The sequence below is a fragment of the Methylobacterium nonmethylotrophicum genome, from assembly GCF_004745635.1.
Taxonomy (GTDB): domain Bacteria; phylum Pseudomonadota; class Alphaproteobacteria; order Rhizobiales; family Beijerinckiaceae; genus Methylobacterium; species Methylobacterium nonmethylotrophicum.
Genome location: NZ_SRLB01000005.1, coordinates 228,235 through 423,714 on the forward strand (window position 1 = coordinate 228,235; position 195,480 = coordinate 423,714).

Genomic DNA, 195,480 nt, shown 5'->3' on the forward strand with positions numbered 1-195,480 from the left:
GGCGGCGTAGCCGGCCTGCCGATAGCCGCGGCTCGAAAGAATCGTGCCGTCCGGGGCGACGGGGGCCGGGCGATTCGGCCGGGCGACGCTGCCCGGATCCTGACCGGTCATCAGGAACTCGATGAAGCCGCCGCCGTAGCGGCCCTGCGCCAGGGCCGGGGCGCTGCCGAGCCCTGCCCCAAGCCCGGCCGCGATCGTCCCGGCCAGCACCATCCCGCGCACCATCATCTCACCGGCCCTCGAACCCTGCCCGGCCTGCCGCCGGCGCGGGATCGAAGAGAGCAGCCAGGCGCGTTGCGGACGGTGAAGGAACGTGGTGAGCGCTTCACTAACCTATTGCCGCGACTCGTTAATCCGGCCGCATCGTGAATCCTTTGTCACCGCGGCCGCCGGAAGCGCGGGGCATTCAGCAATTCGCAATCAATCTTCGGGACAGTGGCGGTGCGGGCCGTACGATACGGCCACGGCTGCAGGCTCTCTCGCACCCATGAAGAATAAGCGCTTCCGCATCGAGGACAGTCTCGGCGTCGCCGCCGCTCCGGTCGAGGCCCCGCCTCCGCCGCCCTCCGCCAACGACGACCGCATCTCCGAGATCCTGGCGACGGTCAACGAGCTGAAGCGGCTCACCCAGACCACGACCGGCGACGTGATCGACGCCTGCCGGCGGGAGATCACCGAGATCTACGGGCTGCGCGACGAGCTCGACGTGATGAAGGCCGCGATCGGCCGGACCAAGCACGAGATCGCGGTGCTGCACCGGCAGGATTTCGACGGCAAGGGCGTGCGCCGCGCCGCCGGCGAGCTCGACGCCGTGGTCGACGCCACCGAGCGGGCCACCACCACCATCCTGGCCGCGGTCGAGGACATCGAGACCCATGCCTCGGTGCTGCGGGCGAGCGGCGCGCTCAAGGACCAGTCGAATGTCGACGCCATCCTGGACCGCACCGTGGTGCTCTACGAGGCGTGCAACTTCCAGGACCTGACCGGCCAGCGCATCAGCAAGATCGTGCATGTGCTGAAGTTCGTCGAGGACCATATCGACCGGATGATCGAGGCCTGGGGCGGGCTCGACGCCTTCAAGGACCTGATCGGCGAGCGGGGCGGCGGCGGGGTCAGCATCGACGACGAGAGCAGCCTGCTGAACGGGCCGAAGCTCGACGAGGATCCGGGCCACGTCGACCAGAACGACATCGACGCGCTGTTCGATTGATCGGGCGCCTCAGCGCCCGACCCGATCCGACAGCCGCGACCAGGCCGCGAGCGCGCCCGGCCCGAACCGGGATGGCGCGGTCGCCATCGCTCCCATCCGGCGCAGCAGGCCCTCGGCCGCCGCCCGCGGATCCGGCAGGCGCTGCTGGCTGCCGAAACCCTCCTTCTCGACCTCCGCGGTGCCCGGCTGGTGGAGATAGGCGACGGCGTTGCCGCAGAGCGCGTCGACCAGCCGGAAGGTCGGGTTGATCCGCGATCCGGCGCTCAGCGCCACCACCCGCCGGCCGGGCGGCGCGAACAGAGCGGTGTGGAGCGCCGAGCCGAGGGAGCCCGCGACGACGCGCCTGCGCGCGAACAGCCGGACCTGCTCGGCGAAGCTCATCGCCTCGGGGTGGAGGATCTCGACGCCCTCCCGCGCCAGGATCTCCGTCACCGCCTCCTCGTTGGCGAAGCGCCGCACGCCGCCGGAGAGGCGGGTCTTGGCGAGGTAGGCCGGGCGGGCGTCGGCATCGACCTCGTCGGGCGTGTAGCAGCCGGCCCCGATCGCCAGGCACAGGTCGCGGAAGACCGTGTGGGCGAAGGCCTCCTCCTGGAAGGCCGGCGCCGGCACGACGGCGCGCCGCAGCCGCATCGGCGCCTCGAAGGCGTGGATCTCGCGCACGCCGAGGCCGAGGCGGGCCAGGATGTCGATCGCGAAGCGGAAGGGCTGCCACTGCGCCGCGTCCACCGGCGCGTAGCACAGGATCGGCGCGTCGGGCCGTCCTCGCAGGAGCGGCCAGAACCGCGGCAGCGTGGTGACGAGGAAGTGCCCGTAATGCAGGTGGGCGCCTCCGAGGAAGAGGTAGGTCTCCTCCGGGGCCTCCTCCACGGTGGGCGGCAGGCCCGAAACCCAGTCCCGGGGCCAGTCGGTGCGCTGCCAGGACGGCGTCGTGCCGGGTCCGCGGTAATCGACGCTCTCGGGCACGAAGCGGCGCGCGGCATCGAACAGGGCCGAGGGCTGGCCCCGCGCCGCGCTGTGCGGCAGGTAGAGGGCGTTCTCGATCGTCCGCACGACCGGCAGGTCGCGCCGCGGGCGCGGGGTCCGGGGCGTCCGGCAGTCGCGGAGCGTCATGCGGCGGGCGGGGTCAAGCGGCGTTCCCTCGGGACGGGCGGGGTCGGGGCCTTTTAGCGCTTGGCCGCGGTCTTTCCAGCGGCAGCCCGACCGCCTACATCGCCAGGATGAGCCGACAGCCCGGGAACGACGTGCCGCCCGACGCCCTCGACACCCTCGAGGACGACGACGAGGCGGTGGACGCCCTCGACACCGCCCCCGAGATCGACTTCGACCTCGATGCCGGCGCCGGCGCGATCCAGGCCGGCACCGCGGTGATCCGCCGGTTCTGGAGCACCCTGCCGAGCTCGCCGGGCGTCTACCGGATGTTCGACGCCAAGGGCGACGTGCTCTATGTCGGCAAGGCCAAGAACCTGAAGAACCGGGTCGGCTCCTACGCCCGGGGCCAGGCGCACACCAACCGCATTGCCCGGATGATCGCCGAGACGGCCTCGATGGAGTTCGTCACCACGGCGACCGAGACCGAGGCGCTGCTGCTCGAAGCCAACCTCATCAAGCAGCTGAAGCCGCGCTTCAACGTGCTGATGCGGGACGACAAGTCCCTGCCCTACATCCTGCTCACCGCCGATACCGACGCGCCGCAGCTCGTCAAGCATCGCGGCGCGCGACGCCGGGCCGGCCACTATTACGGCCCCTTCGCCAGCGTCTGGGCGGTCAACCGCACGGTGAACGCGCTGCAGCGCGCCTTCCTGCTGCGCTCCTGCTCCGACAGCTATTTCGAGAACCGCACGCGGCCCTGCCTGCTCTACCAGATCAAGCGCTGCTCGGGGCCCTGCACGAACGAGATCTCGGTCGAGGACTACGCGGCGCTCGCCGGGGAGGCGCGGGGCTTCCTGTCGGGCAAGTCCAACGCCGTGAAGGAGCGCATGGCCGCCGAGATGCAGGCTGCCTCCGACGCCTGGGAGTTCGAGAAGGCGGCGCGCTACCGCGACCGCATCGCGGCGCTCGCCGCCATCCAGGGCGTGCAGGGGGTCAACACGCAAGGCATCGAGGAGGCCGACGTCTTCGCCCTCGACGAGCAGGCCGGCCAGTTCTGCATCGAGGTGTTCTTCTTCCGCAACTGGCAGAACTGGGGCAACCGGGCCTATTTCCCGAAGGCCGACCGCAGCATGACGCCGGCCGAGGTGCTGGCCTCGTTCCTGGCCCAGTTCTACGACGACAAGCCGGCGCCCCGGCTGGTGCTGACCTCGCACGAGATCGAGGACGCGGAACTGCTCGCCGCCGCGCTCTCGACCAAGGGCGAGACGCGGGTCGAGATCCATTCGCCGAAGCGCGGCGAGCGCAGGAACCTCGTCGAGTACGCCGCCCGCAACGCCCGCGAGGCCCTGGGCCGGCGCCTCGCCGACACCGCCTCGCAGGGCAAGCTGCTCGCGGCTCTGGGCACCTCGTTCGGCCTCGCTTCGGCGCCGCGGCGGATCGAGGTCTACGACAACTCGCACATCATGGGCACGAACGCCGTCGGGGCGATGATCGTCGCAGGCCCGACGGGCTTCATGAAGACCCATTACCGCACCTTCACGATCAAGTCCGAGGAGGTGAAGCCCGGCGACGATTACGGCATGATGCGCGAGGTGCTGCAGCGCCGGTTCAGTCGCCTCGTGAAGGAGCATCCCCGGACCACGGCCGAGGCCGCCCGGGCGGCCGCTGCGGGCGGGGCCTCCGCGCCGGAGCCCGCGCCCGACCCGGCCGACACGGACGCGTTTCCGGCCTGGCCCGACCTGGTGCTGATCGACGGCGGCCGCGGCCAGCTCGAGGCGGCCCGCAAGGCGCTCGAGGAGGTCGGCGTCACCGACGTGCCCCTCGTCGGCATCGCCAAGGGGCGCGACCGCGACGCGGGCCGCGAGACCTTCTTCGTGCCCGGCCAGGCGCCGTTCCGGCTGCCGCCGCGGGACCCGACGCTCTACTTCGTCCAGCGCCTGCGCGACGAGGCACACCGCTTCGCCATCGGGGCGCACCGGGCCAAGCGCAAGCGCGAGATGGTGAAGAACCCCCTCGACGAGATCCCGGGGATCGGGCCGACGCGCAAGCGCGCGCTCCTGCACCATTTCGGGACCGTGAAGGCGATCCAGCGCGCGGCGCTCGAGGACCTCGCCAAGACCCCCGGCGTGAACGCCGCCACGGCGCGCGCGGTCTACGACTTCTTCCACGCCGATGCGTGAGTTGAAGACGACGCACGACCCCCTGTCCGGGACGAGTTCTGTTGACGCCCCTCCCCCCGCGTGGTTTCACCAGCCGCAATGAACGTGGTCCTGCCCCGGCGCCGCTCGACGGCCCTGAACCTCGCCAACCTCCTGACCTACGGCCGCCTGGTCGCGGTTCCGGTGGTGGTGGCGCTGCTGTTCTGGCCCCAGGACGAGACCGCCCGCTGGATCGCAGTCGCGGTGTTCGTCGCCGCGGCCATCACCGACTACCTCGACGGCTACGTCGCCCGCACCTACGCCCAGAGCTCGGCGCTCGGGCGGATGCTCGACCCGATCGCCGACAAGCTCCTCGTCGCCGCGAGCCTGCTGATGCTCTGCGCCGACGGCACCATCCGCGGCCTGTCGCTCTGGGCCGCGATCGTGATCCTGTGCCGCGAGATCCTGGTCTCCGGCTTGCGCGAGTACCTGGCCGAGCTGAAGGTCGGCGTGCCGGTGAGCCGGGTCGCGAAGTGGAAGACCGGGGTGCAGCTCGTGGCGCTCGGCGTCCTGATCGCGGGCCCCGCCGGCGAGCGGGTGCTGCCGGGCAACGGCACCCTCGGGCTCGTCCTGCTGTGGGTCGCGGCGGCGCTGACCCTCTATACCGGCTACGACTACATGCGCTCCGGCATCCGCCACGTCATCGACGACGAGAGATAACCGGGGACGCACGATGAAGCTCGTCTACTTCGCCTGGGTCCGCGAGCGGATCGGCCGCCCCGAGGAGACCCTCGACCTGCCGCCGGAGGTCGCGACGGTGGCCGACCTCGTCGCTTGGCTGAAGGACCGGGGCGAGGAATACGCCTACGCCTTCGAGACCGAGGGCGTCGTGCGCGCCGCCGTCGACCGGGTGCACGCCAAGCCCGGTACATCGCTGTCCGGCGCGCGCGAGGTGGCGTTCTTCCCGCCGATGACAGGGGGGTGAGGCGGTCCCGCCCGTCGATACGTCACGTTCTCCAATCGAATCATCCCATCCTCCGCCTCATCCTGAGGCGCCGCGTAGCGGCCTCGAAGGAGGGCTCCAGACGTCTCTGCGATTCCTGGAGCCCTCCTTCGAGGCCGTCGATCAAAGATCGAGGCGATCTCCGATCGTTCGCGATCTCCGATCGCCGTCACCTCAGGATGAGGCGGAGGGTGGGAGGTCGAAAAGTATTCTCGAGAGTCCCCCGATGCCCCGCCCCCTTCCGCTCCTCACGGTCACGCTATCGCTCCTGGCCTCCGCCGCGACCGCCGAGCCGGTCAAGGTCGGCCCGCTGCTGGAGCACCGGGGCATGTGCGAGGCGTCCGGCGCGGCGCCCTACCCGCCCGGCAGCTTCGGCGACCGCTTCCTGGTGGTCGACGACGAGGCGACGCTCGTGCGGCTCTACCGGGCCGGCGCCGCCGGCGAGGCGCTGCCGCTCGGGGGCGCCGACCTCGCGGGCCACCTCGGCCTCACCGGCGACGACCGCAAGGCCGATCTCGAATCCGCGACCTGGCTCGGCCGCGACCTCTACGTGCTCGGCTCGCACAGCCGCCGCCACGGCGGCAGGCAGAGCCCGGGAAGGAGCCGCCTCGCAGCCGTGACGGTGACGGAGGCCGGCGACGCGCCCGGCCTCGCCCCGAAGGCCGGCGCGGTCACGGGCCTCCCGCGGGCCTTCGCCGCCCTGTCGCCGCTCTTCGCCGCCCGGATCGGCCTCGACGTGCCGGCCCGGGACGACCTCGACCCGAAGCGCAAGGGCTTCAACATCGAGGGCATGGCGCCGGGCCCGGACGGCACGTCCCTCTGGCTCGGCCTGCGCAACCCCCTCGACACCGACGCGAACGCCCTGCTGGTGCCGCTCGAGAACCCCGCCGAGGCGGTCGCCGGCGCCGCCCCGCGGCTCGGCGCGCCGGTCGCCCTCGACCTCAAGGGCCGCGGCATCCGCGACCTCGCCTACGCGGCGAACGCGAAGGCCTACCTGATCCTCGCCGGCGGCGCCGGCGGCGGCGGGGAGCCGTTCGACCTCTACCGCTGGTCGGGCGATCCAGCAGGCAAGCCCGTGCGGGTGGAGGGCGCCGCCGCGGCCTTCGCGGCGATCCCCGATTTCCAGCCCGAGGCTTTGCTGGTCAGCCCGGCCGGCGACCGGGTCCAGGTGCTGAGCGACGACGGCGAGGCCCTCGGCTCCGACGGCAAGGCCTGCGGGGAGTCGCAGGACGGCAAGCGGTTCCGGAGCCTGACGCTGGATCTGCGGTAACGGTCTTCCTCGATGCCCCGTCCGGTGATGGGGAGGGTCCATCGGTCCCTCGCCGCCGGAGGCCCTGCGCCGGACAGGCTCACAGAAAGGCCGAGCGTGTCTCCCCTCTCCAGGTCGGCCCTCTCCAGCTCAGCGCGCGCACGAGATTGTGCGTCATTGACGCATCGGGAACGCCTCACTCCTTCAGCGCCGCCGCGAACTCCCTGACGTTGTGGCGCATCATCTCGACGTAGGTCGGAGCCGGGCCGCCGGGCTCGGACAGGGCGTCGGAGAACACCCGCCCGCCCGCCTTGGCGCCGCTCTCGCGGGCGATCTGCTGCATCAGCCGCGGGTCGGAGACGTTCTCGAGGAAGACCGCCGGGATCCTGTCGCGGCGGACCTGCCGCACGATGGCGGCGACGTCCCGGGCGGTGGCCTCGCTCTGGCTCGACACGCCCTGGGGAGCGAGGAAGCGCAGGCCGTAGGCGCGGGCGAAGTAGCCGAAGGCGTCGTGGGTGGTGACGATGCGCCGGCGCGCCTCCGGGATGCCGGCGAGCGCTGCGCGCACCTCGGCATCGAGGGCATCGAGCTGCGCCAGATAGGCGGTCGCGTTGGCCTCGTAGGCCGCACGGCCCTCCGGGTCGACCCCGGTCAGGCCGTCGCGGATGGCCGCGACGTAGCGCTTGGCGTTGGCGACGTTCTGCCAGGCATGCGGGTCGATCGCGTGGTCGTGGCCGTGCCCGTCATCCGCCTCGATCGGCACGATGCCCTTGGCGGCGACGACCAGCGCGGCCCTGGTGCCGGAGGCCTTGATCAGCCGGTCGATCCAGCCCTCGAAGCCGAGGCCGTTGACGACCACCAGGCGGGCGGCCGCCACCGCCTGCGCGTCGGCCGGCGCCGGCACGAAGCTGTGGGCGTCGCCGTTCGGGCCGACGAGCGTCGTCACCGCGAGCCGCGGACCGCCGACCTGCCGCACGAGGTCGCCGAGGATCGAGAAGGTCGCCACCACCCGGATCGGCTCCGCCCGCGCCGGACCGCTGCATCCCAGCACGAGGGCCAGCAGCAGCACCCCGATCCTCAGCCCGTCCATCACCGCACTCCGTCGCTCGAGACCGGGCTTCCCTAGGCCCGGCAGACCGGAATTGCAACAATGTTACATCCTCGGCGCACCGAGCCGGCGCGTGGCGCTCCGTTGCGCAGCGTCGATGCTACCTTCGGGCGAGACCGGGGCCGGAGCTTTGTGACGGACACTTAACCTGGGTCGGCGACAGGCCGCCGGGGCGGGCCCACCCTCGCGAGGTCACGCCGTTCTTGCCGCTCCCGCTGGGACGGTGTCACCGGCGGGCGGGGACCGCGCGCTCGTCGGCGCTGCGCGTCCCGGCCCGTCGCTCCGTGGTCCGGCCGACCGCACGGCGTCGTCCGACGGCTCCCCGCCCCGTCCCGGACGGGGGCATCCCGGCAAGCGAGCGTTGAGCGTGCCGCCGACCCGGCCGGGACGTGACGCCGCCTCCCGCCTTGCGGGACGCCGCATCCTGATGGCGGCGGACGAGGACCTGGCGGCCCGCCGCATCATCGAGACCGTGGCCCGGGCCGAGGCGCCCGGCGCGGCTCTGCTCGACATGACTCTGCGCGGCGGGCGGGTCCGTCCGGTCATCGCGCCGCTGCGCGCCCGGTCCCGGTCGTCCTCGCCACGGGCTCCTGCGACGACGCCCGTCCGTGCGCGTTCCGCGACCTGCCGCGTCTCGAGACGCCGTCCGGCCCGGACGCTCTCGTGCAGGCCGTCCGCCGCGCCTGCCGCGATCGGGAATCGACCGGTTAGCTCTTCCTTAACCACGAGACGGGATGGTCCGCTCACGTGAACAGCGAGGAGGTCCGGATGGATCACGTCGAGACCAGCATCCGCGAGCGGGCCTACGCCCTCTGGGAGAGCGACGGCCGCGCGCCCGGCCGCGACGAGCATTACTGGCGCATGGCGGAACGAGAGCTGGCGGAACGGGAGTCGGCTGAGCGCGCGCTGCGGGCGGCCCCGGTCGCCGAGCCGGTCGGCATCGAGGCGGCTCCGCCCAAGCCGGCGCGCAAGCCGGCGGCCCGCAAGCCGGCCGCCCAGGCAGTGGCCGCGACGGCCGAGGCCGCCGCGAAGCCCGCCCCGCGCCGGCGCCGCGCCGCCGCAGCGGGGGAGAACGCCACCACGCACTGACCGGGCACGCCCGGCGCTTGCAAGGCTCCTGACGGAACTCCCGATGCACCGGCGCCGCAACGCGCGGCCCAGGTGATCGGGAGTTTTTCATGAGACACACGCGTCTCCGGTCTTGATGCCCCCAGGGTCGAGAGGGGCGGCAGGGCGAGGCGACGTCTCGTCCGGTTCCAGGACGGAACCGGTCTTTGGACGGACCAGCCTGTTGCGTCACCCGAACACCACGTGCCCCATGATCCGACCGGGCAGCAGCGTGAACAGCCCGGTGACCACCAGCGCCCCGAGATAGAGCCCGATCATCGCCCAACGATGGGCGGCGAGGCGGCGGCGCCTGGCGTAGGCCACCGCCAGCACCAGCGCGCCGAGGGTGAACACCGAGAGGCCGTGGATCCAGCTGAACGGCCCGACCTGGCGCAGGCCGGAGATGCCGAAGGAACTCAGCGCCACCAGCGCCATCAGGCCGACCCAGAGCCGGCCCATCAGCCGGTGCCGGCCAAAGCCGCGCGGCAGGCCGAACTGAAGCGCCCCGAGCACCAGGGCGGCGATGGCGGCCGCCGCGTGGACCTGGATCACCGGCGAGGCCTGGAGCAGCGGCTGAAGGGTCATCGCGCAAACCACCTCCAAGCCGTACCGGTCGCCCGCGACTTGCGGCAGATCCCGGGGCCGCTATGTTGACATCAGCAACATAGCGGGAATGTGGGCATTGTCAACATCAAGCGAGACCGCCTATCACCACGGCGACCTGCGCCGCAGCCTGATCGCGGCCGCGCACGAGTTGCTGCGGGACGGCGGCGTCGAGGCGGTCACGCTGCGCGAGGCGGCGCGCCTCGCCGGGGTCTCGCACAACGCGCCCTACCGCCACTTCGCCGGCCGCGAGGCGCTGCTGGCCGCGCTCGCCGCGGAGGGCTTCCGCGGGCTGCGCCGGGCTCTCGACGAGGCCGGGCGCGCGGCCCCGTCGGCCGGGCGCGCGGCCATGCCGGCCGAGCGGCTGACCGACCTCGGCCGCGCCTATCTGCGCTTCGCCGATGCCGACCGCCCGGTCTTCCGGCTGATGTTCGGCGGCACGCTCGAGCGCGCCGCACATCCCGACCTCGCCGAGGCTGCCGCGCAGGCGTTCGGGGCTCTCCGCGACGTCGTCGCGGCGGGCGAGCCTGCCGCCGGAACCGAGCGCGAATCCTTGCGGGCCTGGGCTCTGGTTCACGGCCTCGCCCACCTCGTCGCCGATCGGCAGATCGACGCGGCACGGGCCGAGGCGTGCCTCGCGTGACGTCACGCTCCGCTGTGAATTGTTCGCATACGAATGATAATGCCTATTAATTGGGCATTTGAGCGTGGCCCGATTTTGTTCCGCAGGGGCTGCCCGGTTGGCAGGGCTCTTGCAGCCCGACTCCCCGTCGCTCACCACCGGGGATGTCCCACGATGCCGCTGCTCACCCGCCTGCCCCTGCGCCCGCTGGGGCGAACCCTGTCCGGGCTCGCCCTCGCCCTCGCGCTGACCGGGACAGCGAGCGCGCAGGGCGTGCTGCGCATCGGCATGACCGCCTCCGATATCCCGCTGACCACCGGCCAGGCCGACAATGGCGGCGAGGGCATGCGCTTTGCCGGCTACACGATCTACGACGCGCTCATCAACTGGGACCTCAGCCGGGCCGACAAGGCCTCGGACCTGGCGCCGGGCCTTGCCACCTCCTGGAAGGTCGACCCCTCCGACAAGACCCGCTGGATCTTCACGCTTCGTCCCGGCGTGACCTTCCACGACGGTTCCATCTTCGACGCCAACGCGGTGGTGTGGAACCTCGACAAGCTGCTGAAGTCGGACAGCCCGCAATTCGACCCGCGCCAGTCGGCGCAGGGCCGCACCCGCATCCCGGCGGTGGCGTCCTACAAGGCGGTCGATCCGATGACGCTCGAGATCGTCACCAAGACCCCGGACGCGACCTTCCCGTACCAGATCGCCTGGATCCTGATGTCGTCTCCCGCCAACTGGGAGAAGCAGGGCAAGAGCTGGGACGCGGTCGCCAAGGCGCCCTCCGGCACCGGGCCGTGGAAGGTGACGAGCTTCGTGCCGCGCGAGCGCCTGGAGCTGGTGCCGAACAAGGAGTACTGGGACAAGGCGCGGGTGCCGAAGCTCGATCGCATGGTGCTGGTGCCGCTGCCGGAGGCCAATGCCCGGGTCGCGGCCCTGCGCTCGGGGCAGGTCGACTGGATCGAGGCGCCGGCGCCGGACGCGGTCGCCTCGCTCAAGGCCGCGGGCTTTGCTCTCGTCACCAACCTCTACCCCCACAACTGGACCTGGCACCTGTCGCGGGCCGAGGGCTCGCCGTGGAACGACGTGCGGGTGCGCAAGGCCGCGAACCTCGCCATCGACCGCGAGGGCCTGAAGGAATTCCTCGGCGGCCTCGCCACCCCGGCCGAAGGCTTCCTCACCCCGGGCCATCCCTGGTTCGGCAAGCCGAGCTTCAAGGTCGCGTACGATCCGGAAGCGGCCAAGAAGCTCCTCAAGGAGGCCGGCTACGGCCCGAACAAGCCGCTCGCCACCAAGGTGCTGATCTCGGCCTCGGGCTCGGGCCAGATGCAGCCGCTGCCGATGAACGAGTTCCTGCAGCAGAACCTCGCCGAGGTCGGCATCAAGGTCGACTACGAGGTGGTGGAGTGGAACACGCTGATCAACATCTGGCGCGCCGGCTCGAAGTCCGACAGCGCCCGCGGCGGCACCGCCATGAACTATTCCTACCTGATCCAGGATCCGTTCACCGCGTTCGTCCGTCATGCCCAGTGCAACCTGGCGCCGCCGAACGGCACCAACTGGGGCTATTACTGCGATCCCGCGATGGACAAGCTGTTCGATGAGGTCCGGTCGACCTTCGAGCCGAAGGACCAGGTGGCGGTGCTGCAGAAGATCCACGAGAAGTTCGTGGACGACGCGCTGTTCCTGATGGTGACCCACGACGTCAACCCGCGGGCGATGAGCAAGAAGGTGACGGGCTTCGTCCAGGCCCAGAGCTGGTTCCAGGATTTTTCGCCGATCACGATGGCGAAGTGAGCGACGGACCGCTCACGTTCGAAAGACGCTGTGCAATGCAAGGGTTTTGCTTCCCACCCCCGACCTCATCCTGAGGTGCCGCGCAGCGGCCTCGAAGGAGGGCTCCAGCGAGCGCGGAGGCTCCTGGCGCCCTCCGGTCAGTCGATCTCTGATCGACTGACGCCTCAGGATGAGGCCGCGAACGGGAAAGGCTGCACGAGGGTAGCCGGCGAGGCCCTGAGAACGTCCCGATCGCGCCCGGCCCCGGGCCCGACGGGCTCCAACACCCCGACAACCGGCGCCGCCCCCAGGATCCACTCGCCATGATCCTCTTCATCCTCAAGCGCATCGGCTACGCCGCTCCCGTCGCCCTCGGCGTCAGCCTCGTGTGCTTCCTCCTCGTGCATCTCGCCCCCGGCGATCCCTTGAGCGCGATCCTCCCGGTCGACGCGACCGCCGAGATGCAGGCCCAGATGCGGGCGGCCTACGGCTTCGACAAGCCGCTGCCGGTGCAGTACGGCCTGTGGCTGTGGAAGGTGCTGCACGGCGACCTCGGCACCTCGATCGCCACCGGCCGCCCGGTCCTGGCCGAGGTCGGGCGCGCCGTCGGCAACAGCCTGATCCTGGCCTCGGTCGCGACCCTGATCGGCTTCACCTTCGGCACCTTCTTCGGCTTCGTCGCCGGCTACGCCCGCGATTCCTGGCTCGACCGGGTCGCCTCGGCCATCGCGGTGTTCGGGGTCAGCGTGCCGCATTACTGGCTCGGCATCGTGATGGTGATCGTGTTCTCGGCGACCCTCGGCTGGCTGCCGCCGACCGGCGCGGGGCCGCAAGGGTCGGGCAACTGGTTCCCGGACCTCGAGCACCTGCGCTACCTGCTTCTCCCGGCCATCACCATGTCGGTGATCCCGATGGGCGTGATCTCCCGCACCGTCCGGGCGCTGGTCGGCGACATCCTGCACCAGGACTTCGTCCAGGCCCTGCGCGCCAAGGGCCTGTCGGAATTCGGCGTCTTCCGCCACGTGGTCAAGAACGCGGCGCCCACGGCCATCGCCATCATGGGCCTGCAGCTCGGCTACCTCCTCGGCGGCTCGATCCTGATCGAGACCGTCTTCGCCTGGCCGGGCACCGGCTTCCTCCTCAACGCCGCGATCTTCCAGCGCGACCTGCCGCTCCTCCAGGGCACGATCCTCGTGCTCGCGATGTTCTTCGTCACCCTCAACCTCCTGGTCGACGTGGTGCAGACCGCCCTCGACCCCCGCATCGAGAGGGCCTGAAGCCATGACGGCGACCACCCCGGTCTCAGCCTCCCTCGCCACCGGCGATCCCGTCGCGGCGGTCGCGGTGCCGGAGGCCATCCCGGTCGAGGCCTCGCGCGGCTACTGGGGCAGCGTGCTGCGCCGCCTCGCCCGCGATCCCGTCGCGATGGCGGCGGCCTTCGTGATCCTCGCAATCGTGCTGGCGGCGATCTTCGCGCCGCTGATCGCCCCGATGGACCCGTTCAAGGGCTCGATGGTGCGGCGCCTGCGCCATGTCGGCGACGCGACCTACTGGCTCGGCTCGGACGAGCTCGGGCGGGACATGCTGACCCGCCTGCTCTATGCCGGCCGCCTGTCGCTGTTCATGGGCGTGCTGCCGGTCGTGATCGCGTTCTTCGTCGGATCGGCCCTCGGCATCCTCGCGGGCTATGCCGGCGGCTGGGTCAACACCCTGATCATGCGCGTCGTCGACGTGTTCTTCGCGTTTCCCTCGGTGCTGCTGGCGATCGCGCTCTCGGGGGCGCTCGGCGCCGGCATCCTCAACTCGATCGTGTCGCTCACCGTCGTGTTCGTGCCCCAGATCACCCGCGTCGCCGAGAGCGTCACGGTCCAGATCCGCAACCGCGACTACGTCGAGGCGGCCCGGGTCTCGGGCGCCCATCCGTTCACGGTGGTGCGGGTGCAGGTGCTCGGCAACGTGCTGGGGCCGGTCTTCGTCTACGCCACCAGCCTGATCTCGGTCTCGATGATCCTGGCCTCGGGCCTGTCGTTCCTGGGCCTCGGCGTGAAGCCGCCGGAGCCGGAATGGGGCCTGATGCTCAACACCCTGCGCACGGCGATCTACGTCAACCCGCTGGTCGCGGCCCTGCCCGGCGTGATGATCTTCCTGACCTCGATCTCCTTCAACCTGCTCTCGGACGGCCTGCGCTCGGCCATGGAGGTGCGCCAGTGACCGAGCTCGATCCGCGCGACCGCGGCGGCCCCGCCCAGCCGCTGCTCTCGGTCGAGGGCCTGGTGAAGCACTTCTCGGGAAAAGGCGGCCTGTTCGGCAAGGGCCCGGCGGTGCGCGCCGTCGACGGCGTCGACTTCTCGGTGATGAAGGGCGAGACGCTCGGCGTCGTCGGCGAATCCGGCTGCGGCAAGTCGACGACGGCGCGCCTCCTGATGCAGATCAACCGGCAGGACCGCGGCGACATCGTCTTCGACGGCGAGCTTCTGGGCTCCCGTGCCCTCGACCTGAAGGCCTATCGCCGCCAGGTCCAGATGGTCTTTCAGGATTCCTACGCCTCGCTCAACCCGCGGCTCACGGTCGAGGAATCGGTGGCCTTCGGCCCGAAGGCGCACGGCCTCTCCGCCGCGGCCGCGCTCGCCCGCGCCCACGACCTCCTGCGCCGGGTCGGCCTCGAGCCGCGGCGCTTCGGCGGGCGCTATCCGCACGAGGTCTCGGGCGGCCAGCGCCAGCGGGTCAACATCGCCCGGGCGCTCGCCCTCGAGCCGCGGCTCCTGATCCTCGACGAGGCGGTCTCGGCCCTCGACAAGTCGGTGGAGGCGCAGGTGCTCAACCTGCTCACCGACCTGAAGCAGGAATTCGGCCTGACCTACATCTTCATCTCGCACGACCTCAACGTCGTGCGCTTCATGTCCGACCGGGTGATGGTGATGTATCTCGGCCGCGTCGCCGAGATCGGCCCGGCCGACGCCATCCTGACCTCGCCGCGCCATCCCTACACGGCGGCGCTGCTCGCCTCCCAGCCCTCGACCGACCCGGATGCGCGCCTCGACGAGGCGCCGCTCACCGGCGACCCGCCGAACCCGATCAACCCGCCCCCGGGCTGCCGCTTCCACACCCGCTGCCAATTCGCGGCGGAGGTCTGCCGCACCCGCGAGCCGGGCCTCGACCCGGTGTCGCCGGCCCATTTCGCCGCCTGCCATAGGGCGGTGCCGGGGTCGGGGCACCCGGATTCCCCTCCGGTCCCGATGGCGGCGTGAGGCAGTCATGAACGCACCCTTGCGCAACGCGACCACCGCCGCCGACGCCGCCCTGGTCGAGGTCCGCGACCTCACGGTCGATTTCCTTGGCGGCCGAAAAGCCGTCCGGGCGGTCGGCGGGGTCGATCTCACCTTGCGGGCCGGCGAGGCCCTGGCGCTGCTGGGCGAATCGGGCTCGGGCAAGAGCGTGACCCTGCGCGCCCTGATGCGGCTCCTGCCCGAATCCCGCACCCGAATCGGCGGCCACCTGCGGCTCGACGGCCACGACGTCCTCGCGCTCGGCCGCAAGGCGCTCTCGGCCTATCGCGGCGGCACCGTCGCGATGATCTTCCAGGATCCGGGCCTCGCTCTCGATCCGGTCTACCGCATCGGCGACCAGATCGCCGAGGCCGTGATGCGCCACGAGGGCGTCTCCCGCGCCGCCGGCCGGGCGCGGGCGCTGGAATTGTTCGAGCGCGTCCACATCCCCTCCCCGGCCCGGCGCCTCGACGCCTACCCGCACGAGATGTCGGGCGGCATGCGCCAGCGCGCGATGATCGCGCTGGCGCTGGCCTGCCGGCCGAAGGTGCTGCTGGCCGACGAGCCGACAACGGCCCTCGACGCCACGGTGCAGATCCAGATCCTGCTGCTCCTGCGCGAGCTGCAGCGCGACCTCGGCCTCGCGGTGATCTTCGTCACCCACGACGTCGGCGTGGCGGTGCAGGTCGCCGACCGGGTCGCGGTGATGTATGGCGGCCACCTCGTCGAGGTGGGGGCGAGCGGCGCCGTCATCGGCAGCCCGGCCCATCCCTACACAAGCGGCCTGCTCGCCTCCCGCATCACGCCGGATTCGCCGAAGGGCGTGCGCCTCGCCACGATCCCGGGCTCGCCGCCGGACCTCGCCGACCCGCCCCCCGGCTGCCCGTTCGAGCCCCGCTGCAGCCTCGTCGTCCCGGCCTGCCGGGAGGGTCTGCCGCCCCGGGTGCCGGTCGGGCCGGGCCACGCGGCGCGGTGCGTGCGCCTCGGCGAGCCGGTGGCTGCCGGGTGACATGTCGCTCCTCGCGGGATGATGGCGCGTCGCGGACGGGCTGTGCCCGACGTTGAGTCCGCCCAAACCGCCCCGGCAGAGCGGTCGTGTGATTGAACAGGCACAGCCCCTTCTGCCCTGGGCTCGAAAAGAGGGCGGAGGCGATACGGGAGAAGCGAGTCCTGCCGGTTGCGTCTTCGGGAGAACGGCGACATTGACCGAAGCTCAACGGCTCGGCGACCCAGGGCTGCTCCCGGACCCGTGACCGTGACCCGCCGCGGAACGGCCGGCCCCATCCGGCATCGACGTGACTTCGCCGGCCGGGCCTCCGCACCGCGCGGGCACGGCCTCACGGGGGATCGCCCGACACTTTGTCGAGCTTGACGAACGAGATCAGGCAGCCACTTCTACGCCGACAATAACTGAATGTCGGGAGGTTGGCTCGATGAGAATGAAGTGGCTGCTATCTGCCGGACTGTTCGCACTGTCTTTGACGCCTGTCTCGGCGCAGACGAACGTCAAGGTCGGCGTGCTGAACGACATGTCGGGCGTCTACTCGGATATCGGCGGCAAGGGCTCGGTCGTCGCGGCGCAACTCGCCGTCGAGGATTTCGCCGCGATCAACAAGGACGTCCGCGTCGAGGTCCTGGCCGCCGACCACCAGAACAAGCCGGATATCGGCGCCGGTGTGGCGCGGCAATGGTACGATCGGGACGGCGTCGACGCGATCCTGGACGTTCCGACCTCCTCCGTGGCGCTCGCCGTCAGCCAGATCACGCGCGAGAAGAACAAGATCTTCATCGATTCGGGCGCCGGCACGACCGACCTGACCGGCTCGCAATGCTCGCCCAACACCATCCACTGGACCTACGACACCTACGCGCTCGCCAACGGCACCGGCAGCGCCATGGTCAAGCGCGGCGGCGACACGTGGTTCTTCCTGACGGCGGATTACGCCTTCGGGCAGTCGCTCCAGAGCGAGACGGCGGCCGTCGTCACCCGCACCGGCGGCAAGGTCATCGGCTCCGCAAAGGTGCCGTTCCCGGCCAACGACTTCTCGTCCTTCCTGCTTCAGGCGCAAGGGTCCGGCGCCAAGGTGATCGGGCTCGCCAATGCCGGCGGCGACACGATCAACGCGGTCAAGCAGGCGAACGAGTTCGGCATCACCCAGGGCGGGCAGAAGCTCGCCGCCCTGCTGTTCTACGTGCTCGACGCCAAGGCGCTCGGCCTCGGCGTCGCGCAGGGGCTGGTGCTGACCGAGTCGTTCTACTGGGACCTGAACGACGGCACCCGCGCGTTCTCGGAGCGGTTCGCCAAGCGCCAGAACGGCAACATGCCGACCATGAACCAGGCCGGCGTCTATGCCGGGCTGCTCCATTACCTGAAGGCGGTCGCGGCCACGAAGTCGAAGGACGCGAAGGTCGTGATGGAGTGGATGAAGGCCAACCCGACTGACGATCCGCTGTTCGGCAAGGGGCTGATCCGGCCGGACGGCCGCAAGATCCACGACATGTACCTGTTCGAGGTCAAGAAGCCGGCCGAGTCGAAGGGCCCGTGGGACCTCTACAACAAGCTCGCGACGATTCCCGCCGACCAGGCCTTCAAGCCGATGAGCCAGGGCGGCTGCCCGCTGGTCGGCAAGAGCTGATCGAAGAGCTGATCGGGACTGGAATGCGCGAGCGGGCGCCGCGACGGGATCGACGTCGCTGCGCCCCACGCCGGGTGTCTCGACGCCACGTCATGCCGCGTTGCGCCCGCTCCGGGCGGGAGCTAACCCACAACCTGGCATCGAGGCACGGGAGACCAGGACGCGGTGAGCAAGCTGCCGGTGACGAAACGCGGACCCGCCAAGGCGGCCGCCGCTCCCTTCGCCGAGATCGTGATGGTGTGCGGGAAGTGCGCCAAGCGGCAGGGGGTCGGGGCCAAGGCGGTCCTGGGCGGGCTGAAGCGCGCCCTCAAGGCGGATCGCCGCGGCCGCACGGTGCGGGTAGTCGAGACCGGATGCCTCGGCCTGTGCCCGAAGCGCAGCCTGACGCTCGCCACCGCCGGCTCCCTCGGCGCCGGGCGCCTGCTGGTGCTCGATCCGGCGCTCGCCCCGGAGGCGATGCTGCAGGCCCTGCTCCCGGCGCGGGCCGACGGGCCGTGACGGCGCCGCGCGCCGCGACGCGCCCCGGCCTCGGCCGCCGCCTCCTGCGCCGCGTGCCGCTCCTCGGCGCCGTCGTCGGCGTCGTGCTGGCCCTGTGGCTCGTCGCCGCCAACGACGTCGGGGCGGTGGGGGAGGCCTTCGGGCGCGTCGGGATCGCGGGCATCGCCGCCGTGGTGCTGGTGCGGGTGGTGATCATCGGCCTGTGCGGCCTCGCCTGGGCGCGGGTTCTCACCGGGCTCACGGGCGTCGCCGCCGGCCCGTTCGTGCTGCTGCGCTTCGTGCGCGAGGGCGTCAACGTGCTGCTGCCCGTCGCCTCGGTGGGCGGCGAGGTGCTGGGGGCGCGCCTCCTCACCTTCTGGGGCGTCACCGGGGCGGCGAGCGCCGCCGGCATCCTCGTGGACATGTTCTTCCAGGTCGTCACCGAGGCGCTGTTCGCGCTCGCCGGCGTGCTGCTCCTGTCGCGGCTCGAGGGCGAGCAGGCCGCCACGCTGGCGGCCTGGTGCGCCAAGGGGCTGGGCGTCAGCGGCGTGGTGCTGGTCGCCTTCTTCGCCGTGCAGCGCTACGGCGGCGCCGGCTTCGTCGAGCGGCGGGTGAGCGCGCTCGCCCGCCGCTTCGCCCAGGAAGGCGGCGGCGCGCCGGCCGGCGGCGGCGTCCAGGCGGCCCTCGACGCGGTCTGGGACCGCCGGCGCTGGCTGCCCCTGACGCACGGGGTCCTGCTCCACCTCGCGGCCTGGTTCCTGGGCGCCCTCGAGATCTGGATCGCCCTGCGCTGCATCGGCATCGAGGGCGTGACGCTCGCCGAGGCGGTGGTGCTCGAATCCTTGAGCCAGGCGATCAAGTCCGCCGCCTTCCCGATCCCGAGCGGGCTCGGGGTGCAGGAGGGCGGCTTCGTGCTGCTGGGAAGCCTGTTCGGCATCGATCCGCATACCGCGCTGGCGCTCTCGCTGGTCAAGCGGGTGCCGGACGTGGTGCTGGGCCTGCCGGCGCTGATGGCCTGGCAGGCGATCGAGGCGCGCCGCGGGCTGATGGCCCCGAAGGCGGTGCCGCCCGTGGTCTAGCCCTTCTGGCCGGCGGCGGCCGCCCGGGCCAGGAGGTCGGGCGTGTCGGGAGCGCTCATGGCACGGGCGGCGCTCTCGGCGTCGTGGCCGGCCGCATCCCGGCGGACCGGATCGGCGCCGCGGGCGAGCAGCAGCTCCACCATCTCGACGCGGTTGAACATCGCCGCGATCATCAGGGCGGTGCGCCCGTCCGGGCCGGCCCCGTCGATCGCGGCCCCGCCCTCGAGCAGGGCCTGCACCACCGGCATCGCGCCCTTGAACGCCGCCGCGGCGAGCGGGGTCTGGCCGCGGTCGTTGGCGATCTCCGGATCGGCCCGATGCTCCAGGAGAACGCGCACCGTCTCGGCGTGGCCGTGATAGGCCGCGAGCATCAGCAGCGTGTCGCCCTTGTCGTTGCGCAGATCGGGGGGCAGGCCCATGCCGAGGAGCTCGCCCAGTTCCGCATGGTGGCCGAGGCGGGCATACTGAAACACCCGGCCCGCGAAGGCGATCGTGTCCTCGTCCAGCGTCGGTCGCGCCGGGGCACCCGGCTCCTCGTTCTGCATCGCGCTCGCGTCCGTTCCTCGTCGCTGCGGGATATCGGGCGCGGGCGCCGCCCGCCAAGGGGAATGGCCGGAACGGTCGCCGCCGGCCGGTGCGGGCGCCCAGCGTTAAGGTGCATTTTACTACGCGGAACGGAATCGCTCGCCGGCTCCAAGGGACGACAAGGATCTTCACCACTGCCGGCGCACCTAGCATGGCGACAACGCCCGGGAGCGAGACGCAAGTCGTGAGAGCCCTCTACGATTGTATTGCCGGAAGTCACGACCTCAAGCTGGTCTTGCTCGCAGCAGTTGTATGCAACCTCGCTGCGGCGACCAGCCTGACTCTCCTCGATCACGCCCGCATCAGTGCCGGCAAGGCGCGCCGGCTGTGGCTGTCGAGCGCCGCCCTGGCGGGCGGGACCGGCATCTGGGCGACGCATTTCATCGCCATGCTGGCCTTCGCGCCCGGCCTCGCCTCGGCCTACGATCTCGGCCTGACCGGCCTGTCCCTGCTGATCGGCGTGGTCATGACGGCGGCCGGGTTCTGGATCGCCCTGCGGCCGGGCTTTCCCGGCGCGGCCTGGCTCGGCGGCGCGCAGATCGGCCTCGGCGTCGGGGCGATGCACTTCACCGGCATGGCGGCCTTCGAGGTCGCGGGCCGCGTCGCCTGGGATCCGGGCCTCGTCGCTGCGGCGCTGGCGGCCGGGACCGTGCTGGGCAGCCTGGCGCTCGCCACGACGCTGCGGGACGGCTCGGTGCGGGTGAAGCTGGCGGGGGCCGGCCTGATGGTGCTGGGCATCTGCGGGCTGCACTTCACCGCCATGAGCGCCGCCGTGATCGTGCCGGATCCCGCGGTCGCCCTGTCGGGCACCGCGGTGCCGGCGGAGATGCTGGCCGTGGCGGTGGCGGTCGCCAGCATCACGATCCTGGTCCTGGCCTTCGCGGGGCTGTGGCTGCACCTGCGCGACGAGCGCCGCTCGGTCCTCGAGGGCGACCGGATGCGGGGGCTCGCCAATGCCGCGGTCGAGGGCCTGGTGGTCTGCGACGGCGACCGGATCGTCACCGTCAACGACAGCTTCGCCGACCTCGTCGGCCGACCGGCCGAGACGCTGGCCGGCGAGGCCCTGTCGGGCTTCCTCGGCGAGCCGACGGAGCCCGGCGCGAGCGACCTCGCGGAGGCCCCCGAGGCGCAGCTGCGCCGGGCCGACGGCAGCCTCGTGCCGGTGGAGGTGATCCGCCGCGTCATCGACTTCGCCGGTCGGCCGCACGCGGCGGCGGCGGTCCGGGACCTCCGGGCGCGCAAGCGCGCCGAGGCGCGCATCGCGTACCTCGCCCATCACGACGCCCTCACGGGGACGCCGAACCGCACCAGCTTCAACCGCCGGCTCGAGCAGGAGATCGCGCTGGCGCGTGCCGCGGGCCGGCCGCTGGCGGTCCTGTGCGCCGACCTCGACCGCTTCAAGGAGGTCAACGACCTCTTCGGCCACGCCGCCGGCGACGCGCTGCTGCGCGCGGTCTGCGCGGCGATCACCGCGGTGCTCGGCCCCGGCCAGATGCTGGCCCGCCTCGGCGGCGACGAGTTCGCGGTGCTGGCCCCGAACCTCGACGCGGCGGCCGCCGAAGCCCTCGGCGAGGCGATCCTCGCCGCCCTGCGGGGGGCCGAGACCGGGCCGGCCGGCGCGATCGCGGCGGCGAGCCTCGGCATCGCGCTCTACCCGCATGACGGCGAGGAGCCCGAGACCCTGATGATCCAGGCCGATACCGCCCTCTACCGGGCCAAGCAGGAGGGCCGCGGGCGGCTGCGCTTCTACGAGGCCCGCATGGGCGTGCAGGTCCGCGAGCGTCGCCGGCTCGAGCACGATCTGCGCCATGCCGTCGAGCGGGGCCAGCTGCGGGTCGTCTACCAGCCGCAGACCCGCATCGACAGCGGCGAGACGGTCGGGTTCGAGGCGCTGCTGCGCTGGCATCATCCGGAGCGCGGCACGGTGCCCCCGAACCTGTTCATCCCGATCTCCGAGGAGACCGGCAGCATCCTGGGCATCGGCGAGTGGGTGCTGCGCGAGACCTGCCGCGAGGCCGCCTCCTGGGAGAAGCCGCTGCGCATCGCCGTCAACGTCTCGGCGGTCCAGCTCCACGCCCCGGGCTTTTCCGAGCTCGTCCACGAGATCCTGTTCACCACCGGCCTGGCGCCGGCCCGGCTCGAGCTCGAGATCACCGAGACGGCGCTGATCCGCGACCTGCCGCGGGCGCTCGCGACCCTCAGGCGGGTCAAGGCCCTCGGCGTGCGGATCGCGATGGACGATTTCGGCACCGGCTACTCGTCGCTGTCGAACCTGCGGGCCTTCCCGTTCGACAAGATCAAGATCGACGCCTCCTTCACCCGCGCGGTCGATTCGAGCGAGCAGGCGGCCACGATCGTCCGCACGGTGCTCGGCCTCGGGCGGGGCCTGGGCCTGCCGGTCCTGGCCGAGGGCGTCGAGACCCGGGGCGAGCTCGCCTTCCTGGACGCCGAGGCCTGCCACGAGGCGCAAGGCTACCTGTTCGGCCGCCCGGCCCCGATCGACACCTTCCGGCACCTGACGACGAAAGCGCCGCGCACCGCCGAGGACGCCGCGTGAGGCGGGCTGGCCGCCGGGGGAAAGAGGCGGCATAAGCCCGGCCGGGGGCTAAGCCGGCCCCGCCTCCACCGAGACGAGACCCCATGACCGTCAAGGCCGTCCCCACGCAGCCCTTTCCCGACCAGAAGCCCGGCACGTCGGGCCTGCGCAAGAAGGTGCCGGTCTTCCGCCAGCCGGGTTACGTCGAGAACTTCGTCCAGGCGATCGTCGACTGCCTGCCGGACCGGGCCGGCACGACCCTGGTGGTCGGCGGCGACGGGCGCTTCCTCAATCGCGAGGTGGTGCAGACGACCCTGAAGATCGCGGCGGCGAACGGGTTCTCCCGCATCCTGGCCGGCCGCGGCGGCCTGCTCTCGACCCCGGCGGCCTCCTGCGTGATCCGCAAATCCGGCGCGATCGGCGGCGTGGTGCTCTCGGCGAGCCACAACCCGGGCGGGCCGGAGGGCGATTTCGGCATCAAGTTCAACGGCCGCAACGGCGGCCCGGCGCCCGAGCCGGTGACCGAGGCGATCTTCGCCCGCACGAAGGCGATCACCGAGTACCGCATCGTCGAGGCTCCCGACATCGATCTGGACACCCTCGGCGACGTGACCCTCGGCGAGGCCACCGTCACGGTGATCGACCCGGTCGCGGATTACGCGGCGCTGATGGAGACGCTGATCGATTTTCCGGCCATCGCGGCCCTCTTCCGCTCCGGCTTCCGGATGCGCTTCGACGCGATGAGCGCCGTGACCGGCCCCTACGCCACGGAGATCCTGGAGCGGCGCCTCGGCGCGCCGGCCGGCACGGTGGTGAATGCCGAGCCGCTGCCCGATTTCGGCGGCCACCACCCGGACCCGAACCCGGTCCACGCCCACGACCTGATGGCGCTGATGACCGGCCCGGACGCGCCCGATTTCGGCGCCGCCTCCGACGGCGACGGCGACCGCAACATGATCGTGGCGCCGCACCTCTTCGTCACCCCGAGCGACAGCCTGGCGATCCTGGCCGCCCACGCCCATCTGGCGCCGGGCTATCGTGGCGGGCTCGCCGGCATCGCCCGCTCGATGCCGACGAGCCGCGCCGCCGACCGGGTCGCGGCTCGCCTGAGCATCCCGGCCTTCGAGACCCCGACCGGCTGGAAGTTCTTCGGCAACCTGCTCGATGCCGGGCGGATCACGTTGTGCGGCGAGGAGAGCGCCGGCACCGGCTCGAGCCACGTGCGCGAGAAGGACGGGCTGTGGGCGGTGCTGCTCTGGCTCAACCTGCTCGCCGCCACGGGCAAGCGCGCCGACCAGGTGGTGCGCGACCACTGGAAAGCGTACGGCCGCGACTACTATGCCCGCCACGACTACGAGGAGGTGGAGAGCGCCGCCGCCGAGGGCCTGATGACGGCTCTTCGCGACAAGCTCGCCGGGCTGCCGGGACAGCGCGTCGGCGACCTGACGGTCGAGGCGGCGGACGACTTCGCCTATACCGACCCGGTCGACGGCTCGGTGACGGCGCGCCAGGGCGTGCGGATCCTCTTCCGCGAGGATGCCCGCGTGGTCTTTCGCCTTTCCGGCACCGGCACCGTCGGGGCGACGCTCCGGGTCTATCTCGAGCGCTTCTCGAAGGACCGGCTCGACGCGCCGACCGCCGACATGCTGGCCCCCGTCGTGGCGGCGGCGGAGGCGATCGCAGGGATCGCGCAGCAGACCGGGCGGACCGGGCCCTCGGTCGTGACGTAGGGAACGGTCTCCCGTTTCCCCAGTCGAGCGCGACTCCCCCCCTCGGGAAGGGGCGTCCCGCGCTCGCGTTCGACGATCTCTGCCCCGCACGACCCGGCTCAGCGTCCCACACGATCCGCGACGTCCGGACACCGGGAGTCGCGCGTCCGAGCCGGGCCGGCGCGACCCGTCCCGTAAGCGGGCGCCCGGCGATGCGCGTCCGGTCCGGCGATGATCCCGGCCTTTACCGCAGCGTCCGCTCCCGTAAGCTCGGGCGGCAAGAACGCGAAGACGGCACGGCGCGGAGCGGTGCGTGGGGAGGGCAGCATGGTCAAGATCCTGGCGGGTCTGCGCATCGTCGAGGGGTCGGCCTTCGTGGCGGCTCCCCTCGCCGGCATGACGCTGGCGCAGATGGGTGCGGACGTGATCCGCTTCGACCGCATCCGCGGCGGGCTCGACCACGCGCGCTGGCCGGTGACCGACCAGGGCCGCAGCCTGTTCTGGGCGGGGCTGAACAAGGGCAAGCGCAGCCTCGCGGTCGACATGGCCACGCCGCGCGGCCAGGAGGTGGTGACCCGCCTCATCTGCCAGCCCGGCGAGGGCAACGGCATCTTCCTCACCAACCTGCGCGTGCGCGGCTGGATGGATTACGACGCGCTGCGCAAGCACCGCGAGGACCTGATCATGATGTCGGTCACCGGCGACCGCCACGGCGGTCCGCAGGTCGACTACACGGTCAATCCCGCGGTGGGCTTTCCCGGCGCCACCGGGCCGGAGGGCTCGTCCGAGCCGGTCGGGCACGTGCTGCCGGCCTGGGACTGCATCACCGGCCAGCAGGCGGCCCTCGGCATCCTGGCGGCCGAACGCCATCGCCGCCTCACCGGCCGCGGCCAGGTGGTCGAGCTCGCGCTCAAGGACATGGCGCTCGCCATGCTGGGCAACCTCGGCATCATCGGCGAGGTGACGGTGAACGGCGTCGACCGCCCCAAGGTCGGCAATGCGCTCTACGGCGCCTACGCCCAGGATTTCACCTGCCGCGACGGCGAGCGCGTCATCGTGGTGGCCCTGACGCAGCGGCAATGGGACAACCTGCAGGCGGCGACCGGCACCAGGGACGAGATGGAGGCGCTGGCCGCGCGCCTCGGCGCCGACCTGCGGCGCGAGGGCGAGCGCTATCTCCACCGCCACGCCATCACGGCGGTGCTGGCCCCGTTCTTCGCCGCCCGGCGGCTGGAGGAGTTCGCGGCGGACTTCCAGGCCCGGAGCGTCACCTGGTCCCGCTACCGCTCCTTCCGCCAGGTGGTCGAGGAGGATCCGGACTGCTCGACCGACAACCCGATGTTCTCCCGCCTGGAGCATCCCGGGATCGGCGCCTACCTGACCCCCGGCAACCCCATCGTCTTCTCGGACGTGGAGCGCGTCCCCCCGACGCGCGCGCCGAGCCTGGGGGAGAACACCGACGAGATCCTGGCCGAGATCGGCTACAGCGACGGGGAGGTGGCGCGCCTGCACGACGACGGGGTGGTGGCCGGGCCGCGCCCATGACGGCAGCGGCTCCGAATCGCCGCGCGCGCCGCCGCGGGTGACCTCCTGCTCACGCCGCGCCCTCCTCTTCCGGCGGCGTGATCCGCGGGCGCTCCTGGTACAGCAGGTACAGCCCCGAGGCGGCCACCACCGCGCCGCCGATCACCGTCCAGCGATCCGGCAGGTGGCCGAAGATCAGGACGCCCAGCAGCACCGCCCAGAGCAGGTGGGCGTAGGCAAAGGGCGCCAGGGTCGAGGCGGGCGCCCGGCGGTGGGCGAGGATCAGCAACCAGTGCCCCAGCGCCCCGAAGAAGCCGACCGAGGCGATGCCGAGCCAGGGCGCGGGCTCGGCCGGCGTCTCCCACAGGAACGGCAGGGCGGGCGCGGTCAGCACCGAGCCGACGAGGCCGGTATAGAACATCGTGGTCTCGGGCGGGTCGTGGGCGGCGAGCATCCGGGTCACCACGATGTAGACGCCGTTGACGAGGGCGGTGACGACCGCCAGCAGGGCCGCCGGATGCATGCCGGAGACGCCCGGGCGGCTCACCACCAGCACGCCCGAGAACCCGACCAGCACCGCCGCCGTCCGCCGCCAGCCGACCCGCTCGCCGAGCAGGGGACCGGCGATCAGCGCCACCACCAGGGGCGACGCGAAGGTGATCGAGGTCACCTGCGCCAGCGGCAGGTAGCGCAGGGCCACGAACGAGCATAGCGTCGCCGTCACCAGGCAGAGCGAGCGCAGCACCTGCAAGCCGGGCTTTCGGGTGCGCATCAGCCCGACGATGTCGCGCCGCCACGCCAGAGCCGCCGCCACGATGACGAAGCTGACGACGTAGCGCACGGCGACGATCAGCAGCGGATTCATGGTCCCGCTCAGGAACTTCGCCGAGGCGTCGATGCCGGCGAAGCCCGCCACCGCGCTCACCATCAGGGCGATGCCGATCAGGGTCTCCCGCTGGCCCGTCCCGCGCATGTCCGCCCTCCCCGTCCGGCACCCTGGCTCTTGACTTAGACCGGAACCTCGTTCAAATCCAGAACTGCGTTCCATATTTGAGCGAAGACAGATGGCCGGCTCCCTGCTGCGGCGCGTCCTGGACTTGGTGGAATTGCTCGCGAACCATCCGCGCGGGCTTCCCCTCCAGGCCATCGCCGAGACGCTGGATATCCCGAAGAGCGGCGCCCACCGGCTGCTGGCCGAGCTCGCCGAGCACGCCTACGCGGTGCAGGACGCCGAGACCGGCCGGTATCTCCTCACCACCCGGTTCGCGACGCTCGGCCTCAAGCACCTCTCGCGCACCGGCGTGGTCGACATCGCCCAGGCGGTGCTCAACCGTCTGGCCGATCTCAGCGGCGAGCTGGCGCGCCTCGCGGTCGTCGATTACCCGCGCCTCGTCTGGGTGGCGAAGGCGCAGGGCGCCCGCACCGGCCTGCGCTACGACGGCGACATGGGGGCGGAGGCGCGGCTCTCGACCACCTCCACCGGCATCGCCTGGCTCGCCAGCCTCTCGGACGAGGAGGCGCTGGAACTCGTGATGCGGCAGGGCCTGGCGACCGGCGAGAGCGGCCCCAACGCCCCGCGCACGGTCGCCGAGCTGATGGCGCTGGTGAACCAGGCCCGCGCCCGCGGCTACGCCTGGGTGCAGGAGACCAACACCGCGGGCGCCGCCGCGATGGCGGCCAACGTTCTGCATCCGCAGACCGGCCGGGCGGTCGGCAACCTCAGCGTCGCCGGCCCGAGCCTCCGGCTGACCGAGGCGCAGCGCGACGCCATCGCCCCGGATCTGCTGGCGGCCGCCGCCGAGCTGTCCTCGGTCGGCGCCTTCTCAGAGTATCTCGGGGCGCTGGGCGGCCGGGCGAGGGCGAGCCGCCCCGCCATGTCCTGACGCCCCCTCTGCCCGAAATGGCCCGCCATCCGGGAAGGTGATACGCCTCCGGCCGTGCGGCGAGCGACCGGGCCGAAGAGCCACGACGGACGTCCCCACGGGGCGATCCTCGCATGACCGCACTGCGCCTCCGGAAGGAGCGCACAAGGAGGAGACGATGACCCACGCCGACAGCGAGTTCCTGCAGCGGGACCGCTCGATCCACCCGCCGGCCTTCACGCCGGACTACAAGACCAGCGTGCTGCGCTCGCCGCGCCGGGCGATGATCTCGCTGCAATCCTCGCTGTCGGAGGTCACCGGCCCCGCCTTCGGCCATTCCGAGCTCGGCCCGCTCGACAACGACCTGATCCTCAACTACGCCCGCGAGGGCGAGCCGATCGGCGAGCGGATCTTCGTCCACGGCCATGTCCGCGACGAGAACGGCCGCGGCATCCCCAACACCCTCGTGGAGTTCTGGCAGGCCAATGCGGGCGGGCGCTACCGCCACCGCAACGACCGCTACCTCGCGCCGATCGATCCCAACTTCGGCGGCTGCGGCCGGACGATCACCGACGAGACCGGCTTCTACTACTTCCGCACGATCAAGCCCGGGCCCTATCCCTGGCGCAACAACCTCAATTCCTGGCGCCCGGCGCATATCCACTTCTCGGTGTTCGGCACCGGCTTCGCCCAGCGCCTCATCACCCAGATGTATTTCGAGGGCGATCCGCTGATCTGGCGCGACCCGATGGTGCTCGGGATTCCCGATCGCTCCGCCGCCGAGCGGCTGATCGCGCCCCTCGACCTCGGTGCCGCGGTGCCGCTCGACATGCTCGCCTACAAGTTCGACATCGTGCTGCGCGGCCGCCAGCAGACGCTGTTCGAGAACAAGCTCCAGGGGAACTGAGCCCATGGTCCAGCCGCTTCCCGTCCGTCTCCAGGAGACGCCGTCCCAGACCGCGGGTCCCTACGTCCATATCGGGCTGATCCCGCACCAGGCCGGCTTCGACATCTTCGAGACCAACTTCACCAACGTGCTCGCCGGCCCCGACACGAAGGGCGAGCGCATCCGGATCGAGGGCCGGGTCTTCGACGGCGCCGGCGTCCCGGTGCGCGACGTGCTGGTCGAGATCTGGCAGGCCAACGCCGCCGGCCGCTACAACCACCCCGCCGACCGCCAGGAGGGCAAGCCCCTCGACGAGGGTTTTCGGGGTTGGGGCCGCACCGGCTCGGATTTCGAGACCGGATTGTGGCACTTCGAGACGGTGAAGCCCGGCCCGGTCGTCGGCCGCAAGGGCCACCGCCCGATGGCGCCGCACATCAACCTCTGGATCGCCGCCCGCGGCATCAATATCGGCCTGCAGACCCGGCTCTACTTCGCCGACGAGGCGGATGCGAATGCCAACGACCCGGTCCTGAACCTCGTCGAGCGCGGCCAGCAGCGCGACAGCCTGCTGGCGAAGCGCGAGGAGCGCGACGGCAAGGCCGTCTACGTCTTCGACGTCACCCTGCAGGGGCCGAACGAGACCGTGTTCTTCGACGTGTGAGATCGTTAACTCATACGATTTCCGCTTGATTCCACCGAGTAAAGATGGAGCACATCTCCCCTCTCCCGTGTGGGAGAGGGGCCGGGGGTGAGGGTGCTACGGTTCTGAGTCTGGCTTCGACCGTTCCGCTGCCAGCACCACAGTTCGAGCTTTACACGGAACCGTGTCACCCTCACGCGGGATCTTCGATCCCCTACCCCTCTCCCACACGGGAGAGGGGATCCCGCGCTTTACTGGTATCGGATCAGGTCAAGCGGACATCGCATCACGATAGCAACAATCAGGAGACCCCCATGAACCCCGTCGTCATCGCGGTTGCGATCACCGGCTCCGTGCCGCGCAAGAAGGACAACCCGGCGGTGCCCACCACCGTCGCCGAGCAGATCGAATCCACGCACCAGGCCTTCGAGGCCGGCGCCACCCTCGTCCACATCCACGTCCGCAACGACGACGAGTCGCCCTCGTCCGACCCCGACAAGTTCGCCGCCGTGCAGGAGGGCGTGCGCAAGCACTGCCCCGGCATGATCGTGCAGTTCTCGACCGGCGGCCGCGGCCGCGATCCGAGCGCGCGCGGCCTCTCGCTGGTGCACCGGCCCGACATGGCCTCGCTCTCGACCGGCTCGGTGAACTTCCCGACCATCGTGTACGAGAACCACGCGATGCTGGTGAACGACCTCGCCGGGTCGATGCGCGAGAACGGCATCCGGCCCGAGATCGAGATCTTCGATCTCTCGCACATCCACGGCGCCAAAAGGCTGATTGAGGAAGGGCTGATGGACGCCCATCCGCACGTGCAGTTCGTGATGGGCGTGAAGAACGCGATGCCGGCAGACGAGCACCTGCTCGACATCCTGCTCGCCGAGACCCGCCGGGTGATCCCGGGAGCCACCTGGACCGCCGCCGGCATCGGCCGCGAGCAGGCCCGCGTCATGGGCTGGGCGCTCGCCCGCGGAGCGGACGCCGTGCGCACCGGGCTCGAGGACAACATCCGGGTGACCAAGGACCGCTTGGCGGCGAGCAACGCCGAGCTGGTCTCGCTCGCCGCCGAGATGGTGACGCGCCACAACCGCAAGGTCGCGACCCCGGCGGAGGCCCGCGCCCTCCTCCACCTGAAGCCCGCGGCCTGATCCGATGACCCTCTCGGCCCTCGACTCCGCCCTGCTCGGGCCCCTCTTCGCCACGGACGCGATGCGCGCCGTCTTCGCCGACGAGGCCCGGGTGGCGGCGATGCTGCGGGCCGAGGCGGCCCTCGCCCGGGCGCAGGCCGAGGCCGGCCTGGTGCCGGCCTCCCTCGCCCCCGCCATCGCGGCGATCGACGCGAACGACCTCGACCCCTCCGCCCTCGGCCGGCGCACCGCCGTGTCGGGCGTGCCGGTGATCCCGTTCGTGAAGGCGGTGCAGGGGGCGCTTCCCCCTGAGCTCGAGCCCGCCTTCCACAAGGCCACGACCACCCAGGACATCGCCGACACCGCCCTGGTGCTGCAGGTCCGCGACGCCCTCGACCTCGTCGCGGCCGATCTCCGGGCGATCCTCGACGGGCTTTCCGGCCTCGCCCGGAAGCACCGCGAGACGCCCTGCGTCGGGCGCACCTACGGCCAGCACGCCGCACCCGTGACCTTCGGCTTCAAGGCGGCGATCTGGGCGCTCGGCATCGCCGAGGTGGCGGCCCTGCTGCCCGCCTTGCGCGATCGGGTGCTGACCGCCTCCCTCGGCGGCCCGGTCGGGACCCTCGCGGGCCTGGGCGAGAAAGCGGAGGCCGTGGGCGACGGATTCGCCGCCGCGCTCGGCCTGCACCCGGACCTCGCGCCCTGGCACACCCGCCGCGCCCGCATCGCCGAGACCGGCTCGTGGCTCGCCCTGCTGACGGGGGCGCTCGCCAAGTTCGCCACCGACGTCGCGCATCTCGCCACCACCGAGGTCGGTGAGGTGGCCGAGCCCTACGTGCCGGGCCGCGGCGGCTCCTCGGCGATGCCGCACAAGCGCAATCCCGTCTCCTCGACGGTGATTCTTGCGGCCTTCGGCGCCGCCAAGGGCGTGAGCCTCACCCTCCTCGACGGGATGGCGGCGGCCCACGAGCGCCCAGCCGGCGCCTGGCACGCCGAGTGGCACGCCCTGCCGACCCTGTTCGGCCTCGCCTCCGGAAGCTTGCGCGAGGCGCGCGGCCTCGCGCAGGGGCTTGTGCCCGACCCCGACCGGATGGCCCGCAACCTCGACCTGACGAAGGGCCTGCTCTTCGCCGACGCCGCCGCGGGAAGGCTCAGCCCCGTGATCGGCGCCAAGGCCGCCCACGCCCTGGTGGAAGAGGCCGCCGGCGCGGTGCGCGACGGGCAGGGCTCGCTCCGCGAGGTGCTGCGCGCCCGCCCCGAGACGGCTGGCTCCGACCTCGATTCCGCCTTCGACTTGAGCCCCGCCATCCGGGCCGGGGCCCGCACCGCCGACCGGGCGCTCGCCGAGGTCTCGCGCCTCGCCGCCTTCCTGCATTCCGCCTGACCGCTTTTCCGTTTCCCCGAGGATCCCATGCCCCAGATCGAGGCCAACGGCACGCTGCTGAACTACGAGCTCTCCGGCCCGAGCGGCGCTCCGGTGGTGGTGTTCTCCAACTCCCTCGGCACCACGCTGGCCATGTGGGACCCGCTGGTGCCGCATCTGCGCGGCCGCTACCGGGTGCTGCGCTACGACACCCGCGGCCATGGCGCCTCGCAGGTGCGCGACGCGCGCGCCGAGGTCGAGGACTTGGCCGACGACCTGATCGGCCTGCTCGATGCCCTGAACATCCCCCGCGCCCACGTGGTCGGGCTGTCGCTCGGCGGCATGACCGGCCAGGCGGCGGCGAGCCGCCACCCCGACCGGGTCATCAGCCTGACCCTGATGGCGACCGCCGCCTTCATGCCGAGCGAGGCGTCGTGGAACGAGCGCGCCGAGACGGTGCGGGCCAAGGGCACGGCGGCGATCGTCGAGGCCACGATGGGCCGCTGGTTCACGCCCGGCTTCCCGGCCTCGAACCCCGACGCGGTGGCGCCGGTGCGCCGGCAATTCGTCGACACGGATGCCGCCGGCTACGCGGTGTGCTGCAACGCCATCGGCCGCATGGACCTGCGCCCGGTCCTCGACCGCATCACCGCCCCCACCCTGGTGATCGCCGGCCGCGACGACCCGGCGACGCCGCCCGCCATGTCGGAGGAGATCTGCGCCGGCATCCCCCACGCCGAACTCGTGATCCTGCCGAAGGCCGCGCACCTCCTCTCCGTCGAGCAGCCGGCCGCCACCGCCGCCCATCTCCTCGGCTTCCTCAACCGGCACCGGGAGGCCGCCGACACCGCGACCGGCGCGGTGGCGTTCGAGTCAGGCCTCGCCAACCGCAAGAGCGTGCTCGGCGACGCGCATGTCGAGCGCTCGCTGAGCGCCGCGGGCAGCTTCGCCGGGCCGTGGCAGGACTTCATCACCCGCACCGCCTGGGGCGAGGTCTGGGGTGACCCGCGCATCCCGTGGAAGACCCGCTCCTTCGTGACGCTCGCCATGATGGTGGCGCTCGGCCGCGAGGAGGAGTTCAAGCTCCATGTCCGCCCGGCCCTGCGCAACGGCGTCACCGTGCCGGAGTTGCAGGCCCTTCTGATCCAGACCGCGATCTATGCCGGTGTGCCGGCGGCGAACGGCGCCTTCCGGTGGGCGCGCGAGGTGCTGGGCGACGAAGTCGCCTGAGCCGGGGCGACGAGGTCGCCGGGTGTTGGCGAGGGATTGAACCAACGGGAGGACGGGTGCGCCGGGGCGGCCGGGATGGTAGAGCAGCGCCGTCCCGCCGCCCGTCGTTGTTCGATCATGGACGCCGCCACGCCCCGCGCCTCCCCCCGTACCAAGGATCCCGAGCGGACCCGGGCCGACATCCTGGCGGTCGCCCGGGAAGAATTCTCTGCCTTCGGGCTCAGCGGCGCCCGGGTCGACGCCATCGCGGAGCGCACCCGCACCTCGAAGCGGATGATCTACTACTACTTCGGCAGCAAGGAGGGCCTGTACCTCGCGGTGCTGGAGAAGGCCTATGCCGACATCCGCCAGGTCGAGGCCGATCTCGACCTCGGCAACCTCGCGCCGGCGGAGGCGATCCGGCGGCTGGTCGAGTTCACCTTCGAGTACGACGAGGCGCATCCCGACTTCATCCGCCTCGTCACGATCGAGAACATCCATCGGGCCGAGCACCTGTCGGGCTCGGAGACGATCCGCGGGCTGAACCTCGGGGTGATCCAGACCATCACCGACATCATCGCCCGCGGGCAGGCCGACGGCTGTTTCCGCGCCGATGTCGATCCCCTCGACGTGCACATGATGATCAGCGCGCTCTGCTTCTTCCGGGTCTCGAACCGCCACACCTTCGGGGCGATCTTCTCCGTCGACCTCGACGCGCCGGCCTTGCGGGCGCGTCACAAGCGGATGATCGGCGACGCGGTGCTGGGGATGCTGGCGATCCGGTGACCGTTGCGGGAACCGGATCCGGCGCCGGGCCATTTCTCCTCACGACTGCACGCAACCTTCGGAGGAGAGCCCGATGACCAGGGGCACCAGCCGTCTCATCATGCTCGCCGTCCTGGCCGCCGCGCCGGTGGTGGCGCAGGTGACGGACACGCCGCAGCGCAGCCGCGAGCAGGCGCCGAACATGCCGCCCAGCCATGAGACCCTGCCCGAGCGCGTCCGCCCCGGCGACACCGACGCCACCGGCACCGTGCGCCCGAGCGCGCCGGCACCGGACCCGAGGACCGGCGACGGGGTCCTGCGGCCGCAGAAGGGGTGAGGATCCCCAACCCTGCAAAGCAAAGCCATCAACAATCGAAGCACATTCCCCTCTCCCACACGGGAGAGGGGAATGTGCTTCATCTTGAAACGTTGACCTCCGCGGTAATTTGAGACTTCAGAACCGCGCCGTCAGGAACACCCGCACGTTCCGCCCCGGCAGCACGATCTCGTCCTTCTTGAACGAGGCCGAGTTGCGGATCACGTCGTTGAGCAGGTTCGTGCCCTGCACCCCGAGCGTCACCTCGCTCCACCCCGTCACCGCCGGATCGAACGCCTTGGTGTAGCTCACCTCGGCCCGGAGGTTGTCGTAGCCCCGCGTCAGCGTCTCGTAGGGCGCCGTCTCGGTATGGGCGAAGGCGTGGAGCAGGTTCACCCGGGCGTACCAGCCGTCGGCCCGCAGGAAGACGCCGCCGCCGACCCGGTGCGGCGGGATGCGGGGCACGAAGGTGCCGTCGTCGAAGGTGGCGCGCACGAAGTCGTACTGGGCCTCCACGCCGGCGAATCCGTTGCCGACGGGCAGGAGATCGAGCTGCGAGGCGATCTCGGCGCCGTAGAAGGTCGCGTTCTGTTGCGCGTAGACGACCTGGGCGAGTTCGTCGCCGCTGCCGCAGCTGGCAAAGTCGTCGCCGCAGCGCAGGCCCGTCAGGCGCTTGTAGATGAAGCCGGTGTAGCGGGTGTAGTAGCCGGTGGCGTCGAGGCGGAACGGGCCTTCCGCGCGACGGATGCTCGCCTCGATGGTGCGGGCGCGCTCCTTCTTCAGGTTCGGGTCGCCGATCTCGAAGGTCTCCGTGGCGTCGTGCGGCCCGCGGGAATAGAGCTCGAAGGCGGAGGGCGCCCGCTCGACGTACTGGCCGGAGAGGCTGGCGACGAAGCCGTCGGGCAGGTCCTGCAGCACGCCGAAGCTCGCGCTCTTCGGGGCGAAGCGCCGGCGGCGGCCATACGACAGCGGATCCTCGCCGTCGACCGGGACGTAGTCGCCCGGGAACAGCGTCGCGGTGCCGGTGGAGCGCGCGCCCTCGATCCGCCCCGCCGCCTGGAGCCGCAGGCCCCGCTCCAGGCGCAGCTCCTCGAACAGGTAGAGGGCGGTGCTGCGCGAATCGGTCGGCGCCAGCAGGCTCCCGGCCTCGCCCGAGGTGCCGATCAGCCGCCGGTCGGTCTGCAGGCCGAGCGCGCCGGTGAGCGTGCCGAGGCTGGTCGCCACCGGTACGTGCTGGACCTCGAGCCGCCCCTCCGCCTCGCGGCTCTTGAAGGTCGCCTGGACGCCGTCGATCCCGTTCTCGCCGATGCCGATCTCGTTGTGCTTGTAGGTCGAGCCGCCGAGCCAGAAGCGGATCACCTCGATCGGCCCGTCGACCGGCCGGTACTCGCCCTTGGCCTGGACCTTGTCCTGGGTCGGGTCGAGGCGGGTGCGGCTCTGGGCGGCCTCCCCGCCCGGGATCTGGTAGAGCGCGTCGTAGTGGCTGAACGACAGGCCGACGAAGCCGCGGTCGAACAGGTACGACATCCCGACCGCGCCGCCCTGCGATTCGTTCGCGGAGTTGCGCTGGATGCCGAGCGGCGTGGCGTAGCTGTCGGCGGCGCTCCGGAACGCGTCGGCGTGGAACGCCACCGATTGCCCGCCGGCATCGACCGTCGCGGCGGCGTTGCGGCCGTTGTCGACCGCGGAATAGCCGGTGGTGACCCGGCCCGCGATGCCGTTCGGCGGGATATAGGTCGGGATGCGGTTGTTCTCGGCCGAGACCACGCCGCCGATCGCCTGGCTGCCGTAGCGCAGGGAGGCGGGGCCGCGGATCACCTCGATCCGGTCGGCGACGAGAGGGTTGATCGGCACGGCGTGGTCCTCGCCGAGATCCGAGACGTCGTGGACGCCGATGCCGTTCTCCTGGATCCGCACCCGGCTCGTGTCGAGGCCGCGGATGATCGGCCGGCTCGCGGCGCCCGGCGCGTAGGTGGTGGCCGAGAGGCCCGGCCGGTCGAACAGCGCGTCGCCGAGGGTGCGCGGCTGCTGGCGCACGATATCGGCCTGGGTCACCACCGTGACCGGCGAGAAGGTGGTCGTCACGACCGGCAGAACGCCGGCCGGAAAGGTGCCCGGGACAGCAGCCCCGCCGGAAGGCGGGGTCACGATCGGGCTCGGCGAGGCGACATCGATCGTGTCGAGGGCGATGTCCTCCGCCCGGGCCGCCGAGCCGGCGAGGGCGAGGGCCGCCGCCAGCAGCGCCGGACCCGCCCCGAATGCACCCGCGCCCGATCCCATCCCATTCATGATCGCCCCTCGCGAACGTAATAACATTGCAATCGCGCGGCGGAGGACAGGCTGGCAAGCGCGAAGCCGGCGCGTCCCGCATGAGGCGTGCCGACCGTAACGTTATTACAACACGGAGGAGCCTCAGCGTCCGGCGAGATCCCGCCGCAAGGTCGGCAGCCCGATGCCGGCCGCGTCGAAGCCGCCGTCGACCGCGAGGGTCTGGCCGGTGACGTAGCTCGCCCGCGCCCCGCACAGATAGACGACGGCGTCGGCGATCTCGCGCTCGAGGCCGTAGCGGTTGAGCGGCACCGCGTCGTGGTAGTCGGCCCGGATCGCCGGGCTGTGGACCGCCTTGGCCATCGCGGTGTCGACCGGGCCCGGCGCGACCGCGTTGACCCGGATGCCGAGATGCGCGAGCTCGACCGCCTGCTGCTTCGTCAGGTGCTTGAGCGCCGCCTTGCTGGTCCCGTAGGCGACCCGCAGGGTCGAGGCGCGCTGGCCCGAGATCGACGTGATGTTGACGACCGCGCCGCCGCCGCCCCGCGCCATCACGGGCGCGGCCGCCTGCACGCACAGGAACGGCCCGGTCAGGTTCACGGCAAGGACCCGAGCCCATTCGGCATGGCTCGTGTCGAGGAGCGGCTTGAACACCGCGGTGCCGGCATTGTTGACGAGCGCGTCGAGGCGGCCGAACCGGGCATCGACCGCGGCGACGGCCGCCGTGACCGCTTCCGGGTCGGCGACGTCGCCGGTGAGCGCCAGGGTGTCGTCGGGCCGGCCGAGCGCGGCCACGGCCTGCTCCTGCGCCGCGCCGTCGATGTCGAGGAGGGCGACGCGCCAGCCCTCCTCCAGGAAGACTTGCGCCGTCGCGAGCCCGATCCCCCGCGCCGCGCCCGTGACCAGCGCCACCTTGCCGTCACCCGTCATGCCGTCGCCTCCCGCTGTTATGCCCCGTGCATCGCGGCCGGGGCCCGGGAGGTCAAGCCGGATCGGAGGCCGCGTTGCGGGCCATGAAGCTCTCGGCCGTGCCGGTAGCCGGATCGACGAAGATCACGTCGGTCGGCGCGCGCCGGGGCGTGTCGACGGAGAGGAACACCACCGGCTCCTCAAGGAGTTGCGGCATCGCGTGGACGAGGCCGCGCTCGAAGAACAGCAGCTGGCCGGGGCCGAACTCCGCCTCGTCGGAGGGATCATCGATCCAGAATGTGCCGCGGCCGGAGAGCACGTAGAGGTACTCGTCGCAGCCCGCGTGGTAATGGGCCGGCGTCGGCCGGTAGACGCGGAAGACCCGTGCGCTCGCCGCCGGCCGGTCGGTCAGATAGGTGTCGACCAGCATCGTGGCGGCGCTCTCGGGAAGGGCGGCGGCGATCGCCCCGACGTCGAAGCGGCCCCGCGTCGGCGCCGGTTCCGGATCGGTGTCGGCCATCGGGCGCTCTCCCTTGCTGAACAGGACAACCCTCGAATCTAGCGCGACCCGGCCCGCCGCGGGAGGGGGCTGGACGCTAGATGGGAGTGCATTCGTCGCGGGCGATTTTCCGCCGCGCGTTCCTCCCGGATCTTGACGAGGCACCGGTGCGGGCTACCCTCGTGGGCAATTCGCCGCCAAAAGGCGAAGCTCTTCCGGAGGGAGGTGAATGGATGTTCGCGTCCATGTCGCGTCTTGACGCCGAGACGGCAGCGCCATGCCGTTGAAGAGGCGTCTGTTTTATTGGACGAACAGCGTGGCCGTTGCGGTGGCTCTAGGCTGCGCGCCGGCGATCGCCGGCGACATCGACGTGCTGCATGCTTCCGTGGCTGCCACGGACAGGGTCGGCGCCGACATACCCCTGCATCTGACGGTCATGAACCGCGCCGCCGAGGCCGACGCGCTGGTCCGGTTCCGCTGCCCCTTCGCGAATTTCAGCGAGCGGGTCACGGTGGACAAGGGCGGCGAGGGCCCGCCCTCGAAGCGCCCCGTCCAGACGATCGCCCTCAAGGCCTCGGGCGAGACCGCGCTGACGCCGGAGGGCATGCACGTGATGCTGCTCCAGACCCGCCAGCCGCTGGTGGCGGGCGAGCGCTTCACCTGCCAGGCGAGCTTCCGCAAGGCCGGCGCGCTCGACGTGCCGGTGGATGTCCGCGCCGGCCCCTGATCATCGTTCCGCCGGCCGGATCAGGCCGCTGACGCCGCGGTCGCCGGTCGCGGGAATGATGCAAGAGCAAGAGGTCGAGCAGAGTGGCTTTGCGCAACGTCGCTTGAACGACACTGCAATCGTCGACGCCCGGTCGCGAGGCTGCCCGCGCCGCGGCGAGCAATCCCAATGACGGCCGCCTGGAGGAGACCACCATGACGACGTCCCGCACGGCGCGGCGCATCCTCGCCGCGACCTCCCTTGCCGCCCTGACGGCCGGCGCTCTGCCCGCTTCCCCAGCGCTTGCCGCCGATGCCGGCGTCACGCAGGAACGCCTGCTGAACGCCGACAAGGAGGAGGGCAACTGGATCCATCACCACAAGAACTTCGCCGGCCACCGCTACTCGACGCTGACCCAGATCAACAAGGGCAACGTCAAGACCCTCAAGGTCGCCTGGACGATGCATCTCGGCGGCATCGAGGGCGGCGGCATCTGGAGCCACGGCGGGCTCGAGGGCACGCCGATCGTCGAGAACGGCATGATGTACGTCACCGACGGCTGGGGCTCGGTCTACAAGATCGACACCCGCGGCGGCGAGGGCAAGCTGATCTGGAAGATGGACCCCAAGACCGACCGGGAATGGGCCGGCGCGGTCGCCTGCTGCGGCGTCAACAACCGCGGCGTCGCGCTCTGGGGCGACCTCGTGGTCAGCCACACCCTCGACGGGCGCCTGATCGCCACCAACAAGGAGACCGGCCAGGTCGCCTGGCAGCGCCAGGTCGCCGATCCCGACAAGGGCGAGACGATCACCGGCGCGCCGCTCATCGTGAAGGGCATGGCGATCTCGGGCGTCGGCGGCGCGGAGTACGGCATCCGCGGCTGGATCGCCGCCACCGACCTGAAGACCGAGAAGGAGGTCTGGCGCACCCATACCATCCCGGGCAAGGGCGAGCCGGGCTACGAGACCTGGAAGGGCCCGAACAACGCCGCGGTGAGCGGCGGCGGCTCGACCTGGGTCACCGGCACCTACGACCCCGACACCGACACCATCGTGTGGGGCGTCGGCAATCCGGGCCCGGACTGGGACAACGCCTACCGCCCCGGCGACAACCTCTACACCGACTCGACGCTGGCCCTCGACGCCACGACCGGCAAGATCAAGTGGCACTTCCAGCACACGCCGAACGACCCCTACGACTATGACAGCGTGTCGGAGAACCTGCTGGTCGATGTCGGCGGTCGCAAGCTGGCGATCGAGGCCGACCGCAACGGCTTCGGCTACGCCGTCGACCGCACCACCGGCCAGTTCGTCTGGGCGACGCCGTTCGTCAAGAAGGTGACCTGGACCAAGGGCATCAACCCCGATACCGGCAAGCCGTTCGAGTACGACCCGACCAAGGACGTGCAGCGCTACATCCCGTCGGCGACGCCCTCGGCCGAGAACAAGAACGCCGATTTCTGCCCCGGCAACATGGGCGGCAAGAACTGGCCGCCGACCGCTTACAATCCGAACCTGCAATACTGGTACATCCCGGTCATCGAGAGCTGCAACCGCGTCACCCACGAGGCGATGACGACGGCGAGCCTGAAGCCGCGGGAGTTCTTCACCGGCGGCGGGCCGAGCCAGCCGTTCCGGATCACCGGCAGCGTGACGGCGATCGACGTGAAGACCGGCAAGGTCGCCGGCAAGCACGAGACCCAGTTCCCGCTGCTCGGCGGCATGCTGGCGACGCCGGACCTCGTCTTCACCGGCGAGCCCTCCGGCGGCGTGATGGCGCTCGACGCCAAGAGCCTCGACAAGCTGTGGGAGTTCCGCACCGGCGGCGGCGTCAACGCCCCGCCGATGACCTTCACGGTCGACGGCAAGCAGTACCTGGCGATCCTGGTCGGCCTCGGCGGCGCCTGGGACAAGTGGTTCATCGACTCGACCCCGGAGCTGAAGAACATCCAGACCGGCTCGATGCTCTACGTCTTCGCGCTCTGAGCTGATGTCGTCAGGGCGGGGCGCCGACGGTGCCCCGCCGCCCAAGAGGTTCATGCGGATGCGGAAACTGTTGCTGCCGGCGCTGCTCGCCGGCCTCCTCGCCTCCCCGGCCTGGGCGCAGGGCGCCCGGACCGGGGGCGGCGAGGGCGATCTCGCGGTGTTCAAGAAGGCCTGCTCGGGCTGCCACAAGTGGCACGGCGGCGGCGGCGGGGGTTACGGGGGCGAGGCCCTGTCCCTGCGCAAGACCCAGCTCGACAAGGAGCAGGTCGCCGAGGTGGTGCGCTGCGGCCGGCCCGGCACCGGCATGCCCTACCACCTGCGCGGCGCCTACGACACGGTGAAGTGCTACGATTCTCTCAAGGCCGATATGGGGTCGAGCATGCCGCCGGAGACGGCGGTGTTCCTGCGCCCGCCGGAGATCGACGCGGTGGCCACTTACGTCGTCACCCAGCTCAAGGGCAAGGGCGAGCCGACGCTCGAGGAATGCACGACGTTCTTCGGCGCGACCTCCCGGGCCTGCGACATCTACCGCAAGAAGGAGGGCTCCGATGCCCCGACGGCTTCGCATTGAGCGGACGGCGCTGCTCGCGCTCCTCTGCACCGGACCGGCCCTGGCGGCCGGGCCCGACCTGCCCGACCTGCGCGACCTCAGGGTCGGCATGCCGGTCTCGGAGATCTCGCCCACCGGCTACGGCGACCTCGCCTGCCGGGAGGGCCCGGCCCGGACGCTGTCGGGCTGGGGCGACTGGCGCGCCTGCCCGGCGGACGCGAAGGGCCAGCGCGCCATCGGCTTCGCCTACGCCGACGGCACGACCCGCAACGGCACCCGGGTCGCCGGCCACCCGGCGCGCCTGACGCTGCTCGTCGGCGACGATGCCCGGATCGGCGGGCTGGTGATCGAGACCGACGACGCGGTGCCGCTCTACCTGCGCAAGAAGGGCCATCTCCTGGGCTTGCAGGCCCGCGGCCACTGGGGCGAGGACGGCTGGACCTGCGCCGAGCGGAAGCCCACCGGCGACGAGACGCCGCTGGGCGAGACATTCGTCAAGGAGGAATGCCGCAAGGCCTTGGGGAATCGCAGCGTGACGGTGAACCGCGACCTCTACGGCCACCAGGGTGCGGATCCGCGGGCCTTCGTCAGCCGGACCCGGATCGTGGTGGCGGCGACGAAGTAGGGGATCTCGCGGCGGAGCATCCGCCGCCACCCTGTCAGTTCCACAACACCGGCTTCAGCTGCAGTTCAACGCCGACGCGCGAGGTTGGCGACATGCCGGCGGTCACCACCGCCCCGCGTCGCCAATCAAGAGTTGTCCGCCATGACCGCGCGTTCCTCGCGCTCTCTCCTCCTCGGCGCCCTCGCGCTCCTCGCCCTCGCAGGGCCGGTCGCTGCCGCCGACCTCGACGAGCCGCCGCCCCGGTTCGAGGGACGGGGCGACTGGCGCCCGGCACCCCCTCCCCCGCCCCGCTACGTTGAGGCGCCCGAGACCTGCCGGGTCTTCGTCAAGCGCCGCATCGATCCCGACGACGACGAGGTGGTGCGCCGGGTCCGGGTCTGCGACGAGGCTCCCGGATACCGGGACGGCTATCGCGATGGTCCCCGCTGGGGCTGGGCCCGGCGCCACCGCCACTGGGACGACGAGCCGGGGCCCGGCCGCTGGTAGGAGTTCAGACGATCGGGATCTCCGTCCCGATCGTCACCGCGGTGGCGTCGATCCGGCACGTGAAGGCGTGCGCCGCCACGCCCGCCGCCCGGGCCCGGCCGAAGGCCGCGGCGAAGCCCGGATCGAGGTCGCCCGCGACCGCGAAGCGCTCGGCCCGCATCTGCACCACCCAGATCACCATCGCGCGCCCGCCGAGGCGGACCACCTCGGCGAGCTCGTCCATGTGGCGGGCGCTGCGGGCGGCGACGCAGTCCGGGAACTCGGCGAGGCCGGCCTGCCGCATCAGGTGGCAGTTCTTCACCTCGACATGGATCGGGCCGGCCGCGTCGCCGGCCAGGAAATCGACGCGGCTCGCACGGCCGTATGCGACTTCCGCCCGCCAGGACGTTGCGCCCATGAGCGGCGGCAGGCGCCCCTCGCGAAACGCCTCGGCCACCAGCGCGTTCGGCCGGGCGGTGTTGATGCCGACCCATTGCGGCCCGCCGGGCAGGTCCGCCTCGACCAGCTCCCACGACCAGGCGAGCTTGCGGGCCGGGTTGGTCGAGGCCGAGAGCAGCACCGGCCGGCCTGCCTCGACGAGCCCCAGCATCGCGCCCGGATTGGCGCAATGGGCGGTGACGAGGGAGCCGTCGGGCAGCGCCACGTCGGCGAGGAAGCGCTTGTAGCGGCGCACCAGCCGCCCCTCGGTCAGCGGGCCGGGGAAGCGCATCGGGGAAAGGCGATGTCGGTGGGCATTCCCGGCGCTTACCCCGGAGGGGGCCGGAGTGTCACGCTTGAGCGGCCGGCAGCGCCGCGATAAGGCGATTCCCAACCCTGCCAGCGCCGCCACGAGGACGCCCGATGCCTGACGCCAGCCCCGCCCCGGTCACGGCCGCCATCCTGGTCATCGGCGACGAGATCCTGTCCGGGCGCACCAAGGACAAGAACATCGGCTACATCGCCGAGTACCTCACCAATTCGGGCATCGACCTGCGCGAGGTGCGGGTGGTGCCGGACGTGGCCGAGGAGATCGTCGGGGCGGTCAATGCGCTTCGCGCGCGCTACACCTACCTGTTCACCACCGGCGGCATCGGGCCGACGCACGACGACATCACGGCCGATTGCGTGGCGCAGGCGGTCGGGGTCGGGATCGACGTCGATCCGCGGGCGAAGGCGATGCTGCTCGAGCGGATCAAGCCGGAGGACCTCAACGAGGCCCGCCTGCGCATGGCGCGCATCCCGTTCGGGGCCGAGCTGATCGAGAACCCGATCTCGAAGGCGCCGGGCTTCATGATCGAGAACGTGATCGTGATGGCGGGCGTGCCCTCGATCATGCAGGCGATGCTGGATTCGGTCGCTCCGCGGCTGAAGACCGGCGCCCGGGTGATCGCCGAGACGATCGAGGCCGGCAACCTGCCGGAGGGCGGCTACGCCGAAGGGCTCGCGGCCATCGCCAAGGCGCATCCGGGCGTCTCGATCGGCTCCTACCCGTCGATGACCCCGGCGGGCTTCCGCAACCAGATCGTGGTGCGCGGGCGCGAGCCGGAGGCGCTGGCGGCGGCCCGCAGCGCGATCGAGGCGCTCGTGGCGCGCCTCCAGGCCGAGCGGAACTGAGGACGATCATGGCTGCCCCGAGCGACAAGGCTTTCCCCGTTTCCTGGGACCAGTTCCACCGCGACGCCCGGGCGCTGGCCTGGCGGCTCGCCGGCGCAGGTCCCTTCGAGGCCATCGTGTGCATCACCCGCGGCGGGCTGGTGCCGGCCGCGATCGTGGCGCGCGAGCTCGGCATCCGCCTCGTCGAGACCGTCTGCGTGGCGAGCTATCACGACTACCAGGAGCAGGGCGCCCTCACGGTGCTCAAGGACGTCGCCCCGAGCATCCGGGCGATCGGCGACGGTCGCGGCCGCGGCGTGCTGGTCCTCGACGACCTCACCGATACCGGCAAGACCGCCCAGGTGGTGCGCGCGATGCTGCCGGAGGCCCACTTCGCCACGGTCTACGCCAAGCCGGCTGGCCGGCCGCTGATCGACACCTTCGTCACGGAGGTGAGCCAGGACACCTGGATCTATTTCCCGTGGGACATGGGCCTGTCCTACCAGGCGCCGATCCAGCCCGGAACGTCCGGTTAAGGTCACCCGCCCCCTAACGCCAGCTGCGGCTTTTGTCGGAACAGTTGAGCGTGGTCTTGGGCCTGTTCTCGGGCCCCGACACCGGGCGGGCCGATCGATAAAATTGCGCGGATCCATTTCAGCGCGGCCGAGCGGTTCGGCGGCCATTCTCCTTCGTAACGAAGGGGATGGCACCGATGACCACGGGTTTCGGACGAGCGGTGAAGCGGGTTCTGGTCGGCGCGGCGATGGTCTCGGCGGCGTTTCTGACGGCCCAGGGCGGTGGCGCGGCGGCCCAGACGCTGGCGGCCCTGCCGATGCCGAGCAGCGGCGCCCAGGAGCTGGGCCAGGCCCGCCCGATCGTCGGCTGGGTCGAGTTCTGCGCCCGCTACGCCCAGGAATGCGCGGTCGACGTGTCCGAGCCGGCGCAGATCTCCCTGACGCCCCGGCTCTGGCAGACGATCACGACCGTCAACCGTCAGGTCAACACCTCCCTGCGGGCCGTGACCGACCAGGAGCACTGGGGCGTGCCGGACCGCTGGGACCTCGCCGAGGACGGATCGGGCGATTGCGAGGACTTCCAGCTCCTCAAGCGCAAGCTCCTGGCCGAGGCCGGCCTGCCGCGCCGCGCCATGCGGATGACCGTGGTGATCGACGAGAAGGGCGAGGGCCACGCCGTCCTGATGATCCGCACCGACCGCGGCGATCTGGTCCTCGACAACAAGACCAGCGCCGTGCTGCCCTGGCACCGCACCGGCTACACCTTCATCAAGCGCGAATCGCAGGAGGCGGCGGCCTGGGTGTCCCTCGGCGGCGCCACCGCCCCGACCGTGACGGCCAACCGGTGAGCCGGCGAATCAGCTAAGAAATCTGCGTATCGAATTGGAACCAAAGTGCGGCAGGGGCGTTTACCAGGGTTTAAATTTTTCGGTTGAGCACCGTCCGTCCCCGTGGCAGCTTGGATGCAAGAACCAAGCTAGGTCGATGGGGCAATGCGGGCAGTGATGGACGGCCTCGGCCGGGCGAGCCATGTCGATGCGCGGCATGTCGATCGCCAGAGCCTCCTGATGCGCGGCGCCCGGGCGGCGCAGCTGGGACTTCTCGGGACGCTGCTGCTGATCGGCGGCGCCACCACGCAGGGACAGACGCAGACCCTCGCGTCCCTGCCCGACGCCAGCGTGGCGATCGAGCGCGGCGGCGCGGCGCGGCCCGTCAGCGCCTGGACCGATTTCTGCAACCGCTACCCCGCGGAATGCGCCGTCGACACGCGCGAACCGACGGTGCTGGCGATGACGCCGGCCCTGTGGCGGACGCTCACGGCGGTGAACCGGCGCGTCAACAGCCGCATCCGGCCGATGATCGACCAGGACCATTGGGGCGTGGTCGACCGCTGGGACTTCCCGGACGACGGCATGGGCGATTGCGAGGATTACCAGCTCCTCAAGCGCCGGATGCTGGTGGAGCGCGGCCTCGCCCGCCGGGCCCTGCGCATGACCGTGGTGATCGACGAGATCGGCGAGGGCCACGCGGTGCTGATGGTCCGCACCGACCGGGGCGACTACATCCTCGACAACAAGACCAACACCATCCTGCCCTGGCAGCGCACGGGCTATACCTACGTGAAGCGCGAGGGCCAGGACGGCCTCGCCTGGGTGTCGCTCAACGGCATCGCCTCGCCGATCACCACGGCGAATCGCTGAGGGCGCGAGGGCGCCCCCTCAGACGCCCGAGACCAGGTGCGCGAGATCGAGCACCACGCGCCCCGAGACCAGGCTCCAGCCGCAGGCCAGCATCGTCGCCAGCATCACGAACGGGATCGGCCGGCCCTCGAGCCGACGGCCGCGCACGGTGTTGCGCAGGATGATGAAGGGCGCCCCGAAGGCGAGGAGCGGCAGGGACGCGATCGCCACGAGGCCGCCGCTCTGGAGCAGGCGGAAGCTCGCCCGCCGCGCCGTCGCCCACTCGAAGGCGCTGGCCAGGAGGCCCGCGAAGGCGAGGCCGAGCACCAGGGTCTGGAGGTTCTCGAGGGCGGAGGGCGACAGGTTCATGGGAGGTTAAGCTCCTGCGGGCACGTTCGTCCCACCCTGCGCCAGGGGCGATTTCCGGTTATGGTTAATCTTTCGTTATCCACAGGTCTCTGACGCCGGTCCCGTTGCGGGAATCCCCTCGGCATGGGGCGTCGGCGCCACAATAATCCCGGTCGCGCACCCGCTCCGGTAAGGGGCCGTTAACGGTCGCAGCCGAACGTTCGCGGGACATGCCCTTGTCGGGCATCGAGCGAACGAATCGGAGGCGGGCGCCATGGGGCCTGCACTGAGCGCCGCAGCGGCGCGGATGGAACGGGACGCGGTGCGGTCGATGCGCGCCGGCCGGCCGGCCCCGCCCGTCGTGACGGGCCGCCCGATCGACCGGCGCCTGATGCTGGCGGCGGCCCTCGGGCTCGCCGGTGCGCTCGGCCTCACCGGGATCGTCGCCGCCTGGCTCGCCCGTCCGCCAGCGCCGGCCGGGCCGGTGGTGGTGAGCGCGCTCACCGCCCGCCCCCTGGTGCTGCCGGCGGCCTGGCTCGTGCGGCCCGGTGCCGCCGCCGAGGCGGTGCCCGACCGGATCGACCTGGCGATTCCCTGGAGCGATCTGACCGACAGCCGCCTTCCCGGCCTGATGCGGGTGACGGCCACCCGGGCGCCCGAGACCGAGGCCCCCTTGAGCCCGGCCCGGCGCTACGCCCGCTTCCTCACCGCGGAGGCGCAGCCGTTGCCCGAGGGCCTGATGCGCCGGCGCTTCCGCGCCGGGACGCCGTTCGAGGGTGAGGATCTCTACCTCGCGCAGGGCGAGGGCAGCCGGTTCGCCGCGCGCTGCGCCACCGGCCCGAGTCCTGAGCCGGATGCAGCCTGCCTCTCCGAGATCCGGATCGGCAACCTCGCCCTGCGGCTGCGCTTCTCGGCCGAGCGGCTGCCGTCCTGGAGCACCGGTCTCGCCGGGCTGGAGCGGCTGTTCGGCTCCAGCCCGTGACGGTCCCGGGACGACCCGTCCCGAACTACTCGTCCAGGTCGGTGTCGAGGATCGCCATCGAGAAGTTGAACGAGCGGTCGCCGTCCTCGTCGTCGACAGACAACACGCCGATGAACTCCTCACCGATATAGACCTCGGCCGAGTCCGTCTTCTTGGGACGGGCGACGAGCCGGATGTTGTGGTTCGCGAACGTGCGGCGAAGATAGCCTTCCACCTTCGTCATCTCGGTCTTGTTCACGCTGGCCTCTTCACGCGCTTGGCGGGGCAGCGACCGCGCCCGGAGCGGGACGCGGCGCGTGCCGCCTTCAACGAGGACCCCGAGGCCGCAGGCGGGCTCCGGGATGCGACGACGCCCCCTCCCCGCCGGGCGTGCCGCGGCGGTCCCGGGGACGGGACGCCCCGCCTTGCCACGGCGGGGACGAGCGGGCAAGGCGGCGGCTTGGCGTCGACGGCTGCACCATGACGCCTTTGACGTGACGCCTTGGCCGTGCGTCAGATCCCGTCCATCAGGTGGATGAATTGATCCATGGCGCGGGCCGGGTCGGAGCAGCCGGCCGAGCCGACCACGCGGGCGGGCACGCCCACCACCGTGGTGCAGGGCGGCACCGCCTGCAGCACCACCGAGCCGGCGGCGACGCGGGCCCGGGCGCCGACCTCGATGTTGCCGAGGATCTTGGCGCCGGCGCCGATCATCACGCCCTGGCGGATCTTCGGGTGGCGGTCGCCGCCATGCTTGCCGGTGCCGCCGAGGGTGACGTCGTGCAGCATCGAGACCTCGTCCTCGATCACCGCCGTCGAGCCGACCACGAGGCCGGTGGCGTGGTCGAGGAAGATGCCGCGGCCGATCCGGGCCGCCGGGTGGATGTCGGTCTGGAAGACCTCGGAGGAGCGGCTCTGCAGGTAGAGCGCGAGGTCGCGCCGGCCGCGGGTCCACAGCCAATGGCTCAGGCGGTGGGCCTGGATGGCGTGGAAGCCCTTGAAGTACAGGACCGGCTCGATCGCCCGCCCGGCGGCCGGGTCGCGGTCGATGACCGCGCCGATATCGGCCCGGAACGCCTGGCCGATGCCGGGATCGTCCGCCACCGCCTCGCCGAAGCTCTGGGCGATCAGGTCGGCGGTGAGCGCCGGGTGGCCGAGCCGCGAGGCGACCCGGTGTGCCACCGCCGATTCGAGGGTGGCGTGGTTGAGCACGCTGGCGAACAGGAACGAGGCGAGGCGCGGCTCGTCGCGCATCACGGTCTCGGCCTCCTGGCGCAGCCGCCGCCAGACCGGATCGACGATGCCGGCGACCGGATCGGCGCCGGAGAGGGTGGGAGCGGGGCTGGACGACAACGGCCTTCTCCTCGGCAGGGCTGGCGGGCGCACGACGCTCCGCCCGCCGCTCATACGCGCGACGGCATTCTCCCGGAATAGCGTGGAGAGACATCCCCCATTCATCAAGCCCCCCGGCCGCGGGGCTGTCCCTCAATCCTTGCCCTCGATCCTCGCCCTCAATCCCCGTCGGGCCGAAACACGTAGCCCATCCCGCGGACGGTCTTGATGAAGCGCGGGTTGGCCGGATCGGGCTCGACCTTCTTGCGGATGCGGTTGATCCGCACGTCGATCGCCCGGTCGAAGGCCTCGGGGTCGCGGGCATCCGCGAGGTCGAGCAGGCGTTCCCGGGTCAGCACGCGCTTCGGGTTGTCGAGAAAGGCCTTGAGCAGGGCGTATTCGGAGCGGGTCAGGATCTGCTCGGTGCCGGCCTCGTCGCGCAGGCGAAGGGTCTCGGTGTCGACGATCATCCGGCCGAAGCGGACGCCGCCCTCGGGGCGCGGCGGGGCCGCCGGCTCGGCCGGGGCCGCCCTGGCCTGCGCCGCCCGGCGCAGCACCGAGCGGATGCGGGCCACGAGCTCGCGCAATTCGCAGGGCTTCGGCAGGTAGTCGTCGGCCCCGAGTTCGAGGCCGACCACGCGGTCGATCGGGCTTGCCGTGGCGGTGAGCATGATGATCGGCACGCTCGAGCGCCCCTTGAGGTCGCGCACGATCGAGAGCCCGTCCTCCTCCGGCATGTTGAGGTCGAGGACGATCAGGTCCGGCACGACCTCGGCCAGGCGCCGCCGCAGGGCGGAGCCGCCGTCGCACAGGCTGACCTCGAAGCCGTGCATGCGCAGGTAGTCGCCCACCATGGCGCGGGCATCGGCCTCGTCGTCCACCACGACGACGTGCGGAGCGGCGCCCGTCATCGCATCGCCCATGCGTGGGGAGCTTCGGGCGCGGTCGGTCCGGTCGTGCCGCCCCGCGCGGCGCCCCACGCCGCGCGGGCACGCGGCGCGAGGTCCTGACAGAGCCGCCCAGCCAGCCCTTCACCCCCGCGTCGCAGCCTCGCCATCATCCCGCGATCCCGTGCCGGAACGGCCCCGCGGCCCGGGGCGCTGGCGACGACAATGACGCGCCGGACGCGTCCCGTCCACGTGTCGCACCTAACCGTGAGGGTGCGGCGCTTGACTTGTCCTCACCTCATCGTGGCGTCAGGCCCGGCCGCCTTCCGACCGGGCGAGGATGCCCGCGAGCCGCTCGGCGATCCGGGCACGGGAGGCGGCCGAGAGGGCGCCGGGCGCCTCGGCCTCGATCAGGGCGGCGATCTGGGCCCGGCTCGGGCCGCGCGGGCGAGAATCCTGCAGCAGCGTGTTCAGGGCGTCGAGATCCTGCCGCCAGGGCGGGTCCTGTCGCCAGGGCGCATCCTCCGGCAGGGGAGCGGCGGTCGCGCCGGCATGTCCCGGGACCACGTGAAGCATGGCCTGTCTCCCTCGTCAGCAAGCGTGGCGCTTGTAGGGGCGATCTGTTGCTCGAACATTGCGTCCTGATCGGCGCCGTCCGGGATGTGCTCTCGCGCACAAGACGTGACCTCCGGCTGTTCGCGCCTGCTCCCATCGTCCGGCTGTCGCGGCAAGATGCCGCCGGCGCCGTGGCGGACGGCGCCGGGCGGCGCGGAGCACCTCATCTGCCGCGATCTTGTCCTCGCGCCCCTTCGCCGCCACGTTGCGGGGCATCAGCCTTGCCGGCCGGCCCCGGGCCGGGCCCTTCTCGCGGACGGTCGATGAGCGACGACGACATCCTCTTCCTGATGCCGGACGACGAACCCGGCGAGGGCGCCGCGGCGGCCACCTGGCCCGTCCTCGTGGTGGACGACGACCCCGCCGTGCACGAGGGCACCCGCTTCGCGCTGTCGGGCTACCGCCTCGACGGGGCGCGGCTGGAGCTCGTCTCCGCCTATTCGGCGGCCGAGGCCAGGACCCTGCTGGCGCGCCGGGGCGGCGTCGCGGTGATCCTGCTCGACGTGGTCATGGAGACCGACGACGCCGGCTTGCGGCTGGTCGATTTCGTGCGGCGCGAGCTGAAGGACGACACCGTGCGCATCATCCTGCGCACCGGCCAGCCCGGTCAGGCGCCGGAGCGGCGGGTCATCGTCGACTACGACATCAACGACTACAAGGCGAAGACCGAGCTCACCGCCGACAAGCTGTTCACCAGCCTCACCGCGGCCCTGCGCGCCTACCAGCAGCTCAAGCGCTTGGAGGAGACGCGGCGCGGGCTCGAGATCATCATCGACGCCGCCCCGATGCTGCTCGACTACAAGTCGATGCAGCGCCTGGCCGAGGGCGTGCTGACGCAGGTCGCGTCGCTGCTCAACGTCGCCTGCGAGGGCATCCTGGTGCTGCGCGACCATACCGGTCCCCAGGACGCGGTCAGCGTGCTGGCGGGCTCGGGCTGCTACCAGCACCTCGTCGGCGAGGACGGGCGGCCCCTCGACGCCGACGTGCGGGCGATCGTCACCCGGGCCTTTGCGGAGCGGCGCCACACCTTCGGCGACCAGTGGTCGACCCTCTACGTCCATACCGCGAGCGGCAGCGAGATCGTCGCCCTGCTCAAGGCCGACCGCTCGCTCGCCGAGACCGACCGGGCCCTGATCGCGCTGTTCACCTCGCGCCTGTCGGTCGCCTTCGACAACGTGATCCTCTACGAGCAATTGCAGCGGGCCAATATCGGCCTGGAGCAGCGGGTGGTGGAGCGCACCGCCGAGCTGATGCGGGCCAACCGCCGGCTCGCGATGCAGCGCTCCGACCTGCGCCGCGCCAACCAGCTCAAGACCGAGATCCTGGGAACGGTCGCCCACGACCTGAAGAACCCGCTCGCCGTCATCCTCGGCCGGGCCGAGATGCTGGGCGACATGATCGACGCCCGGCCCCAGCCGGCGGAGGCGATGCATGCCCAGATCGGGCACATCCGCGACACCGCCCGGCGCCTCACCGGCATGATCGAGACGCTGATCGCCGACGCGATGAACGACGCCCTCGACATCACGCTGCGGCGCGAGCCGGTCGATTTCGCCGGCCTCGCCCGGGAGGTGTCGCAGGCCAATGTCCCGCTCGCCGAGACCAAGCGGCAGACCCTGCGCTCGGAGATCCCCGACAGCCTCTATCTCTGCGGCGACGCCGAGCGCCTGCGCGAGGCGATGGACAACCTGATCTCGAACGCCATCAAGTACTCGCCGGTCGGGGCCGAGATCGTCGTCACGGTGGCCCGCGACGACGTGGACACGATCTACGCCGTGCGCGACCACGGGCCGGGCCTGTCGCCCGAGGACACCGCGCGCCTGTTCGGCCGCTTCCAGCGCCTCTCCGCCAAGCCCACCGCCGGCGAGGGCTCGACGGGCCTCGGCCTCTCGATCGTCAAGCGCATCGCCGAATTGCATGGCGGCCGCGCCACCGCCGAGACGCACGCGGACGCGCCGGGCTCGACCTTCGCGATCCGGCTGCCGAACATCGCCGTGGAGGTGATGTGACGCGCGCTCGACCGTGTTGACTGCCGGTCAGTGGGCCATACAATTCGACCCTGGAGTGGAGCGAGGAGCTCCCGCTCCTCGCTCCTTTCGGGGCTACTCTAGCCGAGTTGGACGCGGAGGATCAGAGTCACGCTGGTCCTCCGCACTCGTTTGTAGACCACCGAAACGCGAAAGCGTGGCAGAAACCACACCATCGACGCCTCCAAGGTTCGTGATCGGCGAGGCTCTCGCCCGAGACGCCCGGCCGCTCGCCGGACGTGGGGCCGTGACGCCCTGGCGCTTTCCGCTCGATCACCCTTTCAGCTGACCATAGGTCAATTCCGCCGGCAAGCATGTGCCGGTGGCGAGCCGCCTCATCCCGCGTCGCTCGCCCCCAGCCCCTGCTCCTGCGGATCCGCGACTGCGTCCGGGATCGGGCTGCGCGCCCGCGGCACGATCTTCAGGGCGGTCAGCGCCAGGGGGTCGAGGCCGTGGTCGCCGTCCTCGCAATACGTGACGAGCTGGTCGCGCATGCGCGGGGTCCAGAACGCCGTGACGTGCTTGTGGATGCCCGCCACCGCCTCGTCCTGCGGGTAGGCGCGGAAGAAGGCGGCGATCTGGTTCGCCATGCGGACGAGCTTCTCGTTGGGATCGACGGCGCTCATTGCGACACACTCACGGCGGAGGACTTACGGAACGGTCAGGCGCTCGGGGGCGGTGAACAGGGTGACGGTGTCGCGCCGCGCGATCGCCGCCAGCGTCAGGCCGTGCAGGGCGGCGCGCTCGACCGCGAGCGAGGTCGGGGCCGAGATCGCCACCAGCACGGCGGCGCCGAAGCTCGCGGCTTTCTCGACCATCTCGAACGAGCAGCGGCTGGTGATGACGAGGAAGCCGTCCTCCGGCCGGGTGCCGGTGCGCATCAGCGCGCCGATCAGCTTGTCCAGGGCGTTGTGGCGGCCGACATCCTCGCGCACAGCCAGGATGTCGCCCTCGCGGGTCGCCCAGGCGGCGGCGTGGACCGCCCGCGTCGCGCGGCCGAGCACCTGGAGGTCGTCGAGGGCCTGCACCGCCCGCTCGACCGCCGCGAGGGAGACCGTGACGCCCTTCGCCGAAGCCCGCTCGGCCCGGGGGATGTCCTTCAGGTCGTCGATGCCGCAGACGCCGCAGCCGGTGCGGCCTGACAGCGCCCGCTTGCGGGCGAGGTGCTCGCGCAGGCGCCCCGGAGCGAGGTCGACGACGAGGCGCAAGCCCCCCTCCCCGGCCTCGACCACCGCGCCGCGGATCTCGTCGGCACCAGCCACGATGCCTTCGGTCAGGCTGAAGCCGTAGGCGAAATCCTCGAGGTCGGCCGGCGTCGTCATCATGACGGCGTAGGGCACGTCGCCGTAGACGACGTTCACCGGCATCTCGACGGCGAGCGGACGGTCCTCCGCCCGCGCCGCGCCGCGCCCGTAGGCGACGATCCGCGTCGGGACGGGACGACTCGTCGCGACACCGCTACTCGGCGGCATCGAGGGTCTGACTGATGCGGGTGAGGGAGATGTCTTCCTCATAGAACCGGGCCTGCCAATCGGACGGCCGGTTCGTACGCCGAACCTGCACCGCCGTCACCTTGTACTCGGGGCAGTTCGTCGCCCAGTCCGAGTAGTCGGTGGTGATGACGTTGGCGCCGGTCTTGGCATGGTGGAAGGTGGTGTAGACCACGCCCGGCTGCATCCGCTCGGTGACCCGGGCCTTGAGCGCGATGTCGCCCGACCGGCTCTCCAGGCTGACGAGGTCGCCGTCGACGATGCCGCGGCTCTCGGCGTCGAAAGGGTGGATCTCCAGCACGTCCTCGGGGTGCCACAGGGAGTTCGCCGTGCGCCGGGTCTGCGCCCCGACATTGTACTGCGACAGGATCCGACCCGTGGTCAGGATCAGCGGGAACTTTCGCGTGGTGCGCTCGTCGGACGGCACGAACTCGGTGAGCATGAACCGGCCGAGACCGCGCACGAAGCGGTCGACATGCATCATCGGCGTGCCCTGCGGCGCCTTGTCGTTGCAGGGCCACTGGATCGAGCCGAGCTCCTCGAGCTTGGCGTAGGAGACGCCGGCAAAGCTCGGGGTCAGGCCTGCGATCTCGTCCATGATCTCGGACGGGTGGGTGTAAGTCATCGGGTAGCCGAGCGCGTTCGAGAGCAGCATCGTGCCCTCCCAGTCGCCGTAGCCGCCCAAGGGCGCCATCACCTTCCGCACCCGGCTGATCCGCCGCTCGGCATTGGTGAAGGTGCCGTCCTTCTCCAGGAACGAGGCGCCCGGCAGGAAGACGTGGGCGTATTTCGCGGTCTCGTTGAGGAACAGGTCCTGGACGACGATGCACTCCATCGCACGCAAGCCCGCCGTGACGTGGTGCGTGTCGGGATCGGACTGGGCGATGTCCTCGCCCTGGATGTAGAGGCCCTTGAAGGTGCCGGCGACGGCCTCGTCGAGCATGTTGGTGATGCGCAGGCCCGGATTGGGCGAGAGCTGCGCGCCCCACAGGGCCTCGAAGGTCTCGCGGGTCGCGTCGTCGGAGACGTGGCGGTAGCCGGTCAGCTCGTGCGGGAACGAGCCCATGTCGCAGGAGCCCTGGACGTTGTTCTGGCCCCGCAGCGGGTTCACGCCCGCCCCCGGCTTGCCGATGTTGCCGGTCGCCATGGCGAGGTTCGCCATGCCCATCACCATGGTCGAGCCCTGGCTGTGCTCGGTGACGCCGAGGCCGTAATAGATCGCCGCGGCCCCGCCGGTGGCGTAGAGCCGGGCGGCCGCCCGCACCTCGGCCGGGTCGCAGCCGGTCAGTTCCTGCACCGCCTCCGGCGCGTGGCGCTCGTCGGCGATGAAGCGGGCCCAGATCTCGAAATCCTTCAGGTCGCAGCGCGCGCGGACGTAAGATTCGTCCACCAGGCCTTCCGTCACGACGACGTGGGCGAGCGCGTTGATGACCGCCACGTTGGCGCCGGGCTTGACCGGCAGGTGATGCGCCGCCCGGATATGGGGCGATTGCACGAGGTCGATCCGGCGCGGGTCGATGACGATCAGCTTGGCGCCCTGGCGCAGGCGCTTCTTCATCCGCGAGCCGAAGACCGGGTGGCCGTCGGTCGGGTTGGCGCCGATCACCAGGATCACGTCGGCCTGCTCGACCGACTTGAAGTCCTGGGTGCCGGCGGAGGTGCCCAGCGTCGACATCAGGCCGTAGCCGGTCGGCGAGTGGCAGACCCGGGCGCAGGTATCGACGTTGTTGTTGCCGAACCCGGCCCGCACCAGCTTCTGGACGAGGTAGGCCTCCTCGTTGGTGCAGCGCGACGAGGTGATGCCGCCGATCGCGTCGCGGCCGTACTGCGCCTGGATGCGCTTGAAGGCGGTGGCCGCGTGCTGGATCGCCTCCTCCCAGGACACCTCGCGCCAGGGATCGGTGATCCTGTCCCGCACCATCGGCTTCGTGATGCGGTCCCGGTGGGTGGCGTAGCCGTAGGCGAAGCGGCCCTTGACGCAGGAATGGCCCTCGTTCGCCTTGCCGTCCTTGTAGGGCACCATGCGGACGATCCGGTCGCCCTGCATCTCGGCCTTGAACGAGCAGCCGACGCCGCAATAGGCGCAGGTCGTCACCGCCGAATGCTCCGGCTGGCCCATGGCGATGACGGATTTCTCCTGCAAAGTCGCCGTCGGGCAGGCCTGCACGCAGGCGCCGCAGGACACGCATTCGGAGTTGAAGAAGTCGGTCGGCCCCGCCGCCACCCGCGAATCGAAGCCGCGGCCCGCGATGGTCAGCGCGAAGGTGCCCTGCACCTCCTCGCAGGCCCGGACGCAGCGGTTGCAGACGATGCACTTCGACGGATCGTAGGCGAAGTACGGGTTCGACTCGTCCTTCGGCAGGTAGAGCTCGGAATTCTTCGAGACGTGGTTGGCGCCGTCATGGCCGTAGCGGACCTCGCGCAGGCCGACCGTGCCGGCCTGGGTCTGCAATTCGCAATCGCCGTTGGCCGAGCAGGTCAGGCAGTCGAGGGGATGGTCGGAGATGTAGAGCTCCATCACCCCCTTGCGCAGGCGCGCGAGCTTGTCCGACTGGGTGTGCACCACCATGCCGTCCTCGGCCGGCGTGGTGCAGGAGGCCGGCGTGCCGCGCCGCCCGTCGATCTCGACGAGGCAGAGCCGGCAGGAGCCGAACGGCTCCAGCGAATCGGTGGCGCAGAGCTTCGGGATCGCGGTGCCGGCCTGCATCGCCGCCGCCATCACCGAGGTGCCGGAGGGCACGGTGACGGACTTGCCGTCGATCGTCAGCGTCACGGTCTTGTCCGAGACGCGGATCGGGGTGCCGTAGTCGATTTCCTTGATGAGGGCCATCAGGTGCGTCCTCACTCGGCGGCCAGCGGCAGCCGGGCGCCGCGGCCGGAAAAATCTTCCGGGAAATGGGTGAGCGCGCTCATCACCGGCACGGGCGTCAGCCCGCCCATGGCGCAGAGCGAGCCGTCGGTCATGACTTCGCAGAGGTCGGCGACGAGGGCGAGGTTCTCGCGGGGCGACTCGCCGGCGATCACCTTGTCGATCGTCTCCAGCCCGCGCACGGCGCCGATCCGGCACGGCGTGCACTTGCCGCAGGATTCGGCGGCGCAGAATTCGAAGGCGAAGCGGGCCTGACGCGCGAGGTCGACGGTGTCGTCGAACACCACGATGCCGCCGTGGCCGAGCAGGCCCTTCTTGGCCGCGAAGGCCTCGTAATCGAGGGGCGTGTCGAGGAGCGCTTCGGGGAAATAGGCCCCGAGCGGCCCGCCGACCTGCACCGCGCGGAAGGGCCGGCCCGACGCCGTGCCGCCGCCGAACTCCTCGATCACCTCGCGAAGCGTCAACCCGAAGGCGGTCTCGATCAGGCCGCCGCGCCTGACGTTGCCGGCGAGCTGGATCGGCAGGGTGCCGAGCGACCGACCCATGCCGTAGGCGGCGTAGGCCTCACCCCCGTGCTCCAGGATCCACGGCACGGCGGCGAAGGAGAGCACGTTGTTGACGAGCGTCGGCCGGCCGAACAGCCCCTTGAGGGCCGGGATCGGGGGCTTGGCCCGCACGATGCCCCGCTTGCCCTCCAGGCTCTCGAGGAGCGAGGTCTCCTCGCCGCAGATATAGGCGCCCGCCCCCAGGCGCGCCTCGAGGTGGAAGGCCTTGCCGGAGCCCATCACGTCGGCGCCGAGACAACCGGCCCGCTCGGCCGCCGCGATGGCGGTGTTCAGCGCCGCGAAGGCGTGCGGGTATTCGGAGCGGCAATAGATGTAGCCGCGCGTGGCGCCGACCGCGACCGCCGCGATCGTCATGCCCTCGATCAGCGTGAGCGGATCGCCCTCCATCAGCATCCGGTCGGCGAAGGTGCCGGAATCGCCCTCGTCGGCGTTGCAGACCACGTATTTCTGCGCGGCCTCCGCCCGCATCACCGTGTTCCACTTGATGCCGGTCGGGAAGCCGGCACCGCCCCGGCCGCGCAGGCCGGAGGCCTTCACGGCATCGACCGTGGCCTCCGGGCCGGCCGCCAGCGCGGCTTCGAGCCCGCGATAGCCGCCATGGGCGCGGTAGGCGTCGACGGAAGCCGGATCGACGATCCCGCAGCGGCCGAAGGTCAAGCGCTGCTGGCGCGCGAGGTAGGGATGCTCCTCCGGACGGCCGATCCGCAGGGGATGGGCGCCGCCGTCCGCCAGCACGGCCTCGAGCAGGGGCTCGACGTCGCCCGGCCGCACCGGCCCGTAGGCGATGCGCCCCTCCGGCGTGGCGACCTCGAGCATCGGCTCGAGCCACAGCATCCCGCGCGAACCCGTGCGCACCAGGGTGAGGGCGAGGCCCCGCGCCTCGGCCGCCCGCGTCAGGGCCTTCGCGACCCGGTCGGCCCCAAGGGCGAGGCTGGCGGCATCCTTCGGGAGGTAGACGGTCAGGCTCACGCGGCGGCCTCCGTCAGGGCGTCCTCGAGGGCGTCGAGGTCGAGGCGGCCGACCGGCGCGCCGTCGACGAGGGCCGCGGGGCCGCAGGCGCAGAGGCCGAGGCAGAAGACCGGCTCCACCGTCACCCGTCCGTCGCGGGTGGTGCCGTGCCAGGCGACGTCGTAGCGGTGCAGGACCTCGTCGTGCAGCGCGTCGGCGCCGACAGCCTGGCAGGCCTCGGCCCGGCACAGCTTCACGGTGTGGCGGCCCGCCGGCTCGCTGCGGAAATCGTGGTAGAAGGTGAGGCAGCCGTGAACTTCCGCCCGGGACAGGTTCAGCGCCTCGGCGATGAGCGGCACCGCCTCGCGATCGACGTAGCCGAAGGTCTCCTGCAGGGCGTGCAGGATCGGCAGCGTCGCGCCCTCGCGGCGGGCATGCCCGGCGATGATTGCGGCCGCCCGATCGACGTTCCAGGGGTCGTAGCCCGGCATGTTCCCAGCCCAGATCGTTCTCGTTCTAGGCTGGAGCCTGGGCGGTCCGGTCCGTCCGATCAATCGCACGGTTCAGTGGTGCGACAAGGAATTTTTGTTGAAACAGGCCGTCACGAGGGGGAAAGGTTGAGCAAGCGGTGACGCATGCGACGAAAGTCTCGGCCCCGATCGCCGCTCGACAGCGGTGGCCGCAAAGCCATGGCCGCCGGAGGACGCGTCGACCGCCCGTCCCGCTATGTCGTCCCGGGCGCGCCGGAGGCGATTGTGCGGGACCCTGCATGCCGATGAGGCGGACGATGGCGATCCGGTTTCCACATCAGCCGGCACCGTCAGCGGCTCCGGGTCCCGGGTTCCGCTTTCGCAGCCCCGGGATGGCCGCGGTGCATGGGTGGACGGCACCGGCGATCGGTAACGACCCTCCCCGTCAGGCCGCCCGCACCGTGGCCAGGAACCGCTGGACTTCGGCGTCGAGGTGCTCGGACTGGCGCGACAGCTCGGTGGAGGAGGACAGGACCTGGCTTGCCGCAGCGCCGGTCTCCTCCGAAGCGTGGGCGACGCCCACGATGTTGGTCGTCACCTCGCCGGCGCCGGTCGCGGCCTGGTTCACGTTGCGGACGATCTCCTGGGTCGCCGCACCCTGCTGCTCCACGGCCGCGGCGATCGAGGCCGCCACGCTGTTGATCTCGCGGATCCGCCCGGTGATGCCGCCGATCGCTGCCACCGCTCGATCGGTCACGCCCTGTACCTCGCCGATCTGGCGCGAGATCTCCTCCGTCGCCCGGCCGGTCTGGTTGGCGAGTTCCTTGACCTCGGCGGCCACCACCGCGAAGCCGCGGCCCGCCTCGCCGGCCCGTGCCGCCTCGATCGTGGCGTTGAGCGCCAGCAGGTTGGTCTGGCTGGCGATGGTGGCGATCATCCCGACCATGTCGCCGATCCGGCCCGAGGTCTGGCGCAGCACCTGGACCAGCTGGCCGGTCTGGTCGGCCTCGGCGACGGCAGCCTGGGCGAGCTGGGCCGAGCCCTGCACCTGCCGGCCGATCTCCTGCACCGAGGCGCCGAGTTCCTCGGCCGCGGCCGCCACGGTGTTGACGTTGGCGCTCGCCTCCTCGGCGGCAGCGGCCACGGTGGTCGACTGGCTCGCGGCCTCGGCGGCGGTCGCGGTCATCTGCCGGGCGGTGGCCTGCAGTTCGGTCGCCGAGGACGAGACCTGCCGCACGATGCTCCCGACCGCCCGCTGGAAGCCGTCGGCGAGGTCAAGCATCGCCTGCCGGCGCGCCGAGGCCGCCGCGTCGTCGGCGCGGTGGCGGATCTCCGCCTCGTCCGCCGCCTTGCGGGCGACCATCGCCTTGATGCCCTCGACCGCACGGGCCACGGCCCCGATCTCGTCGCGGCGCGAGGCTTCGCGGATGTCGGCGTCGCTGTCACCCCGTGCCATCCCCTCCAGCACGCCGACGAGGCGGTGCAGCGGCCGCGTGATGCCGAAGACGGAGACGAACGCCGCCGCGGCGAGGCCGAGCAGGACGGCGACCGCGCTGACGGCGACGAGGACGTGCCGCGTCGCGTCGGTCTCGCCGTGGAGCAGGCCGGCGCCGTCCTCGAGGTAGCGTTCGAGGTCGTCGGCGAGGCGGGAGCCCTCCTCGACCATGGGACCGAAGATCGGATCGACCGTGCGGTGGACGAGGTCCACCGCTTCGGCGTTTCGGTTCAGCCGTCCGAGGCGGCGGACCTCGGCGACGCTCCTCACGAAGGTCTCGACGCTGACAGCCTGCGCCTCGACCCGGTGCGAGAAGGTCGGCGCCTGGGCGCGCAGGGCGGTAATCGCCTTCGCGACATGGCGCAGGGCCGCCTCGAAGCCCGCATTGGCCGCGTCCATCTGGCCGTCCTCGGTCTCGGCGATGAGGCGATAGACCCAGTAGTTCAGCTCGAAGATCAGCCGGTTCAGCCTGCGGGCGTTCGTCGCCGCCTTGCCCTCGCGCAGCACGAAGGTTCCGTAGGTTTCGTCGATCGACGACATATGCGACTGCGCGTACCAGACGCTCGTCGCCGTGATGGCGCCGATCATCAGGACGATCCCCACGAGTTTAGATAAAATTCCTATATTCGATAATTTAAGCATGAGGGCCACCATGAACGGCTCGTCGGCGCCTCACGATGGAGAGGCAAAGACATTAATTAGCAACGAAACCGCGCGCCTTTAACGGGTAAAATGAACCTGCGCGAACCAGCAGGATCCCAGAGGAATGGGATTGTGTCCCGCCGCGATGACAGCTCAGAGCGCCGCTACCTCTGCGGCAAGCCCCGGGGCGATCGCCCGCGCCTCGGCCAGGAAGGCGGCGACGAGGGGGGTCATCGGGTCGCGCTCCGGGACCACGAGGCCGATCGTGTGGCTGACGTCCGGGTCGACGATCGGCACCGCCCGCACCCGCTCGGTGAGGCGGAAGGTCTCGGCGAGCGCCGCCGGCATGATGCTCGCCCACTTGGCGGTGCGCACATGCGTCACCAGCACGATCATCGAGTTCGATTCGAGGATCGGCGCCGGGTCGGCCCCGGCGGCGCGCAGGTGGCGGTCGATGATGCGCCGGTTCTGCATCGCGGGCGTCAGAAGGCAGAGCGGGATGCGCCCGACCTCGGCCCAGGTCACGCTCGCACGCGCGCCGTAGATCCCGTCGGCGGCGGTCAGCAGCCGGTATTGCTCGCGGTAGAGCGGAAGCGCCGTGACGCGCCCGAGGGGCTCGTTCTCCAGGTAGGTGAGCCCGGCATCGAGCTCGAGATTGGCGAGCTGGCGGGTGATCTCGTGCGAGGTCGAGGACTGCACCGTGAAGCGCACCGCCGGATGCCGGGCGCGGAACGGGGTCGTGAGCGCCGCCACCATCGGGGTCGCGGTCGGCACCGCCGCCATCCTGAGCGTGCCCGAGAGGCCGCGGCGCAAGGCCGCCACCTCCTGGCGCATGGCGCGCGCGTCGCCGACGATGCGCCGCGCCCAGTCGAGCACCCGCTCGCCCTCCGGGGTGAAGCCCTGGAAGCGCGAGCCGCGTTGCACCAGGAGCACACCCAGGCGCTCCTCGAGCTGCTTGACCCCGGCCGAGAGGGTCTGCTGCGACACCCCGCAGGCCTGGGCGGCGCGGCCGAAATGCTGCTCGCGGGCGAGAGCCAGGATGAACTCGAGGCGTTCGATCATGCAGAGGGTCGCGGCGTGTCGGGCCGTCGGCGGCGGCGGCGCGGGGTTCGACGCCGTAGGGCGGAATCATTCGAGCCTCAGGACGAATGTCCAGTGCCGCCACGCGAATTCCCCGCGCCGATGCGACGCCAACGCCGTTGCGCTTGGGGCGCCATTGTGGTGAGAGACGCCGACCGGGTCTCGGCCGGCATCCGGCCGCCGGGCGGCAGGCCGGCATCGCGCGGCCGAAACTGACGGCGCTCCCGCCGGGCGGGCAGCCGTTGCCGGCACACAGCCTGTTGGGGAGCATCGAGGGCACCATGGGGATGGCGAGGGCGCAAGAGACGCCGGCGAAGGGTCGGCGGTTGGGCCGGGGCTTCTGGGGATGCGCCGCGGCGCTGGCAGCGACCGGGCTCCTCGGCTCCGCCACGGCCGCGATGGCGGCAGGCGTGGGCCAGCCGGTGCCGTGGCAGATGGATCTGCAGCGGCCCGTGACCGAGGTGGCGACGGAAATCTACAATTTCCACCACCTGCTGAACTGGATCATGCTCGTCATCGTCCTGTTCGTGCTCGGCCTGCTGATCGCCGTGGTGGTGAAGTTCAACGAGCGCGCAAACCCGACGCCGTCGCGCACCACCCACAACACGATGCTCGAGGTGGCCTGGACGATCGTCCCGGTGCTGATCCTGGTGGCGATCGCGATCCCGTCGTTCCGGGTGCTGCGCACGCAGCTCTCCGACCCGAAGGCCGACCTGATGGTCAAGGTCATCGGCCACGCCTGGTACTGGTCGTACGAGTACCCGCAGGAGGTCGGCGGCTTCAAGTTCGACGCCAACCTGCTCGAGGGCGACGACCAGGTGAAGTCCGGCCAGCCCAAGCTCCTCGCCACCGACAACGAGGTGGTGGTGCCGGTGAACAAGATCGTGAAGGTCCAGGTCACCGCCGCCGACGTGATGCATTCCTGGGCGGTGCCGTCCTTCGGCTTCAAGATCGACGCCATCCCGGGCCGCCTCAACCAGTTCTGGTTCAAGGCCGAGCGCGAGGGCACCTATCACGGCCAGTGCTCCGAGCTGTGCGGCCAGCGCCACGCCTACATGCCGATCACCATCAAGGTGGTGAGCGAGCAGGCCTTCCAGGCCTGGACCGCCGAGGCCAAGACCAAGTTCGCCCGCACCGACGGCGGCGCGAAATTCGCGGAAGCCAAGTAAGCGATCGCGGCCGCCCGCCTGCATCCTCCGCGGGGTGACGCGCCGGGCGTCCCCCGCCCCACTCGACAGACCGACCGAGACATACCTCGAAGAGGCTGACCATGGCTCAAGCCGTCACGGCAGGGCACGACCACGCCCACGACCACACCCCACCGTTCTTCCAGCGCTGGTTCAACTCGACGAACCACAAGGACATCGGCACCCTCTACCTGCTGTTCGCCTTCTCGGCGGGCATCGTGGGCGCCTTCCTGTCCTTCGGCATCCGGATGGAGATGGAGGCCCCCGGCCTGCAGTACTTCTCCAATCCGCAGACCTACAACGTGTTCGTGACCGGCCACGGCCTCATCATGGTGTTCTTCATGGTGATGCCGGCGCTCATCGGCGGCTTCGGCAACTGGTTCGTGCCGCTGATGATCGGGGCGCCCGACATGGCGTTCCCGCGCATGAACAACATCTCGTTCTGGCTGACGGTCGCGGGCTTCATGAGCCTCGTCTGCTCGCTGTTCGTCGAGGGCGCCCCGGGCGCGGTCGGCGCCGGCACCGGCTGGACCGTCTACCCGCCGCTCTCCACCGCCGGCCATCCCGGCCCGGCGGTCGACTTCGCGATCTTCGCCCTGCACCTGTCGGGCGCGGGCTCGATCCTCGGCGCGATCAACTTCATCACCACCATCCTGAACATGCGCGCGCCGGGCATGACCCTGCACAAGATGCCGCTGTTCGCCTGGTCGATGCTGGTGACCGCGTTCCTGCTGCTCCTGTCGCTCCCGGTGCTCGCCGGCGCGATCACGATGCTGCTCACCGACCGCAACTTCGGCACGACCTTCTTCGACCCGGCCGGCGGCGGTGACCCGATCCTGTACCAGCACCTGTTCTGGTTCTTCGGCCACCCCGAAGTCTACATCATGATCCTGCCGGCCTTCGGCATCGTCTCGCACATCATCGCGACCTTCTCGAGGAAGCCCGTCTTCGGCTACCTGGCGATGGCCTACGCGATGGTGGCGATCGGCGTCGTCGGCTTCGTGGTGTGGGCCCACCACATGTACACGGTCGGCCTCACGCTTCAGACCCAGTCCTACTTCGTGTTCGCCACCATGGTGATCGCGGTCCCCACCGGCGTGAAGATCTTCTCCTGGATCGCCACGATGTGGGGCGGCTCGATCCGCTTCACCGCCGCCATGCACTGGGCCGTCGGCTTCGTGTTCCTGTTCACCGTCGGCGGCGTCACCGGCGTGATCCTGGCCAACGCCGCGGTCGACCGCTACCTGCACGACACCTACTACGTCGTCGCGCACTTCCACTACGTGCTGTCGCTCGGCGCCGTGTTCATCATCTTCGCCGGTGTCTACTACTGGTTCCCGAAGATGACCGGCCGCATCATCCCGGAATGGGCCGGCAAGCTGCACTTCTGGCTCGCCTTCATCGGCGCCAACGTGCTGTTCTTCCCGATGCACTTCCTGGGCCTCGCCGGCATGCCGCGGCGCTATGCCGACTATCCGGAGGCCTTCGCGGGCTGGCACTGGGTGGCCACCATGGGCGGCCACATCTTCGCCCTCGGCATGGTGGTGTTCGTGATCGGCGTCGTCCTCGCCTTCCGCTCCAAGGAGCGGGCCGCGGACAACCCGTGGGGCGAGGGTGCCACCACCCTCGAATGGACCCTGTCCTCGCCCCCGCCGTTCCACCAGTACGAGACCCTGCCGGTGATCGTGGACGAGCCGTCCCACGCCCACTGACACGAGACCTAAGGTCCGCCGCACGACATCGCGGCGGACCAACAGAGAGTGGAGACGGGCCCCGGCTTTCCTGGCACGTCTCACCGGAGGACCGCCGGACGGGGGACATCCTGCCCGGCTTTCCTCGCTCTTCCCCCGAGCGCCGAAAGGGCGTTCCGGCGAGGAGCGCGACACCTCAGGAACCCCACGAGACGATGGCCGCGACACCCAGCATGACCACCCTGTCGAACAGCGCGATCTCCGACCGTAGCTTCGCGGAAGCCGGCACCTCCGGCGGCGAGGTCGCGGATTACTTCGCGCTCCTGAAGCCCCGGGTGATGGCGCTGGTGATCTTCACCGCCCTCGTCGGCATGACGGTGACCCCGTCGCACGTGAACCCGGTGATCGGGGCGATCTCGCTCCTGATGATCGCGGTCGGGGCCGGCGCCTCGGGCTGCCTCAACATGTGGTGGGACGCCGACGTCGACGCCGTCATGACTCGCACCCGCACCCGGCCGATCCCGGCCGGGCGGATCCGGCCGGGCGAGGCGCTGTCCTTCGGCCTCACCCTCTCGGTCGGCTCGGTGCTGGTGCTCGGGCTCGCGGCGAACTGGCTCGCGGCAGGGCTGCTCGCCTTCACCATCGTGTTCTACGCCGTCATCTACTCGATGTGGCTGAAGCGCGCGACGGCGCAGAACATCGTGATCGGCGGCGCCGCCGGCGCCCTGCCGCCGATGATCGGCCAGGCCGTCGTGACCGGCTCGATCGGGCTCGAGGGCACGGTCCTGTTCCTGATCATCTTCGTCTGGACGCCTCCGCATTTCTGGGCGCTGGCGCTCGTGAAGGCCGGCGAGTACGCCCGGGCCGGCATCCCGATGATGCCGAACGTCGCCGGGCCCGACTCGACGCGCCGCCAGATCCTCGCCTACTCGGTCCTGCTGGCGCCGCTCGGCCTCGCCCCGGTCGTCCTCGGCTTCGGCGGGCTGATCTACGGCCTCGTCGGTCTCCTCGGCGGTCTCGGCATGGTGGCTCTCAGCGTCCAGGTGCTGCGCCGGCGCGAGGGCGAGGCGGCCAACAAGGCGGCGATGAGCCTGTTCGGCTTCTCGATCCTCTACCTGTTCCTGCTCTTCTCCGCCCTCCTGGCGGAGCAGGGCCTCGGGCTCTTTCGGCCGGTCCTCGGCTGACGGCCTCCCTTCGGTTGATCCAGTGATGAGTGCGGTGCCCCAGCCATTGACCCCCGAAGAGCTCCAGCGCCGGCGCAAGCGCTCCGTCGCGATCGCGCTGGTCCTGGCCGCCCTGGTGGCGATCTTCTACGTGCTGACGATCGCCAAGCTCGGCCCCCAGGTCCTCAACCGGCCGCTGTGACCGAGGAGGCGAACCCGTCATGACCGATCCGCGCTCCCGGACGCAGAAGCAGGCCCGCAACACGGCGCTCGCCTGCCTCGGACTCGTCGTCGGGATGACGGCGCTCGCCTTCGCGTTCGTGCCGCTCTACGACCTGTTCTGCAAGGCGACCGGCTACGACGGCACGCCGCTGCGGGGTGCGGCCGCCAGCGGCCCGGCGAGCCAAGGCAGCCAGCAAGGCACGATGGTGGTCCACTTCGACACCAACGTCGCGCCCGGCCTGCCCTGGCGTTTCGTGGCGGAGACCCGCCAGGTCGAGGCGCAGCTCGGGGCCACCAAGACGGTGTTCTTCCGCGTCACCAACACCGGCAGCGTGCCGAGCACCGGCATCGCCACCTTCAACCTGCAGCCGGGGCTGACCGGCGGCTACTTCGTCAAGGTGCAGTGCTTCTGCTTCAACGAGCAGACCTTGGCCCCGGGCGAAACCATGGACTTCCCGGTGGTGTTCTACCTCGAACCGGGCATCAAGACCGACCCGAACACCCGGGACCTCACCGAGATGACCCTGTCCTACACCTATTTCGCGTCGAAGAACGGCCAGCCGCAGGCCGCGCTCGCGACGCCCGCGGGGACGAAAGCCAATTGACGAGGTGACAACCGCGCGAGGGCCGGATTAAAGCGTGACCGTGTGGCGCTGACGGCGGAGGACGCCGAGGCCGCCCGCGGACGGCGCCCGCCCCGCGAAGACCAAGATCCACGGCCGGCGCGGGGGGCGCGACCGGTCAAAAGACCAGGCAGGAGACCCGACACGATGGCCGAGGCGCACGGGAAGCACCACGACTACCACCTCGTCAATCCGAGCCCGTGGCCGCTCGTCGGCTCGATGAGCGGGTTCCTGATGACCTCAGGTGCCGTGCTGTGGATGAAGAGCCTGACCATCGCCAACCTGGCGCTCGGTCCCTACATCTTCTTCGCCGGCGTCATCGGCGTGCTCTACACCATGCTGAGCTGGTGGCGCGACGTCGTGCACGAGGCCAATACCGGCGACCACACCCGGGTGGTGCAGCTCTCGCACCGCTACGGCATGATGATGTTCATCGCCTCCGAGGTGATGTTCTTCGTCGCCTGGTTCTGGGCCTATTTCGAGGCGGCGCTGTATTCCGGCGACCCGATCCAGGCCTCGCGCGTGGACTTCACCGGGGGCCTGTGGCCGCCGAAGGGCGTCGAGGCGTTCGACCCCTGGCACCTGCCGCTGCTCAACACCCTGATCCTGCTCACCTCGGGCACCACGATCACCTGGGCCCACCACGCCCTGCTCAACGGCGACCGCAAGGGCGTCAAGTACGGCCTGTGGCTGACCATCGCGCTGGGCGCGCTCTTTTCCTGCGTCCAGGCCTACGAGTACGGCCACGCCCATTTCGGCTTCTCGGGCAGCATCTACTCGGCCACCTTCTTCATGGCGACCGGCTTCCATGGCGCCCACGTGCTCATCGGCACGATCTTCCTGGCGGTCTGCCTGTACCGGACCTATCTCGGCCAGTTCACGCCCAAGCAGCATCTCGGCTTCGAGTTCGCCGCCTGGTACTGGCACTTCGTCGACGTCGTGTGGCTGTTCCTGTTCGCCGCCATCTACGTCTGGGGCTCGGGCGCCGGCCACGCCGCGCACTGACGGCGCGCCACCGCGTCGGGAACATGAGAGGGCGGCGCAAGCCGCCCTTTTTCTTGGGGCGCAGCAGCCCCAGATCGCGGAATCTCACCGCGTTCAGGAGTAGGCCCATGGACACCAACCGCACCGTCGACTCGCCCGCCACCGTGGGCCTGCGCGGCCGCTGCCCGCGCTGCGGCGAGGGGCACCTGTTCAAGGGCTATCTCAGCTTCCGCCCCGCCTGCGAGGTCTGCGGGCTCGATTACCGCTTCATCGATTCCGCCGACGGCCCGGCCTTCTTCGTGATGTCGATCGTCGGCATCGTGGTGGTGGCCTTGGCGATGTGGGTCGAGTTCGCCTACGAGCCGCCGATGTGGGTGCACGCCGCCCTGTGGGTGCCGCTCTCGGTCGGCTTGAGCCTGATCCTGGTGCGGCCGCTCAAGGGCATGATGGCGGCGCTGCAATATTCCAACAAGGCCCAGGAGGGGCGCTTCCGGTGAGCGCGGCGGCCGGTCCGGCGGAGCGGCGCTCCGCCCTGCGCGACCTCCTGGCCCCGGCGCTGGCGAGCCTGGTCTGTCTGGCGATTCTGATCGGCCTCGGGGTGTGGCAGCTCGAGCGCAAGGCCTGGAAGGAGGCGCTGATCGACCGGATCGTCGCCCGCTCGCGGATCGAGCCGCCGGCCCCGCTGCCGGCCTTCGATCGTTTCGATCCGGCCCGGGACGAGTTCATGCGCGTGCGCGCCACCGGCCGCTTCCTCCAGGACAGGGAGACGCTGGTCCACGGCCTCGCGCCCGGCGAAACGCCCGGCCGGGCGCTGCAGGGCTACTACGTCGTCACCCCCTTGAGGCTCGACGACGGTCGCACCGTGCTCGTCAACCGCGGCTTCGTGCCGACCGAGCTCAAGGACAAGGGCCGCCGCGCCGCCGGCCAGGTCGAGGGGGAGACGACGGTCACCGGCATGCTGCGCCAGAGCGAGGCGCGGGCGATGTTCGTGCCCGCCCCGAACCCGCAGACCGGCGAGTGGTTCAACCGCGATATCCCGGGCATCGCCGCCGCCAAGGGGCTGACGGATGTCGCCCCCTACCTGATCGAGGCGGATGCGACGCCCAATCCCGGCGGCTGGCCGAAGGGCGGGCAGCTCCGGGTCGACCTGCCGAACAACCACCTGCAATACGCCTTCACGTGGTTCGGGCTGGCGCTGTGCCTCGTCGGCGTGTTCGCGGCCTTCGCGCTGCGGCGCCTGCGGGGCGAGGCTGTGGAGAGCATGCCCCCGCCGGCCGGCGCGTCCCCGCCCCGTCCTTAAAACAGCCGCGTTGTCGATGTCCCCTCAGCCATGTCCGGTTCAGGCCGCCGGGCGCTTCCTGCCGCCGGCGCCTCCCCGGCCCTTGGTCACCGATGAACGCGATCCTCATCAAGCTGTTTGCCACGGCCCTGACGCTGAGCCAGGTCACCACCCGGCCTGACGCGATCCGGACGCAGTTCGATCCGGCAAAGGACGGGCCGGAGGTGGTGCGCCTCTTGCGCGACGGCTGCGCCCACATGCGCAAGGCCTTCGACATCGAGGACATCAACCTCGACGACCTGATCTCGACCGCGATGGAGGACCCGAAGGCGGTCGCGGGCGAATCGAAGCTCCTGCACGGCCTCGACATCGCTGAGCTCAACACGAGCTACAAGCAGTTCTGCAAGGGCGAGAACCCGGCGAATTCGCCCTTCGAGGCGCGCGCCGTGATCGAATTCTACAACAAGGCGGTCACCGACCTGCCGGACGCGAACGCCCTCAAGACCCTGCGGCTGCCCGGGGCGACCACGATCCTCGACGGGCGCGGCGCCCGCTTCTCGGAGACCTTCGAGCCGAACGGGCGGCGCGTGGCGGTGCCGATCGGCGAGATCCCGCCGCTCGTCCAGAAGGCCTTCATCGCGGCGGAGGACAAGCGCTTCCTCACCCATCACGGCATCGACGAGCGCGGGGTGATCCGCGCCTTCATCGGCAACCTCGCCGCGCCGGGCCGGCCGCAGGGCGGCTCGACCATCACCCAGCAGGTGGTGAAGAACCTGTCCGTCGGCGACGACGTCACCTACGAGCGCAAGATCCGCGAGATGATCGTCGCGGCCCGCGCCGAGCGGGTGATGACGAAGCCCGAGATCCTCGGCCTCTACCTCAACGGCATCTATCTCGGCCGCGGCGCCTACGGCGTCGAGATGGCGGCGCGCAGCTATTTCGGCAAGTCGGTGCGCGACCTCACCGTCGCGGAGGCGGCCTTGCTCGGCGGCATGCCGAAGGGCCCGAACTTCTACAACCCCGACCGCTACCCCGACCGGGCACGGGAGCGCCGCGCCTACGTCCTCACCCGCATGAAGGAGGAGGGCGCGATCACCGAGGCCGAGATGAATACGGCGCTCGCAGCACCCCTCGGCCTCGCGCCGCTGGAGCGCCTGCGCCAGGAGGCCGGCTTCCACTTCGTCGACCACCTCACCCGCGAGGCGCGCACGCTGGCCGGCCTCGACTCGCTCACCGCCGGCGCCTACACGGTGCGCTCGACCCTCAATACCGGCCTGCAGGCCGCGACCGAGGGCATCCTCCAGGAGAGCCTGTCGCGCTACGAGGCCGCGACCGGGCGCGCCCGCTACGACGGCCCGGAGGCGAACCTCGCCGAGGCGGTGCGCCGGATCGAGGCCGCGGCCCCGGCGCCCGAGCCGGCCCCCGCCCCGCCCCCGGAGCCCCCGAAGGGCAAGAAGGGCGCGCGGCAGGCCGCGAAGCCCGCCGGGCCGAAGCCTGCCTGGCAGCGGGCGCTCGAGACCGCGCGGCTGCCGCTCTACGACGTGCACTGGCCGGCGGCGGTGGTGCTCTCCACCGGCGGCCAGGGCGGCGTGCGGGTGGGTCTCGCCGACGGGCGGGTGGCGAGCCTGAACCCGGGCGCGGCCCGCGGTCGGCTCACCGCTTACGACGTCGTGCGGGTCAAGCTGTGGGAGGGCAAGGGCGCCCCCCGCGCCGAGCTGCGCATCCGCCCGCAGGTCCAGGGCGCCGTCCTGGTGCTGGAGAACCGCACCGGCCGCATCCTCGCCATGGCGGGCGGCTTCTCCTATCCGTTGAGCCAGCTCAACCGGGTGACCCAGAGCGTGCGCCAGCCCGGCTCGACCCTGAAGCCGCTGACCTACCTCGCCGCGCTCAATGCGGGCCTGCAGCCCAACACCCTGGTGATGGATGCCGCCGTGACCCTGCCGCCGATCGGCGGGGTGGGGGATTCGTGGTCGCCGAAGAACTACGAGGGCGGCGGGTCCGGCCCCACCACCCTGCGCCGCGGCCTCGAACACTCGAAGAACCTCGTCACCGCCCAGCTCCTCAAGGGCGGCATCGCCGAGAAGGCACCGGCGAGCCTGCAGCGGGTCTGCGACATCGCGCTGGAAGCCCAGCTCTACGCCGAATGCGAGCGCTACTACCCCTTCGTGCTCGGCGCCCAGCCGGTGCGGATGATGGATCTCGCGACCTTCTACGCCGCCGTCGCCAACGAGGGCGAGCGCCCCTCGCCCTTCGGCCTCGAGAGCGTGGCGCAGGGCGAGAAGGTTCTCTACCAGCACGCCGACCGGCCGCTGACCCGCATCGGCTCGGCCGACCGGGTGGCGTTCTACCAGTTGAAGAGCCTGCTCCAGGGCGTGACCCAGCGCGGCACCGCGGCGGCGCTCGCACGATTCTCGCCGTACGTCGCCGGCAAGACCGGCACCTCGGAGGACGAGAACGACGCCTGGTTCGCCGGATTCACCAACGAGATCACCATCGTGGCCTGGGTCGGCTACGACAACGCCGACGGAAAGCGCCGGACGCTGGGGCGCGGCCAGACCGGCGGCCACCTCTCGGTGCCGATCTTCTCGCAGGTGCTCCAGGCCGCCTGGGCCAACGGCGTGCCGAAGACGCCGCTCGCCGGCCCGAGCCCGGAGGCCAGGCGCCTGATCGCCGACGCGCCCATCGACCTGCGCTCCGGCTCGCGCGTGTCCGGCGGCGGCTTCATGGAGCATTTCCGGCTCTCGGTGGACGGGCGCCTCGCCGATACCCGCTTCCGCCTGGTGCCGCAGGAGACCCTCTACGCCATGCGGCCCGACAGCGAGCAGGACGGCGACGCCCTGGACGGCGCGCTCCCGGGCGAGAATCCGGGCCGCCCGCCGGACGAGGCACCGGATGCCGACCGCTACGACCCGTTCGGCAGCCTGTTCGGCCGGCCCGAGCCGCGCCCCTACGCCCGCCGCGCCCAGCCCGTGCAGCCGCCGGAGCCGATCTGGCCCGGTGCACGCAGCCGCTCGCCCTTCGGCGACGACGACGAGTACGTCCGCCGGCCGCGCCGGCGCGACCCGGACTACCCGTTCGGCGACGACCCGACTTACTGAACCAGCAGGACCATTCCCCGTGCGTGACAGCCTGACGGCGCGCCTGCGCCTCTCCTCGCTCGTGCTCGCCGCGTCCCTCGCGGCCTCCCCGGCGCTGGCCGAGTACCGCACCAGGGACGTGCCGGCGGTGGCGGGCCTCGACCCGGGGGCGATCGCCCCCAACACCATCGCGTTCACCGATCACCGCGACAACCCGGCGAGCCCGGAGAGCGGGCTCGTGCCGTTCACGGAATGGGGCAAGCGCAGCCCGGCCCAGAAGGCTTTGCTCTCCCCCCACCCGGCCTACGCCGAGCCGGACTACACCCAGACGGTGAACGGCGTCGCGAAGCCCCGGCACGAGGCGCTGAAGGTCTACGTCGCCGAGGCGCGGTTCATCGTGCCGCGCCCGGCCGACCGGATCGACCTGAAGCGCTTCGCCACGATCCCGTTCGTGGCGCGGATGGACCCGGCGATCAAGCACAAGCCCCTGAGCCCCGCCGACGCCACTCCCACGAAGGACCCGGCCGCCGCCTTCGCCCGCCGGCCCGACCGGCCGTGGTGCGTGGCGCCCGACACGACCTGCATCGAGTCGCGCTACGACCTCGAGGGCAAGCTGCCGCTCGGCGTGAAGCTCGCCAACAAGCTCGAGGACGGGGCCAAGAAGATCGCCGAGTTCGTCTCGTTCCAGAGCGAGCTGCGGGTGCTGCCGGCGGACGAGGCGGGCAAGCTCGTCCAGCTGACGAAGATCGAGGCGCCGGTCGCCGGCGCGATGGAGCAGAACATCTTCTGGGTCAACCAGATCCTGCGCTTCGGCAAGTTCCTGGCGGTGATGCAGCCGGTGGCGACCGATCCGGGGAAGACGGTGGTGACCGCCTACATGACGCTCGGCATCAAGGCCGACGTGCTCGACCGCAAGAAGGAGTACGAGCGCGTGCCGGTCCTGCGCAACCTGCTGCCGGCCCAGGTGCTGATGGGCAACTCCTCCTTCAACACCGGCACCTCGATCAGCGCCGGCCTGCCGACCTACGCCCGCAACCGCATCGCGGCCTTCGCGGATGCGCTGGCGAAGGAGTGAACGCGGTCACCCGTAGCGCCGCGCCGCCTCCACGGTGAGCCCCAGACCGACCGACCCGAAGGTGTCGCCCTCGACCACCCGGGCCTCCGGCGCCGCCGCCAGGATGGCGGCCCGGACCGGGGCGAGGCGGGTCGAGCCGCCGGTGAGGAACAGGGCGTCGATGGCGCCCGGTGCCACCCCGGCCTCGGAGAGGCAGCGCGCGATGCAGGCGCCGATCCGCCGGGCGAGGTCGGCGGAATGCCGGGCGAGGTCGGGGCGGCCGATCTCGGCGCGAAGGCCGGGCTCGACCCAGCCGAGGGGCAGGGCGATCCGCTCGACCTCCGACAGGGCGATCTTGGCGTCCTCGACCTCCATCGCCAGCGTATGGCCGCGCTCGGCCTCGATCACCGCGGCGAGGCGATCGATCAGCTCCGGCCGGGCCGCCTCGCGCCGCAGGGAGCGCAGCTCGCGCAGGGTCCGGCCGTCGTAGAGCCGGTTGATCTGCGACCAGGTGGCGAGGTCGTGGTAATAGGCCGAGGGCACGTCGAGGCCCGGACGGCGCATCGGGCTGCCGAGGCCGAGGAGCGGCATCACCTGCCCGACGCTGAGCGTCCGGTCGAAGTCGGTGCCGCCGATCCGCACGCCGTCATTGGCCAGGATGTCGCCCGCCCGCTCCACCGCCCGGTGCCGCTCCGGGCTCAGGCGCACCACCGAGAAGTCCGAGGTGCCGCCGCCGATATCGGCGATCAGCGCCACCTCCTCGCGGGAAAGCCCGCGCTCGTAGTCGAGCGCCGCGGCGATCGGCTCGTACTGGAACGACACCTGCGAGAAGCCGACCTCCCGGGCGATGCCGGCCAGCGCCTCCTCGGCCCGGCGGTCGCCGTCGGTGTCGCCGTCGACGAAGTGGACCGGGCGGCCATGCACCACCTGCGTCAGCGCCTCCCCGGCCTGCGCTTCGGCCCGCGCCTTCACGGCGGCGAGGTAGCGGGCGATCACCGCCCGGAACGACAGCCGGCGGCGCCCGATCGGGGTGGTCTCGTCGAGGAGCGACGAGCCGAGCACCGATTTCAGGCTGCGCATCAGCCGCCCCGGATTCCCCTCGACATAGGCGCCGATCGCGGCCCGGCCGATCGCCGCCTCGCCGGCCGGCGGGAAGAAGATCGCGCTCGGGATCGTGACCGCCTCCCCTTCCAGTCGCGCCAGCGCGAGCCCGCCGCCCCCGAGGAGCCCGAGGGTGGTGTTCGAAGTGCCGAAATCGAGGCCGCAGGCCGCCATGCCGATTCTCTGCCGTGCCGGGAGGGAGCGCGACCTAGCGGGTTCCGCCGCGCCGGTCCAGCCCGGCCGCGGGCCCCTCTCCCAGCACCCGAGACCGCGACCCGGCCGTCTGTCGCAACGGAACAATGTGCCGCCTCACCGGTTCGTCTGGCCTGAGCAGTCGATGAACTGCAGAAAACGAGGAGCTTCCCATGAGCAGCACAACCGACAAGATCAAGGGCCTCGCCAACGAGGCGGTCGGTAACATCAAGCAGGGCATCGGCAGCGCCACCGGCAACGAGAAGCTGCAGGCGGAGGGCAAGGCCCAGGAGCTGAAGGGAGAGGCCCAGAAGACCGCCGGCGACGTCAAGGACGGCATCAAGAACGCCGCCGACACGGTGAAGAGCAAGCTCTAACGAGCGCGCGGGCCGGCACCGCGCCGGCCCGACCCTCAAAGGAACACCCAGGGAATACCGGGCCGGTCCTCGCCTCTCGGGTGGGAGACCGGCCTTTGCTTTGCGCGAACCGACGGAGACCGCGATGAACAGGGACCAGATCGAGGGCGGCCTGCACAACCTCAAGGGGCGCGGTCAGACCGCCCTCGGCGCCGTTTCCGGCCGGGCCCGGCCGCAGGCGGAAGGGGCGCTCAACCAGGTCATCGGCGGCGCGCAATACGCCTATGGCCGCGGCCGTCGCGTCGCCGAGGAGCTGTCGCATGACGGTGCGGCGCTGGCCGGCGAGATCGAGAAGCGCGGGCGCCACGCCTATGCGCGCGGCCGCGAGGTCTACGGCGAGGCCCGCCACCGCGGCCGCAAGGCCCTGCGCCGCGCTGAGACGCATCCGACCGAGACGCTGCTCGCGGTCGCGGGCCTCGCCTTCGCGGCCGGCTGGTTGCTGAAGGGCCGCCGCTGAGGCCGGGACGCGGCGCCGCTGCCGGCATGGAGTGCCGCTTCCGCCACGCGGCGGCGCTTCGTGCTGCACTGCAGCATGAAGCGCCGGCTTCGCCCTCGCCTCCGGGCTGCTTATGGTCTAGCTTAGGGTCGTCCCCGCGCCAGCCGAACGACCCGATGACCCAGAGCACGCCCCCAGGTCCGACCAAGGCCGCTCCGAGCAAGGCCGCTCCGACCACCGCTCCGACCAAGACCGCTCCTGCCCTGCCCCTCTCGGTGCAGGAGCACCTCGGCGAGCGGCTTCGCGCCCACTACGCGGCGGTCGAGGAGGTGGAGGCGCCCGCCGCCTTCGCGGAGCTTCTCGCGCGCCTCGAGCAGGCGCTCGCCATCATGGGCGCGCCGAAGAAGGACGGGTTCCGGGACGAGCTGCTGGCGGCGGCCCCCGCCTTGCGCCGCTTCGCCCTGACGCTCACCGCCAACCCCGCCCGCGCCGACGACCTGGTGCAGGACACGATGCTGAAGGCCTGGCAGAACCGCGACCGGTTCGAATCCGGCACCAACCTCAGCGCGTGGCTGTTCACGATCATGCGCAACGCCTTCTACTCGGAGCACCGCAAGCGCGCCCGCGAGGTCGAGGACGGCGAGGGCGTGTACTCGGCCCGCCTGACCACCGCTCCCAACCAGGGCGACCGCCTCGACGTGCAGGACCTGCAGGCGGCGCTCAACAAGCTGGTGGCCGAGCAGCGCGAGGCCCTGATGCTGGTTGCCGTCGGCGACCTCTCCTACGAGGACGCCGCCGTGCTGATGCAGTGCAAGGTCGGTACCGTGAAGAGCCGGGTCTGCCGGGCCCGCGACAAGCTCGCGGAACTCCTGGGCTATACCGGCGGCGAGCTCGGCGCCGACCGGCTCACCCGCTCCGCCATGGAACACGCCGGCGCGATGGTGCTCGACGGCTGAGGGCTCCTCGCCGAGGGATGGGCCGAAAGTCCTAACTCTCATGGTCCATGACGGAACATCACGGCACCGCGCCTGTTTCGGCTTGGTGGGCGCGGCCATGCGTGGCGGTCAGTGTCGACACGTCACGGGCAGGACGTGAAGAGACAGTTTGCCCAGGGGCAGGCAAGACGATGGCCAGACCTCGCACGATCCGGCCTCGATGCAGAAGCAGACTTCCTGGCCGGGATATGCGATAACGTCATGACATCCGTCACATGGCCGGATGAGTGTTCTTCCTCTTGCATGCTGCATGTCCGCGAGATGATCGGTCGACTGACGCGCCGGCGTCGATGCTCCGCCTTGTTCTCTGCCGCATGCGGGATCTGACCGAGAGCTCAAGTGCCTAGGACGTAAGGACAGTTGCGCCAGTGTTGCGATACCGATAAACCCTTCTTCAAATAATCCTAGGCATTCCTTGTCGGACATCGTTGATCTTCTGCGCCGGGCACAAGACGCGAATTGAGCGGGACTGAATGTTGCCCGCTGGGAAAGCGCGAGATCGGTGAACTGGAATAGGCCATAATCAATAGAGAAATGTCAGAAAAACGACAGACGAGAGGCTATCCTACCGTTAGATCAAATGACAACTCGCTCCCGTCCCGAGGATGTGCGAGTGCCGTGCGGCGATCGCCCGCCTGGAATGGCCGACCCCTCCGGTCGGCTCCGCACGGCGAGTTCCTGGCTTCCGGAGACCCTGACCTTGATTGTGCCGGACGAGTCGCAGGCCCCTGAGGCCAGCCTTTTCGCGGGAAACCTCCTGCTCGAGGCCCTCGGCGTGAGCGACCGCGCCCTGTTGGCACCGCATCTCGAGCGCGGCCACCGGACCCGCGGGGCGGTGCTGTTCCGCGCCGGCGAGGACGTCTCGTACGTCACCTTCCCGCTCCATCAGACCGCCGTGACGCTGGTCTCGCGCATGCGCGACGGGCGCATGGTCGAGACCGCGACCGTGGGGCACGAGGGCGCGATCGGCGGCGTCGTCAGCCACGGCTATCTCCCGGCCTTCAGCGAGGCGGTGGTGCAGGTCTCCGGCCCGGTGCTGCGCCTCGACGCCGAGCGCCTGACCCAGGCGAAGCTGGCCTCGCCGTCGTTGCGCGACCTGTTCGTGCGCTACGCCGATTGCCTGTTGGCGCAGGTGCTGCAGTCGGTGGCCTGCAACGCCGTCCACCCGATCGAGGAGCGCTGCCTGCGCTGGCTGCTCACCTTCCAGGACCGGCTCGGCACGCCCGTCCTGCCGGTGACGCAGGAGATGCTGGCCGAGATGCTCGGCGTGCGCCGCACCTACCTCACCGGCGTGCTCGGGTCGCTGCAGCGCCGCGGCCTGATTTCCGTGCGCCGCGGCCAGATCACCATCCTGGACCGGCCGAAGGCCGAGCAATCCGCCTGTGAGTGCTACGGCAAGGTCCGGCATCACTTCCGCACCGTGCTCGGGGCGGTCTACGCCGAGAACGGCGCCATCGTGGCGGTCGACCCGACCCAGGGTCACGACTGACGTCGCCGTCACGCGACGAGCTTGAGCCCGAGGATGCCGAGGACGATCAGGCCGATGCAGGCGAGGCGCGCGGCCGTGGCGGGCTCGCCGAACAGCGCGATGCCGAGGAGCGCCGTGCCGACGGTGCCGATCCCGGTCCACACCGCGTAGGCGGTGCCGACCGGCAGCGACCGCAGGGCGAGGCCCAGCAGCCCGACGCTCGCCACCATGCTGAGGCCGGTCACCAGCGAGGGCAGCGGCCGGGTGAAGCCCTCGGTGTATTTGAGGCCGATCGCCCAGCCGATCTCGAGCAGGCCGGCGAGGAGGAGGAGAATCCAGGCCACGGGTTTTCCTGTCGCAGGCAGGGCCGTCCCTGCGGGTTCGCGGCCCCGCTTCGCGAGGTTCTCGCCCGAGCATTCCGCCACGCATCCTGCGACGCGATGGGTGAAGGCCGGCCGGGCCGTCCCGGCCACGCCCAGATGGGGCTCCTCATCGTGCGCGGCAATCGCTGCCGTCCCGCATCGTCGCCCCTCCGGCGTCTCATGCCGGCTGGGCACGTTTCGCAAAAACTGGCCGTCGGTTCGGCGACAATAGCCTGCGGCAAAACCAAAAACCTAAGCGGACGAAGCGTTGGCCTGCCAACGCAAGGCTGCTTAGCAGGCTCTGAAGACTGCAACGCTGCCATGCGGCCTGCGCCGTTTGACAGCGCGCCTCGCCTCACCGAACATCCATATTACGGACGGTTCGTCCACGATATGGACAACGGGAGGGACATCATGGACGCTGCCACGACCGCCTACCCCGCCGCCGGGCTCGACGCCGACGCGCTGCGGCGGATGCCCTACCAGCGGCCGCAGCCGGCGGAGATCCGGCCCGACCTCGTGGTCGCGCCGGCGATTCCGCAGGACGACCGGATCTGGGTGCCGCAGGCCGACAACGTCTGGTTCCGGCCGCTCTGCCTGAACATCTCCGCCGGCTACTGGATGAACCTGCTCAAGGTCCGGAAGTCCGGCATCCTCAGCCGCCACCGCCATCCCGGCCCGGTCCACGCCTTCGTGCTCAAGGGCTCGTGGCGCTACCTCGAGCACGACTGGGTGGCGAGCGAGGGCGCCTACGCGTTCGAGCCGCCGGGCGAGACCCACACCCTCGTGGTCGACGAGGGCGTGGAGGAGATGATCACTTACTTCCAGGTCAACGGCTGCATGTACTACGTCGACCCGTGGGGCCGGCACACCGGCTACGAGGACGTCTTCACCAAGGTCGACATGTGCCGGGCGCATTACGAGGCGGTGGGGCTGGGCCGGGATTACGTCGACCAGTTCATCCGCTGATCGTCCGCGAATTGCATCTCAAAGTCGAACAGAGTGGGAGGACCGGAGCGCATGCCGTCCGGCCAAATGCGTAACCCTGTGTCATTGGACAAGTCGCAACGCCTGCGCCGCATCCAGTGGATCGCCGTCGCGTTCCTGACGGCGGCGGGCATCATCAACTACGTCGACCGCTCGGCGCTCTCGATCGCCAACACGGCGATCCGGGACGAGATGGCGCTCACGCCGGCCGAGATGGGCTGGCTGCTGTCCGCCTTCTCGCTCGCCTACGCGTTCTCGCAGCTGCCGGTGGGCGCGCTCCTCGACCGGCTCGGCTCCCGGATCATGCTCGGGGCCGGGATGTTCTTCTGGTCGCTGGCGCAGCTCGTCTCCGGCTTCGTCGGCAGCTTCCGGCAATTCGTGCTGGCGCGGGCGATCCTCGGCCTCGGCGAGGCGCCGCAATTCCCCGCCGGCGCCAAGACGGTCAGCGAGTGGTTCTCACTTCGCGAGCGCGGCACGCCGACCGGCATCTTCATCGCCTCGTCCTGCATCGGGCCGTGCATCGCCCCGCCGCTGCTGACCGCCCTGATGGTGCTCCTCGGCTGGCGCTGGATGTTCGTCGCCACCGGCCTCGTCGGCATCGTGGTCGCGGTCGGCTGGTACCTGGTCTACCGCAACCGCGCCGAGGTGACGCTGACGCCGGAGGAGACCGCCCATCTCGACGAGGGCGCGGCGCCCGAGCCGCCGGCCCGGCGCATGACCTTCGCGGAGTGGCGCGGCCTGTTCGGCCACGCCACGACCTGGGGCATGATCCTCGGCTTCATGGGCGTCATCTACATGGTCTGGCTCTACCTGACCTGGCTGCCCTCCTACCTCGAGCACGAGCGGGGCCTCAGCGTCGCCCGCACCGGCTGGGTGGTGGCGATCCCCTACGTCTTCGGCACGCTCGGCATGCTCTGCGCCGGACAGGCCGCCGACCGGCTGCTCGCCCGCGGCGCCGGCATCGTCGCCAGCCGCAAGTGGCCGGTCTGCATCGGGCTCCTCGGCGGCGGCATCTTCACGGTGCCGGCGGCCTATACCCCGAGCGTGACGCTCGCGGTGGTCTATATCTGCCTGGCGATGTTCTTCATCAACATGGCGAGCGCCGCCGCCTGGATGATGGTGAGCGTCGCGGTGCCCAAGCGCCAGGTCGCCTCCCTCGGCAGCATCCAGAACTTCGGCGGCTACTTCGCCGGCTCGTTCGCGCCGGTGATCACCGGCTACGTCGTCCAGGGCACCGGCTCCTACGTCGACGCGCTGCTCGCCGCCGCGGCCGTCGCGGTGCTGGCGGCGGTCGCCTACATCGCCCTCGTGCGCAAGCCCCTCGAGGGCAGCGAGAGCCTGATCCCGACGGAGCGCCCGGCATGACCTTCGCCCCCGACCTGCTCACCGGCAAGACCGCCCTCGTCACCGGCGGCACCTCCGGGATCGGCGCCGGCATCGCCGAGGCGCTGGCCCGCCTCGGCGCCCGGGTGCTGGCGGCCGGGATCGGCGCGGCCTCGTCCGGGATCCCGGCCGACCTCGCGCTCACCGCGCACGAGCTCGACGTCACCGACGGCGCCGCGGTGGCGGCCCTCGTCCAGGCCTGCCCACGGCTCGACATCGTGGTCAATTGCGCGGGCGTCATCCGCCGCGGCGACGAGCACCGCCCCGAGGTGTTCGAGGAGGTGCTGGCGGTGAACCTCACCGGCACGATGCGGGTCTGCGCCGCGGCGCGGCCGCGTCTGGCGGAGACCGGCGGCACGATCGTCAACACCGCCTCGATGCTGTCGTTCTTCGGCGGCGGCCTGGTGCCGGGCTACAGCGCCAGCAAGGGCGGGGTGGCGCAGCTGACGAAGTCGCTCGCCATCGCGTACGCCGCCGATGGCATCCGGGTGAACGCCGTGGCGCCGGGCTGGATCGCCACGCCCCTGACCCAGGCATTGCAGGACGACCCCGCCCGGGCGGGCCCGATCCTCGCCCGCACGCCGCTCGGGCGCTGGGGCACGCCCGCCGACGTCGCGGCGGCGGTGACCTTCCTGGTGAGCCCGGCCGCCGCCTTCGTGACCGGGGTGGTGCTGCCGGTCGACGGCGGCTACCTCGTCGCCTGATGGGCTCCGACGCGGCGTCACCTCCCGGGACCGGGGCGACCTCGCGCCCCGAGGTTCCGGGCACGGCCGCCTTCGGCAAGTTCATGCGGGTGCTCCAGGCGGTGGCAGACGCGCAGGGCGAGGCGCACCAGGGGCCGAGCATCGCCCGCCTCGTCCGCGCGACGGCGTTGCCGCGGCCGACCGTGCACCGCATCGCCGCCGCCCTGGTGGCGGAGGGCCTGCTCACCGAGGAGGACGGGGCCCTGCACCTCGGGCCCCGCCTCGTCAGCCTGGCCTTCCGGTCCTGGGACGGCTCGCTCCTGCGCCAGGCGGCGCGGGAGCCGCTGCTGCGCCTGCGCGACAGCCTCGACGAGACGGTGCACCTCGCGGTGCCGGATTTCGGCGAGATGGTCTACATCGACAAGCTCGAGAGCCACCGCACCGTCCGCATGGCCTCGCGCATCGGCACAAGGGTGTCGCTGCACACCAGCGCGGTCGGCAAGGCGTGGCTGGCGACCCTGCCGGAGCACGAGCTGGAGCCGCTGCTCGACCGGATGGAGCGGCCGGCGCACACGCCCCACAGCATCACCGATCCCGCGCGCCTGCGCCGCGAGATCGCCGAGACGCGCCAGCGCGGCCATTCCCTCGACCTGCAGGAGAACGAGCTCGACATCTGCTGCTACGGGCAGGCCCTGCGCGGGGCGGGAGGCCGCGTCCTCGGCTGCATCAGCGTCAGCCTGCCGAAATACCGCTTCGAGGCGCTCGCCCCCGGGACGGTGCTGGCGGCGATGCGGGCCTGCGCCGAGGCCGTGGCGCAGGTCGCCGGGGCGGTACGCCCCGAGGGATTGATGCCAACGGCCTAAGGTGCCGACGCATCAGGCCGTCGAGTCATCTCGACTTTTCGATGCCAAGCCTCTGGCTTGGCATCGAAAAGTCGAGAACGGAACCAAAGGTCATTTTCAATTGACCGATGGTATGCGTCCCCCATCAAGCCGCCCGTACGGTCTCGAGGAACCGGCCGACCTCCGCCGTCAGGGTCTCGGATTGCCGCGACAGCTCGGACGCCGAGGCCAGAACCTGCGAGGCGGCGGCGCCCGTCTCCTCCGCGGCGCCGGCGACGCCGGCGATGTTCGCCGTCACCGCGCCCGTCCCGGCCGCGGCCTGCGAGACGTTGCGGACGATCTCCTGCGTGGCGGCGCCCTGCTCCTCCACTGCCGCAGCGATCGAGGTGGCGACGGCCGAGATCTCGCGGATGCGTCCGCCGATCGCCCCGATCGCCCCGACCGCCTGCTCCGTCGAGCCCTGGATGCGCCCGATCTGGGCGGTGATCTCCTCGGTCGCCTTGGCGGTCTGGCCGGCCAGTTCCTTGACCTCGGCGGCCACGACCGCGAAGCCGCGGCCGGCCGCCCCGGCGCGCGCCGCCTCGATGGTGGCGTTGAGCGCGAGCAGGTTGGTCTGGCCGGCGATCGACGAGATCAGCCCGACCACGTCGCCGATGCGCGAGACCGCGCTGCTCAGCTCCTGCACCAGGGTGCCGGTCCGGTCGGCTTCCGTTACGGCAGACCGGGCGAGCTCGGCCGAGCCGTCGACCTGGCGGCCGATCTCGGCCACCGAGGCGCCGAGCTCCTCGGCCGCGGCCGCGACCGTGCCGACATTGCTCGCCGCCTCGTCGGCGGCGGCGGCTGCCGTCGCGGATTGTCCGGCCGTCTGGGTGGCCGTCGCCGTCATGGTCCGGGCCGTGGCCTGCAGTTCGGCGGCGGAGGCGGCGACCCGGCCGACGATGCCGCCGACGGCCTGCTCGAAGGCGTGGGCCATCTGGCGCATGCCGGCCCGGCGCTGCTCCTCCGTCGAGGCGCGCGACAGGGCCGCCTCCTCCTCCAGCGCGCGGCTGCGGATCAGGTTGTCCTTGAACACCTGGACAGCCTGCGCCATCCGGCCGACCTCGTCGCGCCGCTGCGTGCCGGTGACCGCCACCGCGGTGTCGCCGGCGGCGAGTCGCTCCATGGTGCGCGCCATGGCGACGACCGGCCCGGCGACGCCGCGCTGCAGGATCAGCCAGGCGAGGACGAGCGCCACGGCGCAGGACGCGCTCGCGACCACGACCGTGGTGACCCGGGCGCTCTCGCCCGCCGCCGCCGCGGTCTCGCTCGCCTGCCGCGTCATCGCCTCGGCGTTCGACTCGATCTCGGTGAGGGTGCGCCGCGCCGCGACGAGCGCCGGATCGACGCGCTCGCGGCCGACCTTGAGGGCCTGGTCCTGCTGGCTGCCGAAGGTCTTGGTGATGACGTCGTCGGTGGCCTCGAACGCCTGGTTGAACTGGGCGAGGACCCGGTCCGCGCCGCCCCCCGCCTCGGGCATCAGGCTCTTGAGCCGGTCGAGCCGGACCGGCAGCGCGGCGGCGATCGCCTTGGTCTCCTTCTCGAGGGCGTCGAGCTCGGTCATCGAGCTTTCCGAGACGATCCGGTTCACGACCGCCCCGTAGCGCGCCAGCTCGAGCTGGACCTCGGAAGCCGCCCGCCCCGCCGCCACCTCGCGGCCGAGCACGTCCTGGTAGGTCTGGGCAATGAGGCTCATGCGCGACAGGGCGAAGCCGCACAGGCCGGCCAGCATCACCAGCAGCAGGCCGACCGGGATCGAGGCCTTCCCGAGGATGCGCATGTTGTCGAGGCGCGAACGAGGCACGATGCCGCTCCGGTGAGGCATAACTCAACCCGAGGATGGTCCGATATGATTGTCGTTGGGTTAACGAACCGGCGCCCTGTCCTGCGGGTCGACGGCCTGCGCTCGGGGTTCATGACGGAAGCCGGTCGGGAGCGCGTGGCGCGGCCGTAAACGATGCGGCTGTCGCAGCACCGCGCGGTGCAGGAGGCCGCCCGCTCCGACCAGGCTGAGATCAACCGCGGCAATGCCGTCCGGCTGATCCGAGAAGCCGCACGAAACCCGGCGGAGCCGGAGCGGATCATGCTCCCGACGCGATCAGCCGGTGATCTGCGCCGTCGTCGGCTGGCGGCCATCCGTGAGACGGGCCACGGGCGGCGGACGCAGTTCCTCGCCAGGCGGCGGCGATCGACGGAACGGCCGACCCGACGCGGCGTGACGGGGCAGACCGGGCCGGCGCTTGGCGGGCCTGACACGACACCAAGCGGTTCTCCAATCGGCGAACAGGCGGTGCTCGACTGGTGACACGCTCCACAATGCGACGCACTGTAACCCGCGGATTCGTCGACTGCATAATTTAAAATTACAACTTCAGCCCCACTGCCCTTCAGCAAATCAAATTGATAATAAATCCAATTATTTTGGATATCGCCACAGGCCTTGTCTTTGCGGTCGCCCTACGCAATCTCGACGATTTAATCGTCGCAATGCTTGCGTGACGGCGATATTTCCATCCAAACTGAGGGATCCGGCACTCTTAGCGTTCGCTCTTCCCAGCCGCAGCTTTTCGCACTTGTGCGGCCTTGGACCAAAAGCTATTCTTATTTGAGGATCTCTCTCTGAACGATAGGCCGATCCTTGAATCAAGAAGCGCTGAGAGAGGCGATCGAGGGCTCCCCCTCAGACGTGGACGAAGCGCTTCGCGTCGCGGTCGATCCCAACCTGACCCTGGCCGCCTTCCGCCTGGTGCTTCACGCCTCCCGCGAGAGCTTGCCCGGACAGCTGCTCGCCTGGATCGAGCAGGCGGGCAAGCTTCAGGCCTTCGCGGCGGCGCTCGGCGCACGGCGCCTGCCGCCCCCGGTGACGGACGATGTCGAGGACACCCACCTCGACTCCGCGCGCGCCGCCTTCCATTTCGGGTTCCTGGTGAGCGCCCGCTGCCGCATCCGCCGCAACGGAAAGTTCGAGGGAAGCGGCTGCCTCCTCGGGCCCAGCCTGGTCCTGACGGCCGCGCATGTGCTGACGACGAATCCGGCCATCCTCGAATTCGAGGATGTCGAGGTCGAATTCCAGGACGGGTTGAGGGAGTTCGTCGCGCCCAAGCCGCCCGTCTTCGCGTCCGTATCGCCGCACGACCTGTCCGCGCAGGCGCCCAACGGGAGCCCTCACTACGGCAACGAGGACGACTTCGCCCTGCTCCGCCTCACGCGTCCGGCCGGTTCGCGCTACGCCAACGTGCCCCTGCCGGCCGCCATCTGGCCCGGATCGGTCGGCGGCACGATCTTCGTCTGGCATTTCCCGGACGGCGCGGATCACGGGATCGGGTCCGGCAGGCTGGAGGCGATCACCGACCCCGATGCGCGCTGGCGACACGACGTCGTGACCGCGCCCGGCTCGTCCGGCGGCGCGTGCTTCAACAACCGGTTCGACCTCATCGGAATCCACCAGGGCCAATGGCCGCCCCAGCGCAGGCTCGTGCCCCTGTCGCGCTTCGTCGACCGGATTCGCGCCTGCGTCGCGGAGGATCGTGCGCCGCCCTTCCTGTGGTCGCTGACGGGCGATCCGTCCGGACCCCCGGTCATCGGGCGCGACGACCTGTTCGAGGCCTTCACCCACCTGGTGAAGCCGCGGACCCGGTGGCGGGGACTGCGCGTCCGGCGCCTGCGGCCCGAGGGCCCGGATACCGGTCTCGGCTTCACGTTCCAGATCCTGCGGGCGCTCGTCGCCCGCAATGCCGGCCAGCACCGGCTTCTCTCCTACGACTGGCCCACCCCGTTGGGTCCGACCTTCGACCTGCTGGACGACGTCGAAGCCTGGGCGAGGCGGGCCAAGTGGCTCGACGCGGCGGCGGCGGAGACGGGTCTCGACGGCGCGCGCGCCGGCGAGACCGGCCGGGCGGGTGCTGTCGGCGCGCGGGCGGAGCGCCTGGCGCGCGCGCTCCACGCGAGGGCCGAGGCGGACCGCGTCATCCGCTGGATCGTGTTCGACCAGCCCGTCGAGGCTCTCGGAGCCGCCCGGGAGGCGTTGGAAGCCCTGACGGCGGCGATCCTGCCGTGGCCCAGCTTGCGCGTCGTGCTGATCGGCCTGGAAACCCTCGGCACGCCGGGCAGCGAACTCGGCCTGGCCGCGGCCGCCCGCCAGCCCGATCAGGGACCGGGCAGCTTCCTCACCGAATGGTTCGGCGAGTTTACCAGAGAGCAAGTCCGGGCGACGCTCAGCCGCGCGGCCGAGGCCTCGGGGCGGGCGAGGTCCGGGGGCGAGATCGCGCAGGCCCTCGCGGTGACGCTTGAAGGCCTGCCGGCACGCAATACCTTCTCCACGGCCGAGTTGCCGCGCGTGAGCGCCGCGCTGGTCGACCAGGTGCGCCCCTGGTTCGAGGGAGGACCATGATGTCCGGCGGTCCTGGTCAGCCCGAGAGAGCGGGGCCGGGCACGACGCCCGGCGGGATCGACGGCCGGGTCGACCGCGCACGTCGCTTCGCGGCCCTGTCGGTGAGCTACGATCCGGAAAAGGCCCTGGAGATCGCCGGCGTGTCAGGCCTGTCCGACCGGCTCTCGGTGGCCGGAGCGCTCTCGGTCGAGTCGGACACCGACCAGGCCGATGGCCGCTGGCGCCTCAGGCCGCCGGCGCGCGCGCGCATCCTTCAGGCGCTCAAGGAAGCGGGCGCGCTGGATCAGGCGCTCGCCGAACGCGAGACGCAACCGGACTACACCGACGCCGCCGATCTCTGCCACGCCCTGGCCGGGCGGGACGTCTACGCCGAGGACAGCATCGCCCGCCTCGTCGGCGCGGTCGCGGCCGATGCCGGAGCGCTCCAGCGCGCCGCGTCGACCCTGGCCCTGGCCGGGCCGGCCGCGCCGGCGGCCGACCGGCTTCCGGCGCTCCAGCTTGCCGCCTCGGCGGCCGAGGAGCAGCGGCCCGATCCGCTGCTCCGGCACGGCATCGTCGGGCGGGAACCGGAGCTCGCCCGGATCCTGGCCCATTGCCGGGCGGCCTGGACGGGCGGGCCGCAGGCGCTCTTCATCGGCGGCGTCGGCGGGGTGGGCAAGTCCACGATCCTGGCCGAAACCGTCCGCCGCCTCAAGCCGGACGCGCCCCTGGTCGTGTCGCTGGACTTCGATCGGCCGAGCCTGGACGGACTGGACGTCGTCGGCCTCTCCCTCGAGACCGCGCGCCAGCTCTCCGTGGCTCTCGGGGCGCGGGCCGCGCCGCTGCGCGAGGCGCGCCTCAAGGCCGCGGGCGCACAATCGGGCCTGGTCAAGGCGGAGCGTCGAACCCCGCCGACCGCCCTTCTCCAGGAGGTCGGCCGCCTCGTGCAGGCGAGCGGTCGTCCCGTCCTCGTCATCCTGGACACCGTCGAGGTGCTCGCGGCGCGCGGCGACTCGCACCCGCTCGCCGTGTTCGAGTTCCTCGGCGCGTGCCGTGACGCCGGCGTCGTTCCGCTGGCGATCCTGGCAGCCGGGCGCGGCGATGTCCCGGCGCTGATCCGCGACCGGGTCGAGGCGCTGCCTCCGCTGACCGGCCTGGACGAGCGGTCGGCGTCGGACCTCGTCCAGCGGCTGGACGTCCCCTCCCCGGCCCGTCCGGCCCTGCTCGCGCTGGCGCGCGGCAACCCGCTCGTGCTGCGGCTCGGGGCCCGCCTCGTCGCGGAGGCCGGCCCGGGAGCGCTCGACGAGAGCGGTCTGGCGGGTCACGCCTCGGAGCGGATCGTCGCGGGCCAGCTCTATCGCCTCGTCCTGTCGCGCCTGAGCGATCCGGAGCTGCGCGCCATCGCCCATCCCGGGCTGCTGCTCCGCCGGCTCAATGCGGGGCTGATCCGCGAGGTGCTCGCGCCCGAACTCGGCCTGGGCCCGATGACGGAGCCCCGCGCGGCCGAACTCCTCGACGAGCTCCGGCGGCACGCCTGGCTGGTCGAGGAGGCCGGAGGATGGGTCTCCCACCGCTCCGATCTGCGCGAGGTGATGCTGCCCCTGCAGCTCGCGGCCGATCCCGTGCGGGCCAGGCGGCTCAACCGGCTCGCCGCCGCCTGGTTCGACCGTCTGCCGGAGCCGTGGGCGCCGCGCGAAGCGCTCTATCACCGGCTCCAGGCCGTCCGGTCCGGAGGGCGCCTGCCGCCGATCGACCCTGCCGTGGCCGAGCAGTTCGACGACGCGATGCTGGCCGACCTCGGCCAGCGCCCGCGCGACGCCGTGCTTCTCGCCCGCGGCGGGCGCAGCAGCTTCGGGCGGGCCGGGACGAAGGCCGCCCCGACCGCGGGATCGACCCTGCGCGCCGCCTCCGAGCTCCGCTCGCTCCTCGATCAGGGCGAGGTGTCGGAAGCGGCCGGGCTGGCCAGCCGCACCGTCGCGGAGGAGACCGTCGACCCGCTGTCGTCGGAGGCCGACGTGCTGATCGAGGCCTTCTGGCGCATCGGCGACTGGGCGCGGGCGCGCCGGCTGCTGCGCAGGAGGGACCAGGCCGCGCCCTCCTGGCCCCTCCCCCCCGTCGATTCGCATGCACTGGCCCAGATGCAGCTTCGGGCCGAGTTCACACCCGACGCCGTCCGGATCTGGCTCGCACGCCACCGGGACGAGGCCGCGCGGCTGGCCCGGCTCGTCCCGCACAGCCGGGAGCGGACGTTCGGCGGTCCGCTCGCCTTCCTGCTGCTGGCCGCGGGGGCCGAGGCGCCGCAGACGGAGGAGGCGGCCATCTGGTCCGTCTGGACGGATGACGCGCGCAGGCAGGCCGATTTCCCCCGCCTGCTCTCCCGCAAGCTCGACCTGGTGCAACGCGAGGCCAAGCTGCCGCCCGACACGGCCGCGCTCGCGGAGACGCTGATCGCGCAGGCCGAGCGCGAGGGCGGACCGCCCCGCGCGCTGGCCGGCCGCGGGCGAGACCTCATGGTCCGGCTCCTCGCCGTCGGATCGCCCTACGCCCAGATCGCCGGCGAGCGGTGGCGGGCGAGCGAGCGGCACCACCTGCAGGACCGCCTCGCCGCCATCGCCGCGCTCTTCACCGACGGCATCCTGGACGGGGATCCGGACAACCCGGACCCGTCGGCCGGCCCGGACCCGCCGGCCGGGCCGTTCGCGGCCGAGCGGCTCGACGCGAGAGGCCGCCTGTCCGAGTGGCTGGGCGCGCTGGCCTTCTATCTTCCCGATGCCGACAACCGGCTGCTGGCCAGGGCGGCCGAGCGGCGCCGGCGCAGCGCGGCGGGCGCCTGGGCGTATGGACGGGCGCCGAAGCCCTGGCGCCCGCGCGCGCTCGACGCAACCCAGGAGCGGCGGCTCGACGCGCTGCTGGGAGGCGCCGCGCCCGAACGGCGGGCGCTGGAGCGCCTGCGGGCGTGGGGCGACCTGCTGCCCGGCAAGGAGGATCCGGCGCAGCGGGTGCTGCACCGGTTGGAGAGCCTCCTGGGGACGGTCGGTCAGCCGTTGTTCGGATCCCGGCGGGAGCGGGCCCTGGCGGTCGCGGCCGGGCTCGCGAGAGCAGGGGCGCCGGTCGCGCTGCTGCCGGAACTGGCGATCCACCTGACCGGCAACGGAGCCTCGGCGGGGCCCGGTCCGGGCGCTTCCTGAGGTTGGTCGCAAGGCACAGAGCGAGGGAGGGAACGGACGTGGCCGACCATGACTCTCACGAAGAGGCGCGCGGACGCCTCGAGTCCCTGTTCAGCGGGATTCCCGGCGCCCGCGAGGCGGTCGCGGAGGCGATCGCCAGCGGGCAGATCGACCCCACCCGCTTCCGGGTGAACCAGGCCGATCTCGGCACGAGGCTGGAGCACGTCGGCAATCCGCTCGGCCTCGAAGCCATCATCAGGCGGGTCGTCCGGCCCCCGATGCTGATCCGGAACGACCGGGTGGAGTTCGTGCCCGTTCCCAAATTCCCGGAACTGACGGAGGCGCATGTGCGGCGCGTCGAGCGCTTCATCCCGTCCGTCGGCCGCGTCGAGTTCGTCAACCACAGCATGCGCTGGGGCGGCACCGGCTTCGTGATCGACGGGGCAGGGCGCGGCCGCCGGCGCGTGGTGACCAACCGCCACGTGGCCAAGCTCGTGGCCCGGCGCGGCCGCACGGGAGCGGGCGTATTCCTGCGCTCGCCGATCGGCATGCCCTACCGGGCCAAGCTCGACATGCGCGAGGAGGTCGACTCGAAGCCCGGCACCGCCTTCGAGCTTCCGGTCAGCACCATCGTGTACCTCGCCGACGACACCGAGGCCGACGTCGCGCTGCTCGAGATCGAGGTCAACGACCGCCTCGCGCCCGATCCGATCCCGCTCGCCGGCCGGCGGGCGAACGACGCCGAGCTGGTCGCGACGGTGGGCTACCCGGCCTTCGACGACCGGAACGACCTGGCCGAGATGCGCGAGTATTTCCAGGACCTCTTCGACGTCAAGCGGTTCGCGCCCGGCCTGGTGATGACGAGCGGGGCCGGCACGGTCCTGTCGCATGACTGCACGACGCTCGGCGGCAACTCGGGCTCCTGCCTGATCAGCCTTGAGCAGGAGGGCGTCGTCGGGCTGCATTTCTCCGGCGAGTTCGGGGTGGAGAACGCTGCCGTCAGCGTGGAGACGCTGAAGCGGCTCCTCGCCTCGGGCTCGCTGGTCGCGCTGCCCGGCGCGGCCGCGCCGGCCGACGTCGAGTCGCGCTCCGACGGCGAGCACGACGCGGACGACCTCAAGGATCGCGGCGGGTACGATCCGGACTTCCTGGGCGAGGGACTGGCGGTGCCCTGGCCCGACCTCGACGCCGGGATCGGCGACGACCTCGCGCAGCCGTCGGACGCCCTGCCCGGCCGCCCCTACGAGCTTCGCTACACCCATTTCGGCGTGCTGTTCTCGAAGAGCCGGCGCTCGCCGCGCGTGACCGCCGTCAACATCGACGGGGAGGAGAGCGTCCGCATCAAGCGCCGCGACGACCGCTGGTTCTACGACCTGCGCATCCCGCGCGAGCTGCAGCTCGGCCAGAACGCCTACGAGGACCCGGACATCGACCGCGGCCACATGGTCCGGCGCGAGGACCCGAACTGGGGCGACGACGCCCAGCAGGCGAACGACGACACCTTCCACTACACCAACTCGGCCTTGCAGCATTCGAGCCTGAACCAGGGCAAGACGCTCTGGCAGGGGCTCGAGAACTACATCCTCGACAGTTCCCGGACCAAAGGGTTCAAGGCCTGCGTCTTCACCGGCCCGGTGTTCGACGACGAGGATCCCGAGCTCCCGCCCAGCAACGCCCAGGTCCCGCAGGAATTCTGGAAGATCGTCGCGATGCCGGCGGAAGGCGGCGGCCTGCATGCGACGGCCTACCTGCTCAGCCAGGGCGATCTGATCCGCCGCCTCCTCCTCAAGCGGAGCCGGAACGAGGCCGCCGAAGGCTTCGTGCTCGGGCCCTACCGCACGTTCCAGGTCGCGATCACGCATATCGAGGAGGTCACGGGGCTCTCGTTCCCGGCCCTGCGCGGCGCCGATCCGCTCAGCCGCACGCTGCGGGCCCAGGAAGCCCTGGCGGACGGCCGTCCGGCCTACATCCCCCTCGAGAGCGCGGAGGACCTGGTCCTCGCCGCGGCCGGCGAGACGGCGCCGGGCGACGCCGGAGAGGCCGGGAGCGAGGACGAAGCGCTCGCGGAGGTCGCGTCCAGGGTCGCGCAATTCCCGCCCCCGACCCTGCTGCAGCGCCTCGTCGAGCTGCAGGACGGTACGGGCGACCCGGGGCAGGCCGCGGAGGTCGGCGAGCTTCTGCGCGCCTACCAGGCCGCCGTCGCGTCGTACCCGTCGAGGGAGGAGGGACCGGCCCCGAGCTATGCCAGCCTGAAGCCGGACTACGAAACCCTGTTCGCGTCGTGCCAGGTCCGGCCGGAGCGGGCCGGCGAAGTGGCCTGGCACGTCAAGAAGCTGCGCGCCTACCAGGCACGCTACGAGGCCGTCGGAGACAAGCTCGGCATCCCCTGGTGGTTCGTGGGCATCACCCACGCCCTCGAGGGCAGCTTCAACTTCAACGGGCATCTCCATAACGGCGATCCGCTGACCGCCCGCACCGTCCAGATTCCCAAGGGCCGGCCGAAGGTCTGGAACCCGCCCAACGACTGGGAGTCGAGCGCCGTCGATGCCCTGACCATGAAGGGCTATGCGGGCCAGGAGGATTGGTCGGTTCCCCGGGCGCTCTACCGGTTCGAGGCGTATAACGGCTGGGGGTACCGCGGCCGGGGCGTGCACACGCCGTACCTGTGGAGCTTCTCCACCCACTACACCCGAGGCAAGTTCGTGAAGGACAAGGTCTACGACGCGAACGCGGTCTCCAAGCAATGCGGCGCCGCGGTGATGCTGAAGGCGCTCGGGGTGTAGCGCGCCGGGGGTCTTCACGCGACGCGGCCGGGACGGGACGAGCCCGGTGACCGCCGTTCTCTCGAACGGACGTGCGACGGCGTCGTCGCACGAGCCCTGCCTGAGCGAAGCCGGCCTGCGCATCGAGAGTGCGGTCCGGCGGTGTCCTCAGAAGGACCGATCGACACTCGGTCGAGATCCGAACTCGAGCCAATGGGAGAGCCGCGATGGCCGGGCAAGCGAAGCCGGATGAGACGACCGACGGCGAGGATGGATCCGGGGACGCCTCCGGGACGCCGGCCCAGGCCGCCGATGGGGGCGCCGAGGGCGGACCGGGCGTGACGCCGGTGAGCGGCGAGACGACGATCGACGAGAAGATGGATTTCGAGGTTGTCGCCCTGACCCTCGACGCCGTCCGGAGGATCGCGGGCGTGATCGCGGATCGCGTGAAGGCGAAGGTCGGCCGGATCGAACCGCCGGCCCCGGTCGTCCTCGCCGACGAGTCGCTCGTCTCCCGGATGGCCGAGTGGCAGGTGATCGCGGCCCGCATCGGGGCGGTCGAGGAGGGCATCGAGGCCCTGCTGCTGCCGGTGGAGCCACCGGATGCGCACGAGGAGGGGCTGGTCGCGAGCCTGGGCCAGGCGACCTCGGCGGTCGAGGCCGTCGCCAAGCTGCTGTCCTTCTTCAAGGCCGAGGCCCGCTACAGCGGCCGGACTGTGGAGCTTCCGGCTGCCGCCCTGTATCCCGCCCTCGCAGGCCGGCTCGCCGAGGCGGGCATCGAACCGGTTCTGGTCGAGGCGGCCCGGCCGCTCGGTGCCGGCGCCGCGACGGGGCGCGACCTGATCGGTCGTCTGGAACGCCTGCTGCGCCTGCGCGAGCAGCTCGCGGCCTTCCTGCCCGATGCCGACGAAGCGGGAGCGGACAGGGACGGTGGCGACGCGAAGGCGGGCCAGGCGGAGGGCGCCGAACCGAACCCGGACGACCCGGAGCGGGAGGCGCGGCAGCGCGGCGTCACCCGCATCACGTCGCTGATCGGCGCCGTGGACGCCATCATGACGGACCTCGGCAGCGGCGCGGAGGGCGGGCACCGCATCGCGCAGATCCAGGCGGCGAGCGCCGTGACCTGCCTCGTCCAGGACGCGCCCGCCGCTTACCTGCTGAGCGCGCAGATCATCAAGGCGGGCGGTCATTACCGTATCCGGAAACACCTCTTCACGACCTTGTTCACCGGGGACCAGCTCTACTACGGCGGCGGCGCCGCGATCAGCTTCACGCTGACCGATCTCAAGCGACTGCGCGTGGTGCTCGGCGACGTGCTCCATCACGCGAGCGGCAATGTCCGGGCCCCGTGGGGATCCGTGGGCGGCCGCCTGAGCAACCTGAGAGAGCCGTGCACACCGTCGCCCCTCCAGCCCGTCGCCGTTCCCGACGAGCCTCTCGTCACGCCGAATACCGGCGATGACGAGAAGGCCGACCCGGAACAGCCGGGACGATTCCTCGCGGAGGGCCTCCGGCACGCCGCCTGGCGGGAGGCCAAGGCCCTCGTCACGCTCCGTGCCCAGGTCAACGCCATGGCACCCGGCCGCAGCAAGGCGAGCGACGGGACGATCGGCGACGCCGCGCACCAGAGCCGGGACTCGGACCACAATCCCTGGGTGATCGACGACGGGACAGGCGTCGTGACGGCGCTCGACATCACCAACGACCCGCGCCACGGATGCAGCGCAGACGCCATCGCCGAAGCGATCCGCCGCAGCCGCGATCCGCGCGTGAAGTACATCATCTGGAACAGGCGCATCGCGAGCTCCACCGCCATCGGCCGGTTTCCGGCTTGGGCGTGGCGGCGCTACACCGGCGACAACCCGCACACCAAGCACGTCCACATCTCGGTGAAGGCGGACAAGGTCGCTTACGACTCAGACCGAGCATGGAGCCTGTAGGCTCGGTGTATGGTCCCGGAATGAGGTGCTGCGGAGCGAGCACGAACCGGTCCGGTTCTTTGGTCCAGGCCTGCCCGATGGGCTGGATCGGCGTGTTTCGGCGCGACGCTCTGAGGCACCTGGCGAAGAGGCTATCCCACTCGGGCGTGTCGCCATGCGACGATGGCAGCTGCGCAGTGGAGCAGGGCGAGGGCGTTCTGCCGCGTCTTGGACCAGCGGATCGGCAAGGCGCGGAAGCGGTTGACCCAGGAATGGCAGCGCTCCACCACCCAGCGCCTCGCCCGCTTGCCGCATTCGCGCGTCTCGACGATCTCCTCTCCGCGTCGCCGGAGATGCAGTTCGACGCCGTACTCGCCGGCTGTTTCGCGTGGGCCGGTGTCATCATCGCCCTTCTCCAGGCACAGGTGCTGCGGATCCCAGGCGCTCGGATCAGGCCGGGAGACCGGGATCGCCTCCAGCGTCTCGCGCGGCAGCAGGTGATCGTCGACGTTGGCGCCGGCGATCACCAGCCCCACCGGCACCCCGCGCCCGTCGGTAGACAACCCCTCCCAGTCGATCCCCACCAAGGCGTCGTGGGCCAAACGCCCCTCGCGCCAGAACGCCTCGAACACGCCGGCTTTCGTCCGTTCCTGGAAGCGGCGGTGGGCCGAGGACGAGGTGCAGATCCCTGTGGCGTTGAGCGCGTTCCACTGGCATCCGGTGCGCAGCACGACGATCGCGTCCATCGCCGCCCGATCGGGCACCCGCGGATCGTGGCACCCGAGCGGATGGCGCGGACGGGACGGCAGCAGCGGCTCCATCCGCATCCAGAGAGCGTCGGCGATACGCCAGCTGTCGTCCGCCATCGCAGGACGCCGGCCAGCTTGGCTCTTGAGCGTCGGCATCCTCAAGAGGTGCGAAACCCGAGCCGAGATGCCACCCCCAACCTTCCCTACCGGGATGGCCTCTAAGCGAAGACAGGGACGCGGCACCGTGCGATACGGACCCATGCCTGCAAAGAAGCCGAAACAGACCGCCTTCACCGTCGCCGTCTCGGCCGCCGACGACGGGGCCAGCCCCCCGGCCACCCGGGTCTACGTCGCCATGGCGGCCGATCCCCTGGCGGCCGTCGCCGCCGTGCAGGCGGTGGCGCCGGAGGCGGCGGTGGAGTTGAGCGGCACTCTCTCCGACCGCCTCGCCGCCCGATTGAGGCTGCGTCCGGGCGAGGTGCGGCCGATCTGACGCAAGTCGGGGCCGTTCGCCGCGGAGGCGGTCCGGCATCTCGGCCAGGATCTCCCCGCGACATCCCGCGGCCGCGAAGGCGGAACCCGGGATCGCTCGTCGCTGACGCTCGGGTCTGAAGCGGAGGCGTCCCGCTTTCTGCACCGTCAGGCCTCATCGGCCCCGGGTTCTCGCCTGTGACGAGCCCCGGGATGAGGCGGAGATCGCTGGAAGCGGAATGACGTCACCAGACTATCAAAAACGAATCATTCCTTCAGGTGATCCAGCGGCAATGCAGTGGTGTACTTCACCTGGTCGAGCGCGAAGCTCGAGCGTATCTTCGCGACGCCCGGGATGCGGGTGAGGTGGTCGACGATCAGCCGCTGGTACTCGGCCAGGTCCTCGACCACGACCCGCAGCAGGTAATCGGCCTCGCCGCTCATCAGGTAGCACTCCATCACCTCCGGGCGGGAGCGGATGGCGTCGGAGAAGGCCTGGAGGGCGGCCTGGGTCTGCTTCTCCAGGGAGACGTGGACGAAGACGTTGACATGCAGGCCGAGAGCCTGCGGATCGGCCACCGCGACGCAGCGCCGGATGATCCCCTTGGCCTTGAGGTCGTTGACGCGCCGCCAGCACGGCGAGGTCGAGAGGCCGACCGCCTCGGCGAGGTCGCCGATGCCGATCTCGCTGTCCTGCTGCAGGTGCTCGAGAATGCGGATCGAGGCCGGATCGAGGTCGACGGGTCTGGCCGGCACGCGCGTGTCTCCTGGCGGGCTCGAAGGGCCCGCCCTCCGAGCAAACCCGCATCGGCGGCCTCAAGGCAAGGGGCGCCTCAGCCGGACACGCGGTCGACCGCCGCCGCGGTGTCCTCGGGCCGGGTGTTGAAGGCGATGCGGGCGCCCGGCGCGGCCCGGTGCACCGCGTTGAGGATGGCTTCGAACACCGCGAGATGCGCACGCGACTGGCGCACGCCGGCGCCGATCACCACGCAGTCGTAGGACGCCGACCCGAGCCGCTGCGCCACGATCCCGGCGGCGGCCGCGTCCGGCCGGACGAGGCAGTGCTCGGCGGTCCAGCCGCGCTGGCGCATGTCGTGGAGAGTGCCCGTGATTCCGGCCCGGACCTTCTCGGCGTCGAGGCCCGGCGGCAGGGCGGGATCGGAGAAGTCGACCGCGTCGGGCTCGTAGCCGACCAGCAGGATCCGCATCGAACGTCCTCTCGCCCTGTCCTCTCGTGACATCGGAGCGGAACGATACTCGGCGATCCTCACGATGCCCAGGGTCATCCCGCCGTCGCGACGCCCGAGGCGATCCCGCGGCGTCACCCCACCCCGTTCCACAGCCACGCGGCCCCGCGTACCCCCGAGGCGTCGCCGTGCCGGCTCGGCCGGATCGGGGTGTCGAAGCCGCCGCCGAAGACGTGCGGGGCGACGCGCGCCGGCAGGGCTTCGTAGATCTCCGGGATGGTCGAGAGGCCGCCGCCGAGCACGATCACGTCGGGGTCGAGCACGTTGACGATGCCGGCGATGCCGCGCCCGAGCCGGTCGAGCCAGGCGGCGAAGGTTGCCCGCGCCGCCGGGTCGCCGGCCCGCATCGCCGCGATGATCGCCTCGCCGGTGATGGCCCGGTCGGTGCGGCGGGCGTGGTCGGCGGCGAGGCCGGGGCCGGAGAGCCAGGTCTCGAGGCAGCCGTGCCGGCCGCAATAGCAGGCCGGGCCCGGGCGCTCGTCGTCGCGGGGGGCAGGCAGCGGGTTGTGGCCCCATTCGCCAGCGATGCGCTGGCGCCCGGAGAGCGCCCGGCCCGACAGCGCGATCCCCGAGCCGACGCCGGTGCCGAGGATCACGGCCCAGACCACGGCCGCCCCCTCCCCCGCCCCGTCGACGGCCTCCGAGACGGCGAGGCAGTTGGCGTCGTTCTCGAGCCGCACCGGGCGGCCGAGAGCGCGTTCGAGATCCTCGCCGAGAGCCCGGCCGTTGAGCCAGGTCGAGTTGGCGTTCTTGACCCGGCCGGTCTGCGGCACCAGGGCGCCGGGGATCCCGAGTCCGACCGTGCCGGTGCCGCCGCCTTGCGCCTCCAGCGCCGCGACGAGGCCCGCGATGGCGCGAAGCGAGGCGTCGTAATCGCCCCGCGGGGTCGCGACCCGCTGCTCGGCCAGGACCCGGCCGGCCCCGTCGAGGACGATCCCGGCGATCTTGGTGCCGCCGAGATCGATGCCGATGCGGAGCGGGCCCATCCGGTCAGGGCGCGACCGGGACCGGCTTCTCGTCCGCGATCTCGGTGCCGATGGCGACGGGGTTGGCCATCACCTCGCGCAGCTTGACCGGGTCGAGCTCGCCCTCCCAGCGGCTCACCACCACGCAGGCGACGCCGTTGCCGACGAGGTTGGTGAGCGCCCGGCATTCCGACATGAACTTGTCGATGCCGAGGATCAGCGCCATCGCGGCGACCGGGACCGGGTTGCCGGGAATGGCACCGAGCGTCGCCGCGAGCGTCACGAAGCCGGCGCCGGTGACGCCCGACGCGCCCTTCGAGGTCAGCATCGCGACCGCGATGATGGTGGCGTACTGGCCGAAGCTGAGGTCGGCCCCGACGGCCTGCGCCAGGAACAGCGTCGCCAGCGTCATGTAGATGTTGGTGCCGTCGAGGTTGAACGAGTAGCCGGTCGGAATGACGAGGCCGACGACCGAATCCGAGGCGCCGAGCCGCTTCATCTTCTGCATCATGTGCGGCAGCACCGTCTCGGACGAGGAGGTGCCGAGCACGATCAGGAGCTCGTCCTTGATGTAGGCCAGGAACTTGAGGATCGAGAAGCCGGAGAAGCGCGCGATCAGGCCGAGGACCACGAGCACGAACAGCAGGCTGGTGAGGTAGAAGGTGGCGACGAGGCCGATCAGGTTGCCGAGCTTGCCGATGCCGTACTCGCCGATCGTGTAGGCCATGGCCCCGAAGGCGCCGATCGGCGCGAGCTTCACGATCATGCCGATGATGCGGAAGAAGATCTCGCCCGCCGCCTCGATGGCGTGCATCGCCGGCTTGCCGCGCTCGCCGAGCCCCGTGATGACGACGCCGGTCAGCACCGAGATCAGCAGGATCTGCAGGAGGTCGCCGCCCGCGAAGGCGTCGAAGTAGCTTTTGGGAATGATCGCCATGATGTGGGCGACGGTGGAATCCGCCTGCGCCTTGCTGGCGTAGCCGGCGACCGCCTTGGCGTCGAGCTTCGCGGGATCGACGCCGAAGCCGGCGCCCGGCTGCACGATCTCGCCGACGACGACGCCGATGACGAGGGCGAGCGACGACACCACCTCGAAGTAGATCAGCGCCTTCAGGCCGACGCGGCCGACCTTCTTGAGGTCGCCGATCGACGCGATGCCGTGCACGATGGTGCAGAAGATGATCGGCGCGATCATCATCTTGATGAGCGCGATGAAGGCGTCCCCGAGCCACTTCATCGCCTTGGCGGTGTCGGGCGCGGCATAGCCGAGCACGACGCCGACCGCGATGGCGATCAGGACCTGGATGTAGAGGACCCTGTACCAGGGCTGCGACGAGCCCGGGGCCGACGCGGCGTGCTGCATGATCGTTCCCTCCCCACGGTGCCGGCCGCCGCCTGGCATCGGCCGTCGCGCTGCGGCCTTCGCCGCGTCTGCATTCTGGAATGGTCCGCGGCCCGGACAGTGTAGGAAGTCCGTCCCGAGAGTTCCAAGTCGAAATTCGCCGTAACCCTTCGGCGTGTCCCGTCTCGACCCGGTGCCCCTGGGACAAACGGAATCGAGGCCGCCCGATGGCTGCCGCCCGCGCGGCCGCCGTCACCGGCGGCCGGTGGACGACCGGATGCAGGACCGGGTGGAGCGCGGCATGCCGCGTGGGCGCCGCCAGGTCAACGGTCTGCCGGATTAACGGGAGGGGTTCAACCGTGCAAAGCCGCCCAGGCGCCGCCCGAGACCAACGACTTGACAAAAAAATCCCGGGCTCCGGCAGGCGGAACCCGGGACGGGTCGTCGGGCGGTCGCGGAGGTTGCGCGGCTCAGGGCGTCGGCTGGGTCCGGCGCGGGCGCACCGTCCAGCGCTCGAAGGCCGGGGTGCCGTCGTCCCGGGCCGCATCCCCGCCCGGCACCGCGGCGCCGAGGGCCTGGGACAGGCTCTCGATCACGTCGTCGATGCGAGTGTCCTGGTGCGGCTCCGGCGGCGGGGGCGGGGACGGCTCGGGGGCGGCCTCGGCCTGGGGCGGCGGAGGCGCCGGCTCGTGATGGACGGGCTCGGGCTCCGGCGGGGGCGGCGGCGCCGGCTCGGGGGCCGGCGGCGTCGCGATGCGGCGCAGCGCATTGACCACCCCGCCATCGTCGCCGTTGCGGCTCGGCGCGGCGTAGCGGCCGAAGCCGTAGCGCGGCTCGATCAGGTCGAGCACGGCGTCGAGGGCGGCGTTGGACAGGCCGATCTCGCCGGGCTGCGGCACCCCCTGGAGGGCGATGCTGCGGCCCTCATAGGCCGGGTCGGCGCTGACCTCCGGGCCGAACCAGGGCGGGACCGGGAAGCCGCTCGCCTCGTCGGGATTGTCGAACACCACCGAGACGACGTCGACGGCGCCCGGGGCGACGTAGCGGTCGAGCAGGGCGTCGCGGCCGTTGCCGAGCGCGACCTGGGTACGGTCGTAGGCGGCGCGGCCGGCGCAGACGTCGAGGAGCGCGTCGCCGTGGGCGCGCGGCACCTCGGTGCGCTCCTCGTTGGCCGAGCCGCCGTCGGAGGTCACCAGCACGAGGTGGCACTGCCCGCCGTCGACGCGCACGAACGAGGTCCGGCCGGCCTGGGGCGGGAAATAGCCCTCGGTGATGCGGGAGGAGCCGCGCTCCTTGCGGATCAGGCGGACCAGCGCCGGCGCAACCTGGAAACGTCGTACGAGGGTCATACGCTCCACTCCACGGGGGTCGCGGCCGTGTGCCGCGATCGGCGTCAATTCTCGCGTATCGACCGATCGAGGTGACGGAATCAAGTCCACCCGCCCGCCTAGCCCGGTTTATTGACGGAATTCTATGGCGTGCCGTTGCGGGCGGCCGCGATGCTGGCGGCGATCCCGGGCGGGCCAGGGCCTCATTTGATGCTCGCGGCGATCAGGGCGTCGGCGGCGGCACCGAGCGAGCGGTTCGGCCCCTCGGCGCCGAAGATCTGCCCGCACGCGAAGGCGCCCTCGAGGAGGAGGAGCAGGGAATCGGCGAGGCGCTCGGGCGCCCGGGCGCCGATCGTCCCGGCCACCTCGGCGAGGCGCGCGTGCAGGGCGCGCTTGCTGTCGAGCACCGCGGCGCGGGCGGGATGGTCCGGCTCCGGGTACTCGACCAGGGCGTTGGTGAGGCCGCAGCCGCGAAAGCCCGGGCGGGCGCTGCGCGCGGCGACGCCGGCGAGGAACGCCACGAGGCCGGCCCGGGGATCGCCCGGATGGGCGGCCAGCGCCTCGTCGAGGCGGCCGCGCAGGGTCGCGTCGTAATCGGCCAGGCAGGCGACCACGAGGGCGTCCTTCGAGGCGAAGCCGCGATACAGGCTCGGCTTCGTCACCCCGGCCCGGGCCACGATCTCGTCGACCCCGACGCCGCGGATGCCGCGGCTGTAGAACAGCTCGCGCGCGGCCGCCCGGATCCGGTCGCCGGCCCGGGCCGGCTCGTTCCCGTCGCGACCGCTGCCCTGTGCCATGTTCACCCTTGACGATGTTACTGACCGGTACGTATCGTCGTAGCACGATTCGGGGAGGATGTTCCAGCATGAGTTCGACCGTGTCGCCGCGGGGCATCGCGCCCCCGGCCCCTCTCTCTCCCCGACAGCGCCCGTTCGGCCAGAACTACGCCTTCGTGGTCGTCGGCGTGATCTTCCTGTGCCTGCTCGCGGCGGCGGGCCTCAGGGCCTCGCCGGGCGTGCTGATCCTGCCGCTCGAGCAGGCCTTCGGCTGGAACCGCGGCGTCACCTCGTTCGCGGCCGGGCTCGGCATCTTCCTGTACGGGCTGGTCGGTCCCTTCGCCGCCGCGCTGATGCAGAGCTTCGGCATCCGCCGCACGCTGCTCTGCGCGCTGGCCCTCATGGCCGGCTCGACGGCGCTCAGCGCGCTGATGAGCGAGCCCTGGCACCTCGTCGCCACCTGGGGCGTGCTGTCGGGCCTCGGCAGCGGCTGCGTCGCCATCGTGCTCGGCGCCACGGTCGTCAACCGCTGGTTTGCCGTGCGCCGCGGCCTGTTCATGGGTCTCCTCACCGCCAGCACCGCCACCGGCACCCTGATCTTCCTCCCCGGCCTCGCGGCGATCGCGCAAGCCGGCGGCTGGCGGCCGGTGGTGCTCACGGTGGCCTGCGCCATCGCGGCGCTGATCCCCCTCGTCGCCTGGCTCCTGCCGGAGCGGCCCTCCGATATCGGGCTCACCCCCTATGGTGCGGCTCCCGGCACCGCCTCCGAGCCGCCCCGGCGCGCCAATCCGTTCCGCGCCGCGATCGACGGGCTGGTGCGGGCGAGCGCCAAGGGCGATTTCTGGCTGCTCTTCGGCACCTTCTTCATCTGCGGGCTCACCACCAACGGGCTGGTGGGCACCCACCTGATCTCGTTCTGCGCCGACCAGGGCATCCCGGAGGTGCGGGCCGCGGGGCTCCTCGCGCTGATGGGCGTGTTCGACCTCATCGGCACCACCGGCTCAGGCTGGCTCACCGACCGCTACGACCCGCGCAAGCTCCTGTTCGTGTATTACGGCCTGCGCGGGCTGTCGCTGATGGCGCTGCCCTTCACCGATTTCTCGTTCTACAGCCTGTCGATCTTCGCGGTGTTCTACGGCCTCGACTGGATCGCCACGGTGCCGCCGACGGTGCGGCTCGCCAACGAGGCCTTCGGCGAGCGCGACGCCCCGATCGTGTTCGGCTGGATCGCCGCCGGCCACCAGCTCGGCGCCGCGACCGCGGCCTTCGGGGCGGGCCTGGTGCGGGCGTCCGAGGGCCGCTACCTCGAGGCGTTCCTGGCCGCAGGGCTCACTGCCGTGATGGCGGCGCTGATGTCGCTGATGATCGGCCGGATGCGCCAGGCGGCGCCGGCGGCGGCCTGAGACGGCGCCGGGCGCGTCGCAAGGGCGCGTCCGGCCTCCCGTTTGTCCTGGTCCCGTCCGGGCTTATCACGCCTTGCCCTGGCCGGGGCGGCCGGTCTACCCCATCTGTCTGGCGGGCCGTCCGGGCTCGCGACGTGAAGGCCGTTCTCCCGAGGTCATCGATGCTCACCGACACTCCTGCGGCCGGCCAGCCCCCCGCGGGCGCCCTGATCAAGGACACCACCACCGCGACCTTCCGGCAGGACGTGATGCAGGAATCCCTGCAGCAGCCGGTGCTGGTCGATTTCTGGGCGCCGTGGTGCGGGCCGTGCAAGCAGCTCACGCCGATCATCGAGAAGGCCGTCAAGGACGCCGGCGGCAAGGTGAAGCTCGTCAAGATGAACATCGACGAGCATCCCCAGATCGCCGGCCAGCTCGGCATCCAGTCGATCCCGGCGGTGATCGCGTTCCAGCGCGGCCAGCCGGTCGACGGCTTCATGGGCGCCCTGCCCGAGAGCCAGGTGAAGGCCTTCATCGAGCGGCTGGTCGGCCCCCTCGGGCCCACCGCGGTCGAGGACCTGATGGCGGAGGCGCAAGCCGCCGCCGAGGCCGGCGACCCGGATGCGGCGGCCGAGATCTACGCCGCGGTGCTGGGCCAGGAGCCGGGACATGCCGGCGCGATCGCGGCGCTCGCCCGCCTCCTCCTCGACCGGGACGACCTCGAGGGCGCCCGCCGCTTCCTCGAGGCGGCGCCCCCCGAGGCCGCCAAGGACCCGGCGATCGCCGCGGTGAAGGCGGCGATCGAGCTCGCCGAGCAGGCGGCCTCCCTCGGCGACCTCGCCGGCCTGCAGCAGCGGATCGAGGCCGACCCGGCCGATTACCAGGCCCGGTTCGACCTCGCCCTCGGGCTCAACGCCAAGGGCAAGCAGCAGGAAGCGATCGACCAGCTGATCGAGATCGTCCGTCGCGACCGGTCGTGGAACGAGGACGGCGCCCGCAAGCAGCTGCTGCAGCTGTTCGAGGCCTGGGGCCCGATGGACCCGATGACCATCCGCGGCCGGCGCAAGCTGTCGGCGCTGATGTTCTCCTGACGCCCGCTCAAGTCCATCCGGCGCGGCATTTACGCCGGAGAGGTATCCACGCCGGAGGCGAGCGCCCTAGAACGTCAGGGATGAGCCCGGGCCCGAGAACAAGAGGCCCGGAACCCCCTTCGATCCGCGCGGGAGCGACGCCGATGAGCATGAACGTCGCCTACAAGGGCCCGGCCGACTGCCCGGCCGTGATCCCGGTCTTTCCGCTCCCCGGTGCCCTGCTGCTGCCGCGGGGCCAGATGCCGCTCAACATCTTCGAGCCGCGCTACCTCGCGATGGTGGACGACGCGCTGCGCACCGACCGGGTGATCGGCATGATCCAGCCGGATGCCGAGTCCGGCGAGACCCCGCTGTCGCCGAAGCTCTTCCGGGTCGGCTGCGCCGGCCGGGTCACCCAGTTCGCCGAGACCGGCGACGGCCGCTACCTGATCTCGCTCACCGGCATCGCCCGGTTCCGGATCGAGGAGGAGCTGTCGACCACCACCGGCTACCGGCGCTGCCGCGTCACCTTCGCGCCGTTCGAGAGCGACTTCCACGCCCGCGCCGGCGAGGAGGCGGTCGACCGGGCCGGCGTGCTGCGGGCTTTGCGCGATTTCGTCGAGGCCAACGACCTCAAGGTCGACTGGGCCGGCATCGAGGAGGCGCCGAACGAGGCACTGGTCAACGCGCTCTGCATGATGAGCCCGTTCGGCCCGCGGGAGAAGCAGGCGATGCTGGAGGCCCCCGACCTCAAGACCCGGGCCGAGGTGCTGATCGCCGTCACCGAGATGGAGCTGGTGCGCGGCTCGGGCAGCGAGCCGACGCTGCAATAGGCGGCGCTTTGGGCTAAAGCCTCCGGGCAAAGTCCCGCACCGGACCGTTCGGAAGGATTCGTCGTGACCGATTCCCCCTCCCCTCTCGATGCCACCCGCATCGACCCGAAGCTGCTCGAGCTCCTGGTCTGCCCGCTCACCAAGGAGCGGCTCGAGTACGATTCCGGGCGCCAGGAGCTGATCAGCCGCTCGGCCAAGCTCGCCTACCCGATCCGCGACGGTATCCCGATCATGCTGCCGGAAGAGGCGCGGCCGCTGGCGGATTGAGGGCGGGGGCGCACAGTGCTGAAGGGCGGGACGCGCGCCTGCGCGCCCGCCCCGCAATATCGGTACCTGGGCGGCTCGGCTGCGCGCGTGCCTGCCGGGAGTGGAATGCAGCGGTCGAGCTGATCGGTGACGGGCGCCGGAATCGCGGCCGTCACCGCTTGCGGCGTACCGGCAGGCAGCCTCGACGTCGTGCCTCTCCTCGTGTCCCGCGGCGTTGCGGCCTGTCCGAGACACTCTGAAACGGCGCGGAGCCAGTCAGCGTTCGCGTTTCCACGATAGTCGGCAACTGACCTCCACGGTCCTACCGCGGACAGGTCGAACGAGCCGGGCACCACTTCCCGAGAAAGGGCGATCGCCTTTTTCCCGCCTTACTCGAGGACTTCGTCCGTGCGAGCAAGCATGGCATTTGGGATCGAAAGTCCGAACGCGGCGAATGTCACGAGGTTGAGGACGAGTTTGAATTTCGTCGGATTCTGAACTGGCAATTCCGCCGCACGTTCCCCTCTTAACAAACGATCCACGTATTCTGCCGTTCTTATATATGGTTCATTCGGCTCTATCCCGTAGGACATGAGGCCGCTCGCTCTGGCGAAGGTGCTCGAATAGGCGATCGCGGGAACCTTGAACGCCCTGCTCATCTCCGCCAACTTATCGAGATGTCCGGTCGTGAACGGATCCGGCAGTATGATCGCGCCACTTTGTGCGCGTGCCGCCTCAGCAAACGCCTGTTGCGCTTCTCGTTCCGAGCGTACTCGAGCGATGACGAGGCGAATGTCCGTCGCTGCCGCCGCCTCGCTTATCGTGGCAAGATAGTACTCGCCCCGGCCGGCAGCGAGATCGGGGTTGAACAGGATGACGACGCTGCGGAGGCGAGGACAGGCTTCGTGAAGCAAGTTCAGCCATTTCCCGCCAAGCGCGGCCATATTGTTGCTGAACCCAGTCACGTTGCGGCCAGGACGAGAAAGGCTCGCGACGAACCCGCTCCCGACCGGATCGCCGGAGAACGCGAACACGACCGGAATGGTGCTGGTGCGTGTGACGATGGCGCGAGTGTCGGGCGTCGAGCCGGTCACGATCACGTCCGGCTTCGATGAAACGATGCTTTCGGCGAGAACCTCCCGAAGATCATCCCGTCCTTCGGCCCAACGCACGTTCATCTCGAGCGCGTCAGTGCCTGGCCCCCAGCCAAGCTCCCGGAGCCGTGCTTCGAACGCCGCAAGTCTCTGTCCGGCTGCGGGATCGGTTGCGGCGTAGCTCAGAAGGACAGCAAGCTGCCGGGGGCGACCGTGTTCCCCGGCGAAGACCGGCTCGGGAGTGAGCCAAGCGGCGGCGGGCAAAAGCATCAAGACGTCACGCCGGTTCACGCGACCCTCCGCGAAGTGGATCCGTTTGCGCCGCGCATCAACTCCGGAAGGCTGTGGCGAGCCGGTGAGGCGCGAACGCGACGATGCCGACCTTGGTGGCGGAACTCCAGTCTCCCCTGGATCGATGCCGGCGGGAACTGCTCTCCTCGGCCTGTCTCGGCGAAGACAGACCCAAAGACGCTCTTGGTAACAAGACGCTCTTGGCAGGAAGTCGCGGCTTCCGGTCCAGGTAGCCGAGACATAGAACGATGGAGGGTGATCTCCTGGAGAGGGACGTGAGCCCTTCCTCGCTCTCGTCTTGAAGAACGCGCGCCTCCGGTTTCCAGGCTGCGCTGCGCGGCCCCGACATGACTATGGCGGACGGCAATCCGTCAGGAACGCATCACGATCGCGTCAGCTCACCCCACCTGCGACGTCCGCGCGAGTTCAATCGCGGGTGGCTGCAGCCGGCGGCCCCCGCCTACTTCGCCCCCGGCCCGTAAGGCGGCCGCGGGATCGCCCGGTGGGCCGCCCGCAGGGCCGCCGACCAGCGCTCGCGCAGGTCGTGGAAATAGGGCTCGCCGGCCTCGATCCGGTGCAGCACCTCGGTGTCGCAGATGTTGCGGCGGATCACCGTGAGGTCGATCGGCAGGCCGACGCCGAGATTCGAGCGCATGGTCGAGTCCATCGAGACCAGGCCGACCTTCAGCGCGTCGTAGATGTCGGTCCGGAAGGTCACCGCGCGGTCGAGGATCGGCTTGCCGTATTTGTGCTCGCCGATCTGCAGGAAGGGCGCGTCCTGGCTGCAGGCGATGAAGTTGCCGGCCGAATAGATCATGTAGAGCCGCATCGGCCCGTCGCCGATCTGGCCGCCGAACAGGAACGACACCTCGAAGCGCAGCTGCGCCGCCTCGAAGCCGGCGCGCTCGATCGCCCGGACCTTGCGGATCGCCCGCCCGATCAGCTGCGCGGCGCGGAACATCGTCGGGGCGTCGTAGATCGTCTCGAGCTTCGCCGTATCGGGATCCTCGACGCCCTCGACCAGGAGCGAGAGCACCGACTGGGTCACCGAGAGGTTGCCGGCCGAGGCGAGCGCCAGCACCCGCTCGCCGGGCTTGGTGAACATGTGGAGCTTGCGGTAGGTCGAGATGTCGTCGAGGCCCGCATTCGTGCGGGTGTCGGCGATCATGACGAGACCCTCCTCCACCAGGATCCCGACGCAGTAGGTCATCGCTCGCCACCCCCCTGCGAGCGACCCGATACCGCTCACGGGCGCCACCCTGACGCAGCCCGTCGCCCGAATCCAGCCGAATCCGCTGCCGCCGGGTGAGGTGGGCCACGCCTATCGCGGCGCCGCCACAGGGAGCCGCGGGTCAGCCCTGCGCCTGCGCCTGGGCCGGCCGGGCTTTCGCCTGCTGGGCCTGGGCCTGGGCCTGGGCCTGGGCCTGGGCGCGGGCATCGTCGACCCGGACCCGGACCGTCATGGTCTCGGTGCCGCCGCCGGTGCGGCTGCCGCGGACCGGCGCGGCGTCGAGGTAGTCGAGGCCGACCGCCACCCGCAGGTGGGCCTCCGTGACGGCAATGCCGTGAGCGGGATCGAACCCGACCCAGCCGAGATCCGGCACCCGGGCCTCGACCCAGGCGTGGCCGGCCTCCTGCACCGACACGTCCGGCCGCCAGAAATAGCCCGAGACGTAGCGCACGGGGATCTCGAGATGGCGCGCCGCCGCGATGAAGACATGGGCGAGGTCCTGCCCCACGCCCTTGCGCAAGGCGAAGGCCTCCGCCGCGGTGGTGCTGGCGCCGGTCGGGCCGGGGGCGTAGTCGACCGCCTGATGGACGGCGGCGAGCAGGCGGTGGAGCCGGTCGAGGCGGTCGGCGCTGGCGCCGACCGCCTCGTCGGCGAAGGCCCGGATCGCCTCGTCGGCGACGGCGAAGCGCGATTCGCGCAGGTAGAACGGGTCGGGCAGCCACTCGGCCGTGCCGCGCATCACCCCGTGGGTCTCGGTGGTCTCGACCTCGCCGGTGACCCGGATGGTCAGCGCCTCCTCCGGGCCGTCGGCACTGAAGACGTGGACGACGTTGCCGAAGCCGTCCTCGCGCCGGCTCAGGCGACCGTCGACGGTCGGCTCGATGCGCCAGGCGCGCACGTGCTGGCCGTCATGGTCCCGCGGCGTGAGCCGCAGCATCTGGATCAGGCCCCGGGCCGGGCTGTCGTACTGGTAGACCGTCTCGTGGACGACGCAGATGCGCATGGTGTCGCGAAGCTCGCTGTCACGCTGAAAGCGGGGCCGTGGGGGCGGTCTACACCGTCCCGCGGGACGGCGAAACCTGGCCGGATCCGGGCCCTCCGGCCGACGCTCAACCCAGGTACTGCTCGATCACCGCCGCCCCGAGGCGGTTGTTCTCGGCGATGAACTCCTGGATGAACTCGTGCAGGCCGGAGGCGAAGATCTCGTCGACCGAGAGGTCGTCGAGCTTCGCCGCCATGCCGCGGGCGAGGCGCTGGCTCGGGCCGCGCCGGCCATAGGCGTCGGCGATGCGGTCGAGGTTGAGCACCAGCATCTCGTAGCAATTGGCGAGGGAGCGCGGCATCTCGCGGTTGAGGATCAGGAGGTCGGCCACCAGCCAGGGCTTGATGCTCTCGCGGTAGACCCAGTGATAGGCGGTGAGCGCCGAGACCTCGCGCAGGATCGTGGTCCACTGGAAGTAGTCGAGGCTGCCGCCGACCCGCTCGGTCTCGGGCAGGAGCACGTGGTACTTCACGTCGAGGATGCGGGCGGTGTTGTCGGCGCGCTCGATGGCGATGCCGAGGCGCGTGAACCAGTAGGAATCGTTGCGCAGCATCGTGCGGTAGGCCGAGCCGTCGAAGGCGAGCGACACGCCCTTCACCCAGTCGAGGAAGCGGGCGAACTCCTCCCGCGTCATGTCCCGGCCCTCGAAGCTGCGCAGGTGCAGGAAGGCCTCGTTGATCGCCTCCCACATCTCGCTGGTCAGGGCCGTGCGCACGGAGCGGGCGTTCTCCCGGGCGGTCTGCAGGCAGGAGCGGATCGAGGACGGGTTGTTGGGGCTGAAGGCCAGGAAGTCGCGGACCGTGTGCTCGTTGACGCTGTCGTAATGCTGCCGGAACAGGTCGATGTTGCCGGCCGAGGCCAAAGCCGATTCCCACTCGTTGGCGTCGGCGCCGCCGTAATTGGCCGGCAGGGCGGAGAGGCGCAGGGCGGCGTCGAGGATGCGGGCGACGAAGTCGGCGCGCTCGGCGTAGCGCGAGAGCCAGTACAGGTTGTCGGCGGTGCGGGAGAGCATGGCGGGACTTGAGGGCTCACGCTGTGGCGGTGCGGTCGGACCCGGCCGGGCGCGCCGTGGCGCACGGCCGGGTCCTGGGTCTCGAGGGCGGATCGTCGCGGCGGCGCTCAGCCGTCGAGCACCCAGGTGTCCTTGGTGCCGCCGCCCTGGCTCGAATTGACCACGAGCGAGCCTTCCTTGAGGGCGACCCGGGTCAGCCCGCCCGGCACGATCCGGATCTCCTCGGCGCCCGAGAGCACGAAGGGCCTGAGGTCCACGTGGCGGGGCGCGACGCCCGAGGCGACGAAGGTCGGGCAGGTCGAGAGCGCCAGGGTCGGCTGGGCGATGAAGCCGTCCGGCGCGTGGCGCAGCTTGCGGCCGAACTCCTCGATCTCGCGCTTGGTGGCGTGGGGCCCCACCAGCATGCCGTAGCCGCCCGAGCCGTTGACCTCCTTGACCACGAGGTCGCCGAGGTTCGACAGCACGTAGGAGAGTGCCTCCTTCTCGCGGCAGCGCCAGGTCGGGACGTTGTGCAGGATCGGCTCCTCGCCGGTGAAGAAGCGCACGATCTCCGGCATGTAGCTGTAGACCGCCTTGTCGTCGGCGATGCCGGTGCCGACCGCGTTGGCGAGCGTGACGCTGCCGCTCTGGTAGGCGCTCATCAGCCCCGGCACGCCCAGCACCGAGTCGGGCCGGAACACCAGGGGATCGAGGAAGTCGTCGTCGATGCGCCGGTAGATCACGTCGACCCGCCGCGGCCCCTCGGTGGTCCGCATGTAGACCACGTCGTCCTTGGTGAAGAGGTCGGACGCCTCCACCAATTCGACGCCGAGCTTGTCGGCCAGGAACGAGTGCTCGTAGAAGGCCGAGTTGAAGCGGCCGGGCGTGAGCAGCACCACCGTCGGGTCGCGGGCCGCGCTCATCGGCGCGAGGCTGCGCAGGGTGGCGAGCAGCGCGTCCGGATAAGCCTCCACCGGCGACACCCGGTGCTTGGAGAACAGCTCGGGGAAGAGCCGCAGCATCACCTCGCGGTTCTCCAGCATGTAGGAGACCCCGGACGGCGTGCGGGCATTGTCCTCCAGCACGAAGAACTGGTCCTCGCCGGTGCGCACGATGTCGATGCCGGCGATGTGGACGTACTTGCCGTGCGGCACCTCGAAGTCCCGCATCTCGAGCCGGTAATGCGGGTTGCGGTAGACGAGGTCGCCCGGGATGATGCCGGCCTTGATGCATTCCTGCGGGCCGTAGACGTCGGCCAGGAACATGTTGAGCGCGGTGACGCGCTGCTTGAGGCCGCGCTCGAGGAACCCCCATTCGGGCTTGGTCAGCACCCGCGGGATGATGTCGAACGGGATCAGGCGCTCGGTCGATTCGTTGTCGCCGTAGACCGCGAAGGTGATGCCGATCCGGCGGAAGAACAGCTCGGCCTGGCTGCGCCGCGTGTCGAAATGCTCCGGCGGGGTGGTGTCGAGCCAGGTCTTGAGCGCCGCGTACGCCTCGCGCACGGCGGCCTGGCTCAGTCCGCTCTCCTGGACTCCGGTCATCTCGTCGAACGCGCTGAGCGGCATGGGCGTCCCTCTGTTTGCCCCGAAGCTAGACGCAAGACGGGGGCCAAGGCAAAGGAAATGCACCTTGAGCCCTTCCGTTGCACCGATCCTCGCGCAAGGTCAGGCAGGTCGTGCCGGGACGCGTCGGGGACGGGGCGGATCTGCTTACATTTTGAGCAGATGACTTGGGGCGACCCGGCTCGGCGGCGAGTTCGACGCGCCCCGTCGTCCCGGGGCCGCGCCGCGGGGAACCCGGCGGGAGGTCGTCCCGGGAGGTCGCCCTCAGATCAGCTTCAGCCCCCGGAAGCTCGCATGCCCGTCGCGCCCGACGATGATGTGGTCGTGCACCACGATGCCGAGGGGACCGGCGACCGCGACGATGTCGCGGGTCATCTTGATGTCGGCCTGGGACGGCGTCGGGTCGCCGGAGGGGTGGTTGTGGACGAGGATCAGGGCGGTGGCGGAGAGTTCGAGGGCCCGGCGCACCACCTCGCGGGGATAGACCGGGGTGTGGTCGACGGTGCCGCGGCCCTGCACCTCGTCGGCGATCAGGCGGTTGCGCTTGTCGAGGAAGAGGAGGCGGAACTCCTCCCGCGGCGCGAAGGCCATCGCGGCCCGGCAGTAATCGATCACGGCCGCCCAGGAGGAGAGGAGCGGGCGCTCCGCCACCGCGCCGCGGGCCAGGCGGCGGCCGGCCGCCTCCATGATCTTGAGGTCGGTGACCACCGCGGGCCCGATGCCGTCGACCTCGAGCAGGCGCTCGGTGGGAGCGCTGATGACTTCGGCGAAGCTGCCGAAGCGGGCGATCAGCGCCTTGGCGATCGGCTTGACGTCCCGGCGCGGGATGGCGCGGAAGAGCACGAGCTCCAGGAACTCGTAGTCCGGCAGCGTGTCCCCTTGCGCGAAGCGGGCGCGCAGGCGGTCGCGGTGGCCGTGGTAATGCGGCTCCTCGGCCTTCGCCCCGGGCTGCGCGCCCCCTGGCGCCGGCCCGCCGGCCTCCGCGAAACCGGGGCTGCTGCGGCGGGCCATGGCGGGCTCAGGCTGCGGTGTCGCGCGGCTTGTCCAGGCCCTTGGGGGAGAGCGTGAAGATCTCGACGCCGGTCTCGGTCACCGCGACGGTGTGCTCGAACTGGGCCGAGAGCGAGCGGTCGCGGGTGACCGCGGTCCAGCCGTCGGCCAGGACCTTCACGGCCGGGCGGCCGAGATTGATCATCGGCTCGACGGTGAAGAACTGGCCGGGACGCAAGGTGACGCTGTAGCTCGGCTCGACGTAGTGCAGGATGGTCGGCGCGTCGTGGTAGGTGCGGCCGAGGCCGTGGCCGCAGAAGTCGCGCACCACCGAGCAGCGCTCGCCCTCGGCATAGGCCTGGATCGCCGCCCCGATGTCGTTGGTGGTGCCGCCGGGCCTGATCGCCGCGATGCCGCGCATCATCGCCTCGTGGGTGATCTCGCACAGCCGTGCCGCCTTGCGGGACACCTCGCCCACATAGGCCATGCGGCTCGAATCGCCGTGCCAGCCGTCGACGATCAGGCAGATGTCGAGGTTGACGATGTCGCCCTCGCGCAGCGGCTTGTCGTTGGGGATGCCGTGGCAGACGACGTGGTTGATCGAGGTGCAGATCGATTTCGGGTAGCCGCGGTAGTGCAGCGAGGCCGGGTAGGCGCCGTGATCCATCGCGAAGGTGTAGGCGAGGCGGTCGAGGGCCTCGGTGGTGACGCCGGGCGCCACCGCCTCCATCAGCAGGTCGAGGGCCTCGGCGGTGAGGCGGCCGGCCTTGCGCATCCCCTCGAAGGCCTCGGGGCCGTGGATCGGCGGTTCCTGCCGGCGGCTGTCCTTGACCGCGCTCTGCTCGTCACGACTCATCGGGGGTCCGGAACATGCTGCTGGCGCTCGACGGGGTGTTCGTGATGTAGGCGCTTCCGGCCCCGAAGCCAAGGACGAAGCCGAGGAGGACGCAACGCACGACCCCGAGCGCGCCTCGGCGCGGATCGACCCGTGCGCGCCTCAGCGCGGATCGACCCAGGCCCGCGGCCGCGCCGGCTCGGCGGCGGGCGCGCGCTGGGCGACCCGCGTCGCGGCCGGACGCGCGGGAGCGGGCCGGGCCGCGATGTGGCGCCGCACCCGGCGGCCGGCCCGGCGCGGGCGCCTCGACGATTCGCCCCAGGCGGCGCCGACGACGCCCCCCACCACGGCGCCGATCGGCCCGGCCACGAGGGCGCCCGCCACCACGCCGGCCCCGGCGCCGACCACGGTGCGGCTCTGGGCCCGGGCGGCCGGGGCGGCGCCGAGGGCGGCGCCGGCGCTGAGCGCGGCCAGAAGAGCGAGCCTCGGCAGGAAGCGGGTCACGGGCGATCCTCTCGTGTCTCTCGTCGTGTCTCTCGACGGTCCTGCGGGCCCCGGTGCCGCAAGACCGTGACCAAACGGCGGCGGGCGGTCGCCTGCGCCAGCGGCACCCCTAGGCGCGGCGGCGCCGAGGGGCTAGGAGAACCCGAGATCGGGGGCCGGCAGGCTCCCGCAGGCAAGGTCCCAACGGGCAAGTCCCCGTGGGCAACTCCCCGTGGGCAAGTCCCCACGGGCAAGCCCCGCAGGCAGGAACTCGGACGCGATGGCAGACAAGGCGGTCCCGCACTTCCACAACCAGGACGGCGTTCCGGTCATCCAGGTCGGCTCGAAGGAGTTCATGTGCATCGGCGCGCTGCCGCCGTTCGACCACCCCCACGTCTTCCTGGACATGGGCGCCGACCACGAGATCATCTGCCAGTACTGCTCGACCCTGTACCGCTACAGCCCGGGCCTGAAGGCCGGCACGGCGGAGCCGGCCTCGAGCGTCTGGGACGACCGCGCCCGCCTCGCCGCCGAGTAAGCCTTGCCGGGAAGAGAGTCGCCGCCCCGCACCCTGCCCGGGAGCCGTCCGGTCCCGGACCGGCCGGGCCTGCGCGTCGCGATCGTCGGGGCCGGCATCGGCGGGCTGACGGCGGCGTTGTGCCTGAGCGCGCGGGGCCACGACGTCACGCTGATCGAGCGGCGCACCGCCTTCAGCGAGGTCGGCGCCGGGCTGCAGCTCTCGCCCAATGCCAGCCGGATCCTGACCGATCTCGGCCTCGGGCTCCCCCTGCGCCGCGTCGCCGGCGAGCCGGCCCGGGTGCGGATCCGGGCGCTGACGACCGGCCGCGGCATCGGCGAGATCGCGCTCGGCGAGGCGATGCGCGAGCGCTTCGGCGCGCCCTACTGGGTGGTGCACCGGGCCGACCTCCAGACCATCCTGCTCGACGCCGCCCGCAGCCGCCCGGGCATCCGCCTGACGATCGGGCGCGCCGTCACGGCCGTGCAGGAGAGCCGGGTGGGCGTCACCCTGACGCTCGCCAGCGACGGCGGCCGCACCGAGACCCTGGAGGCCGACCTCGTGATCGCCGCCGACGGCGTGCGCTCCGCCCTGCGCGCCGGCCTCGACCGGCAGCCCCTGCGCCCCCGCGGCGAGGCCGCCTGGCGCGCCACCCTGCCCCGCGAGGCGCTGCCGCCCGAATTCCTGGCCGACGAGACCGGCCTGTGGCTCGGCCCCGGCCGGCACGTGGTGCATTATCCGATCAACGGCGGGCGCCGGCTCAACCTCGTGGCGGTGGTGCCGGACAGGAGCGGCAGCGAGGATTGGGGCGCGAGCGGCGAGCCCGCGCGCCTGCGCGCCGCCTTTAGCGATGCCGCCCCGCCGCTCGCCGGCCTGCTCGCCCGGCCCGACTCGTGGCTGGTCTGGTCGCTCGTCGACCGGCCGGCGGCGCGCCCGATGGCCCGCGGCCGCATCGCGCTGCTCGGCGACGCCGCCCACCCGGTGCTGCCGTTCCTGGCGCAGGGCGCGGCGCTCGCGATCGAGGACGCCGCGGTGCTCGCCGCCTGCCTCGCTCCCGGCCAGCCGGTGCCGGCGGCGCTCGCGGCCTATGCCCGCGCCCGGACCGAGCGGGTGCGCACCATCCAGGCCCATGCCCGCCGCAACGGCCGGATCTACCACGCCGGCACCCTGGTCTCCGCCGCCCGCGACGCGGTGATGGGCCGCCTCGGCCCGGCCCGGATGACCGAGCGCTACGCCTGGCTCTACGGCTGGCGCCCGCTCGGGCCGGCCTGAGGGCTCTTGATCTGAGCCCTTGATCTGAGCCCTTGCCACGGCTAACCCGGACCGGCTGGGCAGCGCCCGCGCGGACGTGGCGGAATCGGTAGACGCACGAGACTTAAAATCTTGCGACCTCTGGTCGTGCGGGTTCGAGTCCCGCCGTCCGCACCAGCACTTAGCTCGATGTCATGGGTTGCGGTCGAGAGCCAGCATAACGCTACGGGAATGGCGAACCCCAGCCCTGATGGTTCAAAATGCCTCATCCGATCGGCCCTCCCCACAGATCGTCAGCATCAGCGTCCGTGAGAGGCACGCCAGCCGCCGAGAGGATGACCGGCGCCCATCGCTGAGCTTCAGCTTGGGTCCGCTTCCAGTTGCCGAAGTCGTGCCAATGCGCGCCGGGGTTGGCGCAGGGCTGGACTTCGCTCGTCGATAAGCTCCTCGCCGATCACCTCAACGCAAAGGGCCACCTGAAGTGATCGGCACAAGCCGGCGAAGATGCCGGACACGGTGCCAATCTGAGAGTTCAAGAAGTGATCACCCGCCTGAGGCGGTAGTGGCGGCCCGCGTGGTCACCACACTGACGCTTGGCGCTAAGCGCGCCGATGGCCGGGATGCTGATGATCCCCGCACTCATCGGCGAGCGTGCCACTGGAGGAAACCGATCGGAGACAGCGCGTGAACGGGGGCGAGGCCTACAAGGGGAAATTCTTGACCGCCGGCGCGCTTAACTTGCAATATTATTTCAATATTTGGCTGCAATAATATGCTATCATTATATATTCTATTTTTTCGTAGCGCGAAGCGCTTATGCTCTATATCGCACTGCCAGTTACATCTGTGCATTTGACTAAAAAGGGCGAATAAGTTAGTTACATTGAAACATTCGACGCGGGGGCGTGTCCAATGAAATATCATAAAAATGCAAATATATGTCTTTATTTAAGTTGGTAGATTGGTCAAAAATCCTGTAGCGGAAATTTTGTCTCACATTAGTTTCATCGGAGAAATGCCATGAAAGCTCCTTATATTAACAAGGATAAGTATTCTGATATCTTATAGAAGAACAAGAATATTGGAGAAGTTGAATACTGGTTGTTGCAATCTGAAAATTCAGCTTCGACAATCATAGGCTATAATAGTCAGGGCGTTGTTGGTCCAGGCTGGAACGTCGTTAATTATGGTGATTATAATTCTAATGGCATCACTGATATACTATGGGCGAATGAAAATTCAGGTCAGGTTGTCTGGTGGGATTTGGCCGATGGTGGCCAAAACACAGTTCACTCATTAGGGAACATTGGCCCGGAGTGGAAGGCAATCCCGTCCTACGGCAATAATGCGTCGACCTACAGCCCTACTCCACCCCTTTGGTATAACACATCAACTTGCCAAGTCGTTCGATGGGAAATCTCCAATGGAGAAGTCGTTTCGACTACGGAAGTAGGAAGAGCAGATCCGAATGCTGGCTGGGAAGCACTTGGGTCAAGCAGCGGAAAAATTTATTGGAGAAATCAACAGACCGGCGAGACGGGCTATTGGAGCGGATCCTCTTCCGCAAACCAGTCATGGACCAGACTTGAGAATAGAGGATCTGACTGGAAATTCCTGGGTCTTGGGGATTTTGCCAATGATGACTCATCTACTTCATCATATCCTCAATATAGTACTAATAGAGTTAATGGCACTTTGTGGCAAAACATGAAAACCGGCGAAGTCTCAACCGGCTATGATATAGTCACATTCACTGTCTACAGTTGGTTTTATACAACCGTGAGCCAGTCGTACGCAACTCGGACTTTGGGATATGCAGCGCCAGGATGGGAAGCGACTATAGGACAGTTTACATCTCAACCATCAGGTCAAATTCTCGGCAATCCACCAAGAGGCAGTGTCACAGATAGTATAATCTGGCACAATCAGCAAACCGGCGAGATTCTTGTCTGGGATGTTGGGAATGGACCAGGAGCTTTTCATACACTAAACACCGTCTCCTCAGAATGGAATATTCTATAATATCGACCTCGACCTTTAGAAAGGTCAGATATTAATCGACTGACGCTCGTCGTAGCCGTCTTCACGTGACGCCAGGCAGGCTCATGAAAGCCTCACTGGCGTCTCGTCGTCGGGCAGGTTTGCCGTCGCTGTACCCGCAGTGCAAGGGGAACTTAAAATGTTTATAATATTTCAATTATATATCTTGAATATTTTACATAAGATCATAATATTCATAACATATTGAAGCTTTGCGCGATGGCCGATTGTACATCACTCACGTTCGGCGCCCGCATCACCGCCCCCATCACGGCCACGCTAGCAGCCCCAGCCGCGCGACAAGCCGGGGCCGTCCCAGAATCAACGCCCCCCAGCGCCACCACCGGCATCACCCCCGCCGCCTCCCGCAACACCCCCAACCCGAGCGCGGGCCCATAGCCCGGCTTGCTGGCCGTCAGAAAAATCGGGCTCAAGGTCACGTAATCCGCCCCTGCCTCCCGCGCCGCCCGCACCTCCGCGAGGGAGTGGGCCGAGACGCCGAGCAACGCCCCCCGCCCCAGCCGCGCCCGGGCCGGGGCCACCGCCGCCGCGTCGCCGAGCTGGACGCCGGCCGCCCCCACCCGCGCCGCGAGGTCCACGTCGCGGCCGATGGTGAGCGCGCCGCCGACCCGGGCCACCTGCCCGGCCAGGGCCTCGGCGAGGGCCGCCCGCTCGGGGGCGGGCAGGTCGCGGTCGCGCAGCCAGATCCAGCGGGCGCCGGCAGCGAGGCAGGCGGCGATGCGGGTCTCCAGGGGTTCGGGGCAGCCGTGCCGGTCGGTGACGATCAGCAGGCGGGCGGGCAGGCTCACGAGCCGACGAGGCCGAGCTGCGGGCTCGACGGCTCGGCGCGGGCGCGACGCGGGATGCGGCCGGCGAGGTGGGCGAGGCGGCCGGCCTCGACGGCGTGGCGCATGGCGCGGGCCATCCGGACCGGGTCGTCCGCCTTGGCGACGGCGGTGTTGAGGAGCACCGCGCTCGCGCCGAGCTCCATCGCGATCACCGCGTCGGAGGCGGTGCCGATGCCGGCATCCACGATCACCGGCACGGGCGAGCGCCGGCAGATCAGCTCGAGGTTGGCCGGGTTGGCGACGCCCATGCCGGAGCCGATCAGCGAGCCCATCGGCATCACGGCGGCGGCGCCGAGATCGGCGAGCCGGCTGCACACGACGGGGTCGTCGTTGCAGTAGGGCAGGACTTTGAACCCGGATTCGACCAGCTGGCGGGTGGCCTCGATCGTCTCGGCGACGTCGGGATAGAGCGTCTCGCGGTCGCCGATCACCTCGACCTTGATCCAGTCGGTGCCGAGCGCCTCGCGGGCGAGCTCCGCCGTCATCACGGCGTCGCGGGCGGTCTCGCAGCCGGCGGTGTTGGGCAGGAAGCGCGCGCCTTTCAGGCGCGCGACGGTGTCCGAGCCGTGGCCGTGGAGCGAGATGCGGCGGATCGAGACCGTCACCACCTCGGCGCCGCTCGCCCGCACCGCCTCGCTCATGATCGCTTGCGTCGGGTAGCCGGCAGTGCCGATGAGGAGGCGCGAGGACAGGGTCGTGCCGGCGATGACGAGGGGATCGTCGTGGGAGTGGGTCATGGGATTCCTCCGCGTCTCGTTGGACAGTTGGTTTGGACAGGCTGCTGCCCGCTTCACGATGAGGCACTGGGCGTGCAGCAACCCGCATCGTCGAGCATCGGTGTCGATCCATGCTCATCGATCATGATCGAACTCGTCTCGTCCTGCAGATGAGATCTTTTGGCCAGCTGCTTGAGGCGATCCCAATCGCTTTGAATCAGCGCTTCCTTCTTCGCCCTGCTCCAACCTTTGACGCGCCTCTCCATCGCAATGGCATCGGTGATGCGCTCAAACATTTCGGCGTAGACGAGCGTGACGGGCCGACGCTGGCGTGTATGGCCGGGATAGGTGCCGGCCTGATGCTCGCCAATCCGCTTGTCGAGGCTCGTCCCACGCGCCGATCCGACGTAATAGCTGTTGTCGGCGCATCGCAGGATATAGACGAAGGCATTCATAGTAGAAGATCTCCGCCAAATTATTGTTGCTGAACGATTTGTGATTTCCCATTTTCGACCTCATCCTGAGGTGCGACCGTAGGGAGCCTCGAAGGAGGGCTCCAGAGGCCTCAGCGATTTCTGGAGCCCTCCTTCGAGGCCCACTGACGTGGGCACCTCAGGATGAGGTCGAGAATGGGAGGCACGACGCGTTCGTGATGCTGCGCAATCACGTCGAACGCCCCCACTACCCGCCCTGCATGGCGCGCACGATCTCGACGCGGTCGCCCTCGGCGAGCGCCGTCGCGGCCCAGTCGCGCTGGCGCACCACGGCGCCGTTGAGCGCGATGGCGAAGCCTTGCGGCCCGGGGAGGTCGAGGTCGGCGGTCTCCTGGCGCCACAGGGCGTCGAGGGTGGCGGCCTCGCTGTCGCGGGGCTCGCCGTTGACGTGGAGCTTCATGCGGGGTCTCCGGACGCGCGCGCGAACCGGGCGAGGCCGAAGGGGGCGGCCACCGGCAGCGTCTCGCCGCGCAGGATCAGGGTGGACACGGCCTCGGCGGTGACCGGGGCGAGGAGATAGCCGTTGCGGTGGTGGCCGGCGGCGAGGACCAGGCCGGGCAAAGCCTCGCCGAGGATCGGGGCATCGTCGTCGGAGGTCGGGCGAAAGCCGCTCCAGACGCCCGCCACCCGCATCTCCTCGACCCCGGGGAGCGCCCGGCGGGCGCCCTCCAGCAGGGCGTAGAGGCCGCCGGCGGTGAGGTGGGGGTCGAAGCCGGTCTCCTCGACGGTGGCGCCGACGATGAGCGTGCCGTCGCCCTTCGGTGCCATGTGGACCTGCTCGGTCCAGACCACGTGCGCGAGGGAGCCGCTGCGGGGCGTCATCTGCAGGGCCATCGACTGGCCTTTCAGCGGGCGCACCGGCAGGGCGAGGTCGGGCACCAGGCTCCCATCCCCGGCCCAGGCGCCGGAGGCGAGCACGACGGTGCCGGCCCGCAACGCGCCCGCAGCGGTCTCGACGCCGGCGACCCGGCCGCCCTCGCGGGTGAGCGCGGTGACGGCGGTCTCCTCGATCAGGCGCCCGCCGGCGGCGCGGAACGCAAGGCGCAGGGCGGCCATCACCCGGGCCGGGTCGACCTGGTGGTCGTCGGGGCAGAACAGGCCGGCGGTGACGGTGGGGCGCAGGCCCGGCTCGCGGGCGCGGATGGCGGGGCCGGACAGCCACTCGGCGGCGAGGCCGTCGCGGCGCTGCAGGTCGTGGCGGAAGCGCAGGCGCTCGACCTCGTCGCGGCCGAGCGCGACGACGAGGGTGCCCTCGCGGCGGTAATCGATGGTGAGGCCCGATTCGGCCTCGAGGTCGTCGCGAAACGGGTGCCAGAGACGCTGGCTCGCGAGGCAGAGCGGCGACAGGGTCTCGGCCCCGGGCTCGTGCTCGGCCGCCGCCGCCAGCATGCCGGTGGCCGCGAGGCTCGCCCCGTCCCCGGCCCGGCCCCGCTCGATCACCGCGACGGCGAGGCCGGCGCGCGCCAGGCGCCAGCCGACCGAGAGGCCGATCAGCCCGGCGCCGATCACGGCCACGTCCGCGCGCTCCGGCAGCCGGTCCCTGCCCGGCTCCGCCTGCGGCCCGCTCCGCCGTCCGATCGTCTGCGCGTGCACCCTCGTCTCCACGGTGGCCCGAAGAGAGTGGACTGCGCCCGGTGGCCGGATGATGCGCGCGGATCCTGGAGGACCCTGTCCAATCCCTACGCCGGTATGAGCCGGATCAGGTTCGAAGGATTTCCGCGCCGACCGGGCCTGACGAAGGCCATCGGTCCAGCGGTGTCTCAGCCCCTTGCCGGGGATCTCCCTGGAACACCCGGTATTTGGCGAGGGACGGGCCGGCCGTCAACCACCCGGATCAGCCACCCTTGCCCGGACGGTAGATCGCCATCTCCTCGGCGAAGCCGTCGAGGGGGTGGGTGCCGAGCAGCTCGGGGTCGCCCCACAGGAAGTCGACGAAAGGCTTCGACATCAGGAGCGGCTCGGACAGGACCTTGTTGAGCTTGGCCAGGCGGCTGGCCAGGTTCACGTCGCGGCCGATCACCGTGAAGTCGAGGCGCGCGCCCGAGCCGACATTGCCGTAGGCCGCCTCGCCGTGGTGGAGCGCGATGCCGACCTCGATGCGGGTCGGGAAGCGCCCGGCGCGGTTGGCCTCCTCGACCCGGCGCAGCGCGGTCTGGGCGGCGGAGAGCGCGCCCTGCGCGGCGCCGCCGAGATCGTCGCCGCTCTCGCGGAAGATCGCCAGCAGGCCGTCGCCCATGTATTTCAGCACCTCGCCGCCCTCGCTCTCGATCGGCGGCACCAGGCAATCGAAATAGGTGTTGAGGAGCTCCACCGAGGCCTCCGGCGGGAGCGCATCGGTGAGGCGGGTATAGCCGCGCATGTCGGCGAAGAGGATCGCCGAGCGGATCCGCTCGACCTGGCCCCGGCGGATGAAGCCAGCCAGGATCGCCTGGTGCGGCCCGTCGCCGACATAGACCCGCAGCACGTGGTCGAGGCGGGCGTTGAGGCCGCGCATCTCCATCACGGCGGAGAGGGTCGGCACGATGAAGCGCAGGATCGCCAGGTCGTCGTCGCGAAACCCCCGCGGGTCGCGGGTCGCGAAGGTGACGCCGTTCTTTGTGCCGTTGGTGAAGAACAGCGGCACGGTGATGTAGTGGGTGTAGCCCGCCGCCTTCAGCTCCGGGATGATGCTGAAGCGGTCGTCCGGCGTCTCGCGCAGGTCGAGGATCAGCCACTGGCCGGTGGCGTAGACATGCGCGAAGGGGCTGCGGGCGAGCGCCTGCTCGGTCGCCTCGCCGTGCGGGAAGAGGCGGAAGCTGACCCCGTCCTCCCGGGTCCAGAACCGGCCGACGCCGGAATAGTCCGAGTGCAGCGCGTCGATGGCGGTGGTGGCCCGGTCGACCGGCACGCCGAGGTCGATCAGCCGCTCGGCCATGCCGGCGAGGAGGTCGCCGGATTCGGGAAGCCGCGCGCCCTCGCTGAGCAGCCAGTCGCGCAGGGCCACGCAGTCGCGGAACAGGCCGATCGGGATGTCGCTCGCCTCCGATCCGTCCGCCGCGGCCGTGGGCGTCGGGGCAGCGTTGAGGCGAGGCTGGTCGTGCATGGCTCTGACATGGGCGCTGGCCCGCGGGACGGCAAGGCTTGGCGGCGGGCAACCGACGGCATCCCGGCGGCAGGCCTTCGAGCATCCCGGCGACCGCCTCTTGGCGCCTGACCTTGCGTCTGCTACGGATTGTGTCGCCCCCGGGACCCGCGTCCCGCTCGGCCGTAAGCGTCTCACGTCAAGCAACGCGCTCCCTGGGTGGTTCCACCGGGCGGGTGCGCGTCGCCTCGCACGGGCGGATCCGCCGTTCCGAAAGACGTGGCATGCACTCCCTTCCGTCCCCGAAGCGGCTCCCGGCCCGCTACGCGCCGCTGGTGACCGCGTTCCTGCTGTCGGTGATGATGACCGGCATCGTCTCCGCCATTGCGACCCTGCTCAGCCTCGGCGTCACGCCCGATGCGCTGCTGCACTGGCCGCGGGCCTGGGGCTTCTCCTGGCTGGTCGCCTTCCCGACGCTGCTGCTCGTCCTGCCGCTGGTCCGTCGCGTCGCGGCGCGGATCGTGGCGCCGCGTTAGCGCCGCGCCCAGCAAAGAAGCCCGGGACGCGATGCGTCCCGGGCTTCTCGCGTCCTCGTCGTCCGGCCTCAGTTGTCGAGGAAGCTCCGCAGCTTCCTGGACCGGCTCGGGTGCTTGAGCTTGCGCAAGGCCTTCGCCTCGATCTGGCGGATGCGCTCGCGGGTCACCGAGAATTGCTGGCCGACCTCCTCGAGGGTGTGGTCGGTGTTCATGCCGATGCCGAAGCGCATGCGCAGCACGCGCTCCTCGCGGGGGGTGAGCGAGGCCAGCACCCGGGTGGTGGTCTCGCGCAGGTTCGACTGGATCGCCGCGTCGATCGGCAGGACGACGTTCTTGTCCTCGATGAAGTCGCCGAGGTGGGAATCCTCCTCGTCGCCGATCGGGGTCTCCAGCGAGATCGGCTCCTTGGCGATCTTGAGGACCTTGCGGACCTTCTCCAGCGGCATCGCCAGCTTCTCGGCCAGCTCCTCCGGGGTCGGCTCGCGGCCGATCTCGTGCAGCATCTGGCGCGAGGTCCGGACGATCTTGTTGATCGTCTCGATCATGTGCACCGGGATGCGGATCGTGCGGGCCTGGTCGGCGATCGAGCGGGTGATCGCCTGCCGGATCCACCACGTGGCGTAGGTCGAGAACTTGTAGCCGCGGCGGTACTCGAACTTGTCCACCGCCTTCATCAGGCCGATGTTGCCCTCCTGGATCAGGTCCAGGAACTGCAGGCCGCGGTTGGTGTACTTCTTGGCGATCGAGATCACCAGCCGCAGGTTGGCCTCGATCATCTCCTTCTTGGCCTGGCGGGCTTCGCGCTCGCCCTTCTGGACCATGTGGACGATCTTCCGGTACTCCTGGATCTCCAGGCCGGTCTCGGAGGCGAGCGAGATGATCTGCTCGCGCAGGGTGCCGATGCCGTCGGCGCCGCGCTCGGTGAAGTTCTTCCAGCCCTTGCCGCCGAGCCTGGCCACCCGCTCGACCCAGTGCGGGTCGAGCTCTGACCCCTGGTAGTGGCGCAGGAACTCGTCGCGGGCGACGCCGTGGTTCTCGGCGAGGCGCATCAGGCGGCCCTCGTGCGAGATCAGCCGCTTGTTGATGTCGTAGAGCTGCTCGACCAGCGCCTCGATGCGGTTGGCGTTCAGCGACAGCGACTTCACGTCGGCGACGACGCGGTTCTTGAGCTCCGAATAGCGCTGGCCCTGCGACTCGGAGGCCGCCGCGCCCTTGAGCCGGGTCTCGGCCTGCTCGGCCTGGACCTTGCGCAGCTTGCGGTAGTTCTCGGCGATCGCGTCGAAGGTCTCGAGCACGCGCGGCTTCAGCTCGGCCTCCATGGCCGAGAGCGAGACGTTGTTCTCGAGGTCGTCCTCGTCGCCCTCGCCCTCCGGCGGGGTGTCGCCCTCGGCCTCGGCCTCCTCCTCGGCCTCGCCCGCGCCCTCGGCGGGGCCGGCGCGGCCGTCGGGGCCGGCATAGGTCGCCTCGAGGTCGATGATGTCGCGCAGCAGCACGCGGCCGTCGACGAGCTCGTCGCGCCAGATGATGATGGCCTGGAAGGTCAGCGGGCTCTCGCACAGGCCCGCGATCATCGCCTCGCGGCCCGCCTCGATCCGCTTGGCGATCGCGATCTCGCCCTCGCGCGACAGGAGCTCGACCGAGCCCATCTCGCGCAGGTACATCCGGACCGGGTCGTCGGTGCGGTCGGTGGGCTCCTTGGTGGTCTCGGCGCGCAGGGCCACGGGCCGGGCGGCGGCGACCTCGGCCACCTCGCCGCCCTCGCTCGCCTCCTCCTCCTCGGCCCCTTCCTGAGGGGCGTTCTCGCCCTGCTGGTCGTCGGCCTCCTCGGCCTCGACCACGTTGACGCCGAGCTCCGACAGCTGGCCCAGCACGTCCTCGATCTGCTCGGAGGTGAACTCTTCCTGAGGCAGCACCTCGTTCAGCTCGTCGTAGGTGACGTAGCCGCGCTTCTTGGCGAGCTTGATCATCCGCTTGACGGAGGCATCCGTCAGGTCGAGGAGCGGGCCGTCGGTCTGCTGCTCGGGGGCCGCCTCGGTCTCGTCTCGTTCCGTTGCCTTCGTCGCCATGCTCAGCCTATGCTTCCCGGTGTCGGCAGTGCCCGGGCGGGGGAGGCTCCCGCCGTGCCGGCACCGTGATGTCTCGTCGGACGGCGCACGAGCCGTCCCAGGATCTCACGCAAATGTGCAAGCCATTCGATCGACTTGCCGTTAACTAGTCCGGGCGGAAGCCGCAAGCCGCGCGTGGCGTCAGGACGGTTCCGTCACGATCCGGCCTCTTCATGGTTCGGCCTCTTGGGCCGCCTCGGCCTCGGCCTCGGCGCCCGCCACCACGGAGAGGCGGTTCTTCACGTCGCGAAGCCAAGCGAAATTGGCTTCCGTCTCCTCTGCCGCCAGGGCGCGCTCGGCGGCCCGGAGTTCGCTATGTAGCGTTCCGGCCTTGCGGTGCAAGATCACGGCCTGCCGGAGCGCGTCCTCCAGCCGCACCGGATCGGCGTGGGGATCGAGCACCCAGCGGTCGCCGGGCCGCACCAGGCCGGCGATCCGGCCGGCCGCCGCCGCGAGCCCGGCGCGCTCGAGCCGCGCGTCGAGGAGCGCGGTGTCGCCCGCGCCGCCCTCGGCGGCGAAGTCGAGGAGCGCGCCGCGCAGCGCCCGGGCGTCGGCCCCCTCGAACTCGACCTCGGCCAGCTCCTCGGCCTCGCGGGCGAGAAGCTCGGGATGGACGAGCAGGGCCGCGACGATCAGGGCCTCGCGGGAGGACGAGCCGCCGGAGAACAGCGACGAGCGGGCAAGCAGCGGGCTCGCCCGGGCGGTGAGCCGCGGCGAGACGGGGGCCGCCGGCACGCCGCGTCCGCGCGGCACGAAGGGCGCGCGCTCCCGCCCCGGCTGCGGCGGGCGGGCGCCGCTGGGGCTCAAGGACCGCAGCCGGGCCTCGATCTCGTCGCGGTAGTAGCGCTTCAGGGTCTCGTCGCGGATGCCGCCGACGATCTCGCGCAGGCGCTGGGCGAGGCCGGCCCGGCGCTCCGGCGTATCGACCGGGCTCAACTCGGTCTCGCGCGACCACAGGACGTCGACGAGGGGCCGGGCGCCGTCGAGCACCCGGTCGATGGCGCCCGGGCCGCCGGTGCGCAGGAGGTCGTCCGGGTCCTGGCCCTCGGGCATCAGGGCGAAGCGCAGGGACTTTCCGGGCTGGAGCGCCGGCAGGGCCACGTCGAGGGCCCGGTAGGCGGCGCGCCGGCCGGCGCCGTCGCCGTCGAAGCACAGGATCGGCTCGTCGGCCATGCGCCAGAGCAGGGCGAGCTGGTCCTCCGTCAGCGCCGTGCCGAGGGAGGCGACCACCTCCGGGTGGCCGGCGAGCGTCATTGCGATCGCGTCGACGTAGCCCTCGACCGCGATCACCCGGCCGGTCTCGTGGGCGGGCTTTCGCGCGGCGTGGTGGTTGTAGAGCATCCGCCCCTTGTGGAAGAGCGGCGTCTCGGAGGAGTTGAGGTATTTGGGCTTGGCGTCCGGGCTCATGCCGCGGCCGCCGAAGGCGACGACCCGGCCGCGCACGTCGCGGATCGGGAAGATCACGCGGTCGCGGAAGCGGTCGAACGGCACCTTGATGTCGTCGCCGGTGGTGAGCAGGTTCAGCTCCACCATCAGCTCGGCCGGCACGTCGCGGGCGGCGAGGTGGTCGCGGAGCGCGTAGCGCTCCGGCGGCGCGTAGCCGAGGCGGAAGGTGCGGCGGACCTCGCCGTCGAGCCCGCGGCCGGCGAGGTAGTCGCGGGCGCGCGCTCCCGGCCGGCCTGCGAGCTGCTCCTCGAAGAAGGCGCAGGCCAGCTCCATCACCTCGAGGGCGCCGCGCCGGCGCGTCTCGCTCTCGCGCGAGGCCTCGGAGGGCGCCGGCAGCGCCACCCCGGCCTCGGAGGCGAGCCGCTCGACGGCCTCGGGGAACGAGACGCCTTCGGTCTCCATCAGGAAGGTGAAGATGTCGCCATGCTTGCCGGACGAGAAGCAGTGGTAGAACTGCTTCTGGTCGTTGACGTAGAACGACGGCGACTTCTCGGCGTTGAACGGCGACAGGCCGCGCCATTCCCGCCCCGCCTTCTTGAGGCGCACGCGTCGGCCGACGACCTCGGAGGCCGGCAGGCGGGAGCGGATCTCTTCGAGCAGGTGGGGCGGATAGCGCAAGGGGAGGGTCCGGTGGAGGAGTCTGCCTTCTAGCGCGTCTTGGTCAGCGGAGTCCTAACGAATCGGCGCCGGCGTCCCCCGTCCCCTCGGAGGCGGTCACGCCGCCCGCACGGTGGCGAGGAAGCGCGCCACCTCGGCGGAAAGCTGCTCGGATTGCCGCGACAGCTCGGAGGAGGCCGCCAGGACCTGCGTCGCCGCAGCCCCGGTCTCCTCCGCCGCCCCGGCCACCGCCGTGATCGTGTGGGTGACCTCGGTGGTGCCGGTGGCCGCCGCCGCGACGTTGCGGACGATCTCCTGGGTGGCCGCGCCCTGCTCCTCGACCGCCGCCGCGATCCCCACGGACGCCCGGCTGATCTCGGCGATGCGCCCGGTGATCGCCTCGATCGCCGCGACCGCGTCGCCGGTCTTGCCCTGGATCCGGCCGATCTGCCCGGTGATCTCCTCGGTGGCCTTGGCGGTCTGGCCGGCGAGCGCCTTGACCTCGGCGGCCACCACCGCGAAGCCGCGGCCCGCCGCCCCGGCCCGCGCCGCCTCGATGGTGGCGTTGAGCGCCAGCAAATTGGTCTGCGAGGCGATCGACGAGATCAGCCCGACCACGTCGCCGATGCGGGAGACCGCCTCGCTCAGCTCGCGCATGTGGCCGGCGGTGCCGGCCGCCTCGTCCACGGCGGTACGGGCCAGCGAGGCCGAGCCGGAGACCTGGCGGCTGATCTCCTGCACGGAGGTCCCCAGCTCCTCGGCCGCCGCCGCCACCGTGCCGACATTGTCGGCGGTGTGCCCGGCAGCCGCCGCGACGGTGGCGGAGCGGCCGGCCGTGAGGGTGGCGCCGTCGGTCATGGTCTGGGCCGTGGCCTGCAGCTCGGTGGCGGACGCCGCGACCTGGCCGACGACCCCGCCGACCGCCCGCTCGAAGGCATCGGCCATCTGGCGCATGCCGGCCCGGCGCTGCTCTTCGGCCGAGGCGCGGGCGAGGGCCGTCTCCTTCTCGAGCGCCCGGGTGCGGATCAGCGTGTCGCGAAACACCTGCACGGTGGCGGCCATCGCGCCGATCTCGTCGCGCCGGCCCACCGCCGGCACCTGCACCGCGGTGTCGCCCTCCGCGAGAGCCTGCATCGCACCGGTCATGCGCCGGATCGGCCGGGCGATCCGAACATGCGCCATCGTGCAGCTGAATCCGACGAGCAGCATCGCCGCGAGGAACAGGCCGGCATGGACGGCGAGCTGCTGCCTTGCCGCCTCGGCCGCGGCGTCGGCCCTTTCCACCACGACGCTCAGGGCCTCGTTCGCGGCGGCCGCGATCGTGTCGAGCCGCGGTGCGACGAACTTCTGCCACTCGGGCAGCGTCATCACCGCCTCGGCCCCGGGCGTGAAGGCGCGCAGGTTGCGCTGGATCGCGGCCCCCACCTCCGGGGTGAAGTAGCGGGCCTTGGCGGTGGCGATCGCGGCGGTGATGCGGGGCGGAAGGTCGGCGATCGCTGCCTCGACGAGCTTCCACGTCGCTTCGGAGCGGCCGCGCAGGACCTGCACCATCTCGGCCTGCTCCGGCGTCAGCGGCTTCTGGCTCGACAGCAGGTTGTTGACCATCACCGCCAGCGAACCGAGAGTGGCCCGGGTCGCCCAGATGTTGTTCTTCGCGTCGGTCAGGAACCGGATCTCCGGATCGAGGCGCGCCATCTGCCGCTCGAGCACGATGGCGACCCGATCGAGCCGGGCGAGGACGGCGTCGCCGGTCTGAAGCATCCGCGGGGCCAGGGCCTTGTCGCGCAGGCCGGGCTCGAGGCCGAAGGCGTCGTCGGCGAGGCCGCGCAGGGCGACCTGGTCGCGGTAGCCGGGATCGAGCTCCTTCAGCGCCTCGGGCAGGCCCGGCACGTCGAGGTCGGCGGGCGCGGCGAGCACCGCCTGGACCGCCTTGTCGACCCGGCTGCGATGGCCGGCGATCACCCGCCGCATCGCCGCGAGCTGATCGCCCGACAGGTTCAGCAAGGTCGCGGCGGTGTCGGCACGCTCGACGCGGAAGGCCTGCAAGGCCTCGAGGATGAGCTGGTCGAACTTCGCCGCCGCCGCGACGGTCCCGGCCTTGCGATAGCCGATCCAGGCCGTGACGACGCCGTCGAGCGTCATCGCGCCGACGATGCCGCCCAATGCGAGACTGATCCCGAGCACCAGCACCCGGATGGACAACAGAGACCTCACCACCGACCTCCCCTGGGCGGCAACCGGTCGAGGAACCGCCATACAACCAGAGGAGTTAACGACAGCGATCCTAACGAACGCCTAATCGTCGCGACCACGACCGTTACGTCAAGAGAGATAACTGCAGAGTTCGCGTGAGTGTCGCAAGTGCACCGCACTTTGAGTTGTAATCGCTCCGAAGCGGTATCCTGCGGTACGGCCGAAGAACGCTTCTCGCCCGTGGCGCCGGTGGGCGCGCCTGCCCGGCGGAGCGCGGCGGCCCTCATCCCGAGAGCGGACGCCCCGCCAGCGGGGCGCGGACCCACGAGAGGAGCGGGGCGTCGCGGGGCGCGGCGCCCCCGTCACGCCGGCGTCGTCCTCAGGCCAGCATCGCCTTCACGAGGCCGCTCGCCTTGCCGAAATCCATCCGGCCGGCATAGGCGCCCTTCAGGGCGGCGATGACCTTGCCCATGTCCTTCGGGGAGGCGGCACCGGTCTCCGCGATCGCGGCCTTGATCGCCGCGCGGGTCTCGTCCTCGCCCATCTGCTGGGGCAGGAACGCCGCGATGATCGCGGCCTCCGCGCGCTCGCCCTCGGCGAGTTCGGGGCGGCCGCCCTGGTCGTAGACGCTCGCCGATTCGTTGCGCTGCTTGATCATCTTCTGGAGCAGCGCGAAGATCTCCTCGTCGGCGAGGGGCTCCTTGCCGAGGCCGCGGGCCTCGATGTCCCTGTCCTTGAGGGCGGCCTGGATCAGCCGGACGGTGGCGAGCTTCGCCTTGTCGCCGGCCTTCATGGCCTCCTTCATCTCGGCGGTGAGGCGCTGGCGCAGCATGCCGGTCTCCTGGTCTTCTGGTGTGGCGCGAGGCACTTGAGCGGGACGCGGCCCGTCCCCAGATTGACCGGGCCGCCGCCGGCCCCGTAAACAGCCGGCCGCGCCCGTCGGCCGTGCCCGGCCGCGACATAAGCGAGTTCACGATCATGCTGCAAGACGACGCGGCCGCCCCCGCGCAACCCGAAGGCTGGGCCGAGCCCGTCGCGACCGCCCTCCTGGTGCTCGCCGACGGCACGGTCCTGGAGGGGTTCGGCATCGGTGCCACCGGCGAGGCCGCCGGCGAGGTCTGCTTCAACACCGCGATGACCGGCTACCAGGAGATCCTGACCGATCCGTCCTATGCCGGGCAGATCGTCACCTTCACCTTCCCGCATATCGGCAATGTCGGCACCAATGACGAGGATCTCGAGAGCCTCGACGCGGCGCCCGCCTCCGGCGTGCGCGGCGCGGTGATCGCCTCGGCCGTGACCAACCCCTCGAACTGGCGCTCGTCCAGCCATCTCGACGGCTGGCTGAAGGCCCGCGGCATCGTCGGCATCACGGGCGTCGACACAAGGGCCCTGACCGCCCTCATCCGCGACCGCGGCATGCCGAACGCGATCCTGGCGAACGATCCGCACGGCCGCTTCGACCGCGAGGCACTCAAGGCCAGGGCCGCGACGCTCCCGCCGATGGAGGGCCTCGACCTGGTGCCGCCGGTGACGAGCCGCGAGTCCAAGAGCTGGGGCGAGACCGTGTGGCAGCACGGCGCCGGCTACGGCAGCCGGGCGCCGGGCGAGGGCCTCAAGGTCGTGGCGATCGATTACGGCGTGAAGCGCAACATCCTGCGCCTCCTGGCGAAGGCCGGCTGCGACGTCACCGTGGTGCCGGCGACCGCGAGCGCCGAGGAGGTGCTGGCGCTCAAGCCCGACGGCGTCTTCCTGTCGAACGGCCCCGGCGACCCGGCGGCGACCGGCGAATACGCCGTGCCGGTGATCCGCGCCCTCCTCGACAGGAAGGTCCCGACCTTCGGCATCTGCCTCGGCCACCAGCTGATGGGCCTAGCGCTCGGCGGCCGCACGGTGAAGATGAGCCAGGGCCACCACGGCGCCAACCACCCGGTGAAGGACCACACCACCGGCAAGGTCGAGATCGTGTCGATGAACCACGGCTTCGCGGTCGACCCGAAGAGCCTGCCCGAGAACGCGGTCGAGACCCACGTCTCGCTGTTCGACGGCTCGAATTGCGGCCTGTCGCTGACCGATCGCCCGGCCTTCTCGGTGCAGCACCACCCCGAGGCCTCGCCGGGCCCGCAGGACAGCCACTACCTGTTCGACCGCTTCGTCAGCCTGATGCGCGAGACGAAAGTCGGCAACGCGTAACTCGGAAAAAGGTTGCGGCCGGACCCGGCCGCAGCCACAAAAAACCCGAACTCGCGGCCGATTCTCCCGGCCGTCCACGGGCCTTGGAGCGACGACGGCGCAACGATCGTCGCGGGGCCGCGAATTCGGGGGTTTGCCCAGTGACCGACCACGCCGCGACCGACAGCTTCTCGCGCCTGCACCGCACCTTCACCACCCATCTCGGCATCGCCGTGGGTCTGGCCTGGGTGACCACGCTGGCGGCGGCGACGCAGGCGCCGTGGGTGCGCAACATCCGGGCGCTGATGGACCCGATGGCCAGCCGCGTCGAGAGCACCTGGTCGTTCCTGTTCGCGATGCCGGTGGTGCTGACGCTCGCCTGGCTCGGCGCCGTCTACGGCCGCGAGTCCCTGCGCGAGCTGCGCGCCCTGCCGAACGACGCCGCCGAGTTCGCGCTCGCCGCCCTGGTCGCCTTCGCGGTGTTCTACCTCTCGATCGACCGGGCCGTCTCGGTCCTGCTGATCGGCGGCTGACGCGCCAGGGCCGGCAGGTGGTCGCCTCCTGGCGCGAGTTCTGGGACCGGGACACCCCGATCTACGTCAATGCGCGCCACAAAGCCCGGCACTATGCCGGGCTGGCGCGGGACATCGCCGCCCTGGTGCCGCATCCGGACGCGGCGATCCTCGATCACGGAAGCGGCGAGGCCCTCTCCGCCGACCAGGTCGCGTCGGCCTGCGGCCGGCTCCTCCTCTGCGAATCCTCCCCGCGCCAGCGCGACGCCCTCCGGCAGCGTTTCGCCGGCATCCCGACGATCACGATCCTGGCGCCCGAGGAGGTCGCGGAGCTGCCCGCGGCGAGCCTCGACCTCGTGGTGGCGAACTCCCTGGCGCAGTACCTCACCGCCTCCGAGCTCGACGCCTGCCTGCGGGACTGGCGCCGCGCGCTCAGGCCCGGCGGCCGCCTGATCCTCGCCGACGTGATCCCGCCGCATCTCGGCGCCGTGGCGGATGCCGCCGCGCTCCTCGCCTTCGCGCGGCGCGACGGCTTCCTCCTCGCGGCGCTCCTGGGCCTCGCCCGCACCGTCGTGTCGGATTACCGCTCCCTGCGCCAGCGGCTCGGCCTGACGCGGCACGGCGAGGCCGAGATGCTGGCACGGCTCACGGCCGCCGGATTCGCGGCGGAGCGGATGCCGCGCAATCTCGGGCACAATCAGGGACGGATGGCGTTCGTGGCGCGGGTCGGAGGTGACGTGTGACCGGCCGGGGGAGGCGAGGCCCGGCCTGCAACCGCACGCGACCGCTCATCATGATCTCTCCCGGCTGGATCTCTCTCGACCGGGCCTGCGCACGATCCCGCGACCGGTGGCCGGCGACGAACGACGCCTGCACCGAACGACCGGGTGTTATTTTGCCGCGCTGGCTTGCCGGCGCGCCCGCGGCGCCGAGGTGAGACGGCTCGGAGTGACACAGACGGAGACCCGGGATGACGCTCTCGCGTCGCTCCCTCCTGGCCGGCGCGGCGATCCTCGCGGCCTCGACCAAAGCCCGTGCGGCGGCTGACGCCGACGTCGCGGTGATCGGCGCCGGGGCGGCCGGCCTCGCCGCCGCGGCGGCGATCCGCCGGGGCGGCCACAGCGTCGTGGTGCTGGAGGCGCGCGACCGCATCGGCGGGCGGGCCTACACCGATACGGGCCTTGGGGCCGGCCGCAGCTTCGATGCCGGTGGGCAATACGTGCACTGGGCCGAGCGCAATCCCTGGCGGGAGATCGCGCGGGCGGCGGGGGTGCGCACGACGGACGATGCCGCCAGCCCGTGGCCGGTGCTGGTGAGGGACGGGGTCCGGGCGAGCGAGGCCGAGCGGCGGCAGCGCCGGGCGGGGTTTACCCGGGTGAGCAGCCTCCTCGATCACCCGGCGCCCCCCGACCGCTCGGTCGCGCAGGCCGTGGCGGGCGAGGACGAGGCGGCGCGGGCCGCCGCCGCGGGGCTGACCCGCCTTACCCTCGGCGAGGAGCCGGACCGGGTCTCCTGCGCCGATTACGACCAGCTCTGGTCCGGCGACGACATCTGGGTCGACGGCTACGGCGCCCTCGTGGCCGGCCACTATGCCGACCTGCCGGTGCGCCTGGGTACGCCCGTCAGCGCGATCGACTGGCGCGGCGCGGGCGTCGCGATCGAGACGCCGGGGGGCACCCTGCGGACGGCCTGCGCCATCGTCACGGTGCCGATCGGCGTGCTGGCGTCGGGCGCCTTGCGCTTCATGCCCGACCTGCCGGCGGCGACTGCGGAGGCGGTGGCGGGCCTGCGCATGGGGGCCTACACCAAGATCGGGATCGCCCTCGATCCGTCGCTGTTTCCGGGTCAGGACCTGCGCGACGCGGTGATCCTCAGGAGCGGCATTCCGGGCCTCACCGCGTATCTCGAGATGCAGCCGTTCGGGAAGCCGCTGGCGGTGCTGCATTGCGGCGGCGACGGCGCCCGGTCCTTGTGCGAGGCCGGGGAGGCCGCCGCGCTCGCGGCGGCGAGCGACCATCTGGTGAGCGTCTTCGGCGCCGGCATCCGGGCCGCCGTGACGGCGGGCCGCCTCGCCCCCTGGTGGACCGACCCTTTCGCCCGCGGCAGCTACTCCCTCGCCCGGCCCGGCCACCTTCCCGCCCGCGAGGCCCTGCGGGTGCCGGTGGCCGAGCGGATCTTCTTGTCCGGCGAGGCCACGGCCGGCGGCGGTGCCATGACGGTGGGGGGTGCGACCCTCGACGGCGAGCGGGCGGCCGCGGAGGTGCTGAGACGGCTGGGATCGTGAGGGCGGAGCGTCGCAGGCTCAGTGCAGCGTCAGCCGCGGGCCGTCCGCCGGCAGGCGCTCCCAGGCCTGCACCAGGGTACCGGCGACGCCGCCGTCGCACAGGCGGCTGCTGAGGTCGCAGAACACCCGCTCGCTCACCGCGAACTCGGTCGCCATCTGGGCGTCGTCGGCCTCCTCGTCGGTGGACGCCGTGAAGCGGTCGAAGGCGGCCGACATCTCGGCGAACGCGAAGGCGACCGGCATGGTGCGGAAGACCGTGGCGCAATCCTCGTCGAGGTCGCCGGTGTCGAGGTCGCGCATCCGGACCACGTAGCCGTCGGCGTGCTCGACGATCTCGTACTGCCAGTGCCGGCCCTCGCAGGCTGCAAGGATCATCGTGCCCTCCCCGTCTCGCCTCAGAGGCGAATGCGGCGGCGGCCCCGAGGGTTCCGGCGCGGCAGGCGCAGAGCGTGCGATTCTCGACCAAGGGCGGAGGCGGCTCCGCCCGACGGAGGGATCTTAGCGCCCGCGGACCCCGACCTCGTAGGCGGCGCGGCCGCTGACGCGCAACGCGGTGCCGTTGCCGAGATCGATGAAGCCGGGGGCGGTGGCCCGCAAAGAGGCCGGGGGCGCCTCGCGGCATCCGGGCCGATCGGGCAGGCGGACGCCGGGCGGCGCGTCCTGGGGGCACAGGCGCGGCACAGGGGCGCCGCGTTGAGGGGCGCCGCGTTTGCCCGCGACGGCCGGCAGCGCGGCGGCCGCGAGGAGGAGGGCGGCGAGGAGGCGGGGGGTCACGGGGATGGGGCTCCGGCGCGTCGATCGCGCGCCAGGATAGCGCCTCCGGCGCCGCGGGGCGATCGTCGCGTCACCGCCGGGCCTGGCCCATGTCGGCCGGGGTGACCGGGACCGTCACCGCCCGCCCGTCGCGCTCGATCTGCAGCTGGGCGCTGCGGCCGAGGCCCGCGGCTTCGAGCGCCGCCGTGAGATCGGCCAGGCGGCGCACCGGCCGCCCGTTCACCCCCATGATGATGTCGCCGAGGTCGCCCGAGGCCGGATCGATGCCCTGCAGCCCGGCCGCGGCGGCGGGCGAGCCCGGCAACACCCGCACCACCACGATGCCGTCGATGCCGAGCCGCGCCGCCGCGTCCTCGCTCGCCGCCACGATGCCGATGCCCGGCGTCGGGGTGCGGCCGGTGCGGATCAGGTTCGGCACGACCCGGTTGACCACGTCGACGGGAATGGCGAAGCCGATGCCGGCGCTCGCCCCCGAGGGCGAGAAGATCGCGGTGTTGACCCCGATCAAGCGCCCGGCGGAATCGAGCAGCGGCCCGCCGGAATTGCCCGGGTTGATCGCCGCGTCGGTCTGGATCACGCCGGAGAGCTCCCGCCCCTCGGCGGTGGGCAGCCGGCGCTGGAGCGCGCTCACCACCCCGGTCGTCAGGGTGTGGTCGAGGCCGAACGGGTTGCCGATGGCGTAGGTGAACTGCCCGACCTTGAGGTCGGCGGAGGTGCCGATGGCGATCGGCGGCGGGCTGGCGCTGACGCGGCCGAGCTGCAGCACCGCGAGGTCGTAGTTCGGCGCGGTGCCGACCACGGTCGCCGGCACCGTCTCGCCGGTGGAGAGCCGGACCTGGATGTCGCCGCCGCCCTGGATGACGTGGTTGTTGGTGACGACGTGGCCGGCCGCGTCCCAGACGAAGCCCGAGCCGGTCTGCTCGCCCCCGCCCTGCCGCGGCTCGCCGGTCTGGGGGTCGAACGACACCGCCCCCTGCCGCGCCCGGGCGAAGACGTAGACCACGGACGGCGCGGCGCGCTCGAACAGGGCCACGGTCGAGGTCTCCGCCGGCGCGAGGTCGCCCCGCGCCGTCACCGTCCGGGGCGTGTCGGCGGAGAACAGCAGGCTCGTGACGTAGGGCTGCGCCACGAACAGCGCGAGCAGCACCAGGGCGGCGGCGAGGGCGACCCGCAGGAAGCGATCGGGCACTGGTCTCGTCACTCCGGGAAGGAACGGGCTGGCGACGAAGTGGGCCGGGCGGGCGCCGCGTCAATGGCGGTCCGGGGCGGAGAGGAAGCGCGCTGATCGGCGCGCGCCCGACCGTCGACCCATTGGCCGCAGCGGCACCCGCGCCTATAAGTCTGAGGCTTAGGAACGCCAGCAACGAGAGCCGCAGGCCGATGACCCGCATCCCGGATTTCTCGGAGATCGCCTACCGGGCGACCAGCCCCGCCGCCGCGGCCGCCGGGGCCGCCGAGCCGTGGATGACGCCCGAGGGCATCCCGGTGAAGCCGGCCTACGGCCCGCAGGATCGGGACGGGCTGGACCTCGCCGGCTCCTATCCGGGCATCGCGCCGTTCCTGCGCGGCCCCTACCCCACCATGTACGCGACCCAGCCCTGGACGATCCGGCAATATGCCGGCTTCTCCACGGCGGAGGATTCGAACGCCTTCTACCGCCGCAACCTCGCGGCCGGGCAGAAGGGGCTGTCGGTCGCCTTCGACCTCGCCACCCACCGCGGCTACGATTCCGACCATCCGCGGGTCTCGGGCGACGTAGGTATGGCGGGCGTCGCGATCGACTCGATCTACGACATGCGGACGCTGTTCTCCGGCATTCCGCTCGACCAGATGACCGTGTCGATGACGATGAACGGCGCGGTGCTGCCGGTGCTGGCCCTCTACATCGTCGCGGCCGAGGAGCAGGGCGTGCCGCCCGAAAAGCTCGCCGGCACGATCCAGAACGACATCCTCAAGGAGTTCATGGTCCGCAACACCTACATCTACCCGCCAGCCGGGTCGATGCGGATCATCTCGGACATCTTTGCCTATACCTCGGCCCACATGCCGAAGTTCAACTCGATCTCGATCTCCGGCTACCACATGCAGGAGGCCGGGGCGACGCAGGACCTTGAGCTCGCCTACACGCTGGCCGACGGCGTCGAGTACATCCGCGCCGGCCTGGCGGCGGGGCTCGACATCGACAAGTTCGCACCCCGCCTGTCGTTCTTCTGGGCGATCGGGATGAACTTCTTCATGGAGGTGGCCAAGATGCGGGCGGCGCGCCTGCTCTGGGCCTCCCTCGTCAAGGACTTTTCCCCGAAATCCGACAAGTCCCTGGCCCTGCGCACCCACTCGCAGACGTCGGGCTGGTCGCTCACCGCCCAGGACGTGTTCAACAACGTCACCCGCACCTGCGTCGAGGCGATGGCGGCGACGCAGGGCGGCACCCAGTCGCTGCACACCAACGCCCTCGACGAGGCGCTGGCGCTGCCGACCGACTTCTCGGCCCGCATCGCCCGCAACACCCAGCTCTTCCTGCAGCAGGAGAGCGGCACCACCCGGATCATCGATCCGTGGGGCGGCTCCTACTACGTCGAGCGGCTGACGCAGGACCTCGCGGCCCGGGCCTCGGCCCATATCCGCGAGGTCGAGGCGCTCGGCGGCATGGCCAAGGCGATCGAGGCCGGCATCCCGAAGCTGCGCATCGAGGAGGCGGCGGCCCGCACCCAGGCGCGGATCGATTCCGGCCAGCAGGTCATCGTCGGCGTCAACCGCTACAAGCCCGACGGCGACCGGGCGATCGATCTCCTGCGGGTCGACAACGGCAACGTCCGCACCCTGCAGATCGACAAGCTCAAGCGCCTGCGCGCCGAGCGCGACGGGCAGGCGGTGGAGGCCCGGCTCGCGGCCCTGACCGAGGCGGCCAAGGGAAGCGGCAACCTGCTGGCGCTCGCGGTGGACGCGGCGCGGGCCAAGGCCACGGTCGGCGAGATCTCGGAGGCGCTGGAGCGGGCCTGGGGCCGGCACCGGGCCGAGATCCGGGCGATCTCGGGCGTCTACAAGCGGGAGATGGGCGGCATGTCGGCGGCGGTCGAGCGGGTGCGGGGCTTGGTCGAGACCTTCGAGGAGGCGGATGGGCGCCGCCCCCGCATCCTGGTCGCCAAGATGGGCCAGGACGGTCACGACCGCGGCCAGAAGGTGATCGCGTCGGCCTTCGCCGATCTCGGCTTCGACGTCGATATCGGCCCGCTCTTCGCCACCCCCGAGGAGGCGGCGCGCCAGGCGGTGGAGAACGACGTCCACATCGTCGGCGTGTCCTCGCTCGCCGCCGGCCACCTCACCCTGGTGCCGGAATTGAAGCGCGCGCTCGACGCGGCCGGCCGGCCCGACGTGATGATCGTGGTGGGCGGCGTGATCCCGCCGGGCGACTTCGCGGCCCTGCGCCAGGCCGGTGCCTCGGCGATCTTCCCGCCCGGCACCGTCATCGCGGAGGCCGCGGCCTCGCTGATCGAGGAGCTGAACGCGCGGCTCGGCTACGCGCCCCGGGCCGCGGCCGAGTAGGAGCGGCGCGCGTCTCAAAACGGTCACGGTTTCGGCGCCAAGGGCGGACCTTGGCCACCCGCCTGAGTCAGGGCCCGATTCCTTGTCCGTGCTCGCCGACGCGACCTCCCTCCCCGGCTCCGCCCCGGCGGCTCCGCCGCGCCAGGCCCTCAACCTGCGCTGGCTCGCCGGCTGCCTGCTCACCGGCGTGACCGGCGCCGGGCTGATCGGCGTCGCGCTCATCCTCGCGGCCGCCGACGGCATCGTGCCGGCGCCCCCGGAGCGGGCCCTGCCGCCCCACGGCGAGGGGCAGGGCGCCGTCGCCCGCAAGGGCGACCGGCTGGTGCGCGACGAGATGATCGTGGCGGCCAGGACCGCCTTCAAGGCGCCGATGACCGAGCGCGCCGGCGAGCGCGAGGCGATCCGCGTCCACGCCTACGTGCAGCTCGCCACCGACCTGCCGCTGCGCGCCCCCGACGCGCCGGTACCGCCCTTCGATCCCCTGCGCAGCGCCCGGATCGAGGCGCCGGCGGTGCAGGACGGCGATTCGGACCCGGCCGAGACCGCCGTGACCCTGACCCGCAGCCCGCTCGCCGAGGCGCCGCTCGAAGGAGGCGCGCCGGCCCTCTCGGACGACGAGGTCGACGCGCTCGTGGCCGAGACGCAGGCGCCCGGCGGGGCGCTGCCGCCGGCCTTCCCGGCCGAGCGCCTGCTGTCCCGCGCCCTGCGGCCGGCCGCGCTTCCGGACGACGATCCGGGGGCGGAAGCGCGCTTTCGCGCCATCGAGGTCCGGATCCTGCCCGAGAACCTGACCGAGATCGCCGAGACCAGCACCGGCGCCGCCCCTGCGCTGTTCGAGGAGCGCGACCTCGTCCTCGCCAAGGACCAGAGCCTGGAGGACCTGCTCAGGCGCAACGGCGCCGGGCCGGCGCGGCTCTCCGCCCTGCTGGCGAGCCTCAGCGCCCGGGCGAGGGGCGATCTGCCCGAGGGCCAGCACGTGCGCCTCCTCATCGCCCCCGAGGTTGTAGGCCGAGATGGGGAGGGCCGCGGCATCGCCCGGGTCACGCTCTACGGCGAGGACGGCATCCAGGAGATCGTGGCGGCCAACGACCGCGGCGGCTTCGTCTCGGTGGCGCCGCCCCGGCCCGGCCGCGCGCCGGAGGAGGACGAGGAATCCGGCGTCACCCTCTACGAGAGCCTGTACGGCACCGCGCTCAAGAACGGCGTGCCGCGCCCGATCATCGAGGAGATGGTCATGGCGCTCGCGACCTCGACCGACCTGCAGCAGCGCACGACGCCCGGCGACCGGGCCGAACTGTTCTTCACCGAGGACGAGGATGCCCGGCCGGAGCTGCTCTATGTGGGCCTGCGCGTCCACGACGAGACCTTCGGCCTCTACCGCTACCGGGTGCCGGGCTCGGGCGAGGTCGATTACCTCGACCCGTCCGGCCGCTCGAGCCAGAAATTCCTGATGCGCCGGCCGGTGGCGGAGGGGCGGATCTCATCGCCCTTCGGCGCCCGCCTGCACCCGATCCTCGGCTATTACCGGCCCCATAACGGCGTCGACTGGGCGGCGACCCGCGGCACGCCGATCATGGCGACCGGCGACGGCACGATCGTGGCGGCGGGTGCCCGGTCGGGCTACGGCAACCGGGTCGAGATCCAGCACGCCAACGGCTACACCACCGCCTACAACCACATGGCCCGGATCGCCCGCGGCGTCGCGCCGGGCACCCGGGTGCGCCTCGGCCAGGTGATCGGGGCGGTGGGCACCACCGGCCTCTCGACCGGCCCGCACGTGCATTACGAGGTCGCGATCAACGGCCGCTTCGTCGACCCGATGAAGATCCGCCTGCCGAGCGCCCGCGAGCTCACCGGCCCGAACCTCGCCGCCTTCCGCCAGGCCGAGGAGCAGATCGACGCGCTGCGCCAGCGCCACGGCGGCAAGAACGTGGCAGAGCGGACGTAGCCTGCGCAGCGGGGCTCAGAGCCTGTTCGACGTGCTTGGCAAATTTATCCCAACCTCATCCTCATCCTGAGGTGTCAGTCGATCGAAGATCGACTGACCTCGAAGGAGGGCTCCAGCAATCACTGTGATATCTGGAGCCCTCCTTCGAGGCTCCTTTCAGTCGCACCTCAGGATGAGGTCGTGATTGGGATGGATCAGGTCCATGCGATATCGTTCTCGGCAGTCAAACAGGCTCTCACACCCCGAACCGCAGACCCTCCCGCTCGTAATCCTCCTTCACGCATTGCAGGATCAGCCCGATCTCGGGCGAGGGATCGTTCTTGCGGTAGCTCATGATGACCGGGATCAGCGCCCGCTCCTCGTCCAGCGGCCGGTAGGCGACGCCGTCGCGGCGCAGGCGCTCGATCGAGGCCGGCACCACGCATACCCCCGCTTCCGCCGCGACGAGGCCGAGCGCGGTCTGGAGCTCGCGCACCTCGTGGATCATCGCCGGGCGCACGGCGTGCTCGCGAAACAGCGCCAGGATGCGGTCGGCATTGTTGGGCCGCGCGCTCTTCGGGTAGAGGATCAGCGCCGAATCGGCGAGGTCGCGCAAGCGCAAGGGGCCGGGCGGGCGGGCGGCATCCCAGGCCATCGGCACGGCGACGATCAACTTCTCGTTGCGCAGGAGCACCCGGGTGATCGCCGGATCCTCGATCTCGACCCGGCCGAAGCCGACATCGATCCGGCCCTCCTTCAGCGCCGCGATCTGCTCCAGCGTCAGGAGTTCGAGCAGGGTCATGTCGACGTCCGGGCGCTTCAACCGGTAGCCGCGCAGGATCTCCGGCAGGCGGCCGTAGAGCGTCGAGGCGACGAAGCCGATGCGGAAGCTGTTGCGCTCGGCGACGCGCAGGCGCCGGCCGGTCTCGCGCAGGTCGTCGACCCGCTCCAGGATCTGCAACGCCTGCTCGTAGATCACCCGGCCCGGCTCGGTCAGCCGCACCGGGCGCGAGCCGCGCTCGATCAGGGCGAGGCCGAACTCCTCCTCGAATTGCTGCACCTGCTTGCTCAGCGCCGGCTGGGCGACGTGCATCGCCTCGGCCGCCCGGGTGAAGCTCTGCTCGCGGGCGACGGCCACGAAGTAGCGCAGGTGGCGCAGCTCCAATCATTCCTCCCAGGAATGGTTTTGTTCCCAATCGGTCTTGGACGCCGGTATGCCCGCTCCTTAGAACTGGAGAAAGAGGAAACGCTCAGGGAGCGAGCGGGGACCGGGACGAGACAGTCCAGAACGCACGCCCTGCCACCCTGTGCAAGACGAGACACGGATCCGAACCGGCCCCGCACCCCGTGGACCGGCAGCGATCCCCCTCGTCCCGAACACAGCCCAGGCGGCAGGGAGGATGGCATGCTGGACGATCTGCATCAGGTGGTCGAGACCGCGGTCGAGGAGAACCCGGAGACCGGGATCTATCGCTGCCGGCGGGACATTTTTACCGATCCCGACATCTTCGAGCTGGAGATGCAGCACATCTTCGAGGGCAACTGGATCTACATGGCCCACGAGAGCCAGATCCCGAACCCCAACGACTACTTCACCACCTTCATGGGCCGCCAGCCGGTGGTCATCACCCGCAGCCGCAAGGGCGAGTTGCAGGCCTTCGTCAATGCCTGCAGCCACCGCGGCGCGATGGTGTGCCGGCACAAGCGCGGCAACAAGGCGACCTTCACCTGCCCGTTCCACGGCTGGACCTTCAGCAACGGCGGCAAGCTCCTCAAGGTCAAGGATCCGGACGGCGCCGGCTATCCCGAGAGCTTCAACCGCGACGGCTCGCACGACCTGACCAAGGTGGCCCGGTTCGAGAACTACCGCGGCTTCCTGTTCGGCTCCCTCAACCCCGACGTGAAACCGCTGACCGAGCATCTCGGCGAGGCGACGAAGATCATCGACATGATCGTCGACCAGTCGCCGGACGGGCTCGAGGTGCTGCGCGGCAACTCGACCTACGTGTACGACGGCAACTGGAAGCTCCAGACCGAGAACGGCGCCGACGGCTACCACGTCAGCGCGACGCACTGGAACTACGCCGCCACGACGAGCCGGCGCAAGGAAGCGCACGTCGTCGACAAGACCCGCGCCATGGATGCGGGCGGCTGGGCCAAGCAGGGCGGCGGCTTCTACTCGTTCGAGCACGGCCACCTGCTGCTCTGGACGACCTGGGCGAACCCGGAGGACCGGCCGAACTGGGACCGGCGCGGCGAGCTGGCGGAGCAATACGGGCAGGCGATGGCGGACTGGATGATCAGCCGCTCGCGCAACCTCTGCCTCTACCCGAACGTCTACCTGATGGACCAGTTCTCGTCGCAGATCCGCACCTACCGGCCGATCGCGGTCGATAAGACCGAGGTGACGATCTATTGCATCGCGCCCCGCGGCGAGGCGCCGGAGGCGCGGGCCCGGCGCATCCGCCAGTACGAGGACTTCTTCAACGCCAGCGGCATGGCGACCCCGGACGACCTCGAGGAGTTCCGCGCCTGCCAGATCGGCTATCGCGGCCGCGCCGCCCAATGGAACGACCTCTGCCGCGGTGCCGCCCACTGGATCGAGGGGGCGGACGAGGGCGCGCGTGCGATCGGGCTGAAGCCGCTCCTGAGCGGCGCCAAGACCGAGGACGAGGGCCTGTTCGCGATCCAGCACCGCTACTGGATGGACACGATGCGCCGGCACCTGCCGTAGCGCATCGCCCCTGAACCCTCCCCCCTCCGCGGGGGAGGGTGCCCCGCGGATGCGGGGCGGGAGAGGGGAGCGCGACGGTGCTTCAGGTGGCGCCCTTCATCGAGCGCGCGACCTTTCCGGAAGCGGCGTCCCCTCTCCCGGCTCGCTCCGCTCGCCACCCTCCCCCGCAGAGGGGGGAGGGTTCGGGAGCCAGACTCAAGAACGCTCAACACCGACGGCGCCGGCCCCCAGGTCGCCGAACGCGCCCGCACGCCCTCAAGGAGCCCTCCGATGCCCCTCACCCTGGAGCAGGTGCAGCAATTCCTCTACCGCGAGGCCCGCTACCTCGACGACCGCGACTTCGACGCCTGGCTGGCGCTCTACGCCCCCGACGTCGAGTTCTGGATGCCGTCCTGGGACGACGACGACCAGCTCGTCACGGACCCGCAGACCGACGTCTCGCTGATCTACTACGACAGCCGCAGCGGCCTGGAGGACCGGGTCTTCCGCATCCGCACCGAGCGCTCCAGCGCCACCAGCCTGCCGGAGCCGCGCACCTCGCACAACATCGCGAACGTCGAGATCCTCGCGCAGGACGAGGCGACCTGCAAGCTTCGCTTCAACTGGCTCACCTTCAACTACCGCTACAAGACCGTCGATACGCATTTCGGGACGTCGTTCTACACCCTCGACACCAGTGGCGGGACCCCGCTGATCAAGAACAAGAAGGTCATCCTCAAGAACGACTACATCCATCACGTCATCGACGTCTATCACATCTAGGGAGGGCGCCGTGTCGACTGTCGCGCTCAATTTCGAGGACGGGGTCACCCGGTTCATCGCCTGCCGGCCCGGCGAGACGGTGGCGGACGCCTCCTACCGCCTCGGCATCAACATCCCGCTCGACTGCCGGGACGGCGCCTGCGGCACCTGCCGGGTCCATTGCGAATCCGGCCGGTTCGATCCGGGCAGCTACATCGAGGATGCCCTCTCCGACGAGGAGGCGGCGCAAGGCTACGGCCTCGCCTGCCAGATGCGGCCGAAGACCGACCTGGTGCTCGCGGTGGCGGCCTCCTCGGAGGTCTGCAAGACCAAGGCCGCCGCCCTCAAGGGCACGGTCGCGGCGGTGCGCCGGCTCTCGGACACCACCTTCGGGCTCAGCCTGGAGACCGAGGAGCCGGTCGGCTTCCTGCCGGGGCAGTACGTCAACATCGCGGTGCCGGGCAGCGCACAGACCCGCTCCTACTCGTTCAGCTCGGTCCCGGGCAGCCGCCAAGCCGAGTTCCTGATCCGCAACATCCCGGGCGGGCTGATGAGCACCTACCTCGCACAAGCCGCGCGGGAGGGCGCGAGCCTCGACCTGACAGGTCCCTCGGGCAGCTTCTACCTGCGCGAGATCCGCCGCCCGGTCCTGATGCTCGCCGGCGGCACCGGCCTGGCGCCGTTCCTGTCGATGCTGGGCCGGATCGGCGAGACCGGCGCCGACCAGCCGATCCACCTCGTCTACGGCGTCACGCACGACGCCGACCTCGTCGAGACCGACGCCCTCGAAGACGCCGCCGCGAAGATCCCGGGATTCAGCTTCGAGACCTGCGTCGCCTCTCCCGAGAGCCGTCACGCGAGGAAGGGCTACGTCACCGAGCATCTGGCCGATGCGCACCTGCATGGCGGCGACATCGACACGTATCTGTGCGGCCCGCCCGCGATGGTCGACGCGGTCCGCAGGACCTTCGCCGAGCGGGGGCTGACGCCTGCGAGCTTCCACTACGAGAAATTCTCGGCAAGCGGCGTCGGGGGTGGGGCATGAACGACCCCGGCCTGAGCGGTATCGTCTCGCCCGGCCGCTTCGACGGCAAGATCGCGGTGGTGACCGGCGCCGCGCAGGGGATCGGCCGCGAGGTCGCCCTGCGGCTCGCCCGCGAGGGCGCCGCCCTCCTCCTCACCGATCGCTCGGAGATCGTCGAGGAGACGGCAGCCGAGGCCCGCGACCTCGGCGCGAGGGCGGCGGTGCAGCGCGCCGATGCCGAGACGTTCGAGGGCTGCGAGAGCGTGATGGCGGCGGCGGTCGCCCGGTTCGGCCGGCTCGACGTGCTGGTCAACAATGTCGGCGGCTCGATCTGGTTCAAGCCGTTCGCGCATTACGCCCCGCACGAGGTCGAGGCCGAGATCCGGCGCTCGCTCTTCCCGACCCTGTGGTGCTGCCGGGCGGCGCTGCCGCACATGCTGGCGAACGGCGCCGGCAGCATCGTCAACGTCTCGTCGGTGGCGACCCGCGGCGTCAACCGGGTGCCTTACGCGGCCGCCAAGGGCGGGGTGAACGCGCTCACCGCCTGCCTCGCGTGGGAATATGCCGGGCACGGCATCCGGGTGAACGCGGTCGCCCCCGGCGGCACCGAGGCGCCGCCCCGGCGCGTGCCCCGCAACCCTGCCCCGCCGAGCGACCAGGAGCGCGCCTGGATCGCCGAGGTGGTGGCCCAGACCAAGGCCTCGAGCCTGATGCACCGCTACGGCACCGCCGCCGAGCAGGCCGCCGCGATCCTGTTCCTCGCCTCCGACGAGGCCTCCTACGTCACCGGCGTGACCTTGCCGGTGGCCGGCGGCGACCTCGGCTGACCGCAACTCCCAAGCAGAAGAGAGGAAACACCCATGTCCAAGATCACCGACTCCGCCGAAGCCCAGGCCCTGTTCGACAAGGTCGCGGGCCTCTCCACCGAGAGCGGCAATCCGCGCATCAAGCAGATCGTGCGCCGCGTCGTCGAGGATGCCTGCCGGATCGTCGAGGATCTCGACGTGACCCCGAGCGAGTTCTGGACCGCGATGAGCTACCTGACGGAGACCGGCCAGGCCAACGAGTTCGGCCTGCTGATGCCGGGGCTCGGGATCGAGCACTTCATCGACCTGTGCATCGACGCCAAGGAGCGGGCGGCGGGCATCGAAGGCGGCACGCCGCGCACCATCGAGGGCCCGCTCTACGTCGCCGGCGCGCCGCTGACCAAGGGCGAGGCGCGCCTCGACGACGACCCGGAGGACGGCGAGGTGCTGATCGTCGAGGGCCAGGTGACCGGGCAGGGCGGCGCGCCGGTCGCGGGCGCCATCGTCGATGTCTGGCACGCCAACACGCTCGGCAACTACTCGGTCTTCGACAAGAGCCAGAGCACCTGGAACCTGCGCCGGCGCATCGAGACGGACGCCGAGGGCCGCTACCGCTTCCGCAGCCTCCTGCCGAAGGGCTACGGCTGCCCGCCGCACGGCCAGACCCAGAAGCTCCTCGACCAGCTCGGCCGCCACGGCCAGCGCCCGGCCCACATCCACTTCTTCGTCTCCGGCCCCGGCCACCGGCAGCTGACGACGCAGATCAACCTCTCGGACGACCCCTACCTGCACGACGACTTCGCCTTCGCCACCCGCGACGGCCTGATCGCCGAGGTGGTGCGCGTCACCGACCCGGCGGCGCTGAAGGCCGCGGGGCTGAACGAGCCGTACTCGGCGATCCGCTTCGACTTCGCCCTCAACCCCGAGGTGGCGCACGCGCCCGATCCGGTGGTGGTGCGGGCGCACGCCGAGGCGGCCTGAGGCGCGACGCTCAAACCCTCCCCCCTCTGCGGGGGAGGGTGGCGAGCGGAGCGAGCCGGGAGAGGGGAACCCCGTCTCCGGAGAGGTCGCGCGCTTCATGAACGGCGCCACCTGGATCCGCGTCGCGCTGCCCCTCTCCCGCCCGGCGCACGAGTGCTTCGCACTCGCAGCCGGGCACCCTCCCCCGCAGAGGGGGGAGGGTTGGACTGCGCCGGAGGCACCGTCCTCGCCGTACGGCCCCGATGCCCATCCACCGCACCCACCCCCACACCCCGAGACACCCCATGCTCGCCAAGAACCAGCTCCACGACGCCGTGCGCCCCGCGCCCGACCGAGACCTCGCGGTGGCGCAGATCCGCACCACGATCGTGGACGTGCCGACGGTGCGCCAGCACAAGCTGTCCCAGACCTCCGTCACCGCGCAGAGCTACGTCATCGTCCAGCTCCGCCTCGCCAACGGCGTCGAGGGCATCGGCGAGGCGGCGACGCTCGGCGGGCCGCGCTGGAGCGAGGAGAGCGTCGAGGGCATCAAGGCCACCATCGACACCTATCTCGCCCCGGCCCTGATCGGGCAGGCCGCCGACCGCTTCGTCACCGCCGGCGAGCGCCTCGACGCGGCGGCCAAGCGCAACAACGCCGCCAAGGCGGCGCTCGAGACCGCCCTGTTCGACGCGGTCGGCAAGAGCCTCGACCTGCCGGTCGCCGCCCTTCTCGGCGGCGCGGTGCGAAAGAGCTTCCCGGTGCTGTGGACGCTCGCCTCCGGCGACCCCGACCAGGAAATCGCCGAAGCAGAAGCCAAGCTTGCGGCGCGGCTGCACCGCACCTTCAAGATCAAGATCGGCGCGCTCTCCCCCGAGGCCGACCTCGCCCGCCTCACGCGTCTGGCGACGGCGCTCGCCGACCGCGCCACCCTGATCGTCGATGCCAATCAGGCCTGGGACGAGACGGTCGCCCGGCGCTGCCTGCCGCTCCTCGCCGATCTCGGCATCGCCCTCGTCGAGCAGCCGCTGCCGGCCTGGAACGTCGCCGGGATGGGCCGCCTGCGGGCGCGAGACGGCGTGCCGCCGCTCTTGGCCGACGAATGCGTCTTCACCCCGCACGACATGATGGCGGTGGCGCAGGCGGCAGCTGCCGACGCGGTCTCCCTCAAGCTCGTCAAGCACGGCGGGCTCGTCGGTCTGCGCAAGGTCGCGGCGGTGGCGGAGGCCGCCGGCATCGGGCTCTACGGCGGTTGCCTGCTGGAGAGCTCGGTCGGTGCCGCGGCCCATCTCCACGCCTTCGCGGGCCTGCGCGATCTCGCCTGGGGCTGCGAGCATTTCGGGCCGCAGATCCTCACCGGCGACCTCGTCACCGAGCCGCTGGCCTTCCACGACTTCGCAGTGCACCTGCCCGACGGCCCCGGCCTCGGCGTGACCCTCGACCCCGACAAGCTGCGCCACTACGCACGGAGCTGATCCCATGCTGTATTGCGTCGAGATGGACGTCGCGATCCCGCACGGCCTCGATCCCGATCACGTCGCCAAGCTCAAGGCCGACGAGAAGGCGCGGGCCCAGGATCTCCAGCGCCAGGGCAAGTGGCGTCACCTGTGGCGGGTGACGGGCCGCTACGCCAACATCAGCGTGTTCGACGTCGAGAGCCACGACGAACTGCACGACATCCTGTCCGGCCTGCCGCTGTTCCCGTTCATGACGATGCGGGTGACGGCGCTCGCACGCCACCCGTCGGCGATCGGCTGAGGCGGCGCGCCATCGGCGGGGCTGTCGAACGGCCCCGACATCGATGAAGCCCACCGCGTCATCACGGGGCCGCGCAGCGGAGCCCGGGCTGCCGAAGGCAGGCCCAGACACTCAGGTGGTGCCGAACGACGCGGAAAGCCGTCCGCTCAGTTCGGAAAGTCCCGCGGTTCCGGATTCCGGGCTCTCGCCTTCGGCGAGCCCCGGACTGACGCGGAGGGTCGAGAAATCCCGTCGATCTCCTCGACCGGGCTCATCCGCCATCCGGCGCAAGACCAAGAAAACCACCGAAAAATCCTTCAGGAGGAACCCACGCCCATGCCCAATCCACGCAGCATCGACGTCCAGGACGTCATCAACCGCCACGGGGTCTCGCGATTCCAGATGCGGATCGTGCTCCTGTGCTTCCTCGTCGTCGCCATCGACGGGTTCGACACCGCCGCGATCGGCTACATCGCCCCGGCGCTCCGCGCCCAGTGGACGGTGGGCCAGGCGCAGCTCGCGCCCCTCTTCGGCGCCGGGCTGTTCGGCCTGATGATCGGCGCCTTCCTGTTCGGGCCGCTGGCCGACCGGATCGGCCGCAAGGCGGTCCTGATCGTCACCACCGCCTTCTTCGGCGTCGCCAGCCTCGCCTCGGCCTGGTCGACCTCGATCGAGATGCTGACGATCCTGCGCTTCGTCACGGGCCTCGGCCTCGGCGGCGCGATGCCGAACGCCATCACGCTGACCTCGGAATACTGCCCCGAGCACCGCCGCTCGTTCCTCACCATGGCGATGTTCTGCGGCTTCACCGTCGGCTCGGCGCTGGGCGGCTTCGCGGCGGCCCACCTCATCGCCGATTACGGCTGGACCTCGGTGCTGGTGCTCGGCGGCGTCATGCCCCTCGCCCTGGTGCCGGTGCTGATGCTCGGCCTGCAGGAATCGGCCCGCTTCCTCGTGCTCAGGCAGGCCCCGGCCGAGACGGTCGCCCGGCTCCTGCGCCGCATCGCCCCGGCCGAGGATTTTTCCGGCGCCGTCTTCACGGGCATCGCCAAGCCCAAGGGCTCGCCGATCGGCCAGCTGTTCCAGCCCGGCCTGGTCGCCAGCACGCTGTGCCTGTGGGTGACGTTCTTCATGAGCCTGCTGATCTTCTACCTGCTGTCGAGCTGGCTGCCGACCATCATCAGCAGCGCCGGCCTGTCGCTCAAGGAAGCCTCCCTCGTCACCGTGATGCTCGCCACCGGCGGCACCGTCGGCGGGCTCGTGCTCGGGGCGCTGATGGACCGGGTGAACCCGCACGCGGTGCTGGGCCTGTCCTATCTCGCGGCCGCCGGCTTCGTGGCGCTGATCGGCAATGCGACCGGCTCGGTCCCGCTCCTCGTGCTGGCGGTGTTCGGCGCCGGCTTCTGCGTCGCCGGCTCGCAGATCGGCATCAACGCCCTCTCGGCGAGCACCTACCCGACCGCCAGCCGGGCGACCGGCGTCGCCTGGGCCAATGCCGTCGGCCGCGTCGGTTCGGTGGTGGGCTCGATGATCGGCGCCTCGCTGATCGGGCTGGGCTTGGGCCTGCCGACGACCTTCGGCATCGTCGCGGTGCCGGCGCTGATCGCCGCCGCGAGCATCCTGCTCAAGGGCCGGCTCGGCGCGCCGGCACCGCGCCTCGCCCCGGCGCTCCAGAGCACCTGAACGCCCCCTCGAACCCCGGGAGACCACCATGACCTCGTTCCATCAATCGCCCGGGGCGCCCCGCATCGCCGTGATCGGCGGGGGCATCGGCGGGCTCACCCTCGCGCTCGCGCTGCGCCGGCACGGGTTCTCCGTCGCGGTGTACGAGCAGGCGGCGGAGCTTGCCGAGATCGGCGCCGCCGTCGCGCTCTCGGCCAACGCCACCCGCGAGCTCGAACGGCTCGGCCTCGGACCCGCGCTCGCCGCGGTCTCGACCGAGCCGACCGAGCTGATCTACCGCGACGGGCGCAGCGGCGCGCGCGTCGCCGCCCACCCGGTCCGGACCGGCGGCGCCTACCGGGCGCGGTTCGGGGCACCGTATTACGGCGTCCACCGGGCCGACCTGCAGACGGTCTTGAGCGGTGCGCTCGCCGGCGAGGGCCTGCATCTCGGTCACCGCCTCGCCGCCCTCGACCAGGTCGGCGACGCGATGGCGCTCACCTTCGCCAACGGTGTCGCGGTCGAGGCCGACCTCGTCATCGGCGGCGACGGCGTGCGCTCCCTGGTGCGGCGCTGGATCACCGGCGGCGAGGCCGTGCGCTACTCCGGCACCAGCGCCATCCGGGGCGTGGTGCCGATGGGCCTGCTGCCGTCGCTGCCCGACCCGGAAGCGATCCAGTTCTGGATGGGGCCGGACGCCCACCTCCTGCACTACGCCATCGGGGGCGAGGCGGATTCCGTCAACTTCTTCGCCGTCGTCGAGGGACCGCAGACCTGGACCTCCGAGCGCTGGCTCGCGCCCATCGCGCCGGGCGGGCACCGCGCCGGATTCGCCGGCTGGCACCCGGCGGTCACCGAGATGCTCGATGCGCTCCCCCAGACCCAGCGCTGGGGCCTGTTCGTGACCGATCCCCTGCGGCGCTGGCACCGGGGCCGGGCGGTGCTGATGGGCGACAGCGCCCACGCGATGCTGCCCCATCACGGCCAGGGCGCCAACACCACGATCGAGGACGCGATCACCCTGGCCGAACTCCTGGCCGCCGGCGGCGCGCGCGACCTCGACCGGATGATGGCGCGCTACCAGGCCTTGCGGCAGGCCCGCACCCGCACGATCCAGCGCAGCGCCTGGGCGACGAACCGCCTCCTGCACCTGCCCGACGCGGCGGGCGCCACGGCCCTGGCGCGGCGCGACGCCCGGATGACCCGCTTCCCCGAGGATTTCGGCTGGATCCACGCCTTCGACGCGCGGGCCACCGTCGACCGAGCGGCGGCGGAGATGCGGGCCGCGTGACTCCTCGCCGGCCATCGGCCGGCTCGGTCGCCCGCACTACCGCCGCGAGCATCGCCCGGGCGCCGGCGACCGGACGCCCCAGGGCCGGGCAGCCGACCGCTCGGGCGTCGCCGGCATCGGCGCGGATGGGATGCAGGGGAGAGGGAGGACCGGGCGGCGAGCGGCCGCAACGGCGCCGGCCCACCGCGCCTCCCCTCCCCCGCAAGGTCGCTCCGAGGGCGATCACCGGCGGCATGTCGTAGGTGCCGAGCCCGGTCGGGAACACCCGCCGGTCCTCGATGCTCATTACGCAGACGGGCCCGGAAGCGCCGCGACCGTGATCTGCCGCGCTCCCGCCATGGGCTCCTCCCGGCGGCGCAAGGGTTCCGGGGGGAGCGGCACGAACCTCGTGCACCAGGGTTCGGCACCGGCCGAGATGCGGTCGATCAACATTGCACAAGACGACGTCGCTTCGAGCAAGCGATCGAAGCCGAGATCGTGCCCTATGTGATGGCCGCCATGCTTTCGGTTTGTTAGTTCTTGTCCCGTGCGGCCGCGTCGACTGCAACATCCCGTGCCCGGGAGACGCCGCGTGAATGTCGGAACGGTTCAGGAGCCGCGCATTATACCAGGCGGCCTAGGCTATAAGCCTGAATGTTTCCGTCGCAATGCAAGCACTACCTGCGCGGGCATGATCCTGATGCTCGACCCGATGACGGCCACCGAGGGCCGTGCTCCCGCCCCCGCGCGCGCCGCGACGCTCCTCGCGCACGTCCTGCGCGACCTCGCCCTGTCCTACGAGGCGGAATGCCCGGGCGGCTTCGCCCGCTTCCGACGGGCGCTGTCGGTCGAGTCCCTCGCGGTCATCGCCCGTGTCGGCGGCGCGGCGGCGAGCGACGAGGCCGCCCTCTCCCTGGCGCGGCAGGTGCACGAGACGCTGCTCGACGTCGAGGAAGACGTCTGGGCGCTCCACACCGCCGCGCATTGACCCCTCACTCCGCTGCGACGATGCCGGCTTGCGCCGCATGCAGGCGCCGGTAGGCGCCGTTCGCCGCCACCAGGGCGTCGTGCGAGCCCTGCTCCAGGATGCGCCCGTTCGACACCACGGCGATGCGGTCGGCATGCCGGATGGTGGCGAGGCGATGCGCGATCACGAGCGTCGTGCGGCCCTCGGTCAGCTCGGCGAGCGCGGCCTGGATCTCCCGCTCCGTCTGGGTGTCGAGCGCCGAGGTCGCCTCGTCGAGGATCAGGATCGGCGGATTCTTGAGGAAGACTCGGGCGATCGCCAGGCGCTGCTTCTGGCCGCCGGAGAGCTTGACGCCGCGCTCGCCCACCACCGTGTCGAGGCCGTCGGGCAGGGTCTCGATCAGCCCGTCGAGGCGGGCGCGGTGGGCCGCCGCCCGGATCTCGGCCTCGCTCGCGTCGAGCCGTCCATACGCGATGTTCTCGCGGATCGTGCCGGCGAACAGGAAGACGTCCTGCTGCACGATACCGATCTGGCCGCGCAGGGAGGCGAGGGTCAGGTCGCGGATGTCGTGCCCATCGATGGTGATGCGCCCGCCCTCGACGTCGTAGAAGCGCGGCACCAGGGAGCACAGGGTGGTCTTGCCGGCCCCCGAGGGCCCGACGAAGGCCAGGGTCTCGCCGGCGCGCACCGCGAGGTCGACGCCGTCGAGCACCGGCCGTCCGTCGCCGTAGCCGAAGCGCACGCCCTCGAAGCGGATCTCGCCTCGGAGCGGTACAGCGGTCGCGCCGGGCCGGTCGACGATGTCGGGCGCGGTAGCGAGCAGAGCCATGTAGCGGCGAAAGCCCGCGATCCCCTTGGGGTAGGTCTCGACCACCGCGCTGATCTTCTCCAGCGGACGGTAGAACACCCCGACCAGGAGCAGGAAGCCGACGAAACCGCCGGGGCTGAGATCGCCCCGGACCACGAAGGCGGCGCCGCCGACGAGCACCACGATCTGGACGAGGCGCATGCCGAGATAGTTGAGCGACAGGCTCGCGGCCATGATCCTGTAGGCCTCGAGCTTGGTGGCGCGGTAGCGCTCGTTGTCGGCGGCGAACAGGCGGCGCTCGTGGGCCTCGTTGGCGAAGGCCTTCACCACCCGGATGCCGCCGACATTCTCCTCGATGCGGGCGTTGAACGCCCCGACCCGGCCGTACTGCGCCTGCCAGTTGCGGGTCATCCGGCCGCCGTAGCGCACGGTGACGAAGGCGATGACCGGCAGGATCGCGGCGGTGAGGAGCGCCAGCGGCGGGTGGACCAGCAGCATCAGCCCGAAGGCGCCGACGAGCGTCATCACGGCGATGAACAGGTCCTCGGGCCCGTGATGGGCGACCTCGCCGATCTCCTCGAGGTCCTTGGTGACCCGCGCCACGAGGTGGCCGGTCTTCTGGTTGTCGAAGAAGCGGAAGGACAGGGTCTGCAGGTGGTCGAAGGCGCGGGCGCGCATCGTGGTCTCGATGTTGATGCCGAGCACGTGACCCCAGTAGGTCACCACCACCATCAGCCCCGCATTGGCGACGTAGAGCGCCGCGAGCCCGGCCGCCGCGATCAGGATCAGGGTCCAGTCCTGTTGCGGCAGCAGCACGTCGACGAAGGCCTTCACGGCCATCGGGAAGCCGAGCTCGAGCAGGCCCGACAGGATGGCGCAGCCGAAATCGAGGAGAAACAGGGCCCGGTGCGGCCGGTAATAGGCGAGGAAGGCCTTCAGCATGACGATCCGGTCGGAGGGGATAGGGAGCGGGCCCCTGATAGGCCGGAACCCTCGCGCGCGACAGATGGCGGTCGCGGCCCCCGGGTCAAAACTCGATCAGCTTGACGGCTGGAGGGCTGCTGAGGGTGGGAAGCGGAACCGGGCGTTGCGCCCAAAAGCGGACGTTCAACATGCGACCTGATTTGGTCGCACAAGCTGCAGCAAGCGCCGCTCGACAGCATTCTTGCCTGCTTGCTTGCCTGCTTGGAAGATGGGCTCCCCGGCGGTAAGCAGCCCTCGGTTCGGTCGCGTTCAGCCATCCAAATTGCGCGCGTTTCTGCGTGCCAGGCGGGGCGCCCTGTGGCTAGGCAGGTCGAGAGAGAGCTTTGCTCCATGCACGCACATCTCATCTTCGCCCTCGCTTTGGTCCTTTCCGTTATCCCTGCATCGGCAACGGAGGCGGTTTGGGCGGCGGCACGGGCTGGCGGGACGGTCATGTTGCTGCGGCACGCCAACGCTCCAGGTTTCGGCGATCCGGCGGGCTTCAGGCTCGGCGCCTGCGAGACGCAGCGCAATCTTGGCGAGGCGGGCCGCGCGCAGGCCGCCGAGCTCGGCATACGCTTGAGACGTGAATCCGTCGTCGTGACCGCGGTTCGGTCCAGCCGATGGTGCCGCGCACGCGACACAGCCGCCCTCGCGTTCCCCAACGTCACGGTCGAGGCCGATCCGGCTCTCGACAGCTTCTTTGCCGATCGCAAGACCGAGTCGGACCAGAGCGCAGCCCTACGCGACCGCATTCGAGACTGGTTGGGCCGACCGGGTACCCTCGTGCTCGTGACACATCAGGTGAACATCACTGCGCTCACTGGAATCGTCCCGGCAGACGGCGAGATCACCGTCCTTCGACCGAATGCAGACTCTGGATTTGATGTGGTAGGGCGCCTCAGACCATAGGCGGGAGAAGGCATAGACAGCCCTCGCACCACCCGTTCCGGTCAAATCAGTCCGTTCTATCAGACTGCCCCAAAGCGGACGCTCCGAAGGTCCGACAACGCGTCGCAAGCAGACCACTCGCACGGTCAAGCCAATAGGGTATGGACCCAAGGGCGCGACCCGAGGGGGACCGACGCCGTCGGCGTATCGCGGTGTCATGCTCCCTCATCCCGGGGTCGGCCCGAACCGCCCGGGGGCCGCCGGTCAGAACCGGACGGTCTCGCTCCCGTTCACGGCCCGCACGGTGCCGCTCGGCCGCCCTCCCGTCCCGGTGAGCGCGAGGGACCGCTCGCCCCCCGGCGCCAGGTGGAACCAGTTGTCGGAGGGCCGCCCCTCCCCGTCGAGGGTGACGTGCACCGCGAGGGCGTGCCGCTCCGCCGCGACCCGCAGCACGACGCCGTCGCGGCCCTCGGCGAGCGCGGCCGAGAGGCCGGTCTCACGGGGCGTCGCGTCCCGGCCGGCCGGGAAATGGAACGACTCGGCGAGGAGCGCGCCGTCGCGGTCGGTCAGCCGCAGATGGGCGAGCGCGTGCGCCGCCGGGCCGAAGCGGTAGGCGGCGGTCGCGTCGAAGAAGCGGCCGAGCAGAGCGGCCGAGGACAGGGTGACGGCCTCCCGGGGCCCGAGCGACACGGCCCGCTCGGCCTTCGCCGCGACCTTGCCGGCCGTATTGGTGAAGGTGAGCGACAGGGTGGCGTCGAGGGGGCGCGCCGTCTCGTTGCGCAGATGGGCGTGAAGGCCGTTCAGGCCCTCGTCCGACAGCACGGCCTGCACCGGCCGGAAAGCCCGCTTGAGGGCGTACCAGGCGGATTTCGGCCGGCCGGCGACGTCGATGACGCCCCAGCCCGCCCCCGGCGCGAGGTCGCGCCAGAGCCAGACGAGGCCGCCGGCGGTGACGGAGCCGGTGCGGCGCCACTCGGCGAAGGTCGTCTCCATCACCTCGGCGACCGCGGCGCGGCCGAGCGTCAGGTAGCGCTCCGGATCGTCGCGGCGCAGGCGCTCCGGGTCGACGCCGTAGAGGACGCCGACATAATGGTCGCGCACGCCCTCGAAGTCCCAGTCGGCGCCGCGGTCGCGCGGCACGCCGCCGGCCCAGGCCGGGTCGCGCGGGTCGGTCAGGCCGGACTCGCGGAGAGACGCCGGCTCCGGCACGTTGGCGAAGGCCAGGCATTCGGAGGCGAAGCGCACCTCCGCCCGGCGCGCATCCTCGAACGGGCGGCAATAGGCGCCGACACCATAATAGTGGGTGACGCCGGCATCGGTGGAGAACGGCAGGTCGCCGCCCGAGGGCGAGTTCGGCACCACCACGAGGTCGGGCCGGCGCGCCCCTGCTGCCTCCCGCAGCATCGCCTCGACCGCCGCGGCGCGCCAGACCGGCTCCGGAAACCCCAGCATCGCGGCCTGCTGCTCGACCTCGCTGCCGCCGCCGAGGATGCAGAGCGAGGGCGAGGATTGGTGCCGGTCGAGGAGCTGGGCGATCTCGGCCGCGAGCGCCGTGCGGAAGGCGGGATCGTCGACCGGATAGTCGAAATTGGCCAGCATCAGGTCCTGCCAGACCAGGATGCCGAGTTCGTCGCAGAGATCGTGGAAGGGTTGCGCCTCGTACAGCATGGTGCCGCCGACCCGCAGCATATTCATGCCGGCCTCGACGGCGAGGGCGAGGAGCGGGGCGTAAGCGGCGCGGTCGCCCGCCAGCCCGACGAGGTCGGCCGGGGTCCAGCAGGCGCCGCGACAGAAGACCGGCACGCCGTTGACCGCGAGGCTCAGGCCCTCCGCGAAGGTGCGGAGCATCGTGATGGTGCGAAAGCCGACGCGGCCGAGATCGAACGTCTCGTCTCCCGCCTCGAGCGCGACGGCGTGGAGCCGCGGCTCGCCATGGGTGTGGGGCCACCACAGGGCGACGCCCGGCAGGTCGAGCCGGCCCTCGAACAGGCCGGGTGCGGTCTCGGCGAGCACCGTCTCGCGGCCGTCGCAGCGCAGGGTGAGCGGGCCGGGCGCGTCCGGGAAGGTCAGCCGGGCGGTGAGGATCCCGGTCCCGTCCGCGACGCTCGCCCGCAGGTCGATGGCGGTCGGACGACCCCCCTCCCCTCTCCGGGTGATCGGCCGGTACGGGCCGACGGCATCGACGCCCGGGCACCAGCCCGGCATGAAGCCGAGGAGCGTCGTGCGGGCGTGGCGGAGCGAGCCGGGGGTGGCGAGCTGCGGCCGCCACCGGCCGCGTGTGTGCGGCCGGGCGAGATCCTGGGCGAGCGAGCGGAACGCGAGGGCGAGGTCGTGGGTGCCGTCGAGATCGACCGCGACCTCGTGGGCGAGGAACATCGAGCGGGAGGCGAGCACGCGCCGGCCGTCGAGCCAGACCTCGCAGAGCGTCGCCAGTCCCTCGAAGCGCAGGATCTCGCGGCCCCGGCCCTCGATGCGGGTGCGGTACCAAACGTCTGATCCGTGGAGCGGCGTCGGCGCGGCGTCCGACCAGCGCCCGGCGGCGCGCAGGGCGCCGGCCGCGGTGCCGGGCACCGGGGCCGGGATGAAGCCCGTGAGGGCGTCGAGGTCGCCGGGCCCGGCGCAGGCGCCGGGTCCGGTGACGATCATCGCCCAGGGTTGATCGAGGGCCCGGTCGACGGTGCGCAGAAGGGCCATGCTGTCGCCGGAGCCTGATTGAGGTCGAGGGTGGGCCGAAAGATAACAGCCATACTGGTTTCGCTGATCAAACAGCCACTCAAGCCTCCGCCAGCGCCCGGTCCAGCGCCTCGAACACCGCCGCATAGGTCGCCTCGGCGGCGCTCAGGCGCTCCGGCAGCCCGGCGAGGCGGCCGCGGGCGAAAGCGCGGGCGAGCTGGAACTGGAACGCCTTGGCCTCCTGCGACAGCCGCGTCGCCGCCGCCGCCGCCTCGCCGAACGCCCCGGCGCCTTGCGCCTCCAGCCAGGCGAGATGGCTGCCGAGCAGCTCGAAATTCGCCCCGAGCTGGCGCGTGGTGTTGAAGGCGTAGGCGTGGAAGGCCGAGAGCGGGCGCTGCACGAAGCCGTCCGGCTTGGCTCCGAGCGCCGCGCGGAAGGCGGTGACCGGGTTCGCCGCCGGCGCCTGGGCGCGGTGGCGCCTCAGCAGCGCCAGGGCCCCGCCCGGGAGCTCGGCCGGGCTCAGGGCCGGGCCGCACGGCTTCACGAACTCGGCGTAGGGCAGCAGCTCTCCCCTCGCGAAGATCCCGTCGTAATCGGCGCCTTCGAGCGTGAACCGCCCGGCATTGTGGAGGTAGTCGAGCCGGCGCCGCACCGGGTCGAGGGAGAGGATCGCGATCGTGGTCTTCGAGGCCTCGCGCCGGTAGGTGGTGCCGGCGGTGTCGGGCAGGAAGAAGGCGTTGACCTCGACCAGCACCGGCAGGCCGCGGGCGGCCTGGACCAGGCTGTGCCCTTCCAGGTCCTCGTAGAGCGCCAGCTCCAGGATCTCGAGGCCGTAGAGCGCCTCGAGGTCGGCCGCCTTCGGCTTGAAGAAGGTGAACTGGTCGCCCTCGAAATCCTGCCGGAGGGTGAAGCCCAGCATCGCCTCGGGCGACAAGCCCCGCAGGTGCAGGAGCTCGATCCACAGATCGACGTAGCAGTTCGTCTCCGGCCAGGTCCGGTCGGGGGCGTGGAGCGCGTGCGGCGTGTGGTCCCCCACGAGGGGTCCCGCGGACGTCTCCGTCCGCGGCTCCTCGATCGGGCGAAGCAGGGCGACCGACATCGGCGCGCCTCAGCCGAACAGCTGGGCGCGGACGCTCGCCGGCCAGGCGTCGAGGTCGAGGCCGTGGTGGCGCAGCAGCGCGAGGGTGATCCGCTCCAGGCCGAAGCCGACGCAGGCCGTGTGCGCGACCGCGCCGTCGGCCTGGTGGATGCCCCAGGTCGTGCCGAAATGGTCCTGGTGATAGTTGAAGCTGAGGCAGGCGGTCGGCTTGTCCTCGCTGTTGACCGGCACGTTCAGCTCGAACTTCAGCGCCTGGGCGCGCTGGTTGTTGGCGAGCATCTTGCCGGCGCGGCCGAAGAACGGGTCGTTGGCCGGATCGATGGCGAGCGGCAGGCCGAGATCGCGCATCATCGTGGTGCCGCGGGCGAGCCACAGCTCGCGGAAGGCGAGCACCTGCTCCGGCGTGCCCATGCGGACGTATTCGCGCATGCGGAACAATTGCATGCGGGTCGGCTCAAGCGAGGGCTCGTGCCGGAAGCAGTAGGATTGCAGATCGAAGAGCAGCCCGCCTTCGGGCAGCCGGCCGCGGGCGGCGGCGACAGGATAGAGCGGGTAGCAGGCGGCCGGCGTCAGCACGATGTCGGTGGCGGCCTGCTTGGCGGTCCAGTCCTCGCCGGCATCGAGGCAGGCGAGAAGCCGCGCGTGGTCGGCCTCGTTGCCGCAGAAGCTGTGCACGGTGCCGGCGAGGTGCGGGAAGCCCTTGAGGTAGCCGCTGCGCTCGAAGCTCGCGCGCGCCATGCCGGGCGGGAAGCGCAGGGCCTCGGCGCCATCGGAACCGCCGATGCGCGAGACGAGGCGGTCGAGGGCCTCGACCACGCTCTCGAAGGCGCCGGAGCGGCCGTAAAGGCCGTCGACCCCGGTCCGGATCAGCAGGCCGCGGTCGAACAGGCGGTCGAGGAACGAGCGCGGCTCGGGCGCCTCGACGAAGGCCTCGTCGGCGGCGGGCAGGAGGTCGGAGGAGAGGCTCTGGTCCATCACGCGCTCAGGAGCTTGCCGCTGCCCTTCTGCACCAGCAGGAGGTTGGCGGTGTTGGAGAGGATGCGGTCGTTGCTGATCATCAGCGGCGCCGAGAGGACGTCGCGCAGCTGCCGGCCGAGGCTGAACGGGGTGCCGTTCTTGTAGCCGAGGATGCCGACCACGCTCAGCGCACGCTGCACGATGTCGACGGCCTGGCCCGAGACCGTGATCTTGACGTTGTTGAGCATGATCGAGAAGCCGATCGCGCTCAAGGAATCCGGATCGCCCTTGGCGGCCTCGTAGCGCGCGAGCCCGGCCACCACATTGCTCTTCATCGCCTGGAGTTCGTTGGCGGCTTCCGCGAGGCGCAGGGCCCCCGGGGGCACCTGGCCCGGCTTCTTGCGCGCCTCGCCCTGCACGAAGGCGCGGGCGCGGTCGACGGCGTAGCTCGCGATGCCGAACCACACGCTGCCCCAGAGCAGGTGCGAGGCGGCGAGCATCGACTGCGCGGCGATCTCCGCGAAGGGCTTCTGCAGCACCTGCGCCAGCGGCAGGCCCTCGGCCTTGAGCACGAAGCCGTCGCTGCAGGTGCCGCGCATGCCGAGCGTGTCCCACACGCTGGTGCGCTCCAGCGTGATCTGGTCGGCCAGCAGGGCCACCAGCACCTGATCGGAGGTCGCGGCCTCGGGGTGGCGGCGGGCGGTCGCCAGGATCAGGTCGGCCTGGGCGCCGTAGGAGATGACGCTCGCCTCCTTGGTGAGGCGAAAGGTGTCGCCGTCCGCCTCGACGGCGCAGAGGCTGTTGCGCAAATCGCCGCCGATGCCGGCCTCGGTGGTCGAGGAGGCGATCAGCAGCTGCTCCCCGGCGACGCGCTCCATCAGGCCGCAATGCCAGGGGCTGTCGATGCCGTGGGTGACGAGGCTCGCGAGCTTGATGTGGTGCATCGCGAATACCATCGCGCTGGCCGAGCAGGCGCGCCCGAGGATGGCGCAGAGCTCGGCGATCTCGCTCATCGAGGCCCCCTCTCCGCCCAGGGCGCGCGGAACCTGGATGCCGAGCAGGCGCTCGGCCTTGAGGGCGGCGACCGCCTCGGCCGGGAACCGGCCCTCGCGATCGACCGCGTCGGCGTGCCGGGCGGCGATCTCCGCCACGCGCTTGGCACGCGCGTCGAGGCCGCCCGCAGGGATTGCAGCCGCGACGGTTCCCGTCGCCGCGACCTCGACGTGCATGTTCATGCGGCCTCCTGCCGGCTCAGGCCCGCGACGGTGTCCCGGATGATGCGGACGGTCGAGAACGAGCGGCGGCCGAGGGCCGAATCGGGGAACTCGATGTCGAACCGCTCCTCGAGGGCCAGCATCAGCTGCACCGAGCCGAAGGAATCCAGCCCCTTCTCGAACAGATCGTCGTCGTCCGACAGCGTGTCGACCACCCCCTTCAGCGATTCCAGCGACTTCAGCACGTCGCGGATGTCAGAGATTTCAGTCATGGGGCTCCACCTTCCTGCGTGAGACATGGGTCTCATCCGGTAGATGAGATTGCAATCTCGAGCGTAAGTTTTGGTAAATTTTCAGATGTTTATTTTCACGAAAGACCCGATCCACTGCGGGGCGGGAGGCTCGTTCCGAGTCGATGGCGACCAATCAACTCCGAACAGCTTAACGGCCGGCAAACCGGAGCGCAGTCGCTGGGACAAGATTCCGTCAAGCTTACGGATTTCACGCCGCGGGCGGTGCCATGCTGCCCGGGCGGGGCCCCGCCGGCTGCGGTCCGCAAGGACCATCAGCCTCCGGATCCTGTGGGCCGCGCCCCCCGTGTCTCGGCGACGCGACGCCGCGCCGTGGCGCCCGGATCGGCTCCCCTGCCCCGCGCCCGGATCCCGGGCCCGTGATGGAACGGCAGGCACGGCGCCCCGTCGCGGAAGGCCCGTGCGGCCGAAGGAGGCCGCCACAGGATGAGGACCGGACGGGAGGCGGGCCCCTCCCCTGCCGACCGTGCCCGAGGCTTGCGCGAGGCTTGCGCCGCGCCCGGTGTGCCGATTGCGAATCGGGGTCGTCTCGCGCCAATTGCAGTTTCATCGACGAACCGACGTATTTTCTGCAAACAGGGCTCGCGAGCATGAATCAGCACACGCCGCCCCACTCCACCGGGTCGGTCGCCCCGGCCGCGATGATCGGCGCCCACGCCGCGACGTTGCGCGAGCAGCTCCAGGCGATCTCCTCGGGACTGTTTCCCCCCATGGCCGCCAAGGGCCTGCGCCGCTTCACCTCGACGGAGGCCGCGCGCCTCATCGGCGTCACCGTCTCGCGGCTGCAGCAGCTCGCCGCGGATGGGCTCGGGCCTCAGCCGGAGGTCTCCGCCAACGGCCGGCGCTCCTACAGCCTCGCCGACATCCACGGGCTGCGCGCCTATCTCGACGAGAACACCCGCGGCGGCCGGCGCTACCAGCCGCGCCGCAGCGGCCTCGAGCACCTGCAGGTCCTGGCGGTGGCGAACTTCAAGGGCGGATCGGGCAAGACCACCACCACCGCCCACCTCGCCCAGTCCCTGGTCCTGCGCGGCTATCGCGTGCTCGCCATCGACCTCGATCCGCAGGCGAGCCTCTCGGCCCTGCTGGGCGTGCAGCCCGAGCTCGATGTCGGCGCCGACGAGACGCTCTACGGGGCGATCCGGTACGACGACGCGCGTCCCTTGAGCGAGGTGGTGCGCAAGACCTACTTCACCGGGCTCGACCTCGTGCCGGCCAACCTCGAGCTGATGGAGTTCGAGCACGAGACCCCGCGGGCGCTGAGCCGCCGCCGGCCCGGCGAGCCCCTGTTCTTCGACCGGGTCGCCCACGCGATCGAGACCGTGGCGGAGTCCTACGACATCGTCGTCATCGATTGCCCGCCGCAGCTCGGCTATCTCACCCTCTCGGCGCTCTGCGCCGCGACCTCGCTCCTGATCACCGTGCATCCGCAGATGCTCGACGTCGCCTCGATGAGCCAGTTCCTGGCCATGACCGAGGACCTGCTCGGCGTGGTGGCGGAATCCGGCGGGCGGCTGCAATACGACTGGCTGCGCTACCTCGTGACCCGCTACGAGCAGCAGGACGCGCCGCAGACCCGCATCGTCGGGATGCTGCGCACCCTGTTCGAGGACGCGGTGCTGACCGCGCCGATGCTCAAGTCCTCGGCGGTGTCGGATGCCGGCCTGTCGAAGCAGACCCTCTACGAGATCGGCCGCGAGGGCGTGACCCGCTCGACCTACGACCGGGCGCTCGAATCCCTCGAGGCGGTCAACGGCGAGATCGAGGGACTGATCCGCCGGGCGTGGGGCCGGCCATGAGCCGCAGGTCGAACCTCGACGCGCTCTTCGGCGCCAAGCCCGCGGCGAAGCCGGTCGCACCGGCTCCGGAATCCCCGCAACCTCCCGAGGCCGGGGCGTTTGCAGCTGCAAACCCGGAGCCGGCCGAGCCCGAGTTCGCAGCTGCAAACTCCCGCGCCCAGGAGTCTCGTGCCCCTGAGCGCAACCGCAGCGGCGCGGTGCGGGCGATGAGCAGCACCCTGCGCGGCCTCGCCGCCCGGGCCGACGCCGCCGCGGAGATCGAGGCCGGCACCGTCGTGGTCGAGATCGCGCCGGATCGGATCGACGATTCCTTCATCGCCGACCGGGTCGCGGATGCCACCGATCCGGGCCTCCCGGCCCTCGTCGAGAGCATCCGCGAGAGCGGCCAGCAGGTGCCGATCCTGGTGCGGCCGCACCCGGCCGACCCGGAGCGTTACCAGGTCGCCTATGGCCGCCGGCGCATCCAGGCGGCGCGCCAGCTGGCGCGGCCCGTCCGCGCGGTGGTGCGTCCGCTCACCGATGCCGAACTGGTGGTGGCCCAGGGCAAGGAGAACCTGGAGCGCCAGGACCTGAGCTACATCGAACGGGCGTTCTTCGCCCTGCGCCTCGAGGAGCACGGCTTCCCGCGCGCCACGATCACCGCCGCGATGGGGATCGGCAAGGGCGACCTCTCGACCCTGATCTCGGTGGCGCGCACGGTGCCGGCGGAGATCGTCCGGGCGATCGGCCCGGCGCCGGCCGCTGGGCGGCCGCGCTGGATGCTGCTCGCCGAGCGGATCCGGGCGGCGAAGCCCGACCGGGTGGCGGGCCTCCTCGCCGATCCCGGCTTTCGGGACAAGCCCACCAACGAGCGCTTCGCCGCGGTGCTGACCGCGCTCGGGCCACCTGCCACGCCGCGGCCGGCGCCGCAGGTGTGGAACGACGAGGCGGGCCGCTCCATCGCCCGGATCGAGCGCACGCCCGACCGGGTCGCGCTCTCGTTCGACGACCGGCTGGAGCCCGGCCTTGCCGACTACGTCCTCGAACGGCTGCCCGAGATGCTGGCGGCCTACCGGGCGGGCCGCGCGCGGCCCTGAATCCGCGGAACCGGAGAGCCGGGCGGGACCTATCTCCGGACAGGCAGTCCCGCCCGCCTCCGAGGCCCGCATGCGTATCGCTCTTTCGATCCTCGCCATCCTGGCGCAAAGCGCTGTCCTGACACCCACTGCCGTCATGGCCCAGACCGCGCCCGATCCGGCTCCGGCGGACGCACGCCAGGTCTGCGAAGCCAAGGCCGACCAGACCGGCATCACCGGCGACGGCCGGGAGACCTACCTGCGCGAATGCGAGGCGGGCGAGCGCCTGGTGCGCGGCAACGCCCGGCGCTAAGGCGCGAACGGCCGCTCGCGCCGCGCGTTGATCCATCGCGAAGCATGCGCCGCGGAGCATCCGATGACCGACTGGAGGCCCATCGACCGCGCCCCGCAGGATGGCCGCTGGATCATCGCCATCCACCGGGACGAGCCGGACCGGCGGGCCGTGATCCGCTGGGATCCAGGGCGGGCCGGCGACGACCGACCCTGGCACGTCGCCACCACGGATTACGGCTACGCGCCGGACGCCTTCACCCACTGGACGCCGTTCCCGGAGCCGCCGCAGCCGGGGCGGAGGGAGGCCTGACGCGGGGGACCGATGCTGCCCGACGCCACGGCCTTCACCCTCGGGGACATCATCTGGCGGCTCGGCGCCGCGACCCTGTGCGGCCTGGTGCTCGGCCTCGAGCGCGAGTGGCGCGGCAAGGATGCGGGCCTGCGCACCCACGCCCTCGTCGCCCTGAGCGCAGGCCTGATCACCACCTCGGCGCTCAGCCTCTACGCGGTGGTGCGCCGGGAGGGCGGGACAGCCGACCCGCTGCGGGTGATCCAGGGACTGGCGCAGGCGATCGGATTCATCGCGGCCGGTACGATCTTCGTCGCTCGGCGCAACGTGAAGAACCTCACGACAGCGGCCAGCATCTGGTTCTCGGCCTCCGTCGGCATCGTCGCGGGAGCGGCGCAGTTCACCCTGCTCGCCGTCGCGATGGGGTTCGGCCTGACGATCCTGGTCGTGCTGCGGCTGCTCGATCGCCTCGGCCTGTCAGGTTCGGCGGAGGAGTGAGGGACGCCTTGCCCTTTCGGCCGGGTTGCACCACCCGCCGCGGCCGGGACATAAACGGAAAGCACCGCCGCGATGGCGTCGCGGCGGTGCTCGCCCTCTTCGAGGGCTTTCCTCCCCAGACTTCGGGCCGCTCTCGAGGGCGGCCTCGTTCGTGTCTGTGATCACAGTCGTAGCCGGCGATTCGCCTCCAGACAAGCACAATTGTGCGTCATCTGCGGGCATCTGGCATTTTCGTGCGCAGTCCAGTGGCCTCCCGGGGGAGGGGAGTGGTCTCCCGTTCGCCGATTCGCGTGCGGGTTTCTCCTCTCGCGGAGGAGCCGGGAGGGGACTTCATCCCCGCGACGGGGATGAAGCAGGCGGGGCCGGAGCGCGAGCGTCGGAGGCCCGCGATCCGATCCTGCCGGACGGCGGACCGGGCAGGGGAGGGGGCTGGCACCCCGTCAGATCGGGTGCGCCGAGTGCCCGGTCGGCTCGCGCCGGTCCCGCTTCGGGCCGCCGGCCTCCGGCCGGATCCGCACCGGCACCGATTTCGCCGCCGGCGTCCCGGATTGTATGTCGTGGTGCGACAGGGCCATCAGGGGATTCATCTCGGGGTAGTAGGCCCCGAGGCACCCGTCGGGCAGCGAGAAGGGCGTCACCGTGAGCCCGGTCACCTCGCGGGTGATCCCGTCGCCGGCGTCGCTCACGAGGGAGACGACCTGGCCGTCGCTGAGGCCGGCCCGGCGGATTTCGTCCGGATTCATCAGGAGCACGTCGCGGGTGCCCTCGATCCCGCGCAGGCGGTCGCTGTAGCCGTAGATCGTGGTGTTGAACTGGTCGTTCGACCGCATGGTGATCAGCCGGTAGCGGCCGGGCTCGTCGGAGAAGCCGGTGGCCGACAGCACCTCGGGCGCGGTGAACTCGGCCTTGCCGCTCTCGGTCTTCCAGATCCGCTCGCGGGCCGAGTTGCCGCGGTAGAAGCCACCCGGGATCCAGAGCCGGTCGTTGAAGTCGTGGAACTCCTCCCGGTAGGTCCTGGCGATCGCGTCGCGGATCAGGCCGTAATCGCCGGTCCAGGCGTCCCAAGGAGCCTTCGGGTTCGGCGCCAGCGTCGCCTTGGCCATTCCGGCCACGATGGCGACCTCGGACTTCAGGAAGTCGCTCGCCGGGGTGCGGCGGCCGAGCGAGCCGTAGATGCAGCTGAACGTGTCCTCGATGCTCACCGCCTGCGGCCCGCTTGCCTGCCGGTCCTCCTCGGTGCGGCCGAGGCAGGGCAGGAGGTAGGCGATCTCGCCGTTGACGAGGTGCGAGCGGTTGAGCTTGGTCGCGACCTGCACGGTCAGGCGCATGCCGGTCCAGGCCTTCTCCATCCGGTCCTGGTCGGGGATCGCCCGCACGAAGTTGCCGCCAAGCCCGATGAAGCTGCGGATCTCGCCCGAGAGGATCCCCTCGCAGGCCTCGACCGTGTTGACGCCCTTCTCCCGCGGCGGATCGAAGCCGAACTGCTCAGCCAGCCGGTCGAGGGGCACCAGCTCCGGCTTCTCCGAGATGCCGACGGTGCGCTGGCCCTGGACGTTGGAGTGACCGCGCACCGGCGACACGCCGGTGCCGTCGCGCCCGATATTGCCCTTGAGCAGCAAGAGGTTGACCACCATCGCGACGTTCTCGAAGCCGTGCACGTGCTGCGTCAGCCCCATGCCGTAGAAGGCGCAAACCCGCTCGGCCTCGACATAGACCTGCCCGGCCGCCTCGATGTCGGCGCGGGAGATGCCGGATTCGCGCTCGATCTCCTCCCAGGACGTCGCCCGGACACGCGCCTCGAAGGCCTCAAGACCGGTCGTGTGCTGGGCGATGAAGTCGACGTCGAGGACGCGCTCACCGCGCGCCTTCGCCGCGTCGTCGGCGGCAAAGACGTGCTTGCACAGGCCGAGCATCACCGCGATGTCGCCGCCGGGCCGGACCTGGTGGTACTGGGTGCTGATCGGCGTCGCCTTGCCGGTCAGCATCTCGACCGGGCTCTGCGGGTTGGTGAAGCTCTCGAGGCCGCGCTCGCGCACGGGGTTGAAGGTGATGATCCTCACCCCCCGCTTCGAGGCCTCCTGCAGCGGGTGCAGGAAGCGCGGCGAGTTGGTGCCGGTGTTCTGGCCGAAGAAGAACATCGCGTCGCATGTCGAGAGGTCGTCGAACACCACCGTGCCGACGCTGGCGCCGATCACCTTCTTCAAGGCCACCGAGGTCGTCTCGTGGCACATGTTGGAGGAATCGGGCAGGTTGTTGTTGCCGTAGAGCCGGGCGAACAGGGCGTAGAGGTACGAGGTCTCGAGGCTGGCGCGGCCCGACGAGTAGAACACCACCGATTTCGGATCGAGCCGGCGCAGTTCGGAGCCGATCTCGCGAAACGCCTCGTCCCAGCCGCACGGGACGTAGCGGTCGCTGGCGCGGTCGAAGCGCATCGGGTGGGTCAGGCGGCCCTGCTGCTCGAGTTCGTAGTCGCTCCAGCCGCGCAATTCGGTGAGCGTGTGCTTGCCGAAGAAGTCCGGCGTGCAGCGCCGCGTCGTCAGCTCCCACAGGGTCGCCTTGGCGCCGTTCTCGCAGAACTCGAAGGGATGGTAGTTCGCCGGCTTCGCCCAGGAGCACGAGACGCACATGAAGCCTTTCGGCTTGTTCTGGCGAAACAGGGTCTCGGTGGCGAGGGGCGTCGCCCATTCCTTGCCGAACACCTCGGCGATGCCGCGCACCGAGCCCCAACCGCCGGCCGGGCTGTCATAATGGACCGTGTTCTCCTCGACCGACATGCTGGCTCTCCCGTACGGCAGGCGGGTGACGGCCGCCGCCGGGAAGGAACCCGCAGGGAGTAGGGAAGTTCGCGCTGCCCCGGCTCAGGCGCCGGAGGCGTGGCGCCGCAGCCGCACCACCGCCCGGTCGAGGGCGCCCAGGAAGGCGGAGCGGTCCTTCGGGGAAAACGGCTTCGGCCCCCCCGTCACCGCGCCCGCCTCGCGCAGGGACTGCATCAGGTCGCGGGTGGCGAGCGCCATGCCGATCGACGAGTCCGTGAAGGCCTTGCCGTTGGGGGCCAGCACGCTGGCGCCGGCCTTCACGCAGCGGCTCGCCAGCGGCACATCGGCGGTGACCACGATCGCCTGCGGGCCGGCCCGCTCGGCGATCCAGTCGTCGGCGGCGTCGAGCCTGTCGGAGACGACCACGCGCTCGATCCACGGCTCGCGCGGCACGTTCAGGAAGGCATTCGCCACCACCACGACGTGGACGCCGTGGCGCCCGGCGACACGATAGACCTCGTCCTTGACCGGGCAGGCATCGGCGTCGACGTAGATGGTGAGCGGGCCCTGCATCGGATCAGGTGCCGGGGTTGAGGAACAGGCTGTCGAATTCCGGCGGCGCATAGTCCCGGCCGGTGATGTCGGTGATCACGACGTGGTCGTGGCCCTCGGCCTCGAGTTCCTGCGCCTTCTCCAGGGCATCCTCCGGCGAGGTCCGCTGGTGCGAGAGCGGGCCGTTGGCGGTGTGCGCGGTCACGACGAGGTGCATGGTCATCCTTGTTCCGGAAGGTCGCGCCTTATCGCACGATCCCGTGCGCCGCGGCGAGCACCCGGGGGAGGGGAGGGGAGCGCGGCGGCCCGGCCCGGTGGATGGGGGCTTTCTGGCCGGACCGCCGCCCTCGCCACCCGGCGCGACCCGGTGCGGCCCGGCCAGGGTCGCGGATGAGGGTTAACGAGGTGTTGATGGGCAAGGCGCGCGACGGAGGGGCACCCTCCGCCCTCGGCGCAGGGCTGTCCGGGGAAATGCCTTTTAGAGTCAAGCGCGGGACCCCTTCCCGTTTGGGAGAGGGGCCGCGCGCGCTTCTTTCCGCGGACAGCCCTGCACCGAGGGGGGGAGGGCGATACTGGAATCCTCGCCTGTGACCCCGTCAGGCCGCCCTCGCCGCCAATCCATGCCCGGCCCCCGCCAGCGCCGCCTCGTAGACCGCGACGTAGCGGGCCGCGACGCTCGACCAGCGATAGTCGGACAGGTCCTCCGCGCCCCGCGCGACCTCGCCGCGCGCCAGGCGGTCGTAGGCGCCGCGGATCGCCCCGGCGGCCGCCTCGGCATCGGCGAAATCGCACAGCGCGATCAAGGGGTGGCGCTTGGCGAGCCAAGTGAAGGCGTCGTTCGGATGGGCCACCGGGACGAGGCCGGCGCTCAGCGCCTCGATCAGCGCGATGCCGAAGCCCTCATACTGCGAGGCCGAGACGAACAGGCTCGACTGCCCGATCAGGTCGCGGACCGCCGGCACGTCGAGGCCGGCATGGAGCGTGACCGCGCCGGTGAGGCCCATCCGGTCGATGTCGGCGGTGAGCGCCTCGGCGGTGACGTCGGAGGGCACCCCGACGATCCGCAGGCGCCAGTCGGCCCCGTCCGCCTTCAGGGTCCGCATCGCCGCGAGCAGGCGGTCGAGGCGCTTGTTGTGGGCGAAGCGGCCGATCGTCAGGAGGGCGCGGCGTGGCGTGGGCGACGCGGCGCCGGCGAACTTCTCGAGATCGACGCCGTTCTGGATCACCGCGACCCCGTCCGGTGCGATGCTGTCGAACAGCCGGGCGTCGCTCTCGCTGCAGGCGACGACCGCCTCGTAGCCGCGCAGGCTGAGCCGCGTCGGGCCCTCGAACCAGAGCTTCTTCAGGCGCGAATGCGCAGTCGTGTGGAAGAAGCCGCCATGGGTCGTCGCCACCATCGGCCGGCGGTGCAGGGGTTTCGCCAGCGCGAAGGCGTCGAAGAAGAAGTCGATGGCGTGGACGTGGACGATGTCGGCGTCGCCCAGGTGCCGGAACACCGAGGGCGCGACGGGGTAGCGGTGCGAGCCGACGAACGGGATGCGGTCGATGTCGATCCCCTCCAGACGCTCCCGCGTGGGAAGCCGCATCTCCGGCTGCGAGAAGAGCCGGTCGAGGGTCAGCACCCGGACGCGGTGGCCGAGCCGGGCCTGCTCGCGGGCGAGGTTGGCGACGAAATCCTCGAGCCCGCCGCGATTGGGCAGGAACTGGCGGACCACGTGCAGGATCGAGCGGGGCGCGACGGGAGGGATCATGGTCGTCTCAACGCTCGCAGGCAGGTGCGGCCCGGGCCGCGGCCTGGACCGCCGCCACGACCGCGGCATTGGCCCCGGCGGGGTCGAGCTTCAGGTGATAGGTCGGCGGCCACAGCTCGCCGGCGGCCCAGGCGGTCCAGCCGACCCATTGCCGCGGATTGGCGTTGGCGTGCATCAGCACCGCGCGCAGGCGCTCCGGGCAGCCCGCCTGCGCCGAGGCCCCGACCTCGCCGAGGAACGCGCGCTGGCCGTTCCGCGCCAGCCAGCCGGTGAGCCGCTCCATCGCCGCCAGGGCGTCGGCGCCCCGGCTGCACTCGCCCTTGGTGCCGGAATAGTCGGAATCGAGGTACTGGTGGACCTCGAAGGCGACGTTCTTGCCCGGATCGACCGTGCCGAGCATGATCGCGGCGTTGTTCCCGGTCGGCAGGTCGGCGGTCCAGCTATGCGCCCCGGTCCAGCCGGAGCCCGGCACCAGCACCAGTTGCCGGGCCCCCGCCGCCCGGATCGCCGCGATGGCGGCGTTGGAGGCCTCGAGCCAGGCCTTCGCCGGGATGTCGTGCGGCTCGTTCATCAGCCCGAACACCACCGAGGCGTCGCCCCGGAAGTGCCGCGCCAGGCGCCGCCAGACATCGGCGAAGGCCGCCGGTGTCACCGTCGCGCTGTCGATGCGCGCCTGGCCGTAATAGGCGTAGTTGTGCAGGTCGATCACCGTGCGCATCCCGCTGCGGGTCGCGGCCGACACCGCGGCCTCGAGGCGGGCGAGCTCGTCCGGGTCGAGGGGCCCGCGCAGGCTCGGCTGAAGGCGCTCCCAGCGGATCGGCAGCCGCATCGCCGTGAGGCCGAGGGCCGCGAACCGGCCGATCGTCTGGGCGGACGGGTAGAGGTAGTCGAAGCCGTAGCGCCCCGGCACGGTGCCGAACTCGGCCCCGCTGAGGTTGACGCCGCGCAGGCAGGGCGGCGCTGCCGGGCGGGGCGCGGCCGCGGCCGGGGAGACGGCGAGCGCCAGGGAGGCGAGGGCGGCGAGAAGGCGGCGCATGTCACTCCGCCGCCTGGGGCGCGGCGTGGCCGGCCGGCGCCATTCCCCAGGCGCGGCGGGTGAAGAACGCGGTCGCCCGGCTGTCGACGTCCCAGTTCCGGCGCACCCAGCGCGCCAGGACCAGGTTGATGACGATCGTCCAGGCCACGTTCGCCACCGCGACGCCGAGGATGCCGAAGGGCACCGCCACGAGGCAGAGCAGGACCGCGTAGATCGAGAACAAAGCCGCGTTGCTGAGCAGGATATAGCGCTCGCCGCCGCCGATCGTCAGCAGCGAGGCGCCGGGCCCGAAGAACGCCGTGACGACCGAGGACAGGCTGAGCACCATCAGCACGCCGGTATGGGCAGCGAAATCCGGCTTGAACAGGGCCAGCGCGTAGGGCGCACCCACCGCCATCACCACCGCTCCGGCCGACGAGATCGCGAAGCTCGCCAGGGACAGGCGGCCGACCAGGCGTTGCGCGCCAGCGCGGTCGCGAGCCTGGAAGTGGCTCGCGATCATCGGCATGCTGACGGTGTCGATCGCCGCGCTCGGCAGGTTGACGAGCGTCGCGTAGCGCAGGGCCACGAAGTAGAATGCGGCCTGCTCCATGCCGAGCAGCGCCCCGACGATCACGGTCTCGAGATAGGCGGTCACCGCCACCATGACGTTGTTGGCCGTGAACAGCAGGCTCTCGCCGCGCCAGCCCGGCGCTTTTTCCGGATGGCCGAAGCCGCCGCGCCAGGCGTCCCAGCCGTGGTGCCCGGCGAGGTGGCGGATCTGGTAGAGCGTCACCAGGAGCAGGAGCCCGAGCACGATCTCCATCGCGGCGGTCGCGCCCTGAAGCAGGCCGAGGATCGAGGCGCCCCAGAGCAGCACCGAGCAGGCACCGCGCCAGACCACCTCCCGGGGCAGCAGCGCGAGCCAGATCCGGCCGTGGACGCGGAAGTAGCTCTGCAGGTACTCGGAGAGCGCAAACACCGCCGCGAAGGCACAGGCGAGGTGGAGCCGGTGATAGGGGTCGGGCAGGGACTCCTCGGCGAAGAACACCAGCGCGCTCACGCCCAGCATCACGGCGATCGCCACCGCGAGCCAGCCGAGGTTGTAGCGCACCAGCGCGTCGTTGAGCGGCCAGGTGCCGGCCTGCGCCCGATAGTGCTTGAGCACCAGGTTCTGCTGGCCGAACACCGCGATCAGCCCGAGCCCGCTGCCGAGCGAGAACAGGAAGACGTAGACGCCGTACTCGTAGGTGGTGAGGAGCCGGCTCGCGACCAGCAGCAGCACGAAGCCGAGCACCGCGCTCGCGATCCGGGCCACGAAGGCCGAGGCGAATTGCTGCGTGCGGGCCGACCGGCGAAGCCGCGCGACGAGTGTCAGCATCGTGTGCGTCGCCCCTCGATGAGAAAAGAGTCCGCGCCCCGAGCCCGCCTCTCCGTCCCCGGGTAGCAGCCATCCCCTATCGGGACTTTAACGCGACCGCCCGCCTTCCAGCGATCGCCGCAAAATCATCGCGGCCGATGATCCAAGACGACAAGCTGAAGCATTCGTCACGAGCGCGATACGATCTTGCCGGCATCGGCCCAACCCGGCGTTAACCCTGCGCCGAATTAAGGCTGCATCTCTGGCGGGTGTGAGCGCATTCACTGTGCGCGAGGTGCTACGCACCAGTACTTCTTCATCGATCCCGGTGATGGTCTTGCCTCGACACGGATCATCCCCTCCTCTCGGAATCGTGCCATGCCTGACCGCGCCATCGATACGGCGTCCGGAGCTGCGAGCGTCGACCGGCTCGAGCTCGAGGGCGTCTGCGTCAGCGACCTCACCCGCGACGAGCTGTTCGGGCGCCTGCGCGACGCCCTGGAGCGGCGCACGCAGCTGTGCCTCGGCTTCTGCAACGCCAACATGCTGCTGAAGGCCCTGTGCATGCCGGCCTACGCGGCGGCCCTGCGCGGGCTCCTTCTCGTCAGCGACGGCATCGGCATCGATCTGTGCTCGGGCCTGTTCCGCGGCCGCTTCTTCCGCCAGAACCTCAACGGCACCGACCTCGTCCCGGCCTTCCTCTCCGCCGAGACCGCGCCGCGCACGCTCTATCTCCTCGGCGCCAAGCCCGGCATCGCCGCGGCGGCGGCGCGGAACATCGCGCTGCTCACCCCCCAGCACCGGGTCGTCGGCGTCCGGCACGGCTACTTCTCGGCCGAGGAGACCGGCGCGGTCATCGCCGAGATCAACGCCGCCTCGCCCGACATCCTGCTGGTCGCCCTCGGCAACCCGGCCCAGGAGATGTTCATCGCCGAGAACGCGCACCGGATCGACGCGCGCCTGCTGATGGGGATCGGCGCGCTCCTCGACTACACCGCCGGCGCCGCGATCCGGGCACCCGTGGCGTTCCGCCTGGTGCGTCTCGAATGGCTGTTCCGTCTCCTGCGCGAGCCGCGCCGCCTCGGGCGCCGCTACACCGTCGATATCGTGGCCTTCGCCGTCATGATCCTTCGCCTGCGGCTGGCGAGCCTCGCGCGGAGCCGCCCGATCCGCGCGGCGGACGCCCGGTGAGGGAAGGAATCGCGCAGATGCTGACCGACGGCATTCACGACGCGCCGCTTGCAGGCGCCGGACCCCTCGCGAGCCTGCCTCACGCGGCGGGAACCCGCCCCGCTGCGGCGGAGCCGGTTCCGGTCGCGCTCGGCGACGCGTTCGGCTGGTTCACCGCCGGGTCGCGCCGGCGGGGCGTGCTGCTCTGCGGCACCTTCGGGTTCGAGCAGGGGTGCGCCTACCGCTCCTGGCGCGAGCTCGCCGCCCTGATGGCGGCCTCCGGCTGCCCGACCCTGCGCTTCGACTATCCGGGCCAGGGCGATTCCCGCGACCCGCAGGAGGGAGAGATCCCGGCCGCGCTCACGGCGATCCGGGCCGGCATCGCCTTCCTGCGCGAGCGGGCGGGGGCGGAGGAGATCGTCGTCGTCGGGCTTCGCCTCGGCGGCACCCTCGCGGCCCTGGCGGCGGAGGGCGTCGACCGGCTGGTGCTGCTCGCCCCCTTCGCCACCGGCAAGGCCTATCGGCGCGAGATGGCGATGCAAGCCCGCCTCCTCGACGTGATGCCCGACCGCACGCCGATGCCGCAGGAGCCCGACGCGCTCATGGTCGGCAGCTTCCTCCTCGGCCCGCGGACTCTCGCCGACCTCGGCCGGCTCGACCTGATGGCCTCGATGCGCGCGCCTGCGCCGCGGATCCTGATGCTCGGGCCCAAGGTCGAGGCCCTGGCGGAGCGCTACCGGGCGCTCGGGAGCGCGGTCGAGACCGGTCCCTTCCCGGACCTGACGCAGCTCGTCTCCGACCCGCTCTTCTCCCGCACGCCCGACCAGACCTTCGCGCTGGTGCGCGACTTCGCCGTGGCGGAGGCACCGCCGGCCACAAGCGTCGCCGCCCCGGCCTTGCCGGCCTGCCGCCTCGAGGATGCGGAGTGGCGCGAGGAGGTCACGCGCTTCGGCCCCGGCCTCGTCGGCATCCTGTGCCGGCCGGCCGCGGAATGGAGCGGCGACACCGTGCTGGTGGTCAATTCCGGGCGCAACCCGCGGGCCGGGCACGGCCGGCAGACGACGCGGCTCGCCCGGCGGCTCGCCGGAGCCGGCATCGCCTCGTTCCGCTTCGACCTGCGCGGCATCGGCGACAGCGCCGAGCGGCCGGACGGCTCGCTCCCGCTCTACGCGGCGGATTCCGTCGCCGACGTCACCGCGGCCATCGACCATCTCGACGCCCTTCGGCACACGCCCGGCGTCGTCCTGGGCAATTGCAGCGGCGCCTACCAGGCGTTCCAGGCCCTCAGCCGCGATTCACGCCTGCGCGCCGCCGTCCTGCTCAACCTGTACTGCTTCGACCTGAAGCCCGGCACCGACGTCGAGACCATGGTGCGGGACACCTTCCGGCACAGCCAGGGCTACATGGCGCGCGCCCGGCAGGGCCGGTTCTGGCGCCGGATCCTCAGCGGCGAGATCGGACTCGACCGCATCGCCCGCGCGCTCCTGCGCGACGCCGCCGCCCGCCTCGACCGCTGGACGGCCCGGATGCCGTGGCGGACGCTGGGCGGCGGCGTCGTCGACCGGGTGGCCGCCTTACGCCGGCGCGGCGCCCGGATCTGCATGGTCTACAGCGCCGACGACCTCGGCATCCCGACCGTCGCGGCGCATTTCGGCGGCTCGGAGGCGCGGATCGCCCGCCGCCTCGGCTACCCGGTCCAGATCCTGCACGGGACCGACCACAACCTGAGCCGGCCCGCCGACCAGGACCGGGTCTTCGCGATCCTCGAACGGGTGGTGCGCGAGACCGGCCGGGACAACCGGCCGGGCGCCGCCCCCGAGCCGGCGGCGCCGCGGCCGGCTCCGCACCCGGGCGGCCTGACGCTGCGGCTGTCCCGGAGCGGCTGACCTGTCCCGGCCCCTACCCCCGACCCCTGTTCTTCCCGAGCGCGGCGACCCGACGATGAGCCTTGAGCCCGACACGCCCTCCGCCCCTCCGCCGCCGGTCCTGTCGCTCCTCGTCTGCACCAAGGGGCGCTCGGCCCCGCTCGAGCGGCTGTTCGACTCGCTCGCGGCGCAGACCTGCCGCGACTTCGAGGTGGTGCTCGTCGACCAGAACGCGCCGGGCGTGCTCGCGCCGGTCGTCGCGCGCTACCGCGACCGCCTGGCGATCGACCACGTCCGCTCGGCGCCCGGGCTGTCGCGGGCCCGCAACGTGGGCCTTGCCCGCTGCCGCGGCGACCTGATCGCCTTCCCGGACGACGATTGCTGGTACCCGGCCGGTCTGACGGCGGAGGTGGTGCGGCTGTTTTCGCGCCATCCGGAGGCCGATGCCGTCACCGGCCGCACCCTCGACGGCGCGGGCGTCGAGTCGCTCGGCGCGTTCCTCGCCGCCGATCAGCCGGTCGACCGGCGCAACGTGTGGTTTGCCGGCAACTCGAACGCCCTGTTCGTTCGCCGCGCCGCCGCCCGCGCGGTCGGCGGCTTCGACGAGACCCTCGGGGTCGGCGCCCCGACGCCGTTCCGCTCCGGCGAAGAGACCGACTTCCTGCTGCGCCTCCTGGGGCAGGGGAGGGGGATCCTGTTTCGCCACGGCCTTGTCGTCCACCACGACCAGGTCGGCCTCGACGCCAACCGCCACAGGCGCGCCGCCGACTACGCCCGCGGCTTCGGCCGGGTGCTGCGGCTGCACCGCTACGGCCTCGTCTATCTCGGCTTCCGCCTCGCCCGCTTCACCGCGAGCGGCGGCCGCGCGCTCCTGCGCCGGGATGCCGGCACGGCGCTCGACAAGGCGCTGTGGGCGATCGGGACGGTGGCGGGGTATTGCGCGGCGCGGCCGGGTGCGGTCGTGGCCGGGGAGTAGGACCGGATTCCGGTTCACGCCGCACGACGGTGGCCGGCCCCTCCGCCGCGTCAGGGCGAGGGCGGTGCGGGCGCCAGCGAGGCTTGTCATACGGTTCCCGATCGATTGCTTCGGGCGATCCCTGCGAGATCGCTTTCGCTATGCGGAAACCGGCTTCGCTCAACCGTGTGGAGCCGACGGCTCCACCGCCGCGGGCGCGTGATACGAGGTCCGGAAGTGATCGTCCGGATCTCGTATCACGCGCCTTTCGCCGTCTCGGTGACGTCGGCGAGGAGGCGTTCGACGTCGGCCAGGCGCTCGCAAGCGACCTCGACCGCCTGCAAGCGATCAGACAGCATGAACAGCTCGCGTGCATGCGCGTTGACGGTTGCCGCCGAGTAGCCGACCTGAAGGTCGAAGGCACGGCGAACTTTCTCCCAGCCGGTGGTGCATCGCAGGAGACGTGCCGTCTCGCCGAAGGGAAAGCCGCGATCCTGTCCGAACGCCCTGAGGCGTGAGGCCGTGTCGAAATCGGGATCGTAGCTGATCGCGAAAACCCCGATTTCCGCGGTGGTGGCCCGCTCCGAAGCGAGGCGGGCAAGCCCTGCCAGACGGGAGATCGTCAGCGAGCATTTCGCCGGATTCATGCACCGCGTGTAGAAGAACGCGACCAGGCTCGTCCGGCCCTGGACGAGATCGAGCAGCGTGCCCTGCCGCTCGGACTGGTCCTCGACGACGATGCCGCCGAGACGATTCCGACAGAGGGAGAAGGCACGTCTCCCGCGATCCGGCTCCTCGCGGCTGGCCGCGCCGCAGCAGCGACCGGGCGGGTTCTCCAGGATGGCCTGAAGGGCCAGCGCGGACGCGATCTCGTCCCGGGCCGTCCGTGGCGCCCGATCCGGGCAGCATTCCGACGCGTCCAGACGGACGAACTCGTCGCGTGCCGCGATGCGGGCCGATGCGGCGGCGAGCAGGTCCCGGATCTCGGCGTCGACGCGGACGAGGTCGCGGACCGCACGGGCGGCCCCGGCCAGGACGACCGGACTGAAGCTCGTGCGAAGCTCCTCCTTGACGGCGTGGACCGCATCTTCGTCCAGGAGGCGGCTCTCGAGGGAGGCCAGCACGTGCCCCCGAACCCGGTCGGCGTCACCGGCCGAGAGGCCCCGGAAAAGCGGGGCGTTCTGGTGCAGCATCGAGGCCAGGCGCCGGTCGCCCGCGCGGCTCCTCGGGATCGTCCGGATCTGTCCGATCACGTCGTCGATGCTGCGTGGCATCGGCACCCCTCCTCAGGCCTTGGTGTCACCGAGCGTCTTCGACAGCCGAGCGACCGAGGCCTTGAGGGCACGCGATCCCGTCGATGCCCCGAGCGCCAGGACCGACTCGGTGAAGGCCGGGGATTTCAGCCTCGCGGCAACGTCGCTGGTGTGAGCGATCGCCGATACGGCGACCGCCCGCAGCTTGTCGACCTCCTGCTCATCGAGCACCAGGTCCCTGGCGAGCTTCGCGAAGCGGGAGGCCGATGTATTCTTGAGGTTGACCGCCGCGATCTGGCGAAGCTGCGTCCTCTCTTGCTTGTTGGCGGCGATCTCCTCGAATAACGGGATCGATTTGGGATCCACGGCGAGCGCGCGGAGCGCCTGCTCGCGGACCTGGCCGGTGGCATTGGCGGCGAGCCTCCGGAAGAGCGGGATGGCGCTTCCGTGATCGTCCCGCGCCAGGAGTTGAACCGCCTTGGCCGCGGTGACGAGCGGCCTGCGGATCTTCTCGAGCCCCTCGCGAAGCAGGCGTTGCGCCTCCGGATCGTTGGTCAGCGTCAGGCGCTCGAGGGCCGCCGTGCGGATGTCCTTGCTGCGATGGAGCGCGAGGCGCCGCAGGAGTTCGATGAACTCGGCGTGGAAGGGCGCGAACGCTGCAGGCTGGAATTCGGCGGCACCGAGTGTGTTGAGCGCCGAGAGCCGGGGTGCCGGATCGAGCGCGTCGTTCCCGAGGATGTCGAGCAACGTCCGAACGCTCGCCTCGTAGGCCTCCTCGTCGAGCGGCAGCGCGGTGACCATGTCGCGGACCGCTTCCGGTTCGTGCTGCGCCGCCATGGCATGGCTCTCGAGCGCCGCGGGCGCGACGGCCGGGCTGCTCGCCGCCGCGGCCTCGACCTCGACCTCGGACAGGTATTGCTTGCGGAGCTCTTCGATATCAACCGTGTCTTCGATAGCCATCTGGCGGCTCCGGGCCTGGGGCATTGTCGGACGAAGCGGACATCGATCCGTCACGGACAATGCCGAATACTCAACACCCTAGAGCAGCGTCCGATGGCGGCGCGATCGGGCGGATGCTCTAGATCTGAAACGGAACGTCGTCATAGGCGAAGGCGTGGTGGGCTGGCGTCCTGGTTCCGAGATAGTCGATCATCTCCCGGACCTTGGGACTCGCCGGCGGCGCGTCCGTCATCGGCGATTGGGCGAGGCCGCCGCCCGGGGCGGTCGTGGGACGCGGCGGCGCGAGGGGACCGCACCAGGGCCACAGGGCATCCGGGAGATTGTGGCCGGGAGGGAACGTTCCTGCCGCGAAGGAGGCCGGCTTCGCCGGATCGTGGATCTTGGTCGCCCACTGCCATTTCGCCCAGAGGCGATCGACGTTGCAGTGCAGCAGAAAGAAGATCGGGTCGCGCGGTGCCGTGGTCGGGTTCGTGATCCAGCCGGCGACATGACTCATGTGCGCGCGTCCGTGCGGGTTGCCCTGCATCGTGCGAAAGCTCCCGAAACTGGGCGTCGCCGTGCCGCCCAGCGCCAGCGTTTGCTTCTCGCCGAGCACGGAAGGAACGGTGGAGGGGCCGATGCCACGCCCCCGGTCGATGCCGGGTAAGCCGGACGCGACCCATCCCGTCAGCGGATTGCCCGCCGCGAACTGAACCTGGTTCAGCGCATTGGCAACCCCCATGAAAGCACGGGTGAAGACGTTGGGGGCAGCCCGGTCGAAGCGCCAGTAAGGCAGCGTCACTTCCGGATCGATCGCCTGGAGTTCGCGCTCGAAATCGAGCAGGTAGGATCGGTGCCACGGCAGAAACCCCGGCCCGCCATGCGCTTCCGTATCGGGCGGCCCGCCCACGTGCATGTCGCGGAAATCATTGTACCGCCCGGTGCCGGCGCCGTTGAGTGTCGCGAGCGCTGCCAGAAAACGGTCCCGCTCGGCGACGGACAGCGTGTTCGCATCCTTGCGGATGCGCACCATCAGGTCCTGCGTCCCGAGGGTCAGGCCGGATGCCTTGTCGCGAACGACCAGCGAGACATCGCCGTAGCGGCTGCTGGCGGTCGGGAACGCGCCGCCGACCCAGATCGCAACCTCTTGTCCATTCCCCGGCAGCGTCACGTCGATCGTGGGTGAACCGGCATGCGTGAGGTGATCGGCGAAGAGCAGGCTACCACCTGACGCAAGTGTCTTCGCGGATACGGTCACATTGACCGAAGCCGGACCAGGAGATGGCGCGACAAGTTTGAGCATCACCTCGACCGGCCGCCATGTCACGAAGGTTCTGCCTTGCGGGTCGTAACGTGGGAAGGCGATCGCGACATTCACAGCTGCCCCCTGCTTTCTGAACGCCAAGCTCGATGAGAACAACCTGCCGGCGCTGAAATGGCGACTCACACAGGGTCCATGCGGCAACAGCGTCGGTCGAGCCGCCTTGTTTGTATCCTCAGTCGATGACCGGGCCGAACTGGACAGGCTGCTAAACTGCAGGATGCGGTGGAGAAGATCAAGCGCGGGCCCACAGGATTGGCTTCGTCCGAGACCTTGGCTCCACGGTGCCCCGGGCCGCATCGCGGCCCGCGCGCGATCCTCTGCGGCGAGCTTGACCCTCGCCCGGTCGCGCCGCGGGACGATACGGCCCCCGGTCTCCGACGGGCGACGCAGCGGGGTCCATGGCGCAGCACAACCGCTCGCCCGGGACGGTCGAAGGGCCGGGGGTCCTGGTCCTTATCCCGCGCGTGTGAGCGCCGGCGCTCTCACCGCCGCACCGTCACCCCGCAGCAGGAAGTCCGGGATCGCCTCGCCGAACACCGCATCCGCCGCCGCCCGGTCGTCCGCCGCCACGGCGGCGGCGAGCCGGTCGAGCCAGGCCTGAAGCTGGGCGCGATCGGCGAAGACGGGTTTCGCCGCCATGACGCCGTCGATGCCCTCCAGGTTCACCATCGGCTCGTCGCGGGCAAACAGGATCTCGTTCAGGCGCTCGCCCGGGCGGGCACCCGTCACCACCACGTCGATGTCCTCGCCGGGCTCGAAGCCGGCGAGCCGGATCATCCGCTCGGCGAGGTCGCGGATCCGCACCGGCTGGCCCATCTTGAGCACGTAGACGGCGGCACGCTGGTCGCCGGCCCCCGGGGCGCGGGCCTCGCGGTCGGCGTGGGAGGCGGCGGTGAGCACCAGATCCGCCGCCTCGCGCACGGTCATGAAGTAGCGCACCATGTCGGGGTGCGTGAGCGTCACCGGCCCGCCGCGGGCGATCTGCGCCTTGAACACCGGCACCACCGAGCCGACCGACCCCAGCACGTTGCCGAAGCGCACCGCGACGAGGCGGGTCTCGTCGGGCGTTCGCCCGGCATCGAGGGCCTGGGCGTACATCTCGGCGAAGCGCTTGGTGACGCCAAGCTGCGAGACTGGCTCGATCGCCTTGTCGGTGGAGATCATCACCAGGGCCCGGGCGCCTGCCGCCAGCGTCGCGTCCGCGACGTTGACCGAGCCGAAGACGTTGGTCTTGATGCCCTCGCTCCAGTCGCGCTCGAGGTAGGGCACCTGCTTGAGCGCGGCGGCGTGGAAGACGTAGTCGGGCCGGAACTCCTTGAGCACCCGGAACAGCCGGTCGCGGTCGCGGATGTCGGCGATGACGCCGCTCACCTCGGGGCCGGTCAGGCCCGGGCGGGTCAGGACGCCGTGCAGGGCGGGCTCGGAGCTCTCCAGCACCAGGACGGCGCTCGCCCCGAAGGCGACGGCGCGGGCGCAGATCTCGGAGCCGATCGAGCCGCCGCCGCCCGTGACGACGACCCGCTGTCCGGTGAGGAAGTGCTCGAGCCGCGGCCGGTCGATGGCGACGGTCGGGCGCAGGAGCAGGTCCTCGATCTCGATCGGGGCCAGTTCCGCCCCGCGGCCGGCATCCCCTAAGCTCGTCACCCGGGCCAGCGGCAGGCCGAGGCGGCGCGCCCGCGCGATCAGCGCCTCGGGCTCGGCCTCGGGGGCGAGGGCGCTCGGGGTCGCGACGAGGCGGCGGATCGGCACGCCGCGGGCCGCCAGCCCGGCCACCACCTCCTCCAGGTCGGAGACGGCGCCGAGCACCGGCACGCCGCGCATCGTCTGCCCCTGCTCCTCGGCCCGGGGCGAGAGGATGCCCTTCGGGTCGAGCTTGCGCACGGCGCCCGACTCGATCGCGCGGAGCACCACCTCGATGTCGTGGCCGCGGCCGACGAGCAGCGTCGGCGTGCTGGCGGCGCGCGCCGCGCTCTGGCGCGAGCGGCTGTACTTCAGGTAGCGGAACGCGAGCCGCGGCCCGCCGAGCAGGAAGACCTGCAGGACGAAGTACAGCCCGATGGCGATCTTGCCGAAGAAATAGATGCCGAACAGCACCGGCGAGACCAGCACGTAATCGAGCACCAGCAGCAGCAGCGTGAGGACCGCCACCGCGCGCACGATGTTGGCGAGGTCCGGCAGCGAGGCGAAGCGCCACTTGGTCCGGTAGAGCCCGAAGGCGCGGTAGACCAGGCCGGCGCAGGCCACGAAGGGCGGCAGCAGCACCGGCAGGTGGGCGACCCGCTCGGCGAGCAGCGGCCCGTCGAAGCGGATGACGAAGGTGAGGAGCACGGCGAGGGCCGTCGCCACGAGGTCGTGGGCGATGATCGTCGCGGTCTTGAGGATCTGTCTGCGCATCGGGAGCCGGCCGCGGTATCGGCCGGGGCCCCCGCGGTGTCAACGCGGGGCGGTTTCCGCGCCTTTGCCGCGGCCCGAGGATTTGCCAAATGGCGGCGCTCCGCCATCTGGGCATACAGTCAGGGAGCATCGCGGGTGCGCGGTGCCCGAGAGGGAGTTCCCCGCGCCGCATGCCCAGCCTCGCCTTCTACGGCTCCAGCCTGCTCTCCGCCTACTGGAACGGCGCCGCCACCTACTATCGCGGCCTGATCCGCGACCTCGCCGGCCGGGGCTGGCGGACCACCTTCTACGAGCCCGACGCCTTCGAGCGCCAGCAGCACCGGGACATCGACCCGCCGGACTGGGCCGAGGTGGTCGTCTATCCCGCCACCGAGGCGGCGGCACGGGGCGTGATCGCCGAGGCGGCGCGGGCCGACGTGGTGGTGAAGGCCTCCGGCGTCGGGGTCTTCGACGACCTGCTGCTCGAAGGGCTGGCGAAGGCCGCCCGGCCGGACGCGGTGCGGCTGTTCTGGGACGTCGATGCGCCGGCCACCCTCGCCGAGATCGGCGCGTCGCCCGACCACCCGTTGCGCCGGGCCCTGCCGGACCTGGACCTCGTCCTCACCTATGGCGGCGGGCCGCCGGTGGTGGCGGCCTACCGGGGCTTCGGGGCCAGGGATTGCGTGCCGATCTACAACGCCCTCGATCCCGACACCCACCACCCGGTGCCGGCGCAGGAGCGCTTTTCCGCCGACCTCGCCTTCCTGGGCAACCGCCTGCCGGACCGGGAGGCGCGGGTGGAGGAATTCTTCCTGCAACCTGCCGCAAGCCTGCCGAAGCGGCGCTTCCTCATCGGCGGCAACGGCTGGGAGTGGCGGTCACTTCCCGACAACGTGCGCCGGATCGGCCACGTGCCGACGGCGGACCACAACGCCTTCAACACCTCGCCGCGGGCCGTGCTGAACATCGCCCGCGACTCGATGGCCGCCACCGGCTGGTCGCCCGCGACCCGGGTGTTCGAAGCCGCCGGCGCCGGCGCCTGCCTGATCACCGACGCCTGGACCGGCCTCGAGATGTTCCTGACGGACGGCGAGGAGGTGCTGGTCGCCCGCGACGGGCGCGACGTCGCCGCCCATGTCGAGGCGCTCACCGAGGCGCGGGCCCGCGCCATCGGCGAAGCCGCGCGCCGGCGCATCCTCAGCCAGCACACCTATGCGCGGCGCGGCGCCGAGGTCGACGCGCTCCTGCGCCGGGCGCTGTCTGCGCGGCGCGTCGGGGCACCCGCGTGAGCCGGCCCCTCGATCTCGTGGTGATCGGCCTCAGCCTGTCCTCGTCCTGGGGCAACGGCCACGCCACCACCTACCGGGCGCTGCTCCGGGCCTTCGCAGGCAGAGGCCACCGGGTGACGTTCCTGGAGCGCGACGTGCCCTGGTACGCCGCCCACCGCGACCTCGCGGAACCCGGCTATTGCGACCTCGTGCTCTACCGCGACCTCGCCGAACTCGCCGACCTGATGCCGCGGGTGCGCGCGGCCGATGCCGTGATGGTCGGCTCCTACGTGCCGGACGGGGTCGCGGTCGGCAAGATGGCGATCCGGGCCGCGCACCGGGCGGGCGCCGTCGCGGCCTTCTACGACATCGACACGCCGGTGACGCTCGCCAAGCTCGCCCGCGCCGACCACGAGTACCTGACGCCGGACCTGATCCGGTCTTACGACCTCTACCTGTCCTTCACCGGCGGCCCGACCCTGGCGCGGCTCGAGCGCGAGCACGGCGCCCCGATGGCCCGGGCGCTCTACTGCTCGGTCGACCCCGAGCATTACGCGCCCCGGGGAGGACCGCTCCGCTACGACCTGAGCTATCTCGGCACCTACAGCCCCGACCGGCAGCCGACCCTGGAGCGGCTGCTGATCGAGCCCGCCCGCCGGGCGCCGCACCTCAGCTTCGCGGTCGCCGGGCCGCAATACCCGGACGGGATCGACTGGCCGGAGAACGTCGCGCGCCTCGACCATGTCGGGCCAGGCGACCACCCGGCCTTCTACGCCGCCAGCCGCTACACCCTGAACGTGACCCGGGCCGACATGATCGCGGCCGGCTACAGCCCGAGCGTGCGCCTGTTCGAGGCCGCCGCCTGCGGCACGCCGCTGATCTCCGATGCCTGGAACGGGCTCGACACCGTGCTCGCGCCCGGCCGCGAGATCCTGGTGGCGGACGGGCCCGACGCGGTCCTGGCTATCCTGACCGGCCGCGACGAAGCCGCGCGGACGGCGCTGGCGGACGCGGCGCGCGACCGGGTGCTCGCCCGCCATACCGCCGCCTGCCGGGCGGCGGAGCTCGAAATCTCCCTGCGGGAGGCAGGGGCTGGCGGCGCCCGTGCCGCACCCTAAAATACTTACACCCTGTATCGCAACGAGGGGCGGCGCGCCGCGTTGTGTGCGGGTGCGACCGGGAACAAAGATCCCGGATTCGTGAGGTGCCGGACCGGCGCCCTGGGAGGGTCCGTCCCGACCAGCCGAGCCGAGAAGAGGATCGACCGCATGAGACACCGCGAGAGCACGCTCGTCCTGGTCGCCGGCGGGGCGGGGTTCCTGGGGTCTCACCTGTGCGATCGCTTGCTCGCGGAAGGCCACGAGGTCGTCTGCCTCGATCATTTCGGCACCGGCCGGCGGCGCAACCTGCGCCACCTCGAGCGCGAGCCGCGCTTCGACGTCGTCACCCACGACGTCGTCCAGCCCCTGCCCGCGCGCCTGCGGCGCCAGCGCTTCGCCCGGATCTACAACCTCGCCTGCCCGGCCTCGCCGCCGCATTACCAGGCCGACCCGGAGCACACGCTGCTGACCAGCGTGCTCGGCACCCGCCACCTGCTTCTGGCCGCCGAGGAATCGGGCGCGCGCCTGCTCCAGGCCTCGACCTCCGAGATCTACGGCGACCCGGAGATGCATCCGCAGCAGGAGGGCTACTGGGGCCACGTGAACCCGACGGGCCCGCGCGCCTGCTACGACGAGGGCAAGAGGGCGGCCGAGACGCTCTGCGCCGATTACGCCCGGGCCGGCCGGGCGGCGGTGCGGGTGGCGCGGATCTTCAACACCTACGGGCCGCGGATGCGGGCCGATGACGGGCGGGTGGTCTCGAACGTGATCTGCCAGGCGCTCGCCGGCGACGACATCACGGTCTACGGCGACGGGTCGCAGACCCGCTCGTTCTGCTACGTCGACGACCTGATCGACGGCCTCTGGCGCCTGATGGAGCACGAGACGCCGGCCCGCGACATCGGCGCGGTCAATCTCGGCAACCCGGTCGAGCTGACCGTGTCGGACCTGGTGGACCGCGTGGTCGCCATGACCGGCTCTCCTTCGGCGGTGGTCCACCACCCGCTGCCGGTCGACGACCCGCGCCGGCGCCGGCCCGACATCACCCGCGCCGGCGAGATCCTGGGCTGGGCCCCGCGCGTGCCCCTGGAGCAGGGCCTGCGCGCCACGGTGACGTGGTTCTCCGACGAGGCCGAGGACGGCCCGCGGGCAAGCCTGCAGGCGGTGACCGCGCCGGCGGCGGTGGCCTGAGGCGCCGGCCCCGCGTTGCAGGGCCGCCCGGCACTGGCTAAGCCGGGCCCGACCTCGCGCGGGAGCCCTCTTGCCATGCAGACCTTCGACTCGGACGGCGTGCCGATCGCCTATATCGACGTCGCCCCGAAGGAGGGCGCGGGCGAGCCGATCCTGCTGATCCACGGCTTCGCGTCGAACCACATCGTCAACTGGGTCAACACCTCCTGGGTGCGCAGCCTCACGGGAGCCGGGCGGCGGGTGATCGCCCTCGACAACCGCGGGCACGGCCGCAGCGGCAAGCTCTACGAGCCGGAGGCCTACGCCTCCGACCTGATGGCGGAGGATGCCCGCCGGCTTCTCGACCACCTCGCGATCCCCCGCGCCGACGTGATGGGCTACTCGATGGGCGCGCGGATCACCGCCTTCCTGGCGCTCAGCCATCCCGACCGGGTCCGCTCGGCGCTGCTCGGGGGCTTGGGGCTCCACCTCGTCGAGGGGCGGGGGCTGCCGGCCGGCATCTCGGAGGCGATGGAGGCCCCCTCCCGCGACGCCATCGCCGATCCGACCGCGCGCATGTTCCGGGTCTTCGCCGAGCAGACCGGCAGCGACCTGCGGGCCCTCGCCGCCTGCATGCGCGGCTCGCGCCAGACCCTGTCGCGGGCGGAGGTCGCCCAGATCGAGGTGCCGGTCCTCGTGGCGGTCGGCACCACCGACACGGTGGCGGGCTCAGGGCCCGCGCTCGCCGCCCTGATCCCGGACGCGAAGGCTCTCGAGATCCCTAACCGCGACCACAACCTCGCGGTCGGCGACAAGGTCCACAAGGCCGGCGTGCTGGAGTTCCTCGACGCGCGGCCCTGACGCAGAGTGACCTGCGGGATTGCGCCGGACGGTCCACCGGGTCATTCTGCCGTCCGGTGAGTCGTCCGCGAAACCGGGCCCGTCAACCCGGTCTCCCGGCACGATTCCACCCCGATAAATTGTGCACGAATAAATCATGAAGGCCGCATAGCGCGGTCCGCCGCGGCCCGGGGAACCGGGAGCGGCAGGCCGCCGGAGCGGTGCTCGCCGTGCATCAGGGAGGGAGGAGACCATGTCGCAAGACGCCAACAAGGACCTGGCCCGCGCCTATTTCACCGCCTTCCTCGCGCGGGACGAGGCGTGGTGGCAACGGCACATCGCGCCGGACTTCGTCCGCCACGATCCCGGCCTCGACTTCACGGTGCGGGGCCCCGAGGGCGTGCGCCGGCTCGGCGAGGTGCTGCACGGCGGCTTCTCCGAGATGGAGCTGCCGATCGACGAGGTCATCGCCGAGGGCGGGAAGGTGCTGGTCCGGCTGCGATTCAAGGGCCGCCACACCGGGGACCTGATGGGCCTTCCCGCGAGCCACCGTCGCGTCGAGATCGGCGTCATGGACCTGTTCCACATCGTCGACGGGCGGCTCGTCGAGCACTGGGCGCTCCTCGACAATCTCGGCCTGCTCAGGCAGGTCGGCGCCGTCCCGGGCTGAACCGCCACCCTCGTCACCGTCGATCAGGCCGCCAGCCGGGAGATGTTTCGCATGTCAGCGCACGCCATCATCCTGCATCACTACCCCTTCTCTCCTTACGCCGAGAAAGTGCGCCTCGCCCTCGGGCTCAAGGGACTCGACTGGGGCTCGGTCGAGGTCGCGGTCATGCCGCCGCGCCCGCTCCTCGATCCGCTCACCGGCGGCTACCGCCGCATCCCGGTGCTGCAGGTCGGGGCCGACATCTACTGCGACACCAACGCGATCCTGCCCGCCCTGGAGCGCCTGCATCCCGAGCCGAGCCTGTATCCGGGCCTGAATTCCGGGCTCGCCAAGGCCCTGAGCTTCGGCCTCGAGCGCGACCTCTGGCTCGCGGTCATCGGCGTGCTGGTGCACCACATGGGCGATCTCCCGGAGGCGTTCCTGCGCGACCGCAAGGACGATTACCTCTACGTCGACATCAGCCGCGGCGCGATGGAGCCGGATTTCGCCCGCAACGCCCAGCGGGTCGGGGCCTGGATCGCCTGGCTCGCCGAGGCGCTCGCGGACGGCCGCGGCTTCCTCGGCGGCGACCGGGCCGGTGCGGTCGACCTCGCCCACTATCACCTGCTCTCGCTGATGCGGAGCGTCGCGGATCCCGCACCGGTCGACCGGCTGCTCGGCCTCGCGCCGATCCTCGGCTGGTACGCGCGGGTCAAGGGGCTCGGCCACGGCCGGCCGCACGCCCTGACGGCCGAGGAGGCGCTGGCGGCGGCGCGGGCGGCCGAGCCGGCGCCGATCGACAGCGCGAACGCGGTGCCGGACCTGATCGGCATCGCGCCGGGCGAGCCCGTGACGGTGACGCCGGACGACTTCGCCCGCGTGCCGGTCCAGGGCCGGCTCGTCGCCATCGAGGCCGGCCGCATCGTCATCCGCCGCGACGATCCGGATCTCGGCGCGCTGCACCTGCACTTCCCGCGCGCCGGCTTCGTCGTCGCGGCGGGCTGAGGGCATCCGTCGGACTCGCCACGGCGATCGTAACCATCTCGTCGCCCCGGGGCCACGCACCGGACTCCGGGTTCCACCTATCCTTGACGACGCCGAACGAAGCGGATCGCGGGCAACGGCCTTCCACGTTACACGACATTGTGGGCTTGATCGCAGCGTCGGTCTTTCCCACCCACGCCCTCATCCTGAGGTGCTGCTGCTTGCAGCAGCCTCGAAGGAGGGCTCCAGATGGCGCTGCCATCCCCGGAGCCCTCCGTCGAGGCCGGCGATCTCCGATCGCGTGCGATCTTCGATCGCCGGCACCTCAGGATGACGTTTGCGGGCGTGAAGGGCCGGCACCGGGATCAGACTCCCACTGTCGTTGACCGTGACGGCCTTCCGGCGCTGCTACCGAAAAGCGCGGCCAGTCGCGATATCCGCCGGCCGCAGATCTCCGCCTGAATCAGGCATCTCATTCCGCCTCCCGCAGCGTCTCGCCCGCAGCGGGCGCCCGCCGGACGATCGCAGCCTGGCGAATGGCCCGCCCGCGATCCTCCCCGGGACGCCGTGACGCGGTGAACGGAAATGGAGTGGCCGTCACGGCAGCCGCCCCTATCTGCGTCGGCGCACCGTGTGGTCGTGTCTGGTCCGGGATGATTGGTCGTTTCCCTGCGTCGGCGTGGTGGGCGGATCTGCCGTGCGCCGGGAATCCCGATCTCATTCCTATACCGAGCATGAGTATCTTGCACCAGACGGCGTCGTGACGCGCGCTCACCCGCGGCGCGTCTTGCGCATACGGCATCGCACGTCCGCCGCTTCAGAACCGCGGCGCGCGATCGGCACAGAAGGATCGATGGCGTGGAAACCTATACTGACGTCCTGTCCGGCCAGTGCCCGTTCGGCGGCGACCGCGTCGGCGGCGCCTTCGCGACGCCCCCGACCCTGGAGGAGTGGTACCCGGACCGCCTGCGCGTCGAGATGCTGCACCAGAACGGGCCGCAGGCGAATCCGCTCGGGCCCGACTTCGACTATCCTGCGGCCTTCGCGACGATCGACCTCCAGGCGCTCAAGGCCGACATCAAGCAGTTCCTGACCAGCTCGGTGTCGTGGTGGCCGTCCGATTACGGCAATTACGGCCCGCAGATGATCCGGATGGCCTGGCACTCGGCCGGCACCTACCGCATCGCCGACGGGCGCGGCGGCGCCGGCCAGGGCCTGCAGCGCTTCGCGCCGATCAGCAGCTGGTGGGACAACGGCAACATCGACAAGTCGCGCCGCCTGCTCTGGCCGATCAAGCAGAAATACGGCAGCGCCCTGTCCTGGGCCGACCTGATGGTGCTGACCGGCAACTGCGCCCTCGAGATCATGAACTTCCCGACCTACGGCTTCGCTGGCGGCCGCGAGGATGCCTGGGAGGCGGACAATGCGACCTACTGGGGCCCCGAGCTGTGGGACCCGACCAACGTCACGTCGTTCGACGAGATGGTGAACCGCGACAAGCGCTGGCGGGGCAAGAACGGCGACCCCGATTACGACCTCGAGCAGCCGCTCGCCGCGTCGCACCAGTCGCTGATCTACGTCAACCCGGAAGGGCCCTATTCCAACGGCGATCCCCTGGCCTCGGCCCGGGACATCCGGATCACCTTCACCCGCATGGCGATGAACGACGAGGAGACCGTCGCGCTGATCGCCGGCGGCCACGCCTTCGGCAAGAGCCACGGCATGGTCAAGGCCGACCGGATCGGCCCGCCGCCGGACATCGCGCCGATCGAGGCGATGGGCCTCGGCTGGCACAACCCGGTCGGGACGGGCGCGGCCGAGAACACGATGACCAACGGCATCGAGGGCTCCTGGACGCAGAACCCGACCACCTGGGACAACAGCTACCTCGAGAACCTGTTCAAGCACGACTGGAAGCAGACCCGCAGCCCCGCCGGCGCCCTGCAATGGGAGCCGGTCGACCCGGACGCGCCGCGCACGCCCGACGCCCACATCGCGGGCAAGAGCCACCCGCTGATGATGATGACGAGCGACATCGCGCTCAAGACCGACCCGGTCTACCACGCGATCTGCGAGACGTTCCTGGCCGACTTCGACTACTTCACGCTGCAATTCGCCAAGGCGTGGTACAAGCTGACCCATCGCGACATGGGCCCGAAGGAGCGTTATGTCGGGCCCGAGGCCAGGATCGAGAACGACCTCATCTGGCAGGACCCGATCCCGCCGGTCGACCACCCGCTGGTGGACGAGACCGACATCGCCGCCCTGAAAAGCGCGATCCTGGGCAGCGGCGTCTCGGTCTCCGACCTGGCCTTCACGGCGTTCTCCTCCGCTGCGAGCTACCGCCACAGCGACAAGCGCGGCGGCGCGAACGGAGCCCGCCTGGCGCTGGCGCCGCAATCCGGCTGGGCCGTCAACCGGCGCACCGTCCCGGTGATCGAGACGCTGCGCGCGGTCATGGCAGAGTTCAACGGCAAGGCCGCGGGCGGGAAAAAGGTCTCGCTCGCCGACCTGATCGTGCTGTGCGGCTGCGCTGCGGTCGAAGAGGCGGCGAAAGCCGCCGGCGTCGCCACTGCGGTGCCGTTCGTCCCAGGGAGGATGGACACCACCGCGGAGCTCACGGACGAAGAGAGCTTCGAGTGGCTGAAGCCCGTCGTCGACGGCTTCCGCAACTACGTCGATCCGTCCTTCGCCGAGATCACCCGCGGCCGCGTCGCCCCCGAGCAGGTCTTCCTCGACCGGGCGAACCTCCTCGCGCTCACCGCGCCCGAATGGGTGGTGCTGACCGGGGGCCTGCGCGCCCTCAACCTGAACCACGACGGCTCGCATCACGGCATCTTCACCGACCGGGTCGGGGTGCTCACCAACGACTTCTTCACCGTGCTCACCAGCATGGACTACGTGTGGAACAAGGCGGACGAGGCCGGCCTGACCTTCACGCTCGACGCCCGCGAGGGCGGCGGGACGAAGTTCACGGCGACGCGCTGCGACCTCGTCTTCGGCGCGAACCAGCAGCTCCGGGCCATCGCCGAGATCTATGCCGGCAGCGACGGGCACGCGCGGTTCGTGCGCGACTTCGTCAAGGTCTGGCACAAGGTGATGATGCTCGACCGCTACGACGTGGCACGCGTGCCGACCGCGTCGGCGGCCTGACCGCGCCGCGTCGACCGAGGAGCGCGTCCGTCCCGGCCGATGCGGGCTGGCCCTGGATCGGCCGGGAAGGAGCGGTCCGGCTTCGCATGTGGAGGCGGCAGGGGTCGTCAGAGGCCCCTGTCACCAATAAACTGCACTGTCGTCATCCCGGGGTCGCGCAGCGGAATCCGGGATGACTTAGAAAATCGTTGACGGGATGTCCCGTTCGACTTGCTGCCGGCCTCGATCAGGCGCGCAGGTTGAAGCGCATGCCATTGTCATCCACCGCCCATCAGCCTGGGGATGGCGCTGCGCAGCCGGGAAAAGCCCCGGTTCGACAGCGGCCAGGCCCGCTCGTCCCAGTCCCGCCGGATCCGGCGGCACCCGGCCGGCAGCGCCTCGGCCGAGGGCCCGACGGGAGCCCAGGCCGTCACCACCGGCAGCTCGCCCGCCCAGCCGCCTCGGACCGCTTCGGCCGGGCAGCGGAACTGCGCCCCGGCGCGGGCAAGCGCATCCGCCATCGCCGCCGCATCCGCCGCGCGGACCCGCTCGTTCGCCTCCTCGGCCGACGCGATCAGGCCGCCGACGCGCACGACCCGGGCCGCGCCGAGGGGCAGGGTCTCGGGGTGGAGGTCGTCGAGGTGGAGCAGCAGGGCGACCGGGCCGTCGGGCGCGGGCTCGGCCGGGGCGAGCGGCACCTCCGGCGGCGGCATCGCCTCGTCGAGGGCGGCGGCCCCCTCGTCGAGGCCCGCCGGGTCGTGGCGGCCGTCCGTGAACGCCCGGATGTTGTCGCGCCGCGCGAGGTAGGGCTTGCCACGGGTGTGCAGGCCCGCAACCCAGCGCCAGGACAGGGTGTTGCTGGCCGGATCGCCGTCGACGAGGTGGCGCAGGAAGAACGCCGCGCCGAGCTCCCAGGGCAGGCGCAGGGTGAAGATCCAGATCGAGGCGAACCACATCCGGGCGTGGTTGTGCAGCCAGCCCTCCTCGACGAGCTGGACGGCCCAGTCGTCGAAGCCGTCGATCCCGGTGCGCCCCGCCACGGCCCGCTCGTGGGTCCGGCGCAGGCCGGGCTCGGCCGCGAGGCGCGCCTGGGCCGCGTCGCGCCCGGCACGGTAGCGCGACCAGGCCTCGGGATGGGTCTCGAGGTGGCCCTTGAAGTAGGTCCGCCAGAAAACCTCGGAGACGAACTTGTCCGCGCCGCGCTCCCCGAAGGCCCGCAGGGCGGCCCGGGCCACCTCCTCCTCGGTGAGGAGCCGCCGGCGCAGATAGGGCGACAGGGCCGAGGTCGTCGGCGGCGCGCCGCGCCCGCGATCGGTGTTGCGGGCGCTCGCGTAGTCCGCGCCGGGACCGGAGAGGAAGGCGGCGAGCGCGTCGAGGCCGGCGGCGCGGGTCATGACGGGGGAGGGGGTCATGACCCGAATCTAGGCCGGCGGACCGGTCCGGCAGCGGCAGGACGCCGTTCGAACCCCGGGCGATCCGTCGCGGGGCGCTCCTACGGCTCCCCCGGCAGGGCCGAGGCTTCCAGGCGCCGGGTCTGGCCGAACAGGGCCTCCCGCAGGCGCGGGGCGTCGCCCCGGGAAAGGAGTCCGGCGAGGCGCCGGCGCAGCTCGGCGCAGCCGACGGCACGGGTGGGTTCGGGGACGCGCGCGGCCGGACCCTCCGGCGCCGGCCCGACCAGCGCCCGGTCGAGGAGGGCCCGCATCCGCGCCGTCCCGCCGGTGCGGCGCCCCGCCAGCGCCTCCGCCGCCGTCAGGAGGTTGCCGTCCTGCCCGATGGCGCGGCACGCCTCCTCGCTCCCGCTCGCCGCCATGGCGTCGAGGAGGAGGCGGCCGAGGGCCGCGACGGTGCCGTCATCGGCCCCCGCGAAGGCCGCCCGCATGGCATCCACCGCCTCGGCCCGCAAAAGGTCGAGGCCCTCGCTCTCGCTGCGGCCCTGCCGGTAGCCGTCGCGGTAGCGGGCGGCGATGCCGTCGAGCACGCCCGGCCGGTGCAGCGCGAAGGCGGAGAGCAGGTCGACGGCGCGCAGGGCCGCCGCCCGGGCGCCGGCGGGCGAGTCGTCGTCGTCGAGGGTGGAATCCGGCAATTCGCCGGGGCCGACCACCCGGGTGACGACCCGGGCGGCGCGCAGGCGGGCCGGGTCGGGGATCCAGATGTCGCGGGAGGGGGTGCCGAGGGCCTGGTCGACGAAGGCGGGCTCGAGGCCGGCGGCGAGGTAGCGGCCGCGCTCCTCGCTCGCGTCGACCGGGACCATCCGGCCGAACAGGCCCGGCTCGTAGGGGGCGTGGAAGCCGATCCGGCTGTCCGCCATGATCAGCCGCTCGCGCCCGCGCACGAAGGCCAGGGTGCAGGCCGAGACGCAGTAATCCGGCACGTAGGTGACGAGGCGCCGCGCCGCCACGATCTCGCCGATCGCCGCGCCCTCGTCGACGAGGCCGCCGTCGCTGGTCAGGTGCAGGCGCGTCACGCCCGGATGGGCGTCGAGCAGGCGGCCGAGGCGCGCCGCCGCGCCGTCGGTGAGGTCGCCGAAGAGCCGCACGTCGCGCCCGCCGGGGCCGAGGGTGATGCGGGTCTCCGGCCCGGCGGATTCGGGGGTCAGGGCCGATTCGAGGCGCGACAGCCCGCCGAAGGCGGGGGTCAGGGCGCCCGCGACCCCGGCGAGCCCGAGGCACGCCAGCACCACCCCGGCGCCGGCCCATGCCCGGCGCCGCCGCACACCCGCTCCCGTCATCACCGGTCCCCCACGTGACCCTTCGTTCTTGACCTCACTCAGCCACATCGGCGCAGCGATGCGAAGAGCGGGAGGTACGGGGAATGGTGAGCAAGATCCGGGCCGAACTTGGGCCGCCGCATGGATCGTTTCGCCGTGACGGCCCGGCGGCGGACACAGTTCTCCGGAGCGGGGGGTTGCGAGAGAAACTTGGTCGGGACCCCGCGCCACCATGCCGCTGTGGCGCGAATGCCTCAATCCTTCAAAGGATCGTGGCCCCAGTTCATGAGCGAGTAGCGCCAGCGCGAGGTCTTCACGTCCTCCTTCGGCCCGCCCTGCGTGAGATGCCGTTTGACGTAGGCCACGACCTTGCGCATGTCGGCGTAGTCGTCGTCGGTGAGATCCGCCTTCTTCGTGTGCTTGATTTCGACGATCCGGCGCCCCTGGTGATGGCCGACCGATTCGCCGCCCCCGGCACCCTCCTTCCGGGCGCCGTCGCTCCAGCCGACGGACCGGCTCTCCTCGGTGCCGAGCCAATGCTCGAGGTCGCCCGGGCTCATGTTCACGGCCTCGCGGAAGGCCGCCCAGGTTTCCTCGTGGCGAGCCTCCTCGCGGCGGGTCCCCTGGTGGCCCGTCTCGTCGTCATGCGCCGGCTTGGTCACGGTTCGTCTCCTGCGGATCGGTCGCGCATCAACGCCGCGGCGGCGGCCGCGCTCCGTCGCGATCGGCAGGAGACGACATCGCGCGGGCAGGGTAGGCTCCGCCGCGACCCATCCGGACCCGATCACCGCCATGACCGATACCGACGAACTGCTCTCCACCGTCGATGCCGAGGGCATCGCCCGCATCACCCTCAACCGGCCGCAGGCGCGCAACGCCCTGACCTTCGCGATGTACGAGCGCCTGCACGGCCTCTGCGTCGAGATCGACGCCGATCCGGCGATCCGCGCGGTGGTGATCCAGGGCGCGGGGGCCAAGGCCTTCGCGGCCGGCACCGACATCTCCCAGTTCCGCGCCTTCTCGACGGCCGAGGACGCCCTCGGCTACGAGCGCTTCATGGACCGGGTGCTCGGCGCGCTGGAACGCTGCCGCAAGCCGACGATCGCGGCGATCGCCGGGGCCTGCACCGGCGGCGGGGCGGCCATCGCCGCGGCCTGCGACCTGCGCATCGCCACGCGCGACGCCCGCTTCGGCTTCCCGATCGCCCGCACCCTCGGCAACTGCCTCTCGCAGGGCAACCTACGCCGGCTCTCGGCCCTGATCGGCCCCGCGCGCGTCACCGACATGATCTTCACCGCGCGCCTCGTCGAGGCCGAGGAGGCGCGGGCGATCGGCCTGGTGAGCGAGGTGGTGGAGGATGCCGCCGCGCTCGAGGCGCGCGCGACCGACCTCGCCCGCCTGCTCGCCGGCCACGCGCCGCTGACGCTCGCCGCCACCAAGGAGGGCCTGCGCCGCCTGCGCGACGAGGCATCGTCCGATGGCGGGGACGACCTGATCCTGCAATGCTACACCAGCGCGGATTTCCGCGAAGGGATGGAGGCCTTCCTGGCCAAGCGCCCGCCGCGCTGGAGTGGGCGCTGAGTGCGGCGGGGAGGGGAGTTGATCTCAGCCGGCGGTGGTGCACCGCTGGCCCCTGCCGCGTCAAAGCCTGGGCGCTGTCGCCCCTTCGACCCCCTGGTATGGGAGCGCGCCCGGACCGAGCGCCTGTTCGGCTTCCGCTACCGCATCGAGATCTAGGGCCTGTTGTCACTTGAACCACAGTAGTGTGGAGGCAAGGCAAAGGACGCCCATGAAGCTGACGGCGGTCTTTT

At 71.2% G+C, this 195,480-nt stretch carries 177 protein-coding genes, 1 tRNA gene, 1 pseudogene and 1 riboswitch (1 of these 180 only partly in view); of the genes and pseudogenes, 105 read left to right on the plus strand and 74 right to left on the minus strand.

The genetic code is table 11. The features are described 5' to 3' along the window. On the minus strand, positions 1-225 hold the beginning of the coding sequence (locus EU555_RS07950; RefSeq protein WP_425375098.1) for a L,D-transpeptidase. It extends 732 nt beyond the left edge of the window; 225 of the gene's 957 nt are visible here — the first part of the coding sequence; the start codon lies at positions 223-225; its stop codon lies beyond the left edge, outside the window. A 262-nt stretch (positions 226-487) separates the two neighbouring features. On the opposite strand from EU555_RS07950, the gene EU555_RS07955 reads away from it, so the two are divergent. Next, positions 488-1,210 carry a chemotaxis protein gene (locus tag EU555_RS07955; protein ID WP_135414134.1) on the plus strand — a complete coding sequence of 241 codons (723 nt, stop codon included), beginning with the start codon at positions 488-490 and terminating at the stop codon, positions 1,208-1,210. Positions 1,211-1,219: 9 nt separating this feature from the next. Here the strand turns inward: EU555_RS07955 and EU555_RS07960 are convergent, their stop codons facing one another. Further along, complete coding sequence (locus EU555_RS07960; protein ID WP_135414135.1) at positions 1,220-2,320, minus strand: glycosyltransferase family 61 protein; 1,101 nt, start codon at positions 2,318-2,320, stop codon at positions 1,220-1,222. Between the two features lie 107 nt (positions 2,321-2,427). On the opposite strand from EU555_RS07960, the gene uvrC reads away from it, so the two are divergent. The 4 genes from uvrC to EU555_RS07980 all read left to right on the plus strand — a co-directional run bounded on the left by uvrC (position 2,428) and on the right by EU555_RS07980 (position 6,710). Beyond that, the gene (gene uvrC / locus EU555_RS07965; protein WP_135414136.1) at positions 2,428-4,479 is read left to right on the plus strand and encodes an excinuclease ABC subunit UvrC; all 2,052 of its coding nucleotides are present in this window, start codon (positions 2,428-2,430) and stop codon (positions 4,477-4,479) included. A 78-nt stretch (positions 4,480-4,557) separates the two neighbouring features. Then, complete coding sequence (gene pgsA, locus EU555_RS07970; RefSeq protein ID WP_135414137.1) at positions 4,558-5,157, plus strand: CDP-diacylglycerol--glycerol-3-phosphate 3-phosphatidyltransferase; 600 nt, start codon at positions 4,558-4,560, stop codon at positions 5,155-5,157. Between the two features lie 13 nt (positions 5,158-5,170). Next, positions 5,171-5,422 carry a molybdopterin converting factor subunit 1 gene (gene moaD, locus EU555_RS07975; RefSeq protein WP_135414138.1) on the plus strand — a complete coding sequence of 84 codons (252 nt, stop codon included), beginning with the start codon at positions 5,171-5,173 and terminating at the stop codon, positions 5,420-5,422. Between the two features lie 244 nt (positions 5,423-5,666). Next, positions 5,667-6,710 carry a DUF3616 domain-containing protein gene (locus EU555_RS07980; RefSeq protein WP_135414139.1) on the plus strand — a complete coding sequence of 348 codons (1,044 nt, stop codon included), beginning with the start codon at positions 5,667-5,669 and terminating at the stop codon, positions 6,708-6,710. Between the two features lie 175 nt (positions 6,711-6,885). Here the strand turns inward: EU555_RS07980 and EU555_RS07985 are convergent, their stop codons facing one another. Then, on the minus strand, positions 6,886-7,779 hold the full coding sequence (locus EU555_RS07985) for a metal ABC transporter solute-binding protein, Zn/Mn family (protein ID WP_135414140.1): 894 nt from the start codon (positions 7,777-7,779) through the stop codon (positions 6,886-6,888). A gap of 786 nt (positions 7,780-8,565) precedes the next feature. Here EU555_RS07985 and EU555_RS07990 point away from each other — a divergent pair. Beyond that, complete coding sequence (locus EU555_RS07990) at positions 8,566-8,886, plus strand: DUF2934 domain-containing protein (protein WP_135414141.1); 321 nt, start codon at positions 8,566-8,568, stop codon at positions 8,884-8,886. A gap of 207 nt (positions 8,887-9,093) precedes the next feature. On the opposite strand, the gene EU555_RS07995 is transcribed toward EU555_RS07990, so the two are convergent. Further along, a complete protein-coding gene (locus EU555_RS07995; protein WP_135414142.1) occupies positions 9,094-9,489 on the minus strand; it encodes a DUF2306 domain-containing protein in 396 nt (131 codons plus the stop codon). 97 nt (positions 9,490-9,586) lie between these two features. On the opposite strand from EU555_RS07995, the gene EU555_RS08000 reads away from it, so the two are divergent. From EU555_RS08000 to EU555_RS08035, 9 genes are all read left to right on the plus strand, one after another. Continuing rightward, entirely contained in the window at positions 9,587-10,150 is a 564-nt protein-coding gene (locus tag EU555_RS08000; protein WP_245524191.1) for a TetR/AcrR family transcriptional regulator, read from the plus strand. A 153-nt stretch (positions 10,151-10,303) separates the two neighbouring features. Beyond that, the gene (locus EU555_RS08005; RefSeq protein WP_135414144.1) at positions 10,304-11,926 is read left to right on the plus strand and encodes an ABC transporter substrate-binding protein; all 1,623 of its coding nucleotides are present in this window, start codon (positions 10,304-10,306) and stop codon (positions 11,924-11,926) included. A gap of 302 nt (positions 11,927-12,228) precedes the next feature. After that, positions 12,229-13,182: an ABC transporter permease gene (locus tag EU555_RS08010; protein WP_135414145.1), complete on the plus strand. Its 954-nt coding sequence runs from the start codon at positions 12,229-12,231 to the stop codon at positions 13,180-13,182. A gap of 4 nt (positions 13,183-13,186) precedes the next feature. Next, positions 13,187-14,116, plus strand: coding sequence for an ABC transporter permease (locus tag EU555_RS08015; protein ID WP_135414146.1), 930 nt, complete (start codon positions 13,187-13,189; stop codon positions 14,114-14,116). Continuing rightward, the gene (locus tag EU555_RS08020; protein ID WP_135414147.1) at positions 14,113-15,153 is read left to right on the plus strand and encodes an ABC transporter ATP-binding protein; all 1,041 of its coding nucleotides are present in this window, start codon (positions 14,113-14,115) and stop codon (positions 15,151-15,153) included. The genes EU555_RS08015 and EU555_RS08020 overlap by 4 nt, the downstream gene beginning before the upstream one ends. Positions 15,154-15,160: 7 nt before the next feature. Further along, complete coding sequence (locus EU555_RS08025; protein WP_135414148.1) at positions 15,161-16,180, plus strand: ABC transporter ATP-binding protein; 1,020 nt, start codon at positions 15,161-15,163, stop codon at positions 16,178-16,180. Between the two features lie 424 nt (positions 16,181-16,604). Further along, positions 16,605-17,807: an ABC transporter substrate-binding protein gene (locus EU555_RS08030; protein ID WP_135414149.1), complete on the plus strand. Its 1,203-nt coding sequence runs from the start codon at positions 16,605-16,607 to the stop codon at positions 17,805-17,807. Positions 17,808-17,972: 165 nt separating this feature from the next. After that, positions 17,973-18,305 carry a (2Fe-2S) ferredoxin domain-containing protein gene (locus tag EU555_RS36650; protein WP_205820836.1) on the plus strand — a complete coding sequence of 111 codons (333 nt, stop codon included), beginning with the start codon at positions 17,973-17,975 and terminating at the stop codon, positions 18,303-18,305. After that, complete coding sequence (locus EU555_RS08035; protein WP_205820838.1) at positions 18,302-19,363, plus strand: lysylphosphatidylglycerol synthase domain-containing protein; 1,062 nt, start codon at positions 18,302-18,304, stop codon at positions 19,361-19,363. Before EU555_RS36650 ends, EU555_RS08035 begins: the two co-directional genes overlap by 4 nt. Here EU555_RS08035 and EU555_RS08040 read toward each other — a convergent pair. Beyond that, positions 19,360-19,908 (minus strand): ankyrin repeat domain-containing protein, encoded by a 549-nt coding sequence (locus EU555_RS08040; protein ID WP_135414151.1) that lies wholly within the window; start codon positions 19,906-19,908, stop codon positions 19,360-19,362. The two genes, EU555_RS08035 and EU555_RS08040, sit on opposite strands and share 4 nt — an antisense overlap. Positions 19,909-20,132: 224 nt before the next feature. Here EU555_RS08040 and EU555_RS08045 point away from each other — a divergent pair, with 224 nt between their 5' ends. From EU555_RS08045 to EU555_RS08055, 3 genes are all read left to right on the plus strand, one after another. Then, positions 20,133-22,505 (plus strand): bifunctional diguanylate cyclase/phosphodiesterase, encoded by a 2,373-nt coding sequence (locus EU555_RS08045; protein WP_245524192.1) that lies wholly within the window; start codon positions 20,133-20,135, stop codon positions 22,503-22,505. 83 nt (positions 22,506-22,588) lie between these two features. Next, complete coding sequence (locus EU555_RS08050; protein WP_135414153.1) at positions 22,589-24,214, plus strand: alpha-D-glucose phosphate-specific phosphoglucomutase; 1,626 nt, start codon at positions 22,589-22,591, stop codon at positions 24,212-24,214. Positions 24,215-24,520: 306 nt separating this feature from the next. Beyond that, positions 24,521-25,738 (plus strand): CoA transferase, encoded by a 1,218-nt coding sequence (locus tag EU555_RS08055; RefSeq protein WP_135414154.1) that lies wholly within the window; start codon positions 24,521-24,523, stop codon positions 25,736-25,738. A gap of 49 nt (positions 25,739-25,787) precedes the next feature. On the opposite strand, the gene EU555_RS08060 is transcribed toward EU555_RS08055, so the two are convergent. Then, the gene (locus EU555_RS08060; protein WP_135414155.1) at positions 25,788-26,690 is read right to left on the minus strand and encodes a DMT family transporter; all 903 of its coding nucleotides are present in this window, start codon (positions 26,688-26,690) and stop codon (positions 25,788-25,790) included. 91 nt (positions 26,691-26,781) lie between these two features. Between EU555_RS08060 and EU555_RS08065 the strand changes: the two genes are divergently transcribed. From EU555_RS08065 to EU555_RS08100, 8 genes are all read left to right on the plus strand, one after another. Further along, positions 26,782-27,600 carry an IclR family transcriptional regulator gene (locus EU555_RS08065; protein WP_135414156.1) on the plus strand — a complete coding sequence of 273 codons (819 nt, stop codon included), beginning with the start codon at positions 26,782-26,784 and terminating at the stop codon, positions 27,598-27,600. 157 nt (positions 27,601-27,757) lie between these two features. Beyond that, positions 27,758-28,486: a protocatechuate 3,4-dioxygenase subunit beta gene (pcaH, locus tag EU555_RS08070; protein WP_135414157.1), complete on the plus strand. Its 729-nt coding sequence runs from the start codon at positions 27,758-27,760 to the stop codon at positions 28,484-28,486. Positions 28,487-28,490: 4 nt separating this feature from the next. Further along, positions 28,491-29,126 carry a protocatechuate 3,4-dioxygenase subunit alpha gene (gene pcaG, locus EU555_RS08075; protein ID WP_135414158.1) on the plus strand — a complete coding sequence of 212 codons (636 nt, stop codon included), beginning with the start codon at positions 28,491-28,493 and terminating at the stop codon, positions 29,124-29,126. Positions 29,127-29,419: 293 nt separating this feature from the next. After that, a complete protein-coding gene (locus tag EU555_RS08080; RefSeq protein WP_135414159.1) occupies positions 29,420-30,253 on the plus strand; it encodes a 3-oxoadipate:acetyl-CoA acetyltransferase in 834 nt (277 codons plus the stop codon). A gap of 4 nt (positions 30,254-30,257) precedes the next feature. Further along, complete coding sequence (locus EU555_RS08085; RefSeq protein ID WP_135414160.1) at positions 30,258-31,616, plus strand: class-II fumarase/aspartase family protein; 1,359 nt, start codon at positions 30,258-30,260, stop codon at positions 31,614-31,616. A 27-nt stretch (positions 31,617-31,643) separates the two neighbouring features. Beyond that, on the plus strand, positions 31,644-32,825 hold the full coding sequence (gene pcaDC, locus EU555_RS08090) for a bifunctional 3-oxoadipate enol-lactonase/4-carboxymuconolactone decarboxylase PcaDC (protein ID WP_135414161.1): 1,182 nt from the start codon (positions 31,644-31,646) through the stop codon (positions 32,823-32,825). Positions 32,826-32,942: 117 nt separating this feature from the next. After that, positions 32,943-33,590 carry a TetR/AcrR family transcriptional regulator gene (locus EU555_RS08095; RefSeq protein WP_135414162.1) on the plus strand — a complete coding sequence of 216 codons (648 nt, stop codon included), beginning with the start codon at positions 32,943-32,945 and terminating at the stop codon, positions 33,588-33,590. 73 nt (positions 33,591-33,663) lie between these two features. Beyond that, positions 33,664-33,906, plus strand: a complete 243-nt coding sequence (locus tag EU555_RS08100) for a hypothetical protein (RefSeq protein WP_135414163.1) — start codon at positions 33,664-33,666, stop codon at positions 33,904-33,906. Between the two features lie 117 nt (positions 33,907-34,023). Here the strand turns inward: EU555_RS08100 and EU555_RS08105 are convergent, their stop codons facing one another. The 3 genes from EU555_RS08105 to EU555_RS08115 form a co-directional block, all read right to left on the minus strand. Then, positions 34,024-36,165, minus strand: coding sequence for a TonB-dependent receptor (locus EU555_RS08105; protein ID WP_135414306.1), 2,142 nt, complete (start codon positions 36,163-36,165; stop codon positions 34,024-34,026). Positions 36,166-36,297: 132 nt separating this feature from the next. Next, positions 36,298-37,083, minus strand: a complete 786-nt coding sequence (locus EU555_RS08110) for an SDR family NAD(P)-dependent oxidoreductase (protein ID WP_135414164.1) — start codon at positions 37,081-37,083, stop codon at positions 36,298-36,300. Between the two features lie 52 nt (positions 37,084-37,135). Continuing rightward, positions 37,136-37,582 (minus strand): cupin domain-containing protein, encoded by a 447-nt coding sequence (locus tag EU555_RS08115; protein WP_135414165.1) that lies wholly within the window; start codon positions 37,580-37,582, stop codon positions 37,136-37,138. 295 nt (positions 37,583-37,877) lie between these two features. On the opposite strand from EU555_RS08115, the gene EU555_RS08120 reads away from it, so the two are divergent. From EU555_RS08120 to EU555_RS08140, 5 genes are all read left to right on the plus strand, one after another. After that, positions 37,878-38,288, plus strand: a complete 411-nt coding sequence (locus tag EU555_RS08120) for a copper chaperone PCu(A)C (protein WP_167858489.1) — start codon at positions 37,878-37,880, stop codon at positions 38,286-38,288. A 194-nt stretch (positions 38,289-38,482) separates the two neighbouring features. Further along, a complete protein-coding gene (locus tag EU555_RS08125) occupies positions 38,483-40,252 on the plus strand; it encodes a PQQ-dependent dehydrogenase, methanol/ethanol family (RefSeq protein WP_135414167.1) in 1,770 nt (589 codons plus the stop codon). Between the two features lie 58 nt (positions 40,253-40,310). Continuing rightward, entirely contained in the window at positions 40,311-40,823 is a 513-nt protein-coding gene (locus EU555_RS08130) for a c-type cytochrome (protein ID WP_135414168.1), read from the plus strand. Then, positions 40,801-41,427 carry a hypothetical protein gene (locus tag EU555_RS08135; protein ID WP_135414169.1) on the plus strand — a complete coding sequence of 209 codons (627 nt, stop codon included), beginning with the start codon at positions 40,801-40,803 and terminating at the stop codon, positions 41,425-41,427. The genes EU555_RS08130 and EU555_RS08135 overlap by 23 nt, the downstream gene beginning before the upstream one ends. Before the next feature lie 141 nt (positions 41,428-41,568). Beyond that, positions 41,569-41,913 carry a hypothetical protein gene (locus EU555_RS08140; RefSeq protein ID WP_135414170.1) on the plus strand — a complete coding sequence of 115 codons (345 nt, stop codon included), beginning with the start codon at positions 41,569-41,571 and terminating at the stop codon, positions 41,911-41,913. Between the two features lie 4 nt (positions 41,914-41,917). Here EU555_RS08140 and sfsA read toward each other — a convergent pair whose 3' ends face one another. Beyond that, on the minus strand, positions 41,918-42,622 hold the full coding sequence (sfsA, locus tag EU555_RS08145; protein WP_135414171.1) for a DNA/RNA nuclease SfsA: 705 nt from the start codon (positions 42,620-42,622) through the stop codon (positions 41,918-41,920). A gap of 131 nt (positions 42,623-42,753) precedes the next feature. Here sfsA and EU555_RS08150 point away from each other — a divergent pair, with 131 nt between their 5' ends. From EU555_RS08150 to EU555_RS08165, 4 genes are all read left to right on the plus strand, one after another. Then, entirely contained in the window at positions 42,754-43,506 is a 753-nt protein-coding gene (locus tag EU555_RS08150) for a competence/damage-inducible protein A (protein ID WP_135414172.1), read from the plus strand. Positions 43,507-43,514: 8 nt separating this feature from the next. Then, positions 43,515-44,021 (plus strand): xanthine phosphoribosyltransferase, encoded by a 507-nt coding sequence (gene gpt / locus EU555_RS08155; RefSeq protein WP_135414173.1) that lies wholly within the window; start codon positions 43,515-43,517, stop codon positions 44,019-44,021. Positions 44,022-44,197: 176 nt separating this feature from the next. Further along, on the plus strand, positions 44,198-44,848 hold the full coding sequence (locus EU555_RS08160; RefSeq protein WP_135414174.1) for a transglutaminase-like cysteine peptidase: 651 nt from the start codon (positions 44,198-44,200) through the stop codon (positions 44,846-44,848). 144 nt (positions 44,849-44,992) lie between these two features. Then, entirely contained in the window at positions 44,993-45,700 is a 708-nt protein-coding gene (locus EU555_RS08165; protein WP_135414175.1) for a transglutaminase-like cysteine peptidase, read from the plus strand. 18 nt (positions 45,701-45,718) lie between these two features. Here the strand turns inward: EU555_RS08165 and EU555_RS08170 are convergent, their stop codons facing one another. Next, entirely contained in the window at positions 45,719-46,048 is a 330-nt protein-coding gene (locus EU555_RS08170; protein WP_135414176.1) for a DUF6949 family protein, read from the minus strand. A 253-nt stretch (positions 46,049-46,301) separates the two neighbouring features. Here EU555_RS08170 and EU555_RS08175 point away from each other — a divergent pair, with 253 nt between their 5' ends. Further along, on the plus strand, positions 46,302-47,009 hold the full coding sequence (locus tag EU555_RS08175) for a hypothetical protein (protein WP_135414177.1): 708 nt from the start codon (positions 46,302-46,304) through the stop codon (positions 47,007-47,009). A gap of 25 nt (positions 47,010-47,034) precedes the next feature. Here EU555_RS08175 and EU555_RS08180 read toward each other — a convergent pair whose 3' ends face one another. The 4 genes from EU555_RS08180 to EU555_RS08195 form a co-directional block, all read right to left on the minus strand. Continuing rightward, positions 47,035-47,232, minus strand: a complete 198-nt coding sequence (locus EU555_RS08180; RefSeq protein WP_425375099.1) for a DUF3126 family protein — start codon at positions 47,230-47,232, stop codon at positions 47,035-47,037. Positions 47,233-47,501: 269 nt separating this feature from the next. Further along, positions 47,502-48,341 carry a serine O-acetyltransferase gene (gene cysE, locus EU555_RS08185; protein WP_135414179.1) on the minus strand — a complete coding sequence of 280 codons (840 nt, stop codon included), beginning with the start codon at positions 48,339-48,341 and terminating at the stop codon, positions 47,502-47,504. A 158-nt stretch (positions 48,342-48,499) separates the two neighbouring features. Further along, positions 48,500-49,231, minus strand: coding sequence for a response regulator (locus EU555_RS08190; RefSeq protein ID WP_135414307.1), 732 nt, complete (start codon positions 49,229-49,231; stop codon positions 48,500-48,502). A 285-nt stretch (positions 49,232-49,516) separates the two neighbouring features. Then, positions 49,517-49,783, minus strand: coding sequence for a hypothetical protein (locus tag EU555_RS08195; protein ID WP_205820840.1), 267 nt, complete (start codon positions 49,781-49,783; stop codon positions 49,517-49,519). 302 nt (positions 49,784-50,085) lie between these two features. Between EU555_RS08195 and EU555_RS08200 the strand changes: the two genes are divergently transcribed. Then, positions 50,086-51,831: an ATP-binding response regulator gene (locus EU555_RS08200; RefSeq protein WP_135414180.1), complete on the plus strand. Its 1,746-nt coding sequence runs from the start codon at positions 50,086-50,088 to the stop codon at positions 51,829-51,831. Between the two features lie 353 nt (positions 51,832-52,184). Here EU555_RS08200 and EU555_RS08205 read toward each other — a convergent pair whose 3' ends face one another. The 7 genes from EU555_RS08205 to EU555_RS08235 form a co-directional block, all read right to left on the minus strand. Next, positions 52,185-52,475, minus strand: a complete 291-nt coding sequence (locus EU555_RS08205; RefSeq protein ID WP_135414181.1) for a formate dehydrogenase subunit delta — start codon at positions 52,473-52,475, stop codon at positions 52,185-52,187. 24 nt (positions 52,476-52,499) lie between these two features. Continuing rightward, positions 52,500-53,321, minus strand: coding sequence for a formate dehydrogenase accessory sulfurtransferase FdhD (gene fdhD, locus EU555_RS08210; RefSeq protein ID WP_245524193.1), 822 nt, complete (start codon positions 53,319-53,321; stop codon positions 52,500-52,502). After that, a complete protein-coding gene (gene fdhF / locus EU555_RS08215) occupies positions 53,308-56,169 on the minus strand; it encodes a formate dehydrogenase subunit alpha (protein ID WP_135414183.1) in 2,862 nt (953 codons plus the stop codon). Before fdhF ends, fdhD begins: the two co-directional genes overlap by 14 nt. 11 nt (positions 56,170-56,180) lie before the next feature. Continuing rightward, entirely contained in the window at positions 56,181-57,743 is a 1,563-nt protein-coding gene (locus EU555_RS08220) for a formate dehydrogenase beta subunit (protein WP_135414184.1), read from the minus strand. Then, positions 57,740-58,213, minus strand: coding sequence for a formate dehydrogenase subunit gamma (locus EU555_RS08225; protein WP_135414185.1), 474 nt, complete (start codon positions 58,211-58,213; stop codon positions 57,740-57,742). The genes EU555_RS08220 and EU555_RS08225 overlap by 4 nt, the downstream gene beginning before the upstream one ends. A 424-nt stretch (positions 58,214-58,637) precedes the next feature. Next, positions 58,638-60,329, minus strand: coding sequence for a methyl-accepting chemotaxis protein (locus tag EU555_RS08230; protein WP_135414308.1), 1,692 nt, complete (start codon positions 60,327-60,329; stop codon positions 58,638-58,640). Between the two features lie 153 nt (positions 60,330-60,482). Further along, positions 60,483-61,391, minus strand: coding sequence for a LysR family transcriptional regulator (locus EU555_RS08235; protein ID WP_135414186.1), 909 nt, complete (start codon positions 61,389-61,391; stop codon positions 60,483-60,485). A 299-nt stretch (positions 61,392-61,690) separates the two neighbouring features. Here EU555_RS08235 and coxB point away from each other — a divergent pair, with 299 nt between their 5' ends. The 10 genes from coxB to EU555_RS08280 all read left to right on the plus strand — a co-directional run bounded on the left by coxB (position 61,691) and on the right by EU555_RS08280 (position 72,710). Continuing rightward, positions 61,691-62,578 carry a cytochrome c oxidase subunit II gene (gene coxB, locus EU555_RS08240; protein WP_135414187.1) on the plus strand — a complete coding sequence of 296 codons (888 nt, stop codon included), beginning with the start codon at positions 61,691-61,693 and terminating at the stop codon, positions 62,576-62,578. Between the two features lie 101 nt (positions 62,579-62,679). Then, positions 62,680-64,308 carry a cytochrome c oxidase subunit I gene (gene ctaD / locus EU555_RS08245; protein ID WP_135414188.1) on the plus strand — a complete coding sequence of 543 codons (1,629 nt, stop codon included), beginning with the start codon at positions 62,680-62,682 and terminating at the stop codon, positions 64,306-64,308. Positions 64,309-64,520: 212 nt separating this feature from the next. After that, positions 64,521-65,471 (plus strand): heme o synthase, encoded by a 951-nt coding sequence (locus EU555_RS08250; RefSeq protein WP_135414309.1) that lies wholly within the window; start codon positions 64,521-64,523, stop codon positions 65,469-65,471. 34 nt (positions 65,472-65,505) lie between these two features. Then, positions 65,506-65,652, plus strand: a complete 147-nt coding sequence (locus tag EU555_RS36080; RefSeq protein ID WP_167858476.1) for a hypothetical protein — start codon at positions 65,506-65,508, stop codon at positions 65,650-65,652. A 19-nt stretch (positions 65,653-65,671) separates the two neighbouring features. Continuing rightward, positions 65,672-66,277, plus strand: coding sequence for a cytochrome c oxidase assembly protein (locus tag EU555_RS08255; protein WP_135414189.1), 606 nt, complete (start codon positions 65,672-65,674; stop codon positions 66,275-66,277). Positions 66,278-66,442: 165 nt separating this feature from the next. Continuing rightward, positions 66,443-67,300, plus strand: coding sequence for a cytochrome c oxidase subunit 3 (locus EU555_RS08260; protein WP_135414190.1), 858 nt, complete (start codon positions 66,443-66,445; stop codon positions 67,298-67,300). A 107-nt stretch (positions 67,301-67,407) separates the two neighbouring features. Beyond that, positions 67,408-67,776, plus strand: a complete 369-nt coding sequence (locus EU555_RS08265) for a DUF983 domain-containing protein (protein ID WP_135414191.1) — start codon at positions 67,408-67,410, stop codon at positions 67,774-67,776. Next, the gene (locus tag EU555_RS08270; RefSeq protein ID WP_135414192.1) at positions 67,773-68,579 is read left to right on the plus strand and encodes an SURF1 family protein; all 807 of its coding nucleotides are present in this window, start codon (positions 67,773-67,775) and stop codon (positions 68,577-68,579) included. The genes EU555_RS08265 and EU555_RS08270 overlap by 4 nt, the downstream gene beginning before the upstream one ends. Positions 68,580-68,671: 92 nt before the next feature. Further along, on the plus strand, positions 68,672-71,656 hold the full coding sequence (locus EU555_RS08275) for a penicillin-binding protein 1A (RefSeq protein ID WP_135414193.1): 2,985 nt from the start codon (positions 68,672-68,674) through the stop codon (positions 71,654-71,656). Between the two features lie 19 nt (positions 71,657-71,675). Then, positions 71,676-72,710, plus strand: a complete 1,035-nt coding sequence (locus tag EU555_RS08280) for a hypothetical protein (RefSeq protein ID WP_135414194.1) — start codon at positions 71,676-71,678, stop codon at positions 72,708-72,710. A 6-nt stretch (positions 72,711-72,716) separates the two neighbouring features. Here the strand turns inward: EU555_RS08280 and EU555_RS08285 are convergent, their stop codons facing one another. Next, positions 72,717-73,964: an Hsp70 family protein gene (locus tag EU555_RS08285; RefSeq protein ID WP_135414195.1), complete on the minus strand. Its 1,248-nt coding sequence runs from the start codon at positions 73,962-73,964 to the stop codon at positions 72,717-72,719. A gap of 191 nt (positions 73,965-74,155) precedes the next feature. Between EU555_RS08285 and EU555_RS08290 the strand changes: the two genes are divergently transcribed. The 4 genes from EU555_RS08290 (at position 74,156) to EU555_RS08305 (ending at position 77,318) form a co-directional block, all read left to right on the plus strand. Further along, positions 74,156-74,359 (plus strand): CsbD family protein, encoded by a 204-nt coding sequence (locus EU555_RS08290; protein WP_099907683.1) that lies wholly within the window; start codon positions 74,156-74,158, stop codon positions 74,357-74,359. A 124-nt stretch (positions 74,360-74,483) separates the two neighbouring features. After that, entirely contained in the window at positions 74,484-74,855 is a 372-nt protein-coding gene (locus tag EU555_RS08295; protein WP_135414196.1) for a CsbD family protein, read from the plus strand. Positions 74,856-75,010: 155 nt separating this feature from the next. Then, complete coding sequence (locus tag EU555_RS08300; protein ID WP_135414197.1) at positions 75,011-75,790, plus strand: NepR family anti-sigma factor; 780 nt, start codon at positions 75,011-75,013, stop codon at positions 75,788-75,790. A gap of 814 nt (positions 75,791-76,604) precedes the next feature. Beyond that, complete coding sequence (locus EU555_RS08305) at positions 76,605-77,318, plus strand: Crp/Fnr family transcriptional regulator (RefSeq protein WP_245524194.1); 714 nt, start codon at positions 76,605-76,607, stop codon at positions 77,316-77,318. An 8-nt stretch (positions 77,319-77,326) separates the two neighbouring features. On the opposite strand, the gene sugE is transcribed toward EU555_RS08305, so the two are convergent. Further along, positions 77,327-77,641 carry a quaternary ammonium compound efflux SMR transporter SugE gene (sugE, locus tag EU555_RS08310; protein ID WP_135414199.1) on the minus strand — a complete coding sequence of 105 codons (315 nt, stop codon included), beginning with the start codon at positions 77,639-77,641 and terminating at the stop codon, positions 77,327-77,329. Positions 77,642-78,073: 432 nt separating this feature from the next. Here sugE and EU555_RS08315 point away from each other — a divergent pair, with 432 nt between their 5' ends. From EU555_RS08315 to EU555_RS08330, 4 genes are all read left to right on the plus strand, one after another. After that, positions 78,074-78,628: a 2,4'-dihydroxyacetophenone dioxygenase family protein gene (locus EU555_RS08315; RefSeq protein ID WP_135414200.1), complete on the plus strand. Its 555-nt coding sequence runs from the start codon at positions 78,074-78,076 to the stop codon at positions 78,626-78,628. Positions 78,629-78,712: 84 nt separating this feature from the next. Then, the gene (locus tag EU555_RS08320) at positions 78,713-80,011 is read left to right on the plus strand and encodes an MFS transporter (RefSeq protein WP_425375094.1); all 1,299 of its coding nucleotides are present in this window, start codon (positions 78,713-78,715) and stop codon (positions 80,009-80,011) included. Further along, complete coding sequence (locus EU555_RS08325) at positions 80,008-80,733, plus strand: SDR family NAD(P)-dependent oxidoreductase (RefSeq protein ID WP_135414201.1); 726 nt, start codon at positions 80,008-80,010, stop codon at positions 80,731-80,733. Before EU555_RS08320 ends, EU555_RS08325 begins: the two co-directional genes overlap by 4 nt. Continuing rightward, positions 80,733-81,575 (plus strand): IclR family transcriptional regulator, encoded by an 843-nt coding sequence (locus tag EU555_RS08330; protein WP_135414202.1) that lies wholly within the window; start codon positions 80,733-80,735, stop codon positions 81,573-81,575. The genes EU555_RS08325 and EU555_RS08330 overlap by 1 nt, the downstream gene beginning before the upstream one ends. A 124-nt stretch (positions 81,576-81,699) precedes the next feature. Here EU555_RS08330 and EU555_RS08335 read toward each other — a convergent pair whose 3' ends face one another. After that, a complete protein-coding gene (locus EU555_RS08335) occupies positions 81,700-83,394 on the minus strand; it encodes a methyl-accepting chemotaxis protein (protein ID WP_425375095.1) in 1,695 nt (564 codons plus the stop codon). 153 nt (positions 83,395-83,547) lie between these two features. Here EU555_RS08335 and EU555_RS08340 point away from each other — a divergent pair, with 153 nt between their 5' ends. The 5 genes from EU555_RS08340 (at position 83,548) to EU555_RS08360 (ending at position 93,828) form a co-directional block, all read left to right on the plus strand. Beyond that, positions 83,548-83,895 (plus strand): hypothetical protein, encoded by a 348-nt coding sequence (locus EU555_RS08340; protein WP_135414204.1) that lies wholly within the window; start codon positions 83,548-83,550, stop codon positions 83,893-83,895. Between the two features lie 381 nt (positions 83,896-84,276). After that, positions 84,277-85,980, plus strand: coding sequence for a S1 family peptidase (locus EU555_RS08345; protein ID WP_167858490.1), 1,704 nt, complete (start codon positions 84,277-84,279; stop codon positions 85,978-85,980). Then, entirely contained in the window at positions 85,977-89,147 is a 3,171-nt protein-coding gene (locus EU555_RS08350) for an ATP-binding protein (protein ID WP_135414206.1), read from the plus strand. The genes EU555_RS08345 and EU555_RS08350 overlap by 4 nt, the downstream gene beginning before the upstream one ends. Before the next feature lie 38 nt (positions 89,148-89,185). Further along, positions 89,186-91,909, plus strand: a complete 2,724-nt coding sequence (locus EU555_RS08355) for a DNA/RNA non-specific endonuclease (RefSeq protein WP_135414207.1) — start codon at positions 89,186-89,188, stop codon at positions 91,907-91,909. A gap of 317 nt (positions 91,910-92,226) precedes the next feature. Next, the gene (locus tag EU555_RS08360) at positions 92,227-93,828 is read left to right on the plus strand and encodes a hypothetical protein (RefSeq protein WP_135414208.1); all 1,602 of its coding nucleotides are present in this window, start codon (positions 92,227-92,229) and stop codon (positions 93,826-93,828) included. 4 nt (positions 93,829-93,832) lie between these two features. Here EU555_RS08360 and EU555_RS36910 read toward each other — a convergent pair. Continuing rightward, positions 93,833-93,952, minus strand: a pseudogene (locus EU555_RS36910) (IS481 family transposase); the annotation flags it as partial. Between the two features lie 7 nt (positions 93,953-93,959). Then, positions 93,960-94,673, minus strand: a complete 714-nt coding sequence (locus tag EU555_RS08365; RefSeq protein WP_135414209.1) for a transposase — start codon at positions 94,671-94,673, stop codon at positions 93,960-93,962. Between the two features lie 142 nt (positions 94,674-94,815). Between EU555_RS08365 and EU555_RS08370 the strand changes: the two genes are divergently transcribed. Continuing rightward, positions 94,816-95,049 carry a hypothetical protein gene (locus EU555_RS08370; RefSeq protein WP_135414210.1) on the plus strand — a complete coding sequence of 78 codons (234 nt, stop codon included), beginning with the start codon at positions 94,816-94,818 and terminating at the stop codon, positions 95,047-95,049. A gap of 245 nt (positions 95,050-95,294) precedes the next feature. Here EU555_RS08370 and EU555_RS08375 read toward each other — a convergent pair whose 3' ends face one another. From EU555_RS08375 to EU555_RS08400, 6 genes are all read right to left on the minus strand, one after another. Continuing rightward, entirely contained in the window at positions 95,295-95,783 is a 489-nt protein-coding gene (locus EU555_RS08375; RefSeq protein WP_135414211.1) for an Lrp/AsnC family transcriptional regulator, read from the minus strand. A 77-nt stretch (positions 95,784-95,860) separates the two neighbouring features. Next, positions 95,861-96,235, minus strand: coding sequence for a hypothetical protein (locus EU555_RS08380; RefSeq protein ID WP_135414212.1), 375 nt, complete (start codon positions 96,233-96,235; stop codon positions 95,861-95,863). A gap of 113 nt (positions 96,236-96,348) precedes the next feature. Next, positions 96,349-97,260 carry an ROK family protein gene (locus tag EU555_RS08385; RefSeq protein ID WP_135414213.1) on the minus strand — a complete coding sequence of 304 codons (912 nt, stop codon included), beginning with the start codon at positions 97,258-97,260 and terminating at the stop codon, positions 96,349-96,351. A gap of 4 nt (positions 97,261-97,264) precedes the next feature. Further along, positions 97,265-98,602 carry a C4-dicarboxylate transporter DctA gene (gene dctA / locus EU555_RS08390; protein ID WP_135414214.1) on the minus strand — a complete coding sequence of 446 codons (1,338 nt, stop codon included), beginning with the start codon at positions 98,600-98,602 and terminating at the stop codon, positions 97,265-97,267. A 449-nt stretch (positions 98,603-99,051) separates the two neighbouring features. Beyond that, entirely contained in the window at positions 99,052-99,930 is an 879-nt protein-coding gene (locus tag EU555_RS08395) for a CYTH domain-containing protein (RefSeq protein ID WP_135414215.1), read from the minus strand. A 182-nt stretch (positions 99,931-100,112) separates the two neighbouring features. Further along, on the minus strand, positions 100,113-100,706 hold the full coding sequence (locus EU555_RS08400; protein WP_135414216.1) for a TetR/AcrR family transcriptional regulator: 594 nt from the start codon (positions 100,704-100,706) through the stop codon (positions 100,113-100,115). 68 nt (positions 100,707-100,774) lie between these two features. Between EU555_RS08400 and EU555_RS08405 the strand changes: the two genes are divergently transcribed. The 4 genes from EU555_RS08405 to EU555_RS08420 all read left to right on the plus strand — a co-directional run bounded on the left by EU555_RS08405 (position 100,775) and on the right by EU555_RS08420 (position 104,237). Continuing rightward, on the plus strand, positions 100,775-102,088 hold the full coding sequence (locus tag EU555_RS08405; protein ID WP_135414217.1) for an MFS transporter: 1,314 nt from the start codon (positions 100,775-100,777) through the stop codon (positions 102,086-102,088). 161 nt (positions 102,089-102,249) lie between these two features. Next, entirely contained in the window at positions 102,250-103,158 is a 909-nt protein-coding gene (gene trxA / locus EU555_RS08410; RefSeq protein WP_135414218.1) for a thioredoxin, read from the plus strand. Positions 103,159-103,301: 143 nt separating this feature from the next. After that, positions 103,302-103,970, plus strand: a complete 669-nt coding sequence (locus EU555_RS08415) for an LON peptidase substrate-binding domain-containing protein (RefSeq protein ID WP_135414219.1) — start codon at positions 103,302-103,304, stop codon at positions 103,968-103,970. A 63-nt stretch (positions 103,971-104,033) separates the two neighbouring features. After that, the gene (locus tag EU555_RS08420) at positions 104,034-104,237 is read left to right on the plus strand and encodes a Trm112 family protein (RefSeq protein WP_135414220.1); all 204 of its coding nucleotides are present in this window, start codon (positions 104,034-104,036) and stop codon (positions 104,235-104,237) included. 368 nt (positions 104,238-104,605) lie between these two features. Here EU555_RS08420 and EU555_RS08425 read toward each other — a convergent pair whose 3' ends face one another. The 8 genes from EU555_RS08425 to EU555_RS08460 all read right to left on the minus strand — a co-directional run bounded on the left by EU555_RS08425 (position 104,606) and on the right by EU555_RS08460 (position 112,759). After that, positions 104,606-105,601: an ABC transporter substrate-binding protein gene (locus tag EU555_RS08425; RefSeq protein WP_135414221.1), complete on the minus strand. Its 996-nt coding sequence runs from the start codon at positions 105,599-105,601 to the stop codon at positions 104,606-104,608. 460 nt (positions 105,602-106,061) lie between these two features. Next, the gene (locus EU555_RS08430) at positions 106,062-106,811 is read right to left on the minus strand and encodes a proteasome-type protease (protein WP_135414222.1); all 750 of its coding nucleotides are present in this window, start codon (positions 106,809-106,811) and stop codon (positions 106,062-106,064) included. 142 nt (positions 106,812-106,953) lie between these two features. Beyond that, the gene (locus EU555_RS08435; protein ID WP_135414223.1) at positions 106,954-107,835 is read right to left on the minus strand and encodes a transglutaminase family protein; all 882 of its coding nucleotides are present in this window, start codon (positions 107,833-107,835) and stop codon (positions 106,954-106,956) included. Positions 107,836-107,941: 106 nt separating this feature from the next. Next, the gene (locus EU555_RS08440; RefSeq protein WP_135414224.1) at positions 107,942-108,886 is read right to left on the minus strand and encodes an alpha-E domain-containing protein; all 945 of its coding nucleotides are present in this window, start codon (positions 108,884-108,886) and stop codon (positions 107,942-107,944) included. 107 nt (positions 108,887-108,993) lie between these two features. Continuing rightward, entirely contained in the window at positions 108,994-110,433 is a 1,440-nt protein-coding gene (locus EU555_RS08445) for a circularly permuted type 2 ATP-grasp protein (RefSeq protein WP_135414225.1), read from the minus strand. 261 nt (positions 110,434-110,694) lie between these two features. Continuing rightward, complete coding sequence (gene radC / locus EU555_RS08450) at positions 110,695-111,441, minus strand: RadC family protein (RefSeq protein WP_135414226.1); 747 nt, start codon at positions 111,439-111,441, stop codon at positions 110,695-110,697. A 7-nt stretch (positions 111,442-111,448) separates the two neighbouring features. After that, entirely contained in the window at positions 111,449-112,276 is an 828-nt protein-coding gene (map, locus tag EU555_RS08455; protein WP_135414227.1) for a type I methionyl aminopeptidase, read from the minus strand. Between the two features lie 141 nt (positions 112,277-112,417). Beyond that, on the minus strand, positions 112,418-112,759 hold the full coding sequence (locus tag EU555_RS08460) for a DUF456 family protein (RefSeq protein ID WP_135414228.1): 342 nt from the start codon (positions 112,757-112,759) through the stop codon (positions 112,418-112,420). Positions 112,760-113,018: 259 nt separating this feature from the next. Between EU555_RS08460 and EU555_RS08465 the strand changes: the two genes are divergently transcribed. The 4 genes from EU555_RS08465 (at position 113,019) to EU555_RS08480 (ending at position 116,528) form a co-directional block, all read left to right on the plus strand. Beyond that, a complete protein-coding gene (locus EU555_RS08465) occupies positions 113,019-113,276 on the plus strand; it encodes a zinc-finger domain-containing protein (protein ID WP_135414229.1) in 258 nt (85 codons plus the stop codon). Positions 113,277-113,309: 33 nt separating this feature from the next. After that, positions 113,310-114,527 carry an FAD-dependent oxidoreductase gene (locus EU555_RS08470; protein ID WP_135414311.1) on the plus strand — a complete coding sequence of 406 codons (1,218 nt, stop codon included), beginning with the start codon at positions 113,310-113,312 and terminating at the stop codon, positions 114,525-114,527. Positions 114,528-114,597: 70 nt separating this feature from the next. Then, positions 114,598-114,683 (plus strand) — tRNA-Leu (locus tag EU555_RS08475). A gap of 927 nt (positions 114,684-115,610) precedes the next feature. Then, complete coding sequence (locus EU555_RS08480; RefSeq protein WP_135414230.1) at positions 115,611-116,528, plus strand: hypothetical protein; 918 nt, start codon at positions 115,611-115,613, stop codon at positions 116,526-116,528. A gap of 212 nt (positions 116,529-116,740) precedes the next feature. Here EU555_RS08480 and EU555_RS08485 read toward each other — a convergent pair whose 3' ends face one another. The 6 genes from EU555_RS08485 to EU555_RS08510 all read right to left on the minus strand — a co-directional run bounded on the left by EU555_RS08485 (position 116,741) and on the right by EU555_RS08510 (position 121,686). Beyond that, a complete protein-coding gene (locus tag EU555_RS08485; protein ID WP_135414231.1) occupies positions 116,741-117,355 on the minus strand; it encodes a thiamine phosphate synthase in 615 nt (204 codons plus the stop codon). Next, on the minus strand, positions 117,352-118,131 hold the full coding sequence (gene thiG, locus EU555_RS08490; RefSeq protein WP_135414232.1) for a thiazole synthase: 780 nt from the start codon (positions 118,129-118,131) through the stop codon (positions 117,352-117,354). Before thiG ends, EU555_RS08485 begins: the two co-directional genes overlap by 4 nt. Before the next feature lie 53 nt (positions 118,132-118,184). Then, positions 118,185-118,565 carry a GIY-YIG nuclease family protein gene (locus tag EU555_RS08495; RefSeq protein ID WP_135414233.1) on the minus strand — a complete coding sequence of 127 codons (381 nt, stop codon included), beginning with the start codon at positions 118,563-118,565 and terminating at the stop codon, positions 118,185-118,187. Positions 118,566-118,791: 226 nt separating this feature from the next. Further along, positions 118,792-119,004, minus strand: coding sequence for a sulfur carrier protein ThiS (thiS, locus tag EU555_RS08500; protein WP_135414234.1), 213 nt, complete (start codon positions 119,002-119,004; stop codon positions 118,792-118,794). Further along, positions 119,001-120,197 carry a glycine oxidase ThiO gene (gene thiO, locus EU555_RS08505; RefSeq protein ID WP_167858491.1) on the minus strand — a complete coding sequence of 399 codons (1,197 nt, stop codon included), beginning with the start codon at positions 120,195-120,197 and terminating at the stop codon, positions 119,001-119,003. Before thiO ends, thiS begins: the two co-directional genes overlap by 4 nt. Before the next feature lie 65 nt (positions 120,198-120,262). Then, a riboswitch (TPP riboswitch) is annotated at positions 120,263-120,398 on the minus strand. Positions 120,399-120,438: 40 nt separating this feature from the next. After that, the gene (locus EU555_RS08510) at positions 120,439-121,686 is read right to left on the minus strand and encodes an adenylate/guanylate cyclase domain-containing protein (RefSeq protein ID WP_135414236.1); all 1,248 of its coding nucleotides are present in this window, start codon (positions 121,684-121,686) and stop codon (positions 120,439-120,441) included. A 263-nt stretch (positions 121,687-121,949) separates the two neighbouring features. On the opposite strand from EU555_RS08510, the gene EU555_RS08515 reads away from it, so the two are divergent. Continuing rightward, positions 121,950-122,201: a DUF2798 domain-containing protein gene (locus tag EU555_RS08515; RefSeq protein ID WP_135414237.1), complete on the plus strand. Its 252-nt coding sequence runs from the start codon at positions 121,950-121,952 to the stop codon at positions 122,199-122,201. A gap of 68 nt (positions 122,202-122,269) precedes the next feature. Here EU555_RS08515 and rpoD read toward each other — a convergent pair whose 3' ends face one another. From rpoD to EU555_RS08535, 4 genes are all read right to left on the minus strand, one after another. After that, complete coding sequence (gene rpoD / locus EU555_RS08520) at positions 122,270-124,267, minus strand: RNA polymerase sigma factor RpoD (protein ID WP_135414238.1); 1,998 nt, start codon at positions 124,265-124,267, stop codon at positions 122,270-122,272. A gap of 210 nt (positions 124,268-124,477) precedes the next feature. Next, positions 124,478-126,370, minus strand: coding sequence for a DNA primase (gene dnaG / locus EU555_RS08525; RefSeq protein ID WP_135414239.1), 1,893 nt, complete (start codon positions 126,368-126,370; stop codon positions 124,478-124,480). A gap of 96 nt (positions 126,371-126,466) precedes the next feature. Continuing rightward, complete coding sequence (locus tag EU555_RS36915; RefSeq protein WP_245524196.1) at positions 126,467-128,563, minus strand: methyl-accepting chemotaxis protein; 2,097 nt, start codon at positions 128,561-128,563, stop codon at positions 126,467-126,469. A 358-nt stretch (positions 128,564-128,921) separates the two neighbouring features. Then, the gene (locus tag EU555_RS08535; protein WP_135414240.1) at positions 128,922-129,374 is read right to left on the minus strand and encodes a GatB/YqeY domain-containing protein; all 453 of its coding nucleotides are present in this window, start codon (positions 129,372-129,374) and stop codon (positions 128,922-128,924) included. 146 nt (positions 129,375-129,520) lie between these two features. On the opposite strand from EU555_RS08535, the gene carA reads away from it, so the two are divergent. From carA to EU555_RS08555, 4 genes are all read left to right on the plus strand, one after another. Further along, the gene (gene carA / locus EU555_RS08540) at positions 129,521-130,735 is read left to right on the plus strand and encodes a glutamine-hydrolyzing carbamoyl-phosphate synthase small subunit (RefSeq protein WP_135414241.1); all 1,215 of its coding nucleotides are present in this window, start codon (positions 129,521-129,523) and stop codon (positions 130,733-130,735) included. A 140-nt stretch (positions 130,736-130,875) separates the two neighbouring features. Next, complete coding sequence (locus EU555_RS08545) at positions 130,876-131,247, plus strand: hypothetical protein (protein ID WP_135414242.1); 372 nt, start codon at positions 130,876-130,878, stop codon at positions 131,245-131,247. A gap of 17 nt (positions 131,248-131,264) precedes the next feature. Further along, on the plus strand, positions 131,265-131,969 hold the full coding sequence (locus EU555_RS08550) for a class I SAM-dependent methyltransferase (protein WP_135414243.1): 705 nt from the start codon (positions 131,265-131,267) through the stop codon (positions 131,967-131,969). 227 nt (positions 131,970-132,196) lie between these two features. Beyond that, entirely contained in the window at positions 132,197-133,510 is a 1,314-nt protein-coding gene (locus EU555_RS08555) for a flavin monoamine oxidase family protein (protein WP_135414244.1), read from the plus strand. An 18-nt stretch (positions 133,511-133,528) separates the two neighbouring features. Here the strand turns inward: EU555_RS08555 and EU555_RS08560 are convergent, their stop codons facing one another. The 3 genes from EU555_RS08560 to EU555_RS08570 form a co-directional block, all read right to left on the minus strand. Beyond that, a complete protein-coding gene (locus tag EU555_RS08560) occupies positions 133,529-133,885 on the minus strand; it encodes a hypothetical protein (RefSeq protein ID WP_135414245.1) in 357 nt (118 codons plus the stop codon). Between the two features lie 123 nt (positions 133,886-134,008). Then, positions 134,009-134,284 carry a hypothetical protein gene (locus EU555_RS08565; protein WP_245524197.1) on the minus strand — a complete coding sequence of 92 codons (276 nt, stop codon included), beginning with the start codon at positions 134,282-134,284 and terminating at the stop codon, positions 134,009-134,011. Positions 134,285-134,354: 70 nt separating this feature from the next. Further along, positions 134,355-135,473: a S1C family serine protease gene (locus EU555_RS08570; RefSeq protein ID WP_135414246.1), complete on the minus strand. Its 1,119-nt coding sequence runs from the start codon at positions 135,471-135,473 to the stop codon at positions 134,355-134,357. Positions 135,474-135,664: 191 nt separating this feature from the next. Between EU555_RS08570 and scpA the strand changes: the two genes are divergently transcribed. Together scpA and EU555_RS08580 are read left to right on the plus strand one after the other, a co-directional pair. Next, positions 135,665-137,827 (plus strand): methylmalonyl-CoA mutase, encoded by a 2,163-nt coding sequence (gene scpA / locus EU555_RS08575; protein ID WP_135414247.1) that lies wholly within the window; start codon positions 135,665-135,667, stop codon positions 137,825-137,827. Positions 137,828-137,915: 88 nt separating this feature from the next. Next, positions 137,916-139,775 carry a M23 family metallopeptidase gene (locus EU555_RS08580; RefSeq protein WP_135414248.1) on the plus strand — a complete coding sequence of 620 codons (1,860 nt, stop codon included), beginning with the start codon at positions 137,916-137,918 and terminating at the stop codon, positions 139,773-139,775. Positions 139,776-140,010: 235 nt separating this feature from the next. On the opposite strand, the gene EU555_RS08585 is transcribed toward EU555_RS08580, so the two are convergent. Continuing rightward, a complete protein-coding gene (locus tag EU555_RS08585) occupies positions 140,011-140,919 on the minus strand; it encodes a LysR family transcriptional regulator (protein ID WP_135414249.1) in 909 nt (302 codons plus the stop codon). A 240-nt stretch (positions 140,920-141,159) separates the two neighbouring features. On the opposite strand from EU555_RS08585, the gene benA reads away from it, so the two are divergent. The 10 genes from benA (at position 141,160) to EU555_RS08635 (ending at position 151,676) form a co-directional block, all read left to right on the plus strand. Further along, complete coding sequence (benA, locus tag EU555_RS08590; RefSeq protein ID WP_135414250.1) at positions 141,160-142,488, plus strand: benzoate 1,2-dioxygenase large subunit; 1,329 nt, start codon at positions 141,160-141,162, stop codon at positions 142,486-142,488. A 270-nt stretch (positions 142,489-142,758) separates the two neighbouring features. After that, positions 142,759-143,250, plus strand: a complete 492-nt coding sequence (gene benB, locus EU555_RS08595) for a benzoate 1,2-dioxygenase small subunit (RefSeq protein WP_135414251.1) — start codon at positions 142,759-142,761, stop codon at positions 143,248-143,250. 10 nt (positions 143,251-143,260) lie between these two features. Then, positions 143,261-144,274: a benzoate 1,2-dioxygenase electron transfer component BenC gene (gene benC / locus EU555_RS08600; protein WP_135414252.1), complete on the plus strand. Its 1,014-nt coding sequence runs from the start codon at positions 143,261-143,263 to the stop codon at positions 144,272-144,274. Then, positions 144,271-145,080 carry a 1,6-dihydroxycyclohexa-2,4-diene-1-carboxylate dehydrogenase gene (locus EU555_RS08605; protein WP_205820842.1) on the plus strand — a complete coding sequence of 270 codons (810 nt, stop codon included), beginning with the start codon at positions 144,271-144,273 and terminating at the stop codon, positions 145,078-145,080. The genes benC and EU555_RS08605 overlap by 4 nt, the downstream gene beginning before the upstream one ends. 33 nt (positions 145,081-145,113) lie before the next feature. Beyond that, on the plus strand, positions 145,114-146,040 hold the full coding sequence (gene catA, locus EU555_RS08610) for a catechol 1,2-dioxygenase (protein ID WP_135414253.1): 927 nt from the start codon (positions 145,114-145,116) through the stop codon (positions 146,038-146,040). Between the two features lie 284 nt (positions 146,041-146,324). Further along, a complete protein-coding gene (locus EU555_RS08615) occupies positions 146,325-147,494 on the plus strand; it encodes a muconate/chloromuconate family cycloisomerase (protein WP_135414254.1) in 1,170 nt (389 codons plus the stop codon). A 4-nt stretch (positions 147,495-147,498) separates the two neighbouring features. Next, on the plus strand, positions 147,499-147,777 hold the full coding sequence (gene catC / locus EU555_RS08620) for a muconolactone Delta-isomerase (RefSeq protein WP_135414255.1): 279 nt from the start codon (positions 147,499-147,501) through the stop codon (positions 147,775-147,777). Positions 147,778-148,092: 315 nt separating this feature from the next. Continuing rightward, positions 148,093-149,439, plus strand: a complete 1,347-nt coding sequence (locus EU555_RS08625; protein WP_135414256.1) for an MFS transporter — start codon at positions 148,093-148,095, stop codon at positions 149,437-149,439. Positions 149,440-149,467: 28 nt separating this feature from the next. Then, the gene (locus EU555_RS08630; RefSeq protein ID WP_135414257.1) at positions 149,468-150,709 is read left to right on the plus strand and encodes an FAD-dependent monooxygenase; all 1,242 of its coding nucleotides are present in this window, start codon (positions 149,468-149,470) and stop codon (positions 150,707-150,709) included. Between the two features lie 679 nt (positions 150,710-151,388). Beyond that, entirely contained in the window at positions 151,389-151,676 is a 288-nt protein-coding gene (locus tag EU555_RS08635; protein ID WP_135414258.1) for a hypothetical protein, read from the plus strand. A gap of 4 nt (positions 151,677-151,680) precedes the next feature. On the opposite strand, the gene EU555_RS08640 is transcribed toward EU555_RS08635, so the two are convergent. Then, positions 151,681-153,405 (minus strand): ABC transporter ATP-binding protein, encoded by a 1,725-nt coding sequence (locus EU555_RS08640; protein WP_135414259.1) that lies wholly within the window; start codon positions 153,403-153,405, stop codon positions 151,681-151,683. A gap of 372 nt (positions 153,406-153,777) precedes the next feature. Between EU555_RS08640 and EU555_RS08645 the strand changes: the two genes are divergently transcribed. Beyond that, complete coding sequence (locus EU555_RS08645; RefSeq protein ID WP_135414260.1) at positions 153,778-154,338, plus strand: histidine phosphatase family protein; 561 nt, start codon at positions 153,778-153,780, stop codon at positions 154,336-154,338. Positions 154,339-154,581: 243 nt separating this feature from the next. Here EU555_RS08645 and EU555_RS08650 read toward each other — a convergent pair whose 3' ends face one another. The 5 genes from EU555_RS08650 to EU555_RS08670 form a co-directional block, all read right to left on the minus strand. Beyond that, positions 154,582-157,011: a glycosyl hydrolase 2 galactose-binding domain-containing protein gene (locus tag EU555_RS08650; RefSeq protein ID WP_135414261.1), complete on the minus strand. Its 2,430-nt coding sequence runs from the start codon at positions 157,009-157,011 to the stop codon at positions 154,582-154,584. Positions 157,012-157,090: 79 nt separating this feature from the next. Beyond that, complete coding sequence (locus EU555_RS08655; protein ID WP_135414262.1) at positions 157,091-158,089, minus strand: DUF1839 family protein; 999 nt, start codon at positions 158,087-158,089, stop codon at positions 157,091-157,093. A 9-nt stretch (positions 158,090-158,098) separates the two neighbouring features. After that, positions 158,099-159,064, minus strand: coding sequence for an amino acid--[acyl-carrier-protein] ligase (locus EU555_RS08660; protein WP_135414263.1), 966 nt, complete (start codon positions 159,062-159,064; stop codon positions 158,099-158,101). After that, on the minus strand, positions 159,064-160,275 hold the full coding sequence (locus EU555_RS08665) for an acyl-CoA dehydrogenase family protein (RefSeq protein WP_205820854.1): 1,212 nt from the start codon (positions 160,273-160,275) through the stop codon (positions 159,064-159,066). The genes EU555_RS08660 and EU555_RS08665 overlap by 1 nt, the downstream gene beginning before the upstream one ends. Before the next feature lie 2 nt (positions 160,276-160,277). After that, complete coding sequence (locus EU555_RS08670; RefSeq protein WP_135414265.1) at positions 160,278-160,532, minus strand: acyl carrier protein; 255 nt, start codon at positions 160,530-160,532, stop codon at positions 160,278-160,280. A gap of 629 nt (positions 160,533-161,161) precedes the next feature. On the opposite strand from EU555_RS08670, the gene repA reads away from it, so the two are divergent. The 5 genes from repA to EU555_RS08695 all read left to right on the plus strand — a co-directional run bounded on the left by repA (position 161,162) and on the right by EU555_RS08695 (position 164,506). After that, positions 161,162-162,370 carry a plasmid partitioning protein RepA gene (gene repA / locus EU555_RS08675; protein ID WP_135414266.1) on the plus strand — a complete coding sequence of 403 codons (1,209 nt, stop codon included), beginning with the start codon at positions 161,162-161,164 and terminating at the stop codon, positions 162,368-162,370. Next, positions 162,367-163,446: a plasmid partitioning protein RepB gene (repB, locus tag EU555_RS08680; RefSeq protein WP_135414267.1), complete on the plus strand. Its 1,080-nt coding sequence runs from the start codon at positions 162,367-162,369 to the stop codon at positions 163,444-163,446. Before repA ends, repB begins: the two co-directional genes overlap by 4 nt. Before the next feature lie 70 nt (positions 163,447-163,516). Further along, a complete protein-coding gene (locus EU555_RS08685; RefSeq protein WP_135414268.1) occupies positions 163,517-163,738 on the plus strand; it encodes a hypothetical protein in 222 nt (73 codons plus the stop codon). A gap of 63 nt (positions 163,739-163,801) precedes the next feature. Beyond that, positions 163,802-164,029 carry a DUF551 domain-containing protein gene (locus EU555_RS08690; protein ID WP_135414269.1) on the plus strand — a complete coding sequence of 76 codons (228 nt, stop codon included), beginning with the start codon at positions 163,802-163,804 and terminating at the stop codon, positions 164,027-164,029. A 12-nt stretch (positions 164,030-164,041) separates the two neighbouring features. After that, positions 164,042-164,506 (plus strand): MgtC/SapB family protein, encoded by a 465-nt coding sequence (locus EU555_RS08695; protein WP_135414270.1) that lies wholly within the window; start codon positions 164,042-164,044, stop codon positions 164,504-164,506. A gap of 440 nt (positions 164,507-164,946) precedes the next feature. On the opposite strand, the gene EU555_RS08700 is transcribed toward EU555_RS08695, so the two are convergent. The 6 genes from EU555_RS08700 to EU555_RS08725 all read right to left on the minus strand — a co-directional run bounded on the left by EU555_RS08700 (position 164,947) and on the right by EU555_RS08725 (position 171,961). Next, the gene (locus EU555_RS08700) at positions 164,947-167,280 is read right to left on the minus strand and encodes an FdhF/YdeP family oxidoreductase (RefSeq protein ID WP_135414271.1); all 2,334 of its coding nucleotides are present in this window, start codon (positions 167,278-167,280) and stop codon (positions 164,947-164,949) included. Positions 167,281-167,364: 84 nt separating this feature from the next. Further along, the gene (locus EU555_RS08705; protein WP_135414272.1) at positions 167,365-167,835 is read right to left on the minus strand and encodes a YaiI/YqxD family protein; all 471 of its coding nucleotides are present in this window, start codon (positions 167,833-167,835) and stop codon (positions 167,365-167,367) included. 4 nt (positions 167,836-167,839) lie between these two features. Then, a complete protein-coding gene (locus EU555_RS08710) occupies positions 167,840-168,037 on the minus strand; it encodes a hypothetical protein (protein WP_135414273.1) in 198 nt (65 codons plus the stop codon). A gap of 373 nt (positions 168,038-168,410) precedes the next feature. After that, a complete protein-coding gene (locus EU555_RS08715; RefSeq protein ID WP_135414274.1) occupies positions 168,411-169,565 on the minus strand; it encodes a glycosyltransferase family 4 protein in 1,155 nt (384 codons plus the stop codon). A gap of 7 nt (positions 169,566-169,572) precedes the next feature. After that, positions 169,573-170,601: a glycoside hydrolase family 5 protein gene (locus EU555_RS08720; RefSeq protein ID WP_135414275.1), complete on the minus strand. Its 1,029-nt coding sequence runs from the start codon at positions 170,599-170,601 to the stop codon at positions 169,573-169,575. A gap of 1 nt (position 170,602) precedes the next feature. Beyond that, complete coding sequence (locus EU555_RS08725; protein WP_135414276.1) at positions 170,603-171,961, minus strand: lipopolysaccharide biosynthesis protein; 1,359 nt, start codon at positions 171,959-171,961, stop codon at positions 170,603-170,605. 357 nt (positions 171,962-172,318) lie between these two features. Between EU555_RS08725 and EU555_RS08730 the strand changes: the two genes are divergently transcribed. The 3 genes from EU555_RS08730 to EU555_RS08740 are packed head-to-tail and all read left to right on the plus strand — an operon-like array spanning position 172,319 to position 175,951. Continuing rightward, positions 172,319-173,131: a WecB/TagA/CpsF family glycosyltransferase gene (locus EU555_RS08730; RefSeq protein WP_135414277.1), complete on the plus strand. Its 813-nt coding sequence runs from the start codon at positions 172,319-172,321 to the stop codon at positions 173,129-173,131. Positions 173,132-173,148: 17 nt separating this feature from the next. After that, entirely contained in the window at positions 173,149-174,996 is a 1,848-nt protein-coding gene (locus tag EU555_RS08735; RefSeq protein ID WP_135414278.1) for an alpha/beta fold hydrolase, read from the plus strand. A 55-nt stretch (positions 174,997-175,051) separates the two neighbouring features. Beyond that, positions 175,052-175,951 (plus strand): glycosyltransferase family 2 protein, encoded by a 900-nt coding sequence (locus EU555_RS08740; RefSeq protein WP_135414279.1) that lies wholly within the window; start codon positions 175,052-175,054, stop codon positions 175,949-175,951. Between the two features lie 236 nt (positions 175,952-176,187). Here the strand turns inward: EU555_RS08740 and EU555_RS08745 are convergent, their stop codons facing one another. The 4 genes from EU555_RS08745 to EU555_RS08760 all read right to left on the minus strand — a co-directional run bounded on the left by EU555_RS08745 (position 176,188) and on the right by EU555_RS08760 (position 181,840). After that, positions 176,188-177,204 (minus strand): SCO family protein, encoded by a 1,017-nt coding sequence (locus EU555_RS08745; protein WP_135414280.1) that lies wholly within the window; start codon positions 177,202-177,204, stop codon positions 176,188-176,190. A 12-nt stretch (positions 177,205-177,216) separates the two neighbouring features. Next, the gene (locus EU555_RS08750) at positions 177,217-178,167 is read right to left on the minus strand and encodes a hypothetical protein (protein ID WP_135414281.1); all 951 of its coding nucleotides are present in this window, start codon (positions 178,165-178,167) and stop codon (positions 177,217-177,219) included. Between the two features lie 94 nt (positions 178,168-178,261). Next, positions 178,262-179,500, minus strand: coding sequence for a tyrosinase family protein (locus tag EU555_RS08755; protein ID WP_205820844.1), 1,239 nt, complete (start codon positions 179,498-179,500; stop codon positions 178,262-178,264). A 399-nt stretch (positions 179,501-179,899) separates the two neighbouring features. After that, a complete protein-coding gene (locus EU555_RS08760) occupies positions 179,900-181,840 on the minus strand; it encodes an SDR family NAD(P)-dependent oxidoreductase (protein ID WP_135414282.1) in 1,941 nt (646 codons plus the stop codon). A 170-nt stretch (positions 181,841-182,010) separates the two neighbouring features. On the opposite strand from EU555_RS08760, the gene EU555_RS08765 reads away from it, so the two are divergent. The 8 genes from EU555_RS08765 to katG all read left to right on the plus strand — a co-directional run bounded on the left by EU555_RS08765 (position 182,011) and on the right by katG (position 190,983). Beyond that, complete coding sequence (locus EU555_RS08765) at positions 182,011-183,108, plus strand: CgeB family protein (RefSeq protein WP_135414283.1); 1,098 nt, start codon at positions 182,011-182,013, stop codon at positions 183,106-183,108. Beyond that, a complete protein-coding gene (locus tag EU555_RS08770) occupies positions 183,105-184,205 on the plus strand; it encodes a CgeB family protein (protein ID WP_135414284.1) in 1,101 nt (366 codons plus the stop codon). Before EU555_RS08765 ends, EU555_RS08770 begins: the two co-directional genes overlap by 4 nt. Before the next feature lie 150 nt (positions 184,206-184,355). Further along, the gene (locus tag EU555_RS08775; protein ID WP_135414285.1) at positions 184,356-185,378 is read left to right on the plus strand and encodes a UDP-glucuronic acid decarboxylase family protein; all 1,023 of its coding nucleotides are present in this window, start codon (positions 184,356-184,358) and stop codon (positions 185,376-185,378) included. Between the two features lie 75 nt (positions 185,379-185,453). Further along, complete coding sequence (locus EU555_RS08780) at positions 185,454-186,218, plus strand: alpha/beta fold hydrolase (protein ID WP_135414286.1); 765 nt, start codon at positions 185,454-185,456, stop codon at positions 186,216-186,218. 232 nt (positions 186,219-186,450) lie between these two features. Continuing rightward, positions 186,451-186,867, plus strand: coding sequence for an ester cyclase (locus EU555_RS08785; RefSeq protein WP_135414287.1), 417 nt, complete (start codon positions 186,451-186,453; stop codon positions 186,865-186,867). A 51-nt stretch (positions 186,868-186,918) separates the two neighbouring features. Continuing rightward, a complete protein-coding gene (locus tag EU555_RS08790) occupies positions 186,919-187,851 on the plus strand; it encodes a glutathione S-transferase family protein (protein WP_135414288.1) in 933 nt (310 codons plus the stop codon). A gap of 228 nt (positions 187,852-188,079) precedes the next feature. Beyond that, entirely contained in the window at positions 188,080-188,292 is a 213-nt protein-coding gene (locus EU555_RS08795; protein WP_135414289.1) for a hypothetical protein, read from the plus strand. 396 nt (positions 188,293-188,688) lie between these two features. Then, positions 188,689-190,983 carry a catalase/peroxidase HPI gene (katG, locus tag EU555_RS08800; protein WP_135414290.1) on the plus strand — a complete coding sequence of 765 codons (2,295 nt, stop codon included), beginning with the start codon at positions 188,689-188,691 and terminating at the stop codon, positions 190,981-190,983. 257 nt (positions 190,984-191,240) lie between these two features. Here the strand turns inward: katG and EU555_RS08805 are convergent, their stop codons facing one another. From EU555_RS08805 to EU555_RS36920, 3 genes are all read right to left on the minus strand, one after another. Further along, positions 191,241-192,374 (minus strand): FAD-binding domain-containing protein, encoded by a 1,134-nt coding sequence (locus EU555_RS08805; protein WP_245524198.1) that lies wholly within the window; start codon positions 192,372-192,374, stop codon positions 191,241-191,243. Positions 192,375-192,454: 80 nt separating this feature from the next. Then, on the minus strand, positions 192,455-193,690 hold the full coding sequence (locus EU555_RS08810) for a COG3904 family protein (protein WP_135414291.1): 1,236 nt from the start codon (positions 193,688-193,690) through the stop codon (positions 192,455-192,457). Positions 193,691-193,923: 233 nt separating this feature from the next. Then, positions 193,924-194,331, minus strand: coding sequence for a DUF3140 domain-containing protein (locus EU555_RS36920; protein ID WP_425375096.1), 408 nt, complete (start codon positions 194,329-194,331; stop codon positions 193,924-193,926). 130 nt (positions 194,332-194,461) lie between these two features. Between EU555_RS36920 and EU555_RS08820 the strand changes: the two genes are divergently transcribed. Then, positions 194,462-195,250, plus strand: coding sequence for an enoyl-CoA hydratase/isomerase family protein (locus EU555_RS08820; RefSeq protein ID WP_135414292.1), 789 nt, complete (start codon positions 194,462-194,464; stop codon positions 195,248-195,250). Further along, positions 195,251-195,406, plus strand: a complete 156-nt coding sequence (locus tag EU555_RS37815) for a DNA glycosylase AlkZ-like family protein (protein WP_483466644.1) — start codon at positions 195,251-195,253, stop codon at positions 195,404-195,406. Positions 195,407-195,480: the final 74 nt, after the last annotated feature.

What these genes read in the sequence shown, in the direction of transcription:
- EU555_RS07955 (WP_135414134.1), top strand. Translation starts at nt 488, where the DNA reads ATGAAGAATAAGCGCTTCCGCATCGAGGACAGTCTCGGCGTCGCCGCC.
- EU555_RS07960 (WP_135414135.1), bottom strand. Translation starts at nt 2,320, where the DNA reads ATGACGCTCCGCGACTGCCGGACGCCCCGGACCCCGCGCCCGCGGCGC.
- uvrC (WP_135414136.1), top strand. Translation starts at nt 2,428, where the DNA reads ATGAGCCGACAGCCCGGGAACGACGTGCCGCCCGACGCCCTCGACACC.
- pgsA (WP_135414137.1), top strand. Translation starts at nt 4,558, where the DNA reads ATGAACGTGGTCCTGCCCCGGCGCCGCTCGACGGCCCTGAACCTCGCC.
- moaD (WP_135414138.1), top strand. Translation starts at nt 5,171, where the DNA reads ATGAAGCTCGTCTACTTCGCCTGGGTCCGCGAGCGGATCGGCCGCCCC.
- EU555_RS07980 (WP_135414139.1), top strand. Translation starts at nt 5,667, where the DNA reads ATGCCCCGCCCCCTTCCGCTCCTCACGGTCACGCTATCGCTCCTGGCC.
- EU555_RS07985 (WP_135414140.1), bottom strand. Translation starts at nt 7,779, where the DNA reads ATGGACGGGCTGAGGATCGGGGTGCTGCTGCTGGCCCTCGTGCTGGGA.
- EU555_RS07990 (WP_135414141.1), top strand. Translation starts at nt 8,566, where the DNA reads ATGGATCACGTCGAGACCAGCATCCGCGAGCGGGCCTACGCCCTCTGG.
- EU555_RS07995 (WP_135414142.1), bottom strand. Translation starts at nt 9,489, where the DNA reads ATGACCCTTCAGCCGCTGCTCCAGGCCTCGCCGGTGATCCAGGTCCAC.
- EU555_RS08005 (WP_135414144.1), top strand. Translation starts at nt 10,304, where the DNA reads ATGCCGCTGCTCACCCGCCTGCCCCTGCGCCCGCTGGGGCGAACCCTG.
- EU555_RS08010 (WP_135414145.1), top strand. Translation starts at nt 12,229, where the DNA reads ATGATCCTCTTCATCCTCAAGCGCATCGGCTACGCCGCTCCCGTCGCC.
- EU555_RS08015 (WP_135414146.1), top strand. Translation starts at nt 13,187, where the DNA reads ATGACGGCGACCACCCCGGTCTCAGCCTCCCTCGCCACCGGCGATCCC.
- EU555_RS08025 (WP_135414148.1), top strand. Translation starts at nt 15,161, where the DNA reads ATGAACGCACCCTTGCGCAACGCGACCACCGCCGCCGACGCCGCCCTG.
- EU555_RS08030 (WP_135414149.1), top strand. Translation starts at nt 16,605, where the DNA reads ATGAGAATGAAGTGGCTGCTATCTGCCGGACTGTTCGCACTGTCTTTG.
- EU555_RS08040 (WP_135414151.1), bottom strand. Translation starts at nt 19,908, where the DNA reads ATGCAGAACGAGGAGCCGGGTGCCCCGGCGCGACCGACGCTGGACGAG.
- EU555_RS08050 (WP_135414153.1), top strand. Translation starts at nt 22,589, where the DNA reads ATGACCGTCAAGGCCGTCCCCACGCAGCCCTTTCCCGACCAGAAGCCC.
- EU555_RS08055 (WP_135414154.1), top strand. Translation starts at nt 24,521, where the DNA reads ATGGTCAAGATCCTGGCGGGTCTGCGCATCGTCGAGGGGTCGGCCTTC.
- EU555_RS08060 (WP_135414155.1), bottom strand. Translation starts at nt 26,690, where the DNA reads ATGCGCGGGACGGGCCAGCGGGAGACCCTGATCGGCATCGCCCTGATG.
- EU555_RS08065 (WP_135414156.1), top strand. Translation starts at nt 26,782, where the DNA reads ATGGCCGGCTCCCTGCTGCGGCGCGTCCTGGACTTGGTGGAATTGCTC.
- pcaH (WP_135414157.1), top strand. Translation starts at nt 27,758, where the DNA reads ATGACCCACGCCGACAGCGAGTTCCTGCAGCGGGACCGCTCGATCCAC.
- pcaG (WP_135414158.1), top strand. Translation starts at nt 28,491, where the DNA reads ATGGTCCAGCCGCTTCCCGTCCGTCTCCAGGAGACGCCGTCCCAGACC.
- EU555_RS08080 (WP_135414159.1), top strand. Translation starts at nt 29,420, where the DNA reads ATGAACCCCGTCGTCATCGCGGTTGCGATCACCGGCTCCGTGCCGCGC.
- EU555_RS08085 (WP_135414160.1), top strand. Translation starts at nt 30,258, where the DNA reads ATGACCCTCTCGGCCCTCGACTCCGCCCTGCTCGGGCCCCTCTTCGCC.
- pcaDC (WP_135414161.1), top strand. Translation starts at nt 31,644, where the DNA reads ATGCCCCAGATCGAGGCCAACGGCACGCTGCTGAACTACGAGCTCTCC.
- EU555_RS08095 (WP_135414162.1), top strand. Translation starts at nt 32,943, where the DNA reads ATGGACGCCGCCACGCCCCGCGCCTCCCCCCGTACCAAGGATCCCGAG.
- EU555_RS08100 (WP_135414163.1), top strand. Translation starts at nt 33,664, where the DNA reads ATGACCAGGGGCACCAGCCGTCTCATCATGCTCGCCGTCCTGGCCGCC.
- EU555_RS08105 (WP_135414306.1), bottom strand. Translation starts at nt 36,165, where the DNA reads ATGGGATCGGGCGCGGGTGCATTCGGGGCGGGTCCGGCGCTGCTGGCG.
- EU555_RS08110 (WP_135414164.1), bottom strand. Translation starts at nt 37,083, where the DNA reads ATGACGGGTGACGGCAAGGTGGCGCTGGTCACGGGCGCGGCGCGGGGG.
- EU555_RS08115 (WP_135414165.1), bottom strand. Translation starts at nt 37,582, where the DNA reads ATGGCCGACACCGATCCGGAACCGGCGCCGACGCGGGGCCGCTTCGAC.
- EU555_RS08125 (WP_135414167.1), top strand. Translation starts at nt 38,483, where the DNA reads ATGACGACGTCCCGCACGGCGCGGCGCATCCTCGCCGCGACCTCCCTT.
- EU555_RS08130 (WP_135414168.1), top strand. Translation starts at nt 40,311, where the DNA reads ATGCGGAAACTGTTGCTGCCGGCGCTGCTCGCCGGCCTCCTCGCCTCC.
- EU555_RS08135 (WP_135414169.1), top strand. Translation starts at nt 40,801, where the DNA reads ATGCCCCGACGGCTTCGCATTGAGCGGACGGCGCTGCTCGCGCTCCTC.
- EU555_RS08140 (WP_135414170.1), top strand. Translation starts at nt 41,569, where the DNA reads ATGACCGCGCGTTCCTCGCGCTCTCTCCTCCTCGGCGCCCTCGCGCTC.
- sfsA (WP_135414171.1), bottom strand. Translation starts at nt 42,622, where the DNA reads ATGCGCTTCCCCGGCCCGCTGACCGAGGGGCGGCTGGTGCGCCGCTAC.
- EU555_RS08150 (WP_135414172.1), top strand. Translation starts at nt 42,754, where the DNA reads ATGCCTGACGCCAGCCCCGCCCCGGTCACGGCCGCCATCCTGGTCATC.
- gpt (WP_135414173.1), top strand. Translation starts at nt 43,515, where the DNA reads ATGGCTGCCCCGAGCGACAAGGCTTTCCCCGTTTCCTGGGACCAGTTC.
- EU555_RS08160 (WP_135414174.1), top strand. Translation starts at nt 44,198, where the DNA reads ATGACCACGGGTTTCGGACGAGCGGTGAAGCGGGTTCTGGTCGGCGCG.
- EU555_RS08165 (WP_135414175.1), top strand. Translation starts at nt 44,993, where the DNA reads ATGCGGGCAGTGATGGACGGCCTCGGCCGGGCGAGCCATGTCGATGCG.
- EU555_RS08170 (WP_135414176.1), bottom strand. Translation starts at nt 46,048, where the DNA reads ATGAACCTGTCGCCCTCCGCCCTCGAGAACCTCCAGACCCTGGTGCTC.
- EU555_RS08175 (WP_135414177.1), top strand. Translation starts at nt 46,302, where the DNA reads ATGGGGCCTGCACTGAGCGCCGCAGCGGCGCGGATGGAACGGGACGCG.
- EU555_RS08180 (WP_425375099.1), bottom strand. Translation starts at nt 47,232, where the DNA reads ATGACGAAGGTGGAAGGCTATCTTCGCCGCACGTTCGCGAACCACAAC.
- EU555_RS08190 (WP_135414307.1), bottom strand. Translation starts at nt 49,231, where the DNA reads ATGACGGGCGCCGCTCCGCACGTCGTCGTGGTGGACGACGAGGCCGAT.
- EU555_RS08195 (WP_205820840.1), bottom strand. Translation starts at nt 49,783, where the DNA reads ATGCTTCACGTGGTCCCGGGACATGCCGGCGCGACCGCCGCTCCCCTG.
- EU555_RS08200 (WP_135414180.1), top strand. Translation starts at nt 50,086, where the DNA reads ATGAGCGACGACGACATCCTCTTCCTGATGCCGGACGACGAACCCGGC.
- EU555_RS08205 (WP_135414181.1), bottom strand. Translation starts at nt 52,475, where the DNA reads ATGAGCGCCGTCGATCCCAACGAGAAGCTCGTCCGCATGGCGAACCAG.
- fdhD (WP_245524193.1), bottom strand. Translation starts at nt 53,321, where the DNA reads ATGCCGCCGAGTAGCGGTGTCGCGACGAGTCGTCCCGTCCCGACGCGG.
- fdhF (WP_135414183.1), bottom strand. Translation starts at nt 56,169, where the DNA reads ATGGCCCTCATCAAGGAAATCGACTACGGCACCCCGATCCGCGTCTCG.
- EU555_RS08225 (WP_135414185.1), bottom strand. Translation starts at nt 58,213, where the DNA reads ATGCCGGGCTACGACCCCTGGAACGTCGATCGGGCGGCCGCAATCATC.
- EU555_RS08230 (WP_135414308.1), bottom strand. Translation starts at nt 60,329, where the DNA reads ATGCTTAAATTATCGAATATAGGAATTTTATCTAAACTCGTGGGGATC.
- EU555_RS08235 (WP_135414186.1), bottom strand. Translation starts at nt 61,391, where the DNA reads ATGATCGAACGCCTCGAGTTCATCCTGGCTCTCGCCCGCGAGCAGCAT.
- coxB (WP_135414187.1), top strand. Translation starts at nt 61,691, where the DNA reads ATGGGGATGGCGAGGGCGCAAGAGACGCCGGCGAAGGGTCGGCGGTTG.
- ctaD (WP_135414188.1), top strand. Translation starts at nt 62,680, where the DNA reads ATGGCTCAAGCCGTCACGGCAGGGCACGACCACGCCCACGACCACACC.
- EU555_RS08250 (WP_135414309.1), top strand. Translation starts at nt 64,521, where the DNA reads ATGACCACCCTGTCGAACAGCGCGATCTCCGACCGTAGCTTCGCGGAA.
- EU555_RS08255 (WP_135414189.1), top strand. Translation starts at nt 65,672, where the DNA reads ATGACCGATCCGCGCTCCCGGACGCAGAAGCAGGCCCGCAACACGGCG.
- EU555_RS08260 (WP_135414190.1), top strand. Translation starts at nt 66,443, where the DNA reads ATGGCCGAGGCGCACGGGAAGCACCACGACTACCACCTCGTCAATCCG.
- EU555_RS08265 (WP_135414191.1), top strand. Translation starts at nt 67,408, where the DNA reads ATGGACACCAACCGCACCGTCGACTCGCCCGCCACCGTGGGCCTGCGC.
- EU555_RS08275 (WP_135414193.1), top strand. Translation starts at nt 68,672, where the DNA reads ATGAACGCGATCCTCATCAAGCTGTTTGCCACGGCCCTGACGCTGAGC.
- EU555_RS08285 (WP_135414195.1), bottom strand. Translation starts at nt 73,964, where the DNA reads ATGGCGGCCTGCGGCCTCGATTTCGGCACTTCGAACACCACCCTCGGG.
- EU555_RS08290 (WP_099907683.1), top strand. Translation starts at nt 74,156, where the DNA reads ATGAGCAGCACAACCGACAAGATCAAGGGCCTCGCCAACGAGGCGGTC.
- EU555_RS08295 (WP_135414196.1), top strand. Translation starts at nt 74,484, where the DNA reads ATGAACAGGGACCAGATCGAGGGCGGCCTGCACAACCTCAAGGGGCGC.
- EU555_RS08300 (WP_135414197.1), top strand. Translation starts at nt 75,011, where the DNA reads ATGACCCAGAGCACGCCCCCAGGTCCGACCAAGGCCGCTCCGAGCAAG.
- EU555_RS08315 (WP_135414200.1), top strand. Translation starts at nt 78,074, where the DNA reads ATGGACGCTGCCACGACCGCCTACCCCGCCGCCGGGCTCGACGCCGAC.
- EU555_RS08325 (WP_135414201.1), top strand. Translation starts at nt 80,008, where the DNA reads ATGACCTTCGCCCCCGACCTGCTCACCGGCAAGACCGCCCTCGTCACC.
- EU555_RS08330 (WP_135414202.1), top strand. Translation starts at nt 80,733, where the DNA reads ATGGGCTCCGACGCGGCGTCACCTCCCGGGACCGGGGCGACCTCGCGC.
- EU555_RS08340 (WP_135414204.1), top strand. Translation starts at nt 83,548, where the DNA reads ATGCGGCTGTCGCAGCACCGCGCGGTGCAGGAGGCCGCCCGCTCCGAC.
- EU555_RS08350 (WP_135414206.1), top strand. Translation starts at nt 85,977, where the DNA reads ATGATGTCCGGCGGTCCTGGTCAGCCCGAGAGAGCGGGGCCGGGCACG.
- EU555_RS08365 (WP_135414209.1), bottom strand. Translation starts at nt 94,673, where the DNA reads ATGGCGGACGACAGCTGGCGTATCGCCGACGCTCTCTGGATGCGGATG.
- EU555_RS08370 (WP_135414210.1), top strand. Translation starts at nt 94,816, where the DNA reads ATGCCTGCAAAGAAGCCGAAACAGACCGCCTTCACCGTCGCCGTCTCG.
- EU555_RS08380 (WP_135414212.1), bottom strand. Translation starts at nt 96,235, where the DNA reads ATGCGGATCCTGCTGGTCGGCTACGAGCCCGACGCGGTCGACTTCTCC.
- EU555_RS08385 (WP_135414213.1), bottom strand. Translation starts at nt 97,260, where the DNA reads ATGGGCCCGCTCCGCATCGGCATCGATCTCGGCGGCACCAAGATCGCC.
- dctA (WP_135414214.1), bottom strand. Translation starts at nt 98,602, where the DNA reads ATGCAGCACGCCGCGTCGGCCCCGGGCTCGTCGCAGCCCTGGTACAGG.
- EU555_RS08395 (WP_135414215.1), bottom strand. Translation starts at nt 99,930, where the DNA reads ATGACCCTCGTACGACGTTTCCAGGTTGCGCCGGCGCTGGTCCGCCTG.
- EU555_RS08400 (WP_135414216.1), bottom strand. Translation starts at nt 100,706, where the DNA reads ATGGCACAGGGCAGCGGTCGCGACGGGAACGAGCCGGCCCGGGCCGGC.
- EU555_RS08405 (WP_135414217.1), top strand. Translation starts at nt 100,775, where the DNA reads ATGAGTTCGACCGTGTCGCCGCGGGGCATCGCGCCCCCGGCCCCTCTC.
- trxA (WP_135414218.1), top strand. Translation starts at nt 102,250, where the DNA reads ATGCTCACCGACACTCCTGCGGCCGGCCAGCCCCCCGCGGGCGCCCTG.
- EU555_RS08415 (WP_135414219.1), top strand. Translation starts at nt 103,302, where the DNA reads ATGAGCATGAACGTCGCCTACAAGGGCCCGGCCGACTGCCCGGCCGTG.
- EU555_RS08430 (WP_135414222.1), bottom strand. Translation starts at nt 106,811, where the DNA reads ATGACCTACTGCGTCGGGATCCTGGTGGAGGAGGGTCTCGTCATGATC.
- EU555_RS08435 (WP_135414223.1), bottom strand. Translation starts at nt 107,835, where the DNA reads ATGCGCATCTGCGTCGTCCACGAGACGGTCTACCAGTACGACAGCCCG.
- EU555_RS08440 (WP_135414224.1), bottom strand. Translation starts at nt 108,886, where the DNA reads ATGCTCTCCCGCACCGCCGACAACCTGTACTGGCTCTCGCGCTACGCC.
- EU555_RS08445 (WP_135414225.1), bottom strand. Translation starts at nt 110,433, where the DNA reads ATGCCGCTCAGCGCGTTCGACGAGATGACCGGAGTCCAGGAGAGCGGA.
- radC (WP_135414226.1), bottom strand. Translation starts at nt 111,441, where the DNA reads ATGGCCCGCCGCAGCAGCCCCGGTTTCGCGGAGGCCGGCGGGCCGGCG.
- map (WP_135414227.1), bottom strand. Translation starts at nt 112,276, where the DNA reads ATGAGTCGTGACGAGCAGAGCGCGGTCAAGGACAGCCGCCGGCAGGAA.
- EU555_RS08465 (WP_135414229.1), top strand. Translation starts at nt 113,019, where the DNA reads ATGGCAGACAAGGCGGTCCCGCACTTCCACAACCAGGACGGCGTTCCG.
- thiG (WP_135414232.1), bottom strand. Translation starts at nt 118,131, where the DNA reads ATGACCCACTCCCACGACGATCCCCTCGTCATCGCCGGCACGACCCTG.
- EU555_RS08495 (WP_135414233.1), bottom strand. Translation starts at nt 118,565, where the DNA reads ATGAATGCCTTCGTCTATATCCTGCGATGCGCCGACAACAGCTATTAC.
- thiS (WP_135414234.1), bottom strand. Translation starts at nt 119,004, where the DNA reads ATGAAGCTCCACGTCAACGGCGAGCCCCGCGACAGCGAGGCCGCCACC.
- EU555_RS08510 (WP_135414236.1), bottom strand. Translation starts at nt 121,686, where the DNA reads ATGCACGACCAGCCTCGCCTCAACGCTGCCCCGACGCCCACGGCCGCG.
- EU555_RS08515 (WP_135414237.1), top strand. Translation starts at nt 121,950, where the DNA reads ATGCACTCCCTTCCGTCCCCGAAGCGGCTCCCGGCCCGCTACGCGCCG.
- rpoD (WP_135414238.1), bottom strand. Translation starts at nt 124,267, where the DNA reads ATGGCGACGAAGGCAACGGAACGAGACGAGACCGAGGCGGCCCCCGAG.
- EU555_RS08535 (WP_135414240.1), bottom strand. Translation starts at nt 129,374, where the DNA reads ATGCTGCGCCAGCGCCTCACCGCCGAGATGAAGGAGGCCATGAAGGCC.
- carA (WP_135414241.1), top strand. Translation starts at nt 129,521, where the DNA reads ATGCTGCAAGACGACGCGGCCGCCCCCGCGCAACCCGAAGGCTGGGCC.
- EU555_RS08555 (WP_135414244.1), top strand. Translation starts at nt 132,197, where the DNA reads ATGACGCTCTCGCGTCGCTCCCTCCTGGCCGGCGCGGCGATCCTCGCG.
- EU555_RS08560 (WP_135414245.1), bottom strand. Translation starts at nt 133,885, where the DNA reads ATGATCCTTGCAGCCTGCGAGGGCCGGCACTGGCAGTACGAGATCGTC.
- scpA (WP_135414247.1), top strand. Translation starts at nt 135,665, where the DNA reads ATGACCCGCATCCCGGATTTCTCGGAGATCGCCTACCGGGCGACCAGC.
- benA (WP_135414250.1), top strand. Translation starts at nt 141,160, where the DNA reads ATGCTGGACGATCTGCATCAGGTGGTCGAGACCGCGGTCGAGGAGAAC.
- benB (WP_135414251.1), top strand. Translation starts at nt 142,759, where the DNA reads ATGCCCCTCACCCTGGAGCAGGTGCAGCAATTCCTCTACCGCGAGGCC.
- EU555_RS08605 (WP_205820842.1), top strand. Translation starts at nt 144,271, where the DNA reads ATGAACGACCCCGGCCTGAGCGGTATCGTCTCGCCCGGCCGCTTCGAC.
- catA (WP_135414253.1), top strand. Translation starts at nt 145,114, where the DNA reads ATGTCCAAGATCACCGACTCCGCCGAAGCCCAGGCCCTGTTCGACAAG.
- EU555_RS08615 (WP_135414254.1), top strand. Translation starts at nt 146,325, where the DNA reads ATGCTCGCCAAGAACCAGCTCCACGACGCCGTGCGCCCCGCGCCCGAC.
- catC (WP_135414255.1), top strand. Translation starts at nt 147,499, where the DNA reads ATGCTGTATTGCGTCGAGATGGACGTCGCGATCCCGCACGGCCTCGAT.
- EU555_RS08625 (WP_135414256.1), top strand. Translation starts at nt 148,093, where the DNA reads ATGCCCAATCCACGCAGCATCGACGTCCAGGACGTCATCAACCGCCAC.
- EU555_RS08630 (WP_135414257.1), top strand. Translation starts at nt 149,468, where the DNA reads ATGACCTCGTTCCATCAATCGCCCGGGGCGCCCCGCATCGCCGTGATC.
- EU555_RS08635 (WP_135414258.1), top strand. Translation starts at nt 151,389, where the DNA reads ATGCTCGACCCGATGACGGCCACCGAGGGCCGTGCTCCCGCCCCCGCG.
- EU555_RS08640 (WP_135414259.1), bottom strand. Translation starts at nt 153,405, where the DNA reads ATGCTGAAGGCCTTCCTCGCCTATTACCGGCCGCACCGGGCCCTGTTT.
- EU555_RS08645 (WP_135414260.1), top strand. Translation starts at nt 153,778, where the DNA reads ATGCACGCACATCTCATCTTCGCCCTCGCTTTGGTCCTTTCCGTTATC.
- EU555_RS08650 (WP_135414261.1), bottom strand. Translation starts at nt 157,011, where the DNA reads ATGGCCCTTCTGCGCACCGTCGACCGGGCCCTCGATCAACCCTGGGCG.
- EU555_RS08655 (WP_135414262.1), bottom strand. Translation starts at nt 158,089, where the DNA reads ATGTCGGTCGCCCTGCTTCGCCCGATCGAGGAGCCGCGGACGGAGACG.
- EU555_RS08660 (WP_135414263.1), bottom strand. Translation starts at nt 159,064, where the DNA reads ATGGACCAGAGCCTCTCCTCCGACCTCCTGCCCGCCGCCGACGAGGCC.
- EU555_RS08665 (WP_205820854.1), bottom strand. Translation starts at nt 160,275, where the DNA reads ATGCACGTCGAGGTCGCGGCGACGGGAACCGTCGCGGCTGCAATCCCT.
- EU555_RS08670 (WP_135414265.1), bottom strand. Translation starts at nt 160,532, where the DNA reads ATGACTGAAATCTCTGACATCCGCGACGTGCTGAAGTCGCTGGAATCG.
- repA (WP_135414266.1), top strand. Translation starts at nt 161,162, where the DNA reads ATGAATCAGCACACGCCGCCCCACTCCACCGGGTCGGTCGCCCCGGCC.
- repB (WP_135414267.1), top strand. Translation starts at nt 162,367, where the DNA reads ATGAGCCGCAGGTCGAACCTCGACGCGCTCTTCGGCGCCAAGCCCGCG.
- EU555_RS08685 (WP_135414268.1), top strand. Translation starts at nt 163,517, where the DNA reads ATGCGTATCGCTCTTTCGATCCTCGCCATCCTGGCGCAAAGCGCTGTC.
- EU555_RS08690 (WP_135414269.1), top strand. Translation starts at nt 163,802, where the DNA reads ATGACCGACTGGAGGCCCATCGACCGCGCCCCGCAGGATGGCCGCTGG.
- EU555_RS08695 (WP_135414270.1), top strand. Translation starts at nt 164,042, where the DNA reads ATGCTGCCCGACGCCACGGCCTTCACCCTCGGGGACATCATCTGGCGG.
- EU555_RS08700 (WP_135414271.1), bottom strand. Translation starts at nt 167,280, where the DNA reads ATGTCGGTCGAGGAGAACACGGTCCATTATGACAGCCCGGCCGGCGGT.
- EU555_RS08705 (WP_135414272.1), bottom strand. Translation starts at nt 167,835, where the DNA reads ATGCAGGGCCCGCTCACCATCTACGTCGACGCCGATGCCTGCCCGGTC.
- EU555_RS08710 (WP_135414273.1), bottom strand. Translation starts at nt 168,037, where the DNA reads ATGACCATGCACCTCGTCGTGACCGCGCACACCGCCAACGGCCCGCTC.
- EU555_RS08715 (WP_135414274.1), bottom strand. Translation starts at nt 169,565, where the DNA reads ATGATCCCTCCCGTCGCGCCCCGCTCGATCCTGCACGTGGTCCGCCAG.
- EU555_RS08720 (WP_135414275.1), bottom strand. Translation starts at nt 170,601, where the DNA reads ATGCGCCGCCTTCTCGCCGCCCTCGCCTCCCTGGCGCTCGCCGTCTCC.
- EU555_RS08725 (WP_135414276.1), bottom strand. Translation starts at nt 171,961, where the DNA reads ATGCTGACACTCGTCGCGCGGCTTCGCCGGTCGGCCCGCACGCAGCAA.
- EU555_RS08730 (WP_135414277.1), top strand. Translation starts at nt 172,319, where the DNA reads ATGCCTGACCGCGCCATCGATACGGCGTCCGGAGCTGCGAGCGTCGAC.
- EU555_RS08735 (WP_135414278.1), top strand. Translation starts at nt 173,149, where the DNA reads ATGCTGACCGACGGCATTCACGACGCGCCGCTTGCAGGCGCCGGACCC.
- EU555_RS08740 (WP_135414279.1), top strand. Translation starts at nt 175,052, where the DNA reads ATGAGCCTTGAGCCCGACACGCCCTCCGCCCCTCCGCCGCCGGTCCTG.
- EU555_RS08745 (WP_135414280.1), bottom strand. Translation starts at nt 177,204, where the DNA reads ATGCCACGCAGCATCGACGACGTGATCGGACAGATCCGGACGATCCCG.
- EU555_RS08750 (WP_135414281.1), bottom strand. Translation starts at nt 178,167, where the DNA reads ATGCCCCAGGCCCGGAGCCGCCAGATGGCTATCGAAGACACGGTTGAT.
- EU555_RS08760 (WP_135414282.1), bottom strand. Translation starts at nt 181,840, where the DNA reads ATGCGCAGACAGATCCTCAAGACCGCGACGATCATCGCCCACGACCTC.
- EU555_RS08765 (WP_135414283.1), top strand. Translation starts at nt 182,011, where the DNA reads ATGCCCAGCCTCGCCTTCTACGGCTCCAGCCTGCTCTCCGCCTACTGG.
- EU555_RS08775 (WP_135414285.1), top strand. Translation starts at nt 184,356, where the DNA reads ATGAGACACCGCGAGAGCACGCTCGTCCTGGTCGCCGGCGGGGCGGGG.
- EU555_RS08780 (WP_135414286.1), top strand. Translation starts at nt 185,454, where the DNA reads ATGCAGACCTTCGACTCGGACGGCGTGCCGATCGCCTATATCGACGTC.
- EU555_RS08785 (WP_135414287.1), top strand. Translation starts at nt 186,451, where the DNA reads ATGTCGCAAGACGCCAACAAGGACCTGGCCCGCGCCTATTTCACCGCC.
- EU555_RS08790 (WP_135414288.1), top strand. Translation starts at nt 186,919, where the DNA reads ATGTCAGCGCACGCCATCATCCTGCATCACTACCCCTTCTCTCCTTAC.
- EU555_RS08795 (WP_135414289.1), top strand. Translation starts at nt 188,080, where the DNA reads ATGGCGCTGCCATCCCCGGAGCCCTCCGTCGAGGCCGGCGATCTCCGA.
- EU555_RS08805 (WP_245524198.1), bottom strand. Translation starts at nt 192,374, where the DNA reads ATGACCCCCTCCCCCGTCATGACCCGCGCCGCCGGCCTCGACGCGCTC.
- EU555_RS08810 (WP_135414291.1), bottom strand. Translation starts at nt 193,690, where the DNA reads ATGACGGGAGCGGGTGTGCGGCGGCGCCGGGCATGGGCCGGCGCCGGG.
- EU555_RS08820 (WP_135414292.1), top strand. Translation starts at nt 194,462, where the DNA reads ATGACCGATACCGACGAACTGCTCTCCACCGTCGATGCCGAGGGCATC.